Consider the following 230,686-nt stretch of genomic DNA (forward strand, 5'->3'; position numbering starts at 1 on the left):
GTCGCGGCCGATCTCGACTTCCACGACGAGTTGCCCAAACTCGTTCCGTTCATGGACAACCCGCAGAACGTCTTCGCCGATCCGGCGGTCCGGGAGCCCTCGGCCACGTTCAACGCCGCATTGCAGGTCGCCTACCTCATTGTCGGCATTCGCGCGGCGGGTCTGGCAGCGGGCCCGATGGTCGGCTTCGACGCCGACGCCGTGCGACGAGAGTTCTTCCCCGACGGCAGGCATGTCCCGCTGTGCGTCATCAATATCGGCAAGCCGGGCCCGGACGCCTGGATGGGACGGCTGCCACGGCTGGAGTACGACGAGGTCTTCGCCACCGCCTGAATATCGCGCGACGGCGCAACTCTGATCAGTGGATAGGCACAATGACCGCTACATCGATCCGGTGCCGTCCCTGTTCGACCTCCAGTTGGTCGCCGACCGCATCGGCTGGCCAGGCATGGATGGGGTCCGCACCGCCGACGGCGGTGAGCGCCGCGCGGATCTCATCGTCCTGGGGGCGTAGGTCACGCTGTCGAGCGGTGTGAACCGCCCAAACGACCTTAAGTCGGTGTGTCAGTTCAGCGCTCGAGTTGGTCGACTCGTACACCCCCGATCCGGGGCCCGACGAGGCGCTCGGCTTCGGCGAGGGGATACCAGGCTGCAGCGCTCACCTCGGACCTGGATCTGCCCGATATCGGCCGTTGCCGTGGTGAACCAGTACCCGACGTCCAAGTGAAAGTGGGCCGGCTCATCCTTGACCGGCCGAGCTGGAACCGGGCCATACTCGATGTAGACAGGATTCGGTGACTCTAGGGCAACGACGCTCGGATCGAGCCCGGTTTCCTCCGCAAGCTCGCGCACCGCCGCGTCGATCAGCGTGACGTCGGTTTCATCAAGATGACCTCCTGGCTGCAAAAGTATCCCTCCATACGCTTTGGGGCGCACCAAGAGGACCTCGGAATGCTGGCGGACCAGCAGGGCGCCGACAGTCACTTCCCTGTCAAGTCTGCATGTTGAACTCTTGAGCGTTCGATCTGCTGGCGCTGAGTGCCCTGCGGAGTTGGGTGTTGTGAGGGATCAGGCGACCGGGTAGCAACCTCAATCTGAGGGGGAGCCCCTCAGAAAGGATCAGTGATATTTCCCACTTCGATTGCCATCGCAATAGTCCATCAGTGTTGGCATCGCGGAGCATTGTGTTCGGCAACAGCTGTGTCGGTGTGGTGGTGGGTCGTGGTCATGTCCGGGACTACGGCGCCGCGTCGATCGCGAACGGTGCGACGACCGGGATACCGGTCCCCTGCTTGTATGTGTTGCCGAGTGCATCCGTTGGCATAGGGTCGTGATCACTCCGTGCGTGCTGGGGGCAGGCCGAATATTCACTTGCGCGGGACTCGTACTCTGAAACGTTGGGTCACTACCTGTCGCGATAGGAGAGTTGTGGTCACCGTTTCGGCGAAATATCAGCTGCCGCATCATCTTTGGGTTCACAACGAGGTGTTGGGGAACCGGTTCGACACCTACATCGGTGATGTTCGCGCCACTGTTGTGACCCCGCCTGCACCAGGTGGCCTGGCGGTAAATCTGTGGCACCCTGAGCTGCCTGACGTACCCGAGGACGCGTGGGATCACACGACGCAATGGACGACCCAATACGCCGCATGGGGGGCCGACGACGGCACAGCGTTGCGCCACGTAGGCATCGAACTGCGTGAAGACGGTCGAGCCGTCGCTCCCTACTACCCCTTCCATGTCGACCAGCCCGCGGAGAAGGTGTTCGACCATGCGGCCAGGAGAATCGCCTACTGGTTTAGTCGGGTTGAAGACTGGGTGACAGTGGTGACCGGCGAGGATGTCTACTCGCGCGAACCGCTCTTCGATGCCAACACCATCGGGCCCGGGCTCTCGGCGTGGCAGCGCGGCACGTGGCAGAACGCTGGGATGACCATCCAGACCCCACGCCCGACGCTGCTGTCCGCAGGCCTGTTCGCGGCGATCCTGGAACGGGTCGGAGAGAATGTCGAACCGCCGATCGAGTGGCAGTTGGTGTGTGGCGCGTCCAGGGCCTATTTGCGTGGAGATGCCCGCAGGACGATTCTGGACGCGGCGACCGCCGTCGAGGTCTGCCTGATCGAGCAGATTCGGCTGGTCGAATCGACCACAACCGCGAAGTTCAAAGGCAGATCCGGGATGCAGGACCGATCACGGTGGCTCGCCGAACAGCACCCCAGCTACGAGGAGCACGCCTCCCTCGATGTGCTCCGTAAGTGCCGAAATGATGGGATCCACGAGCGTGGAGTCATCACGTTGGCTGATGCTAGCAATGGGTTGCACGCCGCGATCGCCACCGTCCATGCGCTGGGACGGAGCCGAGATCCCCGCACAAAGTGATGAGGGCACTTTCGGTGCGTCATAGTCTTGCGTTGAGGATCAGTGGGCGTGACGTAATCCATGGTCAGACCGATCGGCTGGTGATCAGGCTGCGGCGATTGCCGGCTACCAGGATACCGTCCCTGTTGGTCGGCCACCCGTCGCTGCGGGGGTAGAGCCCAAAGGTCGCCACTTATGACTGGATTCCGTTCTCGGCGTAAAATGTCTAGGTTGTGGTGAGATGTCGGAAATGCATCATGTGTTTGTAAAGGCCGATCCGAATGTCGTGACCGCTTTGCATCTTGTAGTGCGCAGTCGTGAACTGGTGGTCGAATCCGGCGCGATCGGCGGCGATGCGGCTGGCCATGTTCTTGACGTCGATTCCCAACCAAATCTGTGTGCCCTTGAGTTGTAGGTTGGTTGCGATTGCGGTCAGCATCGCGGTCCCGTATCCGCGACCGCGATGAGACGGAGCTACCGACAGTTGGAACGTTGCGCAGGGCATATCATCCACATCGTCCGGCAGTTGCCCATCGACGATATCGCTGTTGAAGTCGTGACAGGGCCACACCTCGCCGCAGATCCACCCGATCGGGGCGTGTGTGAGGTTGCACCGAACCACCCATTCGTGAGCGCTGATCAGCTCGACGGTCTCGTCCACGCGGTCTGTTCGTTTCAACAATTTGGCGGCATGTGGTTGCGACAGTTCGTCGTCCACTCGAAAACCGGGAGGGAACCACGATGTGTCGACAGAGGCTTCGTCGTGTCGGAACCACGAGTTGATGATCGGAATATCGTCGGAGGTCATGTCATCGAGGTCCATTCTGTGCATGCGCGCCATTGAACCCGATTCGATCACCTTCTGCAGAAGCTGGTGGTTCGTTAGGTGGAGAGGAGCGTCGGGTGACGATCGCGGAGTGCCGAAGACCGCTTGCAGCAGAAGGCCCAGCGGTCTGATTCCTGGAAGCGAAATTGTCTGTCGCTCCGTCGTAGACGTGGGCAAATCAGCTCGTGACAAGTTCGTCCAGCACAGCGCAACTCGATTGGCTTCTCGACCGCCTGGTCGCTGCTGCGCTCCGGCTGAGTCGAGTCGACTAAACCGTGGAAGTAATCGGAGCTCTTGCCGCGGGCCGGTCGGATAGCCGGCCCATCGGGCTCACTCAGACCACGTCCGCATCCAATTCGGCGCCACTTCTGTTGTCCGAGTGGCTAGTCATCACCATCGGTGGCGTGTCACCGTGCACCGCCGAACCACGGGCCGAACCGCCATCGCCGTTTTCAGGTGGTCGAGGATTGTCCTGAAACCCACTGCGAGATCGCTTGACCACGGTCGGGGTCTACACCGACCGTGTCGAGGGTGCCGTCGCGGCGCAGGATCACGGTGTCACCGACCGCGAACCACCCGACAATATCGCTGGCAAGCGCGTGCGCCGCCCGAACCTGCGTCCGCCAATTGCTGGCGAACTCATCCAGATTCGCGGTAGTACGAGCATCCATGGATACTTCGTGGACCTGAACCGATCGCGGGACCAGCTGGTATGAATCGATTGGTCGGTTACTCAGTCGCTGGTAGGGGCTGTGCAGGACTGCTGGACGGACGGTGAGCACCGAACCTGCGACATGGGGAGTCAGTCGAAGTTGAGCGCGGAACTCGAAATCGCCGCCAGCGCCGACCTGGCTGGCGTGATTGGACAACAACGACACCATGGCGTGCAGGTTGATCTCAAGCACGTCTTGCGCGATCTGATCAGCCCAGTCATCGGCTCGGCCTAGCGGCTCGATCGGTGTGGCGACGAAACCGGATCCATTGAAGAGCAGTTCGGCGAATGCCTCGTTGTGCGCGGTGCTGTATGACTGCGCGGTGGTCACCACAGCTCGACGAACTCCGGGAAACGCCTCGACGTAGTCGGGAAAGAACTGGCCGGGTAGCGGTGGGTCTGCGGCTGCCCACTCCTTGACTTCCTCGGCGGTCGCCACGATGTCGGCCGAGCCGCCGAGGCGTTGAGTCCCTGGCGCACTGGGATAGGCCGCCAGCGTCAACCACGGCTGCTCAGTATGGCGGTTGATGTGGCTGAGGCCTTCATCGTGGACGAGGTTGAGCGAAGCGCGTAGTTCCGCACGGCTGGTGAACCGGTCCCGGTAGCGGCGGGCGATCTCGGCTTCGGCGAGGTAGCGGGTGACCTGACCATCACGTAGCGCGTAGCTGAGGAGGGTGCCGTCACCGTTGTCGTTGCCGCCCCGGATTACCGCGTGCGGTGCATCAGCACTGCGCGGCACCGAGATTACGTAGAAGCCGGTCGACGGGTCGACTGGATCAGCCACCTGTCTGACGCGGGCCCCGGGCAAGAACGGGCGGATCTGGTAGTGGCAGATCTGCTGCATCCGCTCAATCTCTTTGGGCGGCAGCAGCACCGGGGTCAATGCGGCAGCCACCGAGTTCTGCTCGGCGATGCCCAAGATAATTACGCCGCCTCCGGCGTTTGCCAGCGCCGAAACATCCTTAGCGAGTTCCTGTTTTCCCTCGGTCGTCTTTTCGTAGAGGGTTTGTTTGAAGTCCAGATCTTCGGCTTCGGGGATCTGTCGGGCAACCGCGTCGGCGAGGTGGGTGTAGGTGAGAGCGTCCACTGGAGCGCCGAACAGGGCGGTCAGTCGCGGGAAGCTGTGCATAGTCAGTCATTGTTGTCGACATCGGCTGGCGATCGCTGTCGGGCGCGCAGTTTCGGCTCAATGGTCACATGCGGGGTCGATGCTCAAGGTGTCCACCGGAGGGAGTCGTCGTGCTCCATATTCGGTGCCATGCCTCGTTCGCGGCGACATAGGATCCGGGCGTGACCAGTGACTCCGACTACGGGCAGATGATCCGTTCAACTTTTCCTACGCTCGACTTGTGGCGCACGGCGGTAGGAACTGCGTTCGAGCCCTTGCCTGGGAGCCAGCTACGTAGCGACGACCTTGACTGGCCACCCGCACCTCTGTCGGCGGTCGCACACCAGGGATTGTCTGTGGCGACAACCCACCTACAGGCAATTCGTGCTCACCTGGAGCCGGGGAGCGGGCCTGGCCAGCTGTTTCCGACCGCGCACGACACCTTGTGCCGCACCGCGCTTGTTGGGGCCGCGCAGGCCGTGTGGCTTCTCGTGTCCGAGGACAGTCGAGTGCGGTTGCGCCGCCATCGCATGCTGATCACCGATATGCAGGGTTGGCATAGCCAGTATCTGCGCGATCTGCAGAACTACGCGGGCGACGAGGATCGTGAGGCCATCGAAACGGTTGCCGCTCACCTGGATACGCGTATCCAGGAGATGAGTGCCAAACGTGCTGCAGCGGGTGAGAAGGCCGTTTTCAACAACACCGAGATGATCCGGCAGGCTGCGCAGGAGGTCTTCGTCGGCCGCCCCGACGCGGCGCGTCTCGTCCAGGCCGCGGTGTTGGTGTGGAGGTCGGGATCTGGAGCCGCGCATGGTTTCTACTGGCAAACATATGGTCGGCCGGGAATGCTGCAGCGTACTAGTCCCGATGTCAACGGGATCGCCCAGTTCGTCGTCGGCGGGTCAGTGCATGCACTCGTCGAGCCTTATATGGCCGCCTACCAGATCAGCGCCCTCGGATGGAAACTGCTTCGCCAGCGCGGACGCTGACCGACCAAGGGAAAGCTGGATCGGGCGAGTCGTTCAGCATTGAGTGACGGCGAGGTGAGGTCAAACGGCGGACAGTCACACCGCCGCCTGGAACCTGGCGTCGCCGGGACGCGTCCAGCTGGGTATGGGACGAGAATCCATCGACGCGCAGTCACTCATCGACGCTGGGCTTGACCCCGCTGATCCGCAGGTCTGGGCCGACCAGTACCGGATCAGCGACTTGCTCGTCTGTCTTGGAATGTGGGAGTCCGTGTACTCGACTGTAGTGGGAGAGACGAGGAGGGTTTCCGGAACCGCCGAAGATCGGGGGGAGACGGATAACCCTATTCAAGCGGCTCGGCGCCCGCACCGACGGATTGCAGAGGCGGGATGGGTCAGCTGACGCGGGCTCTGCCAGCCCGCCTCCTCGGCGCTTTAGGACTCGGGAGCCATCGTCGATGTATGGCCACTCAGCGGGTTAGCCTATGTCCTACAGGGGCATTCGCGTCCGGAGTCCAGCCTCGGGGGGAGTAGTCACACATGAGCACAGACAGCTCGTCACCGGCCCCGGAACCACCGGAACCGCCCTCTGATCCTCCTGCCTTTCTCCTGCCTGCGGACCCACCCCCGCCGCCAGATCCGCCACAGCAGTCCACGGCGCGGCGAATCATCCGGAGGATCCACCTCGCCGCGGTCTGGCCTGGGTGGATGAACGTGGCCTCGATGCTCACAATGGTCGCTGCGGTCGGTGCACTGTGGTTTACCAACAACACGCTGCGCGTCACCCAGGACCAAGCCAGCGCCACCCACGGCCAACTTGAGCTGTCTCAACGCACCGCCGTGACAGACATGTTCCAGAAGGCTGTCGAAATGCTCAAATCCGATGGAGAGCCGGGCGAACCCGAGAAGATCGGAATTGACGCCCGCATCGCCGGAATCCGACTTCTCGAGCGGTTAGCCCAGGAATCACCTCGAGATCGCCGCCTGGCGTACCAGACGATCGCCACCTTCGTGCAAACCCGTGCCCCACTTTCGACGTGTAAAGAATGGGACGATCTCTTCGATCGCATGGGGGATGAATCGACAGCAGTTCGTCAAGAACGCCTTCAAGAGCACCTAGAAAACTTGCAGGACATCACCGTAGCTCTAGCAGCGATCGGGAATCGAACTCGTGATGCTGAAAGTGATACAGACCAGATCGACCTGAGCAAGTCGTGTTTACGGAATCGAGAATTCATAGGAAACTTTGCGAACGTACGCTTCTCCGGTGCAGACCTCGCCGTTACGGCCTTCGTCGATGCCGACCTCACGGGGGCAGATTTCAAGTCAGCGGACCTCCGCAGCACATCGTGGGCGATGTATCTCCGCGACGTGCCGGTTCCGAACGTGACTCTGACCGGCGCCATTTTCGGTTTAGCCGATCTTGCGGGAGCAGATCTGACTGGGGTCGACCTCACCGGGGTGAATCTCTATGGCTCGAATCTGGAGGGTGCGACCCTCGTCGGCACGAACTTCACCCGCGCGCTTGGAGAGCTCAAATCTCAGCTGCGTCGACGCTGCTCGGGCGGTCTTCGATCAAGCGGTGCTGACCGACATTTACTACTCCAAGGGCACCAAATGGCCGGAAGGGTTTGTGCCCCCTGCATCTGCGGAGCCCGATTCAGGTCGCACGAATCCGGAATGTGAGTGACGTCGGCAGCTCGGCTGCGAAACAGGAATGCGCCTCGGAAATTCTCAGCACTGTTGGGTTCCGGCAGTGCCACCGAAACAAATGGTTGAGGTCCGTGTGTGCCCAATCTCAGGAGGCGCTACCACTGCGGCGTCAGGTTGAGCAGTTCAGACCGTCGAGTCGCACACCACGACGTTGGTCGGCGACGAACGTGACCAGGCGGCTGCGCGACCCCGACAGCCCGCAGGTTCATGTCATATCGGCCCGAAATTCGGCGGACCCCCAGTAGTGAGATCGTGTGAGTGCGGAGATGATTGACGACTCGACCGCCCCCCGGACGCCTCGGTCGGTCGGGGGGCCCGCTCCGTAATGTCGGTCTGCGTCGATACTGTGACGCCGTGATCACCGATAGTTACACGCCAAACGGCGACTACCACTCGATCCGGAGTGCTGCCGTCCACCGAATCAACCACTACGGGCGTGAAGCCACCAAGACCCCATTCGATCCGAAGCAACTCGGCGTCCACGCCCGCGCTCTGATGAAGACCTTCGACGCTCACATCACCGCAGACGAGTCCACAGGGTCAGTCTGCCTCGCATGCGGTCAACTGTGGCCTTGCGACAGCATTCGCTTCATCTTCACGCCCGTCAACCTTCTCGACTGACGGAGGATGTCGGAGCTCTGCCGTAGTCTCTGCCGGATTAGTCCTTCCGGCACAGGAGGTCTCGACCCATGGAAAAACAGGCCCGGCGCTCGATCACCATCAAGTTCGATGGCGAGCAGATCAAGTACACCGGCGATGTAGAGCTTAAGAAGACCGTCGTAGGCACTTCTTACGTAACGATGGACGGCGAAGTCGTCTGGAGTCAACGTGTCCGCAACGGCGTCACGGAGGCGGTCACCTTTGAACTGGAGGGCTTCTCCTTCGACGGCGTCGACGAAGTCTAGGTACTCGGCAGGCCACGAAAGAGACGCGATCGAAGGCAACTATGGACGCCGCACAAGATCCCGAATACCTGCGCGCCACGCAAGCTGCGGTGCGCGAGTTCCGGAGCAAGTTCCGCGAGTTCCTCGCACTACATTCCCCCACGAACGAATCCGGATTCGGCCGAGGGGTGATCCCGGCCGTCATGCGGCGTGAAGGTGTCACTCCCGAGGAGGTGACCGAAATCGCGGAGCAGGTCGCCGAGGCCGCCGGCCGTGCCCGGCGGGCCGCACAGCTAACCCAGGTCCTATATACCGTTGACGGTCAATCCAGGCCTATCGACCCTATCGCGGCGTGGTCTTCGGTCGCTCAGCCCAAGCCCGTGCTGGAACCAGAAAACGTACTGATCGCCTGCGGGCAGATCATAGGTTCACTCGACGAAATGATCGAGGCGGCCAAGATCGAGCAGCCACGACCGGCCGGTCCCGCCGAAATGCACCCCACCATCTGGGGTGCAGCTAAACCTCTGTGGGACGACGGTCACTACCGCGAGGCCGTCGCGGCGGCCGCAGAAGCCCTGGTTGATAAGGTAAAAACCCTCGTCAGGCGGCGAGACATCGCTGAAACACCGTTGTGGCAGCAGGCGTTTTCCAGTGCCCCTGCTAAGCCAGGCGAAATCCGCCTACGGTGGCCAGGTGAACCTGAGGACCGTGACGTGAAGTCGATGAATGACGGGCTGAGGCTGTTTGCGCCTGGTGCCCAGATGACGATCCGGAACAGCGCAGCCCACTCGACGGAGAAGATGTCCGAGCAAGACGCGCTCGAACGGCTCGGCGCTCTCAGCCTGCTCGCCCGATGGGTCGACACCTGCGAGCGGGTCGAAGCACCGCAGATCGAGACCGGCCCGGCGTAAAGCCGTTGACGGCCCCGTGCGGTGGGCAGTCACTTGCCAGCTGACCGTCGCCCAGGCACTGGTGAGTCGCGCGGTTGGTCGATCCGGCGGACGCGCGTAGGGTCGGTGTTGTGACTGGCGAGTCCAGCGAGCGTGACGCCGAAGCTGCGGCCATGGGGCCGGAGCAGTTGCAGGCCATGGTCGATCGCCTGGTGTTTACAGGCGAGCCGCTCGCGAACGCGGTGGCCCCCGACACCGAGGCTGACCGCGCGCAGGGCATGTGGCCGCGTCCGGTGGCGATGCCCGATGAGCTGGATCTGCGATGCCAGTTGCGTGCGAGCGAGCTCGCCGCGAGGCGGAATCATGTCCGCCGCGCAGCAACCGCATTGGCTCGGAGAGGAACGTGGCCTCGTCAGGGTGGTCCTCCAAGTAGGCAGCGAGCGTGTCGGAGATGTCAGAGTCGCTGATCGCCATGGATTGTCCTCCGTCGAGAGCGTGTTTCAAGCGGGAACCGCTGGCTAGCTGAGGATTTCGTCTGAAGAATCCAGGCATCCCACCGCCACATAGCTGGCTGCCGCCGTTGACGCCAACAGCGGCGGGTGTTCGTCCATCACATCGGATGGCTGCCCGTAGTCGTGGGTGGGGCGCCACAGATGCGGTGCGACCAGACCTGGGGCGAGAAGCCGGTACGGGGCCAGCATCGTGGTGATTTCGTCGCGACTGCGCGGGTGAAGTCCGATTCCGTTCGCGCCGAATATTTCGACTGCTGCGCCGGTTGCGTCTGTGAAGACGTCGGCGGTGATGTGGCTCAACACGAGCCAGGACCCAGCGGGTAGCCCGTTGGTCAGTGCTGCGAGGACTGCGGGGGCATCGGCGAGATATTCCAAGGATCCGGACAGGCAGACCGCGACCGGTTGGGCAGGGTCCATCACCGTGTCGATGTGTTCGAGGATTGTGGGCGTATCGGTCAGGTCGACGTGGGCGACGTGGTTGCCAGGTTCTCTCAGCAGTGCACGGGCGTGGACGGTGACGAGCAGGTCGGAATCAACAAAGAGGGTTTTCACCGAGTCCCTGTGCTTCTGGGCGATGTCGTGCAGGCTCGGTGTCGTGGGGTAGCCGCATCCGAGTTCGACGATCTGAGCGATGCCGTGCCGGGCGGCCAGGTGTGTGATGGCGCGTTCGACGAAGCGGCGGGATTCGGTGATGGCGATCCGCAGCGGGTCGATGGTGCCCAGCAGTTCCCCGATGCGGCGGTCGTGGAGTTCGGCGTCTTTGCGGCCGAGGATGGCGTTGAGGATGCGAGCCCGGTTGGGCGCCTCTTGATTGAGCACCACTGTTGTCGAGTTCTCGGTCTTGGGCAAGGCAGCTCCTTTCGGCCGTCGAGTGGGGTGATGGTGGTTGGTCATGGTGCCTCGCTGATCGCGGTGGTTCTGGCTGCGCCGTCGGAGTGGTTCGCGCAGAAGTCAGGATGTAGTCAGCTCCCGCCGACGCGGTTGAGCTCGACGGGGCACCAGGCGGGTCGGAGGGGGCGTGGGTGGTTCGATGCGGGCGAGCAGGGTCGCGATGTCGCGCTCAGTCGGATCGAGGAGGTTGAGGTGGTGTGCGCCTTCGGCGGCGGCGGCGATCGCTTCGGCGAGGACCGATCGGTGGGCCAGCCGCGCGGGTGAGGTGCCGGGTGCGAACCCGTGCTCGATCACCGCGTCCAACAAGGAGCTTCCGACGTCGGCGGTGTCGCAGGCGAGGTCGATCATCGTCATGATCTCCGACCCGAGCCCGGTCCGGAATTCCCAGAGCCCGGCCAGATCGCACAGCGCCTGCGATTTCCCGTAGGCGCGCAGCTCCGGCACCGGGGCGTACGCGGCCAGGGCCCGAGCGTGGCGCCAGCATGCATCGATGCGGCGGGCCAGTAGCCGTCGTGCTTGCCACGGATCCCCGTGATGGTCGATCAGATCGCATGCCACCTCGACCGGCAGTGAATCTGATTGGCCCATAAGGCTGTTGGGATGCACGGTGAGGTAGACCAAGGAAAGGCACGTCGGGGCGAACGCGAGCCCGACGATGGTGTCGGGGCCGTGGCGGACCAACGAGGCGGTGGGGTCGGTGATGTTGCTGTAGTGCAGCATCGGAGCTGAGGTCTTCATTCTCGGTCGCTTGCGGGGACGCCGGGTTCGATCCGCTGCGGTTGCGCGACTGGTGACAGACCGTCGGCACGGCGGCGAGGTTGCCTGCGACCCCGGGACAAACCTTGCATCAGCCTGTCGAACTGGCGGCCGACACCCATGAACGCCGGACCGATCGGGCACTGAACCGTTGTTGGTGGCCACTTGTCGAACAGCACCGTGAACATCGCGAGCCGTCCGACCAGTTCTCCCGCGGTGAGGCGCCCGGGGACATGGTCGTCGACGAGCACCGCCACATCGGGTCGGTTCCCGAGGTGCCAGCTGATCTCGTCATCGATCATCCGGGCGGTGACTCGACTGCCTCCGGTTGCGGTGTCGGGAAGCTCGAAGTACTGCCAGTCACCGATCTGCGTGTGGTCGACGTCGAGGAGGTACATCGTCCATAGCGTGAGGTAGGCCCGGGTGGTGTGTTCGAGCGAGGTTGCCTCTGGTTGCGCACCGTTCCATACCGCGAGCAACCGGCTGGTGTCGGGCAACGGTGTCATTTGGCTGGGCATCGGTTTCCGATCGATAGGCGAGGGTTGTGTGGCAGCGCGCTGCCAGACAGCGGATTCGAGGGCGTGGCGCCTTCGACGACATGGGCAGCCCCGGGCAAGGTTCAGTGGATGCCGGGCTTGTCAGATGCCGGACCGATGGTGGTATCGGGCACGCTCAGCTGCCGATGACGGCGTTCATGATGGTTCCGCCGCTGGTGGCTACGACGCCGCCGATCATGGCCCCGGCGATCATCTTCGGTGATTCGAGTCCGCCGCCGGTCCATTTCTCCCAGGCGAACTTCCCGCCGGCGTAGGTGATGGCCACGATGCCTGAGAGCAGGATGAACCAGGTCAGGTACCGGACCATTTGCAGGATCTTTTCCGACAGCGGTGGCGCTTGAGGTGAGGGGTTGTGCAGTTGTGCCAGCAGGTCGCTACCGGCAGCGAGCAGCGGATTCATCGGTCGCCTTTCGGAACAGTGGGTGCGGGGATCAGCGGGTGGGATCTGTGATGCCGGGCTGGCGGGCTACGGTCGACGGGGTGGTCGTGGTGTCGACGGTGATGCCGGGCTGGCGGGCTACGGTCGACGGGGTGGTCGTGGTGTCGACGGTGATGCCGGGCTGGCGTGGCGGGGCAACGGTCTCCGCAGGGCCTGAGGATGGTTGCGGCTGGGGCGGTGGTGGCGCGAGGTGTTGGGGGGCTCCCACCACCTCGATCGGCGAGGGGCTCGATCTTGGTGAGGTGGTGGGAGCGGGCGAGTCCACACCAACCGGTGCGGACATGGTCGTGGCGGACACCGAGGGTGTGTGGACGGCGGGGGAATTCGAAGGCGAAACCATGGTGGTGTGCTGCGATGACAACGGCGTCATGGCAGCATCGTGCGCTGCGGCGCCCAGCCACGCTCCGGCCCACGAAACGGGCGAGGGGCCGCCTCCAGCGGGGTGGGTGTAGGCGTCGTGTCGCATGCCGGTTTCCCAGATCCGCACCCAGGTTGCGAGGTCGAGAAGGTCGCGGTTGTCGGCGATTTCGCGTTGCACGATCTCGAATGCGGCGCTGATCAACTCATCACCGGTCGTCGGCGGCACCAGTTCGCTGATCGCGGTGGTGAACTTTTCGCCGAGCAGGGCGACAGCGGCGCCTGGATTGGACAGGGCAACGGCCGCCAGCTGGGTGAGGGCGGCGGGGTTCAGCACCGACGAGACCACGGCGCGGACAGCGTTCAATCCGAGGGTGCCCATGCGGGTTACGGCGGCCAGGGCCTGGGGGACATTCGACGCGGTTCTCGGGTCCGAGGCATCGGCGAGGCGTTGCGATATCGACTTCTGCGGGGACACCTTCAGTGCGGCGACAGAGTCACCGGAAACATCGTCGTCGACGAGGGTGACGGCTGCGTTGAGGGAGGTGTAGGCGAGGGCTTGCCCTATCGAGATCAACGATGCGATCGGGTCCCCGGTCGAGAGCAGCGACTGCGACGTCACTCCTGCGGCGGCGCGCAGGATCACCGACCCAGCTGGGGTGTCGCAGGCCAGATCGCCTGGGACGCAGAGGCTGGCCACGCGGCCGGTCAGGGCACCGAAGTCCTCGGGTATGTCACGCTGGGGACCGATCCCGCCGCCCGATACCCCTGATCGCAGCGGCGCTGGTGGTAGTGCTGCCAGGTGCTGGCCGTTGGTTCCGGGAGCTGGGGTCGGGGCCGTGGCGTCGGTGCCGGGGAACAAGCCTGCGCCGGGTGTGCGGGTGGGGTCGGCCATCAGGATGACGGCGGCGATCATCTCGGGTGCGACGACACCGACCCCGGCGCCGATGTCTTGTGCGGTGATCGATGCGACATGGGCGCCTTGGGAGTAGGCGAGGATCGCGATGCGAGTGGTCGGGCATGCCGAATGTAGTTGGGTGATCATGGATTCCAGGCGCAGGACCCCGGTCGCCACGGACTGTGCGTACGGGACGGGGGAGGCGCCGACCGCGCCTCCGAAACCCGCCGGGTAGGGCACGTACGCACGATCGACCAGCCCGGTGGCGGGCGCGGCGGCCAACATCGGCCGTATCACCAGCGACAGCATCCCGGTATCGGTACTGGGTGCGGCATCCGGTGAGGACTCACCGGTGCCCTGAACCGCGAACACATACAGCGCTGGACATCTCGGCAGCGACAGCGACGTCGACGGAACCGTAGCCGCCGTCGTTGTCGGTGAAGCCCGGACTAGCCCCGCGTGGGGTGCGAACACGGTGAAGGCCACGACGCACGCCAGGGCGGCCACGGTACTGCGATTGAGCGTCATCAGTTCTCCTGCAAAGGAACGAGCCAAACCCTGTGTTCCGTCAAATGCGCACCGGGATCGCGGCCGTCGCCCCCGCGCGAGTAGATCGGTGGTAAGCACGTCCAGCCCCGTACCAGTCCAACGAGCGGAGCCCACGCCACCGCCAACCGATCCAGGTCGACGGGCGCCCCGGTCATGCTGCACATCCGTACAGCACGTCCCACTGCGGCGGTAGCGGCTCGCCTGCACGGATGATCGACAGATCACCCTGCCGCCGACAGCGCGCAACCGAGATGGGCACGGTTCGTGCGGTGAATCAATCTGGGGCTCAGTCTAAGTCGCGTCCAGCCCACCGCTGAGCCGAGTGGTTCGGCAGCGGGCTGGGCACATTTAGTCGGTGTGTGTGGCCAGCACCCGGGTGAGCAGGACCCTGGCGTCGTCGCCGTAGACGGCTTGGTTCTGCAGGAGGGCGAAAGTCCGTTCGGCCACTGCGATATCGTCGGGTCGAGTGGCGATGACCTCGCCGGTGACTGTTTCGGTCTCGACCGCGGCACTGTCGTGTATGACGAATCCCGGTGTGGGCGCACGGAATTCGGTGTGAAGCGGGACGATCCCGATCCGCAGGTTGGGGCGGGAACCGAGGTTGTCGGTCAGCGCTTTGATCTGGGTGCGCATGACCGCGCTACTACCGACGGTGCGGTGCAATGCCCATTCGCCGATGAGGAACTCGAAGCTGTGGGTTTCGCGGTCGAGGATGTGTTGGCGTTGCATTCTGGCAGCGACGACGTCGTCGAGGTCGTTCGGAACGCCGAGCACTTCGATGCAGGCGGCCAGGACCGCGCGTGCGTAGTCCTCGGTCTGGACGAGCCCGATGATCAGCTCCGGATTCCATGCGCGGTGGTGGGTGACACCGCTTTCGATGTCGATCAGGCTGCGCTGCAGCTTGGCCAGCCCGGTCTCGGTTCGGGCATACCAACTCACGTACGTCATATCGTTTTCCGTCTCTTCAGCGGTGGTGAACGCCAGGCGGTACCCGGCGGATCTGGATATCGGTTCAGCGGGAAGGAGTGATCGGTTACGCGACGAGGGCGGCGCGCGCTGCGTCGAAGGTCATTCTGATCAGCAATTCGAAATCGGCGAGACTGTCGGGGCCGGGTTCGGCGAGCCATCTTCGGTTGTTGTCGCCGGGGGTGGGCAGCGGGATCGGTGAGCCCGACACGGTACGGATGGCCTGCACCCTCGAGGTAGGCGGAAACAACCTGACGGCCCGGGTATCGCCGGGCTCGGGCGGGCTGGTCAAGAACGTACGGGTACCGGTCGCGACGTTGTCCACGACCGGGGTGCTCACCCGGCTGTGGCCCAGCATGTCCAGCACCAGGTCCGCCAAACCCGCACACACCTGGATGGCGTGGACGGTGTCGGCGGGCAGGATGATCTGGTCGTGTCCGTCGAGCACGACACGCCAACCGAGGCGACGGTAGGCGGTGCACCGATCGGCAGGGGTTTCGGTCAAGGGTCCAGCCACAATTCCTCGCAGGGCATTCGGTTGATTGGGAGAAATCCATCCCGGATCTCAGCAACGGTCATGGACGGATGAGGATGAGAAAGCCAGTCACGCAGAAAGTTCCGCACCGCGGTGCGGCACCCGCAGAAGTCGACCACCAACCCGGCACTGATCACCCGCAGATGAGTATCGGGTTCCTCCGGACGAGGTGACCGCCTCCGCCGCGACATCGCGAGACCCCGGCCCTACCGGCACGCCGAGATCGTGGCGACCACGACCTCGGCCGAGGGCCGATACGGATCCAGCGGCTCGTGCGGTAGCCAGCGCCGCGCGGGATCGCGCGGCGAGGGCAGTAACACCTCGTCACCATCGGGCACCAGCACCGCGCCGGCAGCCGACAGCGTCGCGAAGGACCCACCACTGCGCAGATGGGTGGGCATGGGCCCGGTCAGAATCGTCACGACCGGTTCCGGGGTATCGGTATGCACGATGACCGGACCCGGCCACGTCAATGCCGCGATCACCCGGTGACCGAGCTCGGACGGCAATTCGACGGCGCCCACAGTCCCGGTCCGCAACACGATCTGGCCGGTGGACTCGCGAACGAACGCATCGAAACCACACACATTGCGATACGTGCTGGCCCGGCGAATAACCTTGTCCACCAGCAAGACTCGCGATAAGTTCATCGTCTTCCGCCACGTTCCAGACACGCCCGGATCGCGGTGAGGACCGCGAAGGTGGTGGGTCGTTGTGGGCTGGTCGGTGGCGACTCCCACTCACGGCGCCGGTCGGTATTCGTTGCCGTCGGTGTCGGGAGCGGGATCGGGGCACCGGCGGACAACACAACAACATTTCCCAGCCAGAGCCGGGTGTCATCGGGCGTCGGTTCCAAGTCGCGGTCGGAGTTGGTGAGGAACGTCCATGTCCCCGACCTGGGGTGGGAAACGATAGGCCCACTATTGTTCTCGCATCGAGTTAGAGCAGCGCGCACGCGTTGCCCCAGCGTCCAGGGAACCATGACCGCCTGCACTCGCCCCGCGACGACGATAATTTGACCGGTGACCGAATTCAGAGAGGCCGGCAGCTGGCACACCTGCTGGTAGTAGGCACAGCGAGATGTCACCGACACACCGAACAGGTCCGGCGCGGCCAACCCGGCCTCTGTTGCGACGCGCACATCTGGATCGGGAACCTCGAGGAGGACGGTTCCGGTCGAAGTGGTGTTCATGGGCAGCCTCCACAGGCATCGGGATCGAACCTCGTAGGGGTGGCAGCTTTTCGAGACGATCGGGAGTCGATGACAGCGGCCAGTGCCCTGTCGATGGCGGCCGATCGGCGGCGGTGAGCTCGCCCACTCAACCGGTCTGCTTCGGCTTTGAGCTTTGCGACAAAGGCCTCCAGCTCGGCGGGATCGTGCCGCGCAGCGGACCGCAGAATGGCCATCAGCTCGTGGTGTTTTCGGTTCCGCACCGCTTGTGCACCCCCAATCGTGTGCGCGAGTCATAGCGATCAGATAACCAGCGGCCCGGTCCGGGCTGTATGGATTCGGTGTCCACACCATGTCCACAGCTGCGACAGGGCGGGCCACCACGCAACTGGCATCAACCAACTTTCATGGCGCGTTGCCAGGCAGAGGAGCGGAGGTGACCGTCGCTTCTACGCGTTGCACTTGCACCGCCTGAGGTCCGCGTTTGCCCTGCGAGATTTCGAACTGGACGCGATCATCTTCGGCCAAGCTTCGAAATCCTTGGCCGATGATCCCGGAGTAGTGCACGAAGACATCAGGCCCGTCGGCACGGGCAATGAATCCGAATCCCTTGTCTGCGTTGAACCATTTCACGGTTCCGGTGATGGTCATGCGGCTGCCTTTCATCGGTGCTGTTGGGTATCTCGAGGCTTTCCGTCGGTTGGTGCGTTTGCCTGCGGTGCGTTGGCAATGACACAGCCCTCCGAGGAAATCAACCGCCGATGTTTGTGGCGGTGTCGTCAGAACCCTTGGTCTGAACGCGATTTCAGTGTGTACTGGGGTTCTGTAGCGCGGTAGCGTCGCAAGGGGTGGCAAAGGGTGGCACTTCCTACACGACTGGAGGGGTAGTGACTGACAAGCCGGAGTCGGCCCTGGACCATTGGCGGCTGCGCGCGGGCCTGAGCAACAAGGAGTTCGCGCGCGAGATCACCACCCGCGCCGCAGCTCGGGGGCACAATCACGTCGTGCCGGACGCCACCACCGTCCGGCGATGGATCGAGGGCAGCAAACCTCGCCAACCCGTCCCAGATCTGATCGCCGACCTGATTTCCGACAAACTCGGCTACCGCGTCACCACGTACGATCTGGGACTCGGAGAGCCCCACAGCGACCGTGGGCTCATTTACCATCAGTCAGTGAGCGACAGCATCGAGTCTGTCGCAGACCTCGGGAGAGCCGACGTGGACCGACGCAAATTCCTGACCGCCGCGCCGTTTGTGGCACTGGCTGGACTCGGACCCTCCCGCGACTGGCTACTCAACACACTCGAGCAACTTCCCCGAGCAGGGCAACGCGTTCATCTCGACGATGTCACCGCGCTACGCGACATGTTTTCCAAGTTCCAGGAAATCGACATCTTCCAGGGTGGAGGATCCGGTCGACTGGTCCTAGCCGCCTACATGAACAACCACGTCTACCCCCTGCTGCGTCGCTCTCAATCCGCCGAGGTCCACCACCAGCTCTACGGAGCGGTCGCAGAACAGACCTACCTACTCGGGTGGATGGCATTCGACAACGGCGAGCACGGCGTCGCACAGCGCTACCTGATCCAGGCACTACGCCTCGCTGAAGAGTCACGCGATCCAGCGATCGGTGCGCACGTATTGGCTGGGCTGGCCGACCAAGCAACACTGCTCGGAAACCCAGCAGAGGGCCGTCGGCTAGCACAGGCTGGCCGGCACGGACTCCGCGCCACCGACTCCCATGCCTGTGTGGCCGATCTATGGACTCTGGAAGCACGCGCACTGGCCGCGACAGGCGAGCGGAGCGCGACGATCACGGCTCTAACCCAGGCCGAGAAGGCCTTCGAGCAAGTCGACGCCGACAGCGAACCGGAGTGGGCTCGCTTCATCGACCCGGCCTACATCCATGGCGAGATCGCCAATGCATTCAGAGACATCGGATGCCCAGATGAAGCTGAGCTGCACGCAAACCGATCTATCGAGCACGCCAAATCCCAGGGCCGAGCGCGGCGCGGGGCGATGTCGAACGCTGCGCTGGCCGCTGCTCACCTCCACCGCGGTGATCTCGAGGCCGCACACGCGGCCGGTATCCGCACCCTGACCCTTTCCAAAAGGGTCAAATCCACCCGATCCGTTCAGGCCGTTCGCGACGTCCACCTGCGAATGGCTCGACTCGGCGGACCCGACCACCCACTCGTGCGGGAATTCGGCGAGCTCACACACTCGGCACGCAACGCCTGAGCCAAACTGTTCGTGCGCTAGCACCAGCACCAGCGAACTACACCAAAACGATCCGCGCCGCCGCCCCGGCACGAAGGCTCAGTCTCGGGCCGCCAATGGCGCGAAAGCAGTCGAAGCCGTCTACGCTGCAGGCACTGCTCCGATGACAAAGAATCGGCGTGGCTGGGGTGGTGCGGGAACGTAGCAACCCTTAGCACGCGCGACGAAACCCGTGGTCTGGCCGGTACCGTGAAGCAATGGCTTCCCCCGCTTCCTCGGCGTTCCCGCCCATGACCGAAGTGCTTGGCGAACGCACCGTCTACGCCGCACCGCCGTGGCTGCGCGTGGGCCTGCACGACATCGTCACCCCTGATGGCGTCGCCCGCACCCATCACGCGGTCCGGCTTAATCCCGTTGCCTGCGTGATCGTCCTCGACAACTGTGGCCGGGCGTTGCTGCTGAATCGCCACCGCTGGATCGTCGATAGAGTCGGGCTCGAAGCGCCAGGCGGGATCATCGAACCCGGCGAAGCCCCGGATATCGGGGCACGCAGGGAGCTGTTGGAGGAAACCGGCTTCGAGGTCGAGAATCTGGAGCTCGTCGCGGTTCTGGAGCCAATGCCCGGTCTGGTAGAAACCCCTCACCATATTTACCTCGGTCGCAAGCCGCGCCAGGTCGCGCCCCCAAGCGACGCCGAGGAGGCCGCAGACTTGGTGTGGGTGCCGTTGACCGAGACTCGTGAGCTTCTCGGGACCGGTCAACTACTCGGGACTGCGACTGCGGTCGGGATGCTGGCCGCTTTGCCTCTATTCGTGGCTGGTGGACAGCTCCCGGACGCGGTGCGCGAGCAGGTCGTGCCGGTTACGTAAGCGCCGTGACCCGACTGTGGTGATCGCGGTCGCTGCTGAGGTCAGTAGCTCGGAGGCCTGATCCAGCTCGCTTTTGCGGGTCGCGTGTTCGGCCAGATCGAGCAGTTGTCCGGCGCGTGCCCGTACAAATTCACCTGGCAGAGCAGCCAAGGCTTCGCTGGCGATCGCGCCCGCCGCCGGATCACCCACGCGCACTAGTAAGTGGCCCTTCCATCGTTGCCAATGGACCTCGTTGAGGGCCAGGAACGGCAACGCTACTTCATCGCCGGGTCGGGATCTCTCTAATGCGTTCTCGGCCTCGGTAATCGCCGCATGGACAGTCGAGGTCTCGCCGGCGCAGTAGGTCGCGACCTGCGCCCGAGTCGCGGCGAGCCAAGCGCGCAGCAACAGCGGTAAACAAGGAAGTTTCTCCGCGCGGCGGACCTGCGCTAGTGCTTGGTCTGGTTGACCGGTCTCAGACATCATGACCGCGTGTTCCCCGAGCGCGTGCGCCAAGAGCGCCGATTCACCCGACCTTGAGGCGGCGAAGTGCGCGAGCTCGTAGTGCTTTTCGGCCGCAGTGTGGTCGCCGACGTCGAGGTCTTGCCAGGCCGCAAGCGCGGCCGTATCGGCTTGGACACGGGCGACACTGCGCCGATCGGCGCCCGAACTGGTCGTCCACAAAGCCTCCAACGTCGTGACGTGGTTGGTGGTTTGCGCTCGCACCAGTGGAGCACCTAAGCGTCGATCCATCAAGCGCAGGCTGTTCGTGTGATGGGCCAAGATGCCGAAAAGGGTGTCGTCGGAGGGCTCCCTGACTGATTCCGGCTCAGTCGTGCTGTCGGCGAGTGGGAGGTTTAGGACGTGGCACAACAGCCGTGTATGGACCGGATCAGGAACAATGTGCCCGTTCTCCCAGCGAGACAATGCGACTCGCAAAGAGTCTGGGCTCATCAACGTGATCCGCTCGATCGAGGCTTGCGCTCGCAGCGCGCTGAGCAGCCGCGCTTGCGACCAACCGCGGGCATGGCGAGCTGCACGGATGAGGGGTCCGTCCATTCGCGATCGGTCCTTTCGACCGGACCGTCCGTCAGCGCCACCAGGCGGGCAACCCGAAATCTGCACTGTGAGGGCGATATTCCAGCCTCCCACATCATTCTTTGGCCCGGCACCTCAAGGAGCGTGCTGTCGATGGGTGCAGCGGTCGAGGGCTATGCGTGAATATCTTATCGGTGGTCAGCCCAAGGCGGCTCGGTGTTGGATCCGAACCAGGGCGTGACGCTCACGGGGGTCATGCTCTGCTTGCCAAAGACGTTCGAGTGTCGTCAGCCCTTGGCGCGAGGATGCGCTACGAGCTGGGGCTGATCGGGTTCCGCTCCGATGCCCCCAATGAGCCGGTCATCCCGGCTGCGGCGCAGTCGATCCGCTCGAGATCCGGTGATGGCCGAGAGGACGCCGGGCCATCTGCATCAAGGCCACCCTTATGCACATCGAGTCGCACATCGGCAATTGCCTGCCGACCCTGGAACCCTGAGCCACGGCGAGGCCGTGCGGGGAGAACAGGTGCACCCGCACTGCTCGACACGGTATCGGGTTCGCCCCGGGCTACTGAAGCGTTCGGGGTAGGTGACCGCGTTATGGGTGAGGAAGAGGGGAAGCGGTGATCAACCCCCGCGCACTTGCCGAGCCGAACGGTGCGCACGGCGGCCACATTCACAGCGTCCTGTTGGGGGAAGGACGCCTAGCGTCTGTCAGGTGTAATAGGGCGGGCCAGACATATTTCATCTGGAAACCGTGCGTTCCTCGGGCAAGGAGTCCACGGTTTCCATTGGGGTAGAGCGGGTTTGACTCAATTGGCCGAAACGATCAAGGTGCGCCGGGCGATGGCACGGTCCGTGCGAGGGGTGGTCGGCAACGGCCGACTAGTCGGCGATTCTTCACCGGGCTAGGGCAGCGGCCTTCTCGATCTGACCGACCCCGAAATGTCGACCAAGGTGTGCCTATCTGTACCGGCCCACCACGGGTTTCGGGGGGTTGTGCTACGGGTTGCTACGTTCCTCCGCCATTCCGCCGCGGCGATTCTGGAAGTCCGAAACGTACTTTCACTCGGCGGATACGATGGCCAATACACGAACCGGAGTCCCCCCTCGCGAAAGGTTCACACCACCGTGGGCGAAGACCAACCGTATAGCGAAATCGAACAGCGTCGCCTGGCGAAACAGCAGAAGTCGCCGGAGTTCCGCGCATGGCAGGACCGCGAGGCCGACGATCTCGCCCGCCTCCGTGACGCGGTTCCCCGCCTCGCCGAACTCGACGACCCGTGGACGGTCGACGGATTGGCAGCGATCGAGGACGCGGCGCTGGCTCGGTTCCCGAACCCCGGCGAGACCGTCACCGACGACGAAATGGCCTACCTCGCACTGTGCGCCCGCGGCATCGGCCACACTTACCTGCGCGCGATGGGCTGCGGGAAGTGGGTGTGGGTGCAAATCCTCGACGGCAACCCGATCGGCGCAGCACTCGAATTCCCCGGCATTGGTGTGTACGTCGACCCTGAGGAGTCGATCCGTCGCGTCGTCTTCGGCCGGGAGCCAGCGACGCTCGCGCGGGAACTGCACACGCTTATCACCTGGGACACGCCCGTCTGCCAGTAACCCTGCCCGGGGTGGCCTGTGACAGGTCCGACCCCCGAGGCGCCCGATCCTTCCCGCGACGTCGTTCCCCGCACGGACCGCGGACTCACCGAGGCCGGTGACCGCGGGCACCAGGCGTACGTGATGGACAAGATCGCGGAGGCGGCCACTCAGGTATCGCTTACCGCGCAGCAACTCGAGCATATCCGCAGTCCTGAGTCGTGGGAGCATGCAGTCGAGTTGTGGGGCGACGCGAAGACCCTGCACGACATGCTGGCCTACGGCTACCAGCACATCCACGGTCGCACCCCAGAGCAGGGCTGGCGGCAGGAGTACCGGCAACAGGTGCCCGGACATACTGCTCGGCAGCACGACGCCGCGCAGATTGTGAAGCAAGCCGGTCGCGAAATCGTCACCAGGACAAGCGAGTACAAGGCTGGTGGGGTCGCTGTCGGTAAGGGGCTTGAGCAGCTGGCCAAGGAACGTCAGTTGCTCAAGTCCGGTACCACACGCGACGTGTCCGAGTACATCGTTCGTGCGGCGCGTCCACCAGCACCGGAGGTGATGCGGGAAGCCCGCAAGCTGGAGCAGGAGTTCCCCGGCAAGTTCAAAGTGATCGAGCTGTCGGAGAAGGATTTCCGGCGGTATATCGACGCGGGACGTCCCATCGCGCACGCGAAAGCAGTAGAGCGGCTGGGACATCTGATTGAGAAGGTGCGCCAGGCACCAGAACTGACAACCGCGCCGCGGGCGCTCGAGGGTTTTGTCAAGGAGATCGAGAAGGCAAAGGAGAAGGGTCGGCCGATTGACTTGGAAGTCCTCGCGGGCGCACAGATCGAGCTGGCACAGATGATCGAGGTCGATAAGCAGATCACTCGTGAGCGGGACAAGATCGCCCGCGAAGCCGCCCAATTGCGCCTGAAAGAGGCACAAATCGTCGAGCGGGTCCAAGCTCAGCAACGTGAGGCGCGTGAGCAGAAGCTGCTGAAAATCCTCGAAACAGTGGATCGGGAGGTCGTGATCGCTGCGGTCGGGGAGGCCCGCGCCTTAGCACCGCCGGCGAAGGGGATGGAGCTAGCGATCGAGCCGGGGATGGACCCGGAACTGGTCGCGATGATGCAGGAGATGCACCATGTGATCGCCGGTCAGGAGCCGGTGGCGAGGCAGATCGATATGCTGGAATATCTGCCGATGCCGACACCCAAGCACCGAGAGCTTGCGGGGTTGGCGCTGGCCCAGCACGCCCAGCAGCCCGGTAGGCCGATAGCGGAGGCTATTGCGGCGGCAGAGGAGAAAATCCGGGAGCGCGAGGCGAAAGAGCTTGAGAAGGCGAAGGCTATCGAGGCACAGCGGGTTCGCGAGCTTGAGAACCGTGACCTGATGGCCAGGATGGTCGAAGCACACAACCGGCAGTTGGAGCGGGCTGCGCTCGAGCAAGGGCAGCGGGACACGGGCGACCGCATATCCGACGCGCAGCGAAACGAGCGGACGTTGAAGGCTGCGCAGTCGCTGCGGTTGGATCCGCAGCAACTGCTCAAGACCGGTGTCGATCCACGGGTAGTAGAGGCACTCGCCAGCAAGGAGGTGCAGGTCGACAAGCAAGCACACGCGCTCATCGTCGAGGTGGACGGCGAGCAACGGTGGGTGGACCAACACAGCAAGGAAGCTGGGATCGCGAAGCAGATCCGCGGCGTGTTCAGCGGAGTGGATCTGGCCCAGCTCGAAGTCACGCAAATTACCCACCAGTCCCATCACGGCCTCAGTGCGCAGAAATCGAAGGAAGCGCTACAAATAGAGCGCGAGAAACAGCAGAAAGAGCACGAACTTGCCCTCGAAGCGGAGCTGCGCACGAAGTCCCGCTCCCGTGAAGGGCCGTCGAAGGGCATCGAATTGGGCATCGAGAGGGACCGATGATCGCACAGCGCGCCACCCAGTCGCTCCCGGTTAGGGGTTGACACCCCGCGGCCCCACAAGCCGCACCCGACATAGCCTCGATCGGGGACACCTCTGATCCGCACGGTCCCCTTCATCCAGCTCGATGCCGATGGTTGTGCTGGTGAATTTCGACGTCGTTTATCGGCGAATCCGGTCGTTGCTCGGTGTTGGATCCCACCGATCTGATCGGTGAATTTTGACGTCACCGGGTGTGGCAGGGGCGGGACCAGATGGCAGTACGCAAAGGAGACAGTGGGGACCAGCAGAGGTTCTCGGAAGACCCGTTGAGACAACGCTCGGCAAAGCCAGCAACGGGCCACTGACCCGCGATAATCCCGGCGACGTCGATGGTCATCCCAGCCATAATCTCCGACGTGAAAGAAGTCGAGGTCGTCGTCGCCCATCACGAGCGCGCAACTCTGCGCGTCGGCGGAGTGTTCCTGAAGATTGACGCTGACCAGTCAAACACCGATGTCGAGGTCGAGGCGATGGCCAGGGCACCGATCCCGACTCCCGAGGTTCTGTGGCGCAACCCGCCCGTGCTCGCGCTCGCCGCTCTGCCAGGGACGACACTCGGCCGCCTCGGTGAGCCGTCGACTGCACCCCCAGCGGCGTGGGCGGCGGCAGGCGCCGCCATGCGGAAGCTGCACGACGCGCCCCTACCGCCATGGCCCGGCCGCAGCCTCGACGCGCTCGCATCGGAGCTCGACCGCGAGTGTGCGTGGATTGTCAGGAGCGGGGTGGTTCCTGCCGACGTTGTCGCATACAACCGTCGGATAGCCGAAATCGCGCTCCGGCCGTGGACGCCGGTATTCACACACGGCGACCTCCAGATCTCTCACGTGTTCGTCGACGGTGACGAGGTCACGGGCATTATCGACTGGTCGGAGGCGGCACAGGGTGACCCCTTGTATGACCTCGCCACCCTGACGCTCGGACACCAAGAACACCTCGGTGACGTCGTGGCCGGGTACGGCTCCGACGTCGACCTTGACGTGATCAGCGCCTGGTGGTCGTTGCGTAGCCTGCGGGGAGTCCGCTGGCTGGTTGAGCACGGTTTCGATCCGACCTCGCCAGGCTGCGAGGTCGACGTGCTGAGAACCCAAGCGATGTGGGACTGACCATTCGCAACCAACACCGCGACGTCAAAATTCGCCGATACAAACATCTTCGGATCTGGTGCGACGTCAGGATCCACCGATCGGTGACGTCAGAGATCACCGATGGAACCAATGCCGAGCTGACACACCCCCGGCCGGGCTCATCCCAGCGACACCGGTATTGACCTGCACGCCACTGACGATGCATGTCTGGTGCCACACTGCCGCGCCTGATCGGCACTGTCGCCTCGCGCTACCGCACGGCACTGTCGGCTTCATCCACCCCGCTCCAGGCTTGCCGCGAATCACGGGCCACCGTTCTCAATGCTCCTGGCACCGTTGACGCTGGCTACCGCGGCGAGATCAAAGCCTGCCTGATCAACCTCGGCGATGAACCTTACGAGGTCCGCCGGGGGACCGCATCGCGCAGCTGGTCATTCAGCCAGTCGAGCTGGTGGACCTCATCGAAGTGGACGTCCTTGACGAACCGCCCGCAGCGCAGCCGGATTCGGTAACGGCGATCGGACCGTGCACCGACCCGGTTGCCCCCTCCCAATCTGCTGTCACGTGACGTGAACTAGGGGATGATGGAGTTGAGGATGCCACCCCAAGTCTCAAGGGCCTGTGCCAACTGTGGCGCTGTAGAGGCGGCTGAATTCAGGCTGGCGAGGACGGATCGGACGATCCCGCGGTTACGAGCTTCGGGGGCTTCGCTCGCGCTCTCTGCGAGATACTCAACATTGTCGATCAGGTCCGTGCGGCGGTCATTGGGGATTGCAGGGTCCGTCATTGCAGCCTGCTTAACCGCTTCAAGTGCATCGGCGAGCTGGGAATTGCCCTGGTTGACCACGGTGGAGATAGAAGAATCGATGTTCGAGATCTGCAGCGCAACCTGCGAGCCGTAAAAGTTACCGCCATTAATTTGAACGGAGTAGTTCGACGATTGGCCCGAGGCTTCGGAGTAATCGGCCATTTTTGATTGCACATCCTTTAAATAGTGGACTGATATGGACAAGAAGGCTGCAGCCATGTCGGTGCTGTCGAGCAGCGCGGTTTCGGAGAAGCTGAACGGCTCGATTGACTGTAGATAATTAGCAGAGATCGTCACTGGGGTAAGTCGGTCGAGTGTTGTCAAGATCTTCGCCTTTTTCTCACGAGTCAACGCGCCAAGGTTGCGCAGCTCATCTGAGGAAGAAATCGTAACGGTGAGCTCAACTATTAGGTCGTCGATATCCTGGGCGATCAGTCGAGCGAGAAAACCTGGCACGATTCCGCCATGGCGTTCCGGCGGATAGTAGCGCGGCTCGCCAAAATAGGCCGGCGGTTGGATTGCTAGAAGCTGATCACTGAGCTTGGCGAACGTTACACATAGTTCGCACAGCGGACACGTCGTCTTCTTCGAGGCTTGACTCTTCCGGGCGATATCGAGTAGGACTCCCACTCTCGATCTAGCCTGATTTTTGGCATAGTTTATCGACTCATCTAAAGCGATCGCCGCTTCGATGCTAAATCGACGTATATCAAAGGGTAGGAACGGTCCGTTGAAAGGTGCGTCGAGTACGTCTTGCCCAATTTCCTCTGTGAGGCGCCCTTTAAGGTATATTATCCAGTCGAGGAGCGGTTGAAAGCTATTGGCTTCGATGCCGACCGTGTGCATTGATTCTATGTGTTCGTTCAGGCGCCGGTGGAAAGCTTTATAGCGATCTTCCGCTGCCTCACGGTGTGGGTCATATGGAGGGTTGGCGTATAGACGTAGGGCAAAGTTGCCGGCCTGCTTCCCTGCCCTGTGGATCGCCTGAATCGGAATATTCATGGTGCGTAAGTCGCGATCGAACGATCTGATTACCTGATGCGATACCTCAATGCTCATGATCCCGGCAATCGGGCTGCCCTCCATCGCCACATCCTCCCCTAAGCGGTTGTTACTGCGCAAGAAGGGTCTGTACCGGCGGCGAATGCCCTCGAAGCCTGTACTAACCACGAACACCAGAGAGGGCCGATGACGCGCTGACCTGCAAAAGGAGGGTGGCCGGGGTGGGTCTGAGCCGTACGGCTGCGCCATCTTGTCGGGGCTGTCGGGCCACGCCACCTCGCCCGTCGAGGGCCACACCGCCACAGGTTCCCGTCGGCACGGGGCTTTCGTTGCGCCGCAACCACTTCTGTCGGACCAATGTGTGCGCAAGGGGTGATGTTCGCCGCGAAAGTCGTCGAGAATCAGGTCCATGTCGAACCCGACGCCGAACCCCTCCTCGACGCCTCCGTCGTCAGGATCGCCCGCATCGCCACCGTCCGCCCCCACGCCAGCGCCTGCCACGCCGCAGACCCCCTGGTGGAAGAATCCCGCAGTTATCGGAGTTGCTGGGTTGATCAGTGCTGTAGCTGCCGTGCTCGCACTCTTTCGCGACACAATCGACTTCAAAATCGGGTCGAAACCGGATGCACCGACCACATCGCTAGTCTCCACATCGAATCGCGCGCCCGCCACCAATGCCCACACCTACGGCTCGGGGCCGGCGCGCGAGGCATACAGAGGGGAAGAGCCCTCACCCACAGCAGTCTTCAACAGCATCGTCGACAACCCGAAACACGGCGACGAAAGGAATTACGTACTGTGCCGCCTCGCTGATCGCGGAAAAACGACGTACGCCGATGAGGTGGCTGTTCGGGACAACGTCGAGATGCTCGTATACGTATGGATCGACAACTCAAGTATCCGCTCTGACCAGGCGATCAAGGGTGCGCGGATGGATCTTTTGATCAGCGGTGAAGCTCATCCCGAGCCGGCACTTAATGTGTACCTCACCGGCGACAATGTGATCAAGGTCTGGGATGGATGCAAGGTGCTCTCAACGGGTGTCGCGACGCTGTCGTATATCCCGGGAAGTGCAACCTTTCAGCCCTACGACGGACTTGCCGTGAAACTGGAAGACGCCGTGGTGCGCGGAGATAGACTCCTGCCGGGGGTTCGTGGTAACGCGCCGGGAGTAATTGGAGGCGATGGCCGCCCCTACGGGTATGTGGAGTTTCGCGTGAAAGTGCTCGTGCGGTAAAAGTGTCGATCCGGTTTTTCGGGGGCGCAGCCGAGGGATACGCGACACAGGCGTTAATTGTCACAGTGACGATTCTTGCCCTCTTGGGAGATCCTCTCGTTCAGGGCGAGCATCAACGAGGTGGCGACCATCATCGCCATGATCGCGTTCTCGGGCGTGAAGAGGTCCGGGGTGTGTCTGGTTGATAGCGCGGTCGACTCCTTCGTCTAAACGGAGTACCGGCCTACTGCGGCGTAGCCGCTGAGGTCCGATTGGGGGTGGTGGGATGGGTGATAGGTGGGGTCGCCGGTGTCGGGTCGCCAGCGGTGTGGTGCGACGATGCCGGGTTCCAGTAGCTGGTAGGGGGCCAGCATCGCGGTCACGGCGGTGTGATCGCGGGGACGGTAGGGGATCCCGTGGTGGGTGAGATGGGTGGCCCATATGCGGATCTCGTCGCCGAAGATGTCCTCGGTGATGTGGCTGAGGATGAGCCAACTGTTCGGCGGGAGTCCGCCGGCCAGCTCCGCGAGCACGGCGTGTGGGTCGGGCAGGAGTTCGGCGGTGCCGGACAGGCACAGCGCGATCGGCAGGTCGAGGTCGAAGAACTCGGTGATCTGGTCGAGGACGGCGGTGGTGTCGGTGACGTCGACCATGGAAAAGCGTCGGTCGGGGCCGTTGGCCAACAGGGCACGGGCATGAACGGCGACGAGCTGGTCGTGGTCGAGGTAGAGCACCCGGGCGCGCTCGACTTCGCGACCGGCGACGTCACCGACATTGGGGGGTAGCGGGAAACCGCAACCGAGCTCGACGTACTGACGCACAGCGTGTTCGTTGGTGAGGTGCTCCACGGCCCGCAGCAGGAACCGGCGTGCCTCACGCGCGACCGTGACAACCCTGTCGGCCGCGTTCTCGGCGACCAGCCGGTCTATGTCGTAGTAGTCCTTGCCGCCGAGCAGCCAGTTGCCGACTCGCGCGCTGTTGGCAACGTCGTATCGCAGTTCAGTCAGACCGGTGCCCATGTCACACCGCCCACCGGCGTGCGGCTGTGAGCATCCCAAGGGCAGGGAAAGCGGTTGTCGGCATGAGATTCAAGTCCTCTCGGAGGTGGCGTCCAGGCCCCGACCCGGTGCCTGTGGTCGTGACGAGGGATACGGCCCGGCGGGTGAGGGCCGGGGTCTGGAACACCGGTCAGGTGGTTCTCAGATGCCGGGGCCGACGTGCTCGGCAAAAGCACGGTCGAGCAGGGCTCGGGCGTGCTCGCCGTAGCGGGCCTGGTCGGTGAGCAGGTCGAAGGTGCGTACCGCGAGGGCGATCTCTTCTGCTCCGCTCGTTTCGACCGAGCCGGTGACGGTTTCGATATCGACGCCGGATTCGTCGTGGATGACGAAATTGTCTGCCTGGCTGATGAACTCGGCATCGAGCGGGATGATGCCGATGTCGACGTTGTCGCGTTGGGTGAGGATGTCACCGAGCCTGCGGATCTGGGCGGCCATGATCGCGTGACTGCCGACGGTGCGCCGCAGCGCGGCTTCACCGATGAGCAGGTGGAAGCGATGCCCCGGTGCATCGAGCATGGCCTGGCGCTGCATCCGCACCGCCGCGGTCGCCTCGCTGTCGTCAGGCACGCCGAGCACGCTCGTGCACTTGGTCAGGATCGCGCGGGCGTAGTCGAGGGTCTGCACCAGACCGGGCAGGATCTCGGGGCTGTAGCTGCGCTGGTATTTGGTCTCGGACTCGATGTCGATCAGGCTGCGCTGCAACGCTTCCAGGCCGTCGTCGGCCACGGCGTACCAGCTGGAGTAAGACATGATCTAACCTTTCAATGCGTTTTCAATAGTTGGATCGGTAGGCGGGAGCCCACCGGGGTGTGGCTGCTGTGTGCGGGCGAGCGCTCCCGGAGGCGCGGGATGGTCGGGACGGCCTCCGGGAGCGGTTCCCACCCTCAGACCTGGCCAGCGAGCTGACCGCGCGGTGCTGGTCCGAGGTATTCAGGTGGTCGGAGTCGGAGTCGGAGTCGGTGTCAGGCGCGGGCGATGGCGCTGACGAGCGTCGCTCCGCCGAGTGTGCGGGTGGTGATGAGCTGGCGCGGCGCGAACCGCTCACTGCCGGGGTGGTATTCGGTGACGGTGACCGCCCACAGGTCCGCATCCCCCACACGGACCAGCGGCGAGATCGTCACGCAGTGCCGGGTGCCAGCCGGGACGGCATCGATCCCGGCCTGCAACCGGTCACCAGGGCCCACGAGGGCATCGGCTGTGACGAATCGGCGGGCCTGCTCGGCGGAGCGCTGCACGTAGTAGGCGTAGTTGAACCCCAGGATCGCACCGGGGCCGCTGGACGTGTCACCCGGTCCGAACCCGGTCACCACCCCGGAGGGGGAGGTGATCTGCGCGCAGGTGAAGGTGCGCGAGCCTGCGTCGCTGTCGGGTGCGGTCACGATCGCGATAGTGGCAAGCGCGGCGAGGGTGGCGAGCACGGTCGCGGCGATCCAGCGGCGGCGGTGTGAGCGAGGCGTGGTGGTGGTGGTGTCGAATTTCGCGTACATGGTGCTGGTTCCTTGGTTCGAGAGGGTTTCGGGGGGTGGCCTTGGAGTCGCCGGGAAGCAACTCCGGGGCCGCCTCGGCACGGGGCCAGGATCGGGAAGGTCGTGGTTTCTCGCCGGTTCACATGCGGAGGCCATTCAGGTGGTCGGGGGCTGTGACGTGATGGGTCAGGGCTGGAGGTAGAGGCGTTCGTTCGGCAGCCGGGGTAGGCCGGTGCACCGGCCGAGGGAGACAGCCACGGTTCCGGGACGGTGGGCGGCCACGTCGCAGACGAACACCAGCGCGGCGGTTATACAGGCGGCGAATTCCATTCGGACGCTGGAAATCAGAACCGAGAGTTGGACGTCGGGTTCGTCGGGGCGCGGTGAGGGTCTGCTCGCGTGTGTCATTGCCGCGGCGTCTGTTTGTGGGTCGACCGCGGTCGGCAACAAACGCTCGCGACGGTAGAGCTCGCACGGACTGCGCGGAGACTCGGTGAAGGGCTGCACCCGCGTGATGATCGGTGTCATCGCAACTCCTCGGGCGGCTCGGTCACACCGGGCAACCATCCCGCGCTCGCCATCGCCTTGAGCTGCCGAACCATGGTCGGCAGCGTGCAGTCGAAGGTTTGAGGGTTCTCGGTCCCGGCGAGGGCGCTGGCCGACCCGCCCGGCTCGGTACGCCTCGCCGCAGGTCGGAGTGAGTTCGGCTCGTTGCTGCCGTTCATGCACGGCCTCCCAAATGGCTTTCCAGCGTTGATGGAAGTCGGATCGGGCAGTTTGTCTCGGCTTTCCCCGGAATATGTTCTTGTTGAAAGTCGTGGCCTGCCAGCCGTATCGGGAGGGACCGCACCGTGTTGGCGTACCGTAAGCGTGTCTGTTCAACAGCGGGGTCGAGCTTGACCGAGCTCGGGGCTGCAGTGGCCATACCCGTGCGTCGACCGCGTCCACACATCGTCTCGAGAGTCGCGTGTAGTTCCTCCCATGACAGCGGGGTCCTCGGGCTGGGCACGGCGAGGCGGCTCATCGGCTCGCCTTCCGAGCTGGGCGGCGCTTGTCCGCCGCAATCTGCCACTGCGCGCACCGGTTCCGGAATACGTCACCGTTGTTCCGAAGCGCGTCCAATGCCCTGGCCACTGTCCACGGCGGCACCTTCAGGTCGTGCGCCATCGTCTCTACGGTCAGCGGTTCCCCGGGCTCAAGGAGTGTGAACACATCGTTCTCGAGGGTGGTTGCCATTGGTCACCTCGGTCGGCTTGCCAGTAGTCGCGGAGTCCGTGTCGGAGCTAACTCGGACGAACTGACAGTCGTTCCACCATGCGGTTACGGGCAACGCGCACAGTACATAACCGATATACGCCGCACGCATACCAGCCGTGTGTGCCAGTGATAGCGTCGAAATATTCGCGTTGTGTGGGGTTGGAACGACGGGAGCGAGGCGATGGCGGACATAGCCGGAAGTGGGCGCACATGCGCGACATGCGGAAGTGCGTTGAGCCGGTTCAACGTTGGCCCGTGGTGTGCCAACTGCTCACCCATCGCCTCGGCGGACGGGCCACCCGAGATGCCGGCCGAGTTCTGGGCTCACGGCCCGCTGCGTGACGCACTGGCGAACTGGCACATGGGCGCGGTCATCGAGGCGTATCGCAACCACCCCGCTCACGGGCAGCCACTGAGCCAGATTCAGGTGGCGCAGTGGCTGGATTTGAGTCAGGCGCAGCTGAGTCGGATCGAGAACGGTCCGGCGCCTGAGTCGCTTTGCAAGCTGGTCAGGTGGGCAACTGTTCTGCGTATCCCGCCGGATCTGCTGTGGTTCAAGTTGCCGAACGTGGCTACCGTGGAGCCCGTGGACCGACAAGGATTTCTGCGTGTGGCCGCAGCTACCGCTGCGACGGTCATCGTGTCACCTGACCGCCTCACCCAGATGCTCAGCGAAGCCCGCACCACCGTCAACCCGACGAGAGTGGGCACAGTCGAGATCAAACAGATTCACGAAGCCGCCCAGCTATTCGCACGCTGGGACGCCACGTACGGCGGCGGCCTGGTCCGCGACGTCGTCGTCGCGCAACTACGAGTCGCGGTCGCCTATCTGAAAGCCAACTGTTCAGCGCGCGACCGCGCAGCCCTACAGATGGCGGTCGGGTCACTCGCGCACACGGCGGCGTTCATGGCCTTCGACGCCTGCGCACACGACGACGCGAACTCGATGTTCGCCCTGGCCCTCGACTGCGCCGAAGAGTCCGGGGCGGTGAACCTGAGGGCGAAGATCCTGTCCTCGATGGCGCGGCACGCGATCTGGAACGGCCGCAACCATGACGGACTCGGGTACGTCCGCAGAGCGTTCACCGAGGCAGACAAGCTCACCGCAACTGAACGCGCGATGCTGCACACCACTGAAGCGCGTGTGCACGCCAAGCTGGGCGACATTCCCGCAACACTGACCTCCGTCGCCAACGCCGATCGCGACTTCAGCCGGTGCGCGCCCGGCAATGATCCGGCGTGGATGCGCTACTACGACAGCGCGCAGCACGCGGGCGACACCGGCCACGCCCTGTTCGATATCGCTGTGCACGGCAGCTTCGTCGGTGAGGCCCGCGACCGGCTGACCGCAGCCGTCGACGGCCACGCAGACACCGCCGCACGGTCTCGGACGATGTCGACCATCAAACTCGCGTCGCTGGTCATGGCCACCGGTGACCCGGACGAGGCAACCACCATCGCAAACCAAGCCCTCGGCCGAGCGCGTGACCTCAAGTCCCAGCGCGCTAACGAGGACATCGCCGAACTCCGCCGCTACGCCCACCGTGCCAAAGTCCGGATACCGACGCTCGCCACCACCACATGAACACCTCACAGGTCGAACGAATCGCTCGCACAGCCTGCGCCGATGCTGGCATCGACCCAGACGGAATGGTCTCAATCAAACTCGCTGAGAATGCGATATTCCGAGTACCTGATCAGCGCCTGGTCATCCGCGTCGCGCGAGCGGGTCAGACTAAGGCGGCACGCCGCGAGGTTGAAATCGCGGAATGGCTTCGAGAACACAATATTTCGGCTGTGCAGCCGATGGGCACTCGCGTCGACTTCGCGGTGATCGACTCGCGCCCGGTGACGCTGTGGAAAGAGTTGCCGCCCCACCGCAACGGCAGCGAGCGCGAGATCGGGAGGGCATTACGTGCCTTGCACCAGCTGGCTGTGCCGCCGTTTCTGTCTGAAGTCGCACCGTTCGTCCAGCTCGAGCAACGCATCGACAGCGCGTCGTCGCTGAGTCATGCGGATCGGCATTGGCTGTACCAGCGCCTCGCGGATCTGCGCGCAGGCTGGGAGGAGTTGCCCACCGGCATGCCGTGGTCGCCGATCCACGGCGACGCCTGGGAAGGCAACGTGGTCACCACCGACACCGGAGAGACGACGTTCCTCGACCTGGAGCGAGCCTCGGTCGGCCCACCCGAATGGGACCTCGTCTCCACCGCGATCAAACACAGCTCCTTCGGCTGGATCTCGGCCGAACGCTACCGTTCCTTCTGCGACGCGTACGGCTACGACGTCACAACATGGGACGGCTTCTCACTGTTGAGAGATATTCGTGAGCTGCGGATGACCTGCATGGCGGCCCAGGCAGCAGGATCGGATCCGAAACACGCCACCCAAGCGCAACATCGAGTTGACTGTCTACGCGGCGTATCAGGTGCTCGGCCTTGGTCGGGATGGCACCCGATCGCCTAGCGAAGCTGCATAAACCAGGTGCGACAACGATGGCGCTTCTGCAAGAGGGCGCATCGCTCGGCCATAGGTCCACCGCGCGGCGAGACCCCAGGAACTGGGAGAGACTAACCGCGGCGCCCCGTTTGGAGGTAGCGAGTGAAAATCAGCAAGCGATAACGGTGCGCCGTAGCGACCGTCGAAGGACAGGATCTCGAAGCACACGCCGTATTGGTCGATTTCGAGATTCAAAGGGATCGGTTGTGCGGTGTCCGGGAGGCGGAGGCATAGTGGAAGCGGTCGGTGCCAGTTGTAGCTGACCTGCAGAAGCAGATTCACCCACTGGCCATACTTGAGGATGCAGAGTTGGTCGATCGCAGTCAGGCCCGTGACCTGATTGGGCGGTAGTGGGGGAGAGCCTGCTCGCCGGACGGTGCAATCGCATCAATTCGACATCGCTGCGTCACAACAAATTCGGGCGGAATTGTCCACTTTCGTACCGTAGTGTTATGGCATGACGAACGATACGGATAGGCACGAAGTCTGGGCTTGCGACGTATGTCAAATGGTGACCACCACTGATTGGGATGAAGAGCTTGAGCAAACGTCGGCCTACCGGCCTTCGCAGCCCCGTTGCCTGAGCGGGTGATCAATATCTGCGATGAGTGTGCAGCCGATCGGGGGCCGCACGAGCTGACCGACTTGGCTTACACCATCGCCGAAAGCGGCAGGCCTGGACCGCGAGATCGTTGAACGTTGTCCCGTGCGACCTCACCTCTGGCGGGGCCGCCACGGCAGCAGTGCCGCGGACGCACGGGCTGTGGGGGCAGTGGCATGGACCCGGCGCCTCGGCTTCATCGCCTACCAGCTCACCAAGCCCTCCACAGGCGACACCGATTGGTGACGATAAGTGACCTGCCACAATGTCGCATGCCACTTCCGCGCAGAACTCCGTGATCACGGTAGTTAGCGGCCCGGCTGGCTCCGGCAAGTCCATGCTCGCCCACGCCCTGGCCGAGCGGTTCGGGATTCCGGCGATCATCCGCGACGAGATTTAAACAAGGCATGGTCGCCGCCACCGCGCCGAACCGTGACGTACACTACGAAGCACTCAACATCCCTGTCCTGCACGCGTTCTTCGACGTGCTGATGGTGCTCGCTCGCAGCGGGGTCAGCCGGGTCGCCGAAGCCGCGTTCCAAGACAAGCTCTGGCGCCGAACCTGCTGCGTGTGGCCGATTTCGCCGAAATCCGCATCATCCACTGCACCACCCTTACGCAGGTTCTCTATGACCGCATCGCCCATCGCGCCGAGCACGACCTTCACCGGCGCGCCCACTATTCCGAGGGCATGCTCGCCGAGATCGCCGCTGGAACACGTACGGCCGCATCATTCATACCGGTGAACATGGACGTCGAGCAGATGACCGTGGACACCACCGGCGGCTACGAGCCTGGCCTCGACGCCTCGCACGGTTTGTCACCGCGCCCGGCCAGCGGCCTGGCCGAGCCTGATTCGTTGATCGTCGGTGTGCCGACCTGCGAGTTCGCTTATAGTCTGCCGCTATGGGATCACAGACGAGGAAGGCCACACTCATCGACGATGCCGCTCTCGACCGGCTGACGGCCACCTCGTTGGCGCGGCCGGATTCGGCCACGGCCACTTCCGGGTTCACGGCCCGCGCGGTCGCGGCGATGTACCCGGCGGTCCCGGCGTGGATCCAATGGACCTACGAACGCAGCAGCGCCGAGACCGCCCGGTTCTTCTACCAGCTGTGTTATCCGCAGCTCGACCACAACGGCGAGGTGGTCGGCGGCTGGGATAACCGTCGAGGAGTTCTGGACTTGGCACCGGATCTTCTGGGCGGAGCAGGAGGCGCGGAAGGCCGCACGTGCCCGGCTACGTGGCCACGGAGTGATCGCGCATTCCCCGGAATTGCCCGATGACGCGGAATTCTTCACCGCCAAGGATTCCGGCGATGACCTTAACGGGCACTGGTACTCGTGAGATCCGGTCGGTGCGCCCGAGTGGGAACCTCTGCCCGTCGATTGATCGGGTGCCAGGCAATGGACACTCGGGTCCTACGTTGCATGGTCAGCAGCCGAGGTCAGTTTCTATACTCGGCTTGTTCCCGTCGGGGTGGGTGTACTCGTCTGGGGTGAAATCTTCTGTTGTGTTCAGTTCGGTCCGTGCGCGTTCCTCGCGTTGTCGTTGCGGGTGTGACATTCGTTGTCGTCTCTGTTGTTCTGCACGGTGGTCGGCGAGTTCGGCACTCAGGCCGTTCTGCAGTGCCGCAGTTGATTGTTCTCGTTCATTGGTCGCGCTGTCGGCTGCGCGCGTCTGGTCTGCGAGACGGCGGCTTTCGTCTTCGGCGGCGGTGTGTTCGGCGCGGGCGAGTAGTTCGTTGGCGTGACGGTTTGCTGCTCGCGCAGTGTTTCGGATCTGCTCGTGCGCTTGGCTCCGCTCACGCTGTTCACGGACCAAGGTGTTGATGCGTTCTTGCAGGGCCTTACGCTGGCGGCGGCGCGTCACTGGCAGGGCGTCGAGTTCCTCACGCGAGGTGTCGAGTGCGGCTGCGGTTGCGTGGAGGCCTCGGATAGCGGTGTCGAGTTCATGGGCGTGCTGGCGGGCGGCCAGTTGTGCGTCCTCGGCGGCTTGTCGGTGTTCGGCCACGCTCGGGTCTGGTGCCGCATGGAAGTCGTCCTGCCGAATCGGGGTGAAGATTTCGGCCTCTGTTGCGATGTTGCTGAGCCGCTGGGTAAGCCCGTCGATCGCCTCGGCCAGCGCGCGGTCGGAGAGACGTTGCAGCCCGGCCAGGATGGGAAGTGATTGTTCGGTGAGCGGGTTGTCGGTCAGCCATTGCTCGATGAGTGCGCGCCCGGGCTGGTCGAGTGTGCGCCAGTCGCGGCGCAGCATCGCCAAAGCCGCGGGCGCGGGCTGAGTTTCGGCAATGTGGGCGCATCGTGCGGCGAGGTGTTCTGCCGGGTTGTGTTCGGGGATCCCGGGCCGTTCGTTGTCGCGGCAGTCGTGGCACAGGCCGTCGTCGGAGATTCTGGGGGGCACGGGAGAGCTCGCGTTGCCGGGACGTTCGATGCTGCAATCGACACATGGCAGGCCAACGATGATGGGTATCGCGGCCCGGTCGTAGTCGATCGGAAGCCCACCCGATGCCGCCCGGGCGGTGGTCGTCGACGTCGGATCGCGGCGGTCGAGGGTGTCAGGGTCGGCGAGATAGGTATCGACCACGTCGTTGCCTGCGGCCTGAATCGGGTCGAAAGCAGCCGGTGTGATGGTGGGGTCGATGAATTCGCGGTGGTGGTAGACGGGCCAGGTGCGGTCGTGGTCCGCTTCGGTGTCACGGCGAAAGACGTGCGGATCTGTCGTGGGTGTGCACGCCTGGATCAGCGCTTTGTGTTGCGGGAATTGCTGTGCAGCCCAGCGGAGTCGGGCTCGCGCGATGGGAAAACTGTACTGGTAGAGGGTTTTCGAGACGGCGGTGAGGACTGCCTGTTCGTCGTCGGACAGTCCGGTGTTGAAGGTACGGAACGCAGCGACAGCGTCGGCGACCTGCCCATTCGCGAACAACTCGGCGATGCGGTCGATGCCGGTGGTGAGGTCGCCCTCGGTGGGTTCGCTGACAGCGGCAGCGACAGGAGCGTCCTCGGCTTCGTGCTTGGCCCGCTCGGCTGTAGCGACGGTGACCGTGGACTCGCTTTCGGCGTCCGGTGTGCTAGGTGCAGGCGCTGCCTGTTCAGTGTGTTGGGCAGGCGGTGGCGGTGTCGGGGTGTGGTGGTGCAGTGCGTCGATGCGCCAGGCCAGTGCGGCCGCGAGTTGATCGGGACGCAGCGGTGCGGCATCGTCGGGCTGCGCGCCTTGGAGAAGTTCGTAAGCAGTAAAGAGCAGATCGCGGGGTGACCAGGATTTGGTGGCGCGTTCGACGGCGGCGACGACCCGAGGCCATGCCGGTTCGGTGGTGAGCAGTTCGGCCGTGTCGGTGCCGAGGACGGCTGCGAGGTCGGGTAGCCAAACTGGGCGGAGAGGGTCGTTGCCGGTGGTGTCGAGGGCGGAGGGTTCCAGTTCCAGGCGCGCCCACAGTGCCGCGGCGGGCATCTCGTCGGGTAATGGTCGTTGTGCGGCGGCGTCGGTGAGCAGGGTGGTGATGTCGAGTCCGGCGCGGTCGGCGAGGTCGATTTTGTCGGCGACAATCGGCCACAAGGTGTCGGTGCTGATGCGAGCATCGATCTCGTCGACAATGTCAGCCCACCGATTGCGTGGCAGCGTCGGGTCACCGTAGGCATCGATGACGCGTTGTTGCAGACGTTTTTGGTGCAGGCGTTCGAGGTCGGTGTAGCGATCGGGTCCGGTGGGTCGGGTGTCGGTGTCGGGGATACCGAGTCCGGCCCGCCACACCGCGAGCTCACCTAACAACGCGGGATCGGTCCCGAGTAGTGGGCGGCCCCACGCGGGTGCGGTGCCCGGCGTCCAGCCTCGCGCGGAATCACGGATTTGTTCGGCAAGAGCGGCCACGATCCGCTCGCGGGCCCGAACAGGCGCGGCCAGAGCCTCATTGGTGGCGCCGTGGGGCAGTCCAGGCGTCCAACTCAACGGTCCGGTGCCGGCGGAATGGGCACCGGTCGGGTCCAGTCGCCAGTCCAGCACCGCAGCAGGGTCATCGGCGGTATCGAGTTCCCGCTTATCCGCGGCGGCGCGGAGCGCGGCGACGGGGTCGGCGCCGGTGAGTGCGATCAGGGCCAGATGTTGACGCAGGACCGGGTAGGCGGGGCTGTCGGTCAGGTCGGGGTGGATGGTGTCGGCAGCTTGGTCGAGTTCGGTGAGACGGTCGCTGCCGAGGGCCTGTTCGGCAGTCAGGCCGAGGGTGTCGAGGTAGATGTCGACCGCCCGCCCGATGCGCAGTGCCGGGTCCAGGGCGGCACGAAGTTCGGTGTGCGCGGATTTCTGTGCCCCGTCGCGAGCCAAGACGCGCTGCAGTACTTCCACCGCGGTGCGCGGGTAGACGGCGGGTTCGGTGTAGATAGAGCCTTCGGCGCCGTCGAGGGCGGTCGCGAGGTAGGCGTGGTTGGCGTGGATCCCGCGGGTCATCGCGACGTAGAACTGTTGGCGGGATTCGCGCCCGGACAAGGCGACATGGCAGGCGTCGGCGGTGATTCCCTGCGCGGAATCGATCGTCGCGGCGTACCCCAGATGCACATGGGCGCGCACATATTCGGCCGGAAGCCGGACGGTTTTGTCGCTGTCGGTGCCGCCGCGTCGGTGCGACACCGTCAGTGAACCGTCGTCGTGGACGGCGGTGATGGTCCAGGAATAGCCATTGCGGACCCAATCGGTGTCGCCGAAACGCAGCTTCGGGTTGTTGCGTCGAGTGCGCACGGTGTCACCGACAGAGCCGCAAAGACCGTCCGCGAGGACCACTTCGGTCTCCGGTTTCGTGCCGGTTCGGGTGAGTCTGTCGGCGCGGGCGCGTGCGTTGAGTGCGGTCACGACTTCGTGGGTGGGTGCCAACATGACCGCGTCCCGACCGGCGTTGTGGTCGGCGGCCCAGGCTGTGTAGGTGTCGTCGTAGACCGATCCGGTGTGTCCGGCGTGGATGCGGTCGTTGTCCAGGTACCAGGCCAACGCGGCCGGGTCGCCCTCGCGCAGCCCGATCGAGGCGGTTGCTTCGCCGGTGGAGTCGAAGCGGACGACGTGTGACAGCGTCAGGGTTTGTTCGGGGGAGGCGGCGTTCATGTCGGCGTCGGCGCCCCCGGCGTCGATCGCGGGTAGCTGCTTGTCGTCGCCGATGCAGCGCACCGTAGCCCCGCGTCGGGACAGGTACTGCAGCAGTTGCAGGCGTTTGGTGTTGCCGAGTGTGACGTGCTCGTCGACGATCACCAGCGTCGTGTTGTCGATATCGAGGACCCACTGCGGCAAGGACGGCGGATGATCCCGCACGTTCGTCGGTGAATCCGGACCGGCGGAGTGGCGATGGATGACGTCGAGGAGCTTGTCGACCGTTTCGGCGCGGGTGCCGATCGACTCCCCGAGAACCGCGGCCGCCGCGGCGGTGGGGGCCATCCCGAGGACGGTGCCGCCACTGGAATGCCATGCGCTGGTGAGGACTTGCATGGCAGTGGTCTTGCCGGTGCCGGCCGGAGCGTTCGCAGTATGCACGCGCAACCCGGACGTGGCGAAGGACGAGATCACACCGACCTGGCCGGCATTGAGCGGCCGATCAGGATGCGCGGTGTTGTATTCCGCGACCGCGCTGTTCAGCAGGTCGGGGTCCAGGGTGCGGGCGCCAGGTTCGATGGACAGTTCGATGAGTGCGGCTTCGACGTCGAGAGTGGTTTCGGTGGTGTAGATCTGGGAGTTCGGACGAACGTGAACCGGGGTGCCGTCGCGTTGGCGCAACCATGCCGGCACGGCGCGTAGCCCGGGTTCTTCGGTGAGGTCGGGATCACCGCGCGCGATCGTAGACCGCGGTGAGAGTGCTGCGGCGACGACTTTGTCGGGAACCCAGGCCCAGTCAGCAGGGCGGATCCGGCCGCGGAGCTGGCGTTCGACCTCGGCCCGCAGGTTGAACGGCCGCCACGTCGAGCGCCTCTCCGATACAGCGGCCAGCGCACGTTCGGCGGTCGCGGTGATGAACGCGGCGTCCGGGTCCGGGCGAGGTATCGGTGGCACCGACACCGCAGCCACCATCACCGCTTCAACGGGTTCACGGCCACCGAGCACCGTGGTGGCTTGGGCCAGCCAGGTTTGCCGTTGCTGGGTGTGCGATTGCGGGAGGTGTTTGGCCGGGCGGGTATCCAACGTCGCCCGATCGGCCAGACCGTAGACCTCTTCCGGGGTGGGTTCGCGGCCGAAGGTTGCCTGGAAATCGGCGGTGAGCCGGTCCAAGCGTGCGTTGATCGCGGTACCTCGTTGCGACCAGGCATGGATCAGTTCCACAGGGACGCCGATGACTTCGCGGATCGGGACTTGGTGGATGTCGCGGTCGGGGCGGGTTTCGAACTGCAGGCCGAGGGCGAGTTCGAGGTAGTGCTCGAGGCGGGAGTCATAGATCTCCGAGACCGTGACGGCCGCTTCGTGGAACAGCCGGGAGTCGATCGTGCGCCACTTGCCGTCCAGGGTGCGGACTTTGTTGGCGATCAGGACGTGGGTGTGCAGGTCGGGATCGCCTGCGCGGCTGTCGCGATGGGTGAAGCAAGCTGCGACGATGCCTTCGACCTCGGCGTGGCGGACGCCGTTGCGGCCGAGCCGGGTGAACACGGCGTTGCGCTCCAACCACGCCAACGCATCACGGATCGCGCGCTGGTGGGCAGCCTCTAACCGCCGCGCCATATCCGGTGGTGCCAACGCCCACAGCACCGACACACTCTTCACCGGGGAGAAAGTGATCTCGAGACCTGCTAGCGCGGCCTGGTTGACGCGCGAGTTTCTGGCGACCCAACCCGACAGCTCTCTCGCGTTCAGGGGTGCGCGACCGTACTCGTCGGTGAACATTTCGGTCGCCACTTGTGTTCGAATGCGTGCACGTTCGTCATCGGAAATGGCGGCAGTGGGCTCCATATTCCGTGCTGAATTGTGTGCGCGGTAGGCCTGAGAACAACGTTTCCGATACTCCGAACGAACCTCATAGACGGCGAACTTGTTGCCCAGTTTCGTTGCCTTCTCGGCCGCTCGGGTGGCGTCGCGGTCGCTGGCGCCCAGCGCGACCTGGTGCGCGTAGACCTCGGTCTTGATCTGTTCGGCGTTCGGGTGAAGACCTTCCCCGAACAGCGACTTCATCTGGGACTCGGTCACTTCCGTCCCGGCCGTGAGGTCGAGTGCACCTAGGCCGGTGCCGTGCCAGCGTCCGGGTGCTTCACCGTGATCGGAGTAGTACTGCGACAGCGATGACCGCCCGCGAGCGGTTCGGTCGTTGGCGGCGGTTTGACGCAGATAATATTGGTAGCCGTTTCCTGCGGCGACTCGATGAATAGTCGCAACCATGTCTCCATGAGGCACCAACGAATTCCCTTGCCGCAAGGGGCAATTAATTCGGTTCGACAACTAGAGGCAACGATGGACAACTCTCGACACGGGCGTTATTGGATCGTTATCCGGGATGCCAGATGTCTGCCTTTTAAATGGGCGAAGAGAAGCGAAGGTGAGGTGTGGGAGAGCGCGGAAGGAGGCGGGAGGGGCGGCGATGTATGGCGGCGGGTAGGCGTGGGCTGGGTGCAGCGATGGTGAGTGGAGGCGGGGTGATGTGGGGTTTCGGGTGGGGATCAGCCGGTGGAGGGCGGGTGATTCCCCACCTCGCCGCCGGACGCGCGTTCGATCAGTCGGCCGGGAGCGCGTCCCATGACCAGGGTGCGCAGGCGTAGCGGCGGTGGTCGACGGTGACGATGTCGTCGACCGACAGGGATCGGTGGCCGTGGTGGTACCAGCGGCGGGTGTGCTCGACGTCGGCGGGGTGTGGGTGGTCGCGTTGAGTGCCGCGAAGACCCGGTCGAGGACCGCGAAGTCGTCGGCATCGCCGAGACGGTCGAGCAGGAACCGGTCGGCCAACAGGTAAGGGTCACCGGGTCGGTGACCGTGGATCATCGAGCGCGGATCGGTCGCGAGGTGGACGGCGATCATCACCTGTGCGGGGCGGCGCCGCTGTCGACGGAGGAACCGGCGGCGAGCGTGGGCGTGACGGGCGCGGTGGAACACAGGCGGACCTTCCTCGAGGTGAAGCGCAGCGGCTGGGGCACCCCGGGATGTGGCGGTGCCCCAGCCGATATCAGCTGTGGGGTGGTCAGGCTGCGACGAGTTGACGCTCGCGTGGTGTGGGGATGTGCAGGCCGAGGTGGACGCGGCACTGAGTGCAGAACCCGTCGTCGTGAACCGGGGTGTAGCGGGTGCAGCCCTCGCATCGGCCGGGACGCTGTCCGGGCGGCAACGTGGGACGGGTGGGTCGGCGCGGCGAACCGACAGCAGTGCTCGTGGCGGGTTGGTGGGTGATGAGGTAGCCGTCGTCGTCGAAGGCGGGAACGCCGGGCAGGTCGGGGTGCGACATCAGGAACTGGTCGAGGACCCAGACGAGCCATTCGGGTGCGCGGCGGCGAACTTCGAGGATCAGCGCTGCGGCCGCGTCACGATAGTGGTCGGTGAAGTACGTGCAGTAAGCGATGGCGAGATTGGCGGCGGTGAATCCGTCAGGTAGGACGGGCAGACCCGTGTGTCCTTCGTCGCGGCAGTAGTCGCACAGTCCGTCGTCACTGCGCAGCACCCTGTCGCGGATGTGGAGGGGTCGTTGGTCGGTGGTGGGGCGTTCGACGAAGCAGGACACGCACCGCCATCCGGCGACGGGGGTCATCGCGGTGGTGAAGTCGTCGAGACCGTTGCCCGCGAACGCGAATCCTTCGCGGCGGTCGGCGCGGGAGCGCAGCCCGGTTCGCTCGGCCGCCCAGGTGTGGGAGTGTTCGGGCGATTTGGTAGTTTCACCGGCGAGGGCGCGTTCGTGGTCGCGTTGGTCGGCTACGTGCACGCAGTACTGGTGATCCCACATCGCTTCGGACAGGTCGGTGGGCAGCGGTGCCCGTTCACCGGGGTAGCGCGGTGTCCACCCGCGCGGGGCACCGGCGGTGAGGTCGACTCCGCGGGCGATCAGCTCAGCCCAACGTTGACGCAGGCGGGCTTGTTCGACGACTTCGGTGTCGACGAACAAGCTTTTCCGCACATAGGTGGTGACCTCGGTCGGTTCGGGTTCGGCCGGTCGGCGTTTGGTGCGCGCGCTGACGCGGGCCCGGATCTGCTCGGGACTGAGGCGGGCGGCGTCGATGCGGCGGGAGGCGGGCATGCTCAGGCGCGGCAAGGGGTTGCGCCAGGTGCGGATCGATTGGCGTGGCATCTCGGCGGCGGCGAGTTGGACCTGGAAGGCCGCGAACTCTTCGGCGATGCTGGTGCGGTTCGTCTTGGCGCGGGTCTCGATCAACTGGGCCAAGGCGTGGTTGTCGTGGGAGTGCAGGCCGGGGTCGGTGTCGGGTACCAACCGCACCAACCGTTGCCGTTCCAGTTCGTCACCGGCGGCCCAGCGGGCGCGCAGGCGCAGCAGCGCGGACTCGCGCGGATAGAGAGTGAAGCACTCGACCATGAAATCCAGGACATCCCAGTCGGCGTCGGTCGCCAGCTCCAACGCCGGCCGAAACATTGCGAGCGCGGCTTTGCGATCGGTGTCGAAGGTCAGCTCGATCGCTGAGATGGCATCCAGGAAAGCCTGGGTATCCGGTGCCGCGGCTGCCGAATCGGTGACGGGGTCGTCGGTGAGTGCGGGAGCGGGTTCGCCGACGCCGGGGTGATGCAATTCGAGTTCGTGCCGGTCGAAACCTGGCTGGTCACTGTGGGTGGTGAGGGTGACGGTAGGAGTGTGAACGGACACAGCTGTTCTCCTGACTGGGAAGGTGAGAGGAGTCGACTCCCCGGGCGCGCTGGAACTGCCACGCCTTTCGCGAAATAGGGGTGCCGGGCTGGGGTGGGCCCAGCCGAGGGCTGTTCACCAGGACAGCGGGCGACACGACGACGGGAACGCGCCAACTGCGTGCGGGGGCGAATTCCCCGCGCGCACAACCCCACCGCCGGCCGATGCTGGGACGGGCGCGGGGGGTTCGTTTCCGCCGGGCGCGGGCCCGACGGCGTGGCGCACGATGGCCTGGTAGCCCTCGAGCGGCTGGGCCCACCCCAGCACGGTGCCCCGACCCACCACCTGCCGCCCCGCGCGCAACCGCAGCGGCATCGGGAGAACCGGGTCAGGTCAGAACGGTGGTTGTCCGAAATCACCCACACCGACACCGGCCAGCACGGGTGCAGCCCACGCCTGGCTGCCGCTGCCCGCCGGGGTGGATGAGGCCCACGGATCAGAAGCATCCGAGGCATGCGCGGCGGTGGCGGGCTCGGCCGTAGAGGTGGTGCGGGTCGTGTTGTCGGCGCCGAACCCGTTGCCGCTGGGGTTGTTCGTTCTGCGTCCGGTGCGGTTGACCTGGGCGCGGGCGAACCGCAAGCTCGGGCCGACTTCGTCGACCTCGAGCTCGAACACCGTGCGTTTGTCCCCGTCGCGGGTTTGGTAGCTGCGTTGCTTGAGTCGCCCGGCGACGATGACGCGTGCGCCCTTGGTCAGGGACTCGGCCACGTTCTCCGCGGCCTCACGCCAGATGTTGCAGCGCAGGAACAACGCTTCCCCGTCCCGCCACTGATTGGTGTTGCGGTCGAACACCCGCGAAGTCGAGGCGACGGTGAAATGCGCGACCGCATCACCAGCGGGGATGAAAGTCAGGTCGACATCGGAGGTCAGATTTCCGATGACTGTGATGCTCGTGTCTCCAGCCATGACGTGCTCCTTCGTTCAAAGTAGGGGGTTACCGCAGTGGTTAGTGGCGGCCGGTCTGGGCGGGTCGTTCAGCCCTCTGTGAGACGGCCGCGTCTGCGGCTGATGCGATAAGCGCGCGACAACCCGGAGTCGATCGCCTTCGCCTGCCGGGAGGTCAGTGGGATGACGATCGCGCCGGCCCGGGTGAGGTGAAGGGTTGAAGAACGGCCGGGTCCCGACCGCTCGGGTCAGGTGATGTCGACGCCCAGGTCAGCCGCGATCACCACCCCGGCCTCGGCGAGTTTCCGCAGCTGTTGGGGCGGCAAGGGCTTGTCGAGCGCGGTTGCCAACAGCACCGCCATGGGGTGGGCCGGGTCGGCGTCGAGGGCGGTGGCGAGAGCGATCCTGGCGAGCGCGGTGTCGCCGTGGTGGTAGGCGCTGTAGGCGAACAAGGTGAGCGCCTCCGCGCGGTCGTGACCGTGGGTCGCCGCCGCGATCTGGAGCCACAATGCGTCTGCCGCCTCGTGATACTCGTTGCGAGCCAGGCCGTACATGATGTCGCGGATAGTCTGGTCGCGCAGCAGCGCGACGGCCCAGGCCAGGTCCTGCGCGCCGACAGGGTTTTCTTCGGCTGTGCTGATCTGGAAGAGGAGCCACACGGTGCGCTCACGTCGCAGATCGCGGATACGGGCGGGGGTGCGCGCGGCGGCGTGGTCGCTGCGGTCGCGGGCAACGGCGTCAGCGAGGTGGGAGCGAACCTCGTCGACGAGGGCGGGGTTCGGGACGTCGGGAATGCTGCGGAACTGCCGTACAGGCGATGCATGATCGGTTGCCACAGAATCGAACTCGTAGCGCAGACGGTTTCGGAACCGGGTGCACATCATCAGCCTCATTCCGGTCGGGTTGTGAAAGCGCCTCTCGCGCAGCGTTACCGGGTGGGGCGGTCCGGATCGACTCCTGGGATCCGGACCGCCGGTGCCCTCACGCTGCGTGCGCGAGCTGCTCCTTTTCCGGGTCGTCGTGGTCGACGGTCGGGCCCTCGTCGACGGGGGCGGTAGTGGAGTCCTGGTCGAGGGGGATGCTGCGGTAGTCGAGGTCGCCGGCGGCGGCGAGTTCCACCTCGACGAGCCGGAACTGTTCGTTGCGGTCGCTGCCGCGCCCGCGACCGGCCAGGTGTTCACCGGCCGCAGCGAGGAAATGCAGATAGCCGGAGACGGCATCGCGCTGCCAGGAGTGGGTGCGCCAGCAGTCCTTGTCGAGGGTTGATTCGTGGGCGGCGAGTACGAGCCCGAGGGTGATCACCCACGCCCTGCCTGCCACGGCTGATGCCGCGGTGTCGGTCAGACCGGTGCTGTTGTCGGCGTTGAACAGCGTCAACGCCAGGGCCCGGGCGCGGGTTCCGCCCAGCAGGGTGGTGTCGCGAGCCAGTGAGGTCGCCACGAGCTCGGCGCTGCCCGGCGGTGGGGTCCGCAACGTGAGCACCCGCGCCAGAAATTCCAGCCGCCGCTTCTTGGCCGCGGCGCCGCGTTTGTTCAGCTCGATCACCCGGCGCCGTTCCTCACGTTTACGGGCGGTCTCGGCTGCCGCCTGTTCGGCAGCGACCCGGGCAAGATCACTACCATCCCCCTCGCCGTCATCCGGACGGTCACCGCTGGTGTCGGGGTCCCGGTGGTGCAGCTCGGTGGCGTCGAGCTGGTCGACGGGCAGGTAGTAGCTCGGCATCCACACGTCCCGGTACACCAGCCCGGCGGCGTTGCGCAGCCCTTCCATAGGTTCGGTATCGGGGAGGTCGGCGTCGAAATCGACCGTGTCCGGGTCGACGACCTCCCCGGTGGCGGGGTCGAACAGTTCGGCGTCCTCGACCAGATCCAACGCCACCGCCCACCGTCGCTGGTCGGCGTTGATCGCTTCGGGGCAGACCGGTTCGGTGTTGGTGTCGACCAGGTCGTCGGCGGGGACATAGGTGCCGAGATCGACCTCGACGGAGTCCATGTCGAGGATCGGGTGCCCGGCCGCGGCAAAGGGCAGGGCCGCGGTGAGACGGTCGCGGCGTCGCTGACGGTCGGCGGCGATCATCTCGGCGTGGTAGTCGAAGTTCCACCGCACCGACGACAGCTTCTCCACCGCAGCGTGGTCGCCGAGTTGTTCGTATCCGCCGATCACCTCGAGTTGGTCGAGACTGAACTGCCTGGAGTCCAACAGGTTCCGGGCAGTGCTCGATCGGCCGATCTTTCCGGCCTTGCGGATCTGAGTGGTGTCGGTTTGCAGGCCCTCGGCGATGCGGGTGGCGGTGGCACCGAGGTCGAGCATGTAGGCCACCCCGGCCGCACGAGCCGAATCGGTCAGCTCGATGCGGCGGTCGTTGAGGTTGATCTGATCCAACGCCCGATCGATCAACCGTTCCGGGTCGTCGATCGATCGGTCGGTGGTCTCGATGTAGACCGGGACCTTCGCAAGACCGAGGGTGCGCGCGATCAACGCGCGGACCTGTCCGTCGACGACAACGACGTGTCCGTCGGGCCCGCGCTGGGCCAGGATCGGATCGCGCACCCCGAACCGCCGGATCGACTCCACCTCTTTCGGGTGGGCGTCGAGATCGATCTGGTCTTCAGGACGCACGTTGTGGCCGATGACCAGATCAGCCGGGTCCATGCTCGCGGCCTCGGCGACCGCGGGCAGCGGCGCGAGCACGGCGACCGCGGGGCCGGTGCCGGGCGAGGAGGACTCCTGATCCAGGTCAGCCGAAGTGTCGGGCTCGATGGTGGCAGTAGGCACGAAAGCTCCTTGCGTAGCGACGGCGGCGCGACCGCCAGCCGAAGCCAGGGATCGCGCCGTGATAGGGGAGTGAACGGGTCAGTGGTTGGTGCGGGAGCGGCGGCTGACGTTGAGCGGATACAGCCGCAACGCCCCGGTCTCATCGGACCGGTAGGTCCAGTACCGGCCCCGCCAACCCCGGAACTGCTCACGCCAGGACCCAATGACCGCGTTGTCGGTGAGTGCGGTGACGGGTCCGGCGGTGCCGAGATGTTCACGTCCGGCGAACTCGGTCCGGGAGATCGACTCCACGGTGGTGGCGTCGATCGTGGGCGAGGTTGTGCTCATGCGGGGCTCCTGTCGGTTGTGGTGGTGACTGGGTGATGTGCACGGCGCGGTGGCCGCCCACCGCCCGACTCAGGGTTACGCTGAATGTTTGCTGGTTGTCGGGTGGTGTGGAAGGGGCGCGGGTGATGGCGAGGAACCGGTGAGTGGGTTACCGCGGTACGCGCCGATGCTGGCTGCCGCGGGTGCGTTGCCCGTCGATGACGGGCGGTGGGCGTTCGAGCTCAAGCACGACGGGATCCGGGCACTGGCCTACGTCGATGACCGGTTGCGATTGGAATCGCGCAACGGCAATGACATCACCGCGGCCTGGCCTGAACTGGCCGGGCTCGCCCCGGCCAACCCCGGTTTCGTCGTCGACGGTGAGGTCGTCGTCGAAGTCGCGGGCAGGGCCTCGTTCCGGGCATTGGCTCCGCGGATGCATCAACGCAACTCGGCCACCATCGCGGGGCTGGCCGAAACCTCACCGGCGACGTTCATGATCTTCGACCTGCTCCACATCGGCGACCGATCCTTGACCGGGCTGCCCTACACCCAACGGCGTGAACTCCTCGAACTCACCGGCCTGGCAGGACCGCACTGGCGGATCCCCGGCCTGCTGCCCGGACCGGCCACCGACGCCGTGGCTGCCTCGCAGGCGCTCGGGGCCGAGGGCATCATCTGTAAACGCCGCGACAGCTGGTATCTGGCCGGGCAACGCAGTCCCGCCTGGACGAAGGTCAAGAACGTTTCCCACCAGGAGGTGGTGGTCATCGGCTGGAAAACCGGGACGGGTCGACGGGCCGGGACGATCGGGTCGCTGCTGGTCGCGGTTCCCGATGACCGCGGCAACCTCGAATACGCGGGCAGTGTGGGAACCGGGTTCACCGCTGGGATGCTCGCAGACCTGCACGAACGGTTGGCGCCGTTGCAACGCCCGGATTCTCCGGTCCCTGGATTCAGGTCGACTCCGGCCGGTGTGGTGTGGCTCGAACCGCACGTGGTCGGGGAAGTGGCATTCACCGAATGGACCGGCGACGGCCGCTTACGACATCCCTCCTGGAGGGGGCTGCGCTTGGACAAAGACGTCGATGAGGTCGAAACGCCAACAGAACGACCATAGTCACCGTCATCATGGCTCGAGCTGGCATGCGGCCCCGCATAATCCAGCAGCAGCGGCGATGATCGAACTGAAACGGGCACGGGCCTCAGAGACTGTCGGTCGCTGCGGAGCTGAAGCTCATGGTGAAACTGCCGTAGTGGGCAGTGAGGATGAGTACTCCGCTGTGGCCGGCGTGGTGACGGATCATCTGGATCAACGTCACACCGGAGAACGGTTCTGTGAGGTCGATGTACTCGACGAAGTCGTCGCCGCCGACCGCAGTGCCGGAGAAGTTGAAATGGCTGCGGTCGTCGTAGCCGACCGCGTACGCCACCTTCGACGGTCCGTCGGGTTTGTCGGGGTCGGCGAGCAGTCGTGGCAAGCCGTTGGACCGAAGATAGGTGCCCTCGTCCTTCGCCCATACCAACGCGGGCGGCACGGGGTCGGGTTTGTTGGTGTCCCATTCGGGCCAGGAATGCTCACCGGCGGCCATCGCGTGCTCGGCAATGGGCAGGACTTGCCGCAGCGGGAACCACAACTCGAATGAGCTTGATCTGCGCATATGCAATGCCTTTCGTTGAACAGCAGAGCGTGTACGTGGCGTCGAATGGTCAGCTGAGGATGGCCGGGCGTGGGCCGGTGAGGGACGAGCGAGCTCACGGTGCCTGTGGGGTACGACGGTGCGGCTTTCACGTGGGGGCTCATCGCGGGAACCTGCCGGATCTGGTTATGGCACCCCTGGATCGCGTGGATGGGATCGTTGTCGAAAAGCTCGAGGGGCTCACATCCGCGGCTGAAGAGTCTGCTCGTCGACCTCGATCGTCGTCATCGGTTGCGCGATAGCGTCTTCGCGCACCGCATCGTTGGCCCCAGTCGGTGACCGGAATTCGGTCACCGCATCGTTGGCCCCAGTCGGTGACCGGAATTCGGTCCAGTTGCTTGTGGCACCGGCTGGGCGTTTGGAAGGGTTCTTGTCCGGCAATCCCACGCGCGGGCACATGGCGCTGGTCGGTGTACGAAATCCCGTTGTGGGTGTCGGTGCGGTGTTGGTCGGGGAACTCGTCGCGCTGGCCCGCACGGCGGGTGCGGTCGCCGTGACGGTGGTCTTGGATTCGGACCCGGCGCACCGGTGGGGCCGGAGGGTCTTCTTTGAAAGGCGCGGGTTCGTCCCGGTCGATGGCAGTGCGTTGCACTTCCGTCTACCGCTGTAATCGGCCGCACCGCAATCGCCGCGGCCATGCCCGCGCTGATCTCGACGGATCGCATCGCGCAGGCGCCCACCGGCAACCGGTGGGATCTACTGGGGCTGTCTAGCCAGGCGTGGGTATGAAAGCATGAGTCCGCACGCGGTCGTCACGAAAACACAACACCACCCGGCCCCAGGGCCGGTCAGGTCATCGGTGCGGGCGGTGTTGGTGGGTGACCGAATGCTGTGGGCACCATTGCTCGAGGTGGAGCAGTCCCTGCCCGTTGCCGGTGCGGAGCGTGAAGCTCACCAGCGCGAGCCATGTCCCGTCTGAGACCCGCGCCCACGCATGCAGGAGCCCCGCGGTGGTGTCGGCCAAGCGCAGACCGCCCTGGCGCACCCGAAGTGGTACCGCGTCGACCCGGAAATGGGCCGGTCGGGTCGTGATCGCCGCGGCGAGGTCCACGGTGACCGGTTGCGGCGGATCCACCACCATCCGCATCGGTGGGGTGAACTGCTCAGGCCAGGAATCGAACACCGACGACGTCACCGCTGTTCCCGCCGGTAGTCCTGGCAACCCATCGGCGACCGAGGATGCAAGCGGCGAGGACAACCGGACACGACGCCGTGGCGCAACGGGCCCCGCAACCGGGCCCGCAGCCGGGCATCCAGGCGTGCGGTGATGGCGTCGACCTGGGCGGGGTGCACCTCCACACCGAACGCGGTCGCGTCGAGAACTTGTCGGCGGAGCGCGGCCAACGCGGCCGCGGTCCAGTCCGGTCGCGACGTCTGTGCCATGCCAGGCACCCTACAGCTATTCGAACATATATTCGACTTCTGTTATTCGGGTGTGACGCTGCGGTGGGCGATGCCGAGGCAGACCAGCAGGTCGCTGATGCGGTACTGGGTTTCCCATACGGCCGGATCATCGGGATCGAGCGCGGCATCGAGCAAGGCCTGCCGATCGATCGAGTCTCTTCCCATACTCAGCATCGACGCGCCAGGCCGGTGCGCGGTCCCACCGGCGATGAGGGTGTCCGCCGGTGTCCGGTCGGTGTTTCCCTCGGCGGCTGGTGTCGGGGGCTTGTGAACCACGGTTGCCCGCAGCGGGCTTGGTTGCGGTTGGAATGCGTGTCCGTGCAGGTCAGAAGCAGGAAGCCGTTTACGCTCGGAGTTGTCAGGCACGTTCTCAAGGTGTGGAACGAGGTAGTCATGGCAGGCAAGTTCGAACTGTTCTCAGATGCCGCGGGAAAAGTCCGGTGGAGGCTCAAGGCAGGCAACGGCGAAGTGATCGCCCAAAGTCAGGGCTATGCGAGCAAAGACGCGGCCAAGAACGGGATCGCCTCCGTACAGAGCAACGCGGCCGGGGCCACGATCGTCGACCTCACCGAGGCCGCAACGTAATTCAGTGTAAGGACTGAGCCTGACCGGATGCCGGTCAGGGCTCAGTCGTTTCCAGGACTGAAGGGGTCCGCATTCGGCCGACGGATCGGGCCTCGGTGCGCAGGTTGGCCAATGTCGACAGGCTGGGAAGCGGTCGTGGTGTAGTCAGGACACGGGACCCACATGCAGAGGATGCCGTGTTGATGTGCGCACCTCATTCAGCAGAACGTATGCACAGGCTGGACCCCATTTGTCACGTGGTGGGTAGTCGATACAGGAAATGGCCGATGGAACAGGCATGGGCTGTCTCACAGATAGGGGAACTGGCTGACCGCCTGGACCAGCTGGCCGACCGGTTCTGGAGCACCTATGAGGTTCCGGACATCCTGTAACACCGCCGAGCGGGACAATCTGAGCCGACAGCGAGCCACCAGCCAACGTGTGGTGGCAGATTGACTGACCAGGCGGTCAGCCACACCACGGCGGACAAGCCCGCACGAACCGGTAGGTGAGTTCGTCGGCCGGGTAGTGCTTTTCCCCTGACCGGCCATAACACGGTGCATGGGCTCGCCGTGCCCGATGTCGACGCAACCGCGCCAGGTCGGGGCATCGTCTGAACGCGCCGACTTGGCACACCGCGCGGGCCTAGGCCTGGGCAGTATCTGCGCTGGTGGCGACGATTTCGCCGACGATGGCGTTGATCGCGTCCGGGATCGAAGACTGCGGGATCGCAGCGACCAGGCGGTCGAGTTCGTTCTCGGTGAGCGTGGTGCCACCCCAGCGAACAACTTGATCGAGGGTGACCAGGGGCCAGTCCCTGCCGATGTCCGCCGCGCTGACCTCCTGGTGTGGCCATTCGGGCAGGTCACGGGTCTTCATGCGCGTGGCAGCGCCAGCACGGGTGAGATTGGCTAGTTCCTGGGCGCGCAGTTCGGCGAGGTAGTCGGCGAGGTGTTCGACGTCGTGATCGCCGGAGTCCGGTCGCGCATCGAACACCGGGCCACCGTTGACATAGACCCGGCAACGTCGGGCGGGATCCAGTGCGCTGGTATCGATCTCGACCAGTGCGGCGCCGTCGATCACGCTGATCGCGGCATAGGCATGTAACCACTGCTGTCCAGCCACTGTGAGTTCGAGGCTCGCCGGATCGGTCCGGTAGCTCGTGCACCAGCTGACCAGCCTGGCCAAGGCGATGCCGCGGCCGCGCAGTTCGCGCACGCGCGCGCCCCGGCGGCGGTGTCCAGCGTGGTTGGTGCCGGTGATGGACATGGTTGAACTCCGTGGGGTCAAAGGAATTTGGTGCGGTCGCGGCGGTGGGTCACCATTCGGGGACCGTGTCGAACACCGGGCCGGAGTTGACGTAGACCCGGCACCGGTGCTCGGGGTCCAGGCCGTAGGTGTCGACCTGCACCACCACGGCGTTGTCGGCCTCGCTGATCCCGGCCGTGACGATGAGCGCGTTGTCACCGACCGGCAGGTCCAGGCGCGCGGCAGCGATCGGTGCGAGCAGCAGCTCAACGTGACGGGCCAGTTCGGCGATGATCTTGTTCCAGCTCGTGGCCTTGACCCCTGCGTCGCGGTTGTAGGGGCTGGCGATGACACGGCTGTCAGGATCGGTGACGGCCGTCAGGTCGTCGGGACCAGTTGCGACCTGGTAGAACTCGGGCACAAGCGACCACAGGGTGTTCCAGGTCAGCTGGTCGCGGGCGAAGGCCTCGACCGTCATCCTCCAGTTCGCGGGGTAGGAGTCGATGCGCAGCTGATAGCGCAGCGGCACCCCGCGTTGCTCGTCGTAGAGGGTGACGTGGTTGTCCCCGCTGTTGCCGACGATGTCGCTGGCCTTGATCTGCGGCACGCTCATGGCGTCCTCTCTGCTTGTCTCGGCCGAGTAGCCCGACCGAACTTCTGCCCTCCTGGCAGAAGAGATTTCGACCGGCACGAGCCGCCTGGAGTGCAACCCGGCGGCCAGGGACCAAGCCCCGGGGTGCGCGCAGGGCGGCGCCGGTCAATATCGGCGAGCCAGAAAGGGCAAGAACCAGCCAACCGGGAGCAGCAACCCGGCACCGCCGGGTTTCGAACTCCGCGCCGCCGGCGCGAACACCACACCGCGCGAGCACCGCGAGCTCCACCGGGCGCCAGCCCGCGGGCCCGAAGCCAGCGGCCTCTCGGGGGCTGGCCGGTCGAGCCCGGCACGTCCCAGAACGTCATCTGAGTTGGCGCCTCGAGTATTCCGGTGCCCAGCGGTGGCTGATCGCGGGGGCGTCCAGGTCGACCGGTGGCCCCGCGGTCCCGATTCCGGCTGCGGCGTCGGCGGCTTCCTTCGCCTTCACCTGAGCCCAGTACCGGCGATCACACGCCACCGTCCACCGACACACGACCGCCGAACCGTACTTGCCCAGTGAGCTGGCGTAGCTGCCACGCTCCTCCCACTCCTGGCGGTCGCTGTGGAACTGCGGGACGAAGTCGCGGGTACCTTTGCGCCCGCACCGATTGCATTTGTGGCACCAGAACGTCGGATCCCACACCGAGTTCTTGCCCTGGCCGGGCACGCGCCGCGCCATCAGCCGACCTCGCCGGGCTCGTCAGACCTCGGGGCGCGGCGGTCGCGGTAGGTGGCCTGTTCGGGTGGGTTCTCGCACAGGCACCAGCCCGAGCAGCGCAAACAGTCGCAGTTGTGAATGCAGGCGCCACAAGCGATCTCGTCGCACAGGCGTCGCGTGTCGCGCAGATTGCGGCGCATCGGCTCGATGTGGAGCCGGTATCCCTGCAGGGCATGAATCCGGCCGTCTTCCTCGACGCGGTGCGAATACTGGGGGTGCCAGTGGGGTGCCGCGTTCATGCCGCGCGGCCCTCGTCGCTGGGGTCGGCATCATCGTCCGCGTCCGGTTCGACCAGCTCGCGGATGTGCTGGATCGCGTTGTGTACGGCGGCTATCCGGGCGGCACGGTTGATCTGTTCGTGGTGGTGGGCCAGTACCTCGCGGCGCATCTGTGCCGCGCGGGCCGGGCCGTCCCCGGTTGCCAGGGTGTCCCCGCAGAACAGCAACACCTGATCACCCAGCCCCCAGATCCAGGCGTTTGACCGCGCACGCGGCAATCGCGTACCGGTCGATATCAGTCATCGACCACACGTAGTCACCCGGATCACCACCGAGCGCGCGGATGGCTTGGGCCATCGCCCGCATCAGCCCACCGGTGCCCGCGGCCGGTTCATCGATCGCGAACGGGTCGCTGAACATCGCGCCTCGTGGTGGGAGCGGGTGGCCCAACGTCATGCGGGCCATCAGGTCCGCGACCGCTGCCGGGGTGTGGAATTCGCCGATCGCCTGACGTGCGCCGTGGGAGCGCAGCACGGTGAGCACCGCGCCGAGGACATCGGTGTCGGATCGGTGCTCGGGGTCCGCAGACCCGGTGAGTTCGAGCAGTCCGCGACGAAACGCGGCGGTGGCCACCGCACGGACACCGGCCAGGACCGCAGGCTCTGGTGCGGCGTCGGGAGCGGTGATCCAGGAATGCAGCGGACGCGCCATCTCCACCAGATACGGTTCGATCAGCCACAACGCCTCCCACTGCGTGCGGATCGTTCTCACCAGCTCGGCGTCGGAGAACGCGGCCCAGCACGCCGCGATCGCGTCCGGTGTGGCGATGTCGTCGACTTGCAGGGTGGCCAGCACCGCGACAGTACCCAGCGGGATGGCGATGTCGTGGGAGTGGGCATGGTTGTACCAGGCGACCTCGACGGCTTCGGCGATCGCGAATTCACGGGATGTGGGCATAACTGTCCTCCTGGGCAGGTCACATGGGTGATGAAGGAAGGGCCCGCCGGGCCCGCGCGGGCCGGGCGAAGGGCTCGATCCCGCTACCGGCGGCTGAGTTCTTGGCGGATGCCGCCGTGTGGGCGGTGGCTGCTGGCCCATGCCCGCGGCGCCCGGAACTCGGTCTCGGTGACGGTGGCGGTGGCCAGGGCGGGGTTGACGGTGCTGGGTACGGTCGTTCTCGCGGTGACGTGTCGTTGACCGCAGCGGCACAGCAGCACGGTGTGACCGACCGACCCGACTCCTGCCAGATCGGTCGGAGGAAACTTCGAAGGTTCTAACCGTTGGCAGGCAGCACGACATTGGGGCGGCTGCGCCGCACCTTGATAGGTCGAGCGGAACGGGTACGCCGGATGTCAGATATTCGATTGGTTTTGATCGCGAATCCCGACACCACCCTGTGCGCGAATCTCGACACAGCTCGATCTGGTGTTCGCGAATCTCGACATCGCCCAGCTAGTCGACTGGGTCGGCACCCTGGCGCCCTGACCAACTGCGGGAGGCAAGTCGGGGTACCGCCGGGCTGCAACCAGATCGGCACACGGCCGAGCCCGACAAGAGCGCTGTCCGCCGCCCGAAAAGGAGTGGAGTTGGGCCACGCCAGTGCGGTTGAATGACTGCCTGCGCCACGCGGCCAGCGAACATGGATGATTGAGGAGTCGATGATGCCGATCGCGACGCTGCGAGGTGTGACTTTGGACTGCGCCGATCCCCGGGCGCTGGCCCGGTTCTACCAAGAGCTCACAGGCATGCAGCTCGGCTACGACGCCGACGGATTGGTCGCCCTGATCGATGGTTCGTGTTGCGACCTGGGCTTCCAACAGGTCGACGGATACCAGGCCCCTCGGTGGCCCGGTCAGGATGTGCCGCAGCAGGTGCATCTGGACCTGAGGGTCGAGGACCTCGACGTGGCGGAGAAGTTGGCGCTGGGGTTCGGCGCGGTCAGGCCGGACCACCAGCCGGGCGGTGACCGGTGGCGGGTGCTGCTGGATCCGGCAGGTCACCCGTTCTGCCTGGTCGTCGGCTGACAAGCAGGGGTCTTGCCACCGCGACCCGTCTGGTGTTGCACCAGAGCCAGTCTGGACTCATCGGACAAGAACCAAACCTTGCTCCTGTCACCGGAACTCGGTCCGATTGGCCCAACTGTCGTGGCAAAGCGACGATGTTGGGCCAACTTCGGCCGGTAAAGGTCCAGCTTCACCGGCAGCAGACAATGGTGGCGAATTCGTGACCAACCGCGGGCCTGGCGGTGACGGAATTCGCGACCAAACGATGCCCAGATTCGCGACCGAGGCCAATCCGATCCGCCGCAGGTGGAGCCCTCACCACCGGAAATAGCGGATACAGCGTGTGTATGGTGCCGAAGACGCCTGTCGACGCCAACCAGAAGCAATCGGACGTGATCGCGACCTTCTACGACGAGAATCGGGTCATGGACGGTGATCAGTTCTATGTCCGCGCCGACCCGTCGTTGTGAAACAGGAGGATCCGATGGTGACCTTGACCGACATCATCGATTACGACAACGGCGGTCTGATCTATCTCCTCGATCGCGCGCTCGACTCGCAACCCAGAACCATATCGTGGGACGGCGAGCGCCGGTTGCGGCCCGGTGTCGGTGCGTTAGCGATATCCACCGGTCGCGACCGCAGCCACGGCAACCTCGGCCGCGTCAGCGTCGGCGTCGGCGACGGTGGGTTCCCACCGGAACCCACCGGGGCCGAGTTCATCGAGGAAGCCAGCTACCTCACCGAGTTGGGGCGTGAGTATGTCGGCTCGAGCTACTACGAGGAATGCCAAGGTGAGCTCGCAGTCGGCTTGACCCCGCCGGGCCCCGCCCGCGTTCATGTCCGCCTCTACGAGGTAGCTGGACCGCACGAGTCGTATTCAGCGTCCGCGCCAGGACATGAGACTCGGTCGGTGCCAGTAGATGTCCATCTGCTTCTGCACATCTGGAACGAAGCAACCGCCTGAGCATGAACGACTTCGGACCCGCGGCGCGCCTGCCGCGGGCCCGAACCGTGGGGGAGCAGTCGATTCGATCAGCCCACCTGGTCGATCCGATTCGAACTACCTCAGGGGTCAGCTGTGCGCGGCTCCGTGTCGTCGGCGGTGCTTGCCGCAAACGACTCCTTGGCAGCCTCGAGAGGCGACAGTATCGTGCGCGGGCCGGATTCCGCTGGGCGAACCGTCCCGCCAGTGCGGGTTCCGCCTCCCGGGCCGATTGAGGGGGTCCGGCACGATGGCGGCGACGTCGACGCAGGCAAATGCGTCTTGGCGCCGGGTCGAATACGCCCTGGCCTGCGCCGAACTGGGCGCGTCCGACACTCATGTCGCGGCCGAGGTCGGTTCGTCGATTGGAGAAAACGCCCGCGACTCTCGATCGGCGCGATTCCGCAGACAACGGAGGTCCAGGCCGCTCACTGGGGCCCGGACCTCCGTCGCGAAATTATGGTGGTTGGGTGCTCGTCGTCGGTTATCGGCTGGGGCCCGTAGCGGTCCAGCCACCGTCCTCGTCGGTCACTCCGTCGCCGAGGACCACCGGGTCTTCTTTTCCGGTTCCTGGTCCTGGCTGGGAATCGCGCACGAAGTCCCTTGCGGTGGTTGGGGTGGGACCGTCGATGAACGGTTGGTCGCCATCGCCGTCGGTCGGCTCTTCGTCGTCTAACGGGTGATGATTGTCGACCACTGAATACTCCCTCGGATCGGTCGTCGACTGAGTCGATGAGGTGCGAGGAGCGCCGCTACGACCGCTATCGCGAGCCTACCGGCACCAGCAGACGAAGACCTTGCGCTCGGCGAAGGCTGGTGCCCGACTGCTGTCGGCAACTCCGTGGGCAGGATCGACGACGACAACCCTAGCGGCGAGCAGCGCGAGCTCGATTTCGCCGAACATCGAGGGCTTCCGCGCCCGCGCGGGTGCTCCACCGCGGGAGACCGGTGCTCGTGCGGATCGCCAGTGGTGCGCGAGCACCGCTAGCTCCGCGGTCAGCCGACCGAGCGGATGCCCCGCACCGTGTGGTGCGATCCGAGTTGGGCGAGTTCGGCGATGAGTGGGGCGTAGTCGGCGCGGGTCGCCAGCCAGGCGGTGAAGGTCGACCATTCCCACCCGCTGTAGCGGGCGACCTCGCGGGATCGGAGGGTGCGGGTGTATTCGGCCGATGCGTGGGCGAAGCCGAGAGCGGCTTGGACCTGTTGGGGTTTCAAAGAACTGGTGAACACCCTCAGTTCGAAGGTGTCTTCGGGGTAGACGTTGATCGCTTGCTGGCGGCCGAACCCGTGGTGACTGCCGTGAGCGAATTCTCGGCACTGTCGCCGGGCGGCGGGACTGAACTCGGCCCAGGTGGAGTTTCGGCGGGCCAGCCTGGTGACCTGGGATTGGTTGCGGTGGATGAATTTCATCCACCGGTAGATGTGGGCGGGGGAGTCGAATCCGTCGCGGGACAGGTGGATGTGGATGCCGACCCCGTCGTCGGTGTGGCAGCCGAGCAACCGCAGTCGGGCCAGCAGCGACCAGGGGAACTCGGTGATCGCGTAGTGGTAGGTCATCGGGTGGGTGACCAGTTCGAACCCGCAGTCGATCGAGCCGTCCTCCTTCAGATACGCCAGGTCCCCGATGGCGGCGACGGTGGTATCGACGGCATCGGTGAAACCAGTCGGGGTAGCGCGGATTTCGAGTTCCAACCCCAGATGGAGGGGGCCCTCGCCGTGGAAGACGGGGGTGGGCTCGTAGAAGTAGTCGAAGATCGCGGGATGTTTGGTTCGGCATCCCGAGCACCGGTCGGTATCGGCGGGTACGAGGGTGACGCAGTCGTCGCACTCGCGGTAGTCGCGTTCGCACCGCTCGCATACCTCGGCGCCGCCGTCGACGGTGTAGGAGTGTGCGGTGCGTGCGAGGCAATCGCCGCATCGCAGGTAGTTCCGGGCGCAGCTCGAGCAGACGTCGTGACCGCCGGCGATCTGGTCGAGATCGCGGACCAAACCTTGGCAGTCCAGGCAACGAGACCATCCAGCCCGGCAGTCGGCACAGAGTTGATCCCCGTCCGCGGTGCTGGTGAGGTCGTTACTCGGGGAGCCGCATTCGTCGCATGCCGACAGCTGCGCACCGCAGGAAGAACACAAGCGGTCGCCCTCGGCGCTGTTGACGAGGTCGGCGGCCAGGGTCGGCGCACGGCACTGGTCGCAGACGGTTTCGGCGAGAACCAGAGTGGGCACAGGGGTGTTTCCTTCCGGGGAACAGCACCGAGCCCGCACCCGTGGTGGGTGCGGGCTCAATGCCGGTGAGGAAGCAGGTGGTGCGGACCAGCCCTCGAGTCGGGGGCGAAGTGGAAGGTGTTGTGGGTATCCACAGGCCTATCCACAACATGTGGAAAGGTGTCGGTGCCGGTCGAGTCGGTCACCGCCCGACAGGCCGGCAGCTCGGGGTCCAGCGGCGCCGATTGGGACTGCTCAGGTGCTGGTTCCGTGACGTTCGTCGAGAGCCGGTGCCTGCCACAGGGTTCGGGCGGCGATGATCGCGGCGAGCAGGTCCATCGGTTGTGTGTCATCGGAGCCGGGAGCAGGATCGCGGACTTTGCGCAGCCGCCGGATCGGTACTCCCCGTAGCGCGATGCCGGTGGCTTCGGGCCCGGATTCATCTGCTGGGGCGGTGATGATGTGGTAGTCCTGTAATCGAATCCAGGCCTCGTACCAGGCTTCGGCGGGCTTGCCTTCCCTGCCAGGGGTCGGGTCGTCGTTGGGCGCCCAGAACTGGCATCGGCACAGCGGGTCGGTGCATCGGCTCAGCGGGGTGTTGCCTGCGGGTTTGTAGCGCTGCATGGTGCCGGCGAGCATGACGCAGGCTTGCCGGCTGTACCAGGCGCATTCGGGGTGCAGGCCGGGTTCGACGGCCACGCCGCGCAGGTAGTCGGCGGGGCGGATCATCAACACCAGGGTCGCGTCGAGGGCTTCGCCGCAGATCTGGCATCGCTTGTGGTGCAACACTTCTGCGAGGCGGTGCGGGTCGATGCGTCCCCAGATCGGGCGGGTCCGGTCGCGGTGGGCGAGGGTGATGTGGGGGACTACGAGCCCGGATGAGAGCGGTGCTTTCGCCAGGCGCGCGGGGATCGGAACACGCTCGGCCGCAGGCGGCCGCGAGCCGGGGGATCCGGAGGTTGCGGGGGTTGCGGGGGTTGCGGGCAAGGAGGCCTCGAATCTGGTGGTTCGGTATGGGGTGCGGTTTCCTGGGTGGGGGATCGGTGGGCGACGAGGACGACGGTGGTGGTCCGGTCCGGGGCGAAGGGTGTTTGGACGCGGAGATGGATCAGCGACACCAGGGAGGTGGTGGTCGGTGTGCCGCTGTTCCACGGCTCGTAGAGGTCCTCGTCGAGGTCGGGGATCTGGGCTTGCAGCCAGGCGGTGAGTTCTCCGACGTGGGTGATCACGATGTCCAGCGTTTGCCGGTGTGGGGGTCGTGGTCGTAGACGGGCACCACGGTGGGTGCGCCGAGCGTGTGCTCGGTGACCGAGGTCGGCAGCACGGCTTCTTCACCGCCCGCGGCCCACCACCCGGGCGCGATCACCCACCGGTCCTCGGCGAGGTGGGCGGGTACCAGCCGCCAGCTGATCCCGGTCTTCGCGATCCCGAACGGGTCGGCACCCCACCTGGTTTCGCGGGTGCCCTCGGGCGTGATGGTGTGGATCGCGGTGGCGTGTTCGATGCGCACCAAGGCCATCACCGGCAGGTGATCGGCGATGATCTCGGTGTGGGGGAAGACCGCGATCGGTGTTCCCGCGGCGGGGGTGTCGGCGAACGCGGCGTGCCAGCCGATGACCAACACCTCACGCGCGGGCCGGGGGATCGGGTGCAGACGCGCGGTCCAACGCGATGGGTCGGCCGCGCCGAGCGCGGTGGTGCTCACAGCAGCCCCTGGTTGCCGTCGGTGGTGGGCCGCTGGTGTTGTACGGATTCGATGAACCGCAACGGCACGATCACCTGCTCACCGGCATCGGTGCTCAGGTTGGCGTGGCGGGCACCGACGGTGTCCACGCTCAACCGCGGCATCAGATGCCCACCGCGGGTGCGGAGGGTGACGGTCAGGTTGTTGTGGCGGGCCTCGTGGAGTGCGGCCACCACCATCATCGACTCGGTCGAACCGGTCACCGGGTCGGCGACAGGGCCGAGGCCACGCAACTGGTTCAGGGCGGCGCGCACCCGGTGGCGCAAGGGGACAACGGTCAGTGGATAGGTCATCGAGGATGTCCTCTCAAGATGGTTCCAGCCGGAGCACGAAAGAGATGAGTGTCAGGCGGTTTCGAGTTGGAGGAGGTCGGCGTAGCGGTCGGCCTCGTCAGAGCAGGCGCAGCGGCAGCGCGGGTAGGGGTTCAGGCACGCTTCGCAGAAGCCGCAGTACGGGCAGTGCGGGCCGTCGGAGTTGTCGTACTCTGCCCCGCAGTTGTCGCAGAACCCGTCGCCGAACTCGTAGTCGATGAAGGCACCGGCCGGGTATCGGCCCAGCTCGTAGGTGTGGTTGGAGTACCAAGATCCGTCGCGCCAGTGTCCGCGGTGTTCGTTGAAGATGTAGGCGGGGTGTTTGTAGGCGGGGTCGACGGTGAGGATGGCGGCCTTGTCGGTGCCCAGCCACCGTTCGAACCGTTCCCGTCCGGCCCAGGAATCCAGCGACCCGAACGGGGTGTGGGGCAGGAAGTCCTCGGCCGCGATGCGGGTATCGGAGCGGTCGTCGCCTTTGAGGGGGTGGACGTGCTCGGGCAGGATTCCGTTGTGGGCCAGCACGCTTCGCTTGTCCCCGCCGATGGTGAAGGGGTGACAGTTGGCGGTGGTGTGTTTGCCGTGGGTGGCGAAGCGGGAATGGAACAACGCCGGTCCGTCGGGGAATGATGTTCGGGCGTGTGCGAATTCGGTGATGGTGGTCTGTGGGTCCAGGCCGTGTCCGACGATGAGCCGGTCTCCGGCGTGTACGGCCCACCCGTGCCCGTGCGGGTTCGCGACGGCGCCGGCGGCGAGGGCTTCGTAGTCGGCGGTGATGCCGGGTTTGATGACGGTCAGGATGCACATGCGAAGTCCTCCAGGTTGCTGCTGGGCACACCGGTTTCGGTCGGTGTCAGTGCGGCGAGTTCAGCGGTCAGGGCGGCGTATTGCGGTCGCGCGGCGACCCACGCGGTGAAGGTGGCCCACTCCCAGCCCTGGGCGGCGACGACGTCGTGAGCACGCAAGGCGCGCGTGTATTCGACCGAGGCGTGGGCGAAACCGAGCGCGGCTTGGACCTGTTGCCGCTCCAGTGAGCTGGCGAAGACCCGCAGCTCGAAGGTGTGCGCTGGTCGGGCGTTGACGGCGTGATAGCGGCCCCACCCGTGTCCGCCGTGCGCGAGGTCCTTGGCCATGTTCCGGATGTCGGGGTCGAAACTGGCCCACTGCGTGAACTGGCGCCGCGCCAGGGCGGTGACGTCGTCTTCGTTGCGGTAGACGAGTTTGAGCCACCGGTAGATGTGGGCGGGTGAGTCGAACCCGGCCCGCGACACATGGACGTGGATACCGACCTCGTCGTCGGTGTAGCAGCCCAGCAACCGCAGTCGCGACAGCACCGACCACGGGAACTCGCTCATCGCGTAGTCGAAACTCATCGGGTGGGTGACCAGTTCGAACCCGCAGCTGATCGACCCGTCGTATTTCAAATAGCCCAACCCGTCGAGAGAGTTGTTCGCAGTAGCGACCGAGTCCTCATAACCGTGGACGGTGGTGCGAAGTTCGAGTTCCATGCCCAGAAACAGCGGCCCTTGCCCGTGGAAGACCGGCGGTGGGGTGTAGTCGGAGTCGTGGACGCGTGAATGGTCGGGCTGGGCGCAGTCGTCGCAGTGGTAGTCACGACCGCGGACCAGGGTGCGACATTCGCGGCACTGGGTGTAGTCGTCGCGGCAGTCCTCGCACACCGCTCGATCGCCGTCGACGGTGTAGGAGTCGGCGGTGCGCAGGTTGCAGTCGTGGCAACTGGTGTAGGACTCGGCGCAGGACTCGCACACGTCATTGCCGGAGAGGACCGCCACGATGTAGGGCGCGTAGCGATCGCAGTCCTCACATATGGTGCAGGGTGCTCGGCAACCGGCACACCAGTAGTCATTGTCAGTGGTCAGCGCGGTATCGCGGGCAGGGAGATCGCACCTCTCGCACAGGTCGAGGCAAGCGACACAGTCGGCACAGAGTTGTTCGTTCTCGGCCGTTTCGACCAGCTCCCCCGCAGGGCGGTGGGCTGAGCAGGCTTCGCATTCGGCGAGGTCGACCAGGACAGCGGTGGGCATGGAATTCCTTCCCTGGAAACGACGAAAGCCCACACCGACGGGGTGCAGGCTCAGGGGAAAGCGTTGGTGACTTGCGGGCGCGGCCGACTCGTCAGGGACTCGGGGCGGTCGGTGGCTTAGCAGGCAGCGTCAGCGGCCGGCTGTGGGCACGGTGGCGGGCAGCGTTGGGGCGGGGTCGGCGGCATGCGCAGTGCGGGAACCGGTTTCCGCAGGCGAAGCACCACCCGCACGTGGTGCAGTAGCGGCCGACCCGGTGCACGTCGATGGCCTCACAACTGCGGCACGCCAAACTGCGACGGGTGGTGTACCGCTGTGACCAGGGCAGGTAGCTGCGATTCGAGTACCAGATCCCGTTGTCCCAGTGGCCTTTCGATTCGTTGAGCAGATACACCTGCTGGTCGAAGGCCGGGTCGACGGTCAGGATGAGAAGCTTGGATGACCCCAGCCAGGATTCGAGCCCCCGAAACCCCTTGTGTGTGTCGATCGACCCGAACGGTGCACCGGGCAGGTAGTCCTCAGCGGCGATGCGAGTGTCGGATCGCCAGTCATACGGGCCCGGATGCACCCGTTTGGGCAGGACACCGTTGTGCGCCAACACCGTCCGCCGGTCGCGACCCAAGGGGAAGGGGTGGCAATTGTCGACGGTGCGGATGCCGTGGGTGGCGTAGCGGGAATGAAACAACGCCGGACCCCGCGGATGCTGTGCACGAACCCGGGCGAACAGGTCGATCACTTCCTCGGCGTTCATGCCGTGACCGGTCACGATCCTGGGTCCAGCGACGACGGCGAACCCGTGCCCGTGCGGATTCGCCTCGGCACCGTGACGCAACGCGGTCGGATCCGGGGCGACGGAGGCCGGGATGAAGGTCAAGAGGCACACAGCACGCCCTCCTGTTCGTCGATCTGGTCGGCAAGGTGGGCGAGTTCAGCGACCAACGGGGCGTATTCGAGGCGGTGGGTCAGCCAATCGGTGAACCGATCCCAGTTCCAGCCGCCCGCCCGGATCTGGGCGACGGTCAGGTCGGCGGTGTAGGCGATGGAGGCTTCGGTGAACGCCAACGCCGCCTGCACCTGGCCGGGGTCGAGAGTGCTGGCGAAGACCCGCAATTCGAGGGTGTCGCGCGGGTGGGGGTTGATCGCCTGGTACCGCGGCAAACCCACCGCATGGCGAGCACCTTTGGCCAGGTCCTTGGCCCGAGAACGGGTATCGGACTCGAACGGGGCGTAACGGCTGGTACGCCGCGCCAACCGCGAGACCTGGTCGGAGTTGCGGTACACCAGTTTCATCCACCGAAAGATGTGCGCGGGACCAGTAAACCCCGCCCGCGAGGCGTGCACGTGCAACCCGACACCGGCACCGGTCTCACACCCCAACCGGGCGAGCTGGTGCAGGACCTGCCACGGGAAGCCGGTGAGGGCGTACTGGTAGGTCATCGGGTGGCACACGATCTCGAAACCCATTGGCCGGATCGAGGAATCACGCTTGAGATAACCGAGCGACCCGAGTGCGTCGGTGGCGGTCGCGATGGCGTCGTCGAAACAGTCTTCGGGTACAACGACTTCCAGTTCCAACCCTAGGAACAACGGGCCGGTGCCGTGGAAGATCGGGTCTGGGCGGTAGGTGTAATTCCACAACGTGTGCCGATCAGCGCACCGATCACACCCACGCCGCCCCGCCAACAGCGTGCCGCAGTCCGGGCACGACCGCAGCTCCTGAGTGCACGTGGGGCAGGCGCGATGGTTGCCGACGACGTAGCGGCTGTGGCGGGTGAACCGCTCACACCGGAAGCACTGATCGAACAACTGATGCGCACAGATCCCGCAGACGAAACCACCGGTATCGGTCCGCAGACCGGTGAACGTCACCTCCGTACACGACACGCACGGGTTCAGCCCGGTCGCACAGTCCGCACACAGGCGTCGCCCGACGGCGGAGTCGGTGAGCGCGAGCGAACGCACGCCGCAGCGGTAACACTGCGGGCATGTTCGGGCGCATCCGTGGCAGACGATCCCGGCGTCGATCGAGAGACGTACACCGGGTTCGCGGGTTCGGCAGATCCCGCACGGATCGGGCAGATCGAGGTCGGGCACAGCAAACCCCTTCCGAAAGACGACGAACGCCGCACCCGAAGACCGGATGCGGCGGGAAAGACAGGACGAAAACGTGACCGAGAAAGGGGAGACAGGTCAGGCGGCGCGCGCAGTTGCCAGGCGGCAGTCGACCAGTTCGCCGAGATGGTGGCCCTCGCAGGTAACCAGTTTCAGCACACACGAGGGCTGGGCGAGCTTGCGGCGGGCGATCGCCTCGAACTCATCGATCCGACTGGCGTTGATGGCCTCGTAATTCGCGCCCACATCCCCGCCCAGACCATCGACGGCAGGTAGTCCGGCGTGATGCCACATCCGCACGTACAGGCCGAACGCGGTGGTGTTCAACGGGGTCATCAAGCTCGCGCGCATCAGCGACAGCACGACCTCGACCGAGGTCCCCGGCTTGGTCGACACACCGGTCGCGACCCGCTCGAGCAGCTCGCGTGCGTGAGCCCGATAGACGAACTCGGTGCCCAGCCTTCTTCGGTCGGGGTCAACAGCGAAAAGCTGTGGTGCAACACATCAGCCACATCGGGATGACGCTGCTGGGCGCGACGAATCTCATCCTCGGCCCACTCCTGCTGCCTGAGCGTCGCGAGGAGGATCTTGACGAACTCCGATCCGGCGATCTCGCGGAGAATCGGTTCGAACCTGGTGAGCTCGGCAGTCATCGGTGTCCCTTCTGCGGAAACTGAGCGGGGGCGAAACAGTTGGGATGGAACGCGAAGTCCACGCCCATCAGACGCCGCGCTCGCACGATCGGAGCGTGAGGAAGCGTCCATGGGGACTGAGCGAAAGATGATGTAGCGCTGGTAGGTTGCCTTTGCGGTGCTGGCGAGAGGCTGAGGTTGCGGCGTAGGCTGGCAGCGGAAGAGCCGCTGGTCGGGCCATTCTCAGGAGATTGAGATGCCTACTGGCAAGCAACGACGGTCCAAGCGTGATCCCGAATCGAGTCGGCGTTTGGACGAAGTCCAGAACGTGCTGAAGACGCGGCGTGAGGCGGCCAAACGCCGCGAGACCGCGACGATCGACGCGGTCCAGACCTACCTGCACGCTGCGGGAGCGATCCGACAGTGCACCGGGATACGCGATCAGCGCGTCGGTGAGCTGCGCAAGCGGATCGAACAGTCGGAACGCGAGTTCGAGGCCGAAGTCACGCGATGGCGCGGTCAGCAAGCGGGCGCGGTGGCAGCGATGCGCACCTTGGGGGAGTCCGATGACAACATCGGTGAACTCCTCGAATTGACCAGCAAACAGGTGCGACAACTGATCACTGTGGCGCGGGCATCGGAGACCGCAGCGAACGATCCGGATCTGTCGGGTCGTGCTCTACGTCCCGACCATGTCCAGGAACCTGAACGGGCAGGCACTGAAAGCCAATCGAGGGCCGGGCTGAACACCGGAGAACAGATCGGTCAGAGTTTGGCGTAACCGCCGGTGTTCCAGACGTACCACCGGAAATGGCTGGGTGCGAGCGGGACTCGGTAGGGGATACCGGGTTCTGTCGGGTAGGGCCAGTAGGCGACAGCGCATCGGTGGCAGTAGTAGCCGTGGCTCCACACATGACGTGCACGGTGCCGCCCGGAATCGACCTTGCTGTTGCGGCGTGCACGCTTGAACGCGGTCGTGAAGATCGCGACAACAGGGATAGACAGCACGATCGGGAACAGGTAGAGGCCCAGCAGCGACGCCATCATCCGCAGCGGATGCGAGGGCAACGGCTCCATGGTCAATCCGATACTGCACAAGCCGAACACGAATAGGACGAACAACATCAGGACCGACCCGAGGAACGACAGCGGGCCCGCCGAAGGCAGAACCGGTTGCCACGCCAGACTTCTCGCCAGGGCGGAGCTGTGGCTGAACTCGCGGGTGGAGGTCCCGATCACGGGGACAACACCGCTCGGGGCTACACCGAACCCGGTATGCACGCCGGTGCTGTAGCCACTGTGGGTGCCATCGGACATGACAGCGGGCACGTTCTGAACCCAGTCGACACGGTCGCACTGCGGACAGGACATATCGAAGTTCACAAGTCCCCCAAGGACATGGTTTCGCTGGAGACGAGCACGAGAAGTGTGATACCTGGCAACGAACCGTGCATCGATCAAACACGGGGACCGGTGCCACTGTCGATGTGGTGTGAACCACATCCGGCAAATGTTCAGCCAGCGTGCGCACAGGTCGAAACAGTGTCTGGCCCAACCGGTCACAGGTGTTGGGCGTGCGCACGGTCGGACCAGCGTGCGCACACCTCACCGGGCAGCCGGGCGCTACGTGCGCACGGTCGGACCGGTGGGCGCATGGTCGGTAGCCTCGTCGTTTTCTGCGTGCGCACGATCGGTGCCTGTCCTCGCGCGCAGCCGCTCGGCGTCGCGCAGCATTCGACTGATTGCCGACCGGCTGCGTCCGAGTTCGCGTGAGATACGGCTGGCGCTCCACCCGTGAACGTAGCGATGCGTCAGAACCATAGCGACGGTCGCGTGATCGCGACGCCCGCCAGGATCCTGGTCACAGATCCTGGTCGCCAGTTCCTCCAGATCCATGTCTGAACTCGTCTGATAGTCGAGGGCCTCCTCGATCAGTTCGGGAGGATCCGGTCGCGAGGCGGGAAGTGCGCCGCAGGCACCGTCAGTGGGGCGTTGGGCGGGCACGGGTCGGGGTGCTGGGAACTGAGATCGTCGCTCGATGGCGGTGCTGGGTTGACCCGCGTGAGCCAGAACCAGGAGGGCCAGTGAACTCTGGGTCATGCTGCCCTCCACGATGAGCGGCCACAGCCATGCTTCGCCCGCGGGCACGCCTGCGGTGATCGCCAGAGCGCGGAGCGCGGTGAACGACAACCAGAACGCCCCGGCGGCGATGACCACGGTCAAAGCGGTCGCGGCGCGTCGCGCGGCGGGGGACACGGTGTCGGCACGCGCCAGCAGCGCAACACCGTGAACGGCGGCCAGCAACGCCAGGGGCGGAATGACCGCGACGGTAGCGGCGACCACGGGCAGGGCCGTGGTGTGCAGGACAGCTTGGGTCGCGTTGCCGATCACGCTGACCCCGGCGGCAATGCACAGCTCGGTCCAGAAGAAGATGTGCGCACGGTCCGTGCGCACATCTTCTCTTGTAGGGGTTTGGTTTCGGGTAGATGGTGATGGTGCAGGCTGCATGGATTGATCCCCTTGATTCGGGGTGTGGTCGGAACGTCGCGGTGTGAGAACAACCGATCATCGAACTCCCACCGTGCGCACGGGTGTGCGGGCAACCGACGGCGTGCACACAACCGTGCGCACGGAGCGCAGTGGTCCCGTTGTATGAACTACCTGGCGCTCAGACGGAATATGAGGTCTTATGGATGGCGGAAGAGCCACTGACAGGTGAATGGATTCTGTCGTGTCTTCTTCCAGTACACCCCCCTCGCCGGAGCAGGCCAACCGCCCGGCTGAGGGTGATGCCGACTCCGACGTAGTTCGCGTTGTCGGCCCTGTAGAACCGCCCGTTCTCAATGCTGCTGCAGCAGCTGCACTTTTGCGTCTACTGCAGCGGATTCCGCGCTCAGACGCACACAACGACAAGTCGGAGTGATCATGCCCCAGATTAGGTTCGCGTTCGTCGGTCGGGTCTCTACCGAAGATCAACAGGACCCAGAAGCATCCCGCAATTGGCAGTTGGGACGTGCCAACGCGCTGATCGAACGCCACGGCCAGATCGTCGCTGAGTTCTTCGATGTCGGCCAATCTCGATCCATCCCGTGGAAGCGGCGACCTGAGGCCAATCGGTTGCTTGAGTCACTCAAAGACCCTGGCCGCGGCTTCGACGCAGTCGTGATCGGGGAGCCTCAACGTGCCTTCTACGGCAACCAGTTCGGTCTGACTTTTCCCGTCTTCGTCCACTACGGGGTCCAACTCTGGGTGCCTGAAGTGGGCGGGCAGATCGACCCAGACTCCGAAGCCCACGACATGATCATGTCTGTCTTCGGCGGCATGTCCAAGGGCGAACGCAATCGGATCAAGATTCGCGTCCGCGCCGCCATGGCAGCGCAGGCCCAGGTTGAAGGCCGTTACCTTGGTGGTCGGCCGCCATACGGTTACAAACTGGCCGACGCAGGTCCACACCCACACCCGGGCAAGGCTGCCGACGGCAAACGGTTGCATCGGCTCGAACCTGACCCTATTGCCGCACCAGTGGTGCAACGGATCTTCCGCGAATACTTGTCTGGCGTGGGCGTTTTCGCGCTCGCGCAGCTGCTCACCGCGGATGGAATTGCTTGCCCCTCAGCGCACGACCGAGCGCGCAACAGCCACCGTGAAGGGGCTGCGTGGTCGAAGAGCGCTATCCGCGCGATTCTCACCAATCCGCGCTACACCGGATACGCCGTCTGGAACAGGCAACGCAAGCAGGAATCTCTCATCGACGTCGAGGATGTCGCTCTCGGCCACGAAACACGGCTGGCCTGGAACCCGAAGTCGCAGTGGGTATTTTCCGATCAGCCCGCGCATGAACCGCTGATCGATCGCTCTGTGTTCGAAAAGGTACAGCTCCGGTTGGCCTCGCGCGGACCGCGATCAACGGGTCGGGCGACGCAGCGTCGTAAGCACTCCTATGCATTCAAGGGGCTGATCGCGCATGAGTCGTGTGGTCGCCTGATGCAGGGCACCTGGAACCACGATAAGGCGCATTACCGTTGCCGGTACCCGTCTGAATATGCCATCGCCAATCAGATCGACCATCAACTGTCAGTCTACGTACGTGAGGACAAGTTGACAGGACAGCTTGACCACTGGCTGGCTCAGGTCTTCCGTCCCGAGCGGGTTGAGGAGACATTGGTCACTCTCGAGAGCGCCCAAGTCGACACGGTGCCTCAACTCGAGGAGGCGAGGCGATTGATCAGCAACTACGATCGAAAGCTAGCCCGGTACCGCGATGCACTCGACGCTGGGGCCGATCCTGTCACGGTCGCTGGCTGGACCAGACAGACGCAGGCCGAACGGCAGGTCGCTGCGAACCAGCTGGCGAGCTTGGAACGAACTGTCGGCGAGAAGCCGCGGCTGAGCCGTCAAGAAATTCGGGAGCTGGTCGAGTCCCTCGGTGGAATGGTTTCGGCCCTCGGTCGAGCTGACCCGCAGGACAAGAATGCGGTCTACCGCCAGATCGGCCTCAAACTCACCTATGTAGACAAAACACGGGTGGTGATCGCCGAAGCGACCCCACCCGTGGGCGTACTGGTTGTGTCCGGAGGGGGACTTGAACCCCCACGCCCTAATACGGGCACTAGCACCTCAAGCTAGCGCGTCTGCCATTCCGCCACCCGGACTTGCTGGTGTGCCAAAAGATTATCCGACTGATTGTCGTAAACCAAATCGCCTATCTGACCTGCGGTTTTGGTACGGGCTTGGATGATCTTGACGGTGCGGTCAGGCGCCGAAACCTAGGACGCCTCAGGTCTCCCTGTTTCGGAGGCGAACCAGGGAGACCGACCACGGCGCCGAGCGCTCGGGAATGCCCGAATAGTTAGTTCTGGGCGACGTGCTGGACGCTGTGAGTTCCCGCACGGCGACCGGCGAAGACGCAGTCCGCGAGGGATAGTCCGCTGACGTAGCCGTTGGAGCAGATGCCGACCGCGGCGCGGCCGGCGGCGTAGAGGCCGGGGATGGTGTCGCCGGTTTCGGTGCGGACGGCGCCGGTTTGTTCGTCGACGAGGAGGCCGCCGAGGGTGAGCATCGGCATCGGGTAGGTGAGGCGGGCGGCGAAGGAGATGTCGAGCAGGGCGTAGGGGCCGGTGCGGATCGGGCGGCGGATGTCGTCGGGTTTGCCGAGTGGGTCGGGGGAGCCTTGTTCGATGGCCTGGTTGTGGGCGTCGACGGTGGTGCGCAGGCCTGCGGGGTCGACGCCCGCGCGGGTGGCGGCTTCTTCGATGGTGCGGCCGGTGGTGCGTCCGAATCGGAGGAGTCGTTCGGTTTGCATGCGCTGGAACCACACGGACTGGCCGGCGATCTGAGTGCGTGCTTCGGCGGCGAGTTCGGCGTCGACGAGCAGCCAGGCACGGTGGCCGGGGGCGGTGGCGACAGCGGCGCCCAGTGCCGCTCCGTAGCGCGATTCGTCGACCATGCGACTGCCTTCGGTGTTCACCGCGATCGCGCCGTAGAAGGCGCTGGGCGGGCCGATGAAACGCCATGCCGACATCGCGTCCATCTTGCCGGTGGCCGCGCCGATCTCCTCGGCCATCGTGATGCCGCTGCCGTCGTCCCCGGCCGACCCGAGCGGCAGACCCTGCGCCCAGGGGTAGTGGGGGCTGTGCCGGGCGACCATCGCCGCGTTGGCGATGAATCCGCCGGTGGTGAGTACGACACCGGAGCGGGCCCGGATGCGCACCGGCACACCGTGTTTGCGCTCGATACGTTCGATCAGCACTTGCACGGCCCGGCGCAGGCCCTGGTGGTACACCCCGGGTTTCGACGAGATCCGTGCCAGTGCCGCGAAACGGCGTCGCACGGCGGCGGGGGCGCCGTCGAGGGTAACCGCTTCGATGCCGGTCACCCGGCCGTCCTCGACCACCAGCCGGGTCGCCGTGGTTCCGGTGCGGACCCGGACCCCGCGGGCGGCGGCCGACCGTGCCAGTGGACGGAACACGGCCTTGCCCGAGACGCCGGGTCCGTGGGCGCGGTGCCCGCGCTGCCGTGGTTTCGCGAGTTCCCGGTAGCCACCGGCGTTTTCGCTGCCGGAGTAGTAGAGGTAGTAGTCGTCGGTGGGGTAGGAGGTCTTGTACGGGCACACCGATGCTTCGAACGGCACGCCGTGCTCGGTGAGCCAGTCGATGAGCGCGGGGGACTCCTCGCAGAAGCGGCGCAGCGTCGCGGGGTTCACCGCGTCGCCCACCTCGGCCTGCAGGTAGGCGAACATGTTGTCGGCGTCGTCGTCGATTCCGGCGGCGTGCTGCACCCAGGTGCCCGCCCCGGCGTAGATGATTCCGCCGGACAGCTCTGTCGCGCCGCCGCCGAGGTACCGGTCGATCGCGAGGACGTCCGCGCCGCGTTCGCGAGCGGCGAGTGCCGTCGTAACCCCTGCGCCGCCGTATCCGACAACGACGACATCGGCTTCATCGTCCCAGGTCAGCACCTGTACCACCTTTCGTGCGGCGGGTTGTCCGGGCCGCATCCAGAAACTATAACGTGTTCTAGAATGGCCGGGCCTCGTTCCGCCGGTGAGCGGTCCTTGCTGGGATCGGGGTGTCGTCCTGTGCCGCGACACTCCGTGAAACGCACTGGCTGTCTTACGATCCCGTTGTCGCTATCCATGGCCATCGGAGGACTTCATGCCCGTGACCATTTCCGCGTCGACCCGCGCTGTGTGGAAGATCGGCGCCCAGGGACAGGCGCAGATCCTGTTCGTCGACGACTCCGCCTCGAACGCACCGGCCCGCCGCTGGCCCGACACCGCCATGCCGGGCGGCCGCCCGGGGCATCTGGCATTCGATCCGAACGACTATCCGACCCTGACGCATGTCCGCACCCTTGTTCCCGAGTACAGCGCGCTGTGGGATGCCGTAGCCGAGGACTTGGCCGCGATGAGCGCCGGTGCCGAGTCCGCCGCAAGGACGGACAACTAGACCGGCGGAGGGGTACTCCCGGCATGCATCTCAGGCGCAGAGCCGCTATGCCTGCGCTGTCCTGTCCTGTGCCGGGGCCTCGAGCTGGCGGCGCAACTCGCGTACTGCCACTTCCGCTCTTGTCGATCTCCACCCGGCAGCGAACCGATCGGGGGCCGCATCGCATCAGTGATGACGAGACCAGTCGTCGGCACTGCCCCCGACGCGTCTCGTGTCGTGGGTGAGGAGATCGCTGGGGGGTCTCCTCACCCACGACCTATCCGCCGCGACCGCTCCGGCGATCGCACTCTGCGCGCGGCTTTCGGCCCGTTCGGCTAGCCGAACTCGGTAGAACCGGCGATGGCCGTGGCCTTCGTGGCACTCAGCTCAATCCGGCGACGATCGCCGACCGAACCGGGTCGCCGACCGGCAGGCCCTTGGCGACCCGCCGCCACGCGTTGCGTCCCGCCGTCAACGAGCACCGCACCGCGTCGGTGATCGCCGCCGCCTGCGTGTCGCCGAGCGCTGTGCCCGGCACGATGGAGATCTCCAGGTGCTCCGCCAAAGTCACTGCGCGGGTGACGATCTGACCGGTGAGCGACCCGTCGGCATCCGAATACAGGACGACGAGGACTTCGGATCGTTCCTCGCCCGCATGCACCGCGACGCGGACCACGTCGCCTGCCGTGGTGCCGGGACCGAACGATCGCACCGAAATCCGTGTCTGCTCGGCACCGGCGGGGGTACGTGTGAATTCGATGCCGAGCTCCTGGTCGATCTGTTTCTGGACGACCCGGCTCGAGGATGCTCCGTCGCGGGAGGAGGCGGCCAGTGGCCGCACCGTCCACCCGGGCACCCGCATCACGATGCGTCGCGCGGACAAGGAATGGGGTTCCGGTGTCGCGTCGGCTGCTGCCAGCAGGCGTTGCGCGATGCGGGCGCCCGCGGCGGCTGCCTCGGCATCGGGTTCGGCGTCGTCGGCGAGCGCGAGCAGCACGTCGATGTCGACGGGCAGGTTCAGCCGTGCGGCTCGATGGTCGCGCGCGGTCACGATGCCTCCTCGGTGTCGTGGTCGCGGGCGTCGAGTTGGGCGCGCAGGGCTTCGCGCAGCATCTTCGTTCCCGTCGCGCGCAACCGTTTGACCTTCTCCTGGCTGAAGTTCAGGTCCTCGGCGACCTCTTTGGTCGTCTGTACGTCGGTGTAGGTGCCGTCGGGGGCGAGTACGAAGGTCGCGCGCAGCACGGCGGCGGTCTCGGGGTGCGGGATCGCGTCGAGCGCGTCCCGCAGGACGGCGCGGTCGGCCAGCCGGTCGTCACCACTGACGAGTGTGTGGTCTTCGACGACGAGCGCGGTGGATTCGTAGTCGACCCGGCGTCCCGGGTGACGTTTCTCCGCTGTGCGGCGCCGTCTGTGCTGCAGCACCTGCCACTGGAGTTGCTGCAGGACATGGGTTTTCCAGTGCCGGATACGTTCGGTGGGCAAGGTCGCCGTCAACGCGACCATGGTGTCTTGGGCGACGTCTTCGAAGTCCGAACGCATGTCGGGGTCGACCCGTTCGACGACATACCGCGCCTTGGCCGCCGCATAGGTCGACATGGTGACCAGGTCGGCGCCGAAGATGTGTTCCACCACCGCGAGGCGCAGCGGTGCGGGGACCGCGCTCCAGGTGGCGCCGAGCCAGGTGTCCAAGGGGTCAGAAGTCAACCCGTGCCCCCACTTCGTCGGCGACTGCGTCGAATGCCGCACTGTCCGAGGAGAATTCGCGCGAGTCATGCGGTGCTCTGCGGTCGGCACCGGTCGGACGAGCTGGGCCGGGCAGCTCGATGCCGAACCGGCATGGTGTTGCTCCGCCCGCGCGCCGGTCGGCGGACCAGGAAACGACCGGACGACACTGGTCACAGCGGGAGCCTCCTGCTGATGGGAAACGGGCTCCTACACAGATGCCGTTGCTCGCGCCACCGGTTCGCACGACGGATGTGAGCTAGGACGGGCAGGTGGGGGAGGACACCATCATCGAGAACGCGATCTGGCAATACCAGGCCTTCTCGATCTTCCACTTCCCGTCCTCGGCGACGAACGGCACGATCAACGGGCTGGTCGCGGTGTTCATCCTCCCGGTGCCCTCGGCGAGCATGCCCGGCGCACCCTGCCTTGTTCCGGTGATGGTGACGGTGACCGTCGCGTTGTTCCGGCCTGGTGCTTCGGCGATGCGGTTGGGCAGACCCGGATCGTCGGCGATGCCCTGCACGTGATCGAGCTTCTCGGAGTTCGGGACCCGCGGGTCGAGCATGCGCGCGAACAGCCGCTCGACGTCGTCGGCCGACAGCAGTGGTGGCGGCGGTGTCGATGTGGGAGTGTTGGCACCGGCCACGGGCATGGCCGAACTGTCCCCGGTGGAGCAACCGGTGCCGAGCAGGGCGGTGATCGCCGCACCGGACAGCGCAGCACCGACAAGGAGTGGTCTCGACAAGATGGTTCCCCCGGGAAGGTCGTTGATGCGCATCGGTGTCGAGCTTATCCGTCCGTGGTGAACACGACTCGCCCCGCTGTGGTCGAGGGCCGACGGTGACCGGACAGTGGGAGTTCCAGCGCGACGACGCGCTGTTGTCCGAGCTCACCGGAGCGCCGCAGCGGTGGTTGGCACTGTGCCGGGAAGCGGTCGCCGAGGGCCCCGAAGCGGCTCGCGGGCTGCTCGATCTGCGCCGTGAAACGGGTGTGCTGGCACGGCATTCGCTGGCGCGATGGAAGCACCTCGAGGCCGGCGACGACCCGCTGGAAGAGGAATCGGAGAACCCCGATCTGGAGGGTGATCGGGTCACCGCCGATGTGTCGGCGGCCCACGCGGTCGCCGCCCTCGCCCAAGCCCTGACCGGCGCGCGCGACATCGCCGAGGCGTGTGCTGTCTTCCTGCGGCACACCGAACGGGCCGGATTGCATTCGGCCGGTACCCAATTGCTCCCCGCCGGACCGATCACCGGTGGCGACGACCCGTTGGCCGAGGTGGTACTGCACCTGCTCGGCCAGGGCGGCAGGCCCTCACGCGGCTACGGCATCGTGACCGCGCTGGAACTGGCCGGTCGGCGACCACCGACGGTGCGGACCACCCGGGTGAGTGTGCTGTTCGTCGACATCGGGGGCGCCGGCCGCGTCGGCGTGCTGCGATTGGAGCAGGTGCGCGAAGGGCCGAGCGGGTTGCACCCGGATCCGGCCGCCATGTCGTTCCTGCAGGCGGATCGCGAGTTCACCGACAGTCTCGCGCGGGCGTGGGAGGTGAGCAGGCCGGCCGCGACCGGCGCCTGCGTGCTGTGGTCGGTGACCGGGGCGGGTCGCGCGCCCGAGAACGACATCAACGGTGCGTCGATGGCGGCGGCGGTGGCCGTCGCGCTCGACGACCTGGCCCCGCGCCACCAGCTGGTCCGGTGGCTGCGGGTGCGCCGGCTGGACCCGGCGTGCGCGGTGACGGCGGGCCTGTCGGAGACGGAGCTGACCCCGGTCGGCGGATATGCGGGCAAACTCGCTGCGGCGCAGCGTGCTTCGCTTCGCGTGGTGGTCGCCGCCACCGGGTACGAGGAGGCGCGGCGGCAGGCGCCGGAGAACTTCCTCGACCGCATCGCGGCGGCCGCGACGGTGACCGAAGCTGTGTCGCGCACGCGCAGCAGACCGAATCTGGCGTTGTGGCTGGTCTCTGTCGCCGGTGTGCTCGCCGTTCTGCTCGCCGTGCTCTCGGCGACCGGTCTGGCGCGGGTCCGGGCCGAGAATGCCGCTGCCAGAGCCGAATCGAATTCCCGGCTGTTCGCGGGCGTGGCCCGGGGTGGTGCCGACTTCGACCCTGCGCTGTCGCAGCTCGTCGCCCTCGCGGCGGTGCGTACGAGCGCCACGACGGATGCCCGATCGGCCCTGCTGGAGTTCTCCGCTCTCGGCACGCCGATCCGGATCCTGCCCGGGGTATCCGGTGACGGAGTTTCGGCCGGTATCGATCCGCCACGGCTGGCCACCAGCGTCGGTGGCGACATGATCGCGATCGGCAACGGCGACGGCACCGTGCAGCTCGTGCGGGTCGATGATGCCGGGGTGACCCGGATGCCGCCGTTCGCGGCGACGGCCGGTCCGGTGCGGGCTCTGGCCATCAGCGCCGACCAGCGTTGGCTTGCTGTGGCTGGTGAACGCTCGGCGGTGTTGTGGAGTATCGCGGAGAAGCCGCGGCGAACAAGCGAATTCGCGCTGGCGGACCATCTTCCCTGGTCGCTGGCCTTCGGTCCGGGCAGCGACCTGTTGGCGATCGGCACCCACGGTGGAACGGTGCTGTCCTGGCGGTTCGGTGCCGATCCCACGCACCCGGTGCCGCAGCCCGCGCTGACTGTTCCCGGTAACCACGCGTTCGTCGCGGCCGACGACCGGGTCCTCGTCGCGGCCGGTTCCCGGATCGTCGACGCAACCTGGACAACGACCGTACGTGGCTGGCACACAACAGCCCTGAAGCAGGTCCGTCCCGCTTTCGAGCTGTCGGTCGAGCGACCGAACGGCGCCGAGATCAGGTCGGTCGATATCGACGGCGACGTGCTCGCGGTGGGAATCAACCCCGGCGAGATAGCCAGGTGGCGTCTCGGTGCCGACATCACCCGGCCCGAATCGCTGCGCGCGACGTCGCGAGGTGCCAACGAGTACTTCGACGTGGCGCCGACCGGGGACGGCCGCACGGCAGTGGTGGTCGGTGGTGATTCCCGTGCTCGACTCCTCGATCTCGACACCGGTGCGGTGCTCGCCCGATTCCCCGGCGGGTCCGTGGCGCGCGCCGAAGTGTTCCGGGGCGGACGCGCACTGGTGACTTCCGGATTCGACCGTGCCGTGCACGTTTTCGATCTCGCGGGCCAGGCCGCCGAACTCGGGCCGCGAACGCTGTTCAGGCTTCCCCAAGACGTATCCGCGCCTCCTCCCGGTGTGCTGCCCGACGCGTTGCTGCCGCGCTTGCGCGCTCTGTCGAGGACCCCCGCGGGCGCCGGACGAGACTCCGTGGACGGCGATCCCTCGGGCTTGTTCGACACCGTGGTCCTCAGCCCCGACGGGAGACGAGCCGCCACCCTGAACGAACGCGCCATCCAGGTCTGGGACATCACCGATCCCACCCCGAAGCCGTTCGGGCGACCGATCGACAACGGCTTGGTCGACACGCGAGGTGTCGTCCTCGGCCCGGACGGCACCCTGGCGGTCGGGCGGGGTCTGACGTCATCGGTGGAACTGTGGGACCTGACCCGGCCCGGCGGCCCCGAGCTCCGCTCCACACTGCGATTCGGGCACGGTTATCCGACCGCACTCTCCGTGAGTCCCGACGGATCGAGGCTGGCCGTCGGCAGTCACCGCACCGGGCACGTGACGGTCTACGACCTGAGCGCCGGGCCCGCCGCCCGACCCGTGGCGGAACTGTCCGCCCTGCCCACGGCTGGTCAGGACATGTCTCTGGCCGTCACGACAGACGACATTCTCGCCGTCGGCACCCGGGCCGGAGCCTTCGTCTACCGCCTCGGCGAACCAGGCGGGCCCCGACTCCTGCCGCTCCCCGTCGACGCACGTGGCCCCGCCGGCTCGGTCGCCTTCGATCACACCGGTACCCGCCTCGCCGTCGACGATCTCGCCAAGGACCGCATCGAAATCTGGGACTACACCGACCCTGACGCGCCAACCCTCTACGCCGCCCTGCATCACGGCGAAAGGCACTGGCAGAAAACAATGCTCGCGTTCGCGGCCGGTGGAACGGTCCTCGTCGAATCCGCCACCGACGGCACCCTGCGCCGTTGGCGCACCGACGCCACCACCGAAGCCGCCCGCATCTGCGCCACCGGCACCGCACCCATCACCCCGCAAGAGTGGTCGAACACCCTTCCCGGCCGTGCCTTCGTAAACCCCTGCCCCACAGGATGACCAGAACCTGGGCCGTCAGCCGATCGGTCGACGGGATCGGGACCATCACGCTTCAGGAATGCCGAGGAGGGCGGCTCGGCATTCGCGGACGGTGGTGCGCAGGGCCTCGACGACAGCCGCGACCTCGGGGCGGCGCAGGGTCTCGGGCCGGGTGACCAGCCAATAGGTGAGCTGGACCCGGACTTCGTCGGCCAGGACCCGGACCAGATCAGCATGGCGGTCGGCCATGAAGCAGGGGAGCAGGCCGATACCGGCGGCCGCGCGGGTGGCCTCCACGTGGACGAAAACGTTGGTGGAGGAGACGGATTGGCGCATGGTCGGCGCGAAGCCGGTGGCCACGTCGAGGTCGTCGACCTGCAGGATCGACTCGATGAAATAGACCAGCGGATAGCCGGCGAGGTCGCCGATAGTGGTGGGGGCGCCGTGGGCGTCGAGGTAGTCCCGGGCGGCGTAGAGGCCGAGACGGTAGTCGCCGAGTTCGATGGCCTCGGCGCGGTGTACCTGGGGTCTGCCGACGACCACCTCGAGATCGAGGCCGGTGCGCTGGGTGGAAGCGCGGCGGGTGGCGGCGACGATCTCCACCGCGATGCCGGGGTGGCGGCGCTGCACTCGCGCCGCCGACGGTGCGGCCAGGTAGGCGCTGAACCCGTCGGTCGCCGAGAGCCGCACCACCCCTTCGAGAGTGCGTTCCCCGCCCGGGGAACCGAGTGAACGCACTGCGGCTTCGACCGTCTCGGCAGCTACGAGGGCCTCGCGACCGAGATCGGTGAGCTCCCAACCGCCTGCCACTTTCGTGAGTACCCGTCCGCCCACGGCCGCCTCGAGTGCGGCGATGCGCCGGGAAATGGTGGTGTGGTTGATCCCGAGTTCGGCTGCGGCCGTGACGAACCGCCCCGACCGGCCGACGGCGAGCAGTACGAGCAGATCATCGGCACTCGGCCTGCGCCCGGACGACGCGACGGAACGGCTCATATCTGCATATTCGCAGATACCCGCTGCGAAACTGGCCATTGCGACCGAAAGACTTCTGCACGAATACTCCTCGCATGGAATGTGAGTCAGCTCACAGCGCGTGAAGGAGTAGTGCGATGAGCGTCAGCAGCACGACCCGGCCGACCGGTGACACACCGGAGCAGACACCGTCCGGGCTACGGCGGGTGGTGACCGCCTCGATGGCGGGCACCGTCGTCGAGTGGTACGAATTCTTCCTCTACGGCACCGCCGCCACCCTGGTGTTCAGCAAGGTGTTCTTCGCGAAGGGGACCAGCGACCTGGACGCGATCCTCGCCGCGTTCGTCACCTATGCCGTCGGTTTCGCGGCGCGCCCGCTCGGCGGGATCGTCTTCGGCTATTTCGGTGACCGATACGGGCGCAAGAAGCTGCTGCAGACGAGTCTCGTGCTCGTCGGCGCGGCGACGTTCCTGATGGGCTGTCTGCCCACCTTCGCCCAAATCGGTTACTGGGCACCGGCTCTGCTCGTGACACTGCGCTTCGTCCAGGGCTTCGCGGTCGGTGGTGAATGGGGTGGTGCGGTGCTGCTCGTCGCCGAGCACAGCCCCAGCCGCAGCCGCGCGTTCTGGTCGAGCTGGCCGCAGGCGGGAGTACCCGCGGGCAATCTGCTCGCCACCATCGTGCTGCTGGTGCTCACCTCGACGCTGTCGGACGCGGCGTTTCTGAGCTGGGGTTGGCGGGTCGCGTTCTGGCTGTCGGCGGTGGTGGTGCTCGTCGGCTACTACGTGCGGACGAAGGTGACCGACGCGCCGATCTTCCTGGCCGCCCAGCAGGCGCTCGAGCACACCAAGGCCACCTCGTTCAGCCCGTTCGAGGTGTTGCGCCGTTACCCGCGTGGGGTTTTCACCGCCATGGGGCTGCGCTTCGGGGAGAACATCATGTACTACCTGGTGGTCACCTTCTCGATCACCTACCTCAAGGTGCAGGTACACGCCGATACGACCACGATCCTGTGGTGGTTGCTCATCGCTCACGCCGTGCACATCGCGGTGATCCCGCTCGCCGGATACCTCGGTGACCGGATCGGGCGTCGGCCGGTGTATCTGGCCGGTGCCGTCGCGGGCGGAACGTGGGGGTTCTTCGCGTTCCCGATGATGGACAGCGGGCACAGCGTGGTGATCCTGTCCGCCATCATCGTCGGCCTCGTCTTCCACGGGTTCATGTACGCCGGTCAGCCCGCCATGATGGCCGAGATGTTCCCCACCCGAATGCGGTATTCCGGGGTGTCACTGGGATATCAGGTGACCTCGATCGTGGCCGGTTCGCTGGCGCCGATCATCGCGGTGCGCCTGCTCGACTCCTACGGTTCGTCGGTGCCGATCGCGGTCTACCTCGCGGTGGCGGCGACGGTCACGGTGATCGCGGTGCTGTGTGCGCGGGAGACGCGCGGGATCGACCTGGAAACCATCGACCTGGCCGACACCGACGCATCGAAAAGGCTTGCGGCATGAGTGACCTCACCGGTCGCGCCGCGTTGGTCACCGGCGCCGCGAGCGGGATCGGCGCCGCGTGCGCGCGGGTCCTCGCCGCCCGCGGCGCCGAGGTGACTGTCGCCGATCTCGACGGTGACGGCGCGAAAGCCGTCGCACACGAGATCGGTGGCCATGCCTGGTGTGTCGACCTGCGTGATGTCGACGCACTCGCCGAGCTGGCCCTGGACACCGACATCCTCGTCAACAACGCGGGTATCCAAACCGTCAGCCCCGTCGAGGAGTTCGAGCCGGAACGGTTCCGGACCATGCAAACGCTGATGGTGGAGGCGCCGTTCCTGTTGATCCGGGCGGCACTGCCGCACATGTACCGCAACGGGTTCGGCCGCATCGTCAACATCTCCTCGGTGCACGGGCTGCGTGCCTCCCGGTTCAAGGTCGCCTACGTCACGGCCAAGCACGGGCTCGAGGGCCTGTCGAAGGTGACGGCGCTCGAGGGTGGCCCGCACGGTGTCACCTGCAACTGCGTGAACCCCGGATATGTGCGAACACCGTTGGTGGACAAGCAGATCGCCGATCAGGCCCTCGTCCACGGCATCCCCGAACAACAAGTGGTCGAACAGGTGCTGCTCACCGAGAGTGCGATCAAACGCCTGATCGAGCCCGAGGAGGTGGCCCAGCTGGTGGCGTGGTTGTCCTCGGACGCGGCGGGCATGGTGACCGGGTCGTCGTATGTGATGGACGGCGGGTGGAGCGCCCGTTAGACCCGCCGCCCCCACGATCACCCGGAAAAGTGCTCGGCGACCATGTCCTCGCTGAGTCCGTAATCGGCGAGCGAGTAGTGGTGCGTGGGTTTGCGTGCTCCCGTGCGGCTTTCGGCGTCCAGGGCGAGGATGGCAGCGCGAGCCTGCGGGGTGAGGTCGGTGCCGATCGACCGGTAGATCGTCTCGACGGTGCCGACCGGGTCGGAGCGCAGGTCGGCGAAGTCGATGTCGATGAAGTGGGCCTCGGGGTGGCGGGCGCGCGCGGCGGTGAACTCGCGCAACCCGCGCGACCACAGGTCGAGTTGGGTGCGGCCGATGACCTCCGGGGTGAAGACGGTCGACCAGCCACGGGTGGCGTGCTCGTTGAGGCTGCAGACCGACGGGATCACGGTCGCGGGGTCGCGATGGGTCTGGATGACGACGGCGTCGGGGTAGACGGCGAGCAGGGCGTCCAGACAGAACAGGTGACTGGGGTTCTTGAGCACCCAGCGGCGGGAGTCGTTCATCCCGATGAGCTGCAGGTTGCGCCGGTGCCGGGCATAGGCGGGCGTCCAGTCCTGGGTGGTGAGCCACTGCGAATAGCTGGGCAGGTACGCCAGACACTCGTAGGAGTGCGACATCACCGACTGGCGGAGCAATTGCCAGCATTCCTCGACGTCGGCCGCGCTCATGTAGTGCAGGCCCATGAACTCCGGGTTCTGCACCTGATGCTGACGCAGCCCGGCATCGATCTGCTGATAGGCAGGATTGTCCGCCCAGCTCTCGCGCGGCGGACGGGGCTGCGGGAAGTCCGTCAGCCACATCTCCAGACCCTGGTTGGCGGAGTCGGCCGCCAGCAGGCGGTGCAGTGCGGTGGTGCCGGTGCGTGGCAGTCCGGTGACGAAGATCGGCCGGGTGACCGGTGTTTCGGCGAAACCGGGATTCGCGGCCCACGCGGCCTCGCTCAGGGCGCGAGCGATCAAGGTGCCGCGCAGGAAGAATCGCGACATCTTGGACCCGAGCTCGGTGAGCCCGGCCTCGTCGCGATAGGAATCGAGCAGCACGCCGAGGGCTTCGGTGTAATCGTCGGAGCCGAAATCGGTGAGGCCGGTGAGTTTGGTTGCCGAGGCGTGCAGGTCGGCTACGGTGCCGACATCGGTGCGCACAGTCATCGTGGGAGAACTCCTGATCAGTTGTGGTATTCGCCGCAGTTGACGTCGAGGGTCTGGCCGGTGATCGCGTTCGCCCAGTCCGAGGCGAGGAACACCACGGCACGGGCGATCTCGGCGGGTTCGGGCAGCCGCTTCAGATCGGAGCGGGCAGCGGTCTGCTCGTAGACCTGGTCGACGGTGATGCCGTACTTCTCGGCGATCTGGCCGAAGTACCACTTCAACTGGTCGCTCCAGATGTAGCCGGGCAGCACACTGTTCACCCGGATGCCTTTGGCGCCCAGCTCGGTGGCGAGGGTCTGTGACATCGCCAGCAGCGCGGCCTTGGTGAGCTTGTAGCTGCCGTAGCGGGGTTCACTGTGGCGCACCACCGCCGAATTGATCATCACCACCGCGCCGTTGGACTCCGACAGGGCGGGCGTGAACGCCTGCGTCATCCGCAGACCACCGAGCACGGTGAGATCGAGGCTGTCGCGGATCTGGTCGTAATCGGTGCGTTCGAGCGGCTTCATCGATGGCACCGAGAACGCGTTGTTCACCAGCGCGTCGACCCGGCCGAACTGCTCGACCGTGCGCGACACGAGGTCACGTACGGCGGCGTCGACGGTGATATCGGTGGGGACGCACAGTGTTTCGCCGTCGATCTCGGCGGCCACCTCCCGCAACCGTGATTCGGTTCGCGCCGCGAGCACGACTTTGGCGCCCGCCGCCGCCGCTTCCACACAGATCGATCGCCCGAGCCCCGGCCCGACACCGGAGACGACCACGACCTTTCCGTCCAGCAGAGCCCCGCTCATCCCAGCATCCTCTCGGCGAAAGCCCGCTGCCGGGCGGCGATCCGGTCACGCCACGCGGCGGCGTCGATCCGGTTGTTGTCGTAGTACGGCAGGTGCGCGGGGACATCGGCGACGTCGACGAGTTCCACCCCCGGGCCGTCGGCTTCGGTCATCGGCCGGTCGGTGCGCTGCCATCGGAACTGCAGGATGCCCCGCGTGCGGCCGGTGGTCTCGATCCAGTTCGTGATGCCGGGATCGCGGTTGCTCACCACCATGCGGATCATGCCGTCCGGATCCACCTGTGCCTGGGCATGATTGAGGCTCGTCTGATGGTTCACGTAATCCAGCGAGATGTACCAGAGGCTGCCCAGCTGGAACCCCTGATAGGGCGCGTCGGATTTCGGCACCGTGATCACCAGGGCTTGATCGTCGGCGAGGTCGAAATGTCCCACCGAGGAGTACTGGGTGCTGAGACCGCCCGGGGTGAGCCGCGGTGCGGTGAGGGTGTTCACCGGTAGGTCGAGATAGAACCACTTGGGGAAGTTGAACCAGGTGTGCACCCTGGTGAGCAGCATGTTCCCGGCGGCCCGGTAGCGCTTGCGCAACCGGGCCAGATCCGGTTGCTCCGGTGCGGTGCCGACGGTGTCGACCCGTTCGATGCGGATCGAGCCCTTGCGTTCGGTCCAGTCGCTGTAGACCTCGCGCACCGCGAGCATCGAGGCGCCCTCGCCGAGCGGGAAATAGTCCTCGCCCGCATCGGCTTTCGCCGGTCCGAACCGGATCGAGAAGCTGCCGTCTGGGGCGATCGGGATCCGCCGGTCGTCGAAGGCATCGGCCCCACCCGGCACGTCGGTGGCCGTGTAGTCCCCTTTGAGTACCTGAAAACTCAGGTCGACGGTGCTGCCACGCACCCCGCTCACCACATACTCGGCGGTCGGCTCGATATTCGCGTGGTAGTAGACGGTGTCCGGGTTGTCCAGGCCCATCTTGGCGTACGGGCCGGTGGAAGACACGAAGTAGGGGTGCGAGGTGCCGTGGGCACCCGAGAGCCGAAGACAGGCGGCGATACTGGCGGCCAGATAGTCGTAGCCTTCGGCGCGGTCGGCGTCGCTGCGCACGAACTCCGCACCGGCGATGAGAGTTTCGGCCTGCGCGACAGCGGCGAGAAACGGGGCGGTGAGCGAATCAGGCGGTGCGCCCGTTTCGGCAGTGGTGGTACTCGGTCGGTTCAACGGTCTGTGATCCCTAGCTCTCGGAGGATATGGGCGGCGATCTCGGCGGGGGAGCCGAGGTCGGGGGTGATGACCAGGTCGGGTTGTGCGGGCCGCTCGTAGGGAGAGCCGATGCCGGTGAAACCGGGCAACTCGCCCGCACGGGCCTTGGCGTAGAGGCCCTTCGGATCGCGGCGTTCGCATTCCGCCAGTGGAGTGTCGACGAACACCTCGTGGTAGGGCAGATCCCGGTCGGTGTGCACGGTGCGAGCGTGGTCGCGTTGCACGGCGAACGGGCTGATGACCGACACGACCGCGACCGTTCCGGAGTCGGCGAACAGGGCGGCGACCTCGGCGACCCGGCGCACGTTCTCGTCCCGATCGGCGGGGGAGAAGCCGAGTCCGGAGTTGAGGCCGTGGCGCAGATTGTCACCGTCGAGCAGGTAGGCGGGGCGCCCGGCATCGACGAGCAGCCGTTCGACTTCCACGGCGATGGTCGACTTCCCCGAACCAGACAGGCCGGTCAGCCAGATCGTCGCCCCGAGGTGGGTCCGTTCGGCACGCGTCACCGCCGAGCGATGCCATGTCACCGGACCGGTGCGTGTGCTCGACACCTCGACCGTTTCGCGACCGGTGACCATCCCCGCCGCGACCGTCTCGTCGGTGCGCGGATCGATGAGGATGAAGCTGCCCGTGCGCCGGTTCTCCCGGTACGGATCCGACAGCAGCGGGCGCCGGGCACGCAACCGGACCCGGGCGATGTCGTTGAGCGACAACGCCTCCACCTCCGACACGCGGTGCAGGGTGTTCACGTCGAGCCGGTAGTCGATGGCGACGACCTCGGCCTGCGCGGTCTGCGCGGCCGTGCGGACGAGCAGGCTGTCGCCGGCGCGCAGCTGGGCGGTTTCGGAGAACCAGCACAGCATGGCGTCGAGTTCGGTGCTCTGGTGCGGGGAGTTCCCCGGGCGGGCGAGCAGGTCGCCCCGGCCGATATCGATGTCGTCGTCCAGGGTCAGCGAGATCGCCATCCCGGTGAACGCCTCCTCGACCTTGGTGCCGCCCGGTCCCCAGATCTCCCGCACATGCGAGGCGTGACCGGCGGGCAGGACCACCACCTCGTCGCCCGGTTTGAAGATGCCGCCCGCCACGGTGCCCGCGTAACTGCGCTGCGCCGACCCCTGCTCGGCGCGGATCACGTACTGGATGGGGAGCCGTGCGTCGATGAGGTTGCGGTCCGAAGCGATGTGCACGTCCTCGAGGTGACGCAGCAGCGGCGGACCCGGATACCAGGCCAGCTGCGGTGAGCTGTCGACCACGTTGTCGCCGTGCAGGGCCGAGACGGGCACGAAACCGAGGTCCCCGACGGTCAATTTCGCGGCGAACGCGGAGAATTCCTCCCTGATCTCGGTGAAACGTTCCTCCGACCAGTCGACCAGGTCCATCTTGTTCACGCACACCACCAGGTGCGGGACGCCGAGCAGGGTGGCCAGGAAGGCATGACGGCGGGTCTGCTCGCTGACACCGGTGCGGGCGTCGACCAGGATCAGCGCGAGATCGGCGGTGGACGCGCCGGTCACCATATTGCGGGTGTACTGCACGTGACCCGGAGTGTCGGCGATGACGAACTTGCGGCGCGGGGTGGTCACGTAGCGGTAGGCGACATCGATGGTGATGCCCTGCTCGCGTTCGGCCCGCAAACCGTCGGTGAGCAGCGCGAGATCGGTGGTGGCACTGCCCCTTTCGGTGCTGAGCCGCTCGATGGTGGCGAGCTGGTCGTCGAACAGGGATTTCGAGTCGTAGAGCAGGCGACCGATGAGGGTGGACTTCCCGTCGTCCACACTGCCCGCGGTGGCCAGGCGTAACAGGTTGCGGCGCATCAGAAATAGCCCTCTCGCTTGCGATCTTCCATCCCGGTCTCGGAGATCCGGTCGTCGGCGCGGGTGGCGCCGCGCTCGGTGAGCCGGGTGGCCGCGATCTCCGCGATCACCTGGGCCGGGTTGGCGGCGGTGCTCTCGACACAGCCGGTGCACGTGGCATCGCCGACGGTGCGGAAACGCACAGTGGCCTCGAAGGCGCGCTCGCCGGGTGCCTCGGTGACGAAACGGGTCACGGACAGCAGCATTCCGTCGCGTTCGATCACCCGCCTGCGGTGCGCGTAGTACAGCGAGGGCAGCTCGACGGCCGCCTGGTCGATGTACTCCCACACGTCGAGCTCGGTCCAGTTCGACAGCGGGAACACCCGAATGTGCTCGCCCGGCTGATGCCTGCCGTTGTAGAGGTTCCACACCTCGGGACGCTGGGCGCGCGGCTCCCATTCACCGAAACGGTTGCGGAAGCTGAACACCCGTTCCTTGGCGCGTGCCTTCTCCTCGTCGCGGCGTGCGCCACCGAACACGGCGTCGAAACGGTGCTCGCCGATGGCGCGCAGCAGGGTGGTGGTCTGCAAGGGGTTGCGGGTGCCGCCGGGGCGTTCGACCACGCGGCCCGCGTCGATGTCGTCTTGGACCTTCGCGACGAGCAGGCGGGCGCCGGTGCGCTCGGCGGTGCGGTCGCGGAAGGCGAGCACCTCGTCGAAGTTGTGGCCGGTGTCCACGTGCAGCAGCGGAAACGGCAGCGGCGCAGGCCAGAACGCGCGCCGCGCCAGGTGCAGCAGCACCGCCGAATCCTTCCCGCCGGAGAACAGCAGCACCGGTCGTTCGAAGGTGGCCGCCACCTCGCGCAGGATGTGCACCGCTTCGGCCTCCAGGGCCGCCAGGTGCGTCAATTCGTATCCCGTCTGCACTGTCCACCTTCCCGGCGGGCTCACGCCCTGGGTTGCACTGTCGAATAATCGACGCTATCGTTCGGTATTGTGACACCGACGATAAGCCGGGCCGAGAGCGCCGGTCAAGAGGTGACGTCGGATCCGGCGTCGGCCGAACCGGATTCGAACGTCGTCTCGGCCCCGACCCAGCGGGTGGTGAAGGTGCTCGAGCTGCTTTCGCGCCACGCCACCGAGCGGCTCACGCTGGCCCGCATCGTGCGCGAAGCCGGGATCTCGCGCGCCACCGCCCACGCCGTGCTCACCCAGCTCACCGCCGACGGGTGGACCGTGCGCGACGCCGACGGCTGCTACGGCATCGGTCTGCGGTTGCTCACCGTCGCCCGTCGGGCCGAAGCCGCGTTCCCACTACGCCGCACCGCCGCCCCTGTCCTGCGCGCGCTGTCGGACCAGGTGTCGGCGCCGGTCTTCCTCGCCGAACGCGACGGGGCGAACATCGTGGTCACCGAACTCGTCGGCGACCCGTCGGCGACCTGGATCCGGCCCGGCCGGCGACTGCCGCTCGCCCCACCCGTCTGCCGCGAATTCGTCGCCTGGGCACCGGAATCCGAACAACGCGCCTGGCTCACCGGCGCCGACCCAACGCACCGTGAGCGCCTCGCACACGTCCTCACCGAGATCCGCGCCCGCGGCTATTCCGTCGAGCGCCTGGTCGACGATTCGACGCCGATGCTGGAGGCCCTTGCGGCCCTTCGTGACACACCGATCACGGCCGCCCTGCGCGCCCAGCTCGGCTCCGTGATCACCGAACTCATCACGATCGACTACCTGCCCGGCGAGCTCGGGCCCGACAACGCGGTCCTCACCGTCGCCGCTCCCATCCGCGACTCCACCGGCGCCGTCGTCGCCTCGGTCGTCGCCTGCCCCGACACCCGCCTCACCGCCGCCCAGGTCAGCGCCCTCGGAACCGCCACCGCAGCCGCGGCCGATCGCATAGCCGCCGCGACTCTGTAGCGCCGGATCCCACGGTGGCCAAGCGGCCGATCAAGATCATCACGCTCTCCCGGCGGGAATTCGGCCGGAATCCCGCCATGAGAGCGTGGTGATCGACTGTCCATGACCGGGATCGTGTGATCCCGGCGCCAGGGGGCTCGCGGGCCGGACCGCGCCGTTAGGCTGAGCGCGGACGCCTGCTCGAGGCAGATCGGCGAGGCGGGTGTGAGGAAGGACAGCACGTGGCAGATAACGTCGATCGCTGGTGGGAGTCGGCAGAGGCAGCGGGCGGGCAGAGCGGGACACCTTCCCAGCCCGCGATTCCGCAACCACCGGAAGCCGCCGCGACGCCACAGGACTGGCAGCCGGGTGCGCCTGTGCCGCCGCCGGGGCAGTACTCGCAGCCCGCCATACCGCCCTACGGGGCGGGAGCATTCGCCCCGCCGCAACCGGGTGCGCCGTATGGGTCGGGGGCATTCCCTCACCCCGGCGTCGCACCGGGACCGGAGGGCTACCCGGGTGCGCCGCAAGGTTATGGGCAACCGGGCGGATACGGCGGCGAGGGGAATTCCTACTCTCAGCAGGGAATTCCACAGCCCGGCCAGTACATGGACCCGAACCTTGTGGGGCAGCGGGAGTTCGGGCCGAGCATGTCCTTGCCGTTTCCGCAGCACGGGCAGACGTATGGGTATGCGCCGCAGCCGCCGCGAAAGACCAATGCCGGGCTGCTGATCGGGATCGGGGCGGTCGTCGTGGTGCTCGCGGTGGTGCTCGTCACCGCCGTGGTGATCGGAACCGGTGGCAACGACGAGCAGGCGGTTGCCGCGCCGACGACGACCACGCAGACGGTTCCGCCGACGGGTACCAGCACCGCACCGGTGACGCCGGGTTGGAAGGGTGTGCTGCTCGCTGCCGAGCGCATCGCTTACGACGTGCCACCGAGTTGGCAGATCGCCTCGGAGTCGGACTCGGTGGTGATCCTCGGCCTGAGCGGAATGTTCGCGGGTACCGGAAAGGCCTCCGAAGGCGAGAACTACTGTCCCGGTTCGGCCTACCGAGGACTGGCGGGAATCGCGGTCAGTACGGAGAACACACTGCCTGAGGCCGCGACCACCGCGGCCAGGATCGCGGCCGAGGGCGGCTACTCCGATTCGACAGGTGGCAAAATCACCGCCCCCACAACGCTCACCACCCAGAGCGGCTTGACCGGGCAGTTCGTCGAGAGTTCGGGTTCGTGGACACCGGCGCGACCGGGTTGCACCACGACCGCGTACTCGGTGTACACCTTCGCCTTCGAGAAGGCGGCGGGTCTGCCGATGGTCATGGCGATCCTGGTCGACCGGGGCACCACCGGCGAGCTGTCCGCCGACGACGCCAAGAAGATGATCGCGAGCATCCGCCTGATCTGATGGCCTCGAATACTCGGGTCGGCGCAGCCGGCCCGCCACTGAACGGGCCTGCTGGTCAGCAGCTTCCGTCCCGACTTCCGTGGCGCCTGCCCGTCTCGGCGAGCCCGCTCATGGGTGCGTCGCACAGCGGATCGGAGCGGGAGGTGGTGGAATCGCAGGATGCGTATCGGGAGTGGAATAGTCGCGGCTGTCGCAGTGGGGATCATGGCTCTGTCCGGGGTGGTCGCGGGACCGGCCGGCGCGGTCACCGACACCGCGTGCGGCTCGACCCTCTCGCCGGCCGATATCGGCGAGATCGCCCGGCTCTCGGATACTTCCGAGATAGCGGGCGGCGATACCCTGGCCCGGCTGGAGGACGCCGTCGACAGGCATCACCGGATCACCGAGATCCTTGTCGAGCACCGGGATCTGCGTGGGCTGTTCGCGATCGGCCTCGACGGCGTGGAATCCACCGCGGTGATGCCGATGCAACGAGATCCGGCGGCCTTCCTCGACCGCGAATACGCGCACTCCATCAGTCTCGAACTGCTGCGCCGTTTCCTCGACAATCTGCACGCCGAATTCTCCGGCGGCGTCGTCGAACCGCAGTGGGCGCACTATTTCGCCCTCGCCGAGGACTGCGGCGCCTCGCGGGCACGCACGGCGATGGCTGGATACAACGCGCACCTGACCGTCGACCTGACGTATTCGGTGGCCGCCGTCGGGAGCCGTCCCGAGCACGCACCGGACTATTTCAAGATCGTCGCAGGCATCGCCTCGGTCGGTGAGGTGATCGTCGATCGGACCAAAGCCGACCTCGGGCCGCTGTGGCGGTTCTATTTCGTGGGGGAGGGCCTCGATCGGCTGTTCGGCGCGGGTGTGGCAACCGAGCAGATGCTGATCGCCGCCGACCTCGGTGCGAACGTGGTGATCTTCGGCAACGGACTCGCACTGCGAGACCCCGCGCTGGCGCCGACGATCCGGGCGGAGGTCGCCGCGCTGTGGCAGGCCGCCGATCTGGCGTTCGACGCGTTGGCACGCATCAACGCCCTCTGAACGAACAAGGCCCCGGACCAGCGGTGCGTAACCGTGTCCGGGGCCTGGTTTCGGTCCTCAGCCCGCTGTCTTCTCCGGGTTGCGGATCTCGACGATCGGCAAGACCAACGCGGCAGGCGCACCCGCGGGGACCGCCGGCTGCTTGGGTGCGACCGGCTCGATCCGGCGGTATCCCTCGCCCTGCTCGGGACGCGTGTCGACCTCACCCTTGTTGGGCCAGTAGGCGGCCGCACGCTCGGCCTGCGCGGTGATCGTCAGCGACGGGTTCACCCCGAGATTGGCCGAGACGGCCGCACCGTCGACAACGCTGAGCGTCGGGTAGCCGAACACGCGGTGGTAGGCGTCGATCACGCCGTGCTCCGGATCGGCGCCGATCGCCGCACCACCCAGGAAGTGCGCCGTCATCGGCACATTGAACACATCGCCCCAGGTACCGCCTGCGACGCCGCCGATCTTGTCCGCCACCCGGCGCGTCACCTCGTTGCCCGCCGGGATCCACGTCGGATTCGGTTGCCCGTGGCCCTGTTTGGACGTGAGTTTGCGCCCGAACAGCCCCCGCTTGGTGTAGGTGGTGATGGAGTTGTCCAGGTGCTGCATGACCAGCGAGATGATGGTGCGCTCGCTCCAGTTCCGCACGCTCATGAAGCCGAAGAAGGTGAGCGGATGGGTGATCACCAGCCACAGGAACCGCAGCCACCTCGGCACGCGCCCGCCGCCGTCGACCATCAGGGTCTGCAACATGCCCATCGAGTTGGAGCCCTTGCCGTAGCGGACCGGCTCGACATGGGTGTCGGGCGTGGGGTGGATCGAGGACGTGATCGCGACACCCTTGGTGAAGTCCTGGCCGGGCGCGAGCGTCTTGGTCGCCGCCCCGACGATGGACTCGGAGTTGGTGCGGGTGAGCAGACCGAGCCGGTCGGAGATCTTGGGCAGCGCGCCCTCGTCGCGCATCGCGTGCAGCAGCTTCTGGGTGCCGAGCGTGCCCGCGGCGAGCACCACCTGCTTGGCGGTGTAGGTCTTGGGGTTCTTGCGCACCCAGGCGCCGGTGCGCTCGGTGGCGACGTCCCACGTGCCGTCGGGGAGCGGACGCAGCGCCGACACGGTGGTCATCGGGATGACCTGCGCGCCCGCCTTTTCCGCGAGATAGAGGTAGTTCTTCACCAGCGTGTTCTTGGCGCCGAACTTGCAGCCCACCATGCAGTCACCGCATTCGATGCAGCCGGTGCGCTCCGGGCCCGCCCCGCCGAAGTACGGATCGGCGACGGTCTTGCCCGGCTCACCGAAGAAGACGCCGACCGGCGTCTGGACGAAGGTGTCGCCCACGCCCATGTCCTCGGCGACGGCTTTGAAGATCTCGTCGGCGGGAGTCATGTGCGGGTTCTGCACCACGCCCAGCATCTTCTTGGCGCGCTCGTAGTACGGCGTGAGCTCGGCTCGCCAGTCGGTGATGTCGCGCCACTGGGCGTCCTGGAAGAACGGCTCCGGCGGAACGTAGAGGGTGTTGGCGTAGTTCAGCGAACCACCGCCGACACCGGCGCCGCCGAGGATGAGCACGTCGCGCAGCGGGTGGATGCGCTGGATGCCGTAGCAGCCGAGCTTGGGTGCCCACACGAATTTACGCAGGTCCCAGCTGGTTTTCGGCAGTTCGTCGTCGGCGAAGCGGCGGCCCGCCTCCAGCACGCCGACCTTGTAGCCCTTCTCCACCAGTCGCAGCGCGGTGACACTGCCGCCGAATCCGGAACCGACGATCAAGACGTCGAAGTCGGTGGTTCGCTCGGACATAGAAGAGCTCCTCGATGATGTCGACAGTGACGCCGGTAACGCTAACGCCGACAGCCAGCACTGTCAAAGTCCGCCCGGCGCTCGGCCCCTATGCTGGTCGCGTGCCTCGATACACCCGCGCGGAACTCGCCGACGCCAGCGGCGTCGCGGCGCGCACGATCCGCTATTACCACTCGCTCGGCGTCCTGCCCAAGCCCGGGCGCGCAGGCAAGGAAGTGGTGTATTCCGACGAGCATCTGGACCGATTGCGCGACATCGTCGCCATGCAGGGCCGCGGGCTTCGGCTCGACGCCATCCGTGAGGTCTTCGACGCCGAACCGGCCAGCGGCGACTGGCGCACCCTGTTCGACCCCCGTGCGGCCCAGGCCGCGCACCGCAGCGCGGAGATCGACGACGCCGAACTCGCCGCCCTGCTCGGCGACCGCGGCTCGGACGTGCTGACCGAACTGATCGCCGTCGGCTATCTGGTGCGCCGCGGCGAACAGTGGTACGTACCGGATCGCCCGATGCTCAAGGGCGCCCTCGTGCTCTACGACGTCGGTATCGATATCCCGCTCAGCGGCGAACTGCGCACCATGATCCGTTCGCGGATGGCCGCGCTCGCCGACGAGGTGGTCCGCACGGTCCGTGACGCGGCGGGCGGCTACGCGGGCGAAGACCTCGGTGTCGACCTGACCCGCTTCCGCGAACGGCTGCTCGCCATGGCCTGGGAGGTCGGTGGCACCACACTGGCCGCCGAGGTGAACCGGGCCGCCGAGGAGGCTGCCGAGGCGCGCCGCGAGCCGGCGGGTTCACCTCCGGTCGGCTGATCGGCATGACTTTCCCCACGTGGCGCCGTCGCTACTTCCGAGGGACCGGTCGGTACGGTAGCGAAGGAGGTGATTCCTGCGGTATGTGGGGTGAGAGATGTGTGAACGGCGGGCCCACCGGTACCGCCGCCGAACGGGGAGTGCCCGAGTGAATTCTCGCGAGGAGATCTTGCGCCGCGTCCGCGACGGGCTGCTCGACCTACCCGACGACGCGCGACGGGTGACAGTACGTCGCTCGGGTCGCCGGGCCGACGCCGATCCGGCCGAACGCGCCGCCGTACTCGCCCGCTTCGTCGAACGGCTGCGCGAACAGGGCTCACTGGTGCGGCTGGTCGACACCACGGGCCTGCCCGCCGCGGTGGCCGATGTGCTCTACGGGATGGGCGTGCGCACCGTACTCGCCGCCGTCGAGCCCGGTCCGGCGTGGCTCGACCATTGGGCCGGTGCGCCGGGTCATGCCGTGGTGCACGGCTCCGGCGCGGCGAGCAGTGGCGACGCGGTGGTCCGCGACGCTGTCGCCGGCGATGCCTCGACCGGTTCGCTCGCCCTGGAAGTGGACGGCGGGCCCGCCGTGTCGGAGGACATGCCCCAGGTGTGCGTAGTCCGCGCCGAGCGGGTGTTCAGCTCGTTGCCCGATGCGCTCGACCGCCTAGATCCCCGTCGCCCGCTCATCTGGCGCGGCGGCCCCGCGGATGCGGAACTGGCCCGTCAACTGGTTGTTCTGCTGGTCGAATAGTCATCGCTCTCGATTCGAACGCGCCGCACACGGGGTGTGTGTCCCTATGGTTTTCGTCAAGCTCAACGGGGCGTTGGTTGAAGAGATTGGGCCGGCCGGGATTGTGGTAGGAGATGTAGGGAGATAGAGGCAGCAACCCCCGAGACCCGGGGGTGGGATCGGGGGCCACCATCACCCCTCTATTCGTGTGACGGAAGCACCGGAGGAGTTCAGGTGGGCCACTGGGCGTCGCCCGTAGCGTGCACGGCGTGGAGGCCGGCATTGCGAGGGCTTGTTCCGTACAAACCCTCTATATCCTAGAACCGGGCACCGCCGCCGGCATTGGAGTTGCCGCGGTGTGCGAGGGATTTCGTCACTTCGTCTCCTTGTTTGGTGGGGTGAAGCCTCGTGTGCCGAATGGCGACGGGATTTGTCGCGCGAACGTTTGTTTGTCTGCGACTGTGATGACGTCGCAAACTGCGATCAGGTCAGCCGGGACGGTGCAACCTTCGAAATGGCGGGCCGACAGGGTGAACACGGCATCCGCCTTGGAGAGGCGGGTGATGGCTGTCAGGTATTCGATGGGTTCGGCGGTGTGCTCGTTGGCCGAAACGATCTCCTTCAGGTCGTACCCCCAGCGTTTGGCCAGGTGCGCGATCGCCGCCTTGTGCAAGTCGAACGAGTCGCCCGATACATCGACGCGGAGGTAACCGATCGCGATCCCGTCGGTCACAGCACCGTCCCGACCGACAGCCCGTCACTTGACGGGCGCCAACCGACCTCACCTGAAACCTGGTGTGACCGAACCAAACCCATATCCTCGAGCTGCCGCAGGTAGGTTTCTGTGGTCTGGGGCCGGTTATGCAGTTGGGCGGCGAGGTCAACCGCGGTTACCGGGGACTTGTGCGCCGCGGTGCACAGGCTCTGCAGGATCCAGTCCTGGCAATGGGTCAACGTCATCGCGACGCCTCCATTCGATGGGCGCGCGGGTCCAGAACCATCCGCTTCGTTTCAACCAGCTTGGCGCGGGCGCGACGACGCACCCGGCACGTCTTGACATCACACTCGAGATGGACCTGCATCGCGTCGTGTGCCTCTTGGACGGTGAGTGCTCTGGGCGCGACATGGCAGAACCAGATGCTCATGACGCCACCGTGACCTTGTTACTCAGTCGGTTCAGGCTGTCCACAGGAATGCCCCCTGTATAGATCGGGCGCCCCGGAATTGCGGGGCCGTAACCAAGCACACCGTGAAGGCGACCGCGGCGGAAGACGTGCACGTCGGGCGGGTGTGTGCACAGGGTGTGTGCACGAAAAACGGTTCCTAGGCACGGGGTTCAGCCCGTGTCACACTCCATGCATGGGACGCAACCCGAAGCAGCCCAACCGGCAACTGGCCGAGCTGATCGAAGAGACCGGTGTGCTCCGGAAGGGGCTTGCCCGTCGTGTCGTCGAGCGCGGCCGGGCGTTGGGAGTGGACCTTGCTTACGACCACACATCAGTCGGGCGATGGCTCGCCGGCGAACAGCCAACGCCGCCGACACCGTCGTTGATCGCTGAAGTGATGAGCGAGCTGGCGGGCCGCCGCATCTTGCCGACCGACTGCGGTATGACGCCGTGCGACTCCGCAGACCTGGGTCTGGAGTTTTCGCTGTCCCTGACCGAGGCAACTGCCGCGGCGACTGCGCTGTGGCGCAGTGATGTTGAGCGTCGGCGGTACCTACAAGGTTCGTCCTACGCGGTGGCGGTGTACCCAGCAGCGAGTATGAGGTGGCTGACGTTGCCCGGACCGGAGCATCCAGTGTCGTCGTCCGGTCTGCGTAGGATCGGGCAGGCCGATGTCGACGGGGTTCGCACGATGACACGCGTGTTCGCTGACCTGGACAACTCGGTCGGCGGCGGTCGCATCCGCAGCACCGTCGTCCACTATCTCCACACGTCGGTGGCGCCGCTTCTCCATGGAACGTACGGAGAAGATGTCGGGCGCAAACTGTTCGGCGCCACAGCGGAGATGATGAAGCTCGCGGGCTGGGCCGCCTACGACCTCGAGGAACATGGCCTGGCGCAGCGGTACCTGATCCAGGCGCTTCGCATGGCCCGCGCGGCTGGCGACGCCGCGCTCGGGGCGGAGATCCTGAGCGCCATGTCGCACCAAGCGACGTACGTCGGCCGCCCGGGTGATGCCGTCGACTTGGCGCGCGCCGCCCAGATCGCAGCTCGCTCAACGGGTTCGGCGACCCTCGAAGCGGGGTGTCTCCTTGTTGAGGCCCACGGTCATGCGGGTCGCACCGACCAACGGTCGTTCGGGATCACGCTGGCCGCAGCGGAACGCGCCTTCGGGCGTGAAGATTCCAGCCTCCCCGGATGGCTGACCTACCTCGACTCCGCCTACATGTCAGCCAAGTCCGCCCAGTGCTTCCGAGACCTCGGCGACCACAAACGCGCCGCCGAGCTAGCACTGCAGTCCCTGGACATGAGCGATGGGTACAACAGGGGGCGGACCTTCAACCTTTGCCTGCTCGCATCGTCTCTCGCGCAGGACGATCCGCACGAGGCTGTTCGCGTGGGGGAGCAGGCGCTCGAGCTGGCCAGCGGGGTCGAGTCCAAACGCACCAGCGCCTACCTGCGTGACGTACGCGCCCGGCTCACCCGTCACGACGCGATGCCTGACGTCGCAGAGTTCCGGCAGCGAGTGAAGGCCGGTGTCTAAGTCAGCGACAACGCCCGGTAGATGCCGACCACGGTTGCCGCGCCGACGATCTCGCCGCGGTCGATCATCTGCACTGCCTCGTCGAGCGGAATCCACCGCACCTCTTCGGCCTCGTTGATGTCGGGTGCCGCGCCGGTTGGCTCGGCGCCGCGCGCTAGGTAGATTTCCTGTGGCTGGTCGAGGGTGCCGATGGCGGGCTGGTAGGTGACGAGGTGCTCCATCGAGTTCGGTCGCCAGCCGGTCTCTTCCTCGACCTCGCGGGCGGCAGCGGCAGCGACGTCCTCGGCGCCGTCGACGTACCCGCCGGGCACTTCCCACACCCACTGGTCGATGAGGAACCGGTGCCGTCTCATGAGCAGCACCTCACGGGATTCGTTGAGCACCAGCGTCATTGCGCAGCGCGGCATCTTCGCGGTGTATTGGGTGAAGCGGACGCCGTCGGGCAGTTCGATGTCGATCGTTTTGAGGGTGATGTGTCGGTTCTCGTCCACCAGGCGCTCGCCGAGGATCTTCCACTGTGTGTCGCTCACCACTCGACGGTAACGCGTGTGCGCGTATGTTGCGCACGTGATGTGCACACGTTGCGCACTCAGCTTCACGCCACCCAGGTGTGGTCACACACGACTGTGATTGGGCCATTAGATGACAGCGTCGCACCGTCGGCACGCCAGGTGCGGTGCGGCCGGTCGGGTACGGCGACGCGGCCGAGACGGTGCCGACGAGGACTTGGCTTGGCCCGAGGGGGTGCCAGCGGGGCAGGCGACGGGGGAGGGGCGCGCCCAACCGCCGCAGACGCGCTGCGCCATCGGTATGCGAGCCAGCGGTTAGCTGGTGGTGTTTCGGTGCGGTAGTTGGCGGATTACGTGGGCCACGAGGATGCGGCATTGACGCTGCGTGCCTACACCCATTTGATGCCGACAAGTGCACCGCGGTCGCGGAATGCGACGGATGTGTGGTTCGGGGGACCCATCGGCCAAGGACTCGTCCGGTCGCGGCTCAGGCTGTGAGGCCTGGAGAGGTTTTGAAGGACGAGGGGGTCGCGGGAGGGGCGTCGGGGGTTGTGTGGGACCTCGAGTCTCAGTTACTCTGAGTTCGACGATGTGACGGTTGACACTGCCGTGCGCATCGACGCGAACCGAGGAGGCACCGATGACGCTGACCGAATCGAGCCGTGGCGGACTCATCAGCGAGGAATACCGCGATGCCCTGGCGACCCTGTCTCAAGGGTCCGTCGACCGGCATTTCGATCCCTACCTCGATATCGACTGGGATTCGCCGGAGCTGGCTCTCGACCCGAACGACCCGCGCTGGGTGTTGTCGTCCGAATACGATCCGCTCGGTGCCACACAGTGGTACCGCGAGCAGCCGCTGGAGCGGCAGATCGAGATCGGCAAGTGGCGCACCGCGAACGCGATCAGGGTCGGCGCGGCATTCGAGAGCATCCTGATCCGCGGGATGATGCAGTACATCATGAAACTGCCGAACGGCTCACCCGAGTTCCGGTACTGCTTGCACGAGATGACCGAAGAGTGCAACCACATCCAGATGTTCCAGGAACTGGTGAACCGCATCGGTGTGGACGTACCCGGCATGCGCCCCTTGTTCCGGGCGCTCTCGCCGTTCATCGGCGTGGCGGGCGGCTACGCGCACACGATCCTGTTCATCGGCATCCTCGGCGGCGAGGAACCGATCGACCACTATCAGAAGGCCATGCTGCGCGCGGGCGCGAACCTGCCGCCGATGGTGGTGCGCACCATGGAGATCCACATCGCCGAGGAGGCACGCCACATCTCCTTCGCGCACGACTTCCTCGCCGCGCACATCGGGCGGATGGGTAAGTTCAACCGCGGCGTATGCTCGGTGGCGTTCCCGATCGCGATGCGCTGGCTGGCCGGGGAGATCATGGCTCCGCCCCGTTCGTTCGCCACGCAGTTCGACATCCCGCGTGAGGTCATCCGTGAGGCTTTCTGGAAGTCGGAGCACTCCCAGCACATGCTGGCGGGCTACTTCGCCGACGTGCGGAAGCTGGCCGACGATCTGGGCATGATGAACCCCGTGGCCAAGCAGGTGTGGAAGGCGCTCGGCATCGACGGGCCGCTGTCGCGCTACCGCAGCGAGCCGGAGCGGAGTGCGCGCCGGGCAGCGTGAGCGGCCCTCAGTCGCCGTTGGTCATCAGCTGGGTGATGACTGTGGTGAGGGGTTGTTCGGCGTCGAGGGTGAGTCCGTGGCGCCGGGCGACGCCGTCGACCACGTGCCAGGCGTAGGAGGCGACCTCCTCGATCAGCTGCTGTCTCGACAGGACCGGGGCGGGGTCGTTGGCCCAGCGGGTGACCGTCGCCTCGGTCATCGAGACGATCGCGAAGGTCATCGTGTCGGCCGAGCCGTCGTCGGCCACGCCGACCACCCCGGCCAGTCCGGTGACCAGCGCGCGGGTCGACGCGGCGAGTGTCGCGATGAGCGAACTCATCGCGTCGACGTCCGGATCGGCCTCCGACGGCCCGGTGCGCAGGAATTCGTGCAGTCGTGGATGTTCGGTGACCCAGGTGACGACGGCATCGACCGTGCGAACGAGGATCTGGTGGATGGAACCGTCGCCGATGTCGAGCGCGTCCTCGATATCGCCGACGAACCGGTCGGTGATATCGCCGCGGATGCGCCGGTCGAGTTCGTCGCGGCCCGCGAACTGCCGGTACACAACGGATTTCGCGAGCCCGGCATGTTCGGCGATCTGGACGATCGGCACCTCGACACCCGGCGGCGCCTGCTCGATCAATTCGATCGCCGCCTGCACGATCCGTTCCCGGCGGCTGTCGTTGTGCGGCTGCCACCGGGCTTGTCTGCCGCTCACGGCGCGGGCGGGTCGTGACGTTGCGCTCGACACCGCCTGAGTGTAAAGCACACGATCCGGTATCGAACTGTTACCGAGGGACCGTCACCGGATCGGTGCAACTCGCCACCCCGTTCACCACCGAACAGGGCGCAGGCGCTCGCGTCGGGCGATAGTGGTCGCCGACGCCGCCTGCGGCGGTGATCTCCCGGTAGGCCGCGACAGCGTCGGTGGGCTTGCGGGTGAGTGCGGGGTCGGTCAGCACGTCGACGGTGTAGAGGCCGAATCGCGGTGTGTACGAACCCCATTCGTAGTTGTCGGTGAGACTCCAGTAGTTGTAGCCGAGCAGTGGGATGCCGTCGGCCACGGCGCGCTGCAGCCAGTACACGGTGTCGCGCAACGAATCGGCGCGGGTGTAGCCGTCGGGGCGTGGCAGTCCGTTCTCGGTGGGCATCCCGTTCTCGACGATGTAGAGCGGACGGCCGGGGAACTTGCGGGCGTAGTGCTCGAGGACGTAGTAGATGCCCTCCGGGTGCAAGGGCATGGTCCAGAGCTTGCCGGGGTCGGGGATGCGCGGTTCGGCGGGGGAGAAGCTGTAGTAGTAGTCGATCCCGATGTAGTCCAGGCGCGCCGAGATGCGGTCGAGCAGCGGGCCGTTCACCGCGTCGTCGACGGCGGGCAGGTGGGCGACGTTGCTCGTGACCATGGCACCCGGCTGCACGGAGTGGATGTACTCGTGGATGCCGTTGTGGGCCTGTGCGATTCGGTCGACCATGGTCGGTGCGTCGGCAGGGGTGAGCCCGCCGTGGCGTAGTTCGTTGGCCAGATACACCATCGGCTCGTTGAACGTCACCCACAGCGGGTCCGCATGGGCGAAGCGGTCGACGATGCTTCGCGCGTTCGTCAGCCAGTCGGCCACGATGCGCGGATCACGCCAGCCGCCGCGATCCGCTATCCAGCCGGGATAGAGCCAGTGATCGAGGGTGAGCATCGGTCGCATGCCCGCCGCGACGATCGCGGCGACGACCTCGTCGTAGAACCCGAGACCCGCCTCGTCCCAGACACCGGGCCGAGGCTGTACCCGCGCCCACTCGATGCCGATGCGGTACACCCGCACACCCAGGTCGGCCGCGAGTGCGATATCCGATCGGAACCGCCGGCGGAAGTCGACCGAGTTCAGGTATGGATGCTCGGTGTGTCCGGACTCCGCGTAGCGGCGCCAGTTGCTGTCCGGTGCGTCGCCTTCGGCCTGGAACCCGGAAGCGGCTACGCCCCAGAGGAAGTCGGGGCCCATCGGTGCCAATTGGGCGGGCGCCGGTGGTCGGGCGGCAGTGGGGGAGGTGCTCCCCGCTAGCGCGGCGAAGACGATGGCGATCGTGGCGAGGGTCCGGCGGCGACTGGGGGAGGGCATGGCACTCCTGGCGGGCTGGGATGGGAAGGGGAGTCCAGTGTGCGGCATCGAGGAGCGGCAGTCCGGGAATCGCGGCAGCGAGGCGAACGCCCAATTATTACATTCGGTTACGCAGATATGCGCATCCATCTATGTCAGCTCACCATCATCAACCATGAACTCACCTGAGACACATGTCCCCACGAACAAACCGCCAGCAAGGACAGGGGAGTGAAATGCCTCTCAAGCACACCCTGTGGGTTCGTCACTCCGGCGAGCTCGAGCCAGGATTCGGGGATGGTGTGGAATCCCTTGCCCCGTGTGGCGCGCGTGTTCGGAGCACAAGCCTGGGTGATGCGGGGGGCGAGCGTCGTGTTGCCCGCCGAGCGGTTGCTTCGCCGGTTCTCCGGTGGGCGTTGGGGTGTCCTGGATCTGGCCGGTCTGCCGTCGATCGAAGTGACCGTGGTCGGCCGCAAGTCCGGTGTGCCGCGTACGACCTCGCTGCTGTGTGTGCCCGACGGCGACGGCTTCTTCCTCGTCGGTTCCAACTGGGGCAAGCCCGAGCATCCGGCGTGGTCGGCGAACCTGCGTGCCGCGCGCACGGCGTCGGTGCGGTTCAACGGTAGTGCGGCGTTTCCGGTGTCGGTCGCGGAGATCACCGGCGTGGAGCGTAAGCGGGTGTGGGACCAGGTCGTGGAGTTCTGGCCTGGTTACGAGATGGAGTATCGGCTCGCCGGCGGGCGCGAGTTCCGGATCTTCCGGCTCGACCGGATCGTCTGACGGCTGTGCCCCGGTGACAGTCGTTGTCGCCGGGGCACAGCCGCGGGTTCAGACCTGCGCGGGTTTGCGGCTCAGGCCGTACATGACGGCCGCACCGAGCGCCGCGCCGACCGGCCACGACAGTGCCGTGACCGAGGCGGAATCGGGGACAAGGGCCACGACGACGCTCACCGCACCCGCGATGAGCAGCGCGACGAGTGCTCGCGGATTGAAGCCCCGGGTGTAGAAGTACGTGCCGTCGGTCGCGCCGGAATAGAGCTCGGGCACCTCGGTGCGCTGTTTGCGAACCAGGTAGTAGTCGACGACCAGGATGCCGAACACCGGCCCCATGAGGGCACCGACGCCACCGAGGAAGTAGACGATGAAGTCCTGGTTGGCCCACAGCTTCCAGGGCAGCACGACGATCGACAGGACGGCGGTGATGATGCCGCCGGTGCGGAACGAGATGTACTTCGGTGCGGCGTTGGAGATGTCGTAGGCGGGGGAGACGAAGTTCAGCACCACGTTGATGCCGACGGTCGCGATGGCGAACAGCACGGCTGAGATGATGACAATCGCGTCGTTGTCGATGTGGGCGACGAGTTCCACCGGGTCGGACAGCACTTCCCCGTACACCTTCAGGGTGGCGAGGGAGATGATGATCGAGATGACGACGAACGCGGTCTCGTTGAAGGGGATGCCCCAGGCGTTGCCGCGCCGAATGGCCTTCTGATTTGGTGAGAACCGGGCGAAGTCCGCGTAGTTGACGAGCGGTCCGGCCATGAACGCGACCATCAGGAACGCGACCCCGATGAACGCCGACACCGTCTGTCCGCTCGAGAGTGCTTCACCCGCACGGGCATTGAGGTCGATACTCCAGTCGGCCTCGCTCATGATCCACACGGCGAGGGCGATCATGCCGATCCACACGACCGGTCCGGCGAAGTCGGAGGCCTTGCGCACGATCTCCATGCCGTAGCTGATGATCATCAGCTGCACGGTCCACAGCACGAGGAAGGCGATCCAGCCGAGCGCGGACAGTCCGAGGAAGCTGGGTTTCGTCCACGACTCGAGACCTGGCGACACCCGCAGGATCAGCACGATCACCGCGGTGGAGGCGAGGTAGGTCTGGATGCCGTACCAGAAGATCGCGACGAGCGCGCGGAGCAGGGCGGGGATGTTGGCGCCGAACACGCCGAAGGTGGCGCGGGCGAAGACCGGGAACGGAACTCCGACCTTCTGACCCGCGACGCCGACGAGGTTGCTCCCGAGCCACAGCATCAGCACACCGGCGAACAGGGCGAGCATGGTCTGCCAGCCGGTCATGCCGAGGGCGAGCATGCCGACGGCGAAGCCGTAGCTGGCGATGCTGTGGGCCGAGGTCATCCAGAGACAGAACAGGTCCCAGGTGCGCCAGGTCGCCGTCTCCTTGGTAGTGGGCGCCAAGTCGTCGTTGACCAGCTGCGAGTGTCGTCCCGCGCCCTCGGGCGCGTGGACCTGTGTTTCTGTCATCGCATTATCTCTCTACTACTGCTAACTGTGCTGGGGGAACCCGAGGTTGATGCCGCCGTGGCTCGGGTCGAGCCAGCGTGACGTGATCGCCTTCTCCTGGGTGAAGAACGAGAAACCCTGCGGTCCGTAGGCTTTCGCGTCACCGAAGATCGAAGCCTTGTGACCGCCGAAGCTGTGGTAGGCGACGGGCACCGGGATGGGGACGTTGATGCCGATCATGCCGACGGTGACGCGGCGCTGGAATTGCCTTGCGGCCCCACCGTCGTTGGTGAAGATCGCGACCCCGTTGCCGTAGGGGGAGCTGTTGATGAGTTCGATGCCCTCCTCGAAGCCGTTCACCCGGACGACGGAGAGGACCGGGCCGAAGATCTCGTCCTGGTACACGGCGGAGGTGGTCGGGACGTTGTCGATCAGGGTCGGGCCGAGCCAGAACCCTTCGGCGGCACCGTCGATGTTGGTTTCGCGGCCGTCGACGACGACGGTCGCGCCGTCGGCGGCGGCCACGTCGAGGTAACCGGCCACCTTGTCGCGGTGTTCGCGGGTGATGAGCGGGCCCATGTCGCAGCCTCGGCGACCGTCGCCGGTGCGCAGTTCGCTCATGCGTTCGGCGATCTTGGCGACGAGTTCGTCGGCGATGCTGTCGACGGCGAGCAGCGCACTCACCGCCATGCATCGCTCGCCGGCCGAGCCGAAGCCGGCGTTGACGGCGGCGTCGGCGGCGAGGTCGAGGTCGGCGTCGGGCAGCACGAGCATGTGGTTCTTGGCCCCACCGAGCGCCTGGACTCGTTTGTCGTTGGCGGCGGCGGTCTGGTACACGTAGCGTGCGATCGGGGTGGAGCCGACGAAGGAGATCGCGGCGACGTCCGGGTGGACGAGCAGGGCGTCGACGGCTTCCTTGTCGCCGTGGACCACATTGAGGACGCCCGCGGGCAGGCCCGCTTCGGCGGCGAGTTCGGCGAGCCAGTTGGCGGCCGAGGGGTCCTTCTCGCTGGGTTTGAGGACGACGGTGTTGCCCGCGGCGATGGCGATCGGGAAGAACCAGAGCGGAACCATGGCGGGGAAGTTGAACGGGCTGATGATCCCGACCACCCCGACCGGCTCGCGCACCGAGTACACGTCGACGTCGGTGGAGACGTTCTGGCTGAATTCGCCTTTGAGCAGCTGTGGCATGGCGAGGGCGAATTCGACGACTTCGAGTCCCCGGGCGATCTCGCCGCCCGCGTCGCTGAGGACTTTGCCGTGTTCGGCGGTGAGGATCTGCGCGAGGTCGTCTTTGCGGGCGTTGAGCAGTTCCCGGAAGGTCAGCAGGAACCTGCTGCGGGTGGCGATCGAACTGTCGCGCCACTGGGGCAGGGCGGCGGCGGCCGCGGCGACGGCGGTGCCGACGTCGGTGGCGGTCGCCATGCGCACCTCACGTTGGGGTGTGCCGAGGGCGGGGTCGAAAACGGGTGCGGTGCGGGTGGATTCGCCCGGCCAGGCCTTACCGTCGATCCAGTGCTCGAGAATCTGTGTCATGGTCGTTTCCTTGTCTTCAGAGTCCGGCGAGTACGTCACGAATCGCGGCGACGCCCGCGGTGGCCTCGGCGTCGGTGATGACGCAGGGCGGCACCACGTGCAGGCGGTTGTCGGCGATGAACGGGAGCACGCCGCGATCGAGCAGACCGGTTTTGAGCTTGCCCATGGTCGCGGCGGGGACGGGGGTTCGGGTGTGTGGGTCGGCGACGAGTTCGAGTGCCCAGAACACGCCTTCGCCGCGTACCTCACCGATGACGGGGAAGTCGTCGGCGAGGGCCCGTAGTGCGGGGCCGAGGGTTTCGCGGCCGACGCGCTCGGCGTTGGCGACGATGCCCTCGGATTCCATGGCGTCGAGTGCGGCGACGATGGAGGCGGCGGCCAGGGGGTGACCGCTGTAGGTGAGGCCGCCGGGGAAGACGGTGTCGTCGAAGGTGTGTGCCACGGGGTCGGAGATGATGACGCCGCCGACCGGGACGTAACCGGAGTTCACGCCCTTGGCGAAGGTGATCAGGTCGGGGACGACATCGTGGCGGGAGAACGCGAACCAGGCGCCGGTGCGCCCGAAGCCCGCCATCACCTCGTCGAGGATGAGCAGGATGCCGTAGCGGTCGGCGATCGCGCGTACGCCGGCGAGGTAGCCCGGCGGTGGGACGAGCACACCGGCGGTTCCGGGCACGCTTTCGAGCAGGATGGCCGCGATGGAGGCGGGGCCTTCGCACTGGACGACCCGTTCCAGGTGATGCAGGGCGCGCTGGCATTCCTGTTCGGCGGTCTCGGACCAGAATTCGCTGCGGTACAGGTAGGGGCCGAAGAAGTGGACGTGCCCGCGGGCGAATTCGTTGGGTACGCGCCGCCAGTCGCCGGTGGCGACCACGGCGGCCCCGGTGTTGCCGTGGTAGGAGCGGTAGGTGGAGAGCACCTTGTCGCGGCCGGTGTGCAGGCGGGCCATCCGGATGGCGTTTTCGATGGCGTCGGCGCCGCCGTTGGTGAAGAAGACCTTGTCGAAGCCGTCCGGTGCGAGCGCTGAGATACGCTGCGCGGCTTGTCCTCTGGCGAGGTTGGCGGTGGCGGGCGAGATGGTGGCGAGTTGGGCGGCCTGCTCGGCGATCGCTCGGGTGACGGCCGGGTGCTGGTGGCCTATGTTGACGTTGACGAGTTGACTGGACAGGTCGAGGTATTCGCGGCCGGCGTGGTCCCACACTGTGCAGCCGCGTCCGCCTGCGATGACGAGTGGTTGTAGCGCGGCCTGGGCGGACCAGGAGTGGAAGACGTGGTCGCGGTCGAGCCGGTAGGCCAGGGCGTCGAGGTCGGTCGCGGTGTCGGCGGCGGTCATGATGCCGCCTTCATCGCGGTGATGTGTTTGCTCATGCCGGGGATGACGGTTTCGCCGTAGACGCGCATGGTCTCCTCCTTGTTGTCGTGTTGGAGATAGCCCGCGAACTGGTCGACACCGAGTTCGGCAAGGCGCTGCAGCTTCTTCAGGTGGTCTTCGGCGGTGCCGAGGACACAGAACCGGTCGACGATGTCGTCGGTGACGAAGGCGGCGTGGGTGTTGCCCGCACGGCCGTGCTGGTTGTAGTCGTAGCCTTCGCGACCGGCGATGTAGTCGGTCAATGCCGGTGGGACGGAACCGGTTTCGCCGTAGCGGGCGACGATGTCGGCGACGTGGTTGCCGACCATGCCGCCGAACCAGCGGCACTGGTCACGCATGTGGGACCGGTCGGTGCCGATGTACATGGGTGCGGCCACGCAGATCTTGACCGCGTCGGGGTCGCGCCCCGCGGCGGCGGCCGCGTCCTTGACGGTGCGGATCATCCATTCGGCGATGTCGAGGTCGGCGAGCTGGAGGATGAACCCGTCGGCGACCTCACCGGTGAGCTGGAGGGCTTTGGGCCCGTAGGCGGCGACCCACACGTCCAGGGTCGAGCCCGTGCTCCACGGGAACTGCAGCACGCGTCCGTCGACCTCGACGGGGCGGGAGTTGGCGAGTTCCTTGATGACGCGGATGGATTCGCGCAGGGTCGCCAGGGTGGTCGGTTTGCCGCCGCCCACCCGGACCGCCGAGTCGCCGCGGCCGATGCCGCAGATGGTGCGGTTGCCGTAGGCCTCGTTGAGGGTGGCGTAGGTGGAGGCGGTGACCGTCCAGTCGCGGGTGGCGGGGTTGGTGACCATGGGGCCGACGGTGATGCGTTTGGTCTCGTTGAGGATCTGGCTGTAGAGCACATACGGTTCCTGCCACAGGATGTGGGAGTCGAACGTCCACAGGTGGCTGAAGCCGTGTGCTTCGGCGAGTTTGGCCAGGTGCACCGTGCGCGCCGCAGGCGGGTCGCACTGCAGGACCGCTCCGAATTGCATGGTGGCTCCCTAGATGAGGTATTGACAGGGGTCGCGTCGGACGAAACGTCCGTCGCCTTTGCGGCCGAGATAGGTGTCGTCGTCGACGACGACCTTGCCTCGCGAGAGCACGGTGTCGACGTGGCCGTCGATCTCGTAGCCCTCCCAGGCGGAGTGGTCCATGTTCATGTGGTGGGTGGCGTCGACGCCGATGGAGGTGTGGCCGTCGGGGTCGTAGATCACTACGTCGGCGTCGGCGCCGGGAGCGAGGACGCCCTTGCGGCCGTAGAGACCGAACATGCGCGCGGGGGTGGTCGCGGTGATCTCCACCCAGCGTTCGAGGCTGATCTTGCCGTCGACCACGCCCTGGTACATGAGGTCCATGCGGTGTTCGACGGAGCCGATGCCGTTGGGGATCTTGGAGAAGTCGCCGATGCCCATGTCCTTCTGGCCCTTCATGCAGAAGGGGCAGTGATCGGTGGACACCATCTGCAGGTCGTTGGTGCGCAACGCCTGCCACGCTTCGTCCTGGTGGTGGTCGTGCTTGGAACGCAGCGGCGTGGAGCACACCCATTTGGCGCCCTCGAAACCCGGCGCACCCAGCTGGTCCTCCAGCGACAGGTACAGGTACTGCGGGCAGGTTTCGCCGAAGACGTTCTGGCCGCGATCGCGGGCGGCGGCGAGCTGGGCGACAGCCTGTTTTGCCGACACGTGCACCACATACAGCGGCGCGCCGGTGAGTTTGGCGAGCATGATCGCCCGGTGGGTGGCCTCTTCCTCGAGTTCCCAGGCGCGCGCGATGCCGTGGTAGTAGGGGTCGGTCTTGCCCTGGGCGAGCAGCTGGCCGACGAGCACGTCGATCGCGGGCCCGTTCTCGGCGTGCATCATGGTGAGCAGGCCGGTGTCGGCGCCGGTCTGCATGGCGCGCAGGATCTGGGCGTCGTCGCTGTAGAACACGCCGGGGTAGGCCATGAACAGTTTGAAGCTGCTGATGCCCTCGCCGGGGAGTTCGCGCATGGCGCGCAGGGATTCGTCGTTGACGTCGCCGATGATCTGGTGGAACGAGTAGTCGATCGCGCATTCGCCCGCGGCCATGTCGTGCCAGGTCTGCAGGCTGTCCTGGACTCGCTCCCCGAATTTCTGGACGGCGAAGTCGATGATGGTGGTCGTCCCGCCCCAGGCGGCGGCGCGGGTGCCGGTTTCGAAGGTATCGGCGGCGGTGGTGCCGCCGAAGGGCATCGACATGTGCGTGTGGGCGTCGATGCCGCCGGGGATGACGTATTTGCCGGTCGCGTCGATCACGCGGTCGACCGTTTCGGTCAGATTCGCGCCGAGGACGGTGCTGCCGGGTTCGAGGAGGGCGACGATGCGTTCACCGTCGATGAGCACATCGGCCGCGGCGCGCCCGGTTGCCGAGACGACGGTGCCGCCGGTGATCAATGTTGTTGCCACGGTGATCCTTTCCGGCTCAGGGCGCCACGATCGAGGAGTAGGAGTCGGGGCGGCGGTCGCGGTAGAACTGCCAGTCGCCACGCACCTCGCGCACCACGTCGAGGTCGATCTCGCGGATCACCAGTTCCTCGGTGCCGGTGGAAGCGACCTCGCCGACGAAATTGCCGCGCGGATCGACGAAGTAGGAGCTGCCGTAGAAGGTCACCGCGTCGTCGCCGAATTCGTCGCTCTCGGTGCCGATCCGGTTGTTGGCGGCGATGAAGTACTGATTGGCGGCCGCGGCGGCCGGCTGTTCGAGTTCCCAGAGCCGGTTGGACAGGCCGGGTTTGGTGGCCGAGGGGTTGAAGACGAGTTCTGCGCCTGCCAGGCCGAGGGCGCGCCAGCCTTCGGGGAAGTGGCGGTCGTAGCAGATGTAGACGCCGATCTTGCCGACGGCGGTGTCGAACACCGGGTAGCCGAGATTACCGGGGCGGAAGTAGAACTTCTCCCAGAAGCTGGGCAGGTGGGGGATGTGGTGCTTGCGGTATTTGCCCAGGTAGGTGCCGTCGGCGTCGATCACGGCGGCGGTGTTGTAGAGGACACCGGGCTGGTCTTCCTCGTACACCGGCAGCACGATCACGATGTTGTACTCGCGCGCCAAGGCGGCGAACCGTTCGGTGGTCGGGCCCGGCACCGATTCGGCGTATTCGTAGTACTTCTTGTCCTGCACATTGCCGAAGTACGGCCCGTAGAACAGTTCCTGGAAGCAGATCACCTGAACGCCTTCGGCGGCTGCCTGCTCGACGAACTTCTCATGTTTGGCGAGCATCGATTCTTTGTCGCCGGTCCAGGTGGCCTGTGTGATGGCTGCTTTGATGATCGTCACCGGTCGATCTCCTGCCTAGGATTTGGGTTATGTTATCGTCAGTACTAAACATTTCTTGAATGTTTCACCCAATGCCGGGAAGTGTAAATCTCGAGGGGCCGACGGCGAGGGAAAAGTGGACAAGAAGATCCGGATCGATGATCCGACGCCCGCCGGGATCGCCGGGGCGATCGCCCGGCTCATCACCAGTGGCGAACTGCGCCCGGGTGATCGGCTCCCCACAGTGCGCGAACTGTCCGCGCAGCTGGGAGTGAGTCCGGCGACCGTGAGCCACGGGTGGCGGGCGCTGGCCCAGGCCGGGCTGGTTGTTTCCAAGGGGCGCAGCGGAACCTTCGTCACCGGGGTGCCTCGCGCGGCCCCGACGCGTGCGGGTGGGATGACCGGTGGGGCCGAGTCCGCGCGCCTGGATCTGTCGCTCGGCACGCCCGATCCCGCCCTGCTGCCCGAGATCGGGTCGCTTCTCGCGCAGGTGGCTTCGCGCGCCGAGAGCACCGACTACCACCAGCCGCCGGTGGTTCCCGAGCTCGGTCGGCTGCTGCAGGCCGACTGGCCGACGGGGTCGGGTGGGTTGACCGTCGTCGACGGGGCGATGGACGCGGTGGCGCGCAGCCTGGCTGCGGTGGTGCGCTTCGGTGACCGGGTGATCGTCGAGAACCCGACCTTCCCGCATTTCCTCGACTATCTCGACACCATCGGCGTGCAGGCCGTCCCGGTGGCGATGGATGAAAACGGTGTGCTGCCGGACGAATTGGCGCGCGCCCTCACGCTCGCGCCCGCCGCCGCCGTCCTACAGCCACGCGCCCAGAATCCGACCGGCGCGTCCATGACCGCCGAGCGCGCCGAGACGCTCGCCAAAATCCTCGGTCGCAGCGAACACCGGTGCATAGTCGTCGAGGACGACCACTCCGGTGCGATCGTCGCCGCCCCCGACATCAGCCTCGGCCGCTGGTTGCCCGACCAGGTCCTGCACGTGCGTAGCTTCTCCAAATCACACGGCCCCGACCTGCGCATCGCCGCCCTCTCCGGCCCCGAGGAGGTGATCGATCGCATCGTTGCCACCCGCATGCTCGGCCCCGGGTGGACACCGCGCATCCTGCAACGTCTGCTGTACGAACTCCTGCGTGACGACACCGCGAACGGCACTGTCTCGCAAGCACGTACGGAATACGCCGATCGGCGACGCGCACTCACCGGTGCGTTGAGTCGGCACGGTGTGGCGGTTGCCGACGGGGACGGGCTCAATGCCTGGGTGCCGGTGACGGATGAACGCTCGGCGCTGGTTCATCTGGCGGCTAACGGCATTCGGGTGGCTCCGGGTGGTCCTTTCCTGGTCGGCGAGGAGGCGGGTCAGCCGCAGGCGGTGCGTGTGACCGTCGCGCCGTTGCGCGACGGCATCGACGACGTGGCACGAATCCTGGCCACCGCCGCCCAGCCGCCGCGGCAGTCGGAGTACTTCTCATTGCATACGGGGCGTTGACGGGCTCGCCCGACCCTCTGGGTGAGTTGTCCAACTAACTCTGGACAAACGGCAGGGCACTCGCTAATGTTCTGAGTCAGTTAGTTAACTAACTGACTCAAGGACGATTGCACCCCGACTCTGTCGACCGGAATCGCCTCCTGTCTCCACCGCTGAAAGGACCACCATGCCTGTCACCCGCGTACTCGACTCGACCATCTACCACCGTGAAACCGGCACCGGCGCACCGATCGTGTTCTTGCACGGCAACCCCACCTCGTCGTACCTGTGGCGCAATGTTCTGCCCGGCGTCGGCGCCGGTCGGCTGCTCGCTCCGGACCTGATCGGCATGGGCGAGTCGGGGAAGCCGGCGATCGACTACAGCTTCGACGACCATGCGCGCTACCTGGATGCCTGGATCGAGGCGATGGGGTTGGACAGTGTGGTGCTGGTCGGCCACGACTGGGGTGGCGCGCTCGCCTTCGACTGGGCGGCACGGCATCCGGATCGGGTGCGCGGAATCGCGTTCACCGAGACCATCATCAAGCCCATGAGCTGGGAGGAGTTCCCCGAGGCCGGTCGGGATCTGTGGCGCGCGATCCGGACCGACGGTGTGGGTGAGTCCATCTTCCTCGAGGACTCGTTCGTCCAGGACGGGCTCGCCACCATCTCGGATCGGCTCGAGCCCGCCGATCTTGCGGTGTACCAGCGCCCGTTCCCGACGCGGGAGAGCAGGCTTCCGGTGCTGCGCTTCGCCCGGTCGATGCCGCTGGACGGAACGCCGACCGACGTTGTCGTCCGCGCCGAAGCGTACGACGAATGGCTCGCGTCCAGCCCGGACGTGCCGAAGCTGATGGTGAACTTCACGCCTGCCTACGGCGCGATGACCGAACCCGCCGTCATCGACTGGTGCGCGAAAACCATTTCCGCCCTGCATATTCAGCAGTACGACGAGGTCGCCGGCCACCACACTCCCGAGGACCAGCCGGATCTGCTGGCCGCTGCCATCTCCGAATGGCTCGACCGCAACGATCTGAGGCAGGTACACCACGCCGAGGCGCTGGTCTGAGCCCTGCGCGCTCCGGCGCCTGAGCGCCACCTATCCGCTGTCCGGTCATCCGGCGTGAGGTCGCCCCTCGGAGATCGGACCGACGCGCCGTCCGCGGCAGCCCACTGCTCGCTCGGTGCCGCACCGTTGGACGCACTCGAGGCTGCCGGGCGGGGCGGGATTGCGATACTTCGACCATGCAGTCTTCGACGCACCGTGCGGTCGGTGGCCCATCATGTCGGGCCGCTCCAGGGCAGAACACGTGACCGGTGCGACCGGATGGACCGGGACGATGCTGCTGCGGCCCGGGTTGATGGTGCTGACGGGCGAGGTCGGAACCACGGCGCTGCATGCGCACCACACGGTGCAGATCATGCAGAGCAAGTCCGCGTTCCGCATCGGTGATGGTCATGGATCAACCGCGAGCTGCCGGGCCGCGGTGATTCCGCCGAACACCAGCCACCGTGTCGTCGATGGCACCGCCTCGGCGACATTGATCCACCTGGCGCCCGAAGCGGAGGTGGCGAGGGTGCTGTGTCCTGATCCCGCGGATGTGGTCGAGGTCTGGGTGCGTCACGGGGAGATGTTCAGCTGTGGCCCGATCGGAATGGCTGCCCTTGTCACGGGCGCGGGCGAGCCCGACCGTAGCGCCTGGCATCCGGCGGTACGCCGTTCCTTGGCCGATCTGCCCGCGCTCCTCGCCGACGGCCCGGTTCGGCTCGGTGAACTGGCACAGCGGGCGGGACTGTCGGAGAGCCGACTGGCGCACCTGTTCTCGGCCGAAGTCGGACTTCCGTTCCGGGCGTACGTGCGTTGGTTGCGGATGCAGCACGCGGTCCGGCTGTTCGCGGCAGGTCGAACCCTGACCGAGGCGGCTCATGGTGCCGGATTCGCCGACAGCGCCCATCTGAACCGGGTCTGTCACAGCATGTTCGGCGCAGCCCCCTCACAATTCGGGCAGCTGCGGTTGGTGGACGAACTCGGTAGCCCGTAGCAGGTTTGTTCAAGCAGACGCCGACGTGGACAGCAACGCTGTCGGGAGGCAATCCAACTCAGGAGGTCCCATGTCCCGCATGCCTGCCGGCGTCCGATCCGCATTCGAAGCCGAACTGAACCGCGCCCGCCTGACCACTGATATCGACGAGATGTGGCACGCGCTCGAACGGGCCCACATCCTGTCGCAGGAGTGGGCGTGGCCGCACACGCGCGCCCACTGGCAGATGCTCCGGCTCGCGATCCGCTCCCGCGACCGCCGCGAAGTCGTCGGCCAGGTCCTCCGACTCGCCTTCGGCGGCATCGCATCCGCGACGGGTCGGGTGCCCGTCGGGAACACCGGCCGGAGTGATGTCGGCCCGCTCACGCCGATGCCGATCCCGGAAGATCTCATGGCCATACTTTCCGCCGGTGCCACCACACCACGATGATCAAGTCCGAGTCGTGCGGCTCCGACGGCAAGAGTCTCCGCTGCGCAGGGGACACATTCGGTGGCCGACACAAGGCCGTATCGGTGATGCTCGCCGGCTGCCCCATAGGACGTGGCGAGGTGGGCTCAGCTGTGGTCGGTGAGGCGGAATTCGAGTAAGCAGCGCTGGTCGGTCAGGTCTGTCACAGTGTCGAGGACCAACCCGTGGGCCGAGGCCAGGGCGCGGAACTCGTCGACGCGGCGTTCGCGGCTACCGAAGATGACGAGCATGGCCAGATTGAATTCGGTGGCGGCATGTCGTCCGCCGACAGGCTCGATGACAAGGACCCGGCCGCCCGGTCGGGCGGCTTCGACGCAGCGGGCGAGGATATGGCGCGCGTGCTCATCGTCCCAGTCGTGCAGGATGTCGCACAACAGGTAGGCGTCCGCGCCCGTCGGCAGTGGCTCGAAGAAGCTGCGTGCGGTGACTTGCACGCGATCCTGGACACGGTGTGCGCTGAAGGCCGTCGCGGCCTCGTGTGCGGTGGGCGCGAGGTCGATCAAGTGGCCGCGAAGGAGTGGGTAGGCGGCGAGGATCGCTGCCAGGAGTGTGCCGTGGCCGCCGCCGACATCGACGATGCTCCGAAAGCGGCCCCAGTTGTATCCGGTGACGATCCGGGGGATCTGGTCGCGGAATCGGTCGGTCATCTGGTGGTCGAACGACTCACGCAAGGTGGGGTAGCGGGCGAGGTCGGCCCAGAAGTCCTGCCCGTAGCGGACCGGGTACGCGGCGTTTCCGGTGGTGATGCTCTGCAGCAGGTCGGTGAAGGCCAGCTCGGCGCGTCCCCCTGCCATGTCCAGATGCAAGAAGTTGGTCAGGCCGTTGCCCGCATCACTACACAGAGTCGCTCCGAATTCGGTCGTTCGGTATCCGGTGCCGGTGTGCTCGATGATTCCGAGGGTCGCGAGATGATCCAGCAGCAGTTCGAGTGCTGTGGGCGAGACACTCATTTCAGACGCGATACGTGCGGCGTCGGCGGGTTCTTCGCGCAGCCGATCCGGAAGACCGAGGGTGACGCACACCCGCAGAGCCATCGGCGTTGCCAAGCCGGCCAGGGTTCGGATCGCTGCGACATCGTGCTCGCTCACGACGATCAACGATGGCACACCTGCTAGCCGATGTAACTACTTTGTCTCGGTGCGGCTTTCGTCAGAGGCCGAGTTTGGTGACGGCGTTGTCTTCGAGGGGGTTGGCGGTGCGGATGTAGCCGTGGACGGTGCGGGGGTTGGACCAGCGGCCCTGGCGCATGATTTCGCGGTCGCTGGCGCCACCGAGGGCGGCTTGGGTGGCGAAGCCGGCGCGTAGGGAGTGGCCGGAGAACAGGGCGGGGTCGAGGCCTGCGCGGGCGGCGTAGCGTTTGACCAGTTCGGCGACGGCGCGGCCGGACAGGGCGGTGGGGGCGATGGTGCCGTGCCGGTTGACCGTGGGGAACAAGGGGCGGTGGGGATCGCTGCTCAGGGAGGTTCCGGTGAAGCCGTGGCAGCGGTGGATGGTGGTGTCGGCGATCGGGTTCGCGGTGACCCAAGCGCGGAGATCGTCTGTGCCGGAATGATTTTCGAGAAGCTGAACCCAGTCGGCGAAGGCGCAGACGGGGCAGGTGTGCGGGTGTTTGCCGCGTGGCAGGGCGACACGCTGTTCGCTCGCACCGGTCGGGTCGGTTTTGGTGGTCGGCAGGTGCACGATCAGCAGTGGTTCACCGGTGTGGTGATCGGTGCGCACCTGGACATCGCCGATGCGCAGGGCGGCCAGTTCGCTGCGTCGCAGCGCACCGGCGAAACCGACCAGCAGGGCGAGGGCGTCGCGGCGGCGGGCCGGTTCGGTCGGCCAGCCGGGGGCGGGGAGTTCGGCGAGGAGCTGTTCGAGGGTGTGCAGCAGGACCGGGCGTTTGCGGGTGGGTGGGGTGCGGCGGGTGCGCCGGATGCCACGCAGGGTCAGGCGCACGACGTCGGACCTTGTCGGGGACGGCAAACCGTTGGCCGCGTGCACGGCGGCGATAGCGGCGGATTTGCGGTCGAGGGTGGCGGGACTGAATGCCCACGTGCCGTTCTCGCGGCGGGCGTCGGCGGCCGCGGCCAGATACACCGCCACGTCGAGCGGGTCGGCGGGCAGCGCCTGGCGGTGTTCGCCCGCGCACCAGCCCGCCCACGCGATCCAGTCGGTGCGGTAGGCGCGCAAGGTGTTGGCCGACTGCGAGGCCTCGAGATAGCGGCGTAGCGCGCCCGCTTGGTCGTCGTCGAAGCGTTCACCGACGAGCCGCAGTGCGGCGGTGTCGATCAGGACGCTGCGCACCCCGCGGCGTAGTTCGGTGCGGACCCGTTCGGGTAGCACGACCGCCTCGCTCACCGCAGCCCTCCTCGCCCGCCTTGTCGCCGCTGATCTACGGCGCGCCCAGCTTAATCCGGGTCAGGGCAGTTCCTCGAGTTCGGCGAGCTTGGTGTGGATGAACGCGGCGAGGCGGTGCTTGGCCGCGCCGGTGAGGAAGCTGGTGTCGCCGAGGCGAGGGAACCCCTCGTCCGCCGATGCCGTGGGTTCGGGGGTGTCGGTCTCGCCGACCAGTTGGAGACGTGCCGGATGCTGCTGGGGGAGAGGAACATTCGGTTCGTCCGGTTCGGTCTGCTCTGCTCCGGTACGTACCATGACTCGAACAATAACGTTGTGGTCACGGCCGTTGCCAACACGATGGGCCACGGAGTGATAACAGACACGTTTTGTTCGGATTTGCGTAATAAGTCCGGTTTCAGGAGGCGCGGGCCTGCTGGGCGGTCGCGCGCACGTACCCGGCGACCGGACTCAACCGCAGCACCTCGGGCATCCGGCGGGTAACCGCGTGGGGGCCGATGAACCGCACCCGTCCGGTGTGCTGGGCGTGTGCCAGCGGCAACCGGCCGAGCCACACCTCGTACAAACCCGCCACGTCGGCGCTGATGGTGACATCGACCGGATACCCCGGATCCGTCTCGCACACCGACGCCGCGCCGGCCTCGACCACGATCCAGAACCGGCGCGGATCGTCGGTGAACCGGACCGCTAGCACCTGACGGCGACCCGGCAGTCGCGTGGTGTCGAGACGGTTGTGCATCCACCACACGAGCAGGGCGGCATCGCGCTCGTCGGGGCGTGGTTCGCCGAACGTCCAGCGCGCCCCCCACTCACCGAGGCCGAACAGGATCGGTTCCAGGTCCCGGCCCGCGTCGGTGAGCACGTACTCGGTGCCGAGCTTGTCGACCAGGCCCGCGCGTTCGAACTGGCGCAGCCGTTTGGCCAGCAGGCTGCGCGACAGGCCGGGCAGGCCGCGAGCCAGATCGTTGAATCGGGTGGTGCCGAGGAACAGGTCGCGGGCGATGAGCAGCGACCAGCGTTCACCGAGCACGTCGAGGGCACGCGAAATGGGGCAGTACTGGGCGTAGCTGGGGGTTGTGCTCGTCATCATCACCTCACCGACGGGGTCCAGATACTGGACCGGGGAAGTCCACTTTCTGGACTATCCGGTTATCGCGCCCGTCCCTACCTTTCGAAACATGACTTCCACGATTACTTCCGCGACCGACCGGGTCGCCCTGGCCCGCACGATCGGTGAAACCCTGCGCACCGAGGTCGCCGAGCGCGACCGCACCGGCGAGATCTCCGTCGCCGCCTTCGACCTGCTGCGATCCTCCGGGCTCTCGGCCGCGCTCGTTCCGGCCGAATTCGGGGGCGGCGGGGCCGCGCATACCGAAATGGGGGCTGTGCTGCGTGAGCTCGGCGCCCACGATCCGTCGACGGCGGTGGCGTTCGCGATGCATTCGCATCTGGTCGCCGCGCAGGTGTGGCGGCACAAGCACGGTATCGACGCCTCCGGCGTGTTCGCGAAGGTTGTCGGTGGCGCGATTCTCGTCAGCACCGGCGCCTCGGACTGGGTGGATTCCAACGGAATGGCCGTGCCGGTGGACGGCGGATACCGGGTGAGTGCGCGCAAGGCGCCCGCGAGCGGATGCGAGGTGGGCGACGTGCTCGTCACCAGCGTCCGCCTCGAAGGGAATCAGGTGCTGCACTGCGCGATCCCGATGTCGGCGGCTGGTGTTCGGATCGAGAAGACTTGGGACACACTGGGTTTGCGTGCCAGCGGATCGCACACCGTGGTGCTCGACGACGTGTTCGTGCCCGAGGCGGCGGTGTCGTTGATCCGGCCCGCCGGTGCGTGGCCCACCGTGCTGAATGTCGTGATGGGCGCCGCTCTTCCCCTGATCCTGGCCGCCTACCTCGGCATCGCCGACGCGGCGGTCGCCCTCACCGCCCACCTGCTGCGCGGGCGCGCCGACGACCACACCCTGCAAACCGCGGGCGAGATGCTCAACGCCCACACCACCGCCGACGACCTCGTCACCGCCATGTTCACCGACGCCGCCGACCTCACCTTCCCCAACACCGACGCCTTCGCCGCCCGCGCCCTCAGCCGCAAGACCGTCGCCGCCGAAGCCCTCGTCGACACCGTGCGCCTGGCCATCGAAACCACCGGCGGCGCCGGCTACTCGCGCACCTGCGACCTCGAACGCCTCTACCGCGACATCCTCGGCTGCCAATTCCATCCCCTGCCCCGCCCCAAACAGACCCGCTTCACGGGGCGAGTGCTGTTGGGGCACAACCCGATCGGATAATGCGACCTCGTTCGCCTCACTGAAATTGCAGCCGCGGGCGCGATGCCGGCCCGTCCGGGGCCACAATGACCCCGCCCTGCGATGCACTCCTCCACCTTCCGGCGGGCAGCCCGCACAATGAGCGGGCTCCCGGTGCAGGGAGAGATCGCGTGGGCGGGGGGCGAATGTGGTTGCGGGCGGAGGGAGCGGCTGGTGTACTCGGGCCGTGATGATGTTTGCGCAGCAGTGGTGGTCGGTCCGGTAGCGGTCGGCGTCGTTGTTGCGTGGCCGCCTCTCGGGCGGTCGGGTGCTTGTCGTGACGACATCTGGACGGGTCCGGGCGGCGGTCCTGGATAGAGAGGTCAGCAGATGAGCGACAGCACTTCAGCCTCAGGAACCGGCGGTTTCGGGGAAATTCTGGTCAGTTCTCGTTCGCTGGACGAGTATCGGGCGATGTTCGCGCTCAGCGAGGGGGATGTGCGGCGCCGGATTCTCGATTGCCCGGGTGGCGCGGCGGGTTTCACCGCTGAGGTGTGTGCTCGGGGCGGGGACGTGACCGCCTGCGATGTCGCCTATTTCGGTGATGGACTGGCGAAGGTGGCGGCAAACGCTGTTGGCGAGGCCGAACGCGGCAACGACTTCGTTCGCGCACACGCGCAGGACTATCGGTGGGAGTTCTTCGCCGATCCCGACGCGCATCGCCGGGCACGCTCCGAGTCGGCCCGGCAGTTTGCCGCCCACAGCGGTGCGCACCCGCAACACTACGTGCCGGGACGGTTGCCGCAGCTGCCGTTCGCGGACAACAGTGTCGACCTCGTGCTGAGTTCGCACCTGCTCTTCAGCTACGCCGACGATCTCGATCCCGAATTCCATCGGCGAGCCATCGTCGAACTGCTGCGGATCGGTACCGAGCTCAGGGTGTTCCCGCTTGTCCCGATCGGTTCGCGCACGCCGTATCCACAACTGCGTGCGTTGATTTCCGAACTGGCTGAAGACGGTGTCGACTGCCGGGTTGTCGATGTCGACTACGAATTCCAGGTCGGGGCCGGTCAGATGCTGATGTGCCGTCGGGTGAGGTAGTGCGACCGGCAGCTGGCAATTTCCACGACGCTAACTGGGCGAACGTCCATGTTGTTCTATTGTTCATCGAAACGCGCTGGGTGAGGTGCCGTAGCGGCCGGGGTGTTGTGCTTCGATCGAGCGGTCGACGGGTGAACTCGGAAAGGTGAGCATGGACGAGCAGCTCAACGTGCGGTCGAACGGTCTGGGCAGGCGCGAGGTTCTCGCGGGCGCGGCCGGTGTCGTCGCGGGTCTGACGTTGGTCGGGCTCACCCCGGCCGGTGCGGTGCCAGCAGCGGTGGCGAAATTCCCGCCGACGGCGGGGCACGGGGTGCGGGTGCTGGTCACCGGTGATGCCGGGACCGGGACGCGCACGCAGTGGGCTGTAGCCGACGCGGCACGGGAATTCCATGCGCGTGAACCGTTTTCGCTCGCCGTCGGCCTCGGCGACAACATCTATGAAGCCGGGCCGAACGGGCCCGACGACATCCAGTTCGCGACGAAATTCGAGGACCCCAACACCGGTCTGGACTTCCCCTGGGCGATGGTGCTCGGCAATCACGACACCAGCTCGGTGTTTCCCGGCGACGGCGGTTGGTTGCCGCGCGGCAACCACGAGGTGGCCTATCACGCCAATTCGCCGCGCTGGTGGATGCCGAGCCGCTATTACTCACTGCGCGTACCCGAGGAAAACCCCGTCGTGGAGTTCTTCGTTCTCGACGTGAACCCCCTGGCTGCCTACATTCCGCCCGTGTTCGACCCGTACTGGGCGGTCGACGGCCCCTATATGAACGAACAGCGCGCCTGGCTCGACCGGGCACTGGCCGAGTCGACCGCGCAGTGGAAGATCGCCTGCACGCACCACCCCTACCTGAGCAACGGCTCCCACGGTGACGCGGGCAACTACGAGGGCCTGCCGATCGAACCGCTCAACGGCATCCACGCCAAACGCTTCTTCGAAGACCACGTCCTGGGCAAGGTCTCGCTGCTGCTGTCCGGCCACGACCACACCATGCAGATCCTCGAACCCACCCCCGCCACCAAGGGCACCCGCCAGATCATCTCCGGTGCGGCGGCCAAAACCTCCACCGGTCAGCCCGGCGAACCCGCCGGCCGCCACAACGCCCTCTACCAAACCCACCACGAACTGGGCTTCATGGTTCTGGACCTGCACCCCGACTCGATGCGCGCCCGCGTCGTCACCGTCGACCCGGCCACTGCGATCGGCACCCAGGTCTTCGACCGCCGCCTCGCCTGAACCGACTCGGACTGAGCCTCGCCCGGTCCTGCGGCCGACGCTGTACCGGGTCTTTTCTGGTGGCTGGTCGGCGAGGATGATCGGGGGATGGGTTTCTACACCGATCGGGTTCTTCCGCATCTCACCGACAAGGTGTGTGGGGCGCGGGTGAACGACTCGCTGCGGCGGCGGGTGTGTTCCGGGTTGCGGGGGAACGTGGTGGAGGTGGGATTCGGGTCCGGGAACAATGTGGGGTTCTATCCCGAGACGGTGGAGCGGGTCAGTGGGGTGGAGCCCGCTGATGTGGGGTGGAACATCGCGGCGAAAAGGGTTGCGGCCAGCCGGGTTCCGATCGAGCGGGCCGGGTTGGACGGGCAGGCGCTGCCGTTCGGGGACGGCAGTTTCGACACCGCGTTATCGACATTCACGTTGTGCACGATTCCCGATGTCGCGGCGGCGCTCGCCGAGATCCGGCGGGTGCTCAAGCCTGGTGGCACCTTGCATTTCGTCGAGCACGGGTTGGCGCCGGACGAGTCGGTTCGGGTGTGGCAGTACCGGCTCGATCCGATCCAGCAGCGGATCGCCGGTGGATGCCATCTGGCGCGCGACATCCCCGCGCTGATCGCCGATGCCGGATTCGAAACAGTGGAACTCGACCGGTTCTACCAACCCGGCGCCCCGAAGGCCTTCGCCGCATTGTCGCTGGGTGTCGCCCGTTGAGCAGGGGTTGAAATCACCCGGAAATCATCGGTTGGCCGGAGATGTCCGCGTCGATAGCGTGCGGGCATGACCAGTCAGCTCGCGGCCTTGAACAACATTTCCGAAGCGACAGCGAAGGCGGTGGCCCTCGATACCGCCCATGCGCACGTGGTGTTCCGTGCGGCGGCGACGCCCGAGGGCACGGTGGGCAGCGTGGTCACCGCGCGCACCCACACGGTGCGCGTCGACGAACCGCCCACGCTCGGTGGCGCCGACACCGCCGCCAATCCGGTGGAGGTGTACCTGGCGGCACTCGTTTCCTGCCAGGTGGTGACCTATCGATTCTGGGCGGAGCGACTCGGGATCAGCGTCGACGATCTCGCGATCACCGCCGAAGGCGACCTGGACGTGCGCGGGTTCTTCGGCATCGACGACACAGTGCGTGCGGGGTTCCAGGCGGTGCGGGTCACCGTGCGGATCAACGGCCCCGAGACACCGCAGCGCTACGCCGAACTGCAGGAAGCCGTCGACGCGCACTGCCCCGTGCTCGACTCGACGACCGGCGTCACACCGGTGAACACCACCCTCGAGGTCGGCTGACTCACCTTTCCGTCGGGCGAACCGCCGTGCTGGTGAGGAACTCGGTGACAGCGGCGGCGACCGCGTCCGGCTGGTCGAGCATCGACAACACATAGGCATCGTCGATCTCGACCAGGCGGGCGCGGGGGATCAGGTCGGCGAGGCGGCGGCCGTGCTCGCGGGGCATCACCTTGCCCGCCGACGACCACAGGATCAATGCCTCACCCTGGAAGTGTCGCAGCGCTTCGGTCGCGGCGATCAGTTCGGCCTTGTCGAAACCGGAGCGGGTGTAGGCGAGCAGGTCGCGGCGGATACCGGCATCGCGCAGACCGGGGTCGGTCCAGGCGCGCACGAGCTCGTCGGACAGGGGGAATTTCGCCATCCAGCCGAACAGCGGTGGAGTCTCGCGCAACCAGCGCACGCGCAACTGGCGCAGGGCCAAGGTGATACCGCCCGGCAGGTAGGAGGCGAGGATCGCGGATTTGCCGGGCAAGCCGGGCGGGAAGTTGTCGAACGCCTCGCTGGGGAAGACGATCAGCCGCGCCACCCGCTCGTCGAGACCGTAGGCGGTCAGGAACAGGCCACCACCCCAGTCCGAGTGCACCAAGGTGACATCGTGCAGGTCGAGAGCGGTGAGGAAGTCCGCGATCAGCTGGTTCAGCCCGCGCAGACTCAGGTCGGTGCCCGGACGCAGCGGCTCGGGGTGCGCGCCCAACGGTAGATCCGGCAGCACATAGCGAAACCCGGTGGGCAGCAGATCGATGACCGAATCCCAGACCCGGTGGTTCATCAACAGCCCGTGCAGCAGCACGACCGGCGGCCCCTCCCCACGCTCGGTGTAGTGGACGCGGCCGGCGGGCAGTTCGACGGACGGCATGAGAACCTCCAGTTAGAGCGAACACTCTAGTGCGTTTGCTCTAGTCTGGAGTCGTGAGGGAGAAGATGTCAACGCCTACCCGGGAACGCCTGATCGCCGCCGTCGCCGAACTGATGCGCACGCACGGGTACAGCGCGATCACGGTCAAGCAGATCACCGCCGCCGCCGACGCGCCGATGGGCTCGCTCTACCACCACTTCCCGCAGGGCAAACCGCAGATCGCCGCGGTGGCCCTACGGGATTCCGGCGCCGCCTACATCCAGTTGCTGCCGCTGCTGATGGACCCGCACGAGGACCTTGCCGTCGCGGTGTCGTCCGCGTTCGCCGACGCCGCCCGCACGCTCGAGGAATCCGGGTGGATCAACATGTGCCCCGTCGGCACGGTGGCGGGCGAGATCGCCGACTCCGAACCGCAACTGCGGGAGGTGGTGGCCGAGGTCATCACCGACTGGATCGACCAGGGCACAACGTATTTCGTGCGGCGTGGGCTGGTCGAGCACGAGGCGCGCGATTTAGTACTCGGTGTGCTGTCGGCACTGGAAGGTGCGTTCGTGCTCGGGCGGACATTGCGGTCGACCGAACCCGTGCTCGCGGCCGGGAATGCGATGCGGGCGCGGGTCGAAGCGGTGCTCGCTCGGGTGCGGAACTAGCCCCGGGATCGGGGAAATACGATGCGCGCCACCAGGGCTCGGTGATCGGCACCGGGCAGATCGACGGTCTCCACGTCCGTGGCTTGCGCGCCGGCGAGCAGGAAATGATCGATTCCGACCAACGGAGGGATCGATTTGTCGGTCGGATAGGTGACCAGGTGGCCCGCGCCTGCCTGCCCGGCCGCGTCGGCGTAGCGACCCGAGGCCATTCGGCGGAACCGGGCATGGTCGTGGGTGGCGTTGAAATCACCGCCGACCAGGACCGGACGATCGGCGGGCGCACCGTCCAATACCTGCCCGAGCCGGGTCAGTTCATCGGCCCACACGCCCGTGTCGTAGATCGGCGGGACCGGATGGAAGGCGAAGATCGAAACCGGACCGATCTCGGGAACGGTGGCGGTGGCCGAGATCTGGTTCAGGACGTACCCGTCGTATTCGACAGTGTCCGACAAGGGAAATCGGCTCCAGATTCCGGTGCCGCTCGCGGTCTGTCCCGGTGCGAGGTATCGGTACGGGAGCAGGGCATCCAGCCCCGCGCGACCCAGCTCCTCGACCGCAGGGCGGGTGAGTTCGTTGACAGTCAGCACCGCGATATCCCGCGCACGTACCTCGTTCACGAGTACCACCGGATCGGCACCGTCGAACAGCAGATTGGCCTGCATCGCCATGATCGCCGGACCGTCCGACCCGTCCTCGGCAACATACAGGGGTGCCTGGGTCGCCAGACCGGCCGCGACGACAATCCCCGCCACACCGGTCGCTATCCACTGCCTGACACCCGCGAAACCAACAACCCCCACCACGGCACCGCACATCAGATACGGCGCCGCCGACGCCGTCAACACCACCGGTTCCACCGCCCACGGCGAAAAGTGCAGCGCCACACCTGCAATGCCGGCCAGCGTCGCCACCCCGGCAGCCGCTACGATCCCGATCCGAACAATCCGCGCGCTCACCACATCAGCGAAACACCCGCCGCAAGTCGGCGGCACTCCGGGGTCGAGTGGGTTCTGGGGCGTCGCGACAATAGTTGTCGTAGGCCGACGCTAGTTTGAGCATGTGACGACGTTCGTGGACTTCAATCTCAAACTGGCAGTTATCGAAGAACTCATGTACAGCGAGGCACCCAAGCTCGAGCCCTGGTCGCTCGAGGACACGCTGAAAGCCCAGGGCTTCGATGGTGACCTCTGGGAGTACTCCGTCGACAACTACTTCGACCAGATCGTCCCGGAAGCGAAGGCCTACTTCGAGAACCTCGAGCTTTCCACCGAACTGCTCGCAGGGGTTGAACAGCTCATCTTCGACGGAGGCTGTCAGGTCTACTTCCAATGCTGCCCACACTGGGACGGCGAAACCGAGCAGTTCGACGTTGCCAGTGTGGAGGACCTCCACCTCCTCCCGAATCTGAAGCGCGTTCTCGGTGCGGAATCGCTCGCGCCTCACCTGCGGACGGTGTTGGAGTCTCGGGGCATCGAATTGATCCATTAGCCGCGTCAGCGATTCGGCCGTGCGGACTGGATCAGGAGCTGTACAGCTGCGCATCATCAGACCGTCGCAGGACCTCACATTCGTTCTCGCTGTCTCGTCGGACTACCGACAGAACCGTGTGTCTGCGGCGGATGAACGGTCGGTGTGATCCGCGTGACCACACCGACCGTTCCGGCTTGCACTATGCGCGGGCAGGTCGCTCGGTGAGGAGCAGTGCGGCTGTTGCCAGGACGAACAGCATGGCCGAAATATGCACTGTCAGCGCTGTCGTCACCGTTCCACCGTGCGTCACCACGGCCAGCGCGTCGCCGAACGGGATCACCGCATTGATCAGCACGATCCAGCCGAGGACGCGACGGTGGCCCAAGGCGAGCACGAGGAACGCCACCGCGGCGGTGGAGATGTCGCGCACGCCCTTGACGACGAAATAGCCGTCGGCATTGCCGGTGGGCCACGGCGCGATACCGAAACCGGCGGGCGAGCTCTCGGGAGCGAGCAGGAAACTCAGCCCGAAATACAACGGTGCCGCCGCGCAGATCACGGCCATCACGGTGGTGACCCGATATCTCGTGACCACCTTTCGTCCCACTGTGCCGATCCGCATGCCCTGGGTGGTGATGCTCATACTGTCCTGCCTTTCAACGGGTTTCGATGTGAACGAGACTGCTCGCCGAGGTTTGGAAGGCAGTTGGAGCCGACTTGGAACCGTGCGGGCCTGCGCGGGTACGATATGGCTGGTCATGGTCTTGATCCGGGTGTTGGGCTCGTTCGCGGCCGAGGTCGGCGGCGAACCGCTTGCCCTCGGTGGGCCGCGTCAACGCGGTGTGCTCGCCCTGCTGGTGGCCGCACGCGGGCAGGTGGTGCCGGTGGACCGGCTGGTCGAGGATCTGTGGCGTGGGGAAGCACCGTCGCGGGCGTTGGCGTCGTTGCAGGCGTATGTGTCGAACCTGCGCCGCCTGCTGGAACCGGACCGAGCACCACGAGCACCGGCACGTCTGCTGGTGAGCGCCGCACCTGGTTACGCGCTGCACCTGCCCAAGCATGCGGTGGACGCCTGGCGGTTCGAGGAACTGCTCGAACAAGCCCGCGCACTGACCGATCCCGAGGACGCGCGCGCCCGGCTCGACGAGGCATTGGCGCTGTGGCGCGGTCCAGCGTTCGCCGAGGTCGCCGACGAGCCCTGGGTGGCAGCCGAAACAGCACGGCTGCACGAGTTGCGCCTGGTCGCGCGCGAACTGCGCATCGGGGCAGGTCTGCGCCTGGGCCGGGCGGCGACGGTCGTTCCCGACACCGAGACCCTGACTCGCGACGAACCCCTGCGCGAGGAAGGGTGGCGGCTGCACGCGCTGGCGCTGTGGAGCAGTGGGCGTCAGGCCGATGCGCTGACCGCACTGCGTCGCGCCCGCACCCTGTTCGCCGATGAGCTCGGCCTCGATCCGGGCCCGGACCTGGTGGAGCTGGAAGAGGCGATCCTGGCTCAGCGCACGGACTTTCTCCGTGCGGCGGTTCCGGAGGCATCCTCGCAGCGGACAGTGCTGCCCGGGAGCCGGAATGCGCGCGAAGACGCAGCGGGTGCGGGCGGCGGCCGTAAGGTGGAGGTGGGCAATGTCGGCTCCGGCGAGGTCCGCGCCGGCGCGGCCGGACCAGGTGCGGTCGGCCCGGGGAAGAACTACGCCGGGAGCGTCGGATCACGCTCAGTCTCGACGGTATTCGATAACGGCCGGGCGCCCACCCCGTTTGTCGGACGCGACCACGAACTCGCAGCCCTGACCAGAGCCGCCGAGCAAGCGATCACCGACGGCGCACGAACCGCCCTGATCACCGGCGAAGCGGGACAGGGCAAGTCGACCCTGCTCGAGCACCTCGCCACGACACTCACCCGCGACGGATGGCTCGTAGCCGCCGGGCGCTGCCCCGACGTCGACAGCGCACCACCGGCCTGGGCCTGGGTCGAAGTGCTGCGATCGATCAACGAAAGTGCTGCGCCCCAACCGTTCTCCGAAGACCTGGCGCCGCTGCTCGCGGACTCCGCGCCCACCCACGGCGACGCGGCCGCCGGACGATTCCGGCTCCGCCGAGCCGTGTGGGCCCGGCTCGCCGCGGCCGCCACCGACCGTCCGGTCGCCGTCGTGCTGGACGACCTGCACTGGGCCGACGCCGCCACCCTGGAACTGCTCACCGGCGGCATCGACACCCGGGCCCCGATCCTGATCGTCGCCGCCTACCGTTCGGACGAAAGCGAGCGCCTCACCGAAACACTCGCCACCCTGGCCCGCACCGCCCCGCTGCGGCTCGACCTGCCCGGTCTCGACCACGACGCCGTCGCCGAACTCGTGCGGACCGAATGCGACACCGACGACTCGACCGTGGCCGGAATCGCCGAAAGAACCGGCGGCAACCCCTTCTACGTGCGCGAGACCGCACGCCTGCTCAACGGTGAAGGCGCTTTGGTCGCGCTCTCGGAGGTTCCCGAGGGTGTCCGCGACGTGCTGCGGCGACGGCTCGCACGGTTGCCCGACAGCGGTGTGTCCGTGCTGCGGTTGGCGGCGGTAGCCGGCCGGGAATGCTCGGTCGACGTGCTCGTGCGCGCCGCCGACACCGACGAGGACGGCGTGCTCGACGCCGTGGACGCGGGCGTCATCGCCGGGCTGCTCGACGAACCGGGGCCCGGTCGTGTCCGGTTCGTGCACGCCCTGGTCCGAGACACCCTGGTCACCGGTGTCAGCCGGGCACGCACGACGAGGATGCATGCGCGGATCGCCGCGGCCCTCGAAGGCTCCGGCGACATCGTCGCCCTGGCACACCACTGGGCGCGGGCCGGATCGCCGAAAGCCGTCGGGTACTGCGTGCGAGCCGCCGAACTGGCCGAGGCGCGCTACGCCCACGATGTGGCGGTCGCGCTCCTCACCGATGCCGTCGCCGCGGCCCGCGAACCGGACGAACGGGTGGATCTGCTCGGCAGACTGCTGCGAGCACAGGTCAGGGCCGGGTCCATCGCGGGCGCCAGGCGCACGCGCGAGGAGGCCGTGGAGTTCGCCGAGTCGTTGGGACGTGAGGACCTGATGATCGCCGCGTTCACCGCCTGGACCGAACCGACACCGTGGCAGTCCCGGATGTACGGCACGGTCGACCGCCCGATCGTCGAACGGCTCGCCCGGTTGCTCACCCGCCCCGACCTCGACCGCCAGGTGCGCGCTCATCTGCTCATCGCCTACACCCACGAACTGGTCGGCGAAGACGATCCGACGGTCATGCCCGCGGCTCTGGAAGCACTCGAGTCGGCGGCCTCCCCGGGGCTGCGCGCCGCCGCCCTGCTGATCCTGGCGCGCGCCTCCGGTCGGCAGGAGTACTCGCGGGAACTCCTGGTGATCGGCACCGAACACGACCTGCCCGTGTACCGCATCACCGCCCTGCTCAACCTGGCTGCCGGTGCCGCCGCCGCCAACGATCCGACGACCATGCGTCGCGTCAGTGAACAAGCGCGCGACCTGGCCCGCGCCTACCGGATGCCCGAAGCGGTCGGTGCGGCCGAGATCGCGCTGGCGACACTGGTACTGATCGAGGGACGGTTCGCCGACGCCGAACGCCGCTACATCACCGCCACCCAACGCATGGAACGCGCCGGGTCGGTGCACGCCGCCGGGTTCCTCCGCATCGCCCGCGCGGCGATCTGGATCAACGACGGCACCCTCGGCGCCCACCTGGACGAGGTCCGCGCCTTCCACGCCGCGCTGGGCCCGATGGTCGCCGACCTGCTGACACTGGCCCTGCACGCCGCGGGTCGCGGCAACGAGGTGGAGCCGACACCACCGGCCCCCATCCGCGCCGACTTCTTCTTCACCTTCCTGACGAGCCTGCGCGCGCTGGCCCTGATCGCCGTGAACGACCGCGACGGGGCCGAAACGGTCTACACGGACCTGCTGCCGCACCGCGACGGTCCTCCCGCGGGCGCGGAGAGCGTGTCGCTGGCGGTGCGTCCGGTCGCCTACGTCTTGGGTGAACTAGCCCAGTTCCTCGGTCGCGGCGAGGAGGCGGCCGCGCATTTCGCGCAGGCGGCCGAGATCGCCGACCGGTGGAACGCCCCGCATTGGGCCGCCGAATCCAGGGCGCGCATCGCGGTGCTCAGCTGACCGGTTCCGGAAGCAGTCCGGCCTCGGAGGGTCCGCATGATCGCCGATCCGACGCGGACAGCACAGCCGGGAGGCGGCGTGAGCACGGTTTCAAGTCGATTCCAAACGCCTTCCAAATCCCGTGAGCAGGCTCGAACCCATCAGCACTGATGGAGGAGCCAATCATGAATACAGAGAACACTTTCCGGGCCGCCGTCGTCCGCACGCCCGCCGGACCCGACTCGATCGAGATCATCGATGTCCGCGTCGTCGAGCCCGGACCCGGTGAGGTGCGGGTGGGCGTCGCCGCCGCACCGGTCAACCCCACCGACCTCGGTGTCGTCAGCGGCTTCTTCCACGATCTCGGGATGATCGACCAACCCGAACACACCGGCCTGGGCTGGGACTTCGCCGGCACCGTCCTGGCCACCGGACCCGGCGTCGACCTGGCGGTCGGGACCCGAGTCGCCGGTCTCGTGCTCGGCTTCGACCGCGACTTCGGCACCTACGCCGAACAACTCGTCGTGCCCGCCACCGACCTCGCGGTCGTGCCGGACGGGCTCGACCTGGTCCCGGCAGCCACGGTGCCACTCAGTGCTCTGAGCGCCGCGCAGATCGTCGACATGCTCGGCGAGGCACCCGCCGACGGTGACCGGCTGCTGGTGATCGGTGCCGCCGGTGCCATCGGGGCCGGTGTCGCCGCGCTCGCCCCCGACCGCGGCTGGCGGGTCACCGGTCTGGCCAGAGCGGCCGACGAACAGTTCGTGCGTGGGCTCGGCGCCGACTTCGTCACCGCGGTGGAGCCCGGGTGGGACGCGGTCGTCGACGCCACCCCGCAGCAGACGTGGGGCCTGAAACCGGTCCGCGACGGTGGAGTGTTCGTCGGTGTCCGGCCCAATATCGTGCCCGCGGTGGAGCGGGGGATCACGGTGAACGTGCTGATGGTGCGATCGGATGGATTACGCTTGGGGCAGCTGCTCGCCCTCGCCGCGGCAGGCCGATTGCCCACGCGGGTGCACGCGGTCCTGCCGCTGGACCGGGCCGCCGACGCTCACCGGGCCATGGCCGAAGGTGGGGCGCGTGGTCGTTACGTGCTCGAACCCTGAGCCCGGCCGGACGCGGACAGGCCGAGGGTGGTTTCGAGCTGGTGTGCCCACCACTGTGCGTGTGCGTCGAAGGTCGCGTCGGCGTCGGTGAGCCCGGCGCTGCGCCGGAAAGCGTTGCCGTAACGGACATCCATCGCCACGGCCTGATGCAGAGCCGCGACCGCATGGCGGGTGTCGTCGAGAGAACTGCCCGGTGGGCGGGCACGGTGCAGGGCCTCGACGACGGGGTCGAGCATGCCGCTGCCCCGATCGCGCCATCCCGCGGCGTGCAGGGCGACGGCGAGATCGGCGTAGCCGCCGCGGTAGAAGTCGTGGAGTGCGGTGATGAGTGCGGGCAGGTCGGCGTTGTCGTCCAGCCACGCCGTGACGATGTGCGCGAGGCCCGCTCGGAGCCGGCGGCCGCCGTGTCGCAGGAGTTCGGTGAGCAGGGTCTGCCGGTTCCGGAAGTGATGGGTGACGCCCGCGTCGGTCATGCCGACGCGGGCGGCGACCGCGCGGACCTGCACGGCCGCGGGACCGCCCTCGGCCAGGAGCGTGGCGGCGGCGTCGAGGATCGCCTGACGCGCCTCCTCGGGACGTCTCCGCACTCTCGGCATGCTCACATCGTCACACTACCTTGACTCGTCAAGGCCGCAAGTCTACCGTTACCTGGACACGTCAAGGTTTGGGGTACCGCGATGATCCATACCGATATCGTTCTGGGCGACGCCACACTGCGCGCCACGGTCCGCGGCCAGGGACCCACGGTTCTGCTGCTGCATGCCGGGGGAGAGCGTCGCGGCGTGTGGTCGCCGATCGCGGCACGGCTCGCGGCACGTGGCTACCGCACCGTTGCGGTCGACCTGCGCGGCCACGGCGACAGTTCCGGGCAGGTCGCCACTCTTCGGCCGCTCGCCGACGACGTGGCCGCGCTCATCGGTCGCGACTCCGGGCCCGTGGTGGTCGCCGGAGCCTCCCTCGGCGGCTTCGCCGCCATCGCGGCGCTGGCCGAACCTGCCGTCCGGCCCAGGGTCGCCGGGCTGATCCTGGTGGACGTCGTTCCCGATCCGGACCCGGAGATGGCACGAACCTGGTTGCGCGACCAGGGCTTCGGTGCACGCCTCGAGGACCTCACCGACGACATCCTCGGATCCGGGCCCGCATTGCTCGCCACCATCAGCACAGTGGACCTGCCCATCCTGCTCGTGCGCGGCGGCCGCTCCTTCCTCGCAGACGCCGATGTGCACCGTCTGCGCCGGGCGAACCGACACGTCACCACCGCCGCGATCGCCGAAGCAGGCCACCTGGTTGCCCGTGACGCACCGGAAGAACTCGCGGATCTCATGGCGGTGCACGCCGATAGCTGTCTGGACGAGGACACCGTGCGCGCGGCATCGGAATTCCAGCGAGCACTCGGCGCCGAACGCGTCGAGCACCCGGGCGGGAACCTGCTCGATCACCTGCGGCGCGTGCACAACATCACCACCGAGTGGAACGCCCCACGACGCACCCGGCTCGCCGCGATCTGCCACGCCACCTACGGCACGGACGGGTTCGCCACGGCACTCCTGCCGACCACTCAGCGACACCGATTGGCAGAGGTGATCGGTTGTCCTGCCGAGGAATTGGTCTACCGCTACGGCGCCTGTGCGCGCACACCGACCTACCGTGGACTGGGGAAACCGTCACTGCGGGTCACCGACCGTTTCACCGACGGATCGGTCACGATCACCGGAGCCGACCTGCACGCCTTCGCCGTCCTCACCATCGCCAACGAGCTCGACGTGGCACGGCACGCCCGCCTCACACCGGGCATGCGGCAAGGAATCCGCGATCTCGTCACCGCCTTCGCCCACCACGCACCGCGCGAGGCGGCGAAAGCGCTCGCGGACGCGGCGCTGGCCGCGGCTGTGCGAGGCTCCTGAGGGCTCGCCTGCGCCCGTCGCGTCCAGGGCCTACTCGGCGCTGGTGTAGAAGGTGGCCACGCGGTCGGCGGCCGTGCGGGCAGTCGCCGGATCGGTCCCGGCGGTGGCGTGCGCGTCGCCCCAGGCGCTCGCGGCGCGCCGGATGTACTCGGCGCCCTCCGGTGTGGACAGCAGCTTTTCCAGCTCCGCCGGGGTCGCCCTGTCGTCGCCGGACAAGAACGAACCCACTGCCAGGAACGAGGTTTCCCAGCCGACGCCGGTGGCGCCGGGGCCGTAGGTTCGCCAGTGTTCATTGTCCGGCACGGTGTGTGTGAGCTCCAGGGTCGCCCCACCCTCGGTGCCGGTGATCGTCACCTCGACCACGCTCGTGTCGCCGCCGTACTCCCAGGTGATGCGTAGCCGTGTCGGCGCGACGCACTCTTCGATGGTGCCGGTCGTTCCGCTGCCGTCGAGCCGATAGCGGCCGCCTTCTCGCAGCTGACCACTGACCGGCTCGAACCACCGTGACAGGCGCCCCGGGTCGGTGCACGCGTCCCACAGGTCCTCGGCGGTCGTGTCGTAGGTCCGTGCGAGCCGCACCTGTTTCGACGGCCCGAGGTCTGTCATGGTGCGGTTGATCTGATCGATGATGTCGAGCATCGCTGTCTCCTTCAGCTGCGTCGCTCGCGTTTGCCGCGGGCGATCTCGGTGTCGAGGGCGTCGAGCCGGGTCTGCCACAGGTGGCGGAACCCGTCGAGCCATTCGTCGGCCTGACGCATACCGGCGCTATCGACCGCGTAGAGGCGCCGGGTGCCTTCCGCGCGAACGGTCGCGAACCCGTTCTCCCGCAGGACCCGCAGGTGATGCGACACCGCGGGGTGGGAGATCGGGTATTCCTGTCGCACAGCGTCACTGATCGCGCCCGCACCGCGTTCGCCGGCGGCGAGCAGTTCCAGAATCCGGCGGCGAACCGGATCCCCGAGGATGTCCAAAGCGTGCACCCCTATAGTTAAGCACAGATTTAATTAAGTGAGAATCTAAATACCGGGGTGATGCCTACGCGGGGCGCGTCGAGACGACGAACAGTGGTAGGAAAGGGGCGTGGTGGCATCTGGCGAAAGTTCTGGAGTCGATCGACGGTCTCGCGCGGAAGACGAGGTGGTGGGGCTGGTCAGTACGCTGATCCGGTTCGACACCTCCAATACCGGTGAGCTCGCGACCACCAAGGGCGAACGAGAGTGTGCCGAGTGGGTCGCGGCGCAACTGCGGGAGGTGGGGTACGAGACCGAGTACGTCGAATCGGGAGCGCCGGGGCGCGGCAATGTGTTCGCCCGCCTGCGTGGGGCCGACCCGAGCCGGGGCGCGCTGATGATCCACGGACACCTCGACGTGGTTCCCGCCGAAGCGGCCGACTGGAGCGTGCACCCGTTCTCGGGCGCCGTACAGGACGGATACGTGTGGGGGCGTGGCGCGATCGACATGAAGGACATGGTCGGGATGACCCTGGCGCTGGCGCGGCAGTTCAAGGCCGAGGGCACCGTGCCGCCGCGAGACCTGGTGTTCGCGTTCCTCGCCGACGAGGAGAACGGCGGCAAATGGGGCTCGCAGTGGCTGGTCGACAACCGGCCCGACCTGTTCGACGGCGTCACCGAAGCCGTCGGTGAGGTCGGCGGGTTCTCGCTGACCGTGCCGCGCCCGGACGGTACCGAACGCAGGCTGTACCTGGTGGAGACGGCCGAGAAGGGCCTGGGCTGGATGCGGTTGCGGGCCAAGGCTCGCGCGGGTCACGGGTCGTTTCTGCACGAGGACAACGCGGTCACCATTCTGGCCGACGCGGTGGCCCGGCTCGGGAAACACACCTTCCCCGTGGTGCTCTCGGACTCGGTGGCCGAATTCCTGGCCGCCGTCACCGAGGAAACCGGCCTGCAGTTCGACCCGAACAGTCCCGACATCGAAGGTCAGCTCGCCAAGCTGGGCACCATCTCCCGCATCATCGGTGCCACGCTGCGCGACACCGCCAACCCGACCATGCTCTCGGCCGGGTACAAGGCCAACGTGATTCCGCAGACCGCCGAGGCCGTGGTCGACTGCCGGGTGGTACCGGGGCGCCAGGCCGCGTTCGAACGCGAGGTCGACGAACTGATCGGCCCCGACGTGGAACGCGAGTGGATCACCAAACTCGACTCCTACGAAACCACCTTCGACGGCCACCTCGTCGACGCCATGAACGACGCGGTGCTGGCCAACGACCCCGACGGGCGAACCGTGCCCTACATGCTCTCCGGCGGCACCGACGCGAAAGCGTTCGCCCGCTTGGGAATTCGCTGCTTCGGTTTCGCACCGCTGCAGCTGCCGCCGGACCTCGACTTCACCGCCCTGTTCCACGGCGTCGACGAACGGGTACCGGTGCAGTCCCTGGAATTCGGCACCCGGGTGATGGAACACTTCCTGCTGAACAGCTGAACCCGCGGGCCCAGCCGCCAACAACACAGAGAGGCCGCTATGACCTACAACCCGTACGACGCGCTGCCGAAGGTGCCGTCGTTCACCCTCACCTCCACCGACATCACCGACGGGCAGCCGCTGGCCAACGATCAGGTCTCCGGGGTGTTCGGCGCGGGTGGCAAGGACATCTCCCCGCAGCTGAGCTGGTCCGGATTCCCCGAGGGCACACAGAGTTTCGCGGTCACCGTGTACGACCCGGACGCCCCGACCGCGTCGGGGTTCTGGCACTGGGCGGTCGCGAACATCCCCGCCTCGGTGACCTCGCTCGACACCGGTGCGGGCAGCGAGGGCGGATCCCTGCCCGCCGGTGCGGTGTCGTTGCGCAACGACGGCGGATTCCCCGGGTTCGTCGGCGCGGGCCCGCCGAAAGGCCATGGGCCGCACCGGTACTTCGTGGTCGTGCACGCCGTCGACGTGCCCGAACTCGAAGTCGGCCCCGACGCCAGCCCGGCCTACCTCGGGTTCAACCTGTTCTTCCACACCCTGGGTCGTGCCACCCTCGTCGGCACCTACGAACAGCACTGAAAACACCGGTGGCCCCGCACGGATGCGGGGCCACCGGTTCTTTCGGACCTACTTCACGTTCACGACGCCCGCAGGCGGTTCGGCCGCGTAGAGCTCGGCGATCCGGTCGACGTATTTGTTCGCGATGGGGGTGCGCTTGAGCGACATCTTCGGGGTCAGCTCGTCACCACCGGGCTCCCACAGCGTCTCCACGATGTGGAACCGCTTCACCTGCTCCACCCGCGACAGCTTCCGGTTGCCCGCGAGCACCGCCTCCTTGACCTCCTCGATGATCTCGGGGCGACGCGACAGTTCGGCCAGGGTGGCGTCGGTGGCACCGAATTCCTTGGCGCGCAGGGCGGCGACGTCGGGATCGAGCATGACCAGGGCGGTGATGTAGGGGCGGGCGTCGCCGATCGCGACGGCCTGGCCGATCATCGACGAGGCCGCCTTCATGGCGTTCTCGATATTGGAGGGGGCGATGTTCTTTCCCGCCTCGCTGATGATGAGTTCCTTCTTGCGGTCGACGATGCGCAGGTAGCCGTCGGCGTCGAGCGTGCCGACATCGCCGGTGTGCAGCCAGCCCGCGTCGTCGATGGCTTCGGCGGTCTTGTCGGGCATGTTGCGGTAACCGCGGGTGATGATCGGGCCGCGGATGAGGACCTCGCCGTCGGCGTCCAACCGCAACTCGACCCCGTCCATGACGCGACCGACCGAACCGGGGCGCGGTTTGTCGATCTCGGTGAACGTGCCGACACCCGAGGTCTCCGACATGCCCCACACCTCGCTCACCGAGAAGCCGAGGCCGAGGAAGTACTCGAGGGTTTCCGGCGGTACCGGGGCGGCACCGGAGGCGGCGACCTTCAGTTCGGCGAAACCGAGCGCGTCACGCAACTTCGACAGCACCAGCGCGTCGGCGATCTTGTGCTGCACACCGAGCAGCAGCGACGAGCCCTCGCCCGCCAGCTTGGCGCGCGCGTCGGCGACACCGACACCGATGGCCCAGTTGGCCAGCGCCTTCTTCACCGGGCTCGGTTCCACGGCGAGCTTGTTCTCGATACCGGTCTTGATCTTCTGCCACACCCGTGGCACACCGAAGAACACCGTCGGGCGGGCATCGGGCAGGGCGGCGGCGATCTCGCGCGGGTCGGGGACGGTGGTGATCTGCACACCGGTGAGCAGACTGATCGCGTGCGCGGAAATGCGGTCGGCGACATGGGCGGCGGGCAGATACGACACCGCGCGGTCGTCGAAACCGACCGGCAGCGGGCCGGAGACCAGGCCGACGACCTGCGCGATCACATTGCTGTGGGTGAGCTCCACGCCCTTGGACGGGCCGGTGGTGCCCGAGGTGTAGATGAGGGTGGCCAGATCACCGGGCTCCACGGCCTGCCAGGCGGCGTCGAAATCGAAGTCCGGCAGTGGGTCCGATTCGAGCTGGGTAAGTGACACGGTGTTCTCGGCGGTGCCGTCGACGAGGACCGTGTGCGCGATCTCGGCGCCGGATTCCCGGATCACATCGAGGAAGGCCTGCTCGGTGATGACGACCTGGTTGCCCGCGTTGGCGAACACGTGCGCGATCTGCTCCGGCGAGCTGGTGTTGTACACCGAGAACGGGGTGGCGCCCAGGTGCAGGGCGGCGGTGTCGACCAGGTTGAACTCGGGCCGGTTGGTGAGCATGATGCCCACCGAATCGCCGTGTCCGACACCGAGTTTCGCCAGGCCGGCGGCCAGAGCGCGCACCCGGGTGGCGTATTCGGACCAGGTGATCTCCTGGGTGCCGCCGACGGTGCGCAGCGCGATCTGGCCGGGCCGCAAGGCGGCGGTCTGCTGGAAGGCGGCGGGTACGGTGTGCACCGTGACCCCGGAAGCGTGCGCGAAACCGATCTCTGTCATATCCCTGTTCCCATAGGCCGAGCTGAAGTACCGAACCAATGAGACGGCTTTCCTCACATCATCTCGAGGCGAAGGCGTCAAAAGTGGCACGGCTCACATATCGTAGCCGGATATCGGGAATCGCGGGGCGTTTACCTGCGGCGACCGGGCCACCACCACGTCCGGCGGCGGGAATCGGCGACCTGGTCGTCGACGGGGATGGTGTGGTGCCGGTGCACGCGTTTGGCCTGCAGATACTGTCTGCCGCGGGTCGAGGAAAGGGTGATCGTCAGCGGTACCGGGTCCACGTCGATGCCCGCATCGGTCAGCGCCCGGCACTTGTCGGGATTGTTGGTCAGCAGGCGTACCCGGCGCAAGCCCAGCTCGGCGAGTGCGTCAGCGGCGGGTGCGAAACGGCGGGTGTCGGCGGGCAGGCCGAGGCGCTCATAAGCCTGGAACGTGTCGGCTCCCGACAATTCGCTCTCCCGGTACCCCCTGGCCTTCCAGATCAGGCCGGCGCCGCGCCCCTCCTGCTCGAGATAGACCAGCACACCGCAGCCCTCGGTTTGGATGCGGTCCATCGCGGTGCGCAGTTCGGCGCCGCAGTCGCAGTCGTCGGAGCCCAGGCTTTCGCCGTAGAGACAGCGTGAATGCAGCCGCACCAGGCAACCGTCGCCGGGATTGCCGAAAACCAGCAGATGCCCGCCGTCGCGGGGGTCGGCGATCTCGACGACCCGCACCGGAAGATGTCCGCCCGCGCGGCCCAACCGGTGGGCGGTGTCGGCCCCGGCGCGTGTGCTCGCGGCCCTGCCGAACGACAGGATGGTCAACGATCCTCCGAGGTGGGACGGGGTGCGGTGCGACGCCGCGACTTTACCCCCGGTTCAGGCTCGCGGCGCGTACAGGCGCACGATGCGATCGATGTCGTCGACACCGGGCATGGTCACCGCGACCGCACCCAGCTTCTGGGTCGGAATCATCGCGGCGGTTGCCCATGCGAAATCGGCTGCGGTGAGCGCGGTTCGGCTGTTCACCAGCCGATGCGCCAGCGCCCCGGTGAATGCCGCCGCCGCACCGACGGAGGCCTTGAGTACCTGGGGGAAGTGATCGATGACGGTGTTCACCGTGTCGGAGGCGACCACGCAGCGGAAGTTCTCGACCGTGCACACGGTGCCGACGCCGAGCCCGCGCAGTAGCCGGGCGATGTCGTCGCCGGACTCGGCGGGCACGTCGGGTAGCAGCGCGGCGAGTTCGGCGGCCGTGCCGACCAGGTAGTCGACGGCGCCGAAATGCTGGTACAGCCCCTGGGGAACCGGCATCGACGGGGTGGGACACACGATCACGGGCGGTTTGGGTTGCAGCTGCGAGACCGTGGCCAGCACCTGTTCGATCACCGCCGGGGGCTGCTCGAAACTCAGGATCACCACATCCGAGGACTCGAGGGCACCGCGCAGCTCGGGGCGGTGCAGGTCCTCGTCCTGCAACTGCACGCGGGTGTCGCGGCAGCCGATCATCCGCGATTCGCCGTTGGGAGCCAACACGACGGCGGTCACCAGCGACGGCGCGAACAGAACTACCTTCACCAGATCCAGGTGCACACGCTCGGTTTCGAGGAACTCACGGATGCGGCGGCCGTACTCGTCGTCACCGACCGCGCACACCAGGTGCACGTCGATGCCGAGCCGGGCCGCCGCCACCGCCCGGTTGAGGCCTTTGCCGCCGGGATGACCGGTGAAGCTGCCGCTGGCCGCGCTGGTGGCGGTGGGAAAGTCGTCCACCCGGTACAGGTGGTCGATCACCGCGTCACCGAACACCGTCACCACCCCGCGTTGAGCGGGCGGCGGCGCGGTCGGCGCGGGCGCGGCGGGCTGAGCCATCGGATAGCCCGAGTCGGCGGCGAGCAGCCCGGCCAGGGCGGTGAACGCGGCGTGTTCGGCGACGGTGCGCAGACGCTTGACGGTGGGAGCCTCGGGGATCGGGTCGACATCGAGCAGGGTGTGCAACGCGACCCACTGTTCGGTCAAGGCCTCTCGACGTTCGCCGAGGTTGTCCGCGTACAGGCGATCGACGTCGACACCGACGCCCGGCCGGTCCCGCCACAACCCGAGACACAGGGCGGCATCGACGATGAGCCGATCGGTCGGGGCGAGCCACTGGGCGACCTCGCGCACCACCGGCAGGATCGCGGCTTCGACACTGTCACCGGTGCGCCTGGCGTGCCTGCGCACCGACAGCAGCTCGAGCAGCGGCGCGGCGTCGATTTCGGTGTGGCGCAAGCGTTCCGCGCTCAGGCCGGAGTATTTGCCGAGGCGCGTGAGGATGCTGCGGAGAGCGGCGACACGGGCGTCCTGGGGAACCATCGACATGTCCGCCTCCCGTCACCTGACGACCCGCGACCACGCGGTCGCCGGACTGCGATCGCCACAATCCCGGGTTTGCCACGCCCGATTTGCGGCAATTACCTCTCTACAATGGCAATTGACCCGGACAAAAGGCAAATGCCACACTGGGTTACGGGGGAGCGCCCGCCCCGCCGGACACCCGGACAGGTGAAGCGCCCGCCGGGGAAGGCAGGTCCGCGATGATTTTCCGCACCGACGACACCATGCGCAGCGACCGCACACCGGAATACGCCGACCGCGTCGGCCCCGATTCCTGGACCCTGAGCTGGTTGCCCGGCTATCTGCTCACCACGGAACAGGCTCGCGCGGGCATGGAACTGGACGAACTCGTCAGCGATCTCGGCATGGCCTACGACCGCATCGCCCACGCCGAGATCAGCGCCCGCGCCGACATCCTCGGCATGATGTGGCAGCAGGCGCTGATCAAACTGGCCAAACGGCTCGACGCCCGTGCCGGGCGCGAACCCGCGGGCGAGTCGTTCCACGATCCGCCCGACCGCCGGGTCGGGTGGGGGCCGCCGAGACTGCCGCACGGCGACCGTGCGCGGAATGTGTACTACGGGTGAGGCTCAGGCCTTCGCGGTGCGGTGTTCGGCGCCGACGGCTTGGGCCAGGGAGGTGAAACCGCCCGCGCGCAGGTTGGCGGCGATGCCGCGATGGATGCGGGTGGTCCAGAAGGGGCCGCCGTAGATGAAACCGGTGTAGCCCTGCAACAGGGAGGCGCCGGCGAGGATGCGCTCCCAGGCCTGCTCGGGGGTTTCGATACCGCCCACCGAGATCAGTACGAGCTTGTCGCCCACGCGGGCGTAGAGGCGGCGCAGGACCTGCAGGGAACGCTCGGCCACCGGGGCGCCGGACAGCCCGCCCGCGCCCATCGCCTCGACCTCGGCGGCGGGAGTCTTCAGGCCGTCGCGGCGGATGGTGGTGTTGGTGGCGACGATGCCGGCCAGACCCAGTTCGACGGCGAGGTCGGCGACAGCGTCGATGTCATCGTCGGACAGGTCGGGGGCGATCTTCACCAGCACCGGCACCGACACCACCTCGAGCACGGCCGCCAGGATCGGGCGCAACGATTCGACCGCCTGCAGATCGCGCAGGCCGGGGGTGTTGGGGGAGGACACGTTGACCACGACGAAGTCGGCCAGCGGACCGAGCAGGCGCGCGCTGGTGGCGTAATCGGCTGCGGCCGCATCGGGTTCGACGACCTTGGTCTTACCGATGTTCGCGCCGATCGGCACCGTGGGGTGCGCGCCGTGCAGGCGGGCAGCCGCGGCGGCCGCGCCGTGATTGTTGAAACCCATGCGGTTGATCAGGCCGCGATCGGCCGACACCCGGAACAGGCGCGGCGCCGGATTACCGGGCTGGGCCTGGGCGGTGACGGTGCCGATCTCGGCGAATCCGAAACCGAGCGACCCCCAGGTGTTCGCGCCGTCGGCGTTCTTGTCGAAACCGGCGGCCAGCCCGAGTGGCGCGGGGAAATCGACACCGAACGCGGTCGTCGCCAGGATCGGATCCTCGACGACGGTGAGCTTGCGCGCCAGCCACCGCGTGGGCGGGAACCAGGTCGCGAACCGCAGGGCCGCGAACACCAGGTGGTGCACCCGCTCCGGCGGGATCAGGAACATCAAACGTAACAGCAGGGCGTACATGGGTCGGCTCACAATCCGGGTTCGGGCACAGGGAGGACGGCGGTCTTTCGGCGGCGCAACAACACCCGGCGGCTGCCGTCGGTGTAGGCGCGCACCCGCGACAGTTCCCAGCCACCGAATTCGGCCTGGATGGCCAACCGCATGGAGGCGGAGACCCGGGTGACCTCCGGTGGCAGGCGAAGTGGCACGTATTCGTAGTCGTCGTTGCTGGTTTCCCAGCTCGGGGGAGTCGCCATCACAGCCCTCTCTTCCGCTGTCCGGCCCCGATCCGCTGCAGACCCTCGCCTGCGGCCGAGGCGACGAACAGGTCGCCGGTGCGTTCGTCGACGGCGATCGCGTCGGGCTGACGCACGGTGGTCAAGCGGTCGACCTCGACACCGATGCCGGTCGACAGGTCGTACCCGACGACCTCGTTGCTCTCTGTGCACGACACCCAGACCGTGTCCGAGCGCGGATCGTAGGCCAGGGCGTAAGGCGCCGATGCTACCGGGAACCGCTGACGCAGCACGAGCGGACCGGCCGAGTAGACGAGCAGTTCACCGCCGTCGGTGTCGGCGACGAGAATACGGCCGTGCGGGTCGGTCAGGGCGTTGGTCGCGCCGTCACCCGCGCGCAGCATCAGGCCGAGCGCGTCGGTGCCGACACCGACGACAGCGGTCTGTTTGCGGTCCAAGACGGTGATGGCGTCGCCGGTGACCGCGAGCGCGTCGGCCGAGACCAGACCGGTGACGGTGCGGGTGACGACGCCGGTGGGGTCGAGGACGCGGACGGTGCCGTCGGCGGTGCCGACGACCAGGCTCGCATCGGGCCGGATCTGCACACTGCGCACGTCACCCTCGACGGGCAGTTCGGTGATCGCGCCCGAATCGGCACGCACCCGCAGCACCCGGCGCTCGGCGGCGACGAGCACCTCTCCGGCCGTCCCTTGCGCCAGGGCGGCGCCCGCGACGGGCAAGGTGACGCGCTGGGTGCCCGCCGAGTCGATCAGGGCGAGCGTCGTGCCCGCGGTGTCGAGCGCGGCGAGCCGACCGGTCGCCCGTTCGGCCAGTAGCGCTTTCGTTGCCGACAGCGGCGTGACACTCCCGGCCGGGACACCTGCCACGACGGGCGAGACCGCGGCGGTGGCCGGTTCCCGGGTCGGCACAGAGGGACCGCTGTCCTCACCCGCGCAACCGGTGGCCACCACAAGTGCCGCCAGCAACGTCGAGGCGACCGAGCCACGAAGGCGCATGCACCGAACTCCTTCAATTCCGCACGAGATGACCGCAGATCACCATCTGACCATGATGACTCACCAGTAGCTCCGACCGGGTGGCCCGCGCCGCGACGTCGGTGACGCGCGTTACTGTTGACGTGTCGACAACTGATCGCCCCTCGCAGCGGCAGGAGAACACACGATGACCGAGCCCACCGCGTCGGGTTTCGGTATCGATGACCTGTCGCTCGGCCCGTTCGCCCACGGTTTCGGCACCACCGACGACGGGCGGCCCTTCGCCTTCCGCACCCGGCGCGCCACCCTGACCGTCCAGATATATCGCCCCGACCTGGGCGAAACCGTGCCAGGCTCGGCCGATGTGGTGGCCCAGGCCAGTGCTCAGGTCACCGATATCGACCTCGACGACGAGCGAAGCGTCGTCGCGTTCGTGCGTGATCTGATCGAACACGCGCAGCCCGTGCATCGGCCCGAAACCAGTGTTCGCGGCATCCTCGGCCGGATCGGTGCCGTCATTGATGGTATGTAGATGGTGATGTCTTCCACACTTATCGCCAGGGCCGCTGCGGCCACCGCCTGCCTCACGGCCCTCGCCGTCCTCACCGCCTGCGGTGGGACCGACGAGGCCTCGGTCGACGCCGCACGGTCCTCGGCCAACGCCTCCCTGTCCTCCTCGGTCGCGATCTCGTCGAGCAAGGCCAACGTGCCGCTGCCGACCGCCGCCGAACTCGACGCGCAGATCAAACGCGCGCTCGACCCCAACCTGCCCGACGACGAACGCACCGCTCTCATCGAGGACGGCGCCGCGTTCAAGGACGCGATCCCCGACATGTACAAGGCGCTACGCGACAACCCGCACGCCGTGTACGGGGTCGTGGACCCGGTGTTCGACAACCGCGACGGCACGCTCACCGCGACCATGCGCCTGGACAAGGACGGTTCGGGCACCAATGTCCGCACCACCATCGTGCATTTCGTGCTGATCGACGGGAAGTGGAAGATCTCGCGCACCGATCTGTGCGGCATCCTGCGCTCGGCCGACTACCGCACCGCCGCCTGCGGCTGAGATGCGGGAATCGCGGTCGATGCGGTGGGGGCGGTTCGTCCACCGGCATCGTTTTCTCGTGCTCGGGTTGTTCGTCCTCGCGGTGGCGATCTCCGGGTGGTACGGCCGTGACCTGGCCGGTCGCTACACCCAGGAGGGCTGGTTCGACGAGGACAGCCAATCGGTCGCCGCGTCGAAACTGGCCGACGACACCTTCGGGCGCGACACCGACGGCGACCTGATCGTCATCTACACGGCCCCGGCCGGCGCCACCGTCGACGATCCGGCGGTGCGCGGCCCGGTCCTGGCCGCTCTCAACGGTTTACGTGCCGAGCACGGCGAGCGCATCCACAAGATCGACAGCTACTGGGACAGCCCGTTCTCGGCGAACGCCTCCGACCCGACCAAACAGCACGCCTTCGCCAGCATCGGGCTGGCCGGTGGCGGCGGCACGGCGACGGTCGACAACTACCTGGCACTCAAACCGCACCTGAACGCCGGTGTGCCCGGCGGCGGACCCGGTGGGACGACGGTGCAGCTGGCCGGGTTGCAGCCGGTGGTCGAGGGCATCAACATCGGGATGCAGCACGACATCCGGCGCGCGGAGATCATCGCGTTGCCGATCGTGGCGATCCTGCTGTACTTCGTGTTCGGCGGGGTGATCGGTGCGTTGCTGCCGGTGCTGATCGGTGGGCTCACCATCCTCGGCACCTCGGGAATTCTGCGGGTGCTCACCGACCACATCGAGGTGAATGTGTTCGCCAGCGCCGTGATGACGCTGGTCAGTCTCGGGCTGGCGATCGACTACGGGCTGTTCACGGTGACCAGGTTCCGTGAGGAGCTCGCCGCCGGGCGAAGCGTGGAGGAAGCGACCGCGCGCACCGTGGCGACCGCGGGCCGCACGGTGCAGTTCTCGGCCGGCATCATCGCGCTCAGCCTCGGTGCGTTGTTCATCTTCCCCAACGGCGTGCTGCGCTCGGTGCCCTACGGTGGCATCTCGGCGGTGATGCTGGCGGCGCTGCTGTCGGTGACCGCGCTGCCCGCCGCCCTGAGCATCGCTGGGCGGCGCATCGACTGGCTCGGCTGGCAGCGGTTCTCCCGCACCGAGACCGAGGCCCAGATCGATGCCGGGTTCTTCTCCCGCCTGGCGACCTGGGCGATGCGCAGGCCGTGGGCAGTGGTGATCCCCATCGTGCTCGGACTGCTGGCACTGAGTATTCCGTTGCGCCACATCGAGTTCGGCGGGATCAGCGAGAAGTATCTGGCCGCCGACAACCCGGCGCGGGTGGCGCAGGAGGATTTCGACCGGCTGTTCCCCGGTTTCCGCACCGAACCGTTGAAGCTCGTCGTGGTCGGTGCCTCACCGCAGCAGCTCGGCGATATCCGGTTCGAGGCCAATCGGATTCCCGGATTGACCGGTCGGTTCGAACCGGCCGCGCCGACGAAGAACGACGTGAACGTGCTCTCGGCCGGGCTCGGTGACAAACGCGACGCCGACCGGGTGATCGATTCCCTGCGCGCCCTGCCCGCACCGCCGGGGGTCGAGATCATGGTCGCCGGTATTCCGGCGCTGGAGCGCGACAGCATCAACGGGTTGATCGACGGGCTGCCACTGCTACTGGCGATTCTCGTCGCCGCGGCCCTGGCTTTGATGATCGTGGCGTTCCGGTCGGTGATCCTCGCGGTGAAGGCCGTGGCGATGAGCGCGCTCAGCCTGGTGTCCACGTTGGGTGTGCTGACCTGGATCTTCGTGGAAGGGCACGGGGCTGGGGTCTTCCAGTTCACACCGGGGCCGTTGATGTTCGCGGTGGTCGCGTTGATCGTGACGGTCATCTTCGGGTTGTCCACCGACTACGAGGTGTTTTTGCTGTCGCGCATCGCGGAGAAACGCGCCTCCGGCGCCGACGCCACCGAGTCGATCCGCTACGGCGTCGCCCACACCGGCGGCGTCATCACCTCCGCCGCCGCCATCCTCATCGTGGTGACGGGTGCTTTCGGGTTCTCCGACCTGGTGCTGATGAAGTACATCGCCTACGGGATGATCGTCGCGCTCATCATCGACGCCACGATCATCCGCATGGTGCTCACACCGGCGCTGCTGAAGATCATCTGGCGGTGAGGCAGAACCAGGCGGTCGGCCCGGGTGAAAGGCCGTGCCGGACAACGTAGTTCTGTCACAATGAGGTATGGGCCGCACGGTACACGTGAGCATACTGGCGAACCTGGTCGAGAATCGGCGCCTCGATGTGATCGGTCAATTGATCCGGGACCATGACTATCTCGCGTGCGTGAGCGATCCAGGTTTTCGATCGGATGCGCACCCGGACACCGCGGTCTCCGACAGCGACTACGACCGGTGGCGTTCGGCGACCGAGGACCTGCTCGGCGCCATCGGCGAATTACAGGCCCGGGCACGGGAAGTGGGTGCGCATCTCGAGCTGCCACTGGGTGAGACCCTGTTGTGGTCGCTGCGGTACGCGAGGAGAAACCGGCGGCTGCGCGCGAACTACGACACGGACGCTGCCGAACTGCGCGCCGAGTTCCACCGGGTGATCGCGGAGTACAAGCAACGTACCGGCGACCTGACCGAATTCCTCGAAGAAGAGCACCGACGCACACGGCAGCGCATCGAAGAGGAACAGCGGCTGCGCGAGGAAGAACGAGAGCGCGAGCGAGAGCGCATCCGTTCGCGTCGTGCCGCGGCGCTGGACGCGGCCACCGGGGCGCAGTGGGCCTACGAGATCACCGACTACTCGAATGCGCGCACTTTCTGGATCTACCTGTCCACCCTGGACGCCATTCTCGGGGCAGAGGGCGAACTGACCGTGGCCGAAGTTCAGGAAGCCCTGCGTGCCGAGCGCGAACACCACCCGTATACGCAGGTGTCGTGGGGTAACGAAACCCGGCGGGCACTGACGGACAGATATGCGAGTGAGGCCGAAGGCTGGCAGGCGCTGACCGGTGAGCTGATCGATCCGCGCCCACACGATCCGACCAGGCCGCGACGGTCCGGGAAGTACTACGGCCCCTCCAGCAACTATGGAGGTGACGGAGGTGGTGGCTACTCCGGCTGCTCCGGTGGTGGCTATTCCGGTGGATTCGGCGGCGGTTTCCGGTAGGACCAGCCCCGCCGGTCCTCGCGGCTACACCCGTCGGCCGCGGTAGCGGGTGCGGACCGCCGCGGAGCTCGGTTACGGCAGGCGCCTTCGTCGCAGCGTGGTGCGAGTGGTGGTTCAGGGGCGGGTGCGGTCGGGGAGGACCAGTTGCAGGCCGGTGACGGGGTGGTCGAAGACGTCGACCGGGTGTCGGTAGATCTTGGTCAGCAGGTCGCGGGTGAGGACTTCTCGCGGTGGGCCGTCGGCGGCGACCCGGCCCTCGTCGAGGACGGTGACGCGGTCGGCGTAGGCCGCGGCCACCCCTAGATCGTGCACCACCACGACCACCGCCGCGCCTTCGGCGGCGCGGTCGGCGGCGAGCCGCAGTACCGCTTCCTGGTGGCCGATGTCGAGGGCGGCGGTGGGTTCGTCCAGCAGCAGGGTTGCGGTGTCCTGGGCGAGGACCCGGGCCAGGGCGACGCGGGCGCGTTCACCGCCGGACAGGGCGGGAAAGGTGCGGGCGGCGAGGTGGGTGACGTCGGTGGCGGCCAGGGCGGCGGCGATCAGTTCGTCGTCGCGGTCGGCGGCGGGGGTGTGCAGCCACGGTGCGCGACCCATGGCGACGACCTCGCGGGCCGTGAACGGGAAGCCGACGGTGTGTGATTGCGGCAGGACCGCGCGGCGGCGGGCCTTGTCGGCGTGGGTCCAGTGCGAGAGGGCGTGGCCTTCGAGTTTCACCGTGCCCGAGGTGGGTTCGAGCTCACCGGCCAGGGCGGCGAGCAGGCTCGACTTGCCCGCGCCGTTGGGTCCGACCAGCGCGACGATCTCACCGGCCGCCACCCGGAAGTCGACGTCCTCCAAAACCGTGCGCTCCCCACGGCGCACGGTGAGATCCGTCGCCCGCAGCGTGACGGTGCCCGGTTCCGGGCGCGCGGGAACATCGGGAGTACGGGCGAACAGCGACCGCCACGACGTCGACTTCCGCCGCTGAACCGGGGTACTCGCGGCCGTTCGGTCGAGTACCGGGCGCGAAGAGGGCCGGCTCGGTGTGCTCATCCCCAACCTCCGGCCTTGGCCCTGGTGCGGCGCAGCAGCCAGAAGAAGAACGGGCCGCCGATCAGTGAGGTCAGCATGCCGAGGGGCAGGTCGGCATTGCGGACCAGGGTGCGCGCGGCGACGTCGGCACCGAGCAACACCACCGCCCCGACGACGGCGCTGAGGGGCACGAGGACCCGGTGCCCCGGGCCGACGAGCATGCGCACCACATGCGGCACGATCAAGCCGACGAACAGGATGATGCCGCTGAACGCCACCCCCGCGGCGGTGAGTACGGCGACCACCACGATCACCTGCCTGCGCAGCCGCTCCACGTCGACACCGAGGTGACGGGCCGCGGAATCACCCAGCGCCAGCAGATCCAGGCGCGGCGCGATGAGCACGGCGGCCAGTATTCCGCTTCCGGCGAGGACGGCGACGATGGCGACCGACGGCCAGGTGGCGCCGTTGAGGCTGCCCAGCTGCCAGAACACGATCTGGTCCCGGGCGGCGGGTGTGGCGATGAACAGCAGCAGCGCGATGAGACCACCGGCGAACGCGTTGATCGCCACACCGGTGAGGATCAACGTCACCACCTCGGTGCGACCACCCGAACGCGACAGCACATAGACCAGCGCTGTCGTGACGAGCCCGGCGACGAACGCGGCCGCCGCTATCGACCAGGCGGCGACGAACGCGCCACCGATCACGATCACCGTGCCCGCACCGACCGCCGCACCGGCGGACACCCCGATCACGCCCGGTTCGGCCAGGGGGTTGGCGAACACGCCCTGCAACAATGCACCCGCTGTCGCGAGGACCGCGCCGACCAGAACGGCCAGCACCACCCGGGGAAACCGCACCTCCCACAGCGTCACCTCGCCGGCCGGATGCGCGGGCATCGGGCCGAAATCGAGTCCGATCCGGTGCGCGACGCTGCCGAGCACCTCCGCGGCGGTCGTCGGCACCTGGCCGAGCACCGCCGACACGACGGCCAGAATCACCAGCGCGGCCAGGGCGACCACGAACACCACCGTCACCCGGGTAGTTCGGTGTCGCGGACCCGGCAGCGGGTCAGGCGTCGCATCGGTGATCCGCGCCGGATCGGCGGACTTGATCAGCTCCGGGGCGTCACTCATGCGACGTCTCGGAGCTCGTCGGGCATACCAGCCGTTCGCCTGCCGCGCCGAGCGACAAGGTGAACCGGGCGCAGGACACGCGACCGGCGGATCGCTGCTCGCGCGGTCATGACGTCTTCCCGTAGATGGCGTCGGACAGTGCCGAGATCACCCGGCCGGTGTTGGGGCCGAAGCTCAGCACCACCGCGTCGGACATGTCGACCACACGCCGGTCACGCCCGGCGGGTGTTTGGGCGATGCCGGGCACCTTCGCCAAACCGTCGACTCCGCCCACCGATTTCAGACCGTCCGTCATCACCAGCAGCACATCGGGCGACGCGGCGATCATCGCCTCACTGGTGATCGCGGTGAACGGTTCGCTCAGCCCGGCCGAGGTCCCCGCGTCGACCCCGCCCACCGCGGTGATCAGCGAATCGGCACCGGAACCCGGGCCGGCCATCATGGTGATCGCGGCGCTGCGCAGGTACAGGAACGCGATCCTGGGTTTCGGGTCGTGAGCGGGCACGCGGGCGGTGGCGGCGGCGATCTCGTCGCTGGTGCGCTGACCGAGCGCGCGCCCCGCGTCGGGAACCCCGAGCGCGGTCGCGACGGCCTCGATCTGCGGGACGACACCGTCCATGCTGCGGTCGGGGTCGAAGTACACGACCGTCACACCGGCGGCGCGCAGCTGGTCGCGCACGGCGGGCGCGGCGCTGGTGGTGTCGGTGAGGAACACCGACGGGCGAAGGGCGAGCACCGCTTCGACGCTGAGGCTGCCGTTGCCGCCCGCTACATTCGGCACGTCGGCGACGGAGGGGAACGAGGCGGAGGTGCTTCGCCCGACGAGGTTGTCGCCCAGACCGAGCGCCCACACGGTCTGCGCGAGTGTGCCGTACCGGTCGACGGCGATGATGCGCGAGGCGTCGGTGACCGTCACCTCGGTGCCGTCGAACGAGCGCGCGGTCGCGGGCATCTTCGGCGTGGGTGCGGGCCCGATCGGGACAGGGTCGAGGTCGGCGAATTGGGCGGTCACCGGACCACGGGTTTGTGCAGTCGATGCAGGATCGCTTGCGGTGCAGGCGACGGCGCCGGTGAGGACCGTCGCCGCCAGCATCGCCGTCAGCACACCACGCAGTTTCATGCAGGTAAGGCTAGCCATCATTCCGAACGGGCGCTCACATCGTCGAGGGCGGCCGCGATCGCGCGCGGCAATTCCAGGGTTTCGGCGGCCAGCACGCCGGTGAGCTGACCGATATCGCGGGCGCCGACGATCATGCTCGCGATACCCGGCCGGTCCCGGATCCAGGCCAGCGCCACCGCCAGCGGCGAAGTACCGAGCCCGTCGGCGGCGGTGACCAGCGCGTCGACCACCCGGGTGGCGCGGTCGTCGTCGAGGCGGCGGCGGATCTCGGCGGCCGTCGACTCGTCGGCACCGCGCGAATCCGCGGGCACACCGTCGCTGTATTTGCCGGTGAGGATGCCACCGGCCAGCGGCGCCGAAGCGATGATCCCCACCCCGTGATGGCGTGCGGCCGGAATCACATCGTTCTCGGGGCCGCGCGCCAGCAGCGAATACGGTGTCTGCGCGGCCGTGACCGGCCCGATCGCGGCCAGGCTCGCGAGCTGCCAGGCGCTGAGGCCACGCACGCCCGCGTACCTGGCCCGTCCGGTGGCGATCACCGTCTCGAGGGTGGCCGCGACCTCCTCGAGAGGTGTGTAGGGATCCCAGGCGGCGATGCTGAAGATGTCGAGATGGTCGGTGCCGAGGTCGGCGAGGGTGCGGTCGAGCTGGCGGAGCAGGGTGCGCCGGGAGGCGTCGACGACCGGGCCGACCGCGGCGGGCGCGGGCACCGTGTCGCCCACTCCCGCGCCCGGCTTGTGGGTCACCACACCCGCGCACCCGCTGAGCACCACGTCCTCGCGGGAGACCACCTCACCGAGCAACCCGGCCAGGATCTGATGCGCGGCGCCGTCACCGTAGCCGGGGGAGAGGTCGATCAGTGTTCCCCCGGCATCGGCGAAAGCCGCCAGCTGCACCGAGGCCTCCTCGGCGTCGGTATGGGTGCCCCAGGTGTGGGTCGCCAACCCGATCCGCGACACCCGCAGTCCGCTTCGTCCCACCGTTCGCTGTTCCATCACCGCGCCCGTGCTTTCGTCACGGCGCCCAGCCTAATGCGCGGCGTGGCCGTCACCGCCGCGCCGACCCGGTGCGAGTCGGGTTCACCGGTGGGCCGACGACACCGATCCGGCCCGACGGGTAGGGTCGCTGCGGGATCGCGGGCCCACACGGCCGGGCGAGCAAGCAAAAGCCCAGGAGGACGCGATCTTTCGGGCACGAGAAGTGGTAGGAGGATGTGGTGGGCGAGTCGATGACCTGGTTCCAGGCATTGGTACTCGGACTGGTGCAGGGGCTCACGGAGTTCCTGCCGATCTCCTCCTCCGGACACCTGCGCATCGTCTCGGGTGTGTTCTTCGGGGACGACGCGGGCGCGTCGTTCACCGCCGTCACCCAGCTCGGCACCGAGGCCGCGGTCCTGGTGTACTTCGCCAAGGACATCTGGCGCATCCTCATCGCCTGGTTCACCACCCTCGGCATGCGATGGCGCGAACGCTCGCAGCGTGAAGTGGCCGTCGGTGACCGGGTGACGACCAAACTGCCGGTGATGGACCGCAGCGCCCGCGAAGCCCACGAACGCGACACCCAGCGCGAACTGGACTACCGCATCGGCTGGTACGTCATCATCGCGACCATCCCGATCGGTGTGCTCGGCTACCTGTTCAAGGACGAGATCCGCACCGGGGCCCGCAACCTGTGGCTGGTGTCGTTCATGCTGGTCGCGTTCGCGCTGGTGATCGCCGCCGGTGAGTACTACGGCAAGAAGGCCCGTCCGATCGAACAGCTCACCACCCGCGACGGCATCATCATGGGCCTGGCCCAGTGCCTCGCCCTGATCCCGGGTGTGTCGCGTTCCGGCGCCACCTCGACCGCAGGTCTGTTCCTCGGTCTGAAACGGGAAGCGGCGGTGCGGTTCTCTTTCCTGCTCGCCATTCCCGCCGTCACCGCGTCGGGCCTGTTCAGCCTGCCCGACGCGTTCGAACCGGCCGGTGAGGGACTCAACGCCAGCGGTCCGCAACTGCTGGTTGCGACCATCCTCGCCTTCGTCGTCGGCTATGCCTCGGTGGCGTGGCTGCTGAAGTTCGTCGGCAAGCATTCCTTCTACTGGTTCGTCGGCTACCGGATCATCCTCGGCCTGACGGTGATGGGCCTGCTCGCCGCGGGTGTCGTCTCCGCCACCTGAGCCCGCGGCCCGCTGATGGTTAGGCTGGTCCCATGACGGTGATCCTGCTCCGGCACGGAGTGTCCACCTCCAACACCGCGCGTACCCTCGCTGGGCGCGCACCCGGTGTGGAGCTCACCGAGCGTGGTACCGAACAGGCCGCCGCGGTCGCCGACCGGCTCGCCACCCTGCCGATCGAACACATCGCCAGCTCACCGCTGCTGCGCTGTCAGCGCACCGTCGCCCCGCTGGCCGACAAACTCGGTCTCGAACCCGAACACGACGAACGGCTCATCGAGGTCGACTACGGCGAATGGACCGGGCGCCCGATCGCCGAACTGCTCACCGAACCGCTGTGGAAAGTGGTGCAGGGGCACGCTTCCGGTGCCGTGTTCCCCGGTGGTGAAGGTCTGGCCCAGGTGCAGCAGCGGGCGGTGGCCGCGATCCGCGACACCGAACGCCGCCTCGCCGACAAGGCCGGTCGCGACGTGCTGTGGGTGGCGTGCGCGCACGGTGATGTCATCAAATCGATCCTGGCCGACGCGCTCGGCCTGCATCTGGACAGTTTTCAGCGGATCGCGGTGGAACCGGCCTCGATCAGTGTGGTCCGGTACAGCCCGCACGGGCCGTCGGTGTGGAAGTTCAACGACACCGGCGCCGACCTGTCGGCCCTGTCCGCGGGTACGCCACCGCCACCGCTGCCCGGCGGAGAAGTACCCGGGACAGCGAGTGCGGATAATGGGAATGTGAGACACCGCGATTCTCCTTGAACCAGGAGGTTGTTCGTGAGTGTCGTTGAGGGTCACGTATCAGGAGGTGCATGTGTCACGCGCAATCCATGTATTCCGCACCCCCGATCGTTTCGTCGCCGGGACCGTGGGCGAGCCGGGCGATCGTTCGTTCTACCTGCAGGCCGTGCAGGAACCGCGCGTGGTCAGCGTGCTGCTGGAAAAGCAGCAGGTGAAAGTGCTCGCCGACCGGATGGGGTTGCTGCTCGACGAGGTGGCGCGCCGATTCGGGGCCGAGGTACCGCCCGAAGGTGAGGACGTCACCGATGTGGCGCCGCTGATGACTCCCATCGACACCGAGTTCCGGGTCGGCACCATGGGTCTGGGCTGGGACGCCGACGCGAACGCCGTGGTGGTGGAACTGCTGGCGATCACCGAGACCGAGGTCGACGAATCGGTGGTGCTCGACGACACCGACGAAGGCCCCGACGCGGTGCGTGTGTTCCTCACCCCCATGCAGGCGCGTGAGTTCGCGTTGCGCTCCACCCGGGTGATCGCGGCCGGGCGCCCACCGTGCCCGCTGTGCGGGGAACCGCTGTCGGCGCGCGGGCACATGTGTGTGCGCACCAACGGGTACAAGCGCGGCGAGATCTTCGGTGCGGCCGAACTCGACGAGGAGTGAGACGTGTCCGGCATCACCGACGGTGAGCTCGAGATCATCGGGCGGGTCGGCGTCGCCAGCAACCTGACGCTGGTGTGCGAGATCGCCGCACCCGAACCCGATGGTGCGCCGCTGCGGGTGGTGTACAAGCCGGTGCGCGGTGAACGACCGCTGTGGGACTTCCCCGACGGCACCCTCGCCGGGCGCGAGGTGGCCTCGTACCTGATCTCCGAACAACTGGGATGGGGTGTCATCCCGGAGACGGTGTTGCGCGACGGCCCGTTCGGACCGGGCATGGTGCAGCGGTGGGTGACCTCGGTCGACAACCGCACCGACGCACGCCAACGCCTGGACCTGGTCGATCTGTGTTCACCGGGCACGGTGCCCGACGGGTTCTGCGAGGTGCTGCGCGCCCTGGACGACACCGGCAACGAGATCTCGCTCGTGCACGCCGACGATCCACGCCTGCAACGCATGGCGGTGCTCGACCTGCTGCTCAACAACGCCGACCGCAAGGGTGGGCACGCGCTGGAAGGTGTCGACGGCCACGTCTACGGCGTCGATCACGGCATCTGCCTGCACAGCGAGCCGAAACTGCGCACGGTGCTGTGGGGGTGGGCGGGTCGGCCCATCGACGAGGCACTGATCGCCGATGTCACCGCGTTCGCCGCGAATCTGACCGGCCCGATAGCGGATTCGCTCGCCGAGCACATCACCGACGCCGAGATCACCGCACTGACCGAACGCACCAAAGCCCTGCTGGAACGCCCGGTCATGCCACTACCGAATTCGGCCCGCCCGATCCCCTGGCCCGCGTTCTGAGGGTGCGAACCCGGCCGCGACCATGACGAGCAGCCCGCAACAGGCGACCAGAACCCAGCCCGGCCGCGCTGCCCGAGCCAGTTCCGTCTGCGCGGCACCGCCGACGAGCCCGCCCGCGACCGCGACACCGAGGGCGGCACCGAATTGGCGTGCGGTGGACGTGATTCCGCCTGCCACACCGGCGCGGTCGGCGGGCAACCCGCTCACGGCGGTGGTGGTGATGGGCGGGTTGGCGAAGCCGAACCCGATTCCGACCAGCAGCAACGCCGTCAGCAGCAGGGGGAACGGGCGGTGCTCGACGACCGCGACGAACAGCAGCGCACCACCGAGCGCGGTGAATCCGCCCGCGAGCTGGAGCGGTCGCCGCGCACCGTGGCGGCTCACGAGCACACCCGAGAGCGGAGCTAACACGATCGCGGGCACCGCGAGCGGCAGCATCACCGCACCGGCCGCCGCCGGTGACATCCCGCGCGCGTCCTGCAGATACAGCGTCGTCAGCAGCATGGTGGCGCCGAGGGCGACGAACATCGCGACGGCGCTGAGGACAGCGGCGGTGAACGGTGCGCGACGGAACAGATCGGGTTCGATCAACGGTTCGGGCCCGCGGCCTTCGAGCCCGACGAACGCGATGATCGCCGCGCACACCACCGCTGATCCGAGGATCGTCGCGGGCGAAGCCCAGCCGAGACGCGGGCCCTCGAGCAGCACACCGACCGACCCGCCGACCACGATCACCAGCAGCACCTGCCCGAGTCCGTCGAGCCGCCGCACCCGCACCGCTCTCGACTCGGGAACCACCAGCGCGGTCAGCACGAGCACCACCGCGATCACCGGCAGATTCACCCAGAACACCCCACGCCACCCCAGACTCTGCACCAGCACACCGCCGAGGACCGGGCCAGCCGCCATCGCCACCCCGAACACCGCCGCCCACACCCCGATCGCGCGTGCCCGCTGCGCCGGGTCGGTGAACACCCCGACGACGATCGACAGCGCCACCGGGCTCAACATCGCCGCACCCGCACCCTGCGCGATCCGCGCGGCGAGCAGCACACCGACCGTCGGAGCCACCGCGCACAGCGCCGACGACGCACCGAACAGCACCAGCCCCACCCGGAACACCCGCCGCCGCCCGACCCGGTCGGCGACGGCCCCCGCCGAGATGAGCAGGCTCGCCATCACCAAGGTGTAGGCGTCGACGATCCAGGCGATGCCACGGACTCCGGTGTGCAGGTCACGGGCGAGGGACGGCAGGGCGGCGTTGACGATGGTCGTGTCCAGCCCCACCAGGAACAGGCCCGTGCTGCACACCGCCAGCACCGCCCATCGTCGTCTCGAGCCGAGGGCTTGGTCTTTCACTGTGTCGATCATGGCGAGAATCGTCGAGGCGTGGCCGGGCGAACAGGTAGCGATTTTGCGAAGACCGCAAAATGGTGGGGTGGACGACGCCCAGATCATCGACGAGATCGGACCGCGCCTGCTGGCATTGCGCCGCGGCCGCGACCTGACCCTGCACGAGTTGTCGGCCGAGACGGGGATCTCGGTGAGCGCCCTGTCACGGCTCGAAACCGGCAAGCGGCGCCCCACCCTCGATCTGCTGCTGCCGTTGGCGCGGGCGCACCGGGTCTCGCTCGACCAGCTGATCGCCGCACCCGCCACCGGGGACCCGCGGGTGCATCTCACGCCGCGACGCAGCCGCAACGGCAGTGTGGTCGTGCCGCTCACCGAGTACCCGGGACGCATGCAGGTCTTCAAACAGGTCCTCGGCCCGAAGACACCGCGGCTGGTCACCCACGCCGGTTACGAGTGGTTGTATGTGCTGGCCGGGGACCTGCGGCTGATCCTCGGCGAACAGGAACTCGTGTTGCGTCCCGGAGAGGTGGCCGAGTTCGACACCGACCAGCCCCACTGGTTCGGGCCCGCCGGCGATCGAAGCGTCGAGATCCTGCACATGTTCGGTCCGCAGGGCGGGAAAGCGCGGGTGCGCACGCCCTTCTGACCGGCACGGATTTTCCTGGGTGCACGACGGTGCCGGTGCTAGTGTGCTCCAAGCACTTTCGCTGTCCCCGCATCATCAGAGGAACACCATGTCGACTCGTTCGATCGTCACCGGATCCGCCGCCGCCCTGCTGCTCGGCGCCGTCGTCGCCGCGCCCGCCCAGGCCTTCCCCGCCGGCTGGTGGGAGAACAAGACCTTCGTGTGCACCGCCACCGACCGCAACACCGGCGCCCCGCTGCCCGATGTCACCGTGCAGGCCCCCGACCAGGTCGGTGCCTCGTTCTACGCGCTGCCGCAGTTCGGGGAGAACGTCGACAACCTGAACGTGCAGTGCTACGAGCAGTGAGCTGAACCCCGGACCGCCGCACGTCGGGGAGCGGCGGTCACCGGGAGCGCAGGAACCGGCTGATCCGTTCCGCCTGACCGAGTACCGCGTGCCCCACACCGGGCAGCACCTGTACCTCGCCGTTGGTGAGCAACCGGGCACGACGTGCGGTGCCCGCCGAATCGAACAGGGCGTCACGCTCGCCGACGATCACCAGCACCGGAATGTCCACCGCCCGCAACCGCACCTCGGAGAACCTCGGCAGATTGCCCGAGCGGGCCGAGAAATGGGTGAAGACCAGTTCCACGTCGTCGAGGATCGCCTCCGCCGCCGGACCGGTGAGCCCCAGACCGGTTCGCGCCATGTCCCGCACACTGTGGCGACCGAGCAACCGTAGACCCACGGCTTTCACCAGCCACCCGTAGCGATGCCTGCCCAAGCCACCGGGGCACAGCAGCGCCAGCGCCCCGACCCGGCCCGGTCTGCGGGTCACGTAGTCCAGTGCGGTCCAGCCACCGAGCGACATCCCGGTCATCGACACCGTGTCCAGCCCCAGCCCGTCGAGGACCTCGTCGAGCCAGTGCGCGCAGGCGTCGGTGCCCAGCACCAGCCTGGTCGGCGCGCTGAAACCGGGCTCGCCGGGCAGGTCGACCGCGTACACCCGGAAGTGGGCCGCCCACTCGGTGATATCGCCGCGCCAGGCGCTCGTATTGGACCCGGAACCGTGCAGCAGTACCAGCGGTGGCGCGTCGACCGGCCCGCAGACCAGCACGAATGTCTCACCCGCGGCGGTCGGGACGAGCCGCTGCTCCCACGGCACCGGCCAGGTGGCCAGATGTTCGCGGTAGCGCTCGGCGATGCGTTCGCGGCCGTGCTCGGAGGTGTAGATGGTGCTCATGGCGCGAGGACTCCGTCCAGATAGTCGAGCAGGCGTGCGGTGTCGGCGAGTCCGCCGAGCAGGATCACTTTCAAACGTCCGCGTGCCGGGTCGTAACTGGTTTCGACCCGCAATGCCCGCCCGCCGGGACCCCGGGTGGCGGCGGTGGCGGTGAGCAGGGTCGCGACACGGTCGACGGTGGCGCGGTCGATGTCGTCGATCTCGACGATGCAGGAGGCCTCCGCGTGCCCGGCGGTCGCGGGTTTCGGTGCGCTGATCGGGAGGCCGGTGAAGGTCTCGAGGTCGTCGTGGGTGATGCGGTACTGCTTGCCGATGCGCGCGGCCGGCAGTTTGCCGTCGCGGACATATCCGCGCACGGTGCGGACATGCAGTCCGAGCAATTCCGCGACCTGTTCCACCGAATAGAAACCTTCTGACATGAAACGAACGTATAGGAACGTTCAGATAGGTGCAAATAGGTAATGATAGGGAGTACGTGTGAAGAGTGCCGACGACGGCAGCTACCGTTCGCGGGCTCGGCGGCCGAGACCGCGACACAACCGCCCACCGCACAGGCACACCCCCTGCGGCCTGGGAATCCTCGTGAGCACAACCCTTGACAGCGCCGGTCGAACACGTTTGTGTGCAGGTTGCGGGCCGCGCCGAATCCGGCCGGGCAACCGGGTCGACCGGGCCGCGAGGCGAGCACTCCGGCCGGGGCTCTACCCTCGAATCATGCAGTCCTGGTCCGATAACGCCCTTCCGACCGTCCCCGGAGCAGGGCCGCCGTTGCGGTTGTACGACACCGCCGACCGCCAGGTCCGCCCGGTCACCCCCGGCGCGACCGCGAAGATGTATGTCTGCGGAATCACCCCCTACGACGCCACCCACCTCGGCCACGCCGCGACCTACCTGACTTTCGACCTGGTCAACCGGTTGTGGCGCGACGCCGGACACGACGTGCACTACGTGCAGAACGTCACCGACGTCGACGACCCGCTGTTCGAACGCGCCGCCCGCGACGGCGTCGACTGGCGCGACCTCGGCAGCTCCGAGATCGACCTGTTCCGGGAGGACATGTCCGCCCTTCGGGTGCTGCCGCCCCGCCAGTACATCGGCGCCATCGAATCGGTCGAAGAGGTCGTCGAGGTGGTGCAGAAACTGCTGGCCTCCGGCGCCGCCTACATCGTCGACGACGCCGAACACCCCGACATCTACTTCCGCACCGACGCCACCGAACAGTTCGGCTACGAGTCGGGCTACGACCGCGCCACCATGGAGAAGTTCTTCGCCGAACGCGGCGGCGACCCCGACCGGCCCGGCAAGCGCGACACCATCGACGCCCTGCTGTGGCGCGCCGAACGCCCTGGCGAACCGTCGTGGCCCGCACCGTTCGGCGCCGGACGCCCCGGCTGGCACATCGAGTGTGCCGCGATCGCGCTCAACCGCATCGGCACCGAATTCGACGTCCAGGGCGGCGGCTCGGACCTGATCTACCCCCACCACGAGTACTCCGCCGCGCACGCCGAAGCCATCACCGGCACCCGCCGCTTCGCCCGCCACTACGTGCACGCCGGGCTGATCGGACTCGACGGCGAGAAGATGTCGAAGTCCAAGGGCAACCTGGTGCTCGTCTCGAAACTGCGCCGCTCCGGAGTCGACCCCGCCGCGATCCGCCTCGGCCTGTTCGCCGGGCACTACCGGCAGGACCGCATGTGGACCGACGCGGTCCTCGACGAGGCCAAGGCGCGGCTCGCCCGCTGGCGGGACGCGGTATCGCTCGGCTCGGGACCATCGGCGACCGACACCCTCGCCCGCCTGCGTCAGCACCTGGCCGACGACCTCGACACCCCCAAAGCCCTTGTCGCGGTGGACAACTGGGCCGAGCAGGCGATCGCCTACGGTGGCACCGACACCGACGCCCCGGCCCTGGTGCGCTCCGCCGTCGACGGACTCCTCGGTATCGCCCTCTGACCGACGCCGACATTTGCGGCAGGATTGCCGGAGCGTGCGGTGTTTATACTGTGGCGAACCGCCGTCGTCGGATCGGAGAGGGTCCCATGGACCGCTACCAGCGCATCGTGGTGGGAACCGACGGGTCGGAGGCCGCGCAACTGGCGGTCACCGTCGCCGGTGAGGTCGCGCTCCGGCTCGGGGTCCCGATCACCGCGCTGACCGTCTGGAAGGAAAAGGCGCGCAAGTCCGCCCTCGATCCCGAATCGGCCGTGCGGATCAGTGCCGCCGCCGTCGCCGCGCTCTTCGAGGCGGGCCTGTCGCAGGTGACGGCCCTGGATATGCCGGGCACACCGAGCGCGGCGCTGCTCGAAGTCGGTGCGCGGGACCCGGGCACGCTGCTGGTGATCGGGGCGCGTGGGCTCGGCCGCTCCAAGGACCGGCTCACCAGTTCCACCGCCAACCACGTCTCCCACCACAGCCCCACCGACGTCCTGTTCACCCACAAGGTGCCCAAACGCTGGACCACCATCGGCCTGGCCACCGACGGCTCACCCAGTTCGATGCTCGCGGTGCGCCGCGGCTACGACCTCGCCCTCGAACTCGGTGCGCGCCCGTTCCTGGTGACCGCGACGAAAACCGACGCCGACGGCGCGGAAACCCTGGCCCAGGTGCACGCGGCCCTGAACCTCGACGATCCCGAACTGCTCGGCCACGACGTGCTCACCGGCGTGCCGCCCGCCGAAGCACTGTGCAACGCCGCCTGGAAGTACGACCTCGTGGTCATCGGCAACCGGGGGATGAGCGGGCCCGCGCGGCTGCTCGGATCGGTCGCCAACAAGGTCACCCACGACATCGACACCAACCTGCTGCTGGTCGCCACCACCCATGGTTCCGACGATCCCCACCCGGAGCCGGACCCACCGCGTTAGCCTGGAATACGTACCTGCCCAGGGTCGAACCAACGCCGGGTCCGGACATGATCGCAGGTTTGCTCCGATATTGCGGGTAAGTGCCGAACTTGCCCGGAACCTCCCGATCTGTCCCCTAAGATGACCGAAACGCGCGATGTTCGGAACACGACGGAGTGGACGCCGGATGAATGCTGAGATCGAGGCGGCGGGCTTCTTCGGCCTGCTGAACTGGGAAGAGATGACCGGACTCAGCAAGTTCTGGGTCGACATGATCAGCATTCCGATCTTCAGCGCCATCGCGGGTCTGATCACCAACTGGACCGGCGTCATCATGTTGTTCGCGCCGGTGCGATTCACCGGTTTCTATGTACCCGGCCTCAAGACGCTGTTCCCGTTGCTGCCGCGCAAAGTTCAGATCCTGCCGACGTTCGCGCCGGGCGGCATCCTCGGATTCCAGGGTTTCATCCCGGCGCGCGCGGAGAAGATGGCCAGCCTGATGGTCGACAACGCCGTCGCCAAGATCGGCACGGCCAAGGACTTCTTCGACCAGATGGACCCGCGCAAGATCTCCGCCCAGGTCGCGCACGTGGCGTTGCCGAACGTGCGCTCGATGGTCGATTCGATCATGACCACCGAACACCCGCAGCTGTGGGCGGACATGCCGCCACGCGCGCGTGAGGCGATCTACGCGCGGGTCGAAGCCGAACTGCCCGCGATCACCGACCGTGCCTTCGACTTCATCGGCGCCAATATCGACCAGCTGCTCGATGTGAAGCTGATGGTCGTCGGATATCTGCGGCGCCGCCCGGAACTGCTCAAGGACGTGATCTACGGGCTCGGTGCCCCCGAACTGCGATTCATGACGCGCAGTGGGGTACTGGGATTCCCCTTCGGGGTGGTCGTTGCGCTGTGGTTGTCGCTGCTGCACTACAGCTCCCCGCACGGTGACACCCCTGCGATGATCGAACTGCCCGGCTGGTTGCACACCCTGGTGCATCTGGTGCCTGCGTGGTTGGTCGTGGTCCTCGGCGGCGCGGTGGTGGGTGTGCTGGTCAACATCATCGCCATCAAGGTGGTATTCGAACCCGCGAACCCGCAGCCGAGATACAAATACCCCTGGGGTGTCGCGAAATTCGCCAAACGCCAGTACCAGGCGGCGGCCGATCTGGGGCATGCGATCGGGTATCAGATCGTCACCCTCGACGTGGTCACCGAACAACTGCTCGACGGGCCGAGCGGTGACAAGACCCGCGCGGTGATCGCGCACTTCCTGCAGCTCGAGATCGACCGCATCCTCGGTCCGCTGCGCTCGGTGACCCGATTGGCCGTCGGCCCACGGCATTTCGATGCCATCCAGGCCACCGCGGGCGCGAGCCTGGCCACCGAGATGAAGCCCTGGCTGGTCGACGACGTCGAGTTCTCCCAGTCGACGGCGGCCAGCGTCGACGAGCTCGCCACCGAGAAACTGCGCGAACTACCGCCCGAGGAATTCGTCGAAATGCTGTACACCGCCATCGAACAGGACGCCTGGCTGCTGTATCTGCACGGCGGCATCCTGGGCGCCCTCGTCGGCGGCGTGCACCTATTGGTCTTCGGAGCGTGAACATGAACGACGACCGCGATTCCGGTATCCCCACCGACCTGGCCGGTCTGGCCCGCATCGCCGGGCTCACGATGCGCCAATTCGTCGGTGCCGTCACCAAGGGGGCCGTGCACACCGCCACCGAACTGGTCGACGACATCCGGGCGGGCGAACCGATGTCGCGCATCATCGACGAACGGGTCGACGTGCTGCGCCGGGCGGCGCTCAGCGCGCTCGGCCTGGCGCCCACCGCCTCCGGCGCCCTGCGCGCGATCGACTCCGCCGTCGACCCCGAAGATCTCAAGACCATCGGCGACGCCATGATCAACGAGGGCTGGGACTCGGCGCAGCAGCCCCGCGACGTGCACCCCTCGTTCGTGCCGATCCTGCACGACCTGACCCCCGACGAGGCAAGGATCCTGCGGTTCCTCGCCGTCGCCGGACCACAGCCGGCGATCGACATCCGCACCAAGACGCCCTTCGGGATCGGGTCCCAACGCCTCGCCGACGGGATCAACATGATCGCCTATATGGCCGGGTGCGCCATGCCCGAACGCGACCAGCACTACCTGGGCAACCTCAACCGGCTCGGCCTGGTCCGGTTCTCGACCGAACCGGTCGCCGACTTCCGCCGCTACGCCTTCCTCGAAGCCCAGCCCGCCGCCCAGGCCGCCTACAAATCGGTGAAGATGCGGGCGATCAGTCAGTACCGCAGCATCTACCTTTCGGTGTTCGGGAAACAGTTCTGCGACGCCTGTTTCGTCCTCGACGGGTACACCGGCGGCGGGTGGGCCACCGACGATCGTGGTGATGTGTACCTGGGCAAGGGGCCACGGCTGCCGTGATCAGTTCTTTCCGCGCAAAGCGGTGAGCACGCCCTCGAACATCACCGACTTGATGGCCGTCATCGTCGGCTGATCCTTGCCGCCCAACGGTGTCACCCAGGCCAGCGCGGTGTCGAGGACCGCACCCTCGGCAGTGGCGTCGACCAGGTCGAGGGCGGCTGCCTCGGTGGCGTCGAAGCGGCGGGCGGTGGTCATGGCCGCGATCGCCGTCTTCGGGGGCACCTTGGCCTGGATCAGGGCGGCCATGCCGTTGGTGAACGGGATCCGCAGCTCGGCCTCGGGAAAGCAGAAGAGTCCGCGATCGGCGCGCATCACCCGGTAGTCGTGGGCCAGCGCCAGCATCGCGCCTGCCCCGAACGTGTGTCCCTCGATCGCGGCGGCGGTGGGCATCGGCAGAGTGAGCACGCGGGCGAGCAGGGTGTGCACGGCGGCCACGTAGTCGGCGGCCTGGTCGCCGTTGGCGGCCAACCACTCCAGGTCCAGGCCGTGGGAGTAGACCGGGCCGGTCGCGGTTGTCACCAGGGCCTGCGCCCCGGCGGCGACGACCGTGTCGAGGTGAGTGTTCATCTCGGTGAGGAACTCGGGGGAGAAGCGGTTCTCGCCGTCACCTAGGTCGAGGACGGCGACGGTGCCGTGGTGGCGCAGGGTGGGCATACGATTCCTTTCGGTGCGTAAGCGGGTGTGCGCCAGCAGTTCCCGGCGCGCGGCGAGGCGGTGGTGCGGTGCGCCGAGCGGCAACCCGTAGGCGATGTACCGGTTCCGGCGCGGGACCCGTTCAGGCAGCGGGGGTTTCGGTGGCGTCGAGCACGGCTCAGGGGACCGTGGAACAGGGGTCCGTACTGAACAATACTTTACAGAGCTTTTGCTCCGTTATTCCATCCGGGACCTCCTTTCGTGGCATGGAGCACCGATTATGTTCCAGCACTTGGCTTTTCGTACGAAGGATTCGCGCTCGGGCCACAGAATAGATTTCGTTACGGTGCTCTGGGCCCTCGATACGATGGGGTACTGTTCGCATTCTTCGGCCCTGCCCGCACGAACAGAACGGCATCGCGATGTCCCGAGTGGTTACCAAGGAGCAGTACTTCGACACCGCTGTGGCGGTGCTCGCCGAGTTCGGCTTCAAAGGTCTCAACATCGGCGTGCTCTGCCGTCGTCTCGGCGTCACCAGCGGCTCGTTCTACCACCACTTCGGCTCCTGGCAGGGCTTCGTCGACGCCCTGCTCGAACACTGGGAGAACCGGCAGATGGTCGAGCTACGCGCCCTCGACGTCGGCCACGGCGACCCCGACGCCGACGTACGGGCCATGTCCGAACTCACCGGCGGCCTCGAACACGGCGCCGAAGCGGCCCTGCGCGCCTGGGCCGCCAACGACGAATCCGTCCACGTCACCGTCAAACGGATCGACGAATCACGCAGGCGCACCGTGCACCGGGTGATCGACAGCGTCATCGGCGACGACGACACCGCGGCCGTGGTCACCGAGGTCGGCATGGCCATGCTCATCGGCTACCAGCAGCTCGCCGCCACCGGCGAACCGACCGAACTCGACCGCCTCCTGTCGCAGTACGCGCGCCTGATCTACTCCCACCGCCGCTAACCGAGCAGCTCGTCGAGATAGCACCAGCGCCACTGCTCGCCCGGTTCGACGCTACGCATCACCGGGTGCGCGGTGGCATGGAAGTGTTCGGTCGCGTGATTGCCCACCGAGGACTCACAACAGCCGATGTGCCCGCACTCCAGGCACATCCGCAGATGCACCCACCGCATCCCGGCGTCTCGGCACGCACGGCACACCGGTTCGCCCAGCGGGGGCGCGGTGTCGGGTGCCTGTTCCAGATGCGCGCAGCCGGCGGTGGCGTTGCCGAGTGGTTCGGTGGAGGTGTCGTCGTCGTCCTCGTCGAAGCGGTCGATCATCGACTCCTCGAGATCGAGGCGGGCCAGCACATGCTGGAGCACTTCGTAATCCACCGCGCCCACGTCACGCACGGCGAGCACGGCGTCGCGCTCGGCGGCCAGCATCGCCACCCGTAGCCGCCGGTACTCCGCGGTCGGTGTCACCCATTCGGCCTCCGGACGACCGAGCCGCTCCCACGCGGCATTGCTGCGCCAGGTGAGCCGTTGACGCAGCGACTCGATCACCGGCTCCGGTGTGTGCGGGCCGATGCGGCGGTCCAGCTCGGCGAGTCCGGCCACCGAAGCCTGATGCAGCAGATCGGCTTTGGTGAGCGCGTCCTCGGCGCGGCTGGGGCCACGCAATCGCAGCAGCCGCACCAGCCACGGCAACGAGGTGCCCTGCACCAGCAGGGTGCCACCCACCACCACCAGCGCCAGCAATTCGAGCACCGGCAGTTGCGGTGTCGAATCCGGCAGCAACAGCACAGCGGCCAACGTCACCACGCCGCGCATCCCCGCCCACGACACCACCGCCGCATGACTCAACGGTTCGGTTGCGCGCCCGAACAGCCGGGCGAGCAGCACCGGGGTGAACACCCACACCGGACGCGCCAGCATCACCGCCGCAAGCACCGCCCCCGCCGCGACGACCAACGTGGTGTGGTCGAGACCGGAATGCCAGGCGCCCTCCACGATCCAGCGCACCTGCAACCCGATGACGAGGAACACCGCGCTCTCCAGGATGAATTGCACAGTGCGCCAGTTGGTCGTCTCGGCGACCCGCGAGGCCGCACCCTGCCAGCGGTGCGCGCCGTGGCCGAGGATCATCCCGCACGTCACCACCGCGATCACCCCGGAGGCGTGCACGTGTTCGGCGGGCAGGTAGGCCAGGAACGGGGCGAGCAGCGACACCGTCGTGTCCAGCACCGGGTCCTGAATCCGCCTGCGCAACACCACCATCACCGAGGCGACCAGCGCACCGATCACCGCGCCACCGACCGAGGCGAGCAGGAAGTCGCCACCGATCTGCCACACCGTCACCGCACCGGCCATCGCCGCGATCGCCCCACGCAACGACACCAGCGCCGTCGCGTCGTTGAACAGCGACTCGTCCTCGAGCACCGTCACGATGCTGCGTGGCATCCCGGTACGGCGCGCGATCGCGGTGGCCGCCACGGCATCCGGGGGCGCCACCACCGCCCCGAGCGCGACCGCCGCCGCGAACGGCACCGGCAGCAACCACCACACCACCAGCGCGACAGCGAACGTGGAGAACAACACCAACCCCACCGACAGCGACGCGATGGTGCGCAGATTCTTCCGGAAATCGACCAGCGAGGTCTTCAACGCCGCCGTGTACAACAGCGGCGGCAACAGACCGAGCAGCACCATTTCCGGTTCCAGATGCACCTGCGGAACCATCGGGACATACGAGGCGAGCACACCCGCCACCGTCAGCACGAGCGGTTCGGACACCCCGAAACGCCGCGCGGTCGCGGCAAGAGCCGCCGCGGACCCGATGAGCACCACCAAACCGATCGCGATATCCACCCCGGCATTGTTCCACCCCCACTACTGCGAGGTGCCCGCCCAACCACGCCGCGCCACCACCGACCACAGGTACACCCCGCGAGTCGACCCCGACCCCCAACGCCACACACCCCGCCCCCGGCGGCACGAAATACTTGACCCCCGACACCTGATACGACCGCCTCCCACGCCGACACGCACGGAACTCAGCCGTCCCGCTCACCCGCGGTCAGGTGGTCGGCGGAACCCCACACCCGCAACGCCAACCGGTCGCCCTCGCGCCGCCACTGCGACACCGAGGCGTTGGGCACGGGTTCCAGCGAATCCGGGACGGGCGCTCCGAGGCCGTCGAGGACGTAGCGCAACGACACGACCACCGCGTCGTGGGTGACCAGCAGGACGTGTTCCCCGGCGGCGACGGCGTCGAGCTCGTCGAGGAAGCCGCGCACCCGCACCGCCACGTCGGCCAGCGACTCGCCGCCGGGTGGGCGATACACCCAGTTGCCGACCTGCTCGCGGCGCGACGCCTCCTCGGGGGCGCGTCGCCGGATCGCCCGGTAGGGGTGCAGTTCGAACACACCCATCTCCCGGTCGCGCAGCCGTTCGTCGACGAGGGTGCGGATCGGAGGGAAGCGGCGTTCGCGCACGGCGGCGTCGGCCATCAACGCCCATGTCAGCCGCGTCCGCAGGTAGGGGGAACACACCACGAGACCGGGGCGCTGCGAACTCGACAACCCGGCCAGCCACCCACCCAGCCGCTGACACTGGGTGCGGCCGTATTCGGTGAGGTCCATCCCGGCGTCGGTGCCGCGCATCGGCCGGGTCTGCGTAGCGGGATCGGCGTACCAGACATTGGCTTCGCTCTGGGCATGGCGGACCGCCCACAGTCCGCCGAGCGCTCGTGGCCGTGGCAGACCGTCGGGCACCTGCACCCACCCCCTGTCGCCGCGCTCGACCGCCATCATGTTCCTCCCCGTTCCGCCGGAATAGCGGCAGTGTCGCTCGCGTTGCACCGAACGAACTTGTACGCCTGTCCAGAATGTTTCGCCGGGCCGGCGCACCCATCAGTGATGTGGCGCAGGAGGCCCGCTTGACCACAAGAGTAGAGATCTGGACCGACATCAACTGCCCGTTCTGCTACCTGGGCAAAGCCCGATTCGAACAGGCCCTGCACAGCTTCGAGCACCGCGACGACGTCGAAGTCGTGCACCGTTCCTTCGAACTCGACCCCACCCTGCCCGCCGACGAGAGCGGTCCGGTGATCCCACGCATCGCCGCCAAATACGGCATCACCGTCGACCAAGCCGCCGCCAACGAACGCGCCATCGCCGCCCAGGCCGCCGAGCTCGGCCTGCCCTACCAGAGCAGCGGCCGCGACTACGGCAGCAGCTTCGACATGCACCGGCTCCTGCACTTCGCCCTCGAACAGGGCCGCCAGGAGGCACTGCTCGACGCCCTGTACGCCGGCAACTTCGCCGAAGCCGAACCGGTCTTCGCCGACACCGAACGCCTCGTCGACCTCGCCGTGCGCGCCGGCCTCGACGAAACCGAGGTTCGTGCCGTCCTCGCCGACTCCACCGCCTACGCCGACGCCGTCCGCCAGGACGAACGCACCGCCGCCCAGCTCGGCGTCACCGGCGTTCCGTTCTTCGTGTTCGACAACAAGTACGCCGTGTCGGGCGCCCAGCCCACCGAGGTGTTCACCCAGGCACTCACCACCGCCCACAACGACCGTCCGGCACCGCTGGTCACCGTTGCCGAGGGCGAGTCCTGCGGGCCGGACGGCTGCGCGGTCTAACTCGCGCCGAGGTCGATGACGACCTTGATATCGGAATGATCGCCCGGATCGAACGCCTCGAGGGCCCGCTCCAACGGCAACCGCCGGGTGATCAACCGGCCCAGCCACGCCGGGTCGGCCTTGGCCAGCGCCTGGGCCGCCAGCTCGTAGTGGTGCCGGTTGGCGTTGACCGACCCGAACACCACCGCGTTGTCGAGCACCATATTGCGGTTGACCGCGCCGACGTCGACCTCGGTGTCCTTGCCGGGGGAGGAGACACCGGTCAAGCAGATGATCACGCCCGGATTGTTCAGCTGGAGCAACTGCTGGGCGATCGCGGTGGCCGCCGTCGCCTCGATCACGATGTCGGCGTCGATCTTCTCACCGACATCGAGCGCCGAACCGGTGTGGAACGTGGCGCCGAGGTCTTCGACCAGCTTCGGTTTGGGGCCTTCGGTGGAGCGGTCGAGCACGTGCACGTCCAGGCCGCGCTGCACACCGAGCATCGCCGCGAGCAGACCGATCGGGCCCGCACCGGTGACCAGCACCGACTTAGGGTCGAACCAGGCCCTGGTGTTGATCTTCTCGATCTGGTCCCACGCCTTGGCCAGCACCGTCGTCGGTTCCATCAGCACGCCCACCTCGGTGAGCGCGGGGTCCAGCTTCACCGTGTAGTCGGCGTCGACCACCCACGACGTCGACCCGTACCCGTCGATCTGCTTGATCCCACGCTCGACGTACTCACCGTTGCGGCACATGTCGAACTCACCGTGCGCACACGCACCGCACGGCACCGGATCCGGCCTGCGCACGATCCCGACGACGAGGTCACCGGGGGCGAAACCGCTGCCGTCGGGCGCGGTGCGCACCCGGCCCAGCGATTCGTGCCCGAGGACGAGGCGTTCGCGTCCCGGCGGCGCCCACCCGTAGATGCCCGAGGCGATCTCGCGGTCGGTGCCGCAGATGCCGAGCGAAATCCCGTCCACGAGAAGCTCGTTGGGGCCGGGCACCGGATCCGGGACATCGTCTATCCGCAACGATCCGGGCCGGTTCGGCACTACGGTCAAAGCGCGCATGTCGTTTCCCTTCCGACGAACTGCCCTGGCTATCCATTCGCGAACTCGGTGAAACACGCACTACCTGGGATAACGGTACGGGACACGTGAGCCCAGGCGAAGAACTGTTCAGGTCGCGAATTGTTTGCAATCCGGGTCGTCGCCCCCGTCGGCTACCGTGGGAACCCGTACCTCGACCGACCAGGCCCCGCGGAGGCGTCTTGCGCACCATTGTCCAGGTTCTGTGCCTGCTCGTCGCGCTCGTCTGCCTCGCCCCACCGGCCCAGGCCACACCGCCGGTCGTTCTCGACGACGCCACCGCCCGCAAGGTCGACGAACTGCTCGACGCCCGCACCCGCGCGGGCACCACCGACCGTGCCGTGCAGATCGAACGGATCTCCGCGCGCCTGCTCGGCACCCCCTACGGGGCGAACATGCTGATCGGGTCCGCGAACACACCCGAACAACTCGTCGTCGACCTGCGCCGCGTCGACTGCTTCACCTTCCTCGACTACGTCGACGCCGCATCACGCTCGAGCACCGCCGAGCAGTTCTTCGACAACCTGATCGCCGCCCGCTACGTCGACAGCCGGGTGGAATTCACCCAGCGCAAACACTTCTTCACCGACTGGGCGAGCACACCGAGGACCTCGGCCACCGACATCACCGCCGACCTGAGCCCGGCCGCGATCACCACGACCAAACACCTGAACGCCAAAGCCGACGGCACCACTTTCCTGCCCGGCGTCCCCGTCGTCGACCGGGCCGTCACCCACATCCCGTCCGGCGCCGTCGACGGGGGAGTGGTCGCCGGACTGCGCACCGGCGACTTCATCGGCGCCTACACCCCGGCCGCGGGTTTGGATGTCACCCATGTCGGCATCCTCGTCCACACCACCGACGGCCCGGTGTTCCGCAACGCCTCCTCGCTGGCCGAACACAACAAGGTCGTCGACACACCGCTGCTCGAGTACGTGCGCACCGTCCCGGGAATCCTGGTCCTGCGCCCCCGCTAGGCACCCTTGACTTCAGGTCGACCTGAACACCGACAGTGGTGCCATGACCACCTTCGGACACCGCCAGAGCCTGGACTACGACCGCCGCGCCACCCGCCTGCTCACCGGCCTCTACCGCCGCATCAGCACCGACATCGACACCCTGGCCACCGCCGGTGCCACCGTTCTCGACCTCGGCACGGGCCCCGGAAAACTCCTGGCGCACATCGCGACCCGACGCCCTGATCTGACCCTGCACGGCCTCGACCTGTCCCCCCACATGATCGACATCGCCCGCCGTAACCTCGCCGGCCACCGGGCGGATCTCACCGTCGGCGACGTCACCGACCTGCCCTACCCCGATGCGAGCGTCGACCTGATCGTGTCCAGCCTCAGCATGCACGAATGGCCCGACCTGCCCACCGCGGTCCGCGAGGTCCGCCGTGTCCTGCGCCCCGGCGCCACCGCCGCCCTCTACGACTTCCGCTTCGCCCGTGCTCGCGAGATCCGCCGCGCCGCAGGCGACATCGAAGGTGAGAACATCCGCCTGCCATGGCATCCCGTCGCAATCATCACCCGCTACCACCTGCACACCGCCTAGAGTTCGACCATGGCGACCATCGGTGAGGTCGCGACCCGCTTCGGACTCGCGACCCACGTACTGCGGCACTGGGAAGACCAAGGCCTGCTCACCCCCGAACGCGACTCGGCAGGCAGACGGATCTACCGCGACACCGACATCGACACGGTCGCCATGGTCGTCCTCGGCAAGAAGGCCGGACTGTCCCTCGAGGACCTCGCCACCCTGTTCACCCACAACCCCGACCGCGCCACCCGCCGCCGCGTCCTGGAAACACAACGCGCACGGCTCACCGAACAACTCGCCCGCACCCGCAGCGCCCTCGACGCGGTCACCCACGTCCTCGACTGCGACGCCGAGGACTTCCGCACCTGCTCACACTTCCGAGCACACCTGGCAACCGTGCTGGACACGCCATAGCCCGCACGTGCGACGATCGTTTCCATGACCGGTCCACGCCCCCAGCAACTGAGCGACCTCGCCCGGCTGCGCCGCGTGCGCGACCGCATCGACCGCGAATACGCCCAACCCCTCGACGTGGAAGCACTGGCCCGAGGCGTGCACATGTCCGCCGGACATCTGAGCCGCCAATTCCGCCTCGCCTACGGCGAATCGCCCTACTCGTACCTGATGACCCGGCGCATCGAACGGGCCATGGCGTTGCTGAGACTGGGTCAGATGAGTGTCACCGAGGTGTGCTTCGCCGTCGGCTCCTCCTCGCTCGGCACCTTCAGCACACGGTTCACCGAACTCGTCGGCGTCCCACCGAGCGTGTACCGCCAGCAGTACGCACCGACCGAGGGCATCCCGTCGTGCGTGGCCAAGGCGGTGACGAGACCGATCAGGAATCGAGAAGCAACCGGTTCCGGCGACCGTTAGCGTCGATCCCATGAACATCACCATTCACCAGAGCTACCTGCCTCAGGACGACCCCGACGCCGCGCTGGCCTTCTACCGCGACGCCCTCGGCTTCGAAATCCGCAACGACGTCGGCTACAACGGCATGCGCTGGATCACCGTCGGACCGAAGGGCCAGCCCGACACCTCGATCGTGCTGCACCCACCGGCCGCCGACCCCGGCATCACCGAGGAGGAGAAGCGCGTCATCACCGAAATGATGGCCAAGGGCACCTACGCGGCCGTCAACCTCGCCACCGACGACCTCGACGGCCTGTTCGAGAAACTGCAGGCAGACGACGTGGAAGTGGTGCAGGAACCCACCGACCACCCCTACGGCATCCGTGACTGCGCCTTCCGCGACCCGGCGGGCAACATGATTCGCATCCAGCAGACGAAATAGTCGGACCCGACCGCTAGATTCGGTGGACGCCGAACGACCGAGGAGACCCATGAGCAAGACCGCATCGCCTGCGCCGGCCGACAGTCACGACCTGATCCGGGTCACCGGTGCCCGGGTGAACAACCTGCGCGATGTCAGCGTCGAGATCCCCAAGCGCCGACTGACCGTGTTCACCGGCGTCTCCGGCTCCGGGAAGAGCTCCTTGGTCTTCGGCACCATCGCCGCCGAATCCCAGCGTCTCATCAACGAGACCTACAGCGCGTTCGTCCAGGGCTTCATGCCCACCCAGGCCCGCCCCGACGTCGACGTCCTCGACGGACTCACCACCGCCATCCTCGTCGACCAGTCGCGTCTGGGCGCCGACCCGCGCTCCACGGTCGGCACCGTCACCGACGCCAACGCCATGCTGCGCATCCTGTTCAGCCGCCTCGGCGACCCGCACATCGGTTCCTCGCAGGCGTTCTCCTTCAACGTGGCCTCGATCAGCGGTTCCGGCGCGGTCGCGGTGGAGAAGAACGGGGTCACGGTCAAGGAGCGTCGCAGCTTCAACATCACCGGCGGCATGTGCCCCACCTGCGAGGGCAAGGGCAAGGTCAACGACATCGACCTCACCCAGCTCTACGACGAGAACAAATCCCTCGACGAGGGCCCGTTCACCATCCCCGGCTACAGCATGGACGGCTGGATGGGCCGAATCTACAAGGGCAGCGGCTTCTTCGACCCCGCCAAGCCGATCAAGAAGTACACCAAGAAGCAGCTCGCCGACCTGCTGTACAAGGAACCGACCAAGATCAAGGTCGACGGCATCAACCTTACCTATGAGGGCCTGATCCCCAAGATCCGCAAGTCGATGCTGTCCAAGGACGTCGAGTCGCTGCAGCCCCATGTCCGTGCGTTCGTCGAGCGCGCCGTCACCTTCGGCACGTGTCCCGACTGCGAGGGCACCCGCCTCTCGGCCGAGGCCCGCTCGTCGAAGATCAAGGGCAAGAGCATCGCCGACGCCTGCGCCATGCAGATCACCGACCTCGCCGAATGGGTCAAGACCATCGACGACCCGTCCGTGGCGCCGCTGCTGGAATCACTGCGCAACACCCTCGACTCGTTCGTCGAGATCGGCCTCGGCTACCTGTCGCTGTCGCGCCCGTCGGGCACCCTGTCCGGTGGTGAGGCGCAGCGCGTCAAGATGATCCGCCACCTCGGCTCCTCGCTCACCGACGTCACCTATGTCTTCGACGAACCGACCGCCGGCCTGCACCCGCACGACATCCAGCGCATGAACGACCTGCTGCTTCGCCTGCGCGACAAGGGCAACACGGTGCTCGTCGTCGAACACAAGCCCGAAACGATCGTCATCGCCGACCACATCGTCGACCTCGGTCCCGCCGCGGGCTCCAAGGGCGGAACGATCTGCTTCGAAGGCAGCGTCGACGGGTTGCGCACCAGCGACACCGTCACCGGCCGCCACTTCGACGACCGCGCCAAGGTCAAGGACACGGTGCGAAAGTCGAACGGCGCCTTGCGGATCCGTGGCGCCACCGCCAACAACCTGCGCAAGGTCGACGTCGACATCCCGCTCGGTGTGCTCGTCGCCGTCACCGGCGTCGCCGGGTCGGGCAAGAGCTCGCTCGTGCACGGCTCCATCCCGGTCGACGAAGGCGTCATCTCCATCGACCAAGCCCCCATCAAGGGTTCGCGCCGCAGCAATCCCGCCACCTACACCGGCCTGCTCGACCACATCCGCAAGGCGTTCGCCAAGGCCACCGGCGCCAAACCCGCCCTGTTCAGCGCCAATTCCGAAGGGGCGTGCCCGAACTGCAACGGCGCGGGCGTCGTCTACACCGACCTGGCCATGATGGCCGGAGTGTCGACGGTCTGTGAGGTATGCGAGGGCAAGCGGTTCATGGCCGAAGTCCTCGAATACACCTTCGCGGGCAAGAACATCAGCGACGTGCTGTCGATGCCCGTCGACGAGGCGCGCGAGTTCTTCGGCGAAGGGGAGGCGCGCACCCCGGCCGCGCACAAGATCCTCACCCACCTCACCGAGGTCGGCCTCGGCTACCTCACCATCGGTCAGCCGCTGACCACCCTGTCCGGCGGTGAACGCCAGCGCCTCAAGCTGGCCACCCACATGTCCGACAAGGGCGGGGTCTACATCCTCGACGAACCGACGACCGGTCTGCACCTGGCCGACGTCGAACAGCTGCTCGGGCTGCTCGATCGTCTCGTCGACTCCGGCAAGTCCGTCATCGTCGTCGAACACCACCAGGCCGTGATGGCCCACGCCGACTGGATCATCGACCTCGGTCCCGGTGCGGGCCACGACGGCGGCCAGATCGTGTTCGAGGGAACACCGGCCGATCTCGTCGCCGCCCGTTCCACTCTCACCGGTGAGCACCTCGCCGAATACGTCGGAGCATGAAAAGGCCCTCCCCTTTGGCTTCGTCATGGGGGAGGGCCTTCAGGGTCTGCCTAGTCGCGTTCGGGTGCGGCGACTTTGTTCAATTCGATCTGGTAGTACAGAATCCCCAGGCCGAGTACAAGATTCAGCAGGAATCCGATCGCCGGGCTGCACGACGGCTCCAGCCCGGCGCTCTCCTGAGTGGCCCTGATCCGATTGCCGGTCCGCCAGTAGCTGACGATGAAGCCGATCCCGGTCCAGGACAGGAACAGCATCACCAGCAGCGGGCCCGTGACGGGCGCCTCCGGGTCACGCCGCTGCTCGGCCATCTCCTTGTGGATCTTGTAGTAGTCGCTGCACCGGCGATGGGGCGAGGGCTGTAGTCATGTGGGTGACGCCTATCTGAATGCGAATGGAATGTCACAGCAGGGCTTTCGGCGCCACCGCAACCTCGCAACGTACTGCACATCACCTACTCGCGCCACCGGAGGACCGGCGGGGGAGTAGACCCAGGGTCAGGTGATCGATCAGGTCGTCGAGGAGTAGCTCGGCATCGTAGTCGGCGGTGTAGCCCGAACCGATGAACGTCGCCAGTCCCTGTAGCGCCGCGAGGGCGGTGACCCCGATGCGTTTCGGGTCGCCGGGGATGATCTCGCCCGCGGCCTGCCCCTCGGCGATCAGCGCGATCGGCACGGCGAAGGCCCGCTCGGCGGCGTCGTGGATCTCCGTCTCGGTGGAGCTGTGCCTGCGCGCGAACATCAGCGGCAACAGCTCCGGGTTGTCGACGGCGAACCGCAGGTAGGTATGGGCCAGGGTCCGCAGACGCGTCGTGATCGGGCCGTCGGCCGCGGCCTCTTCGAAACAGGCGCCGAGTCGTCGCAGGCCGGTGACGGCCAGTGCGTCGAGCAAAGCCTGCTTGTCACGGAAATGCCTGCTGGGCGCCGCGTGGCTGACGCCGGTGTCGCGGGCGAGCTGACGCAACGACAGCCCGTCGGCGCCGACCGTACGCAGCGCCGCCTCGGCGTGCTGCAGCAGTGCGGCGCGGAGATCGCCGTGGTGATAGCGCGAATGCAGGGACATGGTGCTAGCAGGATATCCGACACACCCCCGCGATGTTTGCATTGACTACTTTGTAGTCGGTGACTACATTTGCGCATGCCATGACTGACAACACCGCGCCGACGCGCCGACCGCGCAGCATGCCGATCCGTGACTGGTTAGCGCCGATCACGCTGGTCACCGTGCTGGCCGCGCTCCTGGGAACCATGTACCTCGGCTACACCGCCGACCCCGAGAAAAACCTGCACGACTTCCCGATCGCCCTGGTCAACCAGGATGTCGGCGACACCCTCGCGGGCAAACCCGCCAACCTCGGCGCGCAGATCACCACCGCGCTGGGGGAGCAGATCCCCGCCGAGAAGATCGACCTGCGCGCCGTCGGCATCAACGAGGCGCACCGGCAACTGCGCAACGGTGAGGTGTACGGCGCCATCATCATTCCCGGCGACTTCACCAAACGCGTCGCCATCCTCGGTGCCGCCTCCGTCGTCACCGGCGACGTCGAACAGCCGATGATCTCCGTGCTCACCAACCCCCGCGCGGGCACCCTCGCCGCCCAGATCATGCAGACCGTCGCCGACAAGGCGATGACCGAGGTCAACACCACCGTCGGCACCCAGCTCGCCGACCAGGTCCGCGCCGCGATCGGCAGCACACCGCTCAGCGGCGCCACCCAGCTGCAACTCGCCGAGCCCATCGACATCGTCGTCAGCGCCTACCACCCGCTGCCCGAAGGCACCGGCCAAGGCCTCGCCGCCTTCTTCTACACCCTGGTCCTGCTGATCGTCGGCTTCAGCGGCGCCATGATGATCAACTCCCTCGTCGACGGGTCCCTCGGATTCGTCCCCGCCGAATACGGGCCGTGGCACAAGCCGACCACTCCCGCCCGCATCAGCCGCTGGCGCACCCTGCTCATCAAGTGGGCCATCGCCGTCATCAGTGCCCCGCTGGCCTCGGCCGCGTTCCTCGCCGTCGGCGCCCTGCTCGACATGAGCATCGAACGCCCGCTCATGCTGTTCCTCTACGGCACCCTGGCCATCATCGCCATCGCGGTCACCGGTCTGTCGGTGATGGCCGCCTTCGGCACCGCGGGCCTGATGATCAACCTCATCGTCTTCGTCGTCCTGGGAATCCCGTCGTCCTCGGGCACCATCCCGCTCGAAGCGACACCGCGCTGGATCGCCGACATGGCCTCGTTCGAACCGATGCACCAGATCTACCTCGCCGTGCGCGCCATCATGTTCTTCGACGGAAACCTCGAGGCAGGCCTGAGCCGCGGCCTCTGGATGACCATCGCCGGCCTGGCAATCGGGTTGGTCCTCGGTTTCGCGGCCACCCACGCCTATGATCTGCGTGGCCTGCACCGCCTCGGCCTCGATCACCGCCAGGAACCGGCAACCGTGGAAGGGCACTGATGCGAGAGTTCGAAACCCCGGCGTCGTACGTGATTCCGGACAACGCCAACAACTCCGACAGCGTGTTCCGGTACGGCGAAGAATCGCCCGACACGGTGCTGTTCAGTGTCGCGGGCGCCGACATCACGGCCGCCCAGTTCGCGAAAACCGTGACCGCCGTGGCGAAAGGCCTCATCGCCACCGGTATCGAACCTGGTGACCGGGTCGCCATCATGGCACCCACTCGTTACGAATGGGTCGTTCTCGACCACGCCATCTGGACGGTCGGCGGTTGCACAGTAGCCATCTACGACAGCTCAGCTGCCGAACAGGCCAAATGGATCCTGCAGGACTCCGGCACCGGGCTGCTGATCGTCGACAGCGACAAACACCGCCGCGTCATCGACGAGATCGCCGCCGACGCACTGTCCGACCTGCGTGAGATCCTGCAGATCGACAAAGGCGTCGTCGCCGAACTCACCGCCCGTGGCGCGCACCTCGACGACCAGGCCGTCCACACCCGGCGCGCCGGGGTCGGCGCAAACTCGCCCGCGACCCTGATCTACACCTCCGGCACCACCGGCCGCCCCAAGGGCGTGCTGCTCACCCACGCGAACCTCTACGCCGAATCCAAATCCGACCGGCTCGCGCTGGGGGAGTTCGTCACCGAGGGCAACCGCACACTGATGTTCCTGCCGTTGGCACACGTGTTCGCCCGGGCGGTCACGCTCGCCGCGCTCGACGCGAAGGTGATCGTTTCCTTCAGCTCCGATTGGGCGACCCTCGTCGACCAATTCGCGCGGTTGCGGCCCGATTTCATCCTCGCGGTGCCGCGCGTGTTCGAGAAGGTGTTCAACGCCGCGAAACAGAAGGCACACGCCGGCGGCAAGGGCCGCATCTTCGACCGGGCCACCGAGACCGCCATCGTGTGGAGCGAGACGCTCGACACCGGTGGGCCTGGCCTGTTGCGCAAGCTCGAGCACGCCCTGTTCGACAAGCTCGTGTACGCACAGTTGCGTCGCGCGCTCGGCGACCGATGCGGTGCGGCGGTTTCCGGCGGCGGCCCACTCGGCGCCCGGCTCGGGCATTTCTTCCGTGGTGCGGGCATCCCGGTTTACGAAGGCTACGGCCTCACCGAGACCACCGCCGCCATCACGGTGAACACCCCGCGCAACACCCGCGTCGGCACCGTCGGCCGACCCATCGAGGGCCATGGCATCAAGATCGCCGACGACGGTGAACTCCTGTTGCGCGGACCTGTCGTCTTCGGCGAATACTGGGGCAATCCCGACGCCACCGCGGACGCCTTCGTCGACGGCTGGTTCCGCACCGGCGACCTGGGCGCCATCGATGCGGACGGCTATCTCACGATCACCGGCCGCAAGAAGGAAATCCTGGTCACCGCGGGTGGCAAGAACGTCTCACCCGGCCTGATGGAAGACGCCCTGCGCGCCCACCCCGTGGTCGGTCAGGCGATGGTCGTCGGCGACGGCCGCCCGTTCGTCGGTGCCCTCGTCACTCTCGACCCCGAAGCCCTTCCGTCCTGGAAACAACGCAACAACATCCCCGCCGATACCCCTGTCGAAGACCTCGTCGACAACCCCACGCTCCGCGCGGACATCGACCAAGCCGTCGCCGACACCAACAAGTTGGTCTCCAAGGCCGAGGGCATCAAGAAGGTCCGGATCCTGCCCACCGACTGGACCGAAGCCACCGGCGAGCTGACTCCGAAAATGTCCCTGCGCCGAGCCGAGGTCATGAAGAAGTACGCGTCCGAAGTTGAAGCGCTGTACAGCTGAGTCCCTCCCCAACCCCTTCATTTCGTCACTGTGACGAAATGAAGGGGTTGGGGAGGTGGAGGGGGAGTGTACCGAGCAACCCCGGTCGGCCTTCTTCGCGCTTGCCCGCAGATCAAGCCCTGGGCGTCGCCATTCATCCCGAATCGTCATAAATGGCCGGAGGCTCGAAATCGACCGAAAACGGCCCGGCGCGAGCAAACCGTCTGCATGGACGAGTTTGCGACAACAGCTGTTGCGAGGCGAAACGGTCGGCTGGTGAACGGTGCCGTGGGCACGCGCTGCCAAGTTGCACACGATGCCACAATGTTCTCGAAACCCCCATCGACCGGCCCGGTTGAAACGCCGATAATGCACATTATGTCAAGTAAAGCTCGCACCGCCATGCGCAGCGGGCGTCACTTCTTCTCCGGCGAGAAGATCTCTGACGCCCACTGATTCAGCGCATCGACAGCAACGTCTGGTTGCTTCAGCCACCCCACGTGTCCCGACGGCTCGCCGAAATGGGCGCGCGTGGTCGTGGCGCATGGGAAGAAACGCACCAGAGCATTCACGGCAGAGACAGGTGCGAGTCGGTCGTTGCCGAACGAGACTGCGAGGAGCGGAAAACTCCGGTTCGGCAGCACGCGCGGGGTCTTGGACCACGAACCGATACGGGCTATGCGTGCCCAGTCCCCGATGAGCTGTGCCGATTGCCTACCGAAGCCGAATCCGCGGCCCTCGAACACGCCTTGCGCGCGGGCCATTCCGGCGAAGACCGTTGGCAATACGAGCGGTACGAGGCGTGCGCGGCCGGTGAAGGCCCGCCAATGCGGTGTGCCTGCGGCGACGAGCGCCAGCCCGTCGAACTCCCCCGGCGCCATCGATTCCAGTGCGAGGGCCAGCTGTCCCCCGAGGCTGTGTCCGACCAGGACCACCGGGCCGGTCTGCTGCTGACGTGCCCAGGTGATGGCCTCGGTCAGGTCGCCCGTGACCAAGTCGGCGTAGCCGAACCTGGTCTCTCGGGAAATGACCAGGTCGCTGTCTCCCTGCCCGCGGTAGTCGAGTGTCAGCACGGGGAATCCCTGTGCTTGCGCGGCTTCTGCGAAGCGCTGGTAGTGGCGTGCGATCACCCCGAGGGCCGGTAGGACCAACAACGTCGGCGCACCGGGTCGACCCGGAAACCAGTGCGCGACAGCACCGCTGGGCATTGCGTTCGTGATCATCGACCGGTCCTCCGGATCTTGCGACGCAGTCGAGCCGGTGCCCGCCGGGCGATCTCGGCGACGCCGGTGGTGCGCCGGGGTCGCCGCACCAACTCCCCCGCGCAATTCGGGCACACCCCGTGATCCGCCATGCAGGCCGGACAGTAGGTGCACTCATAACTGCAGATGAACGCGTCGGCGTCGGCGCTCAACGGCGCCGCACAGGTTTCGCAGGTGGACTTCATCTTCAGCATCGCTGCCACTCCCTCGATCTCACATACAAACTGTATGTCACCTACAATGTGTACGTCACGGCTAGAGGGAAGGCAAGATGGCATCGGTTCGCGAAGAGGGCGCCGCACGCACACGGGCGACGTTGATCGCGGTGGGCACCGCGTTGTTCGCCGAGCACGGCTTCGCCGAGGTGACGACGGCCCGGGTGTGCGAGGCCGCCGGTGTCACGCGGGGCGCGCTGTACCACCATTTCGGCAGCATGGTCGGGCTGATGGAGGCCTGTTTCGCCGAGGTCGATCACGGTGTGGTCGACACCTTGTCGAAGCATGCGGTGACAGGCCGACCGATCGAACGCGTGCATGCGGTCACCCACGCGTTCGTCGACCAACTGTCGGACAAGACTGTGCGCCAGATCCTGTTCGTAGAAGCCCCCGCCGCCCTCGGCTGGACCCGCTGGCGCGAGATCGACGGCGGCCGCTCCCTCGCCCTGGTCAAAGATCTTCTCCTGGCCGCCCACGATCAGGGTGAACTGCTCCCCCGCCACGACCCGAAAGTGCTGGCGCACCTGCTGTTGGGCGGCCTCAACGAACTCGCGATGTTCGTCGCCGCCTCCCGCTCCCGCGACAAGGCACTGGCCGCCGCCCACACCGAACTCAGCGCGGTACTCGACGGCATGTTCGCCTCCGACCACGGCGAACCGCTCCGCGGTTAGTTCCGAGGAGTTGGTCGACCTCTGCGGACGTGCCAGGTCACCGCGCGGCGGCCAGCACCGCGGTGAGTCCCTCCCGTAGGTCCTGGACGAAGAACTCCGGAACCTCGAGTGAAGGGAAGTGTCCTCCGGTTTCGGGTGTCGTCCACCGGACGATCTGCCGGTAGCGCTGCCGCGCCCACGGCAGCGGGCACTTCTCGATGTCGGCCGGATACATCGTGATCGCCGACGGGACGTCCACGCGAAGGTCGGGGTCGAGGGAGGCGTGGCTTTCGTAGTAGATGCGGGCTGCCGAGGCGCCGGTTCGGGTCAGCCAGTAAAGGGTGACGTCGTCGAGGACGCGGTCCATGGGTATCGCTTCGAACGGGCTGTCGTCGGTGTCGGACCACTCGGCGAACTTGTCGAGGATCCGGGCCAGCAGCCCGACCGGTGAGTCGACGAGGGAGTAGCCGATGGTCTGCGGTCGGGTCGCCTGCTGTTTGGCGTAGGCGGCGCGGTAGCGCCAGAAGTCTCGGGTTTCCTCGGTCCACCGGCGTTCGGTCGGCGTCAGGCCGTGTGTTGTGAGGCCGGGCGGTGCTTCGGCGAACAGGGTGTGGATGCCGAGAACACGGTCCGGGAACCTGCCGGCGAGGACGGTGGTGATATTGCCGCCCCAGTCGCCACCGTGTGCCAGGAACCGGCCGTAGCCGAGCCTGCTCATCAGTTCTACCCATGCGGCGGCGATCTTTTCGGTGCCCCACCCTGTGGTGGTCGGTTTGTCGCTGTAGCCGAAACCGGGCAGTGAGGGGGCGACGACGTGGAATGCCGGTGCCGCGGTATCTTTCGGGTCCGCCAGTTCGTCGACGAGGTGGGTGAATTCGGCGACGCTGCCGGGCCAGCCGTGCGTCATGATCAGTGGTGTGGCGTCTGTGCGTGGAGACCGGCGGTGCAGGAAGTGGATGCCGAGATCGTCGATGGTCGTGCGGAACTGTCCGATCTGGTGGAGGCGCTCTTCGAACGAGCGCCAGTCGTATCCGCTCTGCCAGTAACGCATCACCTCGACAAGATCGGCACGCGGCACGCCCTGATCCCACCGGCGCGGGTCGGGTCCCGGTCGGTAGACCGTCTCCGCTTCCGGCAACCGCGCTGCGGCCAATCGTGCGCGCAGGTCGTCGAGATCGGCGTCGGTGGCGCGGGATTCGAATGGTTGTACGTCCATGCGTACCGGGTTACCCGAATTCCGCTCAGCCGCTCTGCCCGGCGACCTCCCGATCGAGCTGTTCGTTGAGTACCCGGGCGATGCGGGCCAGGGCCGCGGGTTCGGTCATCGCCAGGTGGGTGGCGTCGATGTCGATATCGGTGATGTGCCCGCGCACGCTCGGTGCCCATCCCCGATGACCGGTCGCGTCGTCGCGGCGTTCGCCGGTGGCGGTGAAATACAGCATGTCGCAGTCGATTACCGGTGGTTGCCAGTCGGCGGCGGCCCGGATCGACTCGTTGTAGGCGTCGGTCATGTGCTGTATGAGGGCGGCGTCGATACCGAGCCGCTCCCCCAGTTTCTGTTCGATCAGCGTGGCGGCTTCCTCGGCGGTGGCGTCGGTGGGTACGAAATCGATACCCATGACCGGGCCGAGGTTGGCGACCAGTTCGCCGGCTGTCACGGTGGTGACGGCGGTGGGATCGAATCCGTCGGCTTCGGCGTCGAGCAGGGCAAGTAGCGCGACTTGTTCTCCGGCGGCGCGTATTTCGGCGGCGATGGCGTGGGCGATCTGGCCGCCCAGTGACCAGCCGAGCAGGTGGTAGGGGCCGTGCGGCTGGACGGCGCGGATTTCGTCGAGGTAGCGGCGGGCGGTGTCTTCGATGGTCGCGGACCCGGGTTCGCCGCTCAGTTGTGGTGCCTGGATTCCGTAGATGGGCCGGTTCTCGGTCAGGTATTCGCCGAGCGGGCGGTAGCACCAGGCCAGGCCGGAGGCGGGGTGGACGCAGAACAGCGGGGGTTGTGTTCCGGTGGTGCGGATCGGTAGCAGGACATCGAATCCGGGTGTGGTCGCCTCGGTGGTGGTGTGACCGGTGCGCATTCCGGTTTCGATGCGTCTGGCGAGGTCGGTGGGGCGCGGGTCGGACAGGATCCAGCTGACGGGGACCTCGTAATCGAGTTCCTTGCGGAGTTCGCTGACCACCTGCACCGACTTGAGAGAGTTGCCGCCGAGGGCGTAGAAGTCGTCGTCGGCACCGACGCGGGCCATGCCGAGGACGTGCTCGTAGACCCTGGCGACCTCGCCTTCGAGCCAGGATTCCGGTTCCCGGAACTCCCCCACGTCGAATACCGGTTCCGGTAGGTGTTTGCGGTCCAGTTTGCCGGAGTCGGTCAGCGGCACGGTGTCCAGCACCGTGACGGTGGTCGGCACCATGTAGTCGGGGAGTTCGGCGGCGGCGTGGTCGAGCACGGCGTCGGTGTCGACGTCGAGGCCTGCTGTCGGCATCAGGTAGGCGACGAGCCGGTCCCCGGTGCCGGAGGTGTGGACGGCGGCGATGGCGCGGGCGACGGTGGGGTGTTCGGCGAGGACGGCTTCGATCTCGCCGAGTTCGATGCGCAGGCCGCGGAGTTTCACCTGGAAGTCGGTGCGGCCCAGGTATTCCAGTTCGCCGGTGCGCAGGCGGCGGGCGCGGTCGCCGGTGCGGTACATGCGCAGGCCTGGGGTGAACGGGTCGGGGACGAATCGTTCCGCCGTGAGGCCGGGACGGGCGTGGTAGCCGCGGGCGATCTGGTTCCCGGCGAGGTACAGGTCCCCCGCTACCCCGGGCGGGACCGGGCGCAGGCGGGTGTCGAGGACATGGGCGCGGACGTTCCACACCGGCGTGCCCATGGGGATGCTGCCGGTGTCGGCGTCGGTGACGTGGTGGGCGGTGGCGTGCACGGTGAATTCGGTGGGGCCGTAGAGGTTGTGCAGTTCGGTGTGGGGCATGGCGCGGCGTGCGGCCGACACCACGTCGGCACCGAATGCTTCGCCGCCGACGAGGAGGGCGCGCAACGATGTCAGGGATCGCGCGGGAGCGGCGTCGGCGAAGGCAGCGAGCATGGACGGGACGAAGGAGGTGACGGTGACCTGCCGGTCGGCGATGGTGTCGGCCAGGTAGGTGGGGTCGGTGTGTCCGTCGGGTCGGGCGATCACCAGGCGGGCGCCGACGGCGAGGGTGGCGAACAGTTCCCAGACCGAGACGTCGAAGGTGGCAGGGGTCTTCTGCAGGACGGTGTCGGCGGTGGTGAGCCGGTAGGAGTCGATGATCCAGTGGAGTTGGTTGAGGGCTGCGCTGTGCGGTACGGCAACACCTTTGGGGCGTCCGGTGGATCCGGAGGTGAACAGGACGTAGGCGATGTTGTGGGGTCGTAGTGGGGTGCGGCGGTCGATGTCGCTGACGGGGGTGTCGTCGTAGTCGGTGAGGTCGATTCCGTCGAGGGAGGTGAGTTCGAGGACGGGTGCCGCGGTGGTGAGCATGTAGTCGATGCGGTCGGCGGGGTGGGCAGGGTCGATGGGCACGTATCCCCCGCCGGCGGCGTGGACGGCGTACACGGCGGTGACCTGGTCGAGGGATCGGGGCATGCGTAGTGCGACGAGGGTGTCGGGGCCGACGCCTCGGGCGATGAGCCAACGAGCGAGACGGTTGACGCGGGCGGCGAATTCGGCATAGGTGAGCGCTTCGGAGCCGTATTCGACGGCCGGCCGGTCGGCGTGGATGCGTGCGGCGTGGGTGAACAGGCTGGCGAGGGTTTCGTGGGGGTCGAGAGGGTGATCAGTGGCGTTCCACCGGTGCAGCAGTGCGTCGCGTTCACCGGTGTCGAGGAGGTCGACGTCGTGGATCCGGCGGGTGGGGTCGGTGGCGAGTGCGCGCAGGATCCGTTGCAGGCGTTCGGCGATGGTGGTGGCGGTGGCCGGGTCGAACAGGTCGGTGGCGTAGGTGATGGTGCCGTTCATTCCGGTGGGTGCGCCGGTGCTGTCGTGGGTGTCGGAGACGGTGATCTGGAGGTCGAACAGGGAGGTCGCGGTGTCGGCTTCGACGGCGGAGGCGGTGAGTCCGGGGAGTCGGAAGTCGGTGGTGGTGTGGTTCTGGAAGGCGAGCATCACCTGGAACAGGGGGTGGTGGGCGTGGGAGCGGACGGGATTGAGTTCTTGGACGAGGCGTTCGAACGGGACGTCGGCGTGCCCGAATGCGGCGAGGTCGTCGCCTCGGACGTGCTCGAGGAGTTCGGTGAAGGTCATGTGGTCGGTGAGGTGGGTGCGCAGGACGAGGGTGTTGACGAACATGCCGACCAGGTCGTCGAGTTCGGGTTCGCCGCGACCGGCGTAGGGCGTGCCGATGGCGATGTCGTCGGTGGCGGCGAGGCGGCCGAGGGTGGCGGCGAGGGCGGCGTGGAACACCATGAACAGGGTGCTGTTGTGGGCGCGTGCGACCTTTTCCAGTGCGGTGTGCAGGTCGGCGTCGACGGTGAGTTCGACGTTGCCACCGGTGTAGGTCTGGATCGGCGGCCGCGGACGGTCGGTGGGAAGTTCGAGCTGTGGCGGCAGATCGGCGAGGCGGGCGGTCCAGTAGTCGATTTGAGCGCGCAGCAGTGAGTCGGGGTCGTGTGCGGCGCCCAGGACGGTGTGCTGCCAGATGGCGTAGTCGGCGTACTGGACCGGTAGCGGTGTCCAGGTGGGTGGGTGGCCGTCGACTCGGGCCTGGTATGCGGTCATCATGTCGCGGGCCAGTGGGGCGAGGGAGGATCCGTCGCCGCAGATGTGGTGCAGGACCACTGCCAGCACCCAGGTGTCGGGGCCGGTGTCGTAGAGCCTGGCCCGCAGCGGGATTTCGGTCGTGACGTCGAATGCGGTGGCCAGGAGTGTGGTGAGTGCGGCGGGCAACGCGCTGTCGTCGATCGGGACGGGGTGCAGCGGTGGCGTGGCGAGGTCGGCCGGTAGGACGACCTGTGCGGGCTCGCCGTCGATGTGTGGGTAGCGGGTGCGCAGGACTTCGTGCCGGTCGACGACGTCGGTGAGGGCGCGGTGCAGGGCGTCGGTGTCGAGGTGGCCGGTGAGGCGGATGACGATGGGGATGCTGTAGGCGGCCGAATCGGGTTCGAACCGGTTGAGGAACCACATGCGCTGCTGCGCGTAGGACAGCGGGATGTGCGGCGGCCGGGGTTGTGGGGTGAGCGCCACTCGTCCGGTGTCGGCGTGGGATTCGGCGCGGGCGGCGAGTTTGGCGACGGTCGGTGCGTCGAAGATCATCGCGACCGGCACGGTGGCGTCGAGGGCGGCGCCGATGCGGGCGGCGACGCGGGTGGCGACGAGACTGTTGCCGCCGAGTTCGAAGAAGTCGTCGTCGGCGCCGACGGCACGGTCGAGGCCGAGGACGTCGGTGAAGACACCCGCCACGATTTCCTCGACCGGTGAGGCGGGGGCACGGAACTGCTTGGTCTGCAGGACGGGTTCGGGGAGGGCCTTGCGGTCGAGTTTGCCGTTGGGTGAGAGCGGGATCCGGTCGAGCACCATGATCGTGGCGGGCACCATGTAGGCGGGCAGGGTGTCGGTGAGTGCGGTGGTGAGGGTGTCGACGGAGATTTCGGCACCGGGTGCCGCGACCACGTAGGACACCAGCGTGACGGGGCCGGTGCCTTCGCGGCGTGGGATGGTGACGGCGTAGGCGATGTCGGGGCGGGCGCCGAGGGCGGTGTCGATCTCGCCGAGTTCGACACGGAAGCCGCGCACCTTTACTTGGAAGTCGTTGCGTCCCAGGAATTCCAGGTCGCCACGGGTGTTCCAGCGGACGAGGTCGCCGGTGCGGTACATGCGGCTGCCGGGTTCGGCGTAGGGGCAGGCGATGAATCGGTCGGCGTTGGTCGCGGCGCGGTTGAGATAGCCGCGGGCCAAGGCTGGGCCGGCCAGATACAGTTCGCCGGTGACGCCGACCGGTGCGGGCCGGAGCCGGTCGTCGAGGACCAACGCCTGGATTCCGGGCAGCGGGGTGCCGATGGTGGGTCGTTCACCGGGGTGGATGGGTTCGGTGGAGGTGGCGAGCATGGTGGTTTCGGTGGGCCCGTAGAGGACCCGGAATTCGCGGGTGCCCGCACGGTCGCTGCCCGCCCAGCGGTGGATGAGGTCGGCGGGGACTTCGTCGCCGCCGGACACGATGTGCTGGAGGTCGTCGAGTCCGGTGGGGTCGACCGAGGCGAGGGCGGCGGGGGTCACGAAGGCGTGGGTGACGCGGTGGGTGCGCAGGAATTCGGCCAGTTCGTCGCCGCCGTAGAGATCGGTGGGGGCGATGACGAGGGTGGCGGCGCGGCCGGTGGCGAGCAGGATTTCCAGGATCGAGGCGTCGAAGGACGGTGAGGCGAAGTGCAGGACGCGATCGCTGTTGCGGGGCGGGGTGCCGAGGCGTTGTCCGGCGACGAAGTCGGCGATTCCGGTGTGGGTGATCGCGACGCCCTTGGGTCGGCCGGTGGATCCGGAGGTGAACACGATGTAGGCGACGTGGGTGGCGTGTAGTGGCCGGAGCCGGTCGGTGTCGGTGACGGGTTCGGCGGATTCGCTGTCCAGTTCCGGGGTTTCGGCCGGGGAGTCGAGCAGGATCCAGTCGACGGTGCCGGGCAGTGGGGGTCGTGAGCCGGTCAGGGTGATGCCGAGGGTGGCACGGGAGTCGGTGACCATCTGTTCGATGCGGCCTGCTGGGTAGCGGGGGTCCACCGGGACGTAGGGGGCACCGGTTTTGACGACCGCCCACCAGGCGACGACTTCGTCGGCGGTGCGGCCGGTGGCGACGAGCACGGGATGTTCCGGCCCGGCGCCGTGGCGGATCAACCGCCGTGCCAGCTGGTTGGAACGGGTGTCGAGTTCGCGGTAGGTGAGTTCGGTGTCGCCGGAGACGACGGCGGTGCCGGTGGGGTTGTCGTGGACGGCGGCGGCGAAAACCTCCGGTAGCAGGGCCGGGGGCGGGGTTCCGGCCGGGCGCGGCCCGACCCGGGTCGCGAGGTCGTGGTGTTCGGTGTCGTCGAGCCAGCCGAGATCGCCGACGGCTTCGGTGGGGTCGGTGGTGACGGCGTCGAGGACTCGGAGCAGTCGTGTGCGGAATGCGTGGGCGGTGGTTTCGTCGAACAGGTCGCGGGCGAAGGTGAGTGTTCCGGAGAGTCCGCGCGCTGCTCCCCTGTCGTCGTAGGAGTCGGCGAGGATCAGTTGCAGGTCGAATTGGGACAGGCCGGTATCGATGTCGGCGCGGGAGACGGTGACGCCGGGCAGCTCGACATCGGTACCGGACAGGCTCTGGAAGGCGAGCATCACCTGGAACAGCGGGTGCCGGTCGGCGGCGCGTTGCGGATTGAGTTCCTCCACGACCCGTTCGAACGGCACATCGCCGTGTTCGAAGGCGGCCAGGTCGGTGTCGCGGGTGCGGGTGAGCAGTTCGGTGAACGGTTCGCCGGTGTCGACGGGGGTGCGCAGGGCGAGGGTGTTGACGAACATGCCGACGAGGTCCTCGAGGCCGGGTTCGCCCCGGCCCGCGACGGGGGTGCCGATCACGATGTCGTCGCTGCCGCTGAGGCGGCCGAGGACGGCGGCGAGGGCGGCGTGCATCACCATGAACAGTGAACAACCGCGACTGTGGGCGAGTTCGCGTAGCCGGGTGTGCAGGTCGGCGCCGATGTCGACGGGGATGCGGCCACCGGCCAGTGAGGCGACGGGTGGGCGGGGGCGGTCGGTGGGGAGATCGAGGCGGTCGGGGGCGTCGGCGAGGGTTTCCCGCCAGAACCGCAGCTGGGTGGACAGTAGCGATTCGGGGTCGTCGGCGGCACCGAGGACTTCCCGCTGCCACAGTGCGTAGTCGGCGTATTGGACGGGTAGGGGCTGCCAGCGGGGTGCGTGCCCGCCGACCCGGGCCGCATAGGCGGTGACGACATCGCGGGCCAGCGGGCCCATGGATTGCCCGTCGCCTGCGATGTGGTGGACGACGAGGGCGAGCAGGTATTCGCCGGTGCCAAGGTCGAACAGTCCGATGCGGAGCGGGACCTCGGTGGTGACGTCGAATCCGTTGCGCACGAACGCGTTCACGGTGTCGGCCAGGGTTGTGGTGTCGACGGGAATGGTGTGCAGAGCAGGGGCGGGTTCGGCCAGCACCAGCTGACGGGGTTCACCCGCGGTCTCGGGATAGACGGTGCGCAGTACTTCGTGGCGGGCGACGACGTCGGTGAGAGCTCGGCGCAGGGCGTCGGTGTCGAGTTCGCCGGTGAGGCGCAGCATGACGGGAATGTTGTACGCGGCGGATTCCGGTTCGAACCGGTTGAGGAACCACATGCGTTGCTGGGCCAGTGACAGCGGCAGGGGTTCGGGGTGCGGGCGGGCGGTGAGCGGGATCCGTTCGCCGGTGCGCAGAGTGCTGGTGTGGCGGGCGAGGGCGGCGACGGTGGGTGCCTCGAACAGGGCACGCACCGGTACCCGGACGCCGAGTGCGGCACCGACCCGGGCCACCACCAGCGAAGCGCTGAGGGAATCGCCGCCGAGGGCGAAGAAGTCGTCGTCGGCGCCGACCCGGTGCACGCCGAGGACCTGTGCGAAGGCGGCGGCGACGAGTTCTTCCGGCCAGGAAGCGGGGGCCCGGTATTCGCGTGCGGCGAAGACGGGTTCGGGCAGGCGGTCGCGGTCGAGTTTGCCGTGGGCGGTGAGTGGTACGTCGTCCAGGATCATGATGGCGGCGGGCACCATATAGGTGGGCAGCGCGTCGGCGAGGGCGGCGGTGAGGGACTCGACCGAGACGTCCTCCCCCGGTGCGGGCACCACATAGGACACCAGGCGTGCCGGTCCCCCGTGGTCGGTGTGTGCGAGGGTGGTCGCGAAGGTGATGTCGGGGCGGCCCGAGAGCGCGGCGTCGATTTCGCCGAGTTCGACACGTGAGCCGCGGACTTTCACCTGGAAGTCGTTGCGGCCCACGAATTCCAGGTCGCCATCGGCATTGCGGCGGACGAGATCGCCGGTGCGGTACATGCGGGTACCGCCATTGCCGAACGGGCAGGCGATGAACCGGGCGGCGGTCAGACCGGGCCGGTCGATATAGCCTTCGGCCAGCCCCGGACCGAACAGGTACAGTTCGCCCGCCACGCCCTGCGGGACGGGACGCAGCCAGCTGTCGAGGACGGTGGCGGCGACCGGACCGACGGGGCGGCCGATACCGATGGGCGCGTCGGCGGACAGTGCGGATGCGGTTGCCCAGATGGTGGTTTCGCTGGGGCCGTAGAGGTTGAGCATGGTGCGACCCGGTGCCCACCGTTGGACCAGTTCCCGTCCGACCGGTTCTCCGGCCGTCGCCAGGACCCGCAACGTGGTGAGGTCGTCGGCCGGGACGGTGGCCAGTGCGGACGGGGTGATCACCGCGTGCGAGATGTGTTCGCGGCGAACGAGATCGGCCAGTTCACGGCCGCCGTACACGTCCGGTGGTGCGATGACGAGCCGTGCGCCCGATCCGTGTGCCATGAGCAGTTCGAAGAGGTTGGCGTCGAAACTGGGTGACGCGACCTGCAGGACCGTGGCCTGGTCGTCGACCTGCAGTGTCCGGTGTTGTGCCGCGACCAGGTCGGTGAGGGCACGGTGGCAGACCAGGACGCCTTTGGGGGTGCCGGTGGATCCGGAGGTGTAGATGACGTAGGCACTGAGATCGGGTTGCACATCGGGGGTGAGCGGTTCCGGCGATTCGGCGGCCACGCCGCTGTGGGTGTGTTCGTCGTCGACGATCAGCCAGTCGGTGCCGTCGGGCAGTTTCGGTGCGGTGGCGGTATCGGTGATGCCGAGTGGTGCCCCGGAGTCCGACAGCAGGAATTCGATCCGTCCGGTGGGCAGGTTCGGGTCGATCGGAAGGAACGCCGTCCCCGCTTTGGCGGCCGCCCACAGGGCCACGACTCCGGGGAGTGAGCGTGGGAGTGCGAGGGCGGTGATCCGGCCGGGTCGGGCGCCGCGGCGCAGCAGGGCGCGGGCGAGACGGTTGGATTGTTCGTCGAGTTCGCGGTAGGTGAGGGCGGCCGCACCGCACTGCGCGGCGACGGCACCAGGGGTACGGGCGGCGGTGGCGGTGAGGATGCCCGCGAGGGTGTTCGGCGTGTGGTGGCCGGTGTCCGGGTGGGCGGGTGCCGGGACGTCGGGAAGTGTGAGTGCACCGAGTCGGGTGGCCGGGTCGCGGGCAATGCGGGTGAGGACGTCCACGAATCGGGTGAGGAGGTGGTCGGCGCGGGTGCGGTCGAAGTCGTCGGTCAGGAAGCGGAGCGTGATCCGCAGGCCTGATGCACCTTCGGGGATGGGAGCGACGACCAGGCTCAATGGGAACGGGGTGGCGTCGACGCCGGAGATCTCGTCGACACGCAGGCCTGCGGAATCGACGAGTCGTTGCAGGGCGGCGCGGTCGACGGGGAACGACTGGAATGTGACCGCGGTGTCGAACAGTTCGCTGACGCCGATGCTGCGCTGGATTTCGGGGAGCCCGATGTAGTGGTGGTCGAGCATGCGGGCGTGCTGCTCCTGGACCCGCACGAGCAGGTCGCGCAGTGTCTGTGCGGGCTCGAGCCGGACCCGGACCGGGATGGTGTCGAGGAACATGCCGAGGGTGCGTTCCACCTGTGGCAGTTCCGGTGGCCGACCCGACACCGCCGAGCCGAAGACGACATCGGTTTCGCCGGTGAGTACGCGCAGGTTCAGTGCCCAGGCCGCGGCGACCGTGGTGCTGACGGTGACGGCCGCGTCGGCGGCGACATCACGCAGCGCGCGGTACAGCTCGGCGGGCAGGTCGGTGATCACCTCGGCGGCGTTGCCCGAGGTGCCCGCTCCGCGGGCGACGCGGGTCGCGGAATCCATGTCCGCGAATTCCCGCGCCCAAGCGGCTTTGGACGCGGCGGCGTCCTGGTGCTGCAGCCAGGTCAGGTAGTCGCGGTAGGAAGGGGCGGGTCCGGTAGTGCCGATTCGCTCGGGAGCACCGTAGTTTTCGAGCAGTTCGCCCATGAGCAGCGGCATCGACCAGCCGTCGAGGATCACATGGTGATTGGTGACCAGCAGCCGGTGCACACCGGGTTCGAGGCGGATCAGGGTGAACCGGATCAGCGGCGGTGCGGACAGGTCGAAACCGGCTGCGGCGTCGGCGGCGGCGATGTCGGTGGCGGTGCGTGGGTCCTGTCCGCCGGCCAGGTCGATTTCGCGGAAGTCGGTGTCGGCGTGGCCGAGCACGATCTGGTGTGGTCCGGCGGCGGTTTCGGCGAATCCGGCGCGCAGGATGTCGTGGCGGTCGATCAGTGCCTGGGTGGCGCGGCGCAGGCGGTCGGCGTCGATCTCACCGGTGAAGCCGATGGTGGTTTGGACGGTGTAGTTGTCCGCCTCGGTGGTGAAGGTGGAGTGGAAGTGGATTCCCGACTGCATCGGCGACAGCGGCCAGACGTCGGCCAGGCCCGGATACTGTTGCCGCAGTGCGTTGATCGCGTCATCGTCGAGTGTGACCAGCGGTGACCCCGGGGTGTCGTCGGTGCCCGTTGCGGAGCTGTCGCGGCGGGCGGTGGCGGCGAGCGCGGCCACCGTCTTCCCTTCGAACACCTCGCGTGGGGTGAGGACGAGTCCGGCGGCCCGAGCGAGCGCGACCAGGCGCATGGACACGATGCTGTCGCCGCCGAGGGTGAAGAAGTTGCTGTCGGCGGACACCCTGTCCAGGTTCAGGACCTGCGCGAACAGCTCCGCCATGGTGTGTTCGGCGGGGGTTGCGGGGGCGCGTCCGGCGGTGTCGGGGCCGGTGAGTTCGCGCTGTCGCAGCGCTGTACGGTCGGTCTTGCCCGTGGGGGTGACCGGCATTTCGTCGAGTTCGACGATCGCCGTGGGGTGCATGTAGTGGGCGAGGGTGCGGTCGAGGTGCTCGTGCAGCTGCGTCGTGTCCAGGCTTCGGCCCGGTGCGCCGACGACGAAGGACACCAGGACCGGTTCACCGGTCGGGCCGGTGCGGGTGACGGTGGCGGCGCTCGCCACTGCGGGATGGTGGGCGAGCTGAGTGTCGATCTCCCCCGGTTCGATGCGCAGGCCGTGGATCTTGACCTGTTGATCGTTGCGGCCCAGGTATTCCAGTTCGAGCCCGGTGCGTGCGGGAATCCAGCGCACGGAATCGCCTGTGCGGTAGAGGCGTTCACCGCTGCCGGAGTGCGGGTCGGCGACGAAACGGGCGGCGGTGGTCGCGGGCCTGCCGAAATAGCCGCGCGCCAGACCCGGCCCACCGATATACAGCTCTCCCGCGACCCCGACCGGTACCGGCCGCAACCACATGTCGAGGACCGCGACGGAGACGCCGTGGACGGGACCACCGATCGTCACCGGTTCACCCGGGTGCAGGGCGGCGGACCCGGTTGCCCAGATCGTGGTTTCGGTCGGTCCGTAATGGTTCATCAGCCGTCGGCCGGGCGCCCACCGCTGCACGGTGTCCGCCCCGGTGGCTTCACCGACCACCGCGATGGCGGTGAGGTCTGGTACCCGTGCCGGGTCGAGGGTGTTCAGCACCGACGGGGTGATGATGGCGTGGGTGACCCGTGCGGTGCGCAGCAGTTCGGTGAGATCCGCGCCGCCGTACACATCCGGGGGTGCGATCAGCAGGCAGGCGCCGTTGCCGTGGGCCAGCAGGAGTTCCGAGACGCTGGCGTCGAAACCCGGTGAGGCGACTTGCAAGACCGTGGAGGCGGAGTCCGCGCCGAATGCCTCGGTGTGTGCGGCGACGAGGTCGGCCAGACCGCGGTGGGTCACCTGCACCGCTTTCGGGGTGCCGGTCGAACCGGAGGTGAAGATGAGGTAGGCGGTGCTGTCGGGTGCTCCCGGCCTCGAAGGGGCGGGGGCAGCGTGAGGCGTGTGGGCGTCGTCGAGGGTCAGCCAGTCGACGGTGCCGGGCAGATGCGCGGCGACGGGAGCGGTCGTAATACCCAGGCCGGCGCCCGAATCGGCCAGCATCCCGGCGATGCGTTCGCCGGGGTTGCCCGGATCGAGCGGAACGAACGCGGCACCGGTTTCCGCGACCGCCCAGATCGCGACGACCAGGTCGATCGACCGAGGTAGCGCCAGAGCGACGAACGTTTCGGGACGCGCGCCGCGAGCGACGAGCACGGCGGCGAGTTCGCCCGCACGCTGCCGCAGCTCACGGTAGGTGAGGGTGATGTCGCCGGATCTGACCGCGGTGGCATCGGGACAACGGTGAGCGGTGGCGGCGAGAATGTCGTGCAGGGTTCGTTCGGGCACCGCGGGAGCACCTGTGGCAGGCACCGGTTCGCCGGGTCCCGGGGTGACAGCGGCTGTGCGGGTGGCGGGTTCGGTGACCAGCTGGGTGAGGATCCGTTCGAATCGTGCGAGCAGGGTGATGGCCTGATCGGTGTCGAACCGGTCGGTGGCGTAGCGCAGGGTGAGCGTGTAGGTGCCCGCGTCGTCGCCGGTGGGACGCGGCGGGGTGACCTGCAGGCTCAGCGGGAACGGGGTGGCGTCTTGGGCGTCGAGTTCGATCAACCGCAGCCCGGCCGCATCGAGATCGCGGGCCAGCCCTTCCCGGTACAGCGGATAGGACTCGAGCACCGTGACGGTGTCGAACATGTCCGCGATCCCGGTGGCGCGCTGCAGTTCCGCCAACCCGATATGGCGGTGCTCGAGCATCGCGGCCTGCTCGGATTACACCCGGATCAGCAGGTCACCGACGCTTTCGTGGGGATCGAGGCGCACCCGCACCGGCAGAGTGTTGATGAACAGGCCGACCATGTGTTCCACGCCGAGAAGCTGCGGCGGACGGTGCGACACCGTGTTGCCGAACACCACATCGGAACGTCCGGTCAAAGCCGTGAGCAGCAGCGCCCACGCCACCTCGACGGCGGTGCCCGCGGTGACACCGTGGGAGCGACCCAGATCGAGGACCGCGGCGGCGGTCGCGGCATCGAGCTCGAGCCCGACCTCACCACTGGCCGCACCACCCGTACGGTCCGGGCGGCCCGAGACCCGGGTGGGGTTGTCCACCCCGTCCAGCATCCGCTGCCAGGCGGCCGTGGCGGCGGCATCGTCTTGGGTGTGCAACCACTGCAGGTAGTCCCGGAACGATCGTGGGGCTGGAAGCTCACCGGCATCGCCGCCGGTGTACAACACGAGGAGCTGGTGGATCAGCAACGGCATCGACCAACCGTCCAGCACGAGATGATGGTCGGTGATCAGCAGCCGATATTCGCCGAGGCCGGTGCGCAACAGCTGGAAGCGCAGCAGCGGCGGGCAGGCGGGATCGAACGGTGCGGTCGCTTCGGTGGTGAGGCGATGGATCTCGCGGTCACGTCCGGCGGGGTCGTAGGCGCTGAGATCGGCTTCGCGCCAATCGGCGCGGACACTGTGCAGCACGATCTGGCGGGGACCGTCGGCGGTTTCGACGAAGGCGGTGCGCAGGCTGTCGTGCCGGTCGATCAGGGTTTGGGCGGCCTGGCGCATGCGCTGGGCGTCGACTTCACCGGCCAGGATCAGTGATGCCTGCACGATGTAGCTGTCGTCGCCGTCGCGGTCGTAGAGCGTGTGGAACAGCAGCCCGGTTTGCAGCGCGGTCAGCGGCCACACGTCGGTCATCGCCGGGAATTCCCGTGCCCAGCCATCGATGTCGGTTTGCGCGACCGTGACCAGCGGGAAATCGGATGGCGTGAAACCGCCCGCGCCGTCGGTGCGCAGATGCGCGGCCAGACCGTGCAGCGCCCGCACCCACAGATCGGCCAATTCGGACACCGCGTCGGCGCCCATGATGCCGGTTGCGTACTCCCAGGTGGCCTCGAGCTCGAGCCCGTCGGGACCGGGCACCGCGATCGCGTTCACATCCACGATCGCGGGCAACGACATTCGACGATCGGTGGTCGCGGTGAGCGAGGTGAATTCGGTGGTGGGTGTCCACGCCCCCGAGTGGTCGCCGACACCCACCCGCCCCAGATAATTGAAACTGATCTGGGGCTCCGACGCGGTCCCGAGCTCGGCACTACCCACGGGGTCGAGGTAACGCAGCATGCCGTAACCGATCCCGTTGTCCGGGACCGCGCGTAATTGTTCCTTCACCTGTTTGATCGCCGCCCCCGCTGCGGGGCCGCCGGTAAAGGCATCATCGAGATCGACACCGGACATGTCGAGCCGGACCGGGAAGCGGGTGGTGAACCAGCCGACGGTGGCGCTGAGATCCGCGCCCGGCACCGCCTGCTCCTCGCGGCCGTGCCCTTCCAGCGAAATCAGTTCCGCCCCCGCGGTATCACCGCGGCGGGCCCGCCACTGCGCCGTGGCCAGGGCCAGTGCTGCCAGGAGCGGATCGTTGGCGCTGCCGTGGAACCCGGCCGGGATGCCGGTGAGGACGGCTTCGGTGATATCCGCGGGAAGACGCAACCGGATCCGGTCGACGGTGGCCATGACATCGCGTTCGGGGTCCAGTGGCCGTGACCCGAGCGACCGGTTTCCCTCGGCGAGAACAGTTTTCCAGCGTTCCAGTTCCACCGGGCGTCGGGCGGCGGCCTGTTCGGTCAGGCCGTGGACCCAGCGGCGCACCGAGGTGGTCCCCGTACCGGGCTGTGGGTCCTCGCCGGTGGACACCTGTAGCCAGGTGCGGGCCAAATCGGTGAGCAGGATCCGCCACGACACCGCGTCGACCGCGAGGTGATGGACCACCAGCCACAACAGATCCGGGCCCGCGCCGGTGCCGTCCTGGACGCGCACAGCCTGCACAAGTACACCGGCGGCGGGATCGAGACGGTCGGCGGCCTGCTGTAGGTGCCGGTCGACTTCGGCGGCGTCGCGGCGACGCAGTGTCACGTGGGTGACGACGGAGTCGGCATCGATGGTTCCGGGGGGCGGCACTTCGAGGCGGTGCTCGTCGGCGCGCAGGACGGCGCGCAGCATGTCGTGACGATCCAGCAGGGCCTGCACGGCACGTGCCAGATGTGCCGGGTCGAGCCGGTCGGGTAGTTCGACGAGGGTGGCCTGCGCGAACCGGTCGTAATGCCCGCGACCGAGCATGGCGTGCACGATCGGCGACAACGGGATCGGTCCGACGCCACCACCGGGGAGTTCGCGCAGCTGCGGGGCGCCACCGGCCTCGGCGGCCATGGCGGCCAGGCCCGCGACGGTCTTGTGCTCGAACACGTCCTGGGTGGAGAACCCCAGCCCGACGGCTTTCGCGCGCGCCACCAGCTGGATCGAGAGGATGCTGTCACCGCCGAGGGCGAAGAAGCTGTCGTCGGCGCCGACCTGGGGGACACCGAGGATCTCGCTGAACAGGCCGGCCATCAGGATCTCACGATCGGTTTCCGGGTCGCGCCCGGCCGGTACCGCCCCGAATTCGGGTTCCGGCAGCGCGGTGCGATCGAATTTGCCGAACGCATTCACCGGTAGCCGGTCCAGCGGCACGATCACCGCCGGAATCAGGTGCGGCGGCAACGATTCCCGGGCGAAGCGTTGCAGCTGCGCGGGATCCACGCGGTGATCCTCGACGGGGACGACGTAGGAGGCCAGGACAGTGGTCCCGGCATTGTTGTGCACCGGGACGGTGACCGAAAGGTCGACATCCGGATGGGCGGTGAGGGCGGCGTCGATCTCGGCCGGTTCGATCCGGTAGCCACGGATCTTCACCTGGAAATCGCTGCGGCCCAGCAGTTCCAGCGAAACCCTCGAATCCTCCGTGACCCAGCGGGCCAGATCGCCGGTGCGATACATACGCTGCCCCGGGTCGCCGTAGGGGTCGGCGACGAAACGGGCCGAGGTGTCGGCGTAGCGCCGGTTGTAGCCGCGGGCCAGGCCCGGCCCGGCCAGATACAGTTCGCCTGCCGTGCCGACCGGCACCGGCTGCAGGGCCCGGTCCAGCACCATCGCCGCCACACCACGGACGGGGCCACCGACGGTGAGGTCACGGCCGGGCCGGATCCGCGCGCCCGCGGCCGTCACCGTGGCCTCGGTCGGCCCGTACTCGTTGAACATCGCGCAGTGCCGCGACCAGCGGTCGATCACATGCGGCGGGCATACGTCACCCCCGACCACCACCACCCGCAGCTCGGTCAGCGGATGTGGGTCGACGGTCGCCAGCATCGCCGGGGTCAATGTCAGGTGGGTGACGTGCTCATCGGCCAGCAGTCGGGTGAGCCGGTCACCGCCGATCACCTCCGGCGGCACGACCACCAGCGTGGCCGCGTTGGCGAAACAGGTCAGGAACTGTTCGAAGGACGCGTCGAATGCCGGTGAGAGGGCATAGGACACCCGTGATCGCGGGCGCAGCGCGTAGGCGTCGCTGCGGTCGGCGACCAGATTCGCCAGGCCACGGTGGGTGACCTGAACACCCTTGGGCACACCGGTGGAACCGGAGGTGTAGGTGATGTAGGCGAGGTCGCCGGCGTGCAACGGGCGGATGCGGTCGGCGTCGGTGACCGGTTCGTCACCGCGGTCGGCGCAGGCGTCGCGGATCGCGGGATCATCGAGGACCAGCGCGGGTGCGGTAGTCGGGAGCCGGTCCCGTACGGCGTCGAGCGTCACGACCACCCGGGCACCGCTGTCGGCGATGATGTGCTCGATGCGCTTGGCCGGATAGTCCGGATCGATCTGCACGATCGCGGCCCCGGATTGCGCGACCGCCCACGCCGCGATGACCGACTCGGCCGAACGGCGCATGGCGATCGCCACCGCTGTCCCCGGCCCGCAACCGCGCCCGATCAGGTACCGGGCGAGCTGGGTGGAGCGGGCGTGCAGATCGCGGTAGGTCAGTGTCGTGGTGGCCGCGACGACCGCGGTAGCGGCCGGGTCGTGGTGCGCCCCGGCGGTGAGAATATCGGGAAGCAGCCGGTCATCGACGGCTTCCGGGCCTCGCACGGGCAGCAGCGCGGCCCGTTCCGCCGGTTCCAGCAGCGGCAGGGTGCTGACGGGGCGTTCCGGCCCGCCGGCGAGGAATTCGTCCAGGAACCGCAGGAATCGGGCGTGATGAGCGGCGAGTTCGTCGCCGCTGTACACGCTCGGGTTGCCCTGGAAATCGATGTGGGTGCTGTCGCGGCCCGCGCCGGGATAGATGTTGACGAACAGGTCCGACGTGGGCCCCGAGGTCAGCACGTGCAGCCGGCCGACGGTGGCACCGAGCACGATCTCGTTGCTCACCATCATGAGGTTGATCGCCGGCCCGAACGACGCGGTTTCGTCGCGGGCGATCCCCATATCGCGGAAGATGTCCTCCTGCCGGTACCGCTGCCGCCGCAGCGCGCTGGTCAGCTCGCTCTGCACGGCGGTGATCACCGCACCCGTCCCGTTGCCGGCGACGGGCACCCGCAGCGGCACCACATTGGCGACCATCCCACCGGACCGTCGCAGCACCGCGGAATGGCGACCGGAGACCGGCAGGCTCAGCAACACTTCGTCGCTGCCGGTCATCCGGGCGAGGTAGGCGGCGAACGCGGCGACGATCACCGGTGTGACGCTGGTTCCGCGGTCGGCGACGACTCGGTCGAGCTGTCGTGCGGTGTGGTCGGGCAGAGTGGCGCTGACGAGCGTCGGGTGAATGGTCGGTGTGCCGGCGTGGCCCGCGAGGCCGACGACGGGCGGGGCGCCGTCGAGGTGTTCGGTCCAGTAGTCACGGTCGTTGTCGAACCGCGTCGAACCCCGGTACGCCAGGTCCTGGTCCACGATTTCGCTCAGGTCCTTCGCGGTGGACGCCGGGGCCTGCTCCCCCGACACCCACGCGTTGTACAGCTCGACGATCCGCTGCATCATCGTGACCGCGGCGAAACCGTCGAGCACGATATGGTGAGCGCGCTGATACCACAGATAGTGATCGTTACCGGTTTGGAAGACAACGCATTTCATCAGCCGGTCGTTGCGCAGATCCAGCGGGGCGGAATAGTCGCGCACCATGAGGTCGTGTGCGGTGGCCACCGGGTCGTCGTAACCGCGCAGATCGAGCACCGACACCGGTGAGGGCAGGTCTTCGTCGACGACCTGATACGGCTCACCGTCGACCTCGACCAGCCGCACGTGCGCGCACCCGAACTCGCGCCCGGCGGTTCTACAGGCGGCGACGAGCACATCGATGTCGGCGGGCCCGTCGATCTCGACGTACTGGGCCACCGAAATCGGGGATTCGCGCGCCAGATGCTGCGCGAACCAGATCCCACGCTGCGCTGCGGAAAGCGGCAGCACATCATGAGGTCGCGGACCGGAACCATTGCCGTTGCCATTGCCATTGTGTGGGTGCGCGCCGTTGCCCGGCGCGGAAACAGACTGCTCCCAGCTGCTGTCCAAATGGTGCTTCGACTGGGTCATGTGGACCTCCGTGTATTGCGTCATTCCAGGAGCAGGCCGACAAATAAGACCGTCCCTGCCCCCGCAAAACATGCGGCACCACCGGAAATGAAAGCGGATTCAGCAAAATGGCATGACAGACCGACCGCAGGGAATGCGGTGCGCAATTACTCCGGCTTTCGGCAGTGGTGAATTGTCTGGCTAACCTGTAATAGATCACCTTCGAATAATTGTTAACGATTCATGCAAGCGACTGTCGCGAATATTCACGTCCCCGGGTCGCGGGCGTGAAACGCGCGGCTGACCCGTCGGCGCGGCAGACGCGCGCAGGTCACAGCAGTGTCTCGACCCTTGACAAGCAGGAAGTGAACGGGGGTGGAAGTCATTGGCAGCACCGGATCGCCTTCTGGGACATGGTGTGCCCAGGTCCCAGCGTGTTCCAGGATGATCCGACGACCACACTGTCGCCGAATACGCGCTATGGATTCCCCACAACCCCGACAATTGGAGGATTCAACCGTTTCGCCCGATATGCCGGTTGCGGCAATTGTCGGACCGGCGGTTGCCGGGACCGTCTCGTATCCTGGCAACCAGCTAAGAAAGCCATAATAAGCAAGTTTAGACACGCGGCGCAATGGGTATCGACGCCTTCCATGTTGCGCGCCGCCGTGACGGTGATTGAAAGCGCAAGGCGGTGGCAAGGACTCGTGGATATTCGTCTCGTCCGGTGTCGATAACGAGCGGTCGGATCCGGCCGCCACCGATACCGGCTCCTCACTGGTCCGCCCCATCACTCAGAGCAGCGCCTTCCGGCTTGTGTCCTCGGTCTCGCCCGGGCTGTGCGGCCAGCACAAACCAGCTGGACTCAGAATGTCCGAGTCAGTACGTGAGGGTGCCAGCGGCAGATACCGAGGGCGAAGCGGAGGTCGAAGCTGTTGGTGTCCAAGGTGATTCCGTAGCGGGTGGTGATCTGCTGGATGCGGTATTGGATGGTGTTGCGATGCACGTCGAGTGTGCGCGCGGTGCGCGAGTAGCTGGCGCCCTCGGTCAGGAAGACATCGAGGGTGTGGCGTAGGAGCTCCTTCTTGGCGCCGGCACCGGCCAGGGCGCCGAGGGTGCGGCGGACGAGGGCGGCGAGCTCGTCGGGATCGTCGGTGAGCAGGGCGAAGGGGGCGACGGCGTCGTAGGCCACGACCGGCGGCGCGGTGTGACCCGCCGAGACGGCGAGGTCCTTCGCGCGGGCGGCGTTGCGGGAAGAACGGCGGAAGCCCGGCAGACCGTCGCCGAGCGAACCGAGCGCGACGCGCACCGGCAGCCCCGATGCGACGACCTGGGCGGTCAGTTCGTCGATCGCCTGCTCCCCTTCGACCGGCAGCCAGATCCGCAGCGCCCGATCTCCCGTCGAGGCAACCAGGCCACGCCCGACGGTCCGCAGCGCCGCGGACACCACCTGACGTGCCTGTTCCAGTGCTCGTGTCGCCTCGGCACCCGGGACGGTGGGCGGTGTCCAGATCTCCACGGCGAGATGACTTCGGTCGAGCCGGTATTCGAGTGCTTCCTCGGCCGCGGGCACATCCACGTCGTCGCTGTCGAGGAGCCGGGTGATCCACTGCTGGCGCGCGGCCTGCCTGCTGCTGAGCCAGCGGTCGCGTTCGGCCTCGTAGATCCGGCCCATGGACGAGTTCAGGCGGTCGAGGTAGATGCTGGCGAAGCGCAGGAGTTCGGCGATGCGGGCGTTGTGATCGATACCCGGGGTGGCCAGGATCAGTCCGATGGCGGCGTCGAGCAGCCGGTACTGGCCGAGGCCGTAGGCACGCAGCAGCACGGTCAGCGGCACACCGCGCCGGGCGAGTCGCTGCGCGTAGGCGGCCGCGCCCGGGGGTGGACCGACGGTGGCGGGGTCGATGTTGTTGGCGAGCACGTACTGCACGGCGGCGATGTTCTCGGCGATGCTCGCCGCCCGCATGCCTCCCAGGTCCGCGGCGATGTCGTCGACGGGAATCATCTGCTCGGTGACGCGGATGAGGTCCTCGGTGATGCCCGCGGTCAGCGGCGCCAGGGCGTGTCCGACCCAGGTGAGGGTTTCGTATGCCGCCACGTGCCCGCTCCGTTCGCTGCCCAAATTTCGTCGATCGTATTGTGCCATCCGCACAAATTCGGGCTCCAGGTCGCTTTTTGGGCAGGCAAACAGACCGGAGATGTGTCACAGCCGCGTGCCGTGTGGTCTCATGGTCGCCGAACACCCTGGTCCACCCCCGGTAGATCCAGAATCCGCGCAGGGTTCGTGGGTCGTTCAGGCAGTGGTGGGCCGGACAGGTGAGGATGTTGTACTCGGATGGGTGAAGTTCGTCGGTCGCCGCGTGGTCGAGGCAATCGGAAGCCGGGCGCTCCCCTCTTCACGCAGCTGCTAACGGCCGCGGTGGACACTGCCGCCGCCGCGATCGCCCTGTCCTTCTCCCCCGCCGACGGTGCCCGCCGCGAGCTCACCTACACCGAACTCGACGAGTACTCCGCCCGGCTGGCGCGAGAGCTGCTGGCCCATGGCATCGGTCCGGGTGACGTGGTGGCGCTCGGTTTCACCCGCTCGATCGAATCGGTGGTGGCGGTGTGGGCGGTCGCCAAGACCGGTGCCGCCTACGTCCCCGTCGATCCGTCGTTACCCGCCGAGCGCATCGCCTACCTGCTGGCCGACTCCGGCGCGGTCCTCGGCCTCACCTGCGCGGCGCACCGGCCGACCCTCGGTGAGTCGATCGTCTGGCTCGAGCTCGATTCCGACGCCGAGCGGATCGCCGCCCAGCCGGCGCATCCGATCTCGTATCTGGACCGGGTGCGCCCGCTGACCGACCAGCACCCCGCCTACGTCATCTACACCTCCGGCTCCACGGGCAGACCAAAGGGCGTGGTCGTCACACATACCGGCCTGGCCGGTCTGGTCGCGGCGGCCCGCGAACGATACGCGGTCGATGCCTCGGCACGGGTGCTGCACGTGTGTTCCCCGAATTTCGACGTATCCGTGCTGGAACTGCTGGTGGCGTTCAACTCCGGTGCGACCCTCGTTGTCGCGCCGCCACAGGTCTACGCGGGCCAGGAGCTGGCCGAGCTGATCGCCCGGGAACGGGTGACGCACATGCTCATCACCCCGGCGGCCTTGGAATCGGTGGACCCGCGCGGGCTCGACGAGTTACGGGTCGTGGTGGTCGCCGGCGATGCCTTCGGGCCGACACTGGTGCGGCGCTGGGCGCCGGGCCGCGCGTTCTTCAACGGGTACGGCCCCACCGAGGCGACCGTGCTGGCCACCGGCAGCGCCGCGTTGACACCCGGTGAGCCGGTGACGATCGGGTCCGCCTTCCCCGCGATCGGTGCGGTGGTGCTGGACGCGCGGTTGCGTCCCGTCCCGGTCGGGGTGGCCGGTGAGCTGTATCTGTCGGGTCCGGCGCTGGCGCAGAACTACCGGGGCAGGCCGGGGCTCACGGCCGAACGGTTCGTCGCGGCACCGTTCGCGGCGCCCGGAGCGCCGATGTATCGCACGGGTGACCTCGTGCGGCGCACGGAAAGCGGCGACTTCGAGTACCTGGGCCGGTCGGATTTCCAGGTGAAGATCCGCGGTTTCCGGGTGGAGCTCGGCGAGATCGACGCGGCCCTCACCGCACATCCGGAGGTCGACTACGCCGTCACCATCGGCGCGACAGCCGATTCCGGGGCGACCGCGCTCGTCTCGTATGTGCTCGCCGCGCAGGGTGCCGCGATCGACCCCGAGGAATTGACCCGTTTCGTCGGATCCTGCCTGCCGGGCCATATGGTGCCCACGCTCGTGGTGCCGCTCGACGAGATCCCGCTGACCCCGAACGGCAAACTGGACCGCAACGCACTACCCGCACCGGTTTTCGCCGCCGCGACTTCCCGCGCACCCGAGGGGCCGGTGGAAACGGCGATCGCCGAACTGTTCGCCCAGATCCTCGGCGTGGAGCGGGTCGGTGCCGAGGATTCGTTCTTCGCCGCCGGTGGCGACAGCATCCTGTCGATCCAGCTGGTGACCCGCGCACGCCACGCGGGCATCTCGTTCACCCCGCAGCAGGTGTTCGAGCACCGCACCGTGGCCGGGTTGGCCCGGGTCGCCGCGCTCGGCGACGATGCCGTTCCGGCGCTTGCCGAGTTGCCCGGTGGCGGGGTGGGTGAGGTCGCGCTGACACCGGTGCTCGCCGCCACCCTCGCCGACGGCCGCGTGTTCGGCAGATTCACCCAGCAGATGGTGCTCGCCCTCCCCCAGGGCATCGATCGGCCGACGCTGGTTCGCATCCTGACCGCTGTCGTCGATCATCACGACATGCTGCGCGCCGGGGTACGCGGGATCGACGGGCAGTGGTCGCTCGACGTGCTGCCGAAGGGCGGCGTCCCGGTGGACGACCTGCTGCAGCGTTTCGATGGCTCCGAGGACATCGCCGCCGCGGCGATGGATTCCGTCCTCGCGGCACTGGATCCACGCGGCCACCGGATGATCGGTTTCGCCTGGCTGACCCGCGACGACGGCCCCGACGGTCTGATCGTGGCAGCCAATCACCTCGTGATCGACGGTGTCTCGTGGCGAATCCTGCTGTCGGACCTGGTGACCGCGTGGGCCCAGCACGCGGCGGGTCAGCCGATCGCGCTTCCCGCGGTCGGTACGTCGTTTCGTCGATGGGCGCACGGATTGGCCGAGTCCGCACCACAGCGCCGCAACGAACTCGACCATTGGCGGCGAACCCTGCAGGTTCCCGACCCGCTGCTCGGGAAACGTGGACTGGACCCGGTTACCGATACCGCGTCGACCGTACGCACGTTCAGCGTCGAGATCCCCGCCGACATCACCCGTGCCGTGCTCACCGACCTGCCCGCCCGCTACCGGGCGGGCGCCGAGGACGGCCTGCTCGCCGCCCTTGCCATGGCGGTGCGGAGGTGGCGGGCCCGTCGAGGCGTGAACGCGTCCACCACCCGGGTGCGCCTGGAGGGTCACGGGCGTGAGGAATCCGCCGTCGACGGCGCCGACCTGACGAGGACCGTCGGCTGGTTCACCAGCATGTACCCGGTGACGCTCGACCTGGGCGAGGTCGACGCCGACGGCGCATGGCAACCGGGCGCGCAGACCGCGTCGGTGGTCAAGGCCGTCAAGGAACAGTTGCGCGCGGTGCCACACCGCGGCATCGGTTTCGGCATCCTGCGCCACCTCGACCACGCGACCGAGCTACCGGGTTCGCTGGGCCAGGTCGGGTTCAACTACCTCGGCCGCGTCTCCACCGGCGACGCCGCCGACCACAGCTGGTTGCCCACCGCGGACTGGGGTGAACCGGCCGCCGAGCAGGACCCGCAGCTGCCCGCAGCCGCCGTTGTCGACATCAACGCGGTCGCGGTCGGCACGGAAGACGGTGTGCTGCTTCGTGCTTCGTTCTCCTACGCGTCGCTGATCCTGGACGAGGCGGACGTGCGCGAGCTGGCCGACTGCTGGACCACGGCGTTGACGGTGCTCGCCGAACATCTGGACCATCCGGCGGCCGGTGGCCTGTCGCCCGCCGATGTGCCGCTGGTCAGCGTCACCCAGGCCGAGCTCGACGACTGGCAGCGCACCCGCCCCGGCCTCAGCGATGTGGTGCCGTTGGCACCCTTGCAGCTCGGGTTGCTGTTCCTGGCGCAGGTGTCGCCGACCGACCCGTACCTGGTGCAATTGGCGGTCGAGATGACCGGTGCGGTCGACCTCGAGCGAATGCGCCGGGCGGCGGGGGCGGTGCTGGACCGGCACGGCATCCTGCGCACCGCCTTCGTCACGACAACGGCGGGTACCCCGGTCGGTGTCGTGGCCGAGGACCTGACGGTGCCGTGGCGCGTCGTCGACACCGACCGCACCGACCCACACGTACTGCTCGCCGCCGAATCCCGCATCGGGTTCGACCTGACCACCGCACCCCTGCTCCGGTTCACCGTCTATCGCGGACCGGCGAGCATGCACCTGGTGGTGACCGCGCATCACCTGCTGGTCGACGGCTGGTCCATGCCGTTGCTCATGCGCGAACTGCTGGTCTGCTATGCCGCCGAAGGTGCGCCCACCCTGCTGCCACCCGTGCGCCCCTACCGCGACTACCTGGCCTGGCTCGCCGAGCAGGACCGCACCGCTGCCCTGGGGAGCTGGCGCGCGGCCCTGGACGGGCACGAACCGAGCCTGCTCACCGCCACCGTCCCACCCACCGGCGCCGCACCCGGCCACGGGATGTCGGTCGTGGAATTGTCGCGCGATGCCGCCCAGGAACTCACCGGTTTCGCCGCCGCTACCGAGGTCACCGTCAACACCGTGTTCCAGGCCGCATGGGGACTGGTGCTGGCCGGGGCGCTGGGTCGTGACGATGTGCTGTTCGGCGCGGTGGTGTCGGGGCGCCCACCACAGCTCGACGGTGTGGACGGCATGGTCGGTCTGTTCGCCAACACCATTCCCGTCCGGGTACGAATCGGCGAGGCCGTGTCGTTGCGGGAGTTGTTGTCGCGGGTGCAGTCCGAGCAGATCGCGCTGCTGGGCGGTCACCATCTGGGATTGACCGATATCCAGCGCGTCGCGGGCGCCGGGGAACTGTTCGACACACTCATGGCGTACGAGTCGTACCCGGTGGACACCGAAGGGATGCGGCAGGCACACGGCTCGATCGACGGTCTCGACATCGTCGATGTGCAGGCCGCCAACGCCACCCATTACCCCGTGGCGGTCGGCGTCGAGGTCGGTGCGGGGATCCGGGTCGGGTTGCAGTACCGGCTCGAGGCGATCGGCGCGGATATCGCCGAGGCACTGGCGAACCGGTTGCGCACAGTCCTCGACGCCATCGTGCACTCGCCCGAACGCACCGCCGGCGAGCTGCTGGGAACCCTTGCGCGCCGGCGTGATCCGATCTCGGACGTGGCGTACTGGCGTGCGGTGCTCACCGACCTGCCATGGGAGTTGCCGCTGCCGACGGAGCACCCCCGGCGGGTCTCGTCGGACGGTAGCGAGTCGTCACCCGCCATACACGCGGTGCGGCAACCATCCGACCCGGCTCACCTTGTCGAGTCGGCCGGGCGCCTCACGAAGCGGCCCGGACGGGTGAACTTCGCTGTTCCCGCCGAGGTGTGCCGAGGGGTGCGCGACACCGCCCGCGCCAACGACACCACGGCGCTCAGCGTTGTGTACGCGGCCTTCGCGACACTGCTGGCACGCCTGTCGGGCACCGACGACATCGCCATCGCGGCCCCGTCCTCTTCTGCCGCACACCGGGTGCTGCGTCTGCGCGTCCTCGGCGCCGCCGTGTTCGAGCGCGTCCTTGCCGACGCCTCAATGGTTTTCGACGAAGCCATGGCGCGACCAGGGATGACTACCGATGAGATGGTGGCGCGGCACTCCGCCTATGCAGACCCCTGCGCCCCACACCTCGGCGAATCCGAGTCGACGGAAAGCCACTGCGCGGCGGCGCCGCACCCGCTGCTTCGCGTCATGCTCTGTCCGGCCATCGCACGTCACAGTGACGAGACGTCCTTCGATCTGACGTTGTCGCTCGACACCGACGTGATGGACAACCACACCGAACCCACCCGAGGCGGCGCCGAATTCACTTACGACACAGCCCTGTTCGATCGGCAGACGATCGGTTCCTTCGCCGAGCGCTTGGTTCGGCTCCTGGCGGCCGCAGTCGAGAACCCGAAGACCCCTGTCGGTGACTTGCCGATTCTCAGCACCGCCGAACACACAGCACTGCTGACCCGCCCCAGCGCCGAGACACCGACATCGTTGTTCCCCGACCTGGTGGCCACGGGCGCGACTCTCGGACCGGACCGCGTCGCGATCCGCCACAACGGTCGTTCGACCACCTACGCCGAGCTGACCGAGCACACCGCACGCCTGGCCCGCGAACTCATCGCACACGGCGTCGGCCCGGAAATCCCTGTCGCCGTGGCACTTCCACGCTCCTACGAGATGGTCGCCACTGCGGTCGCGATCACCACGGCAGGCGGTGTGTTCGTGCCCATGGACCCGGCCAACCCCGCCCAGCGCCTGCACCACCTCGTCACCGATTCGGGCGCCACGCTCGGCATCACCGTCGGCGCCCACCTCGATCGCCTCCCCACCGGCATCACCTGGCTGGTCCTCGACGACCCCGCTTTCAGCGAGTCCTGCGCCGCCCGGTCGAGTACCCCGATCACCGACCACGACCGCCGCACCCCGCTGCGCGCCGACCACCCGGCCTACATCATCTACACCTCCGGTTCCACGGGCCTGCCCAAGGGCGTCACAGTGACACATGCCGGCCTGGGCCCGCTGGTCGCCGAGGCGGTCGAGCGCTACCGCCTCGAGCCGGATCACCGCTTCCTGCATATCTGTTCACCCTGGTTCGACCCGTCGGTGCTCGAGTGGCTGTGTGCCTTCTCGACCGGCGCGACCTTGGTGATCGTGGGGTCCGACATCGTGGGTGGGGTCGAACTGGCCGACCTGCTCGCGGCCGAGGCGTTGACCCACGCGATCATCACCCCGGCCGTCCTCGGCACCCTCGACCCGGCCGGTCTGGACGCCCTGGTGTCCCTGTCGGTCGGCGGTGACGTGACCACACCGGAACTGCCGGCGAAATGGCAGGGCCCGCACCGCCGCTACCTCAACGGGTACGGCCCCACCGAGACCACCATCATCTCCACCTATGCCGAACTGACCGCGGGACAACCGATCACGATCGGTACCCCGGTGCGCGGCACACATGCCGTAGTCCTCGACGCACGGCTGAATCCGGTCGCACCGGGTGTCACGGGTGAGCTGTATCTGGCGGGCCCGGCCCTGGCCCGCGGGTACCGCAACCAGCCCGTCACCACCGCGGCCCGTTTCGTCGCCGACCCGTGGGGTCCCCACGGCAGCCGCATGTACCGGACCGGTGACCTGGTTCGTCTGCGCACGTCCGGTGACCTCGACTACGTCAGCCGCGCCGACACCCAGCTGAAGGTGCGTGGTTTCCGCATCGAACCGGGCGAGATCGACGCGGTGCTGACCGGGCACACCGACGTCGAGTGCGCCGTCACCGTCGGCAGACGCACGCCCGCCGGCTCGACCACCCTGGTGTCGTACGTGCTTGCCGCACACGATGCCACGCCCGATCCCGCGAACCTGATCGACCATGCGGCACGCCGTCTGCCCGCCCATGCGGTGCCGGCGGCGATCGTTGTCCTGGATGCCTGGCCGTTGACCTCCAACGGCAAACTCGACCGCCGAGCCCTGCCCGACCCGATCACCGTCTCCGAGACGACCACCGCGCCGAGGGGTGCGATGCAAACCCGCCTGGCCGACTTGTTCGCCCGCGTACTCGGGGTGTCGTCGGTGGGGGCGGACGAGTCGTTCTTCGCGATCGGTGGCGACAGCATCCTGTCGATCCAGCTGGTGTCGCTGGCCCGCACGGCGGGCATCACCTTCTCCACCCGAGATGTTTTCGAGCACCGCACCGTGGCCGCCCTGGCCCGGGTCGCGACCACCGACGGCCCGGCCACGAGCACCCTGGCCGAACTCCCCGGCGGCGGTGTCGGCGATGTTCCGCTGACACCCGTGCTCACCGAATTCCTGGCCACCGGATCCAGTGACCGCTTCGCCCAGACGATGGTGCTGGCCCTGCCCGACGGCATCGACCGTGCCGGTTTGGTCGCCACCATCGCCGCCGTCGTGGCGCGCCACGACATGTTGCGTGCCCGGCTGTGCGATCTCGACGGCGGCTGGCGGCTCGAGGTGCTGGAACCACACGCGGTGCCGGTCGACGCGCTGATCGGCGAGCTCGAAGCGGGCGACGACCGCACCGCAATCGGTACCCGGGCGATGAATGCCGCGCTGACAACGCTGGATCCGGCGGCGGCCCGCATGATCGCGTTCACCTGGGTTCGTGGCAACGGCGGCGGTGACGTGCTCGCGGTCGCCGCGCACCACTACGTCATCGACGGGGTCTCCTGGCGCATCCTGCTGCCCGACCTGATCCTGGCCTGGGCCCGACACAGTGCCGGACAGCCGATCGCGCTGCCGCCGGTCGGCACCTCGTTCCGGCGCTGGGCGCACGCACTGACCACCGTGGACCGCACCGCCGAACTGCCCTACTGGCAGCGCGCGCTCGCGACCGCCGACCCGCTGCTCGGTGCCCGTCCCCTCGATCGCACGGTCGACACCGAGGCAACCACGCGCTCGATCACCGTGCGGATCCCGTCCGAGGTGACCGACGCCCTGCTCACGACATTGCCCGCCCTGTACCGGGCGGGCGCCGACCACGGGCTGCTCGCCGCACTCGCGCTCGCGGTGCGCGTGTGGCGCGCCCGTCGCGGTGTCGACGCGCCCGCGTTGCGGCTGCGGCTCGAGGGCCACGGCAGACAGGAAGACGTCGTCCCCGGCGCCGACCTCACCCGCACGGTCGGCTGGTTCACCACCGTCTACCCCGTCGTGCTCGACCTGACAGAGCTGCGACCGGCGAGTTTCGACGACGAAGCGCTCGCCGCGACCATGCGCACGATCAAGGAACAACTGCTCGCCGTGCCCGACAACGGCATCGGTTTCGGGCTGCTGCGCGGCGCCGGGCACCTCGCGACCGAATCGGTGGCCCAGATCGGATTCAACTACCTCGGTCGCGCGGTGACCACCGGCCCCGCCGACGGCGACTGGCTGCCCACCGACGACCTCGGTGAGTTCGACGTCGACCACGACCCCACCCTGCCCGCGAACGCTGTCCTCGACATCAACACCATCGCGGTCACCACCGAGACCGGGCTGCGACTGCAAGCCGACTTCCGCTACGCCACCGGCATTCTCGACGAATCCGAGGTTCGGGAGCTGGCCGAGATCTGGTCGGACTGGCTGACCGCACTCGCCGATCACACCCACTACCCGCAGGCGGGTGGACCGACACCGTCCGATGTGCCGCTGGTCCGGGTGACGCAAACCGAACTCGACACCTGGCGGCGCGACCACCCCGGGCTGTCGGACGTTCTGCCGCTCTCACCGCTCCAGCATTCGCTGCTCGCGCTGGGCGACATGCTCGAGGAATCGGTGCACGCCTACGTCATCCAGCTCATGGTCGACCTCACCGGCGAGCTCGACGTCGACCGATTGCGTCGCGCCGCGGCCGCTGTCCTCATCCGGCACGCGAACCTGCGCTCGGCATTCGTCACCACGCCCGACGGCACACCCGTGCAAGTGATCGCCGACGACGTCGAGGCACCGGTGCGGGTGGTCGACACGACCGAGGCCGACCTGGCCGATCTGCTCGCCGCCGACCAGGCGGCCGGATTCGATCCCGCGGTCGCGCCGCTGCTGCGTTTCACGGTGTACCGCACCGGTTCCGGACGCAACCGCCTGGTGCTGACCGGCCACCACATCCTGCTCGACGGCTGGTCGATGCCGTTGCTGATGAAGGAACTGCTCGTCCTCTACACCACCGGTGGTGACGCGAGCGTTCTGCCCGAGGTGCGTCCCTACCGCGACTACCTCGACTGGCTCAGCCGCCAGGACCGGACCGTCGCCGAGCAGGCGTGGTCGGAGCTGCTGCACGGGGTCGAACCGACCATGCTCGCCCCAGAACTGACCTGGCCACGCCCCACCGGAACCGGTTACGGGCTGTGCGAATTCGAGCTCGACGCCACCGCCACCGCCGCGCTCACCACCTTCGCCGCGTCGGTCGAGGTCACCGCCAATACGGTGTTCCAGACCGCGTGGGCGCTGGTCGTCGCCGCGAGTACCGGTCGCGACGACGTCGTGTTCGGCGCCACCGTATCCGGGCGCCCACCGCAGCTCGACGGTGTCGGCGACATGATCGGCCTGTTCGTCGACGCCGTCCCGGTGCGCGTGCGCATCGACGGTGAAGTCGGCGCGATGATCCGCGCGGTGCAGGCCGAGCAGGCCACCCTGCTCGACCACCATCACCTCGGGCTGGGCGCCATCCAAAGGGCCGCCGGTCGTGGTGAATTGTTCGACACGATGCTGGCGTTCGAGTCCTACCCCGTCGATGTCGAGGGTCTGCAGCAGGCCGGTGGGGCGCTCGACGGTCTGCGCATCGACGACCTGCAAGGCGCCGACCACACCCACTACCCGATCACCGTCCTGGTCTTCCTCGGCGCCCGCACCCAGGTACAGGTCAAATACCGGCGTGACCTGGTGTCGGACGAGGTGGCGCGCGCCGTCACCGACCGGCTACGCACCGCCCTGTCCGAACTGACAGCCACGAACGAATCCACGCCACATCGACAGTCGGCCCCAGCGCGCGCCATCGACATCGTGACCGAACTCGGCGCGCAACCGTCCGACCCCATCACCGTTTCCCGCTTCTGGCGAACCACCCTGGCCGACCTACCCGGTCGCCTCACACTGCCCACCGAAGCGCTGATCGACCTCGACACTCGCGACCCGGCCGACATCGCTGAGGTGGCCGCACCGATGCGGACCATGGACCCCCGCAGCGGTGCCGGCCGGCGCTCGGCCGGTGCCGGGCGGACGAGCGAGGCCCACCACCGCACGTCCGATGGCCACGCGGTCGGCGCCCGCGACGAGGATCATCCGCCATCGGCTTTCCCCGTCCCGGCGACAACGCACCGGGAGCTGCGTCGGCTTGCCGACAGTGCAGGCGTGCGCTGGTCGAGTGCGATCAGCGCAGCCGTATCGATCCTGATCGCACGACTCACCGGCTCCGACGACATCGTGCTCCGCGCCGCGGATCATCTGCTGCGCACGCACATCGACCCCACCGAACCGTTCCGCACGCTGCTCCACCGCGCGCACCGGGCAGCGGACCAAGCGCTCGCCCACGCCGGAATCCCGGTCGAGGACCTCGCTCACCTACTCGGCGCGGAACACGGCTCGCTGGGACAGATCCGCCTCGAACTGCGTGCTCCCGCGCACCCGCAAGATGTTTCGGCGTTCTCGTCCGACTCGGCAGGTGACCTCACGGTGGTGGTGACCGAGTCGTCCACCGGAATGTCGGTCGGCGTCGGCCCGGGACTCGACGCGTCCGCGGCGGGGTTCGCGCGCCGCCTGATCGACCTGCTCACCGACATCGCCCGCCGTCCGGACGTCCCGGTGGGTGACTTGTCGGTATGGGTGCGGGGCGAAGATCACCTGCTCGCACGCATCGGCACCGGGGCACCCCACGGCTCCGTGCGCACCCTCGCCCAGCTCCTCGTGCGCGGCACCGGTTTCGGGCAACACCGAATCGCCGTGCGCGACAACGGAACCGACCACACCTACGGCACACTCGACGCCGAATCCTCGCGGTTGGCGCGGGTCCTGATCAGCGAGGGCGTCGGCCCCGAAACCGTGGTCGCCTGCGCGATCCCCCGCTCCTACGAGGCGATCCTCGCGCTGTGGGCGGTCGCGAAGGCGGGCGGGGTGTATCTGCCCGTCGACCCGAACTACCCCGCCGACCGTATCCGGCACATGCTCACCGACTCCGGCACCGAGGTGGGGATCACCGTCACCGCACACGCCCGGGTACTTCCGGAATCGGTGCGGGCCTTGGTCGTCGACGACCCGGGCGTGCGCGCCCGGACGGCGGCGTACGCGTCGACCCCCGTGCGCGACCGGCACCGCCGCAGGCCCCTGCGCCGCGACAACACCGCCTACCTGATCTACACCTCCGGTTCCACCGGTACCCCGAAGGGTGTGTGCGTCACCCACACCGGTCTGGCCGCTCTCGTCGCCCACTCGGCGACCCTGATGCGTCTGCGTCACGACGACCGCATGCTGCACGTGTGCTCACCCAGTTTCGACCAGTCGATCGAGGAGATCGCCACCGCCTTCCACCGGGGCGCCACCCTCGTCATCGCACCACCGGACACCTTCGGCGGCGCCGAACTCGACGAGCTGCTGCGCACCGAACGCGTCTCCCACACGATCATCACCCCGGCACTGCTGAGCACCCTCGATCCCGCCGGGCTGCCCGACCTGCGTTGCGTGTCGGCCGGCGGTGAGGCCGTAGCACCGGAACTGTTGTCCGCGTGGGCATCCGGTCGCACCTTCCTCAACGGATACGGCCCGACCGAGGCCACCATCGGTGCCACCTACACCGTCCTGCGCGCCGGTGAGCGCATCACAATCGGCACCCCCGTGCCCGGCATGCGCGCACTCGTGCTCGACGCCCGGTTGCGGCCGGTGCCCGTCGGTGTCACCGGTGAGCTGTACCTGACCGGGCCCGGCCTGGCGCGTGGTTACGGTGGTCGCGGCGCGAGCACCGCCGAACGTTTCGTGGCCTGCCCGTGGAGCGAGACCGGTGCGCGCATGTACCTCACCGGTGACCTGGTGCGCTGGGTGCACACGGACCGCTACGAGCTGGAATACCTGGGCCGCGGCGACTTCCAGATCAAGATCCGCGGCTTCCGCATCGAACCCGGCGAGGTCGATGCCGTGCTGGTGCGGCACCCGCAGGTGAGTTTCGCCCTCACCTTCGGCACCGAGAACCCGGCCGGCGAGACGGTCCTGGTGTCGTACGTGACCGGTCGCGCCCCCGATGCCGGTGCCCTGACCCGATGGGCGGCGACGCTGTTGCCCGCGCATATGGTGCCCGCGGCGGTGGTCGTGCTCGATCGTGTTCCGGTGTCGGCCACCGGCAAGATCGACCGCACAGCGCTGCCCGCACCCGAATTCGTCAGCCGCCGCTACCGGGAGCCGTCCACCGGGCCGGAGTGCACGGTCGCCGCGGTCTTCGCCGAAGTCCTCGGCGTCGAACGGGTCGGTGCCGACGACAACTTCTTCGACCTCGGTGGCAACTCCTTGCTCGCCACCCGGCTGGCGGCACGCCTGAGCGCCGCCGTCGGTACCCGGGTGCCGGTGCGTTCACTGTTCGCCGCACCGACTGTCGCCGGATGCGCCGCCGCGATCAGCGCCTCGGCGCACGCACAGACGCGGCCCGCGCTGTGCGCCCAGCCACGGCCGGAGCGCATTCCGCTCTCGCCCGCCCAGCAGCGCATGTGGTTTCTGAACCGGTTCGACACCGGGACCGCCGCGTACACCATTCCCGTCGTCTTGCGGCTGACCGGTGCGCTCGACACCGCCGCGCTGGTCGCCGCGTTCACCGATGTGGTCGCCCGCCACGAGATCCTGCGCACGGTGTACCCGATGCTCGATCAGGCACCGGCGCAGGTCGTGCTGCCCGCCGACCATCCCGACGTGCCACGGTTGGTGCTCGCACCCACCCCGGCGGACCCGAACGCTGCTGTCGCGGAACTGGTTTCGGCGCCGTGCGACGTGACCATCGAGGTGCCGTTGCGCGCCGCCCTGTTCGGAACCGGCGACGAACACATCCTCGCCGTCGCCGTGCACCATATCGCCGGTGACGGTTTCTCCGGTGGCCCGCTCACCCGCGACCTGGTGCTGGCCTACGGTGCCCGCGTCGACGGTCACGCCCCCACCTGGACGCCACTGCCCGTGCAGTACGCCGATTACGCCATCTGGCAGCAGAACCTGCTCGGTGACGAGACCGACCCCACCTCCACCGCCGCCACCCAGCTCGCCTATTGGCAGCGCGAGCTGGCGGATCTGCCCGACCAGCTCGAGCTCCCCCGTGACCGCCCGCGCCCCGCGGTCCAGACGTATGCCGGTGGCCGGGTGCCGTTCACCCTCGACGCCGCCACCCACACCGCCTTGACCGAACTGTCGCGCACCCACGGCGCGACCCTGTTCATGGCCGTGCACACCGCCTTCGCCGTGGTGCTGTCGCGCCTGTCGGGCAGCACCGACATCGCCATCGGCACACCCGTCGCCGGTCGTGGCGACGCGGTGCTCGACGACCTGATCGGCATGTTCGTCAACACCCTCGTCTTCCGCACCCGCGTCGACCACCGCGCGAGCTTCTCCGACCTGCTCACCCGGCAACGCGACATCGACCTGCAGGCCTTCGCCCACGCCGACATCCCCTTCGAACGGCTCGTCGAGGTCCTCAACCCCGCCCGATCCACCGCGCGGCATCCGCTGTTCCAGGTCGGGTTGTCGTTCCAGAACCTCGGACAGGTCAGCATGGATCTGCCCGGTGTCGGCGTCAGCTCGGTGGAGCTGGATCGCGAACTGTCCCAGTTCGATCTGCACCTGATCGTCGCCGACGGCTACAGCGGCGACGGTGCCCCGACCGGTATCGGCGGGTACTGCACCTACGCCACCGACCTGTTCGACGCAGCCACCGTCGCGGGATTCCTCGACCGGCTCACCCGGCTGCTCTCGGCGGTACTCACCGACCCGAACCGTCCCCTGCACACCGTCGACCTACTCGACCCCGCCGAACGTACCCGTGTCCTGCACACCTGGAATAGCACTGTGCGACACGGTGATCCGGCCGCCACCCTGGCCTCGCTGCGTGCGGCCACCGTCCGGTCCACCCCGGACGCGGTCGCTCTGGTCGCCGACGGTGTGCGCTGGACCTTCGCCGAACTCGACGCGCGCGTCAACCGGTTGGCCCGCCACCTCGTCGCCGTCGGCGTCGGGCCGGAAACACGGGTCGCGCTCGCGCTGCGGCGCTCGGTGGACCTGATCGTCGCGATGTACGCGGTCGCGGCCACCGGTGGTGCGTACGTGCCCGTCGACCCCGACCAACCGCAGGCACGCACCCGCTACATCCTCGACACCGCGGCCCCGCTGCTGACCCTCACCCACGCCGACACCTGGCTCGCCGCGACCGGTTCGCACGATGCCGCGCCGGTCGAGCAGCTGGATCTGGGCGGCTACTCACCGCAACCACTCGTCGACGCCGAACGGATAGCCCCCGTCCGGGCGACCGACACCGCCTACGTGATCTTCACGTCGGGATCGACCGGCCGACCCAAGGGTGTCGCGGTGCCGCACGCCGCGATCGTCAACCAGTTGCGCTGGAAGACCACCGAATTCGGTCTCGGCACCGACGATGCGGTGTTGCTGAAGACCGCCGCGACCTTCGATCTGTCGGTGTGGGAGTTCTGGTCCACCGCGGTGAGCGGTGGGCGCATCGTGCTCGCGTCCGCGGGCGGACACCGCGACCCCGCCTACCTGGCGGAGCTGATGCGCACCGAGAACGTCACCACCCTGCACGCCGTTCCCTCGATGCTCGATGCCCTGCTCACCGAAAAACTGCCTACCTCGCTGCGCCGCATCCTCGCCATCGGTGAGGCACTGCCGGTGTCCCTGGCGTACCGCATCCAGACCGCGGCACCACAGGCTGCGCTGTTCAACGTGTACGGACCCACCGAGGCCGCCGTGTCGATCACCAGTCACCGGGTGACACCGCGCGACACCGTCACCGTGCCGATCGGCCGACCCGTCCACAACAGCCGCGTCTACGTTCTCGACGCACACCTGAACCCTGTCCCCACCGGAGTCACCGGTGAGTTGTATCTGGGCGGAACACAATTGGCCACCGGATACCTCGCCCGCCCCGACCTCACCGCCGAACGGTTCGTCGCCGACCCCTTCACCCCGGGCGAACGCATGTACCGCACCGGCGACCTCGCGGCCTGGACCGCCGACGGCGAACTCGACTACCGAGGTCGCACCGACTTCCAGACCAAGATCCGTGGCTTCCGCATCGAGCTCACCGAGATCGACTCGGTCCTCACCGATCATCCCGACGTGGCGTCCGCGGTCACCCTCGGCCGAGCCAACCAGACCGGCGAAACCGTGCTGGTGTCCTATGTTGTTGCCGGACAGGGCAAGACGATCGCCGTCGAACGGCTCACCGAGTGGGCCGCCCACCACCTGCCCGCCCACATGATGCCCGCGTCGATAGTGGTCCTGGACCGGATTCCGCTCACCGCACACGGCAAACTCGACCGCGACGCCCTGCCCGCACCGACCTTCACCACCCGCACCCACCGGGCTCCGGCCGGTGCGGTAGAGCAGGCGGTATGCGCGGTCTTCGCCGACGTACTCCGCCTGGACCGGGTCGGCATGGACGACCACTTCTTCGAACTCGGCGGCACCTCACTGCTCGCCACCCGCCTGGCCACCCAGCTCGGCGACGCGCTCGCCGCGACCGTCCCCGTCACCTGGATCTTCACCGCACCCACCCCCGCCGGGATCCTCACCGCGCTACGGGCGGCCGGTACGGACTCCACCGGCACCGACACCGCCTTCGACATCCTGCTCCCGTTGCGCACCACCGGCACCGGCGAACCACTGTTCTGTGTGCACCCCGTCAGCGGCCTGGCCTGGTCGTTCAGTGGTCTCACCGCACACCTGGACCGCCCCGTCTACGGTCTGCAGTCACCGGCCCTGAGTTCCACCGAGCCACTGCCGGATTCGATCGAACAATGGGCACTGCTCTACCTCAAGCATCTGCGCGCCGTGCAACCCGAGGGGCCCTACCACCTGCTCGGCTGGTCGCTGGGCGGAGTGATCGCCCACGCCATGGCGGTGCAACTGCAGGAAGACGGGGAACAGGTCGCGCTGCTCGGCATGCTCGACAGCCGCCTCACCAGCGCCTCACCCGCGACGGCCACCGAAGCCACCGCCGCCGATCTGCTCGGCGGGTTCGCCGGCGCCGGCGACGACACCGACGCACGGGCCTTGGCCCGCCGACTGTGTGCGTTGTCGGCACCCGACGTGCCCGTCGACGAAGCGCGCGTCGACAGGATCATCGATGGTGCCATCGCCTCCATCGCACTCGACGCCGCCTACCGGCCCCGCCCCTTCCACGGCCCCCTCACCTACTTCACCGCCGCCGACGACGCGACCGGCTCCACCGGTGCGACGTCGTGGGCGGACGCGGTCACCGCAACGGTGCACAACTATCCGATCGCAGCCACCCACTGGCGAATGACCGAACCCGCCGCCCTCACCGAAATCGCCCGGATCCTGCGCGGTCTCGGCGGCTAGCGTTCCGTGACCTGGGCCGGTGGGAGTTGTGAACCACCGTCGACGCTGCACCGCACCGTGGACCGGGCGACACGACCGACACCCAGCCCCGGCGGTGGACCGGCGCGTACCGGCTCTGCGCTGACTCGTCAGATCTGGTGTGACCAGGCGATGAAGAACAGCGTGCCCGCCGCCGTGAGCAGCGTGGCGAGCGGGACCGGCCACCACGACCGGTGACCGCCGAGCACGGTGTTGGTCAACCTGACCTGCAACCGCCCCAGTGCCGCGACAACCGCGAGAAACAGTGGCGCGAGGAGCACCGCGAGCAGGGCGTGCACTGCCCAGGCACCGACCAGAGTCGGCCCGCCCCAGGCATTCCGGTACCCGTCACCGACCAGCAGCGGGTAGGCCAGACCTCGAACGAGCACCAGCACACTCAGCAGCACCAGGAACCACCCGACGACACCCATCCCCGCCGACAGCACCGAATGCGCCAGGCACCGGGGCAGCGACACACCGTGAGCACCCACCGGTTCCCGCAGCAGCCGCCGCGCCACCCGCACCCGGGTACGGACCCGGGTGAAAGCCAGCGGCACCGCGACCAGCTCAAAACTCGCCGAGCGCGCCGCCGCGGCGATCACCGCAGAGCCCCCGAGGCGGCGAGGTCGTCGAACAACAACTGGTCGACCGGCGGAACCAGATCCCGGTCGCCGAAACCGAACCAGGCCAATGCCTCGATCTCGCTGCTCGCCGTCAGCACGCCCCGATACTCGGCGGTGTAACAGGCCATCCGCACCACGGTGTTCTCGTCGTGGGAAACCTGTGCCTCATAGGTGCCCACATGGGCGGCGGTCTCGGCCGACAACTCCACGGTCAGTTCCTCGGCCACCTCACGCACCAGCGTCTCGAGATCCGTTTCCGCGCCCTCGCGTTTGCCGCCGGGAATGTAGAAGACATCCTTGCCGCGCGGGCGGGCACACAGGATGCGCCCGTTGTCGATCAGGACCCAGGCCACGGTGTCGATCAGCTGCCGAATCGGAGACTCCACGGCCCGCAGCCTAACCCCACCCGGGCCCGCCGGGCGCGGCCGCGCGGCTCAATGCCCAGGCAGCACGCAGGCGGTGTCCAACCCGAGGACCCGGTTGAGGCGGCCGAAAGCCAGCCACGAACCGATGCTCATGCTCAATTCGACCACCTCGGGCTGGGTGTAGTGGGCGAACATGCGGGCCCAGAAGTCGTCGTCGAGACCGTGATGATCGGTGGCATAGCGCTCGGCGTATTCGGCCGCCAAACGGGTTCGCTCGTCGAACGAATCGGTGTCACGCCAGTCGGTGACCGCGTCGGCGAACTCCGGTTCGACCTTCACCCCGTCGCGTTCGGTGCGCCAGTCCTGACAGAACAGGCACCCGTTGATCTGGGCGATGCGCAACCGGGCCGCCTCGAACTCCCGCAGCCCGAGCGTGGAGTGCTCGTACACCGACAGCGAGAACGCCGCGGCCGCGACACCGATACCAGGCACCATCTCGCCCCACACATACCCGATGGGATCCTTGCCCTGCGGCACGTCGATGATCATGGGGTCTTCCTTCCGAGTTTGCCGACCGCGGCGCGCAACGGAACCTCGAGCGCGTCGTAGAGACCTGGTTCGGCGGCAACCAGCCAGTCGATCGCGTTGACCAATCTGCCCACCGCCGTGGCATTTCCGCCCGCCGCCCGGTTGCCGCCCTCGTCGGTGGCGGTCACGTTCACCTCGATGCGCGGGCTGCCCTCGATGATCACCCGGTGCGCGCCTTCCCCGTCGGGTGGCGAGGGCCAGTCCGGCGCGCAGTCCGGGTGGATACGGGTGACATGTTCGACGACGATGCGCGCGTCGCCCTCGACGATGCCCTGCACCTCGAATCGCACCGCCCCCTGCGTGCCCGCCGCGAACTCACCCATCCGCACCGTCCGCACAGTGGCATCGAGTGCACGCCGCTCGACGGTCTCGCGGATATCGTCCAGTTCCACTTCCAGTGCCCTGGCCAGCAACCGGATCTGCCCGCCCCACACCATCGTCGGAACCGAGGGCAACAGCATCGGTGGCTGGTAGTCCATCGGCTGCCCCATCCCCACCAGGTAACGCACCGAGTCGGGTTGGTCGTAGGTGGAGTAGTCGAAGATCTCCTGGCAGCGCACCACATCCACAGTGCCGGCGAGCCCGCTGATCAGCACCGGCAGTACGTCGTTGCCCCAGCCGGGGTCGACGCCGGACACGAACAGCGAACCACCGCCGTCCTCGATCGCCGCCAGCACCGGGTCACGGAGCTCGGCCGGTGCGTTACGGGGGTCGTAGAGGGCGTAGAGCGCGGGCGTCACGACCACGGCACCGGCCCGGATCGCGCGCACGATGTCGGCGAGGGCGTCGTCGGGCCGGATATCGCCGGACGCCGCGTACACCACCGCACCGGGCCGAGCCGCGAGCACGGCGTCGATGTCATCGGTCGCGCGTACGCCGAGTTCGGTGTCGAGACCTGCGAGTTCGCCGGCATCGCGGCCGACCTTGGCGGGGTCGTGGACGAGCACCGCGGACAGTTCCAGCGCCGGATGAGCGGTGACGCAACGGATGGCCGCGCGACCGACATTGCCGGTGCCCCAGACGATCGTGGGGATCATCGCCTCACCGTAGCAAGCGCTTGGTTCACCCGAGGCGGATCGCGAAACCGGATTCGATCGACCGCCCTGATGTGACGGCGTGCCGATTACTCGACGCGCACCGTGAGGTCGCTGCCGATCGCGGTCGCGAGCCGCTCCACCGCCGCACCCAACGCCCGCTTCGGCAACCGCGCACCGTCGAACGGCGTGACCACCACCTGCTCGCCCTGCTGCTCCCAGGTACCCGCGATCCGGCCGCCCATCAGCACCAGCGGTGAGATCCAACCGGCCGTCCTGCTGACCTTCGCGCGATGCTCGGCCGCCAGGAGCGCGGTGTCGCCGGTGCCGGGGCCGAGAACGTATTGGTCGAACGGCCCGAGCAGGTGGATCGCGTCATCCGGGGTCGCGGCCGTGAGTTCGTCGACGAATTCGGTGGGCAGCCATCCTTTACGGCCGTCCACCTCGATCTCGGTCAGTTCGTCGCCCAGTGCCGCGAACCACCCACGCACCACCGTCTTGCGCAAGCTGTTGCGGCTGAGCCAAGCATCGAAGGATTCCGGCGTCGCCGGACCGTAAGCGCCCAGGTACGCCCGGATCAACCCGGGCGCCGCCACGTCGGGCTCGGGCAGGCCGGACCAGCCCGCCACCAGATTCCCCGGCGAAGTGAAGGTGACCTTCGTGCCACGCATCGGTCCGTGACACAACGCCCCCTGCCACGCCAACGGCTTGAGCACCGCACCCCACCCCGACCGCAACTGCTCACCCAGATGCGCGAACCCCGGCTCGGCAAGCACCGCCTCCACCAACTCCTCGCGCGTGAGCACCCGCTCCGCCAGCACCCCCGACACCACCGCCACCAACGCCGCCACCTGCTCCGGAGTGGCCCCAAACGTCTTGACCCACGACGCCTTCTCCCACGTCCGAGCCGACCCCATCAACGCCAACACCGCCGCGGCCTGCCCCGGAACCATCGCATGCAACGTCCCACGCATCGCCCACGTCTTCACCAGCCCACCCACCGAAAGCGCTTCCCCCACCGCGTTCGCCGCCCCACCCCGCACCGCAACAGCGGTCTCCGCCGCCGACCCCACCTGCGCCTGCACCCCCGCCAGCCGCCCCACGATCTCCTCGACAGCCCCACCACCCCGAGGCGCCACGAACTGCCGCCCCAACCGCCACGCGAAAACCTGATCCCAGCCGACGCTCACCATGCGTACCAACCTCTTTCACCGACGACCCCGGACCCCCATCCCAGCAGACAGGTCCGACAAACCCGGCGGTTCCGTCGCGCTGTGGCGCATAGACTCGACGCCGATGGCAACAGACGAGTACTTCTGGCCCGACGACAAAGAATGGGCGCGCCGGGCGCGCACCGCATGGCCGGACACAGTGGAATCGCTGCCTGTCGACAGCCTCGTGACCGGAAGAGTAATCGGGCGACAGCCTTTCGGCGTCTTCATCGAGCTCGATCAGGGGCAGGACGCGGTCGGTCTCCTGCGAGTGACGAGCGTGCCGCTGGACGCACAGCTACCTCTGCGAGGCGAGTCCGTCCACGGCCGGGTGCTGTGGCACGAATCTTCGAACTGCCAAGTCATCGTGGTGCTCTGGCGCGCAGCGAACCGGAACGCGGCACCCTCCCGCCAGATACCGCGTCGAGCTGCTCCACCGGAACGGCATCGTCACAGAATCGTCCCCGTACCCGGCGCCGTGCATCGCGTGCGGCGCGACGACAGAGTTCGCCCTGACCCAGACGCTGGTAGGCGGACACGTCCGGTGGGACCTGGACGGATGCTGTGCGGCGTGCGGATCCGGAAAGCTCACCGAGTCTGACGTTCGCCGAGGATTTGCGGACAGCTCGTGGATGCCTCGTTCTTGTCGTACATCGATGCGAACATATGTTCGTGTCCGATCCCGCCGCCCCACGACGCCCACGCATCCAGTCCCGCGACGAGGCGTCGATCCTGCACGCCGACCTCGACTCGTTCTACGCCTCGGTCGAGCAGCGGGACCAGCCATGGCTGCGGGGGAAGCCGGTGCTCGTCGGCGGTGGAGTGGTGCTGGCCGCCAGTTATGAGGCCAAGGCGTTCGGGGTGCGGACCCCGATGAACGCGGGGCAGGCGTTGCGGGTGTGTCCGCATGCGGTGGTGGTGCCGCCGCGGATGACGGCCTATGCCGAGGCGAGCAAGGCGGTGTTCGCGATCTTCCACGACACCACTCCGATCGTGGAGGGGATCTCCATCGACGAGGCGTTCCTCGACGTCGGTGGGTTACGGCGGATCAGCGGAGAACCGGTCGACATCGCCAGAAGGTTGCGTGAACGCATCCGCACCGAGGTCGGGTTGCCCATCTCCGTCGGCATCGCTCGCACCAAGTTCCTGGCCAAAGTCGCTTCCGCGGTCGCCAAACCCGACGGTTTACGCCTGGTCGAACCCGGCGCCGAACTGGACTTCCTGCACCCGCTGCCGGTCGAACGATTATGGGGCGTCGGCAAAGTCACCGCCGCCACCCTGCACGCCAACAACATCACCCGCGTCGGTCAACTCGCCGAACTCGGCGAAGCCCACCTGCGCGCCATCCTCGGCCCCGCCGCCGCCCGCCACCTGTTCGCACTGTCGTGGGCCCGCGACCCACGTCGAGTGGAAACCGGCAAACGCCGCCGTTCGATCGGCGCGCAACGCGCCCTCGGCCGCCGACACCGTGAGCCCGACGAAATCGCCGCCTACCTCGACGGACTCACCGACCGCCTCGGCCGCCGCCTGCGCGCCGCCGACCGGGTGTGCCGAACAGTGGTGCTGCGTTTACGTTTCGACGACTTCACCCGCGCCACCCGCTCCCACACCCTTGTCGAGGCCACCGACGCCACCACCGCCATCCGCCAGGCCGCCCGCCGCCTACTCGACACCGCCACACCGCTGATCACCGAACGTGGCCTCACCCTCATCGGCCTGTCGCTGACCAACCTCGACGACGCCGACACCATGCAACTGACCCTGCCGCTGGAACCACGCGCCGACAACACACTCGACGCCACCCTCGACGACCTGCGCCGCCGCTTCGGCTCCGCCGCCGTCACCCGCGCGGCACTGCTCGATCGCGGCGAGGGTCTGTCGGTCCCCCTGTTGCCGGACTGACCCCCGCCCTTTCACCATGCCCGCGTATACGGCATCCTTGCTGCCGGGGGCGTCGGGGTCCTCCGTCCATCCACCACAATGAGGACTACCGCAATGCATTACGCGATCATCGGGTTCCTGACCCTTGCCCTGTGGGTGTACTGCCTCGTCGACATCGTCACCAGCCCCGACGACGGCATCCGACACCTCCCGAAGATGGGCTGGCTCATCGTCGTCGTCCTGCTGCCGACGATCGGCGCACTGCTGTGGTTGTTCGCCGGACGCCCGATCGGTCCGTCGCGCCCGGCGTCCAACACCCGCTTCAGCGAGTACGACCGGCCCGGCCGCCACATCGCCACCAACCCCGACGATGACGAGGCCTTCCTGCGTGGCCTGCGCGAGCGCGCCGAACAGCAGCGCCGCGAGGCCCGCAGGCAACAGCAGCAGGACAACGACGAGGTCTGATCACAGGTTGCGTTTGGGCCGTTTGTCCATCAGCCGCAGGATCAACGGCGTGAAGATCAGCTGCATCGCCAGCTCCATCTTCCCGCCCGGAACCACGATGCAGTTGGGCCGCGACATGAACGAGTCGTGCAACATCGACAGCAGGTAGGGGAAGTCGATCACCTTCGGATCGGCGAACCGGATCACCACGAAACTCTCGTCGGCCGTCGGGATGCTGCGGGCGATGAACGGATTGGACGTGTCGACCGTCGGCACCCGCTGAAAATTCACGTAGGTCCGGGAGAACTGCGGGCAGATGTATTTCACGTAGTCGGGCATGCGGCGCAGGATCGTATCGATCACCGCCTCACTGGAATACCCGCGATGGGTCTTGTCGCGATACACCTTCTGGATCCACTCGAGGTTGATGATCGGCACCACCCCCACCAGCAGATCCGTGTGCTGGGCGATGTTCACCGAATCGGTCACCGCCGCACCGTGCAGGCCCTCGTAGAACAGCAGATCGCTCCCCGGCGCGAGGTCCTCCCACGGGGTGAACGTGCCCGCCGGCTGCCCGTAGGGTTTGGCCTCCTCGTCGTCGTGCAGGTACTTGCGCACCTGCCCGACACCGGTTTCGCCGTATTCCCGGAACAGCGCCTCGAGCTCGGGCAGTAGATTCGCGTCCTCTCCGAAATGGGAGAACGTGGTGTTGGCCTGCGCTTCGGCCTCGGCCATCGCCATTTTCATCTCCGCCCGGTCGTAGCGATGGAACGAATCGCCCTCCACCACCACTGCGCTGATCCCCTCCCGGCGGAAGATCTCCTCGAAAGTGCGTGTCACACTGGTCGTTCCGGCACCGGAGGACCCGGTGATCGCGACGACAGGGTGTTTGACCGACATAGGGCGGCTCCTAGGTGCGCTGGTCGTGCTTGGCCGGCCGGAACAGCGAACGCGTCCCGAACAGCGAACTGTCGAAGCTGGGGCCCTCGTCGGGTTCGGTGTGATACCGCTCGATACGCAACACCTCGTTGCGGGATCCGAAGATGAACGGCACCCGCTGATGCACCTGCGTCGGCGGCACCAGCATCACCCGTTCGTGCCCGGTGGTGGCGGCCCCGCCCGCCTGCTCGACGATGAACGCGATCGGATTGGCGCCGTACAGCAGCGAAACCCGCCCCGGCCGTGCCGGATTGCGGGTATCACGCGGGTACAGATACATGCCACCCCTGGTCAGGATGTGAAAGGTGTCGGCCACCAGCGACGCCACCCAGCGCATGTTGAAGTCACGACCCCTCGGCCCCTCCACCCCCTCCAGACACTCCTGCACATACCGGCGCACCGGCCGCTCCCAGAACCGTTCGTTGGCGGCGTTGATCGCGAAACCCGAAGTGTCCTGCGGGATCCGCATGCGCGGGTGGGTGAGCACGAACGCGCCGATCTCCCGGTCGAGGGTGAACCCGTCGACGCCGCTGCCGGTGGTGAGCACCAGCATCGTGGCAGGCCCGTACAGGGTGAACCCCGCGCACACCTGCCGTACACCCGGCTGCAGGAAGTCGGCGTCGCACGGCTCGGCGGTGCCCTCGAGCACCTCCTGCGGTGCGCGCAGAATGCTGAAGATCGAACCCACCGGCAGATTCACGTCGATATTGCTCGACCCGTCCAGGGCGTCGAACGCCAGCAGATACTTGCCGCGCCGCTGGGCGGCCGGCACCGCCAGCGCGGTGGCACGCTGCTCGGACAGCAACCCCGACAGGTGGCCGGTCCACTGGGTCTGGGCCACCATGATCTCGTCGGTCAACGCGTCGAGACGCTCGCTCGCCGACAGCGGCCCGTCCTCGCGTCCCGGAATCGCCCCGCGCGTCACCTGATTGGCGATGATCTTGGTGGCGGTGGCGACCACATTCACCAGCGCGGAGAATTCGCCCGACGACCCGGGATGACGATGTTCCTCCTCGATCGTGTAGCGGGTCAGCGTTTTCAAACTGGTCGGCATGGCGAGGCACCCACCTCCTCGAAAACGCTGCTGCCCAACACGTCCTCGGCGCACAACGTGACCAGATCCTCGCGCGACAACGGCCGCCCCGCTTCCACCAGTCGCTTGGCCTGCCGCAATCGGCACCGATCGATCGCATTGCGCACACTGCGCGCGTTGGAGAACCGGGGCCGCGTCATCCGCACCGTCAGATACCGGGAGAACGCCTCGCGCGCCGCGGCGTCGAAAACGAAATTCTCCGCCGCCACCATCAGCTCCGCGATGGCGAGCAATTCCTCCTGGGTGTAATCGACGAACTCCAGATGATGCGCCACCCGCGACGACAACCCCGGATTGGCCGAGAAGAACTTGTCCATCCGATCCGGGTAGCCGGCGAAGATCACCACCAGATTCGCCCGCTCGTTCTCCATCTCCTGCAGCAGGATCTCGATCACCTCCTGCCCGTAATCGCGTTCGTTCTCCGGACGGAACAGGTAATAGGCCTCATCGATGAACAACACCCCACCGGCGGCCTTGGCGATCGCCTCCTTGGTCTTCGGGGCGGTGTGGCCGATGAACTGACCGACGAGATCGTCGCGGGTCACCGTGTGCACCTTCGGTTTACGGATATAGCCAAGCGCGTGCAGCATCTGCGCCATCCGCAACGCCACCGTCGTCTTGCCGGTGCCCGGCGGGCCGGTGAAACTCATGTGCATCGTCGGGCGCGACGATTCGAGGCCGAACCGGCGGCGCGCACGATCGATCATCAACAGCGCCGCGATCTCACGCACCCGCAGCTTCACATTCGCCAGCCCGATCAGTTCGGCATCCAGCGCGGTCAGGGTCTCGGCCACATCATGACCGGCCAGATCCTGCGAAAGGTCCAGCAGTGCATCGGCATCCAGCAGTTCCTCGGTCTGCGCCACGTCCTCGGCCGGACGCGACGGCCGGACGTCGGTGACGCCCGGCCGCGGCAACCGGAAACCGTTGGCGGTTCCCTCAGCCCCCATACCGCTGTCCCTGCGGACGTTCGGTGGCATAGGACCGCACGCTGTAGACCTGGCGGCGGTCGGCGCCCTCGGCACGAGCCAGTTCGAAACCGGGCTCCTCCGCCGGACGCTGCACCAGGAAACTCAACGCCGTCGTCTGCTTGGTGTAGGTGGCGTCATAGGCGTTGACCCGCACATAGTGGCGCGGAAACGTCGACCGGCAGGCGTTGATCTCGGCGAGCACGCCGTCGGGTTCGTCCAGATCGAACAGCGGCAGACCCCACATCTCCCAGTAGGTGTTGCGCGGATGCGGATCGTCGGTGTATTCGATCGACACCGGCCAGTTGTTGAGCAGCGCGTACCGCACCTGGGCGGCGATCTCGGTGTCGGTGAATTCGGGCAGATACGAGAACGTCCCGTGTCGCAAATACATGACCGGTCTCCCTACAGGCTCGGCGTCGGCACCGCGTCGGGTGCGTCGGTGGACGTGTAATCGAAGGTGACATCACCCCAGGTCGACAGCGCGACCTCGAGCGGGCGGCACGTCGAGGCCGCCGTCCGCAACACATCGGGACCTTCTTTGAGCAGGTCACGGCCCTCGTTGCGGGCCTTGACCACCGCCTCGAGCGCCACCCGGTTGGCTTCGGCGCCCGCCGCGATACCGAGCGGATGACCGATCGTTCCACCACCGAACTGCAGGATCACATCGTCACCGAACAGGTCGAGCAGCTGATGCATCTGGCCCGCGTGGATACCGCCGGAGGCCACCGGCATCACACCGGGCAGGCTCGCCCACTCCTGATCGAAGAAGATGCCGTTGCTCAGCTCCG

The 230,686-nt window shown here is 67.3% G+C and carries 196 protein-coding genes, 1 tRNA gene and 3 pseudogenes (1 of these 200 cut by a window edge); 82 read left to right on the forward strand and 118 right to left on the reverse strand.

The annotated features are described in order from the left end of the window. Both AB0I35_RS12750 and AB0I35_RS12755 read left to right on the forward strand, forming a co-directional pair. Positions 1-333 (forward strand): annotated as a pseudogene (locus AB0I35_RS12750) (nitroreductase family protein); the annotation flags it as partial. Between the two features lie 28 nt (positions 334-361). After that, positions 362-514: a hypothetical protein gene (locus tag AB0I35_RS12755; RefSeq protein WP_357395957.1), complete on the forward strand. Its 153-nt coding sequence runs from the start codon at positions 362-364 to the stop codon at positions 512-514. A 50-nt stretch (positions 515-564) separates the two neighbouring features. Here the strand turns inward: AB0I35_RS12755 and AB0I35_RS12760 are convergent, their stop codons facing one another. After that, on the reverse strand, positions 565-984 hold the full coding sequence (locus AB0I35_RS12760; RefSeq protein ID WP_357395958.1) for an NUDIX domain-containing protein: 420 nt from the start codon (positions 982-984) through the stop codon (positions 565-567). A gap of 444 nt (positions 985-1,428) precedes the next feature. Between AB0I35_RS12760 and AB0I35_RS12765 the strand changes: the two genes are divergently transcribed. Next, positions 1,429-2,379, forward strand: coding sequence for a hypothetical protein (locus AB0I35_RS12765; protein WP_357395959.1), 951 nt, complete (start codon positions 1,429-1,431; stop codon positions 2,377-2,379). Between the two features lie 205 nt (positions 2,380-2,584). Here AB0I35_RS12765 and AB0I35_RS12770 read toward each other — a convergent pair whose 3' ends face one another. Beyond that, the gene (locus tag AB0I35_RS12770) at positions 2,585-3,199 is read right to left on the reverse strand and encodes a GNAT family N-acetyltransferase (protein ID WP_357396521.1); all 615 of its coding nucleotides are present in this window, start codon (positions 3,197-3,199) and stop codon (positions 2,585-2,587) included. 437 nt (positions 3,200-3,636) lie between these two features. Continuing rightward, complete coding sequence (locus AB0I35_RS12775) at positions 3,637-5,025, reverse strand: ATP-binding protein (RefSeq protein WP_357395960.1); 1,389 nt, start codon at positions 5,023-5,025, stop codon at positions 3,637-3,639. 161 nt (positions 5,026-5,186) lie between these two features. Between AB0I35_RS12775 and AB0I35_RS12780 the strand changes: the two genes are divergently transcribed. From AB0I35_RS12780 to AB0I35_RS12800, 5 genes are all read left to right on the forward strand, one after another. Then, on the forward strand, positions 5,187-5,996 hold the full coding sequence (locus tag AB0I35_RS12780; protein WP_357395961.1) for a hypothetical protein: 810 nt from the start codon (positions 5,187-5,189) through the stop codon (positions 5,994-5,996). Positions 5,997-6,683: 687 nt separating this feature from the next. After that, positions 6,684-7,661: a pentapeptide repeat-containing protein gene (locus AB0I35_RS12785; protein WP_357395962.1), complete on the forward strand. Its 978-nt coding sequence runs from the start codon at positions 6,684-6,686 to the stop codon at positions 7,659-7,661. A gap of 381 nt (positions 7,662-8,042) precedes the next feature. Continuing rightward, complete coding sequence (locus tag AB0I35_RS12790) at positions 8,043-8,309, forward strand: hypothetical protein (protein WP_357395963.1); 267 nt, start codon at positions 8,043-8,045, stop codon at positions 8,307-8,309. A gap of 68 nt (positions 8,310-8,377) precedes the next feature. After that, entirely contained in the window at positions 8,378-8,593 is a 216-nt protein-coding gene (locus AB0I35_RS12795) for a hypothetical protein (RefSeq protein ID WP_357395964.1), read from the forward strand. Between the two features lie 41 nt (positions 8,594-8,634). Then, complete coding sequence (locus AB0I35_RS12800; protein ID WP_357395965.1) at positions 8,635-9,483, forward strand: TIGR02391 family protein; 849 nt, start codon at positions 8,635-8,637, stop codon at positions 9,481-9,483. Positions 9,484-9,980: 497 nt separating this feature from the next. Here AB0I35_RS12800 and AB0I35_RS12805 read toward each other — a convergent pair whose 3' ends face one another. From AB0I35_RS12805 to AB0I35_RS12845, 9 genes are all read right to left on the reverse strand, one after another. Beyond that, entirely contained in the window at positions 9,981-10,823 is an 843-nt protein-coding gene (locus AB0I35_RS12805) for an SAM-dependent methyltransferase (protein ID WP_357395966.1), read from the reverse strand. 102 nt (positions 10,824-10,925) lie between these two features. After that, on the reverse strand, positions 10,926-11,603 hold the full coding sequence (locus AB0I35_RS12810) for a hypothetical protein (protein ID WP_357395967.1): 678 nt from the start codon (positions 11,601-11,603) through the stop codon (positions 10,926-10,928). Beyond that, positions 11,600-12,127 carry a hypothetical protein gene (locus AB0I35_RS12815; RefSeq protein WP_357395968.1) on the reverse strand — a complete coding sequence of 176 codons (528 nt, stop codon included), beginning with the start codon at positions 12,125-12,127 and terminating at the stop codon, positions 11,600-11,602. Before AB0I35_RS12815 ends, AB0I35_RS12810 begins: the two co-directional genes overlap by 4 nt. 166 nt (positions 12,128-12,293) lie before the next feature. After that, positions 12,294-12,578, reverse strand: a complete 285-nt coding sequence (locus AB0I35_RS12820; protein WP_357395969.1) for a hypothetical protein — start codon at positions 12,576-12,578, stop codon at positions 12,294-12,296. 31 nt (positions 12,579-12,609) lie between these two features. Next, positions 12,610-14,400, reverse strand: a complete 1,791-nt coding sequence (locus AB0I35_RS12825) for a cutinase family protein (RefSeq protein ID WP_357395971.1) — start codon at positions 14,398-14,400, stop codon at positions 12,610-12,612. A gap of 369 nt (positions 14,401-14,769) precedes the next feature. Continuing rightward, positions 14,770-15,369, reverse strand: coding sequence for a DUF5753 domain-containing protein (locus tag AB0I35_RS12830; protein WP_357395972.1), 600 nt, complete (start codon positions 15,367-15,369; stop codon positions 14,770-14,772). Positions 15,370-15,454: 85 nt separating this feature from the next. Further along, positions 15,455-15,892, reverse strand: a complete 438-nt coding sequence (locus AB0I35_RS12835) for a hypothetical protein (RefSeq protein WP_357395974.1) — start codon at positions 15,890-15,892, stop codon at positions 15,455-15,457. Between the two features lie 236 nt (positions 15,893-16,128). Next, positions 16,129-16,572 (reverse strand): hypothetical protein, encoded by a 444-nt coding sequence (locus AB0I35_RS12840; RefSeq protein WP_357395975.1) that lies wholly within the window; start codon positions 16,570-16,572, stop codon positions 16,129-16,131. A gap of 926 nt (positions 16,573-17,498) precedes the next feature. Further along, positions 17,499-17,744, reverse strand: coding sequence for a cold shock domain-containing protein (locus tag AB0I35_RS12845; protein ID WP_357395977.1), 246 nt, complete (start codon positions 17,742-17,744; stop codon positions 17,499-17,501). A 236-nt stretch (positions 17,745-17,980) separates the two neighbouring features. Here AB0I35_RS12845 and AB0I35_RS12850 point away from each other — a divergent pair, with 236 nt between their 5' ends. Both AB0I35_RS12850 and AB0I35_RS12855 read left to right on the forward strand, forming a co-directional pair. Beyond that, positions 17,981-19,336: a hypothetical protein gene (locus AB0I35_RS12850; protein ID WP_357395979.1), complete on the forward strand. Its 1,356-nt coding sequence runs from the start codon at positions 17,981-17,983 to the stop codon at positions 19,334-19,336. Between the two features lie 236 nt (positions 19,337-19,572). Further along, positions 19,573-20,184: an NUDIX hydrolase gene (locus AB0I35_RS12855; RefSeq protein ID WP_357395980.1), complete on the forward strand. Its 612-nt coding sequence runs from the start codon at positions 19,573-19,575 to the stop codon at positions 20,182-20,184. Here the strand turns inward: AB0I35_RS12855 and AB0I35_RS12860 are convergent. Then, the gene (locus AB0I35_RS12860; protein ID WP_357395981.1) at positions 20,122-21,222 is read right to left on the reverse strand and encodes a helix-turn-helix transcriptional regulator; all 1,101 of its coding nucleotides are present in this window, start codon (positions 21,220-21,222) and stop codon (positions 20,122-20,124) included. The two genes, AB0I35_RS12855 and AB0I35_RS12860, sit on opposite strands and share 63 nt — an antisense overlap. A gap of 1,109 nt (positions 21,223-22,331) precedes the next feature. Between AB0I35_RS12860 and AB0I35_RS12865 the strand changes: the two genes are divergently transcribed. From AB0I35_RS12865 to dut, 4 genes and pseudogenes are all read left to right on the forward strand, one after another. Beyond that, positions 22,332-22,817: a hypothetical protein gene (locus AB0I35_RS12865; RefSeq protein ID WP_357395983.1), complete on the forward strand. Its 486-nt coding sequence runs from the start codon at positions 22,332-22,334 to the stop codon at positions 22,815-22,817. 123 nt (positions 22,818-22,940) lie between these two features. Continuing rightward, complete coding sequence (locus tag AB0I35_RS12870) at positions 22,941-24,710, forward strand: hypothetical protein (protein WP_357395985.1); 1,770 nt, start codon at positions 22,941-22,943, stop codon at positions 24,708-24,710. A 368-nt stretch (positions 24,711-25,078) separates the two neighbouring features. Then, on the forward strand, positions 25,079-25,852 hold the full coding sequence (locus AB0I35_RS12875) for a phosphotransferase (protein ID WP_357395986.1): 774 nt from the start codon (positions 25,079-25,081) through the stop codon (positions 25,850-25,852). 129 nt (positions 25,853-25,981) lie between these two features. After that, positions 25,982-26,407 (forward strand): annotated as a pseudogene (gene dut, locus AB0I35_RS12880) (dUTP diphosphatase); the annotation flags it as partial. Between the two features lies 1 nt (position 26,408). Here the strand turns inward: dut and AB0I35_RS12885 are convergent. Then, positions 26,409-27,764: a hypothetical protein gene (locus AB0I35_RS12885; RefSeq protein WP_357395988.1), complete on the reverse strand. Its 1,356-nt coding sequence runs from the start codon at positions 27,762-27,764 to the stop codon at positions 26,409-26,411. 289 nt (positions 27,765-28,053) lie between these two features. Between AB0I35_RS12885 and AB0I35_RS12890 the strand changes: the two genes are divergently transcribed. Then, positions 28,054-28,881 (forward strand): hypothetical protein, encoded by an 828-nt coding sequence (locus AB0I35_RS12890; RefSeq protein ID WP_357395989.1) that lies wholly within the window; start codon positions 28,054-28,056, stop codon positions 28,879-28,881. Between the two features lie 206 nt (positions 28,882-29,087). Here the strand turns inward: AB0I35_RS12890 and AB0I35_RS12895 are convergent, their stop codons facing one another. From AB0I35_RS12895 to AB0I35_RS12915, 5 genes are all read right to left on the reverse strand, one after another. After that, positions 29,088-29,879: an SAM-dependent methyltransferase gene (locus tag AB0I35_RS12895; protein WP_357395990.1), complete on the reverse strand. Its 792-nt coding sequence runs from the start codon at positions 29,877-29,879 to the stop codon at positions 29,088-29,090. A 180-nt stretch (positions 29,880-30,059) separates the two neighbouring features. Beyond that, complete coding sequence (locus AB0I35_RS12900; protein WP_357395992.1) at positions 30,060-30,668, reverse strand: DUF5753 domain-containing protein; 609 nt, start codon at positions 30,666-30,668, stop codon at positions 30,060-30,062. Positions 30,669-30,880: 212 nt separating this feature from the next. Next, positions 30,881-31,405: a hypothetical protein gene (locus AB0I35_RS12905; protein WP_357395994.1), complete on the reverse strand. Its 525-nt coding sequence runs from the start codon at positions 31,403-31,405 to the stop codon at positions 30,881-30,883. A 165-nt stretch (positions 31,406-31,570) separates the two neighbouring features. Further along, on the reverse strand, positions 31,571-31,912 hold the full coding sequence (locus AB0I35_RS12910; RefSeq protein ID WP_357395995.1) for a hypothetical protein: 342 nt from the start codon (positions 31,910-31,912) through the stop codon (positions 31,571-31,573). Beyond that, positions 31,909-32,109: a hypothetical protein gene (locus AB0I35_RS12915; RefSeq protein WP_357395996.1), complete on the reverse strand. Its 201-nt coding sequence runs from the start codon at positions 32,107-32,109 to the stop codon at positions 31,909-31,911. The genes AB0I35_RS12910 and AB0I35_RS12915 overlap by 4 nt, the downstream gene beginning before the upstream one ends. A gap of 1,142 nt (positions 32,110-33,251) precedes the next feature. On the opposite strand from AB0I35_RS12915, the gene AB0I35_RS12920 reads away from it, so the two are divergent. The 4 genes from AB0I35_RS12920 (at position 33,252) to AB0I35_RS12935 (ending at position 36,705) form a co-directional block, all read left to right on the forward strand. Further along, complete coding sequence (locus tag AB0I35_RS12920) at positions 33,252-34,226, forward strand: XRE family transcriptional regulator (RefSeq protein WP_357395997.1); 975 nt, start codon at positions 33,252-33,254, stop codon at positions 34,224-34,226. After that, positions 34,223-35,107, forward strand: a complete 885-nt coding sequence (locus AB0I35_RS12925; RefSeq protein WP_357395998.1) for an aminoglycoside phosphotransferase family protein — start codon at positions 34,223-34,225, stop codon at positions 35,105-35,107. Before AB0I35_RS12920 ends, AB0I35_RS12925 begins: the two co-directional genes overlap by 4 nt. 899 nt (positions 35,108-36,006) lie before the next feature. Next, positions 36,007-36,141 carry an AAA family ATPase gene (locus AB0I35_RS12930; protein ID WP_357396000.1) on the forward strand — a complete coding sequence of 45 codons (135 nt, stop codon included), beginning with the start codon at positions 36,007-36,009 and terminating at the stop codon, positions 36,139-36,141. A gap of 171 nt (positions 36,142-36,312) precedes the next feature. Beyond that, positions 36,313-36,705 (forward strand): hypothetical protein, encoded by a 393-nt coding sequence (locus AB0I35_RS12935; RefSeq protein ID WP_357396001.1) that lies wholly within the window; start codon positions 36,313-36,315, stop codon positions 36,703-36,705. A 471-nt stretch (positions 36,706-37,176) separates the two neighbouring features. On the opposite strand, the gene mobF is transcribed toward AB0I35_RS12935, so the two are convergent. From mobF to AB0I35_RS12965, 6 genes are all read right to left on the reverse strand, one after another. Then, complete coding sequence (gene mobF / locus AB0I35_RS12940) at positions 37,177-43,074, reverse strand: MobF family relaxase (RefSeq protein ID WP_357396002.1); 5,898 nt, start codon at positions 43,072-43,074, stop codon at positions 37,177-37,179. Between the two features lie 793 nt (positions 43,075-43,867). Further along, positions 43,868-45,490 (reverse strand): hypothetical protein, encoded by a 1,623-nt coding sequence (locus AB0I35_RS12945; RefSeq protein ID WP_357396004.1) that lies wholly within the window; start codon positions 45,488-45,490, stop codon positions 43,868-43,870. 372 nt (positions 45,491-45,862) lie between these two features. Continuing rightward, positions 45,863-46,435 carry a single-stranded DNA-binding protein gene (locus AB0I35_RS12950; protein WP_357396005.1) on the reverse strand — a complete coding sequence of 191 codons (573 nt, stop codon included), beginning with the start codon at positions 46,433-46,435 and terminating at the stop codon, positions 45,863-45,865. 227 nt (positions 46,436-46,662) lie between these two features. Next, complete coding sequence (locus AB0I35_RS12955) at positions 46,663-47,250, reverse strand: DUF4192 domain-containing protein (protein WP_357396006.1); 588 nt, start codon at positions 47,248-47,250, stop codon at positions 46,663-46,665. 145 nt (positions 47,251-47,395) lie between these two features. After that, on the reverse strand, positions 47,396-49,189 hold the full coding sequence (locus tag AB0I35_RS12960) for a ParB/Srx family N-terminal domain-containing protein (RefSeq protein WP_357396008.1): 1,794 nt from the start codon (positions 49,187-49,189) through the stop codon (positions 47,396-47,398). Positions 49,190-49,267: 78 nt separating this feature from the next. After that, a complete protein-coding gene (locus AB0I35_RS12965) occupies positions 49,268-49,516 on the reverse strand; it encodes a hypothetical protein (RefSeq protein WP_357396009.1) in 249 nt (82 codons plus the stop codon). Positions 49,517-49,655: 139 nt separating this feature from the next. Here AB0I35_RS12965 and ligD point away from each other — a divergent pair, with 139 nt between their 5' ends. Further along, entirely contained in the window at positions 49,656-50,615 is a 960-nt protein-coding gene (ligD, locus tag AB0I35_RS12970) for a non-homologous end-joining DNA ligase (RefSeq protein WP_357396011.1), read from the forward strand. 85 nt (positions 50,616-50,700) lie between these two features. On the opposite strand, the gene AB0I35_RS12975 is transcribed toward ligD, so the two are convergent. The 5 genes from AB0I35_RS12975 to AB0I35_RS12995 form a co-directional block, all read right to left on the reverse strand. Continuing rightward, a complete protein-coding gene (locus AB0I35_RS12975; RefSeq protein ID WP_357396012.1) occupies positions 50,701-51,156 on the reverse strand; it encodes a DUF3085 domain-containing protein in 456 nt (151 codons plus the stop codon). Positions 51,157-51,375: 219 nt separating this feature from the next. After that, a complete protein-coding gene (locus AB0I35_RS12980) occupies positions 51,376-51,582 on the reverse strand; it encodes a hypothetical protein (RefSeq protein WP_357396013.1) in 207 nt (68 codons plus the stop codon). A 406-nt stretch (positions 51,583-51,988) separates the two neighbouring features. Next, positions 51,989-52,330: a hypothetical protein gene (locus tag AB0I35_RS12985; protein WP_357396014.1), complete on the reverse strand. Its 342-nt coding sequence runs from the start codon at positions 52,328-52,330 to the stop codon at positions 51,989-51,991. Beyond that, the gene (locus AB0I35_RS12990; RefSeq protein WP_357396017.1) at positions 52,327-52,578 is read right to left on the reverse strand and encodes a DUF6374 family protein; all 252 of its coding nucleotides are present in this window, start codon (positions 52,576-52,578) and stop codon (positions 52,327-52,329) included. Before AB0I35_RS12990 ends, AB0I35_RS12985 begins: the two co-directional genes overlap by 4 nt. Positions 52,579-52,620: 42 nt before the next feature. Beyond that, positions 52,621-52,764: a hypothetical protein gene (locus tag AB0I35_RS12995; protein WP_357396018.1), complete on the reverse strand. Its 144-nt coding sequence runs from the start codon at positions 52,762-52,764 to the stop codon at positions 52,621-52,623. Positions 52,765-52,992: 228 nt separating this feature from the next. Between AB0I35_RS12995 and AB0I35_RS13000 the strand changes: the two genes are divergently transcribed. Next, positions 52,993-53,184: a YegP family protein gene (locus tag AB0I35_RS13000; protein WP_357396020.1), complete on the forward strand. Its 192-nt coding sequence runs from the start codon at positions 52,993-52,995 to the stop codon at positions 53,182-53,184. 624 nt (positions 53,185-53,808) lie between these two features. Here the strand turns inward: AB0I35_RS13000 and AB0I35_RS13005 are convergent. The 6 genes from AB0I35_RS13005 to AB0I35_RS13030 form a co-directional block, all read right to left on the reverse strand. Continuing rightward, entirely contained in the window at positions 53,809-54,432 is a 624-nt protein-coding gene (locus AB0I35_RS13005; protein ID WP_357396021.1) for a hypothetical protein, read from the reverse strand. Positions 54,433-54,481: 49 nt separating this feature from the next. Continuing rightward, positions 54,482-55,024 carry a hypothetical protein gene (locus AB0I35_RS13010; RefSeq protein ID WP_357396022.1) on the reverse strand — a complete coding sequence of 181 codons (543 nt, stop codon included), beginning with the start codon at positions 55,022-55,024 and terminating at the stop codon, positions 54,482-54,484. Positions 55,025-55,367: 343 nt separating this feature from the next. Beyond that, positions 55,368-55,724, reverse strand: coding sequence for a hypothetical protein (locus AB0I35_RS13015; protein WP_357396023.1), 357 nt, complete (start codon positions 55,722-55,724; stop codon positions 55,368-55,370). After that, on the reverse strand, positions 55,724-56,002 hold the full coding sequence (locus tag AB0I35_RS13020; RefSeq protein WP_357396024.1) for a hypothetical protein: 279 nt from the start codon (positions 56,000-56,002) through the stop codon (positions 55,724-55,726). Before AB0I35_RS13020 ends, AB0I35_RS13015 begins: the two co-directional genes overlap by 1 nt. Continuing rightward, positions 55,999-56,211, reverse strand: coding sequence for a hypothetical protein (locus AB0I35_RS13025; RefSeq protein WP_357396025.1), 213 nt, complete (start codon positions 56,209-56,211; stop codon positions 55,999-56,001). The genes AB0I35_RS13020 and AB0I35_RS13025 overlap by 4 nt, the downstream gene beginning before the upstream one ends. 4 nt (positions 56,212-56,215) lie before the next feature. After that, entirely contained in the window at positions 56,216-56,938 is a 723-nt protein-coding gene (locus tag AB0I35_RS13030; RefSeq protein WP_357396026.1) for a hypothetical protein, read from the reverse strand. A gap of 701 nt (positions 56,939-57,639) precedes the next feature. On the opposite strand from AB0I35_RS13030, the gene AB0I35_RS13035 reads away from it, so the two are divergent. Both AB0I35_RS13035 and AB0I35_RS13040 read left to right on the forward strand, forming a co-directional pair. Then, positions 57,640-58,005 carry a VOC family protein gene (locus tag AB0I35_RS13035; protein WP_357396522.1) on the forward strand — a complete coding sequence of 122 codons (366 nt, stop codon included), beginning with the start codon at positions 57,640-57,642 and terminating at the stop codon, positions 58,003-58,005. Positions 58,006-58,468: 463 nt separating this feature from the next. After that, positions 58,469-58,951 (forward strand): hypothetical protein, encoded by a 483-nt coding sequence (locus AB0I35_RS13040; RefSeq protein ID WP_357396027.1) that lies wholly within the window; start codon positions 58,469-58,471, stop codon positions 58,949-58,951. Positions 58,952-59,453: 502 nt separating this feature from the next. Here AB0I35_RS13040 and AB0I35_RS13045 read toward each other — a convergent pair. From AB0I35_RS13045 to AB0I35_RS13095, 11 genes are all read right to left on the reverse strand, one after another. Then, positions 59,454-59,666 carry a hypothetical protein gene (locus AB0I35_RS13045; protein WP_357396028.1) on the reverse strand — a complete coding sequence of 71 codons (213 nt, stop codon included), beginning with the start codon at positions 59,664-59,666 and terminating at the stop codon, positions 59,454-59,456. Positions 59,667-59,965: 299 nt separating this feature from the next. Continuing rightward, on the reverse strand, positions 59,966-61,192 hold the full coding sequence (locus AB0I35_RS13050) for a hypothetical protein (protein ID WP_357396029.1): 1,227 nt from the start codon (positions 61,190-61,192) through the stop codon (positions 59,966-59,968). A 234-nt stretch (positions 61,193-61,426) separates the two neighbouring features. Then, positions 61,427-61,960 (reverse strand): hypothetical protein, encoded by a 534-nt coding sequence (locus tag AB0I35_RS13055; RefSeq protein ID WP_357396030.1) that lies wholly within the window; start codon positions 61,958-61,960, stop codon positions 61,427-61,429. A 77-nt stretch (positions 61,961-62,037) separates the two neighbouring features. Continuing rightward, positions 62,038-62,400 carry a hypothetical protein gene (locus tag AB0I35_RS13060; protein WP_357396031.1) on the reverse strand — a complete coding sequence of 121 codons (363 nt, stop codon included), beginning with the start codon at positions 62,398-62,400 and terminating at the stop codon, positions 62,038-62,040. Then, the gene (locus tag AB0I35_RS13065; protein ID WP_357396032.1) at positions 62,397-62,876 is read right to left on the reverse strand and encodes a hypothetical protein; all 480 of its coding nucleotides are present in this window, start codon (positions 62,874-62,876) and stop codon (positions 62,397-62,399) included. The genes AB0I35_RS13060 and AB0I35_RS13065 overlap by 4 nt, the downstream gene beginning before the upstream one ends. Then, entirely contained in the window at positions 62,873-63,208 is a 336-nt protein-coding gene (locus AB0I35_RS13070) for a hypothetical protein (protein WP_357396033.1), read from the reverse strand. The genes AB0I35_RS13065 and AB0I35_RS13070 overlap by 4 nt, the downstream gene beginning before the upstream one ends. Before the next feature lie 51 nt (positions 63,209-63,259). Continuing rightward, complete coding sequence (locus tag AB0I35_RS13075; protein WP_357396034.1) at positions 63,260-64,030, reverse strand: class II glutamine amidotransferase; 771 nt, start codon at positions 64,028-64,030, stop codon at positions 63,260-63,262. Next, on the reverse strand, positions 64,018-65,268 hold the full coding sequence (locus AB0I35_RS13080; RefSeq protein ID WP_357396036.1) for an amidoligase family protein: 1,251 nt from the start codon (positions 65,266-65,268) through the stop codon (positions 64,018-64,020). Before AB0I35_RS13080 ends, AB0I35_RS13075 begins: the two co-directional genes overlap by 13 nt. Positions 65,269-65,359: 91 nt before the next feature. Beyond that, positions 65,360-66,148 (reverse strand): hypothetical protein, encoded by a 789-nt coding sequence (locus tag AB0I35_RS13085; RefSeq protein ID WP_357396037.1) that lies wholly within the window; start codon positions 66,146-66,148, stop codon positions 65,360-65,362. After that, positions 66,136-67,227: a hypothetical protein gene (locus AB0I35_RS13090; RefSeq protein WP_357396038.1), complete on the reverse strand. Its 1,092-nt coding sequence runs from the start codon at positions 67,225-67,227 to the stop codon at positions 66,136-66,138. Before AB0I35_RS13090 ends, AB0I35_RS13085 begins: the two co-directional genes overlap by 13 nt. A gap of 228 nt (positions 67,228-67,455) precedes the next feature. After that, positions 67,456-67,740, reverse strand: a complete 285-nt coding sequence (locus AB0I35_RS13095; protein WP_357396039.1) for a hypothetical protein — start codon at positions 67,738-67,740, stop codon at positions 67,456-67,458. Between the two features lie 579 nt (positions 67,741-68,319). Here AB0I35_RS13095 and AB0I35_RS13100 point away from each other — a divergent pair. Then, positions 68,320-68,790, forward strand: coding sequence for a hypothetical protein (locus tag AB0I35_RS13100; protein ID WP_357396040.1), 471 nt, complete (start codon positions 68,320-68,322; stop codon positions 68,788-68,790). Here AB0I35_RS13100 and AB0I35_RS13105 read toward each other — a convergent pair. Continuing rightward, complete coding sequence (locus AB0I35_RS13105; RefSeq protein ID WP_357396041.1) at positions 68,775-69,326, reverse strand: hypothetical protein; 552 nt, start codon at positions 69,324-69,326, stop codon at positions 68,775-68,777. The two genes, AB0I35_RS13100 and AB0I35_RS13105, sit on opposite strands and share 16 nt — an antisense overlap. Positions 69,327-69,632: 306 nt before the next feature. Then, positions 69,633-70,463, reverse strand: coding sequence for a DUF2637 domain-containing protein (locus AB0I35_RS13110; RefSeq protein WP_357396042.1), 831 nt, complete (start codon positions 70,461-70,463; stop codon positions 69,633-69,635). Between the two features lie 471 nt (positions 70,464-70,934). Between AB0I35_RS13110 and AB0I35_RS13115 the strand changes: the two are divergent. After that, positions 70,935-71,891, forward strand: a pseudogene (locus AB0I35_RS13115) (recombinase family protein); the annotation flags it as partial. A gap of 685 nt (positions 71,892-72,576) precedes the next feature. Here the strand turns inward: AB0I35_RS13115 and AB0I35_RS13120 are convergent. Next, positions 72,577-72,661: transfer RNA gene (locus AB0I35_RS13120), tRNA-Leu, on the reverse strand. A 197-nt stretch (positions 72,662-72,858) separates the two neighbouring features. Beyond that, entirely contained in the window at positions 72,859-74,502 is a 1,644-nt protein-coding gene (locus AB0I35_RS13125; RefSeq protein WP_357396043.1) for an FAD-binding protein, read from the reverse strand. 157 nt (positions 74,503-74,659) lie between these two features. Here AB0I35_RS13125 and AB0I35_RS13130 point away from each other — a divergent pair, with 157 nt between their 5' ends. Continuing rightward, a complete protein-coding gene (locus tag AB0I35_RS13130) occupies positions 74,660-74,953 on the forward strand; it encodes a hypothetical protein (RefSeq protein WP_357396044.1) in 294 nt (97 codons plus the stop codon). Between the two features lie 361 nt (positions 74,954-75,314). Here AB0I35_RS13130 and AB0I35_RS13135 read toward each other — a convergent pair whose 3' ends face one another. From AB0I35_RS13135 to AB0I35_RS13145, 3 genes are all read right to left on the reverse strand, one after another. Then, complete coding sequence (locus tag AB0I35_RS13135) at positions 75,315-75,983, reverse strand: hypothetical protein (RefSeq protein WP_357396045.1); 669 nt, start codon at positions 75,981-75,983, stop codon at positions 75,315-75,317. After that, positions 75,980-76,636 (reverse strand): hypothetical protein, encoded by a 657-nt coding sequence (locus AB0I35_RS13140; RefSeq protein WP_357396046.1) that lies wholly within the window; start codon positions 76,634-76,636, stop codon positions 75,980-75,982. The genes AB0I35_RS13135 and AB0I35_RS13140 overlap by 4 nt, the downstream gene beginning before the upstream one ends. Positions 76,637-76,913: 277 nt before the next feature. Beyond that, complete coding sequence (locus AB0I35_RS13145) at positions 76,914-77,435, reverse strand: hypothetical protein (protein ID WP_357396047.1); 522 nt, start codon at positions 77,433-77,435, stop codon at positions 76,914-76,916. 62 nt (positions 77,436-77,497) lie between these two features. Between AB0I35_RS13145 and AB0I35_RS13150 the strand changes: the two genes are divergently transcribed. Next, a complete protein-coding gene (locus AB0I35_RS13150) occupies positions 77,498-80,848 on the forward strand; it encodes a hypothetical protein (RefSeq protein ID WP_357396048.1) in 3,351 nt (1,116 codons plus the stop codon). A 45-nt stretch (positions 80,849-80,893) separates the two neighbouring features. On the opposite strand, the gene AB0I35_RS13155 is transcribed toward AB0I35_RS13150, so the two are convergent. After that, positions 80,894-81,820, reverse strand: a complete 927-nt coding sequence (locus AB0I35_RS13155) for a LysR family transcriptional regulator (protein WP_357396050.1) — start codon at positions 81,818-81,820, stop codon at positions 80,894-80,896. 116 nt (positions 81,821-81,936) lie between these two features. Between AB0I35_RS13155 and AB0I35_RS13160 the strand changes: the two genes are divergently transcribed. Both AB0I35_RS13160 and AB0I35_RS13165 read left to right on the forward strand, forming a co-directional pair. Beyond that, a complete protein-coding gene (locus tag AB0I35_RS13160) occupies positions 81,937-83,310 on the forward strand; it encodes an MFS transporter (RefSeq protein ID WP_357396051.1) in 1,374 nt (457 codons plus the stop codon). Beyond that, positions 83,307-84,053, forward strand: a complete 747-nt coding sequence (locus AB0I35_RS13165) for a 3-hydroxybutyrate dehydrogenase (protein WP_357396052.1) — start codon at positions 83,307-83,309, stop codon at positions 84,051-84,053. Before AB0I35_RS13160 ends, AB0I35_RS13165 begins: the two co-directional genes overlap by 4 nt. 17 nt (positions 84,054-84,070) lie before the next feature. Here the strand turns inward: AB0I35_RS13165 and AB0I35_RS13170 are convergent, their stop codons facing one another. From AB0I35_RS13170 to cysD, 5 genes are read right to left on the reverse strand one after another with little or no spacing between them, the layout of a single operon-like run. Then, a complete protein-coding gene (locus AB0I35_RS13170) occupies positions 84,071-85,204 on the reverse strand; it encodes a sulfotransferase (RefSeq protein ID WP_357396053.1) in 1,134 nt (377 codons plus the stop codon). A 17-nt stretch (positions 85,205-85,221) separates the two neighbouring features. Further along, positions 85,222-85,998, reverse strand: a complete 777-nt coding sequence (locus AB0I35_RS13175; RefSeq protein WP_357396055.1) for an SDR family oxidoreductase — start codon at positions 85,996-85,998, stop codon at positions 85,222-85,224. Continuing rightward, on the reverse strand, positions 85,995-87,209 hold the full coding sequence (locus AB0I35_RS13180; protein WP_357396056.1) for a hypothetical protein: 1,215 nt from the start codon (positions 87,207-87,209) through the stop codon (positions 85,995-85,997). Before AB0I35_RS13180 ends, AB0I35_RS13175 begins: the two co-directional genes overlap by 4 nt. Further along, entirely contained in the window at positions 87,206-89,065 is a 1,860-nt protein-coding gene (gene cysC, locus AB0I35_RS13185; protein ID WP_357396057.1) for an adenylyl-sulfate kinase, read from the reverse strand. The genes AB0I35_RS13180 and cysC overlap by 4 nt, the downstream gene beginning before the upstream one ends. Then, complete coding sequence (cysD, locus tag AB0I35_RS13190) at positions 89,065-89,970, reverse strand: sulfate adenylyltransferase subunit CysD (protein WP_357396058.1); 906 nt, start codon at positions 89,968-89,970, stop codon at positions 89,065-89,067. Before cysD ends, cysC begins: the two co-directional genes overlap by 1 nt. 69 nt (positions 89,971-90,039) lie before the next feature. Here cysD and AB0I35_RS13195 point away from each other — a divergent pair, with 69 nt between their 5' ends. The 3 genes from AB0I35_RS13195 to AB0I35_RS13205 all read left to right on the forward strand — a co-directional run bounded on the left by AB0I35_RS13195 (position 90,040) and on the right by AB0I35_RS13205 (position 93,386). Then, positions 90,040-90,963, forward strand: a complete 924-nt coding sequence (locus AB0I35_RS13195; RefSeq protein WP_357396059.1) for a helix-turn-helix domain-containing protein — start codon at positions 90,040-90,042, stop codon at positions 90,961-90,963. A 221-nt stretch (positions 90,964-91,184) separates the two neighbouring features. Next, entirely contained in the window at positions 91,185-92,351 is a 1,167-nt protein-coding gene (locus AB0I35_RS13200) for a hypothetical protein (RefSeq protein WP_357396061.1), read from the forward strand. 204 nt (positions 92,352-92,555) lie between these two features. Next, the gene (locus tag AB0I35_RS13205; RefSeq protein WP_357396062.1) at positions 92,556-93,386 is read left to right on the forward strand and encodes a DUF5995 family protein; all 831 of its coding nucleotides are present in this window, start codon (positions 92,556-92,558) and stop codon (positions 93,384-93,386) included. 57 nt (positions 93,387-93,443) lie between these two features. On the opposite strand, the gene AB0I35_RS13210 is transcribed toward AB0I35_RS13205, so the two are convergent. Further along, entirely contained in the window at positions 93,444-95,168 is a 1,725-nt protein-coding gene (locus AB0I35_RS13210) for a GMC family oxidoreductase (RefSeq protein WP_357396063.1), read from the reverse strand. 101 nt (positions 95,169-95,269) lie between these two features. Here AB0I35_RS13210 and AB0I35_RS13215 point away from each other — a divergent pair, with 101 nt between their 5' ends. Next, the gene (locus tag AB0I35_RS13215; protein ID WP_357396065.1) at positions 95,270-95,977 is read left to right on the forward strand and encodes a MerR family transcriptional regulator; all 708 of its coding nucleotides are present in this window, start codon (positions 95,270-95,272) and stop codon (positions 95,975-95,977) included. A gap of 148 nt (positions 95,978-96,125) precedes the next feature. Then, a complete protein-coding gene (locus AB0I35_RS13220) occupies positions 96,126-96,713 on the forward strand; it encodes a hypothetical protein (protein ID WP_357396066.1) in 588 nt (195 codons plus the stop codon). A 352-nt stretch (positions 96,714-97,065) separates the two neighbouring features. Here the strand turns inward: AB0I35_RS13220 and AB0I35_RS13225 are convergent, their stop codons facing one another. From AB0I35_RS13225 to AB0I35_RS13235, 3 genes are read right to left on the reverse strand one after another with little or no spacing between them, the layout of a single operon-like run. Continuing rightward, the gene (locus AB0I35_RS13225) at positions 97,066-97,425 is read right to left on the reverse strand and encodes a hypothetical protein (RefSeq protein ID WP_357396067.1); all 360 of its coding nucleotides are present in this window, start codon (positions 97,423-97,425) and stop codon (positions 97,066-97,068) included. Next, on the reverse strand, positions 97,422-97,652 hold the full coding sequence (locus AB0I35_RS13230; RefSeq protein ID WP_357396068.1) for a hypothetical protein: 231 nt from the start codon (positions 97,650-97,652) through the stop codon (positions 97,422-97,424). Before AB0I35_RS13230 ends, AB0I35_RS13225 begins: the two co-directional genes overlap by 4 nt. Then, entirely contained in the window at positions 97,649-97,837 is a 189-nt protein-coding gene (locus AB0I35_RS13235) for a hypothetical protein (protein WP_357396070.1), read from the reverse strand. Before AB0I35_RS13235 ends, AB0I35_RS13230 begins: the two co-directional genes overlap by 4 nt. A gap of 214 nt (positions 97,838-98,051) precedes the next feature. Here AB0I35_RS13235 and AB0I35_RS13240 point away from each other — a divergent pair, with 214 nt between their 5' ends. After that, positions 98,052-99,401, forward strand: coding sequence for a hypothetical protein (locus AB0I35_RS13240; protein WP_357396071.1), 1,350 nt, complete (start codon positions 98,052-98,054; stop codon positions 99,399-99,401). On the opposite strand, the gene AB0I35_RS13245 is transcribed toward AB0I35_RS13240, so the two are convergent. After that, on the reverse strand, positions 99,398-99,931 hold the full coding sequence (locus AB0I35_RS13245; protein ID WP_357396073.1) for an NUDIX hydrolase: 534 nt from the start codon (positions 99,929-99,931) through the stop codon (positions 99,398-99,400). The genes AB0I35_RS13240 and AB0I35_RS13245 overlap by 4 nt on opposite strands. Before the next feature lie 619 nt (positions 99,932-100,550). Here AB0I35_RS13245 and AB0I35_RS13250 point away from each other — a divergent pair. Beyond that, positions 100,551-101,549, forward strand: coding sequence for a diiron oxygenase (locus AB0I35_RS13250; protein ID WP_357396074.1), 999 nt, complete (start codon positions 100,551-100,553; stop codon positions 101,547-101,549). A 7-nt stretch (positions 101,550-101,556) separates the two neighbouring features. On the opposite strand, the gene AB0I35_RS13255 is transcribed toward AB0I35_RS13250, so the two are convergent. Next, positions 101,557-102,282 carry a TetR/AcrR family transcriptional regulator gene (locus AB0I35_RS13255; protein ID WP_357396075.1) on the reverse strand — a complete coding sequence of 242 codons (726 nt, stop codon included), beginning with the start codon at positions 102,280-102,282 and terminating at the stop codon, positions 101,557-101,559. 37 nt (positions 102,283-102,319) lie between these two features. Then, positions 102,320-103,639 carry a family 1 glycosylhydrolase gene (locus AB0I35_RS13260; protein ID WP_357396076.1) on the reverse strand — a complete coding sequence of 440 codons (1,320 nt, stop codon included), beginning with the start codon at positions 103,637-103,639 and terminating at the stop codon, positions 102,320-102,322. A 276-nt stretch (positions 103,640-103,915) separates the two neighbouring features. Here AB0I35_RS13260 and AB0I35_RS13265 point away from each other — a divergent pair, with 276 nt between their 5' ends. Then, positions 103,916-104,398 carry a nitroreductase family deazaflavin-dependent oxidoreductase gene (locus AB0I35_RS13265; RefSeq protein ID WP_357396077.1) on the forward strand — a complete coding sequence of 161 codons (483 nt, stop codon included), beginning with the start codon at positions 103,916-103,918 and terminating at the stop codon, positions 104,396-104,398. A 48-nt stretch (positions 104,399-104,446) separates the two neighbouring features. Here the strand turns inward: AB0I35_RS13265 and AB0I35_RS13270 are convergent, their stop codons facing one another. The 6 genes from AB0I35_RS13270 to AB0I35_RS13295 are packed head-to-tail and all read right to left on the reverse strand — an operon-like array spanning position 104,447 to position 112,049. Continuing rightward, entirely contained in the window at positions 104,447-105,889 is a 1,443-nt protein-coding gene (locus AB0I35_RS13270) for an NCS1 family nucleobase:cation symporter-1 (protein WP_357396078.1), read from the reverse strand. Between the two features lie 21 nt (positions 105,890-105,910). Beyond that, complete coding sequence (locus tag AB0I35_RS13275; RefSeq protein ID WP_357396079.1) at positions 105,911-107,404, reverse strand: CoA-acylating methylmalonate-semialdehyde dehydrogenase; 1,494 nt, start codon at positions 107,402-107,404, stop codon at positions 105,911-105,913. 16 nt (positions 107,405-107,420) lie between these two features. Further along, positions 107,421-108,737 (reverse strand): aspartate aminotransferase family protein, encoded by a 1,317-nt coding sequence (locus tag AB0I35_RS13280; protein ID WP_357396080.1) that lies wholly within the window; start codon positions 108,735-108,737, stop codon positions 107,421-107,423. Beyond that, the gene (locus tag AB0I35_RS13285) at positions 108,734-109,759 is read right to left on the reverse strand and encodes a TIGR03842 family LLM class F420-dependent oxidoreductase (protein ID WP_357396081.1); all 1,026 of its coding nucleotides are present in this window, start codon (positions 109,757-109,759) and stop codon (positions 108,734-108,736) included. The genes AB0I35_RS13280 and AB0I35_RS13285 overlap by 4 nt, the downstream gene beginning before the upstream one ends. Positions 109,760-109,768: 9 nt before the next feature. Next, on the reverse strand, positions 109,769-111,190 hold the full coding sequence (gene hydA / locus AB0I35_RS13290) for a dihydropyrimidinase (RefSeq protein ID WP_357396082.1): 1,422 nt from the start codon (positions 111,188-111,190) through the stop codon (positions 109,769-109,771). A gap of 16 nt (positions 111,191-111,206) precedes the next feature. Then, the gene (locus tag AB0I35_RS13295) at positions 111,207-112,049 is read right to left on the reverse strand and encodes a nitrilase-related carbon-nitrogen hydrolase (protein WP_357396524.1); all 843 of its coding nucleotides are present in this window, start codon (positions 112,047-112,049) and stop codon (positions 111,207-111,209) included. Positions 112,050-112,170: 121 nt separating this feature from the next. Here AB0I35_RS13295 and AB0I35_RS13300 point away from each other — a divergent pair, with 121 nt between their 5' ends. The 4 genes from AB0I35_RS13300 (at position 112,171) to AB0I35_RS13315 (ending at position 115,983) form a co-directional block, all read left to right on the forward strand. Beyond that, positions 112,171-113,532 carry an aminotransferase class I/II-fold pyridoxal phosphate-dependent enzyme gene (locus AB0I35_RS13300; RefSeq protein ID WP_357396083.1) on the forward strand — a complete coding sequence of 454 codons (1,362 nt, stop codon included), beginning with the start codon at positions 112,171-112,173 and terminating at the stop codon, positions 113,530-113,532. A 106-nt stretch (positions 113,533-113,638) separates the two neighbouring features. Beyond that, positions 113,639-114,580, forward strand: a complete 942-nt coding sequence (locus tag AB0I35_RS13305; protein ID WP_357396525.1) for a haloalkane dehalogenase — start codon at positions 113,639-113,641, stop codon at positions 114,578-114,580. A 241-nt stretch (positions 114,581-114,821) separates the two neighbouring features. Further along, entirely contained in the window at positions 114,822-115,553 is a 732-nt protein-coding gene (locus AB0I35_RS13310; protein WP_357396084.1) for a helix-turn-helix transcriptional regulator, read from the forward strand. A 25-nt stretch (positions 115,554-115,578) separates the two neighbouring features. Continuing rightward, entirely contained in the window at positions 115,579-115,983 is a 405-nt protein-coding gene (locus tag AB0I35_RS13315; protein ID WP_357396085.1) for a DUF3703 domain-containing protein, read from the forward strand. Between the two features lie 125 nt (positions 115,984-116,108). On the opposite strand, the gene AB0I35_RS13320 is transcribed toward AB0I35_RS13315, so the two are convergent. From AB0I35_RS13320 to AB0I35_RS13335, 4 genes are all read right to left on the reverse strand, one after another. Then, complete coding sequence (locus AB0I35_RS13320; RefSeq protein ID WP_357396086.1) at positions 116,109-117,110, reverse strand: methyltransferase; 1,002 nt, start codon at positions 117,108-117,110, stop codon at positions 116,109-116,111. 61 nt (positions 117,111-117,171) lie between these two features. Further along, a complete protein-coding gene (locus tag AB0I35_RS13325) occupies positions 117,172-118,365 on the reverse strand; it encodes a site-specific integrase (protein ID WP_357396087.1) in 1,194 nt (397 codons plus the stop codon). Between the two features lie 60 nt (positions 118,366-118,425). Beyond that, complete coding sequence (locus tag AB0I35_RS13330; protein ID WP_357396088.1) at positions 118,426-118,659, reverse strand: hypothetical protein; 234 nt, start codon at positions 118,657-118,659, stop codon at positions 118,426-118,428. Between the two features lie 100 nt (positions 118,660-118,759). Next, positions 118,760-119,449, reverse strand: coding sequence for a winged helix-turn-helix transcriptional regulator (locus AB0I35_RS13335; RefSeq protein WP_357396089.1), 690 nt, complete (start codon positions 119,447-119,449; stop codon positions 118,760-118,762). Positions 119,450-119,540: 91 nt separating this feature from the next. On the opposite strand from AB0I35_RS13335, the gene AB0I35_RS13340 reads away from it, so the two are divergent. From AB0I35_RS13340 to AB0I35_RS13360, 5 genes are all read left to right on the forward strand, one after another. Beyond that, entirely contained in the window at positions 119,541-120,656 is a 1,116-nt protein-coding gene (locus AB0I35_RS13340; RefSeq protein WP_357396090.1) for an acyl-CoA dehydrogenase family protein, read from the forward strand. 348 nt (positions 120,657-121,004) lie between these two features. Next, entirely contained in the window at positions 121,005-121,715 is a 711-nt protein-coding gene (locus AB0I35_RS13345) for a methyltransferase domain-containing protein (RefSeq protein ID WP_357396091.1), read from the forward strand. A gap of 151 nt (positions 121,716-121,866) precedes the next feature. After that, complete coding sequence (locus AB0I35_RS13350) at positions 121,867-122,952, forward strand: metallophosphoesterase (protein WP_357396092.1); 1,086 nt, start codon at positions 121,867-121,869, stop codon at positions 122,950-122,952. Between the two features lie 87 nt (positions 122,953-123,039). Continuing rightward, positions 123,040-123,651: a methyltransferase domain-containing protein gene (locus AB0I35_RS13355; RefSeq protein WP_357396093.1), complete on the forward strand. Its 612-nt coding sequence runs from the start codon at positions 123,040-123,042 to the stop codon at positions 123,649-123,651. Positions 123,652-123,717: 66 nt separating this feature from the next. Then, entirely contained in the window at positions 123,718-124,230 is a 513-nt protein-coding gene (locus tag AB0I35_RS13360) for an OsmC family protein (protein WP_357396094.1), read from the forward strand. A 1-nt stretch (position 124,231) separates the two neighbouring features. Here AB0I35_RS13360 and AB0I35_RS13365 read toward each other — a convergent pair whose 3' ends face one another. Continuing rightward, the gene (locus AB0I35_RS13365; RefSeq protein ID WP_357396095.1) at positions 124,232-125,086 is read right to left on the reverse strand and encodes an alpha/beta hydrolase; all 855 of its coding nucleotides are present in this window, start codon (positions 125,084-125,086) and stop codon (positions 124,232-124,234) included. 65 nt (positions 125,087-125,151) lie between these two features. Here AB0I35_RS13365 and AB0I35_RS13370 point away from each other — a divergent pair, with 65 nt between their 5' ends. Continuing rightward, entirely contained in the window at positions 125,152-125,736 is a 585-nt protein-coding gene (locus AB0I35_RS13370) for a TetR/AcrR family transcriptional regulator (RefSeq protein WP_357396096.1), read from the forward strand. Here the strand turns inward: AB0I35_RS13370 and AB0I35_RS13375 are convergent. Next, the gene (locus AB0I35_RS13375) at positions 125,733-126,692 is read right to left on the reverse strand and encodes an endonuclease/exonuclease/phosphatase family protein (RefSeq protein ID WP_357396097.1); all 960 of its coding nucleotides are present in this window, start codon (positions 126,690-126,692) and stop codon (positions 125,733-125,735) included. The two genes, AB0I35_RS13370 and AB0I35_RS13375, sit on opposite strands and share 4 nt — an antisense overlap. 103 nt (positions 126,693-126,795) lie before the next feature. Here AB0I35_RS13375 and AB0I35_RS13380 point away from each other — a divergent pair, with 103 nt between their 5' ends. Next, a complete protein-coding gene (locus tag AB0I35_RS13380) occupies positions 126,796-127,224 on the forward strand; it encodes a hypothetical protein (RefSeq protein ID WP_357396098.1) in 429 nt (142 codons plus the stop codon). Between the two features lie 181 nt (positions 127,225-127,405). On the opposite strand, the gene AB0I35_RS13385 is transcribed toward AB0I35_RS13380, so the two are convergent. Beyond that, positions 127,406-127,849 (reverse strand): DUF4267 domain-containing protein, encoded by a 444-nt coding sequence (locus AB0I35_RS13385; protein ID WP_357396099.1) that lies wholly within the window; start codon positions 127,847-127,849, stop codon positions 127,406-127,408. A gap of 115 nt (positions 127,850-127,964) precedes the next feature. Between AB0I35_RS13385 and AB0I35_RS13390 the strand changes: the two genes are divergently transcribed. Together AB0I35_RS13390 and AB0I35_RS13395 are read left to right on the forward strand one after the other, a co-directional pair. Continuing rightward, a complete protein-coding gene (locus AB0I35_RS13390) occupies positions 127,965-131,354 on the forward strand; it encodes a BTAD domain-containing putative transcriptional regulator (RefSeq protein ID WP_357396100.1) in 3,390 nt (1,129 codons plus the stop codon). Between the two features lie 164 nt (positions 131,355-131,518). Continuing rightward, complete coding sequence (locus AB0I35_RS13395) at positions 131,519-132,439, forward strand: zinc-binding dehydrogenase (RefSeq protein WP_357396101.1); 921 nt, start codon at positions 131,519-131,521, stop codon at positions 132,437-132,439. Here the strand turns inward: AB0I35_RS13395 and AB0I35_RS13400 are convergent. Continuing rightward, positions 132,421-133,026 (reverse strand): TetR family transcriptional regulator, encoded by a 606-nt coding sequence (locus tag AB0I35_RS13400; protein WP_357396102.1) that lies wholly within the window; start codon positions 133,024-133,026, stop codon positions 132,421-132,423. The genes AB0I35_RS13395 and AB0I35_RS13400 overlap by 19 nt on opposite strands. Positions 133,027-133,116: 90 nt before the next feature. On the opposite strand from AB0I35_RS13400, the gene AB0I35_RS13405 reads away from it, so the two are divergent. Further along, complete coding sequence (locus AB0I35_RS13405; RefSeq protein WP_357396103.1) at positions 133,117-134,343, forward strand: alpha/beta hydrolase; 1,227 nt, start codon at positions 133,117-133,119, stop codon at positions 134,341-134,343. A 30-nt stretch (positions 134,344-134,373) separates the two neighbouring features. On the opposite strand, the gene AB0I35_RS13410 is transcribed toward AB0I35_RS13405, so the two are convergent. Together AB0I35_RS13410 and AB0I35_RS13415 are read right to left on the reverse strand one after the other, a co-directional pair. Beyond that, positions 134,374-134,982 (reverse strand): SRPBCC family protein, encoded by a 609-nt coding sequence (locus tag AB0I35_RS13410; RefSeq protein ID WP_357396104.1) that lies wholly within the window; start codon positions 134,980-134,982, stop codon positions 134,374-134,376. 11 nt (positions 134,983-134,993) lie between these two features. Next, positions 134,994-135,323, reverse strand: a complete 330-nt coding sequence (locus tag AB0I35_RS13415) for a metalloregulator ArsR/SmtB family transcription factor (RefSeq protein ID WP_357396105.1) — start codon at positions 135,321-135,323, stop codon at positions 134,994-134,996. 100 nt (positions 135,324-135,423) lie between these two features. Between AB0I35_RS13415 and AB0I35_RS13420 the strand changes: the two genes are divergently transcribed. Together AB0I35_RS13420 and AB0I35_RS13425 are read left to right on the forward strand one after the other, a co-directional pair. Next, positions 135,424-136,785 carry a M20/M25/M40 family metallo-hydrolase gene (locus tag AB0I35_RS13420; protein WP_357396106.1) on the forward strand — a complete coding sequence of 454 codons (1,362 nt, stop codon included), beginning with the start codon at positions 135,424-135,426 and terminating at the stop codon, positions 136,783-136,785. Between the two features lie 39 nt (positions 136,786-136,824). Continuing rightward, positions 136,825-137,352 carry a YbhB/YbcL family Raf kinase inhibitor-like protein gene (locus AB0I35_RS13425; RefSeq protein ID WP_357396107.1) on the forward strand — a complete coding sequence of 176 codons (528 nt, stop codon included), beginning with the start codon at positions 136,825-136,827 and terminating at the stop codon, positions 137,350-137,352. A 48-nt stretch (positions 137,353-137,400) separates the two neighbouring features. Here AB0I35_RS13425 and AB0I35_RS13430 read toward each other — a convergent pair whose 3' ends face one another. The 3 genes from AB0I35_RS13430 to AB0I35_RS13440 form a co-directional block, all read right to left on the reverse strand. Further along, positions 137,401-139,227, reverse strand: coding sequence for a long-chain fatty acid--CoA ligase (locus AB0I35_RS13430; RefSeq protein WP_357396108.1), 1,827 nt, complete (start codon positions 139,225-139,227; stop codon positions 137,401-137,403). A gap of 131 nt (positions 139,228-139,358) precedes the next feature. Next, positions 139,359-140,036 carry a GTP cyclohydrolase II gene (locus tag AB0I35_RS13435; protein WP_357396109.1) on the reverse strand — a complete coding sequence of 226 codons (678 nt, stop codon included), beginning with the start codon at positions 140,034-140,036 and terminating at the stop codon, positions 139,359-139,361. A gap of 54 nt (positions 140,037-140,090) precedes the next feature. After that, on the reverse strand, positions 140,091-141,572 hold the full coding sequence (locus AB0I35_RS13440) for a PfkB family carbohydrate kinase (RefSeq protein ID WP_357396111.1): 1,482 nt from the start codon (positions 141,570-141,572) through the stop codon (positions 140,091-140,093). Between the two features lie 215 nt (positions 141,573-141,787). Between AB0I35_RS13440 and AB0I35_RS13445 the strand changes: the two genes are divergently transcribed. Beyond that, positions 141,788-142,174 (forward strand): hypothetical protein, encoded by a 387-nt coding sequence (locus AB0I35_RS13445; protein ID WP_357396112.1) that lies wholly within the window; start codon positions 141,788-141,790, stop codon positions 142,172-142,174. Between the two features lie 3 nt (positions 142,175-142,177). Here the strand turns inward: AB0I35_RS13445 and AB0I35_RS13450 are convergent, their stop codons facing one another. From AB0I35_RS13450 to AB0I35_RS13460, 3 genes are read right to left on the reverse strand one after another with little or no spacing between them, the layout of a single operon-like run. Further along, positions 142,178-143,257, reverse strand: a complete 1,080-nt coding sequence (locus AB0I35_RS13450) for a quinone-dependent dihydroorotate dehydrogenase (protein WP_357396114.1) — start codon at positions 143,255-143,257, stop codon at positions 142,178-142,180. Between the two features lie 8 nt (positions 143,258-143,265). Next, a complete protein-coding gene (locus AB0I35_RS13455; protein ID WP_067638350.1) occupies positions 143,266-143,493 on the reverse strand; it encodes a DUF5703 family protein in 228 nt (75 codons plus the stop codon). Then, entirely contained in the window at positions 143,493-144,488 is a 996-nt protein-coding gene (locus AB0I35_RS13460; RefSeq protein WP_357396115.1) for a hypothetical protein, read from the reverse strand. The genes AB0I35_RS13455 and AB0I35_RS13460 overlap by 1 nt, the downstream gene beginning before the upstream one ends. 166 nt (positions 144,489-144,654) lie before the next feature. Here AB0I35_RS13460 and AB0I35_RS13465 point away from each other — a divergent pair, with 166 nt between their 5' ends. From AB0I35_RS13465 to AB0I35_RS13480, 4 genes are all read left to right on the forward strand, one after another. Continuing rightward, positions 144,655-144,999, forward strand: a complete 345-nt coding sequence (locus AB0I35_RS13465; protein ID WP_357396116.1) for a hypothetical protein — start codon at positions 144,655-144,657, stop codon at positions 144,997-144,999. A 6-nt stretch (positions 145,000-145,005) separates the two neighbouring features. Next, positions 145,006-145,536 (forward strand): hypothetical protein, encoded by a 531-nt coding sequence (locus tag AB0I35_RS13470; RefSeq protein ID WP_357396117.1) that lies wholly within the window; start codon positions 145,006-145,008, stop codon positions 145,534-145,536. Positions 145,537-145,594: 58 nt separating this feature from the next. Continuing rightward, positions 145,595-147,634: an MMPL family transporter gene (locus AB0I35_RS13475; protein WP_357396119.1), complete on the forward strand. Its 2,040-nt coding sequence runs from the start codon at positions 145,595-145,597 to the stop codon at positions 147,632-147,634. Between the two features lie 85 nt (positions 147,635-147,719). Then, positions 147,720-148,634: a hypothetical protein gene (locus AB0I35_RS13480; protein WP_357396120.1), complete on the forward strand. Its 915-nt coding sequence runs from the start codon at positions 147,720-147,722 to the stop codon at positions 148,632-148,634. A 114-nt stretch (positions 148,635-148,748) separates the two neighbouring features. On the opposite strand, the gene AB0I35_RS13485 is transcribed toward AB0I35_RS13480, so the two are convergent. The 4 genes from AB0I35_RS13485 to AB0I35_RS13500 form a co-directional block, all read right to left on the reverse strand. Next, the gene (locus AB0I35_RS13485; protein ID WP_357396122.1) at positions 148,749-149,666 is read right to left on the reverse strand and encodes a heme ABC transporter ATP-binding protein; all 918 of its coding nucleotides are present in this window, start codon (positions 149,664-149,666) and stop codon (positions 148,749-148,751) included. Then, positions 149,663-150,784 (reverse strand): iron ABC transporter permease, encoded by a 1,122-nt coding sequence (locus AB0I35_RS13490; RefSeq protein WP_357396123.1) that lies wholly within the window; start codon positions 150,782-150,784, stop codon positions 149,663-149,665. Before AB0I35_RS13490 ends, AB0I35_RS13485 begins: the two co-directional genes overlap by 4 nt. Positions 150,785-150,890: 106 nt before the next feature. Beyond that, positions 150,891-151,904 carry an ABC transporter substrate-binding protein gene (locus AB0I35_RS13495; RefSeq protein WP_357396125.1) on the reverse strand — a complete coding sequence of 338 codons (1,014 nt, stop codon included), beginning with the start codon at positions 151,902-151,904 and terminating at the stop codon, positions 150,891-150,893. Between the two features lie 17 nt (positions 151,905-151,921). Beyond that, positions 151,922-152,899, reverse strand: a complete 978-nt coding sequence (locus tag AB0I35_RS13500; RefSeq protein ID WP_357396126.1) for an aldo/keto reductase — start codon at positions 152,897-152,899, stop codon at positions 151,922-151,924. A gap of 221 nt (positions 152,900-153,120) precedes the next feature. Between AB0I35_RS13500 and AB0I35_RS13505 the strand changes: the two genes are divergently transcribed. Genes AB0I35_RS13505 through AB0I35_RS13520 form a run of 4 tightly spaced genes read left to right on the forward strand, consistent with a single transcriptional unit; the run spans position 153,121 to position 156,252 of the window. Then, positions 153,121-154,062 carry an undecaprenyl-diphosphate phosphatase gene (locus tag AB0I35_RS13505; protein ID WP_357396127.1) on the forward strand — a complete coding sequence of 314 codons (942 nt, stop codon included), beginning with the start codon at positions 153,121-153,123 and terminating at the stop codon, positions 154,060-154,062. Between the two features lie 32 nt (positions 154,063-154,094). Then, positions 154,095-154,811, forward strand: a complete 717-nt coding sequence (locus tag AB0I35_RS13510) for a histidine phosphatase family protein (RefSeq protein ID WP_067490061.1) — start codon at positions 154,095-154,097, stop codon at positions 154,809-154,811. Between the two features lie 52 nt (positions 154,812-154,863). Continuing rightward, positions 154,864-155,451: a DUF3090 domain-containing protein gene (locus AB0I35_RS13515; RefSeq protein ID WP_067490390.1), complete on the forward strand. Its 588-nt coding sequence runs from the start codon at positions 154,864-154,866 to the stop codon at positions 155,449-155,451. A 3-nt stretch (positions 155,452-155,454) separates the two neighbouring features. Continuing rightward, positions 155,455-156,252: an SCO1664 family protein gene (locus AB0I35_RS13520; protein ID WP_357396129.1), complete on the forward strand. Its 798-nt coding sequence runs from the start codon at positions 155,455-155,457 to the stop codon at positions 156,250-156,252. On the opposite strand, the gene AB0I35_RS13525 is transcribed toward AB0I35_RS13520, so the two are convergent. Next, positions 156,211-157,623, reverse strand: a complete 1,413-nt coding sequence (locus AB0I35_RS13525) for an MFS transporter (protein WP_357396131.1) — start codon at positions 157,621-157,623, stop codon at positions 156,211-156,213. The genes AB0I35_RS13520 and AB0I35_RS13525 overlap by 42 nt on opposite strands. 67 nt (positions 157,624-157,690) lie before the next feature. Between AB0I35_RS13525 and AB0I35_RS13530 the strand changes: the two genes are divergently transcribed. After that, positions 157,691-158,251, forward strand: a complete 561-nt coding sequence (locus tag AB0I35_RS13530) for an XRE family transcriptional regulator (protein WP_357396132.1) — start codon at positions 157,691-157,693, stop codon at positions 158,249-158,251. An 88-nt stretch (positions 158,252-158,339) separates the two neighbouring features. Further along, positions 158,340-158,597 carry a hypothetical protein gene (locus AB0I35_RS13535; RefSeq protein WP_067490056.1) on the forward strand — a complete coding sequence of 86 codons (258 nt, stop codon included), beginning with the start codon at positions 158,340-158,342 and terminating at the stop codon, positions 158,595-158,597. A gap of 37 nt (positions 158,598-158,634) precedes the next feature. On the opposite strand, the gene AB0I35_RS13540 is transcribed toward AB0I35_RS13535, so the two are convergent. Together AB0I35_RS13540 and AB0I35_RS13545 are read right to left on the reverse strand one after the other, a co-directional pair. Then, entirely contained in the window at positions 158,635-159,474 is an 840-nt protein-coding gene (locus AB0I35_RS13540) for an alpha/beta fold hydrolase (protein ID WP_357396134.1), read from the reverse strand. Further along, positions 159,471-159,893, reverse strand: coding sequence for a helix-turn-helix domain-containing protein (locus AB0I35_RS13545; protein ID WP_357396136.1), 423 nt, complete (start codon positions 159,891-159,893; stop codon positions 159,471-159,473). The genes AB0I35_RS13540 and AB0I35_RS13545 overlap by 4 nt, the downstream gene beginning before the upstream one ends. A gap of 295 nt (positions 159,894-160,188) precedes the next feature. Here AB0I35_RS13545 and mshC point away from each other — a divergent pair, with 295 nt between their 5' ends. The 4 genes from mshC to AB0I35_RS13565 all read left to right on the forward strand — a co-directional run bounded on the left by mshC (position 160,189) and on the right by AB0I35_RS13565 (position 164,747). Beyond that, entirely contained in the window at positions 160,189-161,427 is a 1,239-nt protein-coding gene (mshC, locus tag AB0I35_RS13550; protein ID WP_357396138.1) for a cysteine--1-D-myo-inosityl 2-amino-2-deoxy-alpha-D-glucopyranoside ligase, read from the forward strand. Between the two features lie 86 nt (positions 161,428-161,513). Next, positions 161,514-162,338: a universal stress protein gene (locus AB0I35_RS13555; RefSeq protein ID WP_357396140.1), complete on the forward strand. Its 825-nt coding sequence runs from the start codon at positions 161,514-161,516 to the stop codon at positions 162,336-162,338. Between the two features lie 166 nt (positions 162,339-162,504). Continuing rightward, a complete protein-coding gene (locus AB0I35_RS13560) occupies positions 162,505-163,923 on the forward strand; it encodes a hypothetical protein (RefSeq protein ID WP_357396142.1) in 1,419 nt (472 codons plus the stop codon). A 2-nt stretch (positions 163,924-163,925) separates the two neighbouring features. Next, positions 163,926-164,747 carry an Abi-alpha family protein gene (locus AB0I35_RS13565; RefSeq protein WP_357396143.1) on the forward strand — a complete coding sequence of 274 codons (822 nt, stop codon included), beginning with the start codon at positions 163,926-163,928 and terminating at the stop codon, positions 164,745-164,747. Here AB0I35_RS13565 and AB0I35_RS13570 read toward each other — a convergent pair whose 3' ends face one another. Continuing rightward, positions 164,748-165,401 (reverse strand): enoyl-CoA hydratase/isomerase family protein, encoded by a 654-nt coding sequence (locus AB0I35_RS13570; RefSeq protein WP_357396145.1) that lies wholly within the window; start codon positions 165,399-165,401, stop codon positions 164,748-164,750. It abuts the gene before it with no gap. Between the two features lie 401 nt (positions 165,402-165,802). Here AB0I35_RS13570 and AB0I35_RS13575 point away from each other — a divergent pair, with 401 nt between their 5' ends. Continuing rightward, the gene (locus AB0I35_RS13575; protein WP_067490032.1) at positions 165,803-166,348 is read left to right on the forward strand and encodes a TetR/AcrR family transcriptional regulator; all 546 of its coding nucleotides are present in this window, start codon (positions 165,803-165,805) and stop codon (positions 166,346-166,348) included. On the opposite strand, the gene AB0I35_RS13580 is transcribed toward AB0I35_RS13575, so the two are convergent. Continuing rightward, on the reverse strand, positions 166,345-168,195 hold the full coding sequence (locus tag AB0I35_RS13580) for a Na+/H+ antiporter (RefSeq protein ID WP_357396147.1): 1,851 nt from the start codon (positions 168,193-168,195) through the stop codon (positions 166,345-166,347). The genes AB0I35_RS13575 and AB0I35_RS13580 overlap by 4 nt on opposite strands. A gap of 185 nt (positions 168,196-168,380) precedes the next feature. Continuing rightward, positions 168,381-169,136, reverse strand: coding sequence for a histidine phosphatase family protein (locus AB0I35_RS13585; protein WP_357396148.1), 756 nt, complete (start codon positions 169,134-169,136; stop codon positions 168,381-168,383). A 128-nt stretch (positions 169,137-169,264) separates the two neighbouring features. On the opposite strand from AB0I35_RS13585, the gene AB0I35_RS13590 reads away from it, so the two are divergent. Next, positions 169,265-169,972: a DsbA family oxidoreductase gene (locus AB0I35_RS13590; RefSeq protein ID WP_357396150.1), complete on the forward strand. Its 708-nt coding sequence runs from the start codon at positions 169,265-169,267 to the stop codon at positions 169,970-169,972. Here AB0I35_RS13590 and AB0I35_RS13595 read toward each other — a convergent pair. Further along, positions 169,969-171,027, reverse strand: coding sequence for a glucose 1-dehydrogenase (locus AB0I35_RS13595; protein WP_357396151.1), 1,059 nt, complete (start codon positions 171,025-171,027; stop codon positions 169,969-169,971). The two genes, AB0I35_RS13590 and AB0I35_RS13595, sit on opposite strands and share 4 nt — an antisense overlap. 200 nt (positions 171,028-171,227) lie before the next feature. Here AB0I35_RS13595 and AB0I35_RS13600 point away from each other — a divergent pair, with 200 nt between their 5' ends. Genes AB0I35_RS13600 through AB0I35_RS13625 form a run of 6 tightly spaced genes read left to right on the forward strand, consistent with a single transcriptional unit; the run spans position 171,228 to position 176,300 of the window. Next, positions 171,228-172,022 carry an N-acetylmuramoyl-L-alanine amidase-like domain-containing protein gene (locus AB0I35_RS13600; protein WP_357396152.1) on the forward strand — a complete coding sequence of 265 codons (795 nt, stop codon included), beginning with the start codon at positions 171,228-171,230 and terminating at the stop codon, positions 172,020-172,022. A 43-nt stretch (positions 172,023-172,065) separates the two neighbouring features. After that, positions 172,066-172,602 (forward strand): class I SAM-dependent methyltransferase, encoded by a 537-nt coding sequence (locus AB0I35_RS13605; protein ID WP_357396154.1) that lies wholly within the window; start codon positions 172,066-172,068, stop codon positions 172,600-172,602. Positions 172,603-172,611: 9 nt separating this feature from the next. Next, a complete protein-coding gene (locus AB0I35_RS13610) occupies positions 172,612-173,001 on the forward strand; it encodes a MerR family transcriptional regulator (protein WP_357396155.1) in 390 nt (129 codons plus the stop codon). A gap of 24 nt (positions 173,002-173,025) precedes the next feature. Continuing rightward, on the forward strand, positions 173,026-173,460 hold the full coding sequence (locus AB0I35_RS13615) for an AraC family transcriptional regulator (protein WP_067490020.1): 435 nt from the start codon (positions 173,026-173,028) through the stop codon (positions 173,458-173,460). A gap of 10 nt (positions 173,461-173,470) precedes the next feature. Beyond that, positions 173,471-173,881, forward strand: coding sequence for a VOC family protein (locus AB0I35_RS13620; RefSeq protein ID WP_357396157.1), 411 nt, complete (start codon positions 173,471-173,473; stop codon positions 173,879-173,881). Positions 173,882-173,930: 49 nt separating this feature from the next. Then, positions 173,931-176,300, forward strand: coding sequence for an excinuclease ABC subunit UvrA (locus tag AB0I35_RS13625; protein ID WP_357396158.1), 2,370 nt, complete (start codon positions 173,931-173,933; stop codon positions 176,298-176,300). A 50-nt stretch (positions 176,301-176,350) separates the two neighbouring features. On the opposite strand, the gene AB0I35_RS13630 is transcribed toward AB0I35_RS13625, so the two are convergent. Further along, on the reverse strand, positions 176,351-176,608 hold the full coding sequence (locus AB0I35_RS13630) for a hypothetical protein (protein WP_357396159.1): 258 nt from the start codon (positions 176,606-176,608) through the stop codon (positions 176,351-176,353). 139 nt (positions 176,609-176,747) lie between these two features. After that, positions 176,748-177,359 carry a TetR/AcrR family transcriptional regulator gene (locus tag AB0I35_RS13635; protein ID WP_357396161.1) on the reverse strand — a complete coding sequence of 204 codons (612 nt, stop codon included), beginning with the start codon at positions 177,357-177,359 and terminating at the stop codon, positions 176,748-176,750. Positions 177,360-177,439: 80 nt separating this feature from the next. On the opposite strand from AB0I35_RS13635, the gene AB0I35_RS13640 reads away from it, so the two are divergent. Both AB0I35_RS13640 and AB0I35_RS13645 read left to right on the forward strand, forming a co-directional pair. Beyond that, a complete protein-coding gene (locus AB0I35_RS13640) occupies positions 177,440-178,753 on the forward strand; it encodes an ABC transporter permease (RefSeq protein ID WP_357396163.1) in 1,314 nt (437 codons plus the stop codon). After that, positions 178,753-180,531: a long-chain fatty acid--CoA ligase gene (locus tag AB0I35_RS13645; RefSeq protein ID WP_357396164.1), complete on the forward strand. Its 1,779-nt coding sequence runs from the start codon at positions 178,753-178,755 to the stop codon at positions 180,529-180,531. Before AB0I35_RS13640 ends, AB0I35_RS13645 begins: the two co-directional genes overlap by 1 nt. A 395-nt stretch (positions 180,532-180,926) precedes the next feature. On the opposite strand, the gene AB0I35_RS13650 is transcribed toward AB0I35_RS13645, so the two are convergent. Continuing rightward, positions 180,927-181,733 carry an alpha/beta fold hydrolase gene (locus AB0I35_RS13650; protein ID WP_357396166.1) on the reverse strand — a complete coding sequence of 269 codons (807 nt, stop codon included), beginning with the start codon at positions 181,731-181,733 and terminating at the stop codon, positions 180,927-180,929. Then, complete coding sequence (locus AB0I35_RS13655) at positions 181,730-182,050, reverse strand: DUF1272 domain-containing protein (RefSeq protein WP_357396168.1); 321 nt, start codon at positions 182,048-182,050, stop codon at positions 181,730-181,732. Before AB0I35_RS13655 ends, AB0I35_RS13650 begins: the two co-directional genes overlap by 4 nt. Here AB0I35_RS13655 and AB0I35_RS13660 point away from each other — a divergent pair. After that, the gene (locus AB0I35_RS13660; RefSeq protein ID WP_357396169.1) at positions 182,044-182,658 is read left to right on the forward strand and encodes a TetR/AcrR family transcriptional regulator; all 615 of its coding nucleotides are present in this window, start codon (positions 182,044-182,046) and stop codon (positions 182,656-182,658) included. The two genes, AB0I35_RS13655 and AB0I35_RS13660, sit on opposite strands and share 7 nt — an antisense overlap. Positions 182,659-182,695: 37 nt before the next feature. On the opposite strand, the gene AB0I35_RS13665 is transcribed toward AB0I35_RS13660, so the two are convergent. From AB0I35_RS13665 to AB0I35_RS13680, 4 genes are all read right to left on the reverse strand, one after another. Then, positions 182,696-183,853, reverse strand: a complete 1,158-nt coding sequence (locus AB0I35_RS13665; protein WP_357396171.1) for an epoxide hydrolase — start codon at positions 183,851-183,853, stop codon at positions 182,696-182,698. A gap of 25 nt (positions 183,854-183,878) precedes the next feature. Further along, the gene (locus AB0I35_RS13670) at positions 183,879-196,298 is read right to left on the reverse strand and encodes an amino acid adenylation domain-containing protein (RefSeq protein ID WP_357396173.1); all 12,420 of its coding nucleotides are present in this window, start codon (positions 196,296-196,298) and stop codon (positions 183,879-183,881) included. Between the two features lie 15 nt (positions 196,299-196,313). Beyond that, the gene (locus tag AB0I35_RS13675; RefSeq protein WP_357396174.1) at positions 196,314-201,935 is read right to left on the reverse strand and encodes an amino acid adenylation domain-containing protein; all 5,622 of its coding nucleotides are present in this window, start codon (positions 201,933-201,935) and stop codon (positions 196,314-196,316) included. Between the two features lie 844 nt (positions 201,936-202,779). Then, a complete protein-coding gene (locus AB0I35_RS13680; RefSeq protein WP_357396176.1) occupies positions 202,780-204,012 on the reverse strand; it encodes a helix-turn-helix domain-containing protein in 1,233 nt (410 codons plus the stop codon). A gap of 321 nt (positions 204,013-204,333) precedes the next feature. Between AB0I35_RS13680 and AB0I35_RS13685 the strand changes: the two genes are divergently transcribed. Beyond that, positions 204,334-220,731 carry an amino acid adenylation domain-containing protein gene (locus AB0I35_RS13685; protein WP_357396178.1) on the forward strand — a complete coding sequence of 5,466 codons (16,398 nt, stop codon included), beginning with the start codon at positions 204,334-204,336 and terminating at the stop codon, positions 220,729-220,731. A gap of 128 nt (positions 220,732-220,859) precedes the next feature. Here AB0I35_RS13685 and AB0I35_RS13690 read toward each other — a convergent pair whose 3' ends face one another. From AB0I35_RS13690 to AB0I35_RS13710, 5 genes are all read right to left on the reverse strand, one after another. Next, the gene (locus AB0I35_RS13690) at positions 220,860-221,351 is read right to left on the reverse strand and encodes a hypothetical protein (RefSeq protein ID WP_357396179.1); all 492 of its coding nucleotides are present in this window, start codon (positions 221,349-221,351) and stop codon (positions 220,860-220,862) included. Next, the gene (locus AB0I35_RS13695) at positions 221,348-221,758 is read right to left on the reverse strand and encodes an NUDIX domain-containing protein (RefSeq protein ID WP_357396181.1); all 411 of its coding nucleotides are present in this window, start codon (positions 221,756-221,758) and stop codon (positions 221,348-221,350) included. The genes AB0I35_RS13690 and AB0I35_RS13695 overlap by 4 nt, the downstream gene beginning before the upstream one ends. 48 nt (positions 221,759-221,806) lie before the next feature. Beyond that, entirely contained in the window at positions 221,807-222,286 is a 480-nt protein-coding gene (locus tag AB0I35_RS13700) for a carboxymuconolactone decarboxylase family protein (protein WP_357396182.1), read from the reverse strand. Beyond that, complete coding sequence (locus AB0I35_RS13705; RefSeq protein ID WP_357396184.1) at positions 222,283-223,362, reverse strand: dihydrodipicolinate reductase; 1,080 nt, start codon at positions 223,360-223,362, stop codon at positions 222,283-222,285. Before AB0I35_RS13705 ends, AB0I35_RS13700 begins: the two co-directional genes overlap by 4 nt. A gap of 86 nt (positions 223,363-223,448) precedes the next feature. Then, on the reverse strand, positions 223,449-224,552 hold the full coding sequence (locus AB0I35_RS13710) for a winged helix DNA-binding domain-containing protein (protein ID WP_357396185.1): 1,104 nt from the start codon (positions 224,550-224,552) through the stop codon (positions 223,449-223,451). Positions 224,553-225,236: 684 nt separating this feature from the next. Between AB0I35_RS13710 and dinB the strand changes: the two genes are divergently transcribed. Together dinB and AB0I35_RS13720 are read left to right on the forward strand one after the other, a co-directional pair. Next, entirely contained in the window at positions 225,237-226,472 is a 1,236-nt protein-coding gene (gene dinB, locus AB0I35_RS13715; RefSeq protein WP_357396187.1) for a DNA polymerase IV, read from the forward strand. A 93-nt stretch (positions 226,473-226,565) separates the two neighbouring features. After that, entirely contained in the window at positions 226,566-226,916 is a 351-nt protein-coding gene (locus AB0I35_RS13720) for a PLD nuclease N-terminal domain-containing protein (protein WP_067489970.1), read from the forward strand. Here AB0I35_RS13720 and AB0I35_RS13725 read toward each other — a convergent pair whose 3' ends face one another. The 5 genes in view from AB0I35_RS13725 to AB0I35_RS13745 are tightly spaced (at most 11 nt apart) and all read right to left on the reverse strand, a layout consistent with a single transcriptional unit that may run on beyond the window. Next, positions 226,917-227,795 (reverse strand): phosphoribulokinase, encoded by an 879-nt coding sequence (locus tag AB0I35_RS13725; protein ID WP_357396188.1) that lies wholly within the window; start codon positions 227,793-227,795, stop codon positions 226,917-226,919. 10 nt (positions 227,796-227,805) lie between these two features. Then, entirely contained in the window at positions 227,806-228,888 is a 1,083-nt protein-coding gene (locus AB0I35_RS13730; protein ID WP_357396190.1) for a class 1 fructose-bisphosphatase, read from the reverse strand. Further along, positions 228,873-229,877: an AAA family ATPase gene (locus AB0I35_RS13735; protein ID WP_067638443.1), complete on the reverse strand. Its 1,005-nt coding sequence runs from the start codon at positions 229,875-229,877 to the stop codon at positions 228,873-228,875. Before AB0I35_RS13735 ends, AB0I35_RS13730 begins: the two co-directional genes overlap by 16 nt. Next, positions 229,867-230,289, reverse strand: coding sequence for a ribulose bisphosphate carboxylase small subunit (locus AB0I35_RS13740; RefSeq protein ID WP_357396192.1), 423 nt, complete (start codon positions 230,287-230,289; stop codon positions 229,867-229,869). Before AB0I35_RS13740 ends, AB0I35_RS13735 begins: the two co-directional genes overlap by 11 nt. 11 nt (positions 230,290-230,300) lie before the next feature. Next, on the reverse strand, positions 230,301-230,686 hold the 3' portion of the coding sequence (locus tag AB0I35_RS13745; protein WP_357396193.1) for a form I ribulose bisphosphate carboxylase large subunit. It continues 1,057 nt past the right edge of the window; 386 of the gene's 1,443 nt are visible here — the last part of the coding sequence; its start codon lies off the right edge, out of view; its stop codon occupies positions 230,301-230,303.

Source organism: Nocardia sp. NPDC050378 (assembly GCF_040655675.1).
Classification (GTDB): Bacteria; Actinomycetota; Actinomycetes; order Mycobacteriales; family Mycobacteriaceae; genus Nocardia; species Nocardia coubleae.

What these genes read in the sequence shown, in the direction of transcription:
- AB0I35_RS13660 (WP_357396169.1), top strand. Translation starts at nt 182,044, where the DNA reads ATGGCATCGGTTCGCGAAGAGGGCGCCGCACGCACACGGGCGACGTTG.
- AB0I35_RS13740 (WP_357396192.1), bottom strand. Translation starts at nt 230,289, where the DNA reads ATGTATTTGCGACACGGGACGTTCTCGTATCTGCCCGAATTCACCGAC.
- AB0I35_RS13425 (WP_357396107.1), top strand. Translation starts at nt 136,825, where the DNA reads ATGACCTACAACCCGTACGACGCGCTGCCGAAGGTGCCGTCGTTCACC.
- AB0I35_RS13735 (WP_067638443.1), bottom strand. Translation starts at nt 229,877, where the DNA reads ATGGGGGCTGAGGGAACCGCCAACGGTTTCCGGTTGCCGCGGCCGGGC.
- AB0I35_RS13105 (WP_357396041.1), bottom strand. Translation starts at nt 69,326, where the DNA reads ATGTCCGATGGCACCCACAGTGGCTACAGCACCGGCGTGCATACCGGG.
- AB0I35_RS13575 (WP_067490032.1), top strand. Translation starts at nt 165,803, where the DNA reads ATGTCCCGAGTGGTTACCAAGGAGCAGTACTTCGACACCGCTGTGGCG.
- AB0I35_RS13145 (WP_357396047.1), bottom strand. Translation starts at nt 77,435, where the DNA reads ATGCGCATCAACGACCTTCCCGGGGGAACCATCTTGTCGAGACCACTC.
- AB0I35_RS13570 (WP_357396145.1), bottom strand. Translation starts at nt 165,401, where the DNA reads ATGCCCACCCTGCGCCACCACGGCACCGTCGCCGTCCTCGACCTAGGT.
- AB0I35_RS13070 (WP_357396033.1), bottom strand. Translation starts at nt 63,208, where the DNA reads ATGACCTATCCACTGACCGTTGTCCCCTTGCGCCACCGGGTGCGCGCC.
- mshC (WP_357396138.1), top strand. Translation starts at nt 160,189, where the DNA reads ATGCAGTCCTGGTCCGATAACGCCCTTCCGACCGTCCCCGGAGCAGGG.
- AB0I35_RS13720 (WP_067489970.1), top strand. Translation starts at nt 226,566, where the DNA reads ATGCATTACGCGATCATCGGGTTCCTGACCCTTGCCCTGTGGGTGTAC.
- AB0I35_RS12795 (WP_357395964.1), top strand. Translation starts at nt 8,378, where the DNA reads ATGGAAAAACAGGCCCGGCGCTCGATCACCATCAAGTTCGATGGCGAG.
- AB0I35_RS13395 (WP_357396101.1), top strand. Translation starts at nt 131,519, where the DNA reads ATGAATACAGAGAACACTTTCCGGGCCGCCGTCGTCCGCACGCCCGCC.
- AB0I35_RS13390 (WP_357396100.1), top strand. Translation starts at nt 127,965, where the DNA reads ATGGTCTTGATCCGGGTGTTGGGCTCGTTCGCGGCCGAGGTCGGCGGC.
- AB0I35_RS13040 (WP_357396027.1), top strand. Translation starts at nt 58,469, where the DNA reads ATGGTGACCTTGACCGACATCATCGATTACGACAACGGCGGTCTGATC.
- AB0I35_RS13205 (WP_357396062.1), top strand. Translation starts at nt 92,556, where the DNA reads ATGGCTCTGTCCGGGGTGGTCGCGGGACCGGCCGGCGCGGTCACCGAC.
- dinB (WP_357396187.1), top strand. Translation starts at nt 225,237, where the DNA reads ATGTTCGTGTCCGATCCCGCCGCCCCACGACGCCCACGCATCCAGTCC.
- AB0I35_RS13370 (WP_357396096.1), top strand. Translation starts at nt 125,152, where the DNA reads ATGTCAACGCCTACCCGGGAACGCCTGATCGCCGCCGTCGCCGAACTG.
- AB0I35_RS12975 (WP_357396012.1), bottom strand. Translation starts at nt 51,156, where the DNA reads ATGCGCAGATCAAGCTCATTCGAGTTGTGGTTCCCGCTGCGGCAAGTC.
- AB0I35_RS13010 (WP_357396022.1), bottom strand. Translation starts at nt 55,024, where the DNA reads ATGAGCGTGCCGCAGATCAAGGCCAGCGACATCGTCGGCAACAGCGGG.
- AB0I35_RS12875 (WP_357395986.1), top strand. Translation starts at nt 25,079, where the DNA reads ATGGTCATCCCAGCCATAATCTCCGACGTGAAAGAAGTCGAGGTCGTC.
- AB0I35_RS13210 (WP_357396063.1), bottom strand. Translation starts at nt 95,168, where the DNA reads ATGTCCGAGCGAACCACCGACTTCGACGTCTTGATCGTCGGTTCCGGA.
- AB0I35_RS13525 (WP_357396131.1), bottom strand. Translation starts at nt 157,623, where the DNA reads ATGATCGACACAGTGAAAGACCAAGCCCTCGGCTCGAGACGACGATGG.
- AB0I35_RS13510 (WP_067490061.1), top strand. Translation starts at nt 154,095, where the DNA reads ATGACGGTGATCCTGCTCCGGCACGGAGTGTCCACCTCCAACACCGCG.
- AB0I35_RS12820 (WP_357395969.1), bottom strand. Translation starts at nt 12,578, where the DNA reads ATGAATCCGCTGCTCGCTGCCGGTAGCGACCTGCTGGCACAACTGCAC.
- AB0I35_RS13710 (WP_357396185.1), bottom strand. Translation starts at nt 224,552, where the DNA reads ATGGTGAGCGTCGGCTGGGATCAGGTTTTCGCGTGGCGGTTGGGGCGG.
- AB0I35_RS13460 (WP_357396115.1), bottom strand. Translation starts at nt 144,488, where the DNA reads ATGCGCCTTCGTGGCTCGGTCGCCTCGACGTTGCTGGCGGCACTTGTG.
- AB0I35_RS13275 (WP_357396079.1), bottom strand. Translation starts at nt 107,404, where the DNA reads ATGACACAGATTCTCGAGCACTGGATCGACGGTAAGGCCTGGCCGGGC.
- AB0I35_RS13635 (WP_357396161.1), bottom strand. Translation starts at nt 177,359, where the DNA reads ATGTCCCTGCATTCGCGCTATCACCACGGCGATCTCCGCGCCGCACTG.
- AB0I35_RS13730 (WP_357396190.1), bottom strand. Translation starts at nt 228,888, where the DNA reads ATGCCGACCAGTTTGAAAACGCTGACCCGCTACACGATCGAGGAGGAA.
- AB0I35_RS13015 (WP_357396023.1), bottom strand. Translation starts at nt 55,724, where the DNA reads ATGGCGCGGCGCGTGCCCGGCCAGGGCAAGAACTCGGTGTGGGATCCG.
- AB0I35_RS13160 (WP_357396051.1), top strand. Translation starts at nt 81,937, where the DNA reads ATGAGCGTCAGCAGCACGACCCGGCCGACCGGTGACACACCGGAGCAG.
- AB0I35_RS12810 (WP_357395967.1), bottom strand. Translation starts at nt 11,603, where the DNA reads ATGAAGACCTCAGCTCCGATGCTGCACTACAGCAACATCACCGACCCC.
- AB0I35_RS13250 (WP_357396074.1), top strand. Translation starts at nt 100,551, where the DNA reads ATGACGCTGACCGAATCGAGCCGTGGCGGACTCATCAGCGAGGAATAC.
- AB0I35_RS13125 (WP_357396043.1), bottom strand. Translation starts at nt 74,502, where the DNA reads ATGCGGCCCGGACAACCCGCCGCACGAAAGGTGGTACAGGTGCTGACC.
- AB0I35_RS13230 (WP_357396068.1), bottom strand. Translation starts at nt 97,652, where the DNA reads ATGACGTTGACCCATTGCCAGGACTGGATCCTGCAGAGCCTGTGCACC.
- AB0I35_RS13645 (WP_357396164.1), top strand. Translation starts at nt 178,753, where the DNA reads ATGCGAGAGTTCGAAACCCCGGCGTCGTACGTGATTCCGGACAACGCC.
- AB0I35_RS12895 (WP_357395990.1), bottom strand. Translation starts at nt 29,879, where the DNA reads ATGGGCACCGGTCTGACTGAACTGCGATACGACGTTGCCAACAGCGCG.
- AB0I35_RS13485 (WP_357396122.1), bottom strand. Translation starts at nt 149,666, where the DNA reads ATGAGCACACCGAGCCGGCCCTCTTCGCGCCCGGTACTCGACCGAACG.
- AB0I35_RS13595 (WP_357396151.1), bottom strand. Translation starts at nt 171,027, where the DNA reads ATGCGCGCTTTGACCGTAGTGCCGAACCGGCCCGGATCGTTGCGGATA.
- AB0I35_RS13020 (WP_357396024.1), bottom strand. Translation starts at nt 56,002, where the DNA reads ATGAACGCGGCACCCCACTGGCACCCCCAGTATTCGCACCGCGTCGAG.
- AB0I35_RS12965 (WP_357396009.1), bottom strand. Translation starts at nt 49,516, where the DNA reads ATGAGCACAACCTCGCCCACGATCGACGCCACCACCGTGGAGTCGATC.
- AB0I35_RS13075 (WP_357396034.1), bottom strand. Translation starts at nt 64,030, where the DNA reads ATGTGCATCCTGACCGTCATCAAACCCGGCATCACCGCCGACTACGAA.
- AB0I35_RS13560 (WP_357396142.1), top strand. Translation starts at nt 162,505, where the DNA reads ATGAATGCTGAGATCGAGGCGGCGGGCTTCTTCGGCCTGCTGAACTGG.
- AB0I35_RS13620 (WP_357396157.1), top strand. Translation starts at nt 173,471, where the DNA reads ATGAACATCACCATTCACCAGAGCTACCTGCCTCAGGACGACCCCGAC.
- AB0I35_RS13555 (WP_357396140.1), top strand. Translation starts at nt 161,514, where the DNA reads ATGGACCGCTACCAGCGCATCGTGGTGGGAACCGACGGGTCGGAGGCC.
- AB0I35_RS13445 (WP_357396112.1), top strand. Translation starts at nt 141,788, where the DNA reads ATGATTTTCCGCACCGACGACACCATGCGCAGCGACCGCACACCGGAA.
- AB0I35_RS13345 (WP_357396091.1), top strand. Translation starts at nt 121,005, where the DNA reads ATGAGCGACAGCACTTCAGCCTCAGGAACCGGCGGTTTCGGGGAAATT.
- AB0I35_RS13470 (WP_357396117.1), top strand. Translation starts at nt 145,006, where the DNA reads ATGTCTTCCACACTTATCGCCAGGGCCGCTGCGGCCACCGCCTGCCTC.
- AB0I35_RS13130 (WP_357396044.1), top strand. Translation starts at nt 74,660, where the DNA reads ATGCCCGTGACCATTTCCGCGTCGACCCGCGCTGTGTGGAAGATCGGC.
- AB0I35_RS12990 (WP_357396017.1), bottom strand. Translation starts at nt 52,578, where the DNA reads ATGGCACAGACGTCGCGACCGGACTGGACCGCGGCCGCGTTGGCCGCG.
- AB0I35_RS13260 (WP_357396076.1), bottom strand. Translation starts at nt 103,639, where the DNA reads ATGCCCTCCCCCAGTCGCCGCCGGACCCTCGCCACGATCGCCATCGTC.
- AB0I35_RS13350 (WP_357396092.1), top strand. Translation starts at nt 121,867, where the DNA reads ATGGACGAGCAGCTCAACGTGCGGTCGAACGGTCTGGGCAGGCGCGAG.
- AB0I35_RS13335 (WP_357396089.1), bottom strand. Translation starts at nt 119,449, where the DNA reads ATGACGAGCACAACCCCCAGCTACGCCCAGTACTGCCCCATTTCGCGT.
- AB0I35_RS13035 (WP_357396522.1), top strand. Translation starts at nt 57,640, where the DNA reads ATGATGCCGATCGCGACGCTGCGAGGTGTGACTTTGGACTGCGCCGAT.
- AB0I35_RS13440 (WP_357396111.1), bottom strand. Translation starts at nt 141,572, where the DNA reads ATGTCGATGGTTCCCCAGGACGCCCGTGTCGCCGCTCTCCGCAGCATC.
- AB0I35_RS13000 (WP_357396020.1), top strand. Translation starts at nt 52,993, where the DNA reads ATGGCAGGCAAGTTCGAACTGTTCTCAGATGCCGCGGGAAAAGTCCGG.
- AB0I35_RS13655 (WP_357396168.1), bottom strand. Translation starts at nt 182,050, where the DNA reads ATGCCATCTTGCCTTCCCTCTAGCCGTGACGTACACATTGTAGGTGAC.
- AB0I35_RS13535 (WP_067490056.1), top strand. Translation starts at nt 158,340, where the DNA reads ATGTCGACTCGTTCGATCGTCACCGGATCCGCCGCCGCCCTGCTGCTC.
- AB0I35_RS12870 (WP_357395985.1), top strand. Translation starts at nt 22,941, where the DNA reads ATGGACAAGATCGCGGAGGCGGCCACTCAGGTATCGCTTACCGCGCAG.
- AB0I35_RS13630 (WP_357396159.1), bottom strand. Translation starts at nt 176,608, where the DNA reads ATGGCCGAGCAGCGGCGTGACCCGGAGGCGCCCGTCACGGGCCCGCTG.
- AB0I35_RS13545 (WP_357396136.1), bottom strand. Translation starts at nt 159,893, where the DNA reads ATGTCAGAAGGTTTCTATTCGGTGGAACAGGTCGCGGAATTGCTCGGA.
- AB0I35_RS13155 (WP_357396050.1), bottom strand. Translation starts at nt 81,820, where the DNA reads ATGAGCCGTTCCGTCGCGTCGTCCGGGCGCAGGCCGAGTGCCGATGAT.
- AB0I35_RS12815 (WP_357395968.1), bottom strand. Translation starts at nt 12,127, where the DNA reads ATGACACCGTTGCCCGACACCAGCCGGTTGCTCGCGGTATGGAACGGT.
- AB0I35_RS12890 (WP_357395989.1), top strand. Translation starts at nt 28,054, where the DNA reads ATGTCGAACCCGACGCCGAACCCCTCCTCGACGCCTCCGTCGTCAGGA.
- AB0I35_RS12825 (WP_357395971.1), bottom strand. Translation starts at nt 14,400, where the DNA reads ATGACGCTCAATCGCAGTACCGTGGCCGCCCTGGCGTGCGTCGTGGCC.
- AB0I35_RS13450 (WP_357396114.1), bottom strand. Translation starts at nt 143,257, where the DNA reads ATGTACGCCCTGCTGTTACGTTTGATGTTCCTGATCCCGCCGGAGCGG.
- AB0I35_RS13490 (WP_357396123.1), bottom strand. Translation starts at nt 150,784, where the DNA reads ATGAGTGACGCCCCGGAGCTGATCAAGTCCGCCGATCCGGCGCGGATC.
- AB0I35_RS13355 (WP_357396093.1), top strand. Translation starts at nt 123,040, where the DNA reads ATGGGTTTCTACACCGATCGGGTTCTTCCGCATCTCACCGACAAGGTG.
- mobF (WP_357396002.1), bottom strand. Translation starts at nt 43,074, where the DNA reads ATGGTTGCGACTATTCATCGAGTCGCCGCAGGAAACGGCTACCAATAT.
- AB0I35_RS12915 (WP_357395996.1), bottom strand. Translation starts at nt 32,109, where the DNA reads ATGAACGGCAGCAACGAGCCGAACTCACTCCGACCTGCGGCGAGGCGT.
- AB0I35_RS13330 (WP_357396088.1), bottom strand. Translation starts at nt 118,659, where the DNA reads ATGGTACGTACCGGAGCAGAGCAGACCGAACCGGACGAACCGAATGTT.
- AB0I35_RS13005 (WP_357396021.1), bottom strand. Translation starts at nt 54,432, where the DNA reads ATGTCCATCACCGGCACCAACCACGCTGGACACCGCCGCCGGGGCGCG.
- cysC (WP_357396057.1), bottom strand. Translation starts at nt 89,065, where the DNA reads ATGCGCCGCAACCTGTTACGCCTGGCCACCGCGGGCAGTGTGGACGAC.
- AB0I35_RS13430 (WP_357396108.1), bottom strand. Translation starts at nt 139,227, where the DNA reads ATGACAGAGATCGGTTTCGCGCACGCTTCCGGGGTCACGGTGCACACC.
- AB0I35_RS13080 (WP_357396036.1), bottom strand. Translation starts at nt 65,268, where the DNA reads ATGCCCACCGCTGTCCTGGTCGACCTCGCCGAATGCGAAGCCTGCTCA.
- AB0I35_RS12800 (WP_357395965.1), top strand. Translation starts at nt 8,635, where the DNA reads ATGGACGCCGCACAAGATCCCGAATACCTGCGCGCCACGCAAGCTGCG.
- AB0I35_RS13705 (WP_357396184.1), bottom strand. Translation starts at nt 223,362, where the DNA reads ATGATCCCCACGATCGTCTGGGGCACCGGCAATGTCGGTCGCGCGGCC.
- AB0I35_RS13385 (WP_357396099.1), bottom strand. Translation starts at nt 127,849, where the DNA reads ATGAGCATCACCACCCAGGGCATGCGGATCGGCACAGTGGGACGAAAG.
- AB0I35_RS13565 (WP_357396143.1), top strand. Translation starts at nt 163,926, where the DNA reads ATGAACGACGACCGCGATTCCGGTATCCCCACCGACCTGGCCGGTCTG.
- AB0I35_RS13360 (WP_357396094.1), top strand. Translation starts at nt 123,718, where the DNA reads ATGACCAGTCAGCTCGCGGCCTTGAACAACATTTCCGAAGCGACAGCG.
- AB0I35_RS13280 (WP_357396080.1), bottom strand. Translation starts at nt 108,737, where the DNA reads ATGACCGCCGCCGACACCGCGACCGACCTCGACGCCCTGGCCTACCGG.
- AB0I35_RS13540 (WP_357396134.1), bottom strand. Translation starts at nt 159,474, where the DNA reads ATGAGCACCATCTACACCTCCGAGCACGGCCGCGAACGCATCGCCGAG.
- AB0I35_RS12785 (WP_357395962.1), top strand. Translation starts at nt 6,684, where the DNA reads ATGAACGTGGCCTCGATGCTCACAATGGTCGCTGCGGTCGGTGCACTG.
- AB0I35_RS13585 (WP_357396148.1), bottom strand. Translation starts at nt 169,136, where the DNA reads ATGGCGGTCGAGCGCGGCGACAGGGGGTGGGTGCAGGTGCCCGACGGT.
- AB0I35_RS13670 (WP_357396173.1), bottom strand. Translation starts at nt 196,298, where the DNA reads ATGCTCGAGCACCGCCATATCGGGTTGGCGGAACTGCAGCGCGCCACC.
- AB0I35_RS13615 (WP_067490020.1), top strand. Translation starts at nt 173,026, where the DNA reads ATGACCGGTCCACGCCCCCAGCAACTGAGCGACCTCGCCCGGCTGCGC.
- AB0I35_RS12840 (WP_357395975.1), bottom strand. Translation starts at nt 16,572, where the DNA reads ATGAACTTATCGCGAGTCTTGCTGGTGGACAAGGTTATTCGCCGGGCC.
- AB0I35_RS12860 (WP_357395981.1), bottom strand. Translation starts at nt 21,222, where the DNA reads ATGGACGGACCCCTCATCCGTGCAGCTCGCCATGCCCGCGGTTGGTCG.
- AB0I35_RS13725 (WP_357396188.1), bottom strand. Translation starts at nt 227,795, where the DNA reads ATGTCGGTCAAACACCCTGTCGTCGCGATCACCGGGTCCTCCGGTGCC.
- AB0I35_RS13265 (WP_357396077.1), top strand. Translation starts at nt 103,916, where the DNA reads ATGGTGTGGAATCCCTTGCCCCGTGTGGCGCGCGTGTTCGGAGCACAA.
- AB0I35_RS13285 (WP_357396081.1), bottom strand. Translation starts at nt 109,759, where the DNA reads ATGCAATTCGGAGCGGTCCTGCAGTGCGACCCGCCTGCGGCGCGCACG.
- AB0I35_RS12855 (WP_357395980.1), top strand. Translation starts at nt 19,573, where the DNA reads ATGGCTTCCCCCGCTTCCTCGGCGTTCCCGCCCATGACCGAAGTGCTT.
- AB0I35_RS13340 (WP_357396090.1), top strand. Translation starts at nt 119,541, where the DNA reads ATGACTTCCACGATTACTTCCGCGACCGACCGGGTCGCCCTGGCCCGC.
- AB0I35_RS12905 (WP_357395994.1), bottom strand. Translation starts at nt 31,405, where the DNA reads ATGTACGCGAAATTCGACACCACCACCACCACGCCTCGCTCACACCGC.
- AB0I35_RS13030 (WP_357396026.1), bottom strand. Translation starts at nt 56,938, where the DNA reads ATGCCCACATCCCGTGAATTCGCGATCGCCGAAGCCGTCGAGGTCGCC.
- AB0I35_RS13455 (WP_067638350.1), bottom strand. Translation starts at nt 143,493, where the DNA reads ATGGCGACTCCCCCGAGCTGGGAAACCAGCAACGACGACTACGAATAC.
- AB0I35_RS13240 (WP_357396071.1), top strand. Translation starts at nt 98,052, where the DNA reads ATGGGACGCAACCCGAAGCAGCCCAACCGGCAACTGGCCGAGCTGATC.
- AB0I35_RS13465 (WP_357396116.1), top strand. Translation starts at nt 144,655, where the DNA reads ATGACCGAGCCCACCGCGTCGGGTTTCGGTATCGATGACCTGTCGCTC.
- AB0I35_RS13235 (WP_357396070.1), bottom strand. Translation starts at nt 97,837, where the DNA reads ATGAGCATCTGGTTCTGCCATGTCGCGCCCAGAGCACTCACCGTCCAA.
- AB0I35_RS13175 (WP_357396055.1), bottom strand. Translation starts at nt 85,998, where the DNA reads ATGAGCGGGGCTCTGCTGGACGGAAAGGTCGTGGTCGTCTCCGGTGTC.
- AB0I35_RS13165 (WP_357396052.1), top strand. Translation starts at nt 83,307, where the DNA reads ATGAGTGACCTCACCGGTCGCGCCGCGTTGGTCACCGGCGCCGCGAGC.
- AB0I35_RS13495 (WP_357396125.1), bottom strand. Translation starts at nt 151,904, where the DNA reads ATGAAACTGCGTGGTGTGCTGACGGCGATGCTGGCGGCGACGGTCCTC.
- AB0I35_RS13610 (WP_357396155.1), top strand. Translation starts at nt 172,612, where the DNA reads ATGGCGACCATCGGTGAGGTCGCGACCCGCTTCGGACTCGCGACCCAC.
- AB0I35_RS13170 (WP_357396053.1), bottom strand. Translation starts at nt 85,204, where the DNA reads ATGACTGTGCGCACCGATGTCGGCACCGTAGCCGACCTGCACGCCTCG.
- AB0I35_RS12995 (WP_357396018.1), bottom strand. Translation starts at nt 52,764, where the DNA reads ATGGGAAGAGACTCGATCGATCGGCAGGCCTTGCTCGATGCCGCGCTC.
- AB0I35_RS12900 (WP_357395992.1), bottom strand. Translation starts at nt 30,668, where the DNA reads ATGTCTTACTCCAGCTGGTACGCCGTGGCCGACGACGGCCTGGAAGCG.
- AB0I35_RS12770 (WP_357396521.1), bottom strand. Translation starts at nt 3,199, where the DNA reads ATGGCGCGCATGCACAGAATGGACCTCGATGACATGACCTCCGACGAT.
- AB0I35_RS12930 (WP_357396000.1), top strand. Translation starts at nt 36,007, where the DNA reads ATGTCGCATGCCACTTCCGCGCAGAACTCCGTGATCACGGTAGTTAGC.
- AB0I35_RS12775 (WP_357395960.1), bottom strand. Translation starts at nt 5,025, where the DNA reads ATGCACAGCTTCCCGCGACTGACCGCCCTGTTCGGCGCTCCAGTGGAC.
- AB0I35_RS13270 (WP_357396078.1), bottom strand. Translation starts at nt 105,889, where the DNA reads ATGACAGAAACACAGGTCCACGCGCCCGAGGGCGCGGGACGACACTCG.
- AB0I35_RS13650 (WP_357396166.1), bottom strand. Translation starts at nt 181,733, where the DNA reads ATGATCACGAACGCAATGCCCAGCGGTGCTGTCGCGCACTGGTTTCCG.
- AB0I35_RS12925 (WP_357395998.1), top strand. Translation starts at nt 34,223, where the DNA reads ATGAACACCTCACAGGTCGAACGAATCGCTCGCACAGCCTGCGCCGAT.
- AB0I35_RS13410 (WP_357396104.1), bottom strand. Translation starts at nt 134,982, where the DNA reads ATGCTCGACATCATCGATCAGATCAACCGCACCATGACAGACCTCGGG.
- AB0I35_RS13625 (WP_357396158.1), top strand. Translation starts at nt 173,931, where the DNA reads ATGAGCAAGACCGCATCGCCTGCGCCGGCCGACAGTCACGACCTGATC.
- AB0I35_RS13665 (WP_357396171.1), bottom strand. Translation starts at nt 183,853, where the DNA reads ATGGACGTACAACCATTCGAATCCCGCGCCACCGACGCCGATCTCGAC.
- AB0I35_RS13640 (WP_357396163.1), top strand. Translation starts at nt 177,440, where the DNA reads ATGACTGACAACACCGCGCCGACGCGCCGACCGCGCAGCATGCCGATC.
- AB0I35_RS13700 (WP_357396182.1), bottom strand. Translation starts at nt 222,286, where the DNA reads ATGATCATCGACGTGCCGCAGGGCAAGGATCCCATCGGGTATGTGTGG.
- AB0I35_RS12950 (WP_357396005.1), bottom strand. Translation starts at nt 46,435, where the DNA reads ATGGCTGGAGACACGAGCATCACAGTCATCGGAAATCTGACCTCCGAT.
- AB0I35_RS12910 (WP_357395995.1), bottom strand. Translation starts at nt 31,912, where the DNA reads ATGACACCGATCATCACGCGGGTGCAGCCCTTCACCGAGTCTCCGCGC.
- AB0I35_RS13605 (WP_357396154.1), top strand. Translation starts at nt 172,066, where the DNA reads ATGACCACCTTCGGACACCGCCAGAGCCTGGACTACGACCGCCGCGCC.
- AB0I35_RS13500 (WP_357396126.1), bottom strand. Translation starts at nt 152,899, where the DNA reads ATGGAACAGCGAACGGTGGGACGAAGCGGACTGCGGGTGTCGCGGATC.
- AB0I35_RS12830 (WP_357395972.1), bottom strand. Translation starts at nt 15,369, where the DNA reads ATGACGTACGTGAGTTGGTATGCCCGAACCGAGACCGGGCTGGCCAAG.
- AB0I35_RS13675 (WP_357396174.1), bottom strand. Translation starts at nt 201,935, where the DNA reads ATGACCCAGTCGAAGCACCATTTGGACAGCAGCTGGGAGCAGTCTGTT.
- AB0I35_RS13365 (WP_357396095.1), bottom strand. Translation starts at nt 125,086, where the DNA reads ATGCCGTCCGTCGAACTGCCCGCCGGCCGCGTCCACTACACCGAGCGT.
- AB0I35_RS12845 (WP_357395977.1), bottom strand. Translation starts at nt 17,744, where the DNA reads ATGACCATCACCGGAACCGTGAAATGGTTCAACGCAGACAAGGGATTC.
- AB0I35_RS13405 (WP_357396103.1), top strand. Translation starts at nt 133,117, where the DNA reads ATGATCCATACCGATATCGTTCTGGGCGACGCCACACTGCGCGCCACG.